Origin of the sequence: Micromonospora sp. NRRL B-16802, assembly GCF_001279555.1 — a bacterium.
Lineage (GTDB): Bacteria > Actinomycetota > Actinomycetes > Mycobacteriales > Micromonosporaceae > Micromonospora > Micromonospora profundi.
In genome coordinates this window covers 1-230,686 of record NZ_LGEB01000075.1, presented here as the reverse complement: position 1 = coordinate 230,686, position 230,686 = coordinate 1, and the positions used below count along the sequence as shown (strand labels likewise).

General features: G+C 72.0%; 203 protein-coding genes and 1 pseudogene (1 of these 204 cut by a window edge). 88 read left to right on the top strand and 116 right to left on the bottom strand.

The window, feature by feature from the left end:
* The 3 genes in view from trpA to trpC are tightly spaced (at most 38 nt apart) and all read right to left on the bottom strand, a layout consistent with a single transcriptional unit that may run on beyond the window.
* Positions 1–259: the 5' portion of a tryptophan synthase subunit alpha gene (trpA, locus tag ADK66_RS21750; RefSeq protein ID WP_053658173.1), read on the bottom strand. Its footprint begins 545 nt before the window's first position; the window shows 259 of its 804 coding nt (coding positions 1–259); the start codon lies at positions 257–259; its stop codon lies off the left edge, out of view.
* A gap of 1 nt (position 260) precedes the next feature.
* A complete protein-coding gene (gene trpB, locus ADK66_RS21745; RefSeq protein WP_053658171.1) occupies positions 261–1,499 on the bottom strand; it encodes a tryptophan synthase subunit beta in 1,239 nt (412 codons plus the stop codon).
* Between the two features lie 38 nt (positions 1,500–1,537).
* Positions 1,538–2,341, bottom strand: coding sequence for an indole-3-glycerol phosphate synthase TrpC (trpC, locus tag ADK66_RS21740; protein ID WP_197281607.1), 804 nt, complete (start codon positions 2,339–2,341; stop codon positions 1,538–1,540).
* Between the two features lie 484 nt (positions 2,342–2,825).
* On the opposite strand from trpC, the gene ADK66_RS21735 reads away from it, so the two are divergent.
* Positions 2,826–3,101, top strand: a complete 276-nt coding sequence (locus ADK66_RS21735) for a hypothetical protein (RefSeq protein WP_053658355.1) — start codon at positions 2,826–2,828, stop codon at positions 3,099–3,101.
* Positions 3,102–3,182: 81 nt separating this feature from the next.
* On the opposite strand, the gene ADK66_RS21730 is transcribed toward ADK66_RS21735, so the two are convergent.
* From ADK66_RS21730 to ADK66_RS32740, 4 genes and pseudogenes are all read right to left on the bottom strand, one after another.
* Positions 3,183–3,785: a Trp biosynthesis-associated membrane protein gene (locus ADK66_RS21730; RefSeq protein WP_053658167.1), complete on the bottom strand. Its 603-nt coding sequence runs from the start codon at positions 3,783–3,785 to the stop codon at positions 3,183–3,185.
* A gap of 173 nt (positions 3,786–3,958) precedes the next feature.
* Positions 3,959–5,512 carry an anthranilate synthase component I gene (locus ADK66_RS21725; protein ID WP_053658165.1) on the bottom strand — a complete coding sequence of 518 codons (1,554 nt, stop codon included), beginning with the start codon at positions 5,510–5,512 and terminating at the stop codon, positions 3,959–3,961.
* Positions 5,513–5,555: 43 nt separating this feature from the next.
* Entirely contained in the window at positions 5,556–5,987 is a 432-nt protein-coding gene (gene hisI / locus ADK66_RS32745; protein WP_053658353.1) for a phosphoribosyl-AMP cyclohydrolase, read from the bottom strand.
* Between the two features lie 168 nt (positions 5,988–6,155).
* A pseudogene (locus tag ADK66_RS32740) lies at positions 6,156–6,986 on the bottom strand (hypothetical protein); the annotation flags it as partial.
* Positions 6,987–7,015: 29 nt separating this feature from the next.
* On the opposite strand from ADK66_RS32740, the gene ADK66_RS21715 reads away from it, so the two are divergent.
* The 3 genes from ADK66_RS21715 (at position 7,016) to ADK66_RS21705 (ending at position 9,211) form a co-directional block, all read left to right on the top strand.
* A complete protein-coding gene (locus ADK66_RS21715) occupies positions 7,016–7,786 on the top strand; it encodes an ABC transporter ATP-binding protein (protein ID WP_053658163.1) in 771 nt (256 codons plus the stop codon).
* Positions 7,783–8,538, top strand: coding sequence for an ABC transporter permease (locus ADK66_RS21710; RefSeq protein WP_053658160.1), 756 nt, complete (start codon positions 7,783–7,785; stop codon positions 8,536–8,538). Before ADK66_RS21715 ends, ADK66_RS21710 begins: the two co-directional genes overlap by 4 nt.
* A 76-nt stretch (positions 8,539–8,614) precedes the next feature.
* The gene (locus ADK66_RS21705) at positions 8,615–9,211 is read left to right on the top strand and encodes a TetR family transcriptional regulator (RefSeq protein WP_053658158.1); all 597 of its coding nucleotides are present in this window, start codon (positions 8,615–8,617) and stop codon (positions 9,209–9,211) included.
* A 62-nt stretch (positions 9,212–9,273) separates the two neighbouring features.
* On the opposite strand, the gene ADK66_RS21700 is transcribed toward ADK66_RS21705, so the two are convergent.
* From ADK66_RS21700 to ADK66_RS21690, 3 genes are all read right to left on the bottom strand, one after another.
* The gene (locus ADK66_RS21700) at positions 9,274–10,023 is read right to left on the bottom strand and encodes a hypothetical protein (RefSeq protein WP_053658156.1); all 750 of its coding nucleotides are present in this window, start codon (positions 10,021–10,023) and stop codon (positions 9,274–9,276) included.
* Positions 10,024–10,113: 90 nt separating this feature from the next.
* Entirely contained in the window at positions 10,114–11,895 is a 1,782-nt protein-coding gene (locus tag ADK66_RS21695) for an ABC transporter ATP-binding protein (RefSeq protein WP_053658154.1), read from the bottom strand.
* Positions 11,896–12,068: 173 nt separating this feature from the next.
* Positions 12,069–13,958, bottom strand: coding sequence for an ABC transporter ATP-binding protein (locus ADK66_RS21690; protein WP_053658152.1), 1,890 nt, complete (start codon positions 13,956–13,958; stop codon positions 12,069–12,071).
* Positions 13,959–14,120: 162 nt separating this feature from the next.
* Between ADK66_RS21690 and ADK66_RS21685 the strand changes: the two genes are divergently transcribed.
* From ADK66_RS21685 to ADK66_RS21675, 3 genes are all read left to right on the top strand, one after another.
* A complete protein-coding gene (locus ADK66_RS21685; RefSeq protein ID WP_053658150.1) occupies positions 14,121–14,750 on the top strand; it encodes a TIGR03085 family metal-binding protein in 630 nt (209 codons plus the stop codon).
* A gap of 270 nt (positions 14,751–15,020) precedes the next feature.
* Positions 15,021–15,830, top strand: a complete 810-nt coding sequence (locus tag ADK66_RS21680; RefSeq protein WP_231640120.1) for a terpene synthase — start codon at positions 15,021–15,023, stop codon at positions 15,828–15,830.
* Between the two features lie 138 nt (positions 15,831–15,968).
* On the top strand, positions 15,969–17,795 hold the full coding sequence (locus tag ADK66_RS21675) for a long-chain fatty acid--CoA ligase (protein ID WP_053658146.1): 1,827 nt from the start codon (positions 15,969–15,971) through the stop codon (positions 17,793–17,795).
* A gap of 46 nt (positions 17,796–17,841) precedes the next feature.
* Here ADK66_RS21675 and ADK66_RS21670 read toward each other — a convergent pair whose 3' ends face one another.
* Complete coding sequence (locus tag ADK66_RS21670) at positions 17,842–19,146, bottom strand: low temperature requirement protein A (protein ID WP_231640119.1); 1,305 nt, start codon at positions 19,144–19,146, stop codon at positions 17,842–17,844.
* A gap of 152 nt (positions 19,147–19,298) precedes the next feature.
* Positions 19,299–20,756 (bottom strand): PLP-dependent aminotransferase family protein, encoded by a 1,458-nt coding sequence (locus tag ADK66_RS21665; protein ID WP_053658144.1) that lies wholly within the window; start codon positions 20,754–20,756, stop codon positions 19,299–19,301.
* A gap of 59 nt (positions 20,757–20,815) precedes the next feature.
* On the opposite strand from ADK66_RS21665, the gene ADK66_RS21660 reads away from it, so the two are divergent.
* Together ADK66_RS21660 and ADK66_RS21655 are read left to right on the top strand one after the other, a co-directional pair.
* Positions 20,816–21,487: a YitT family protein gene (locus ADK66_RS21660; protein ID WP_053658142.1), complete on the top strand. Its 672-nt coding sequence runs from the start codon at positions 20,816–20,818 to the stop codon at positions 21,485–21,487.
* Between the two features lie 101 nt (positions 21,488–21,588).
* Positions 21,589–22,050 carry a hypothetical protein gene (locus ADK66_RS21655; RefSeq protein ID WP_053658140.1) on the top strand — a complete coding sequence of 154 codons (462 nt, stop codon included), beginning with the start codon at positions 21,589–21,591 and terminating at the stop codon, positions 22,048–22,050.
* A gap of 6 nt (positions 22,051–22,056) precedes the next feature.
* On the opposite strand, the gene hisF is transcribed toward ADK66_RS21655, so the two are convergent.
* From hisF to hisD, 12 genes are all read right to left on the bottom strand, one after another.
* Positions 22,057–22,824, bottom strand: a complete 768-nt coding sequence (gene hisF / locus ADK66_RS21650; RefSeq protein ID WP_053658138.1) for an imidazole glycerol phosphate synthase subunit HisF — start codon at positions 22,822–22,824, stop codon at positions 22,057–22,059.
* 72 nt (positions 22,825–22,896) lie between these two features.
* Positions 22,897–23,895, bottom strand: a complete 999-nt coding sequence (locus tag ADK66_RS21645) for an NADP-dependent oxidoreductase (RefSeq protein ID WP_053658136.1) — start codon at positions 23,893–23,895, stop codon at positions 22,897–22,899.
* 49 nt (positions 23,896–23,944) lie between these two features.
* A complete protein-coding gene (locus tag ADK66_RS21640) occupies positions 23,945–24,376 on the bottom strand; it encodes an organic hydroperoxide resistance protein (RefSeq protein ID WP_053658134.1) in 432 nt (143 codons plus the stop codon).
* Between the two features lie 5 nt (positions 24,377–24,381).
* Positions 24,382–24,828, bottom strand: coding sequence for a MarR family winged helix-turn-helix transcriptional regulator (locus ADK66_RS21635; protein WP_053658349.1), 447 nt, complete (start codon positions 24,826–24,828; stop codon positions 24,382–24,384).
* Between the two features lie 105 nt (positions 24,829–24,933).
* Complete coding sequence (locus ADK66_RS21630; protein ID WP_053658132.1) at positions 24,934–25,323, bottom strand: RidA family protein; 390 nt, start codon at positions 25,321–25,323, stop codon at positions 24,934–24,936.
* On the bottom strand, positions 25,320–26,045 hold the full coding sequence (gene priA / locus ADK66_RS21625) for a bifunctional 1-(5-phosphoribosyl)-5-((5-phosphoribosylamino)methylideneamino)imidazole-4-carboxamide isomerase/phosphoribosylanthranilate isomerase PriA (RefSeq protein ID WP_053658130.1): 726 nt from the start codon (positions 26,043–26,045) through the stop codon (positions 25,320–25,322). Before priA ends, ADK66_RS21630 begins: the two co-directional genes overlap by 4 nt.
* 14 nt (positions 26,046–26,059) lie before the next feature.
* On the bottom strand, positions 26,060–26,383 hold the full coding sequence (locus ADK66_RS21620; protein ID WP_053658347.1) for a hypothetical protein: 324 nt from the start codon (positions 26,381–26,383) through the stop codon (positions 26,060–26,062).
* 63 nt (positions 26,384–26,446) lie between these two features.
* Positions 26,447–27,082 carry an imidazole glycerol phosphate synthase subunit HisH gene (gene hisH / locus ADK66_RS21615; RefSeq protein WP_053658128.1) on the bottom strand — a complete coding sequence of 212 codons (636 nt, stop codon included), beginning with the start codon at positions 27,080–27,082 and terminating at the stop codon, positions 26,447–26,449.
* Entirely contained in the window at positions 27,079–27,252 is a 174-nt protein-coding gene (locus ADK66_RS31950) for a hypothetical protein (protein WP_167943297.1), read from the bottom strand. The genes hisH and ADK66_RS31950 overlap by 4 nt, the downstream gene beginning before the upstream one ends.
* Positions 27,253–27,428: 176 nt before the next feature.
* Entirely contained in the window at positions 27,429–28,040 is a 612-nt protein-coding gene (hisB, locus tag ADK66_RS21610; protein WP_053658126.1) for an imidazoleglycerol-phosphate dehydratase HisB, read from the bottom strand.
* Positions 28,037–29,146, bottom strand: coding sequence for a histidinol-phosphate transaminase (locus ADK66_RS21605; RefSeq protein WP_053658124.1), 1,110 nt, complete (start codon positions 29,144–29,146; stop codon positions 28,037–28,039). The genes hisB and ADK66_RS21605 overlap by 4 nt, the downstream gene beginning before the upstream one ends.
* The gene (gene hisD / locus ADK66_RS21600; RefSeq protein WP_053658122.1) at positions 29,143–30,465 is read right to left on the bottom strand and encodes a histidinol dehydrogenase; all 1,323 of its coding nucleotides are present in this window, start codon (positions 30,463–30,465) and stop codon (positions 29,143–29,145) included. Before hisD ends, ADK66_RS21605 begins: the two co-directional genes overlap by 4 nt.
* Before the next feature lie 106 nt (positions 30,466–30,571).
* Between hisD and ADK66_RS21595 the strand changes: the two genes are divergently transcribed.
* Entirely contained in the window at positions 30,572–31,276 is a 705-nt protein-coding gene (locus tag ADK66_RS21595; protein ID WP_053658120.1) for an LON peptidase substrate-binding domain-containing protein, read from the top strand.
* On the opposite strand, the gene ADK66_RS21590 is transcribed toward ADK66_RS21595, so the two are convergent.
* The 25 genes from ADK66_RS21590 to mraZ all read right to left on the bottom strand — a co-directional run bounded on the left by ADK66_RS21590 (position 31,191) and on the right by mraZ (position 57,935).
* Positions 31,191–31,988: a DUF2567 domain-containing protein gene (locus ADK66_RS21590; RefSeq protein WP_082377592.1), complete on the bottom strand. Its 798-nt coding sequence runs from the start codon at positions 31,986–31,988 to the stop codon at positions 31,191–31,193. The genes ADK66_RS21595 and ADK66_RS21590 overlap by 86 nt on opposite strands.
* 82 nt (positions 31,989–32,070) lie before the next feature.
* On the bottom strand, positions 32,071–33,771 hold the full coding sequence (locus tag ADK66_RS21585) for an AAA family ATPase (RefSeq protein WP_082377591.1): 1,701 nt from the start codon (positions 33,769–33,771) through the stop codon (positions 32,071–32,073).
* A 74-nt stretch (positions 33,772–33,845) separates the two neighbouring features.
* Positions 33,846–34,871 carry a hypothetical protein gene (locus ADK66_RS21580; protein ID WP_053658117.1) on the bottom strand — a complete coding sequence of 342 codons (1,026 nt, stop codon included), beginning with the start codon at positions 34,869–34,871 and terminating at the stop codon, positions 33,846–33,848.
* A 42-nt stretch (positions 34,872–34,913) separates the two neighbouring features.
* On the bottom strand, positions 34,914–35,858 hold the full coding sequence (locus ADK66_RS21575; RefSeq protein ID WP_053658115.1) for an RluA family pseudouridine synthase: 945 nt from the start codon (positions 35,856–35,858) through the stop codon (positions 34,914–34,916).
* Positions 35,855–36,469, bottom strand: coding sequence for a signal peptidase II (gene lspA, locus ADK66_RS21570; RefSeq protein WP_053658113.1), 615 nt, complete (start codon positions 36,467–36,469; stop codon positions 35,855–35,857). The genes ADK66_RS21575 and lspA overlap by 4 nt, the downstream gene beginning before the upstream one ends.
* Before the next feature lie 64 nt (positions 36,470–36,533).
* Positions 36,534–36,953, bottom strand: a complete 420-nt coding sequence (locus ADK66_RS21565) for a TraR/DksA C4-type zinc finger protein (protein ID WP_053658111.1) — start codon at positions 36,951–36,953, stop codon at positions 36,534–36,536.
* Between the two features lie 225 nt (positions 36,954–37,178).
* Positions 37,179–38,678 carry a potassium/proton antiporter gene (locus ADK66_RS21560; protein ID WP_053658109.1) on the bottom strand — a complete coding sequence of 500 codons (1,500 nt, stop codon included), beginning with the start codon at positions 38,676–38,678 and terminating at the stop codon, positions 37,179–37,181.
* A 22-nt stretch (positions 38,679–38,700) separates the two neighbouring features.
* Entirely contained in the window at positions 38,701–39,006 is a 306-nt protein-coding gene (locus ADK66_RS21555) for a DUF167 domain-containing protein (protein WP_053658107.1), read from the bottom strand.
* 11 nt (positions 39,007–39,017) lie between these two features.
* Positions 39,018–39,740 (bottom strand): hypothetical protein, encoded by a 723-nt coding sequence (locus tag ADK66_RS21550; RefSeq protein ID WP_053658105.1) that lies wholly within the window; start codon positions 39,738–39,740, stop codon positions 39,018–39,020.
* Positions 39,741–39,820: 80 nt separating this feature from the next.
* The gene (locus tag ADK66_RS21545) at positions 39,821–40,621 is read right to left on the bottom strand and encodes a DivIVA domain-containing protein (protein WP_053658343.1); all 801 of its coding nucleotides are present in this window, start codon (positions 40,619–40,621) and stop codon (positions 39,821–39,823) included.
* 44 nt (positions 40,622–40,665) lie between these two features.
* Positions 40,666–40,971 carry a YggT family protein gene (locus tag ADK66_RS21540; protein WP_053658104.1) on the bottom strand — a complete coding sequence of 102 codons (306 nt, stop codon included), beginning with the start codon at positions 40,969–40,971 and terminating at the stop codon, positions 40,666–40,668.
* 30 nt (positions 40,972–41,001) lie between these two features.
* Positions 41,002–41,697, bottom strand: coding sequence for a cell division protein SepF (locus ADK66_RS21535; protein ID WP_053658102.1), 696 nt, complete (start codon positions 41,695–41,697; stop codon positions 41,002–41,004).
* A gap of 189 nt (positions 41,698–41,886) precedes the next feature.
* Positions 41,887–42,630 carry a YggS family pyridoxal phosphate-dependent enzyme gene (locus tag ADK66_RS21530; protein WP_053658099.1) on the bottom strand — a complete coding sequence of 248 codons (744 nt, stop codon included), beginning with the start codon at positions 42,628–42,630 and terminating at the stop codon, positions 41,887–41,889.
* 9 nt (positions 42,631–42,639) lie between these two features.
* Positions 42,640–43,755 (bottom strand): cell division protein FtsZ, encoded by a 1,116-nt coding sequence (ftsZ, locus tag ADK66_RS21525; RefSeq protein WP_053658097.1) that lies wholly within the window; start codon positions 43,753–43,755, stop codon positions 42,640–42,642.
* Between the two features lie 247 nt (positions 43,756–44,002).
* Positions 44,003–44,821: a cell division protein FtsQ/DivIB gene (locus ADK66_RS21520; RefSeq protein ID WP_053658095.1), complete on the bottom strand. Its 819-nt coding sequence runs from the start codon at positions 44,819–44,821 to the stop codon at positions 44,003–44,005.
* The gene (murC, locus tag ADK66_RS21515) at positions 44,818–46,383 is read right to left on the bottom strand and encodes a UDP-N-acetylmuramate--L-alanine ligase (RefSeq protein ID WP_053658094.1); all 1,566 of its coding nucleotides are present in this window, start codon (positions 46,381–46,383) and stop codon (positions 44,818–44,820) included. The genes ADK66_RS21520 and murC overlap by 4 nt, the downstream gene beginning before the upstream one ends.
* Positions 46,380–47,486, bottom strand: coding sequence for an undecaprenyldiphospho-muramoylpentapeptide beta-N-acetylglucosaminyltransferase (gene murG / locus ADK66_RS21510; protein WP_053658093.1), 1,107 nt, complete (start codon positions 47,484–47,486; stop codon positions 46,380–46,382). The genes murC and murG overlap by 4 nt, the downstream gene beginning before the upstream one ends.
* Entirely contained in the window at positions 47,486–48,913 is a 1,428-nt protein-coding gene (locus tag ADK66_RS21505) for a putative peptidoglycan glycosyltransferase FtsW (RefSeq protein ID WP_197281606.1), read from the bottom strand. Before ADK66_RS21505 ends, murG begins: the two co-directional genes overlap by 1 nt.
* Before the next feature lie 343 nt (positions 48,914–49,256).
* Positions 49,257–50,381, bottom strand: a complete 1,125-nt coding sequence (mraY, locus tag ADK66_RS21500; RefSeq protein WP_053658091.1) for a phospho-N-acetylmuramoyl-pentapeptide-transferase — start codon at positions 50,379–50,381, stop codon at positions 49,257–49,259.
* Positions 50,378–51,775 carry a UDP-N-acetylmuramoyl-tripeptide--D-alanyl-D-alanine ligase gene (murF, locus tag ADK66_RS21495; RefSeq protein ID WP_053658089.1) on the bottom strand — a complete coding sequence of 466 codons (1,398 nt, stop codon included), beginning with the start codon at positions 51,773–51,775 and terminating at the stop codon, positions 50,378–50,380. The genes mraY and murF overlap by 4 nt, the downstream gene beginning before the upstream one ends.
* Positions 51,772–53,334, bottom strand: a complete 1,563-nt coding sequence (locus ADK66_RS21490) for a UDP-N-acetylmuramoyl-L-alanyl-D-glutamate--2,6-diaminopimelate ligase (protein WP_082377589.1) — start codon at positions 53,332–53,334, stop codon at positions 51,772–51,774. Before ADK66_RS21490 ends, murF begins: the two co-directional genes overlap by 4 nt.
* A gap of 52 nt (positions 53,335–53,386) precedes the next feature.
* Entirely contained in the window at positions 53,387–55,594 is a 2,208-nt protein-coding gene (locus ADK66_RS21485) for a penicillin-binding protein 2 (RefSeq protein ID WP_053658087.1), read from the bottom strand.
* Between the two features lie 3 nt (positions 55,595–55,597).
* Positions 55,598–56,200, bottom strand: coding sequence for a hypothetical protein (locus tag ADK66_RS21480; protein WP_053658085.1), 603 nt, complete (start codon positions 56,198–56,200; stop codon positions 55,598–55,600).
* 59 nt (positions 56,201–56,259) lie between these two features.
* Positions 56,260–57,300: a 16S rRNA (cytosine(1402)-N(4))-methyltransferase RsmH gene (rsmH, locus tag ADK66_RS21475; protein ID WP_053658338.1), complete on the bottom strand. Its 1,041-nt coding sequence runs from the start codon at positions 57,298–57,300 to the stop codon at positions 56,260–56,262.
* A gap of 203 nt (positions 57,301–57,503) precedes the next feature.
* On the bottom strand, positions 57,504–57,935 hold the full coding sequence (gene mraZ, locus ADK66_RS21470) for a division/cell wall cluster transcriptional repressor MraZ (protein ID WP_053658083.1): 432 nt from the start codon (positions 57,933–57,935) through the stop codon (positions 57,504–57,506).
* Positions 57,936–58,290: 355 nt separating this feature from the next.
* Between mraZ and ADK66_RS21465 the strand changes: the two genes are divergently transcribed.
* The 3 genes from ADK66_RS21465 to ADK66_RS21455 are packed head-to-tail and all read left to right on the top strand — an operon-like array spanning position 58,291 to position 60,930.
* Positions 58,291–59,538 carry a MurT ligase domain-containing protein gene (locus ADK66_RS21465; RefSeq protein ID WP_053658081.1) on the top strand — a complete coding sequence of 416 codons (1,248 nt, stop codon included), beginning with the start codon at positions 58,291–58,293 and terminating at the stop codon, positions 59,536–59,538.
* Entirely contained in the window at positions 59,528–60,247 is a 720-nt protein-coding gene (locus ADK66_RS21460) for a type 1 glutamine amidotransferase (RefSeq protein WP_053658079.1), read from the top strand. The genes ADK66_RS21465 and ADK66_RS21460 overlap by 11 nt, the downstream gene beginning before the upstream one ends.
* Positions 60,244–60,930, top strand: coding sequence for a TVP38/TMEM64 family protein (locus ADK66_RS21455; RefSeq protein WP_157552746.1), 687 nt, complete (start codon positions 60,244–60,246; stop codon positions 60,928–60,930). The genes ADK66_RS21460 and ADK66_RS21455 overlap by 4 nt, the downstream gene beginning before the upstream one ends.
* A 112-nt stretch (positions 60,931–61,042) precedes the next feature.
* On the opposite strand, the gene leuS is transcribed toward ADK66_RS21455, so the two are convergent.
* Positions 61,043–63,883 carry a leucine--tRNA ligase gene (gene leuS, locus ADK66_RS21450; RefSeq protein ID WP_053658075.1) on the bottom strand — a complete coding sequence of 947 codons (2,841 nt, stop codon included), beginning with the start codon at positions 63,881–63,883 and terminating at the stop codon, positions 61,043–61,045.
* 431 nt (positions 63,884–64,314) lie between these two features.
* Here leuS and ADK66_RS21445 point away from each other — a divergent pair, with 431 nt between their 5' ends.
* Genes ADK66_RS21445 through ADK66_RS21435 form a run of 3 tightly spaced genes read left to right on the top strand, consistent with a single transcriptional unit; the run spans position 64,315 to position 69,158 of the window.
* Positions 64,315–65,367, top strand: a complete 1,053-nt coding sequence (locus tag ADK66_RS21445; protein ID WP_053658073.1) for a MoxR family ATPase — start codon at positions 64,315–64,317, stop codon at positions 65,365–65,367.
* A 1-nt stretch (position 65,368) separates the two neighbouring features.
* The gene (locus tag ADK66_RS21440; RefSeq protein WP_053658071.1) at positions 65,369–66,667 is read left to right on the top strand and encodes a DUF58 domain-containing protein; all 1,299 of its coding nucleotides are present in this window, start codon (positions 65,369–65,371) and stop codon (positions 66,665–66,667) included.
* A gap of 16 nt (positions 66,668–66,683) precedes the next feature.
* A complete protein-coding gene (locus tag ADK66_RS21435) occupies positions 66,684–69,158 on the top strand; it encodes a DUF3488 and transglutaminase-like domain-containing protein (protein WP_053658068.1) in 2,475 nt (824 codons plus the stop codon).
* A 278-nt stretch (positions 69,159–69,436) separates the two neighbouring features.
* On the opposite strand, the gene ADK66_RS21430 is transcribed toward ADK66_RS21435, so the two are convergent.
* The 9 genes from ADK66_RS21430 to ADK66_RS21395 all read right to left on the bottom strand — a co-directional run bounded on the left by ADK66_RS21430 (position 69,437) and on the right by ADK66_RS21395 (position 80,675).
* Positions 69,437–69,835: a DUF3040 domain-containing protein gene (locus ADK66_RS21430; RefSeq protein WP_053658066.1), complete on the bottom strand. Its 399-nt coding sequence runs from the start codon at positions 69,833–69,835 to the stop codon at positions 69,437–69,439.
* Positions 69,836–69,951: 116 nt separating this feature from the next.
* Positions 69,952–71,211 (bottom strand): DNA polymerase IV, encoded by a 1,260-nt coding sequence (locus ADK66_RS21425; RefSeq protein ID WP_053658064.1) that lies wholly within the window; start codon positions 71,209–71,211, stop codon positions 69,952–69,954.
* A 62-nt stretch (positions 71,212–71,273) separates the two neighbouring features.
* Complete coding sequence (locus ADK66_RS21420; protein WP_053658062.1) at positions 71,274–72,434, bottom strand: alkaline phosphatase family protein; 1,161 nt, start codon at positions 72,432–72,434, stop codon at positions 71,274–71,276.
* Complete coding sequence (locus tag ADK66_RS21415) at positions 72,431–73,198, bottom strand: methyltransferase domain-containing protein (RefSeq protein ID WP_053658059.1); 768 nt, start codon at positions 73,196–73,198, stop codon at positions 72,431–72,433. The genes ADK66_RS21420 and ADK66_RS21415 overlap by 4 nt, the downstream gene beginning before the upstream one ends.
* 76 nt (positions 73,199–73,274) lie before the next feature.
* Entirely contained in the window at positions 73,275–73,451 is a 177-nt protein-coding gene (locus ADK66_RS31945) for a hypothetical protein (protein WP_167943283.1), read from the bottom strand.
* Between the two features lie 92 nt (positions 73,452–73,543).
* A complete protein-coding gene (locus ADK66_RS21410; protein ID WP_053658336.1) occupies positions 73,544–76,957 on the bottom strand; it encodes an error-prone DNA polymerase in 3,414 nt (1,137 codons plus the stop codon).
* Between the two features lie 132 nt (positions 76,958–77,089).
* A complete protein-coding gene (locus ADK66_RS30855) occupies positions 77,090–79,060 on the bottom strand; it encodes a DNA polymerase Y family protein (RefSeq protein WP_053658334.1) in 1,971 nt (656 codons plus the stop codon).
* Positions 79,061–79,217: 157 nt separating this feature from the next.
* A complete protein-coding gene (locus tag ADK66_RS21400; RefSeq protein ID WP_082377588.1) occupies positions 79,218–80,138 on the bottom strand; it encodes a hypothetical protein in 921 nt (306 codons plus the stop codon).
* Positions 80,139–80,225: 87 nt separating this feature from the next.
* Complete coding sequence (locus tag ADK66_RS21395) at positions 80,226–80,675, bottom strand: SAV_6107 family HEPN domain-containing protein (protein WP_053658332.1); 450 nt, start codon at positions 80,673–80,675, stop codon at positions 80,226–80,228.
* A 513-nt stretch (positions 80,676–81,188) separates the two neighbouring features.
* Here ADK66_RS21395 and ADK66_RS21390 point away from each other — a divergent pair.
* From ADK66_RS21390 to ADK66_RS21365, 6 genes are read left to right on the top strand one after another with little or no spacing between them, the layout of a single operon-like run.
* A complete protein-coding gene (locus tag ADK66_RS21390; protein ID WP_053658058.1) occupies positions 81,189–81,677 on the top strand; it encodes a YbaK/EbsC family protein in 489 nt (162 codons plus the stop codon).
* Complete coding sequence (locus ADK66_RS21385; protein WP_053658056.1) at positions 81,674–82,435, top strand: monooxygenase; 762 nt, start codon at positions 81,674–81,676, stop codon at positions 82,433–82,435. Before ADK66_RS21390 ends, ADK66_RS21385 begins: the two co-directional genes overlap by 4 nt.
* On the top strand, positions 82,432–82,983 hold the full coding sequence (locus ADK66_RS21380) for a GNAT family N-acetyltransferase (RefSeq protein WP_053658054.1): 552 nt from the start codon (positions 82,432–82,434) through the stop codon (positions 82,981–82,983). The genes ADK66_RS21385 and ADK66_RS21380 overlap by 4 nt, the downstream gene beginning before the upstream one ends.
* Positions 82,980–83,864, top strand: coding sequence for a carotenoid biosynthesis protein (locus ADK66_RS21375; RefSeq protein WP_053658052.1), 885 nt, complete (start codon positions 82,980–82,982; stop codon positions 83,862–83,864). The genes ADK66_RS21380 and ADK66_RS21375 overlap by 4 nt, the downstream gene beginning before the upstream one ends.
* Positions 83,861–84,988 (top strand): glycosyltransferase family 2 protein, encoded by a 1,128-nt coding sequence (locus ADK66_RS21370; protein ID WP_053658050.1) that lies wholly within the window; start codon positions 83,861–83,863, stop codon positions 84,986–84,988. Before ADK66_RS21375 ends, ADK66_RS21370 begins: the two co-directional genes overlap by 4 nt.
* A gap of 11 nt (positions 84,989–84,999) precedes the next feature.
* Positions 85,000–86,487 carry an NAD(P)/FAD-dependent oxidoreductase gene (locus ADK66_RS21365; RefSeq protein ID WP_053658048.1) on the top strand — a complete coding sequence of 496 codons (1,488 nt, stop codon included), beginning with the start codon at positions 85,000–85,002 and terminating at the stop codon, positions 86,485–86,487.
* Positions 86,488–86,505: 18 nt separating this feature from the next.
* Here ADK66_RS21365 and ADK66_RS21360 read toward each other — a convergent pair whose 3' ends face one another.
* Positions 86,506–87,195, bottom strand: coding sequence for a CDP-alcohol phosphatidyltransferase family protein (locus tag ADK66_RS21360; RefSeq protein ID WP_053658046.1), 690 nt, complete (start codon positions 87,193–87,195; stop codon positions 86,506–86,508).
* A gap of 44 nt (positions 87,196–87,239) precedes the next feature.
* On the bottom strand, positions 87,240–88,157 hold the full coding sequence (gene metF / locus ADK66_RS21355) for a methylenetetrahydrofolate reductase [NAD(P)H] (RefSeq protein ID WP_053658043.1): 918 nt from the start codon (positions 88,155–88,157) through the stop codon (positions 87,240–87,242).
* A 248-nt stretch (positions 88,158–88,405) separates the two neighbouring features.
* Here metF and ADK66_RS21350 point away from each other — a divergent pair, with 248 nt between their 5' ends.
* Positions 88,406–88,789 (top strand): helix-turn-helix domain-containing protein, encoded by a 384-nt coding sequence (locus ADK66_RS21350; RefSeq protein WP_053658041.1) that lies wholly within the window; start codon positions 88,406–88,408, stop codon positions 88,787–88,789.
* A 17-nt stretch (positions 88,790–88,806) separates the two neighbouring features.
* Entirely contained in the window at positions 88,807–89,889 is a 1,083-nt protein-coding gene (locus ADK66_RS21345; RefSeq protein WP_053658039.1) for a polyprenyl synthetase family protein, read from the top strand.
* 119 nt (positions 89,890–90,008) lie between these two features.
* Here ADK66_RS21345 and ADK66_RS21340 read toward each other — a convergent pair whose 3' ends face one another.
* Positions 90,009–90,398, bottom strand: coding sequence for an Rv2175c family DNA-binding protein (locus ADK66_RS21340; protein WP_053658037.1), 390 nt, complete (start codon positions 90,396–90,398; stop codon positions 90,009–90,011).
* Positions 90,399–90,597: 199 nt separating this feature from the next.
* On the opposite strand from ADK66_RS21340, the gene pknB reads away from it, so the two are divergent.
* Positions 90,598–92,583, top strand: a complete 1,986-nt coding sequence (pknB, locus tag ADK66_RS21335; RefSeq protein WP_053658035.1) for a Stk1 family PASTA domain-containing Ser/Thr kinase — start codon at positions 90,598–90,600, stop codon at positions 92,581–92,583.
* Between the two features lies 1 nt (position 92,584).
* Positions 92,585–93,442 carry a deoxyribonuclease IV gene (locus ADK66_RS21330; protein ID WP_053658034.1) on the top strand — a complete coding sequence of 286 codons (858 nt, stop codon included), beginning with the start codon at positions 92,585–92,587 and terminating at the stop codon, positions 93,440–93,442.
* Positions 93,443–93,508: 66 nt separating this feature from the next.
* On the opposite strand, the gene ADK66_RS21325 is transcribed toward ADK66_RS21330, so the two are convergent.
* The 4 genes from ADK66_RS21325 to ADK66_RS21310 form a co-directional block, all read right to left on the bottom strand.
* Positions 93,509–94,537 (bottom strand): low specificity L-threonine aldolase, encoded by a 1,029-nt coding sequence (locus ADK66_RS21325; RefSeq protein ID WP_053658330.1) that lies wholly within the window; start codon positions 94,535–94,537, stop codon positions 93,509–93,511.
* A 56-nt stretch (positions 94,538–94,593) separates the two neighbouring features.
* The gene (locus ADK66_RS21320; protein ID WP_053658031.1) at positions 94,594–96,000 is read right to left on the bottom strand and encodes a class II 3-deoxy-7-phosphoheptulonate synthase; all 1,407 of its coding nucleotides are present in this window, start codon (positions 95,998–96,000) and stop codon (positions 94,594–94,596) included.
* A gap of 94 nt (positions 96,001–96,094) precedes the next feature.
* A complete protein-coding gene (locus ADK66_RS21315; protein ID WP_053658030.1) occupies positions 96,095–96,601 on the bottom strand; it encodes a nuclear transport factor 2 family protein in 507 nt (168 codons plus the stop codon).
* 177 nt (positions 96,602–96,778) lie between these two features.
* Positions 96,779–98,410 (bottom strand): glycosyl hydrolase family 18 protein, encoded by a 1,632-nt coding sequence (locus ADK66_RS21310; protein WP_053658029.1) that lies wholly within the window; start codon positions 98,408–98,410, stop codon positions 96,779–96,781.
* Between the two features lie 276 nt (positions 98,411–98,686).
* Between ADK66_RS21310 and ADK66_RS21305 the strand changes: the two genes are divergently transcribed.
* Entirely contained in the window at positions 98,687–99,181 is a 495-nt protein-coding gene (locus tag ADK66_RS21305) for a glutathione peroxidase (protein WP_053658027.1), read from the top strand.
* Between the two features lie 67 nt (positions 99,182–99,248).
* Here ADK66_RS21305 and ADK66_RS31540 read toward each other — a convergent pair whose 3' ends face one another.
* On the bottom strand, positions 99,249–99,575 hold the full coding sequence (locus ADK66_RS31540; protein ID WP_157552744.1) for a hypothetical protein: 327 nt from the start codon (positions 99,573–99,575) through the stop codon (positions 99,249–99,251).
* Between ADK66_RS31540 and ADK66_RS21300 the strand changes: the two genes are divergently transcribed.
* The gene (locus ADK66_RS21300; protein WP_255353046.1) at positions 99,567–100,274 is read left to right on the top strand and encodes an NADPH-dependent F420 reductase; all 708 of its coding nucleotides are present in this window, start codon (positions 99,567–99,569) and stop codon (positions 100,272–100,274) included. The genes ADK66_RS31540 and ADK66_RS21300 overlap by 9 nt on opposite strands.
* Here the strand turns inward: ADK66_RS21300 and ADK66_RS21295 are convergent.
* Positions 100,271–101,902 (bottom strand): glycosyltransferase 87 family protein, encoded by a 1,632-nt coding sequence (locus tag ADK66_RS21295; protein WP_053658026.1) that lies wholly within the window; start codon positions 101,900–101,902, stop codon positions 100,271–100,273. The genes ADK66_RS21300 and ADK66_RS21295 overlap by 4 nt on opposite strands.
* A 210-nt stretch (positions 101,903–102,112) precedes the next feature.
* Between ADK66_RS21295 and ADK66_RS21290 the strand changes: the two genes are divergently transcribed.
* Positions 102,113–102,979, top strand: a complete 867-nt coding sequence (locus ADK66_RS21290; protein ID WP_053658025.1) for a DUF4397 domain-containing protein — start codon at positions 102,113–102,115, stop codon at positions 102,977–102,979.
* On the top strand, positions 102,949–103,716 hold the full coding sequence (locus tag ADK66_RS21285) for a class F sortase (RefSeq protein ID WP_231640118.1): 768 nt from the start codon (positions 102,949–102,951) through the stop codon (positions 103,714–103,716). Before ADK66_RS21290 ends, ADK66_RS21285 begins: the two co-directional genes overlap by 31 nt.
* Positions 103,717–103,748: 32 nt before the next feature.
* On the opposite strand, the gene ADK66_RS21280 is transcribed toward ADK66_RS21285, so the two are convergent.
* Positions 103,749–104,099 carry a DUF2203 domain-containing protein gene (locus tag ADK66_RS21280; RefSeq protein ID WP_053658024.1) on the bottom strand — a complete coding sequence of 117 codons (351 nt, stop codon included), beginning with the start codon at positions 104,097–104,099 and terminating at the stop codon, positions 103,749–103,751.
* A gap of 357 nt (positions 104,100–104,456) precedes the next feature.
* Here ADK66_RS21280 and ADK66_RS21275 point away from each other — a divergent pair, with 357 nt between their 5' ends.
* Both ADK66_RS21275 and ADK66_RS30850 read left to right on the top strand, forming a co-directional pair.
* On the top strand, positions 104,457–106,145 hold the full coding sequence (locus ADK66_RS21275; RefSeq protein ID WP_053658023.1) for a metallophosphoesterase: 1,689 nt from the start codon (positions 104,457–104,459) through the stop codon (positions 106,143–106,145).
* Positions 106,142–107,068: an HAD family hydrolase gene (locus ADK66_RS30850; protein ID WP_082377586.1), complete on the top strand. Its 927-nt coding sequence runs from the start codon at positions 106,142–106,144 to the stop codon at positions 107,066–107,068. Before ADK66_RS21275 ends, ADK66_RS30850 begins: the two co-directional genes overlap by 4 nt.
* Here the strand turns inward: ADK66_RS30850 and ADK66_RS21265 are convergent.
* The 5 genes from ADK66_RS21265 to ADK66_RS21245 all read right to left on the bottom strand — a co-directional run bounded on the left by ADK66_RS21265 (position 107,026) and on the right by ADK66_RS21245 (position 111,014).
* Complete coding sequence (locus tag ADK66_RS21265; RefSeq protein WP_231640117.1) at positions 107,026–107,709, bottom strand: SLATT domain-containing protein; 684 nt, start codon at positions 107,707–107,709, stop codon at positions 107,026–107,028. The genes ADK66_RS30850 and ADK66_RS21265 overlap by 43 nt on opposite strands.
* Positions 107,710–107,852: 143 nt before the next feature.
* A complete protein-coding gene (gene proC / locus ADK66_RS21260) occupies positions 107,853–108,671 on the bottom strand; it encodes a pyrroline-5-carboxylate reductase (RefSeq protein ID WP_053658018.1) in 819 nt (272 codons plus the stop codon).
* 72 nt (positions 108,672–108,743) lie between these two features.
* Positions 108,744–109,772 carry a 6-phosphofructokinase gene (locus ADK66_RS21255; RefSeq protein WP_053658323.1) on the bottom strand — a complete coding sequence of 343 codons (1,029 nt, stop codon included), beginning with the start codon at positions 109,770–109,772 and terminating at the stop codon, positions 108,744–108,746.
* A 163-nt stretch (positions 109,773–109,935) separates the two neighbouring features.
* Positions 109,936–110,439 carry a pyridoxamine 5'-phosphate oxidase family protein gene (locus ADK66_RS21250; protein WP_053658016.1) on the bottom strand — a complete coding sequence of 168 codons (504 nt, stop codon included), beginning with the start codon at positions 110,437–110,439 and terminating at the stop codon, positions 109,936–109,938.
* A 77-nt stretch (positions 110,440–110,516) separates the two neighbouring features.
* A complete protein-coding gene (locus ADK66_RS21245; RefSeq protein WP_053658014.1) occupies positions 110,517–111,014 on the bottom strand; it encodes a polyadenylate-specific 3'-exoribonuclease AS in 498 nt (165 codons plus the stop codon).
* A gap of 295 nt (positions 111,015–111,309) precedes the next feature.
* On the opposite strand from ADK66_RS21245, the gene ADK66_RS21240 reads away from it, so the two are divergent.
* The gene (locus tag ADK66_RS21240) at positions 111,310–112,002 is read left to right on the top strand and encodes a Crp/Fnr family transcriptional regulator (protein WP_030337710.1); all 693 of its coding nucleotides are present in this window, start codon (positions 111,310–111,312) and stop codon (positions 112,000–112,002) included.
* A 93-nt stretch (positions 112,003–112,095) separates the two neighbouring features.
* Here the strand turns inward: ADK66_RS21240 and ADK66_RS21235 are convergent, their stop codons facing one another.
* Positions 112,096–112,293 (bottom strand): hypothetical protein, encoded by a 198-nt coding sequence (locus ADK66_RS21235; RefSeq protein ID WP_053658012.1) that lies wholly within the window; start codon positions 112,291–112,293, stop codon positions 112,096–112,098.
* Between the two features lie 159 nt (positions 112,294–112,452).
* On the opposite strand from ADK66_RS21235, the gene ADK66_RS21230 reads away from it, so the two are divergent.
* Entirely contained in the window at positions 112,453–115,977 is a 3,525-nt protein-coding gene (locus ADK66_RS21230; RefSeq protein WP_082377585.1) for an adenylate/guanylate cyclase domain-containing protein, read from the top strand.
* A gap of 7 nt (positions 115,978–115,984) precedes the next feature.
* Here ADK66_RS21230 and ADK66_RS21225 read toward each other — a convergent pair whose 3' ends face one another.
* The gene (locus ADK66_RS21225) at positions 115,985–116,677 is read right to left on the bottom strand and encodes a 1-acyl-sn-glycerol-3-phosphate acyltransferase (protein ID WP_053658010.1); all 693 of its coding nucleotides are present in this window, start codon (positions 116,675–116,677) and stop codon (positions 115,985–115,987) included.
* Positions 116,678–117,060: 383 nt separating this feature from the next.
* On the opposite strand from ADK66_RS21225, the gene ADK66_RS21220 reads away from it, so the two are divergent.
* Positions 117,061–117,903: a hypothetical protein gene (locus tag ADK66_RS21220; RefSeq protein WP_053658008.1), complete on the top strand. Its 843-nt coding sequence runs from the start codon at positions 117,061–117,063 to the stop codon at positions 117,901–117,903.
* A 168-nt stretch (positions 117,904–118,071) separates the two neighbouring features.
* Positions 118,072–119,556, top strand: a complete 1,485-nt coding sequence (locus ADK66_RS21215; protein WP_231640116.1) for a trehalose-6-phosphate synthase — start codon at positions 118,072–118,074, stop codon at positions 119,554–119,556.
* A gap of 19 nt (positions 119,557–119,575) precedes the next feature.
* Here ADK66_RS21215 and ADK66_RS21210 read toward each other — a convergent pair whose 3' ends face one another.
* From ADK66_RS21210 to ADK66_RS21185, 6 genes are all read right to left on the bottom strand, one after another.
* Positions 119,576–120,370, bottom strand: coding sequence for an alpha/beta hydrolase (locus tag ADK66_RS21210; RefSeq protein ID WP_053658319.1), 795 nt, complete (start codon positions 120,368–120,370; stop codon positions 119,576–119,578).
* 79 nt (positions 120,371–120,449) lie between these two features.
* Positions 120,450–121,856 carry an NAD(P)/FAD-dependent oxidoreductase gene (locus ADK66_RS21205; protein WP_053658006.1) on the bottom strand — a complete coding sequence of 469 codons (1,407 nt, stop codon included), beginning with the start codon at positions 121,854–121,856 and terminating at the stop codon, positions 120,450–120,452.
* 113 nt (positions 121,857–121,969) lie between these two features.
* Positions 121,970–122,674 carry an endonuclease/exonuclease/phosphatase family protein gene (locus tag ADK66_RS21200; RefSeq protein ID WP_053658005.1) on the bottom strand — a complete coding sequence of 235 codons (705 nt, stop codon included), beginning with the start codon at positions 122,672–122,674 and terminating at the stop codon, positions 121,970–121,972.
* Positions 122,675–122,684: 10 nt separating this feature from the next.
* On the bottom strand, positions 122,685–123,632 hold the full coding sequence (locus tag ADK66_RS21195; protein WP_053658004.1) for an ROK family glucokinase: 948 nt from the start codon (positions 123,630–123,632) through the stop codon (positions 122,685–122,687).
* A gap of 71 nt (positions 123,633–123,703) precedes the next feature.
* Positions 123,704–124,417 carry a hypothetical protein gene (locus ADK66_RS21190; RefSeq protein WP_053658317.1) on the bottom strand — a complete coding sequence of 238 codons (714 nt, stop codon included), beginning with the start codon at positions 124,415–124,417 and terminating at the stop codon, positions 123,704–123,706.
* A 31-nt stretch (positions 124,418–124,448) separates the two neighbouring features.
* The gene (locus ADK66_RS21185; protein ID WP_053658002.1) at positions 124,449–124,904 is read right to left on the bottom strand and encodes an SRPBCC family protein; all 456 of its coding nucleotides are present in this window, start codon (positions 124,902–124,904) and stop codon (positions 124,449–124,451) included.
* A gap of 188 nt (positions 124,905–125,092) precedes the next feature.
* Here ADK66_RS21185 and ADK66_RS21180 point away from each other — a divergent pair, with 188 nt between their 5' ends.
* From ADK66_RS21180 to ADK66_RS21150, 7 genes are all read left to right on the top strand, one after another.
* Positions 125,093–126,907, top strand: coding sequence for a long-chain fatty acid--CoA ligase (locus tag ADK66_RS21180; RefSeq protein ID WP_053658315.1), 1,815 nt, complete (start codon positions 125,093–125,095; stop codon positions 126,905–126,907).
* Between the two features lie 14 nt (positions 126,908–126,921).
* On the top strand, positions 126,922–128,613 hold the full coding sequence (locus ADK66_RS21175) for a GAF domain-containing sensor histidine kinase (RefSeq protein ID WP_053658000.1): 1,692 nt from the start codon (positions 126,922–126,924) through the stop codon (positions 128,611–128,613).
* Between the two features lie 7 nt (positions 128,614–128,620).
* Positions 128,621–129,289 carry a response regulator transcription factor gene (locus tag ADK66_RS21170; protein WP_007072219.1) on the top strand — a complete coding sequence of 223 codons (669 nt, stop codon included), beginning with the start codon at positions 128,621–128,623 and terminating at the stop codon, positions 129,287–129,289.
* 183 nt (positions 129,290–129,472) lie between these two features.
* Positions 129,473–130,282 (top strand): SAM-dependent methyltransferase, encoded by an 810-nt coding sequence (locus ADK66_RS21165; RefSeq protein ID WP_053657998.1) that lies wholly within the window; start codon positions 129,473–129,475, stop codon positions 130,280–130,282.
* Positions 130,283–130,361: 79 nt separating this feature from the next.
* On the top strand, positions 130,362–132,020 hold the full coding sequence (locus tag ADK66_RS21160; RefSeq protein ID WP_231640128.1) for a bifunctional diguanylate cyclase/phosphodiesterase: 1,659 nt from the start codon (positions 130,362–130,364) through the stop codon (positions 132,018–132,020).
* Between the two features lie 72 nt (positions 132,021–132,092).
* Entirely contained in the window at positions 132,093–132,677 is a 585-nt protein-coding gene (locus tag ADK66_RS21155) for a TetR/AcrR family transcriptional regulator (protein WP_053657995.1), read from the top strand.
* A gap of 22 nt (positions 132,678–132,699) precedes the next feature.
* Positions 132,700–133,368, top strand: a complete 669-nt coding sequence (locus ADK66_RS21150) for a 1-acyl-sn-glycerol-3-phosphate acyltransferase (protein WP_053657994.1) — start codon at positions 132,700–132,702, stop codon at positions 133,366–133,368.
* A 10-nt stretch (positions 133,369–133,378) separates the two neighbouring features.
* On the opposite strand, the gene ADK66_RS21145 is transcribed toward ADK66_RS21150, so the two are convergent.
* The 4 genes from ADK66_RS21145 to ADK66_RS21130 all read right to left on the bottom strand — a co-directional run bounded on the left by ADK66_RS21145 (position 133,379) and on the right by ADK66_RS21130 (position 137,773).
* On the bottom strand, positions 133,379–134,503 hold the full coding sequence (locus ADK66_RS21145; protein ID WP_053657991.1) for a glycosyltransferase family 4 protein: 1,125 nt from the start codon (positions 134,501–134,503) through the stop codon (positions 133,379–133,381).
* A complete protein-coding gene (locus ADK66_RS21140) occupies positions 134,500–135,759 on the bottom strand; it encodes a M48 family metallopeptidase (protein ID WP_053657988.1) in 1,260 nt (419 codons plus the stop codon). Before ADK66_RS21140 ends, ADK66_RS21145 begins: the two co-directional genes overlap by 4 nt.
* 143 nt (positions 135,760–135,902) lie before the next feature.
* Positions 135,903–136,121 (bottom strand): hypothetical protein, encoded by a 219-nt coding sequence (locus ADK66_RS21135; RefSeq protein ID WP_053657986.1) that lies wholly within the window; start codon positions 136,119–136,121, stop codon positions 135,903–135,905.
* Positions 136,122–136,309: 188 nt separating this feature from the next.
* Complete coding sequence (locus tag ADK66_RS21130; protein WP_053657985.1) at positions 136,310–137,773, bottom strand: NYN domain-containing protein; 1,464 nt, start codon at positions 137,771–137,773, stop codon at positions 136,310–136,312.
* Positions 137,774–137,900: 127 nt separating this feature from the next.
* On the opposite strand from ADK66_RS21130, the gene ADK66_RS21125 reads away from it, so the two are divergent.
* The 5 genes from ADK66_RS21125 (at position 137,901) to ADK66_RS21105 (ending at position 143,402) form a co-directional block, all read left to right on the top strand.
* Complete coding sequence (locus ADK66_RS21125; protein WP_053658311.1) at positions 137,901–139,655, top strand: DEDD exonuclease domain-containing protein; 1,755 nt, start codon at positions 137,901–137,903, stop codon at positions 139,653–139,655.
* Positions 139,656–139,783: 128 nt separating this feature from the next.
* Positions 139,784–141,577: a bifunctional (p)ppGpp synthetase/guanosine-3',5'-bis(diphosphate) 3'-pyrophosphohydrolase gene (locus ADK66_RS21120; protein WP_053657983.1), complete on the top strand. Its 1,794-nt coding sequence runs from the start codon at positions 139,784–139,786 to the stop codon at positions 141,575–141,577.
* A 53-nt stretch (positions 141,578–141,630) separates the two neighbouring features.
* Positions 141,631–142,173, top strand: a complete 543-nt coding sequence (locus ADK66_RS21115) for an NUDIX hydrolase (protein WP_053657981.1) — start codon at positions 141,631–141,633, stop codon at positions 142,171–142,173.
* On the top strand, positions 142,170–143,036 hold the full coding sequence (locus tag ADK66_RS21110; RefSeq protein WP_053657979.1) for a sugar phosphate nucleotidyltransferase: 867 nt from the start codon (positions 142,170–142,172) through the stop codon (positions 143,034–143,036). Before ADK66_RS21115 ends, ADK66_RS21110 begins: the two co-directional genes overlap by 4 nt.
* Positions 143,037–143,114: 78 nt before the next feature.
* Entirely contained in the window at positions 143,115–143,402 is a 288-nt protein-coding gene (locus ADK66_RS21105; RefSeq protein WP_053657977.1) for an Lrp/AsnC family transcriptional regulator, read from the top strand.
* 86 nt (positions 143,403–143,488) lie between these two features.
* Here ADK66_RS21105 and ADK66_RS21100 read toward each other — a convergent pair whose 3' ends face one another.
* The 5 genes from ADK66_RS21100 to ADK66_RS21080 all read right to left on the bottom strand — a co-directional run bounded on the left by ADK66_RS21100 (position 143,489) and on the right by ADK66_RS21080 (position 148,663).
* Complete coding sequence (locus ADK66_RS21100; protein WP_053657976.1) at positions 143,489–144,178, bottom strand: DUF4142 domain-containing protein; 690 nt, start codon at positions 144,176–144,178, stop codon at positions 143,489–143,491.
* Between the two features lie 195 nt (positions 144,179–144,373).
* Complete coding sequence (locus ADK66_RS21095; RefSeq protein WP_053657974.1) at positions 144,374–146,005, bottom strand: cytochrome bc complex cytochrome b subunit; 1,632 nt, start codon at positions 146,003–146,005, stop codon at positions 144,374–144,376.
* Positions 146,002–147,090, bottom strand: a complete 1,089-nt coding sequence (locus ADK66_RS21090) for a ubiquinol-cytochrome c reductase iron-sulfur subunit (RefSeq protein WP_053657972.1) — start codon at positions 147,088–147,090, stop codon at positions 146,002–146,004. Before ADK66_RS21090 ends, ADK66_RS21095 begins: the two co-directional genes overlap by 4 nt.
* 64 nt (positions 147,091–147,154) lie before the next feature.
* Positions 147,155–147,991 carry a cytochrome c gene (locus ADK66_RS21085; protein ID WP_053657969.1) on the bottom strand — a complete coding sequence of 279 codons (837 nt, stop codon included), beginning with the start codon at positions 147,989–147,991 and terminating at the stop codon, positions 147,155–147,157.
* Positions 147,992–148,063: 72 nt separating this feature from the next.
* Positions 148,064–148,663, bottom strand: a complete 600-nt coding sequence (locus ADK66_RS21080) for a heme-copper oxidase subunit III (protein ID WP_053657968.1) — start codon at positions 148,661–148,663, stop codon at positions 148,064–148,066.
* A 108-nt stretch (positions 148,664–148,771) separates the two neighbouring features.
* On the opposite strand from ADK66_RS21080, the gene ADK66_RS21075 reads away from it, so the two are divergent.
* The 4 genes from ADK66_RS21075 to ADK66_RS21060 all read left to right on the top strand — a co-directional run bounded on the left by ADK66_RS21075 (position 148,772) and on the right by ADK66_RS21060 (position 151,831).
* Positions 148,772–149,761: a cytochrome c oxidase assembly protein gene (locus ADK66_RS21075; protein WP_053657966.1), complete on the top strand. Its 990-nt coding sequence runs from the start codon at positions 148,772–148,774 to the stop codon at positions 149,759–149,761.
* 187 nt (positions 149,762–149,948) lie between these two features.
* Complete coding sequence (locus ADK66_RS21070) at positions 149,949–150,344, top strand: chemotaxis protein CheY (protein WP_053657964.1); 396 nt, start codon at positions 149,949–149,951, stop codon at positions 150,342–150,344.
* Positions 150,345–150,434: 90 nt separating this feature from the next.
* The gene (gene trpD / locus ADK66_RS21065) at positions 150,435–151,481 is read left to right on the top strand and encodes an anthranilate phosphoribosyltransferase (RefSeq protein ID WP_053657962.1); all 1,047 of its coding nucleotides are present in this window, start codon (positions 150,435–150,437) and stop codon (positions 151,479–151,481) included.
* 140 nt (positions 151,482–151,621) lie between these two features.
* On the top strand, positions 151,622–151,831 hold the full coding sequence (locus ADK66_RS21060) for a hypothetical protein (RefSeq protein WP_053658309.1): 210 nt from the start codon (positions 151,622–151,624) through the stop codon (positions 151,829–151,831).
* 101 nt (positions 151,832–151,932) lie between these two features.
* Here ADK66_RS21060 and ADK66_RS21055 read toward each other — a convergent pair whose 3' ends face one another.
* Both ADK66_RS21055 and coxB read right to left on the bottom strand, forming a co-directional pair.
* The gene (locus ADK66_RS21055; RefSeq protein WP_053657961.1) at positions 151,933–152,358 is read right to left on the bottom strand and encodes a cytochrome c oxidase subunit 4; all 426 of its coding nucleotides are present in this window, start codon (positions 152,356–152,358) and stop codon (positions 151,933–151,935) included.
* A 10-nt stretch (positions 152,359–152,368) separates the two neighbouring features.
* Complete coding sequence (coxB, locus tag ADK66_RS21050) at positions 152,369–153,340, bottom strand: cytochrome c oxidase subunit II (RefSeq protein WP_053657960.1); 972 nt, start codon at positions 153,338–153,340, stop codon at positions 152,369–152,371.
* Between the two features lie 229 nt (positions 153,341–153,569).
* On the opposite strand from coxB, the gene ADK66_RS21045 reads away from it, so the two are divergent.
* Both ADK66_RS21045 and ADK66_RS21040 read left to right on the top strand, forming a co-directional pair.
* Complete coding sequence (locus tag ADK66_RS21045; RefSeq protein ID WP_053657959.1) at positions 153,570–154,721, top strand: cysteine desulfurase family protein; 1,152 nt, start codon at positions 153,570–153,572, stop codon at positions 154,719–154,721.
* Positions 154,718–154,951, top strand: coding sequence for a sulfurtransferase TusA family protein (locus tag ADK66_RS21040; RefSeq protein WP_053657957.1), 234 nt, complete (start codon positions 154,718–154,720; stop codon positions 154,949–154,951). Before ADK66_RS21045 ends, ADK66_RS21040 begins: the two co-directional genes overlap by 4 nt.
* A 134-nt stretch (positions 154,952–155,085) precedes the next feature.
* Here the strand turns inward: ADK66_RS21040 and ADK66_RS21035 are convergent, their stop codons facing one another.
* The 3 genes from ADK66_RS21035 to ADK66_RS21025 form a co-directional block, all read right to left on the bottom strand.
* Positions 155,086–156,063, bottom strand: coding sequence for a carbohydrate kinase family protein (locus ADK66_RS21035; protein WP_053657954.1), 978 nt, complete (start codon positions 156,061–156,063; stop codon positions 155,086–155,088).
* A gap of 188 nt (positions 156,064–156,251) precedes the next feature.
* Positions 156,252–156,620, bottom strand: coding sequence for an iron-sulfur cluster insertion protein ErpA (erpA, locus tag ADK66_RS21030; protein WP_053657953.1), 369 nt, complete (start codon positions 156,618–156,620; stop codon positions 156,252–156,254).
* A gap of 180 nt (positions 156,621–156,800) precedes the next feature.
* The gene (locus ADK66_RS21025) at positions 156,801–157,964 is read right to left on the bottom strand and encodes a glycerate kinase (protein ID WP_197281598.1); all 1,164 of its coding nucleotides are present in this window, start codon (positions 157,962–157,964) and stop codon (positions 156,801–156,803) included.
* A gap of 44 nt (positions 157,965–158,008) precedes the next feature.
* On the opposite strand from ADK66_RS21025, the gene nadA reads away from it, so the two are divergent.
* The 3 genes from nadA to ADK66_RS21010 all read left to right on the top strand — a co-directional run bounded on the left by nadA (position 158,009) and on the right by ADK66_RS21010 (position 161,440).
* Positions 158,009–159,208: a quinolinate synthase NadA gene (nadA, locus tag ADK66_RS21020; protein WP_053658307.1), complete on the top strand. Its 1,200-nt coding sequence runs from the start codon at positions 158,009–158,011 to the stop codon at positions 159,206–159,208.
* A 212-nt stretch (positions 159,209–159,420) separates the two neighbouring features.
* Positions 159,421–160,776, top strand: a complete 1,356-nt coding sequence (murA, locus tag ADK66_RS21015) for a UDP-N-acetylglucosamine 1-carboxyvinyltransferase (RefSeq protein WP_053657949.1) — start codon at positions 159,421–159,423, stop codon at positions 160,774–160,776.
* A gap of 70 nt (positions 160,777–160,846) precedes the next feature.
* Positions 160,847–161,440: a DUF3043 domain-containing protein gene (locus ADK66_RS21010; RefSeq protein WP_053657947.1), complete on the top strand. Its 594-nt coding sequence runs from the start codon at positions 160,847–160,849 to the stop codon at positions 161,438–161,440.
* A gap of 6 nt (positions 161,441–161,446) precedes the next feature.
* Here ADK66_RS21010 and ADK66_RS21005 read toward each other — a convergent pair whose 3' ends face one another.
* Positions 161,447–161,755 (bottom strand): AzlD domain-containing protein, encoded by a 309-nt coding sequence (locus ADK66_RS21005; RefSeq protein WP_053657945.1) that lies wholly within the window; start codon positions 161,753–161,755, stop codon positions 161,447–161,449.
* Positions 161,749–162,480, bottom strand: a complete 732-nt coding sequence (locus tag ADK66_RS21000) for an AzlC family ABC transporter permease (RefSeq protein WP_053657943.1) — start codon at positions 162,478–162,480, stop codon at positions 161,749–161,751. The genes ADK66_RS21005 and ADK66_RS21000 overlap by 7 nt, the downstream gene beginning before the upstream one ends.
* A gap of 66 nt (positions 162,481–162,546) precedes the next feature.
* Between ADK66_RS21000 and ADK66_RS20995 the strand changes: the two genes are divergently transcribed.
* The 3 genes from ADK66_RS20995 (at position 162,547) to ADK66_RS20985 (ending at position 169,314) form a co-directional block, all read left to right on the top strand.
* Entirely contained in the window at positions 162,547–163,107 is a 561-nt protein-coding gene (locus ADK66_RS20995) for a helix-turn-helix domain-containing protein (protein WP_053657941.1), read from the top strand.
* Positions 163,108–163,504: 397 nt separating this feature from the next.
* Positions 163,505–168,271, top strand: a complete 4,767-nt coding sequence (locus ADK66_RS32355; RefSeq protein WP_053657939.1) for a WG repeat-containing protein — start codon at positions 163,505–163,507, stop codon at positions 168,269–168,271.
* Between the two features lie 44 nt (positions 168,272–168,315).
* The gene (locus ADK66_RS20985; RefSeq protein ID WP_053657936.1) at positions 168,316–169,314 is read left to right on the top strand and encodes an aldo/keto reductase family protein; all 999 of its coding nucleotides are present in this window, start codon (positions 168,316–168,318) and stop codon (positions 169,312–169,314) included.
* A 77-nt stretch (positions 169,315–169,391) separates the two neighbouring features.
* Here ADK66_RS20985 and ADK66_RS20980 read toward each other — a convergent pair whose 3' ends face one another.
* On the bottom strand, positions 169,392–170,189 hold the full coding sequence (locus ADK66_RS20980) for a site-2 protease family protein (protein WP_053657934.1): 798 nt from the start codon (positions 170,187–170,189) through the stop codon (positions 169,392–169,394).
* Positions 170,189–170,389, bottom strand: coding sequence for a hypothetical protein (locus ADK66_RS20975; protein ID WP_053657932.1), 201 nt, complete (start codon positions 170,387–170,389; stop codon positions 170,189–170,191). The genes ADK66_RS20980 and ADK66_RS20975 overlap by 1 nt, the downstream gene beginning before the upstream one ends.
* Positions 170,390–170,549: 160 nt before the next feature.
* On the opposite strand from ADK66_RS20975, the gene ADK66_RS20970 reads away from it, so the two are divergent.
* From ADK66_RS20970 to ADK66_RS20955, 4 genes are all read left to right on the top strand, one after another.
* Entirely contained in the window at positions 170,550–170,756 is a 207-nt protein-coding gene (locus tag ADK66_RS20970) for a hypothetical protein (protein ID WP_053657931.1), read from the top strand.
* A gap of 62 nt (positions 170,757–170,818) precedes the next feature.
* Positions 170,819–172,777: a bifunctional adenosylcobinamide kinase/adenosylcobinamide-phosphate guanylyltransferase gene (locus ADK66_RS20965; protein ID WP_053657929.1), complete on the top strand. Its 1,959-nt coding sequence runs from the start codon at positions 170,819–170,821 to the stop codon at positions 172,775–172,777.
* On the top strand, positions 172,767–173,540 hold the full coding sequence (locus tag ADK66_RS20960; protein WP_053657926.1) for an adenosylcobinamide-GDP ribazoletransferase: 774 nt from the start codon (positions 172,767–172,769) through the stop codon (positions 173,538–173,540). Before ADK66_RS20965 ends, ADK66_RS20960 begins: the two co-directional genes overlap by 11 nt.
* A 66-nt stretch (positions 173,541–173,606) precedes the next feature.
* Entirely contained in the window at positions 173,607–174,899 is a 1,293-nt protein-coding gene (locus tag ADK66_RS20955; protein ID WP_053657924.1) for a hypothetical protein, read from the top strand.
* A 30-nt stretch (positions 174,900–174,929) separates the two neighbouring features.
* On the opposite strand, the gene gcvT is transcribed toward ADK66_RS20955, so the two are convergent.
* Positions 174,930–176,060: a glycine cleavage system aminomethyltransferase GcvT gene (gcvT, locus tag ADK66_RS20950; RefSeq protein ID WP_053657921.1), complete on the bottom strand. Its 1,131-nt coding sequence runs from the start codon at positions 176,058–176,060 to the stop codon at positions 174,930–174,932.
* 162 nt (positions 176,061–176,222) lie between these two features.
* Here gcvT and ADK66_RS20945 point away from each other — a divergent pair, with 162 nt between their 5' ends.
* Complete coding sequence (locus ADK66_RS20945) at positions 176,223–177,797, top strand: leucyl aminopeptidase (protein WP_053657919.1); 1,575 nt, start codon at positions 176,223–176,225, stop codon at positions 177,795–177,797.
* Between the two features lie 52 nt (positions 177,798–177,849).
* On the opposite strand, the gene ADK66_RS20940 is transcribed toward ADK66_RS20945, so the two are convergent.
* Positions 177,850–178,182 (bottom strand): hypothetical protein, encoded by a 333-nt coding sequence (locus ADK66_RS20940; RefSeq protein WP_053657917.1) that lies wholly within the window; start codon positions 178,180–178,182, stop codon positions 177,850–177,852.
* 179 nt (positions 178,183–178,361) lie between these two features.
* Between ADK66_RS20940 and lpdA the strand changes: the two genes are divergently transcribed.
* Together lpdA and sucB are read left to right on the top strand one after the other, a co-directional pair.
* Positions 178,362–179,753: a dihydrolipoyl dehydrogenase gene (gene lpdA / locus ADK66_RS20935; RefSeq protein ID WP_053657915.1), complete on the top strand. Its 1,392-nt coding sequence runs from the start codon at positions 178,362–178,364 to the stop codon at positions 179,751–179,753.
* 66 nt (positions 179,754–179,819) lie between these two features.
* Positions 179,820–181,655: a 2-oxoglutarate dehydrogenase, E2 component, dihydrolipoamide succinyltransferase gene (gene sucB / locus ADK66_RS20930; RefSeq protein WP_053657913.1), complete on the top strand. Its 1,836-nt coding sequence runs from the start codon at positions 179,820–179,822 to the stop codon at positions 181,653–181,655.
* Positions 181,656–181,777: 122 nt separating this feature from the next.
* Here sucB and ADK66_RS20925 read toward each other — a convergent pair whose 3' ends face one another.
* Complete coding sequence (locus tag ADK66_RS20925) at positions 181,778–182,713, bottom strand: SDR family NAD(P)-dependent oxidoreductase (RefSeq protein ID WP_053657911.1); 936 nt, start codon at positions 182,711–182,713, stop codon at positions 181,778–181,780.
* Between the two features lie 224 nt (positions 182,714–182,937).
* Here ADK66_RS20925 and ADK66_RS20920 point away from each other — a divergent pair, with 224 nt between their 5' ends.
* Both ADK66_RS20920 and ADK66_RS20915 read left to right on the top strand, forming a co-directional pair.
* The gene (locus ADK66_RS20920; protein WP_053657909.1) at positions 182,938–184,272 is read left to right on the top strand and encodes a low temperature requirement protein A; all 1,335 of its coding nucleotides are present in this window, start codon (positions 182,938–182,940) and stop codon (positions 184,270–184,272) included.
* 64 nt (positions 184,273–184,336) lie between these two features.
* On the top strand, positions 184,337–185,260 hold the full coding sequence (locus tag ADK66_RS20915) for an LLM class flavin-dependent oxidoreductase (RefSeq protein WP_053657907.1): 924 nt from the start codon (positions 184,337–184,339) through the stop codon (positions 185,258–185,260).
* Here the strand turns inward: ADK66_RS20915 and ADK66_RS20910 are convergent.
* Positions 185,191–185,661 carry a MerR family transcriptional regulator gene (locus tag ADK66_RS20910; RefSeq protein WP_231640115.1) on the bottom strand — a complete coding sequence of 157 codons (471 nt, stop codon included), beginning with the start codon at positions 185,659–185,661 and terminating at the stop codon, positions 185,191–185,193. The two genes, ADK66_RS20915 and ADK66_RS20910, sit on opposite strands and share 70 nt — an antisense overlap.
* Positions 185,662–185,715: 54 nt before the next feature.
* Here ADK66_RS20910 and ADK66_RS20905 point away from each other — a divergent pair, with 54 nt between their 5' ends.
* Positions 185,716–186,714 carry an aldo/keto reductase gene (locus tag ADK66_RS20905; RefSeq protein WP_053657905.1) on the top strand — a complete coding sequence of 333 codons (999 nt, stop codon included), beginning with the start codon at positions 185,716–185,718 and terminating at the stop codon, positions 186,712–186,714.
* 84 nt (positions 186,715–186,798) lie between these two features.
* Here the strand turns inward: ADK66_RS20905 and ADK66_RS20900 are convergent, their stop codons facing one another.
* Positions 186,799–187,479, bottom strand: a complete 681-nt coding sequence (locus ADK66_RS20900) for a TetR/AcrR family transcriptional regulator (RefSeq protein ID WP_053657903.1) — start codon at positions 187,477–187,479, stop codon at positions 186,799–186,801.
* A 144-nt stretch (positions 187,480–187,623) separates the two neighbouring features.
* On the opposite strand from ADK66_RS20900, the gene ADK66_RS20895 reads away from it, so the two are divergent.
* The 3 genes from ADK66_RS20895 (at position 187,624) to ADK66_RS20885 (ending at position 189,713) form a co-directional block, all read left to right on the top strand.
* Positions 187,624–188,403, top strand: a complete 780-nt coding sequence (locus tag ADK66_RS20895; RefSeq protein ID WP_053657901.1) for a glucose 1-dehydrogenase — start codon at positions 187,624–187,626, stop codon at positions 188,401–188,403.
* Positions 188,400–188,696, top strand: a complete 297-nt coding sequence (locus tag ADK66_RS20890; RefSeq protein ID WP_053657900.1) for a hypothetical protein — start codon at positions 188,400–188,402, stop codon at positions 188,694–188,696. Before ADK66_RS20895 ends, ADK66_RS20890 begins: the two co-directional genes overlap by 4 nt.
* A gap of 117 nt (positions 188,697–188,813) precedes the next feature.
* Positions 188,814–189,713, top strand: coding sequence for a TIGR01777 family oxidoreductase (locus ADK66_RS20885; RefSeq protein ID WP_053657898.1), 900 nt, complete (start codon positions 188,814–188,816; stop codon positions 189,711–189,713).
* Between the two features lie 81 nt (positions 189,714–189,794).
* On the opposite strand, the gene ADK66_RS20880 is transcribed toward ADK66_RS20885, so the two are convergent.
* Positions 189,795–191,054, bottom strand: coding sequence for a PHB depolymerase family esterase (locus tag ADK66_RS20880; protein WP_053657896.1), 1,260 nt, complete (start codon positions 191,052–191,054; stop codon positions 189,795–189,797).
* A 235-nt stretch (positions 191,055–191,289) separates the two neighbouring features.
* Between ADK66_RS20880 and ADK66_RS20875 the strand changes: the two genes are divergently transcribed.
* Together ADK66_RS20875 and lipB are read left to right on the top strand one after the other, a co-directional pair.
* Positions 191,290–193,116 carry a hypothetical protein gene (locus ADK66_RS20875; protein ID WP_053657893.1) on the top strand — a complete coding sequence of 609 codons (1,827 nt, stop codon included), beginning with the start codon at positions 191,290–191,292 and terminating at the stop codon, positions 193,114–193,116.
* 60 nt (positions 193,117–193,176) lie between these two features.
* Entirely contained in the window at positions 193,177–193,818 is a 642-nt protein-coding gene (gene lipB / locus ADK66_RS20870) for a lipoyl(octanoyl) transferase LipB (RefSeq protein WP_053657891.1), read from the top strand.
* A 37-nt stretch (positions 193,819–193,855) separates the two neighbouring features.
* Here lipB and aspS read toward each other — a convergent pair whose 3' ends face one another.
* Positions 193,856–195,142, bottom strand: coding sequence for an aspartate--tRNA(Asn) ligase (gene aspS, locus ADK66_RS20865; protein WP_053657889.1), 1,287 nt, complete (start codon positions 195,140–195,142; stop codon positions 193,856–193,858).
* 409 nt (positions 195,143–195,551) lie between these two features.
* Here aspS and lipA point away from each other — a divergent pair, with 409 nt between their 5' ends.
* Both lipA and ADK66_RS20855 read left to right on the top strand, forming a co-directional pair.
* Positions 195,552–196,574 (top strand): lipoyl synthase, encoded by a 1,023-nt coding sequence (gene lipA, locus ADK66_RS20860; protein ID WP_082377584.1) that lies wholly within the window; start codon positions 195,552–195,554, stop codon positions 196,572–196,574.
* Between the two features lie 54 nt (positions 196,575–196,628).
* The gene (locus ADK66_RS20855; protein ID WP_053657887.1) at positions 196,629–198,245 is read left to right on the top strand and encodes a hypothetical protein; all 1,617 of its coding nucleotides are present in this window, start codon (positions 196,629–196,631) and stop codon (positions 198,243–198,245) included.
* 52 nt (positions 198,246–198,297) lie between these two features.
* On the opposite strand, the gene ADK66_RS20850 is transcribed toward ADK66_RS20855, so the two are convergent.
* Positions 198,298–199,512, bottom strand: a complete 1,215-nt coding sequence (locus tag ADK66_RS20850) for a cytochrome P450 (protein ID WP_053657885.1) — start codon at positions 199,510–199,512, stop codon at positions 198,298–198,300.
* Positions 199,513–199,601: 89 nt separating this feature from the next.
* On the opposite strand from ADK66_RS20850, the gene ADK66_RS20845 reads away from it, so the two are divergent.
* Positions 199,602–200,816 carry a cytochrome P450 gene (locus ADK66_RS20845; RefSeq protein ID WP_197281597.1) on the top strand — a complete coding sequence of 405 codons (1,215 nt, stop codon included), beginning with the start codon at positions 199,602–199,604 and terminating at the stop codon, positions 200,814–200,816.
* Positions 200,817–200,837: 21 nt separating this feature from the next.
* Here the strand turns inward: ADK66_RS20845 and ADK66_RS20840 are convergent, their stop codons facing one another.
* Complete coding sequence (locus ADK66_RS20840) at positions 200,838–201,983, bottom strand: alpha/beta fold hydrolase (RefSeq protein WP_053657883.1); 1,146 nt, start codon at positions 201,981–201,983, stop codon at positions 200,838–200,840.
* Positions 201,980–202,294: an acyl carrier protein gene (locus tag ADK66_RS20835; protein WP_053657881.1), complete on the bottom strand. Its 315-nt coding sequence runs from the start codon at positions 202,292–202,294 to the stop codon at positions 201,980–201,982. Before ADK66_RS20835 ends, ADK66_RS20840 begins: the two co-directional genes overlap by 4 nt.
* A gap of 200 nt (positions 202,295–202,494) precedes the next feature.
* On the opposite strand from ADK66_RS20835, the gene ADK66_RS20830 reads away from it, so the two are divergent.
* The 7 genes from ADK66_RS20830 (at position 202,495) to ADK66_RS20805 (ending at position 209,007) form a co-directional block, all read left to right on the top strand.
* Complete coding sequence (locus tag ADK66_RS20830) at positions 202,495–204,021, top strand: amino acid adenylation domain-containing protein (RefSeq protein WP_231640114.1); 1,527 nt, start codon at positions 202,495–202,497, stop codon at positions 204,019–204,021.
* A gap of 16 nt (positions 204,022–204,037) precedes the next feature.
* Positions 204,038–204,286 carry an acyl carrier protein gene (locus tag ADK66_RS32350; RefSeq protein WP_231640113.1) on the top strand — a complete coding sequence of 83 codons (249 nt, stop codon included), beginning with the start codon at positions 204,038–204,040 and terminating at the stop codon, positions 204,284–204,286.
* Positions 204,287–204,288: 2 nt separating this feature from the next.
* On the top strand, positions 204,289–205,239 hold the full coding sequence (locus tag ADK66_RS20825) for a chlorinating enzyme (protein ID WP_157552741.1): 951 nt from the start codon (positions 204,289–204,291) through the stop codon (positions 205,237–205,239).
* Positions 205,240–205,318: 79 nt separating this feature from the next.
* Positions 205,319–206,548: an alpha/beta fold hydrolase gene (locus ADK66_RS20820; RefSeq protein ID WP_157552737.1), complete on the top strand. Its 1,230-nt coding sequence runs from the start codon at positions 205,319–205,321 to the stop codon at positions 206,546–206,548.
* Between the two features lie 32 nt (positions 206,549–206,580).
* Complete coding sequence (locus ADK66_RS20815; protein WP_053658299.1) at positions 206,581–207,183, top strand: hypothetical protein; 603 nt, start codon at positions 206,581–206,583, stop codon at positions 207,181–207,183.
* Positions 207,173–208,204 carry a pyridoxal-phosphate dependent enzyme gene (locus tag ADK66_RS20810; RefSeq protein ID WP_053657877.1) on the top strand — a complete coding sequence of 344 codons (1,032 nt, stop codon included), beginning with the start codon at positions 207,173–207,175 and terminating at the stop codon, positions 208,202–208,204. Before ADK66_RS20815 ends, ADK66_RS20810 begins: the two co-directional genes overlap by 11 nt.
* Positions 208,205–208,302: 98 nt before the next feature.
* Positions 208,303–209,007 (top strand): SDR family NAD(P)-dependent oxidoreductase, encoded by a 705-nt coding sequence (locus ADK66_RS20805; RefSeq protein ID WP_082377582.1) that lies wholly within the window; start codon positions 208,303–208,305, stop codon positions 209,005–209,007.
* An 11-nt stretch (positions 209,008–209,018) separates the two neighbouring features.
* Here the strand turns inward: ADK66_RS20805 and ADK66_RS20800 are convergent, their stop codons facing one another.
* From ADK66_RS20800 to ADK66_RS20775, 6 genes are read right to left on the bottom strand one after another with little or no spacing between them, the layout of a single operon-like run.
* The gene (locus ADK66_RS20800) at positions 209,019–209,990 is read right to left on the bottom strand and encodes a chlorinating enzyme (protein WP_053657874.1); all 972 of its coding nucleotides are present in this window, start codon (positions 209,988–209,990) and stop codon (positions 209,019–209,021) included.
* A gap of 10 nt (positions 209,991–210,000) precedes the next feature.
* On the bottom strand, positions 210,001–215,532 hold the full coding sequence (locus tag ADK66_RS20795) for a non-ribosomal peptide synthetase (protein WP_053657872.1): 5,532 nt from the start codon (positions 215,530–215,532) through the stop codon (positions 210,001–210,003).
* A complete protein-coding gene (locus tag ADK66_RS20790) occupies positions 215,532–217,454 on the bottom strand; it encodes an AMP-binding protein (protein WP_053657870.1) in 1,923 nt (640 codons plus the stop codon). Before ADK66_RS20790 ends, ADK66_RS20795 begins: the two co-directional genes overlap by 1 nt.
* A gap of 57 nt (positions 217,455–217,511) precedes the next feature.
* Positions 217,512–218,000, bottom strand: coding sequence for a flavin reductase family protein (locus ADK66_RS20785; protein ID WP_053657867.1), 489 nt, complete (start codon positions 217,998–218,000; stop codon positions 217,512–217,514).
* Positions 217,997–219,037, bottom strand: coding sequence for a MupA/Atu3671 family FMN-dependent luciferase-like monooxygenase (locus ADK66_RS20780; protein WP_053658298.1), 1,041 nt, complete (start codon positions 219,035–219,037; stop codon positions 217,997–217,999). Before ADK66_RS20780 ends, ADK66_RS20785 begins: the two co-directional genes overlap by 4 nt.
* Positions 219,038–219,053: 16 nt before the next feature.
* A complete protein-coding gene (locus tag ADK66_RS20775) occupies positions 219,054–223,691 on the bottom strand; it encodes a non-ribosomal peptide synthetase (RefSeq protein ID WP_053657865.1) in 4,638 nt (1,545 codons plus the stop codon).
* 195 nt (positions 223,692–223,886) lie between these two features.
* Here ADK66_RS20775 and ADK66_RS20770 point away from each other — a divergent pair, with 195 nt between their 5' ends.
* The 3 genes from ADK66_RS20770 to ADK66_RS20760 all read left to right on the top strand — a co-directional run.
* A complete protein-coding gene (locus tag ADK66_RS20770; protein ID WP_053657863.1) occupies positions 223,887–224,099 on the top strand; it encodes an MbtH family protein in 213 nt (70 codons plus the stop codon).
* A 14-nt stretch (positions 224,100–224,113) separates the two neighbouring features.
* Positions 224,114–224,875, top strand: a complete 762-nt coding sequence (locus tag ADK66_RS20765) for a thioesterase II family protein (RefSeq protein ID WP_053657860.1) — start codon at positions 224,114–224,116, stop codon at positions 224,873–224,875.
* 14 nt (positions 224,876–224,889) lie between these two features.
* Positions 224,890–230,686 (top strand): non-ribosomal peptide synthetase (locus tag ADK66_RS20760; protein ID WP_197281596.1); only part of this gene is annotated, 5,797 nt, incomplete at its 3' end.

The following is a 230,686-nucleotide window of genomic DNA, read 5'->3' as shown; positions in this document are numbered from 1 at the left end:
CCTCGACGATGCGCAGCGTGTCCGCCGTGCGGACCCCGCCGGCGAGCGCGATGTCGCTGGCCTTCTGGATGACCGGCCCGTCCATCACCGGGTCGGAGTACGGGATCTCCACCTCGATGACGTCGACACCGGCCTCGACCATCGCCGTCATGGCCGCGATGCTGCCCTCGACTGTCGGGAACCCTGCCGGCATGCATCCGACCAGCAGGGCTCGTCCGTCGGCCCGGGCCTTGTCGAAGGCCACCCCGATCCGGCTCATCTCAGCTCTCCTTGTCGAGGATGCCGAAGTAGTCCCCGGCGGTGTGCACGTCCTTGTCGCCCCGCCCGGAGAGGTTCACCACGATGGTGGGCTCCCGGCCCAGCTCGGCGGCGAGCTTCGGCGCCAGTGCGACGGTGCCGGCGAGCGCGTGCGAGCTCTCGATCGCCGGAATGATGCCCTCGGTACGGCAGAGCAGCTGGAACGCGGCCATCGCCTCGTCGTCGGTGACCGGCAGGTAGTTGGCCCGACCAGTGTCGTGCAGCCAGGCGTGCTCGGGCCCGACGCCCGGGTAGTCCAACCCGGCGGAGATCGAGTGCGACTCCAGCGTCTGCCCGTCGGCGTCCTGCAACACGTACGTGCGGGCACCGTGCAGCACCCCGGCCGACCCGCCGGTGATGCTGGCCGCGTGGCGGGTGGTGGTCACGCCGTCGCCACCGGCCTCGAAGCCGTACAGCCGCACGTCCTCGTCGGGAACGAAGGCGTGGAAGATGCCCAGCGCGTTGGAGCCGCCGCCGACGCAGGCGGTGACCGCGTCCGGCAGCGCGCCGGTGAGGTCGAGGCACTGCTGGCGGGCCTCGTCGCCGATGCCACGGACGAAGTCGCGGACCATCGCCGGGAACGGGTGCGGCCCGGCGGCGGTGCCGATCAGGTAGTGCGTCTGGTCGACGTTGGCCACCCAGTCGCGCATCGCCTCGTTCATCGCGTCCTTGAGGGTGCGCGAGCCGGTGGTGACCGGGACGACCGTGGCACCGAGCATCCGCATCCGGGCCACGTTGAGGGCCTGCCGCTCGGTGTCGACCTCGCCCATGTAGACCACGCACTCCAGGTCGAACAGGGCGGCGGCGGTCGCGGTAGCCACGCCGTGCTGGCCCGCCCCGGTCTCCGCGATCACCCGGGTCTTGCCCATCCGCCTGGTGAGCAGTGCCTGACCGAGCACGTTGCGCACCTTGTGCGCCCCGGTGTGGTTCAGGTCCTCCCGCTTGAGCAGCACCCGCGCGCCGACCTTCGCGGAGAACCGCCGGGCCTCGTAGAGCAGCGACGGCGTCCCCGCGTAGTCCCGCAGCAACGCGCCGAACTCGTCCCGGAAGGAATCGTCGGTCATCGCCGTGCGCCACGCCCCGTCGAGCTCGTCCAGCGCGGCCACCAGGGCCTCGGGGACGAACCGGCCGCCGAAGCGGCCGAAGTGACCGGCGGAGTCGGGCTGCGGGCCGGCCACCGGGGCCAGCGCATCGGCGCTCATCGGAAATCCTCTCGGTGGGGCGTCACACCGGCGCGGGGTCAGCGCGCCGGTCGGGGCGTTGCCGGGTGATTACCGGCGTTGACCAGCTCTGCCACTGCCTCGCGAGGGCTCTTCTGCGTGACCAGGCCCTCGCCGACGAGGACCGCGTCGGCGCCCGCGGAGGCGTACCGGATCAGGTCGTGCGGCCCGCGGACGCCCGATTCGGCGATCTTGACGACGCTGCTGGGCAGGCCGGGCGCGATCCGCTCGAACACCGACCGGTCGACCTCCAGGGTACGCAGATCGCGGGCGTTCACCCCGATCACCTGCGCGCCGGCCTCCAGGGCACGGTCGGCCTCCTCCTCGTCGTGAACCTCGACGAGTGCCGTCATGCCCAGCGACTCGATCCGCTCCAACAGGCCCACCAGGGCGTTCTGTTCGAGCGCCGCGACGATCAGCAGGACCAGGTCGGCACCGTGGGCGCGCGCCTCGTGGATCTGGTAGCTGGAGACCACGAAGTCCTTGCGGAGCACCGGCACGGTGACCGCAGCCCGGACGGCCGCGAGGTCGTCGAGCGAGCCGCCGAACCAACGCCCCTCGGTCAGCACGCTGATCGCCCGCGCCCCGCCCGCCGCGTAGTCGACGGCCAGATCGGCCGGATCGGCGATCTCGGCAAGCCGGCCCCTCGACGGCGAGGAACGCTTCACCTCGGCGATGACCGCCACGCCGGGCTTACGCAGCGCCGCGTACGCGTCCAGCGGAGGCGGTGCCGCCGCTGCCAGTTCACGGATCCGCTCCAACGGAATCTGCTCCTGGCGTCGGGCGACATCTTCACGAACGCCAGCCAGGATCTCGTCCAGCACGCTAGCGGGCGCCGCCTGACCGGCCTCGTCCCCCTCCGCGTGCCCATGCTCAGCAGTCACCAACGGACTCCCCTCTCCGGGTGTCATGGGCCGATGCTAGGGGCAGCCGACCGACGCCGGGAGGCCGGGGTATGGCGCTGCTCACGAAAAGGCTTGCGGCATAATGGCCGACTTGCCGTGAACGGAATGTCACGCAACGCCACCTCCGCTTCGGCCACACCCTGGGACGGGAGCCCGGCGGCCCCGGTCGAACCGGGCCGACCCATCGATCATGCCATCGACGGCGGACGTCCGCCGCGCGACAACGACACCTGTCGATGCTGTGAGCGAACTCAAGGCCGAATGGCCCGTCCCAGGTCAGCACCGTGGCGAGACAGTTGACCGGGCGGTCACCCCGGCGAAACGTCAACCGGTCAGCATCGTCCTCGGGCAGACTCGATGGCGCACCTGCCCGACCGTCGCCAACTTCTCGTGCGGGGTGACCATGAGCATTGTCGAGCCGAACCAGAGCATCGGGTTGACCACCATCTCGCGGACCGTTGCGTCACTCGCCGTGAGCGTCGTGCACACCCTGGAACGGGCCGTCGTCGGCGAGGACCGGATGCGCACCGCCCGCGGCAACGCCTGGGAGGCGGTCTGCGCCGACCGGGCCCGCGCCGACCGACGCGCCGAACTGGACCGGCTGGTGGCCGAACTGGCCGCCGCCCGTGCCGCCGCCCGCCGCCAGCAAGAGCAGCGGGAGCACCAGCCCGTCGGCTGACACCCGCGCCGAAGTCGGTGTGGGCCTCGCTGACCGGCGACCCGCGACGAGGCCGCCTGACGCGCCGGTCGGTGCGTCGCGTCAGGTGGCCGTCGGATCCTCGCCCCGGTCCAGCGCGTCCCACGCCTCGGTGGTCCGCCTCCCGGCCATCGGGCCGGGACGCCCAGCCGCCTCAGGCTCACTCTCTGTAACGGTTCGCGTCGGTCGTTCGTACCGGGCACCCATCGCCGGCCAGCCTCCGCCCCGCAACGCGGTCCACCCACCGCCCACCGCGGCCAGCAGACCGCCGAGCAGACAGAGCGCCGGCCACTGCCTGCTCACCACACCACCGAGGTCGGCGACCAGCCCGTACCCACCGCCAGCAGCCACCGCCAGGCCCAGCACCCCCAGCAGGACACCCACCGCCCGGCGCAGCCAGCCCCGCGTGGCCAACACCGCGCCGCCACCCGCCAACGCGACCAGAGCCAACGCCGGCAGCCACGGCAGCAGCGCCGCCCCACTGCGGACATCACGCACCGCCGGCAACGGGGCCGGACGCGCCGTCACCTCCACCGACCAACTCCGGGTCGCCGCCCACAGCGCCAGCGCCGCGCCCACCAGACCGAACAGCACGGCGTACGTCAGCTGACGCCGACCCGTCGTCACCCCGCCCTCCGACCCCTCACCAACATCCGCCCCACTCATCGGGCCGACCTTTCGTTCGCGACTGCGGGGCTCCGCTGCGCTGCACTCCTCGCGCTCACCGGGCCGACCTTTCGTTCGCGACTGCGGGGCTCCGCTGCGCTGCACTCCTCGCGCTCATCGGGCCGACCTTTCGTTCGCGACTGCGGGGCTCCGCTGCGCTGCACTCCTCGCGCTCACCGGGCAGCCCGGAGCGTTTCGGCGGCGGCGATCGCCGCCAGCACTGCGGCGGCCTTCGCGCGGGTCTCCTGGTCCTCGGCGGCCGGATCCGAGTCGGCGACCACCCCAGCGCCCGCCTGCACGTACGCGCGGCCCTGGCGGATCAGCGCGGTACGGATGGCGATCGCCATGTCGAGGTCGCCGCCGAAGCCGAAGTAGCCGACAGTGCCGCCGTACACGCCACGCCGGACCGGCTCCAACTCCTCGATGATCTCCATGGCCCGCACCTTGGGAGCACCCGACAGAGTGCCGGCCGGGAAGGTCGCGGCGAGCGCGTCGAACGCCGAACGATCGTCACGCAGCGTGCCGATCACAGTCGAGACGATGTGCATCACGTGGCTGTACCGCTCGATGGTGGCGAACTCGGGCACCTCCACGCTGCCCGGCTCGCAGACCCGACCCAGGTCGTTGCGGCCCAGGTCGACGAGCATCACGTGCTCGGCCCGTTCCTTCGGGTCGGCGAGCAGTTCGGCGGCGAGCGCCGCGTCGGCGGCCGGGGTGCCACCGCGGGGCCGCGTACCGGCGATCGGGTGCAACAACGCCCGTCGTCGCCCGTCCGAGCCCGCGGTGACCTTCAGGTGCGCCTCCGGCGACGAGCCGACGATGTCGAACCCGTCGAAGCGCAGCAGGTACATGTACGGGCTGGGGTTGCTGGTGCGCAGCACCCGGTACACGTCCAGCGGATCGGCGTGCGTCTCCCGCTCGAACCGCTGCGACAGCACGATCTGGAAGCACTCACCGGCCCGGATCGCCTCCTTGGCCGCCTCCACCGCCTTCGGATAGCCACCCTCGGGCGTACGGCAGAGGACCTCGCCGGCCGGCGGACGCTCCACCGTGGAGATCATCGGCGGGATGGGTCGGGACAGTGCGGTGGTCATCGCGTCGAGCCGTCCCACCGCGTGGTGGTACGCGGCGGTGACCTGCTCGTCGCGGCCCGGAGTGCCCAGCGGTGGCAGCACCGCGTTGGCGACAAGGATCGCCGAGCCGTCGTAGTGGTCGAGCACCACCAGGTCGGTGGCGAGCATCATGCCCAACTCCGGCACACCGAGGTCGTCCTCGGTCAGCTCGGGCAGCCGCTCGAAGCGACGCACCAGGTCGTACCCCAGGTAGCCCACCATGCCCCCGGTCAGCGGCGGCATCCCGCTGGCCTCGTCGGCGACCGGGCCGGCAAGCGCCGCGACGGTCTCCCGCAGCACCCGCACCGGGTCACCCTCGGTGGGCAGCCCGGCCGGCGGCTGGCCGAGCCAGGTCGCCACGCCGTCGCGCTCGACGAGCGTGGCGCTGCTGCGCACGCCGATGAACGAGTACCGCGACCAGGCCATGCCGGCGGAGCCGACGCCCTGCTCGGCCGATTCGAGCAGGAACGTGCCGGGCCCACCGGCCAGCTTGCGGTAGACCCCGACCGGGGTCTCCGCGTCGGCCAGCAGCCGGCGCGTCACCGGCACCACCCGCCAGCGGGCCGCCAGCTCGGTGAAGGTGACCGGATCCGGGCTCACCGCGCCGTCGGTCATGGCTGAGCCTGCCTTTCGGTCGCGGTCGCGCCGACGCGCGTGGTCACAGCTCCTCCGGGCTGGTGACGGGCAGCTCCGTGAAGAAGCAGGTCCGCTGCCCGGTGTGACAGGCGGCACCCACCTGCTCCACGGTTACCAGCAGCGCATCGCCGTCGCAGTCCAGGGCGACCGAGCGGACGTACTGGTGGTGCCCGGAGGTGGCGCCCTTGACCCAGTATTCGCGCCGGCTGCGCGACCAGTAGGTGGCCCGGCCGGTGGTGAGGGTGCGGTGCAGCGCCTCGTCGTCCATCCAGGCGACCATCAGCACATCGCCGGAGTCGTGGGCGCGGACCACCGCGGCGACGAGGCCGTCGGCGTTGCGGCGCAACCGGGCCGCGATGGCCGGGTCGAGCTGGGAGGGCCGGGCCGGCACGGCAGCCGTCGGGCCGCTCGGATCGCTGGGTACGCCGGTCGGCGGCGCGTCAGGTACGGGCACAGTGACCCATTGTCCTGCACGCGCCGCGGACACGGGCGACGGCTCCCGCCCGGGGTGGGCTGGCTGGGCGAGCTGGGCGACGTAGCGGTCCAGCCGACCGTCGACCAGAGCGTCCGCCAGGTCGGTGCCGGTCGCCTCGGCGATCTCCTCGGCGTACGGGCGGATCAACGGCAGGGTGCCGGCCACCAGCCGTACGGCGGCGGTCCAGAGTTGCCCGGTGGTGCCAGGGCGCAGCCCGAGGCAGAGCAGCATGTCGTCCCGGTAGCCGGGCGGGGCGACCGGCAGTTCCAGGGCCGCCGCGAACGCCGCCCGTCGAGATGCCACCCGCACCGAGGGGTTCGCCGGGCGCAGCACCGACGGGCACAGTCGCGCCAGGTCGGCCACGGCGAGCCGGACGCCGAGGCGGTCGGCGGCGGCTCGCGCGGCGGCGGCCTTGCCGAGCATGGCGATCAGTTCCTCCAGCCGGGGCGGTTCGGCAGGTTGGCAGAGCACCGGCAGGTCGATGCGGGGCCGCCAGTGCGGGTCGGCCCAGAGCAGCCGGGCCGGCGTGGTGACCGGCAGTCCGAACGCCCAGTCGGCCGGCTCGCCGAGCCGGTGCACCCAGGAGCGGACGTCACGGGCGGCCACCGAGACGTGGGTGACGCGGCCGGCGGTCTCGGCCAGGTACGCGCGGCGGGCCGCGTACGGGGTGCCACCGACGAGCACGTCGAGGTCGACGTCGCTGTGGGCGGTGGCGGTCCGGCGGGCGTGACTGCCGCGCAGCAGGATGCCGACGACCGGCCGGTCGGCGGCCTGCCGCAACCGTGCGGCCCAGTCCTCAAGGAACCCGCTGTGCGGTAACGGAGCGTGACCCACCGCGCCATCGTGCCGCACGTCCGATCGGTGCGCAATGCCCGATGGCGGACCTGGTGTCCGGTCCGGAGCGTACTGCCCGTTCTTCCGTTGGGTGCGACGGGGCGCGTTGCGCGGCCTCGATATCTCATCTAGCGTTGAGTTCATCAAGTGTTGAATTCCATCGGAGGTGCGGGATGACCGACGCGATAGCGGTCCGTGACCTGGTGGTCGACAGGGGCGGCCGGCGGGTGCTGGACGGCATCAGCTGCACCGTTCCGCGCGGCGCCGTCACCGGGCTGCTCGGCCCCAGCGGCAGCGGCAAGACCACGTTCCTGCGCGCGGTGGTCGGCGTGCAGGTGGTCACCTCCGGGACGGTGACCGTGCTGGGCCAGCCGGCTGGTGCTCCCGCGCTGCGGCACCAGGTCGGCTACCTCACCCAGGCGCCGAGCGTCTACGCCGACCTGACCGTTCGGGAGAACGCCCGCTACTTCGCGGCCCTGCACGGACGCGGTCGCGCCGAGGCCGACCAGGCGGTCACCGACGTCGGGCTGGCCGAGGCCGCCGGTCAACTGGTCGCCACCCTCTCCGGCGGCCAGCGCAGCCGGGCCTCACTGGCCTGCGCCCTGGTCGGCGACCCGGAGCTGGTCATCCTCGACGAGCCGACAGTCGGTCAGGACCCGGTGCTGCGCGCCGACCTGTGGGCACGGTTCCACGCGATGGCCGCCGCCGGCACCACACTGCTGGTGTCCAGCCACGTGATGGACGAGGCGGCGCGCTGCGACAGGCTGCTGCTGATCCGCGCGGGGCGACTGATCGCCGACGACAGCCCGGACGCGGTCCGCGCGTCCGCCGGTGTGGACGACCTCGACGAGGCGTTCCTGCGGCTGATCCGCGCCGAGGAGGCCCGCTCCGGCCCGACGGAAACCACCGGCCGTACCTCGGGCACCGGACGGGAGGCGTCGTGAACCCGCGGATCCTGGCGGCCACCACCGGTCGCATCCTGCGCCAGCTCAGGCACGACCGGCGCACGATCGCGCTGCTCCTCGTGGTTCCGACCGCCCTGCTCACCCTCGTCTATTTCATGTACGTCGACCAGCCGACCCCGCCCGGTCAACCGTCCACCTTCGACAGGGTCGCGCTGGTGATGCTTGGCATCTTCCCCTTTGTGATCATGTTCCTGGTCACCAGCATCGCCATGCTCCGGGAACGCGCCTCCGGCACCCTGGAACGCCTGCTCACCACCCCGCTGGGCAAGCTCGACCTGCTCTTCGGGTACGGCATCGCGTTCGGGCTGGCCGCCGCCGTGCAGGCCACGGTCGCCGCTGCGGTGGCGTACTGGATCTTCGATCTGGAGACGGCAGGCAGCAGCGGTCTGGTGATCGGCATCGCTGTCGTCGACGCCGTGCTCGGTGTCGCCCTCGGCCTGCTCTGCAGCGCCTTCGCCCGCACCGAGTTCCAGGCAGTACAGTTCCTGCCGGTCGTGGTGATCCCCCAACTGCTGCTGTGCGGCCTGTTCGTGGCCCGTGACCAGATGGCCGGCTGGCTCCAGGCGCTCAGTAACGCCTTCCCCCTGTCGTACGCCGTCGAGGCGTTGCAGGAGGTCGGCGCGCACGCCGAACCGACCGGCACGATGTGGCGGGACGTGGCGGTGGTGCTCGGCGCTGTGGTGTTGGCGCTGGTGCTCGCGGCGGCCACCCTGCGCCGACGTACCGGCTGAGACCTGCGCGGCCGTACCGGCTGAGACCTGCGCGGCCGTGCGGCGGCTGCGCCTGTGAAACGAACGAAGGGCGACGATGGCGCGGCGAACCGGTCGGAGACCCGGCAACCCGGACACCCGGGAGGCGATCCTCGACGCGGCGCGCACGGCGTTCGCCGAGCGTGGCTTCGACGTCGCCTCGATCCGTGCCATCGCCAGCGCGGCGGGGGTCGACCCGGCGCTTGTGCATCACTACTTCGGCAGTAAGGACCAGCTGTTCCTCGCCGCGATGAACTTCCCGGTCGACCCCGGCCAGCTGGTACCGACGGTGCTCGCCGGCGACGAGGACGGCGTCGGCGAGCGACTGGTTCGCAACTTCCTCGGCGTGTGGGACTCCCCGGCCGGCAGTGCCGCGCAGGCGCTGCTGCGCTCCGCCGTGAGCAACGAGTGGACCGCCCGCCTGCTGCGCGAGTTCGTCACCACCCAGGTGCTGCGGCGGGTGCTGGAGCAGCTCGACGTCGACAGGGACGAGCTGCCGCTGCGCGGTTCCCTGGTGGCCACCCAGATGATCGGCCTGGCCCTGATGCGGCACGTCGTCCGGATGGAGCCGGTCGCCTCGGCGGACCCGGAGACCCTTGTCGCCGCCATCGGTCCGACCATCCAGCGGTACCTGACCGGGCCGTTGCCGACCTAGACAGGTCGCGGCGGTCACGGGGCCGCTCGTAGGCCGGTTCCGGCGGCTGGAGGCCGGCCCGATCAGCGGGGCGGACGGGCCTCGGCCCGGCGACGCAGCGTCGGAAGCAGCCCGTCCAGCTCGTCCGGGCCGGCCAGCGGACACGGGAAGGCCAACCGAATGCGACGCCGGGCGGCGGGACGGCCGAGGGCGACCACCAGGCCGTATCGATCGATGCGCACCACGCGCGGCGGCCCGTCCGGGGTCTGCTCGGTCAAACCGAGCTGCTGACGCAGGTAGTCGGTCAATTCGGCGGCGTCGCGGTCGGCGAGGTCGGCCAGGAGCAGCGCCTCGACCGGGTGCACCGGGTCCGGCTCCGCCTCGGCGTACTCCCCCGGGTCGATCCGCCGCACGACGCCCGCCTGCTCCCAGCGGACCTCGGCCACCTCGAAGCGGAACAGCCGGAAACGGGTCCCCACGTCGAGCAGGTCACCTGTCGGCTCGACAGCGGCGAAGTCGACGGCCGCTCGGCGCGCCTCGTCGCCGTGCAGTTCACCTGCCCAACCGGACACCCACGCCCGGCCCAACCCCGGAGCGCCGGCCGCCGGTGGCAGGTCGAGCACGTCGAGGACCACGGCGACCTCGGCGCTCCCGCCGTCTGGCTGCAACGCGGCGGCGAGGTGGCTGGCGACCGGCACCAGCAGCAGGACCCGCCCGTCGGGGTCGGTCACGTGCCGAGCGTGGTGCGGGCCCGGTCGGTGGGCCAGGTGGATGAGACCGGGCAGCCGACCGGCGACGAGAGTACGCACGGTCTCGGCGGGGCTGGGCCGCATAGGGAGACCCCCTTCGAAGGTTAGGCTTACCTAACCCGGAGCGTAGAGCACAGGGCCCACCACGTCCACCTGCCCCACGCAGGCGCCCCGCTACCTGGTCTGCTCCAGCCACGACGCGTACAGCAGGCCGTAGACCGAATCGGCATCCCGGACCAGCTCGTCATGGGAGCCGCGCTGCACGACCCGCCCCCGGTCCACCACGATCACCTCGTCGGCCGCCTGCGCCGTGGAGAGCCGGTGCGCGATCGCGAGCGTGGTACGACCCCGCGTCACGGCGTCCAGCGTCCGTTGCAAGCGCACCTCCGTCGCCGGGTCCACAGCGCTTGTCGCCTCGTCCAGCACCAGCAGATCCGGATCCGCCACGTACGCCCGGGCCAACGCCACCAACTGCCGCTCCCCGACGCTGAGCGCCTCACCACGCTCACCGACCGGGGTGTCCAGGCCCGCCGGCAGACCATCCAGCCAGTCCGCCAGGCCCAACTCGGTGAACGCCGCAGCGAGCTGCTCATCGGTCAACTCCGGCCGGGCGAACCGGACGTTGTCCCCCACCGTCGCGTCGAAGAGGAACCCGTCCTGCGGCACCATCACCACACGGGACCGCAGCGAATCGAACCGGACCTCCGACAGCGGCACCCCGGACAGCAGCACCGCACCCGACGACGGGTCCATCAACCGGGTGAGCAGCTTCGCGAACGTCGTCTTGCCGCTGCCGGTCTCCCCCACCACCGCCACGCGACTCTTCGCCGCGATCTCCAGATCGATGTCGTGCAGCACCGGCGGACCACCCGGATAGGCGAACCGCACCCCGGCGAACCGGATGTCCAACGGACCGCCCGGCAGATCCCGACCCTGCTCCCCCGGATCGGCCACGTCCGGAGCGACGTCCAGCACGTCCAACACCCGCCGCCAACCAGCGATCGCGTTCTGCGCCTCGTTCAACACCTCCGTGGCGATCTGCACCGGCTGGATGAACAACGTCACCAGGAACAGGAACGCCGTCAACTGGCCGATCGACAGCGTGCCGTCCACCCCCAGCGTCACCCCGAGCACCACCACGCCGGCCAGCGCCACACCGGCCGCCAACTCACCCACCGAGCTGCCCACGATGCTGATCCGGATCGCCCGCTGCTGCGCCACACGCTGGCTGTCGATGGCGTCGTCCAACCGCCGCGCCGTACGCCCCGCGATGCCGTACGCCCGGATCACCGGCGCGCCCACCACACTCTCGCCGATCGCGCCCAGCAACGTGCCGGTGCGCTGACGCACCGTCGCGTACGCCGCGCCGAGGCGACGCTGCAACTGCCGGATGATGAACACCGCCGGCAGGAACGCCACCAACACCACAAGCGTCAACTGCCAGGAGTACGCCAGCATGACGGCCGTCGTGACCACCAACTGCCCCAGATTGACGAGCAGGATCACCCCGCCCCACTGGAGGAACTGGGTGATCTGGTCGACGTCACTCGTCACCCGGGACACCAACGAACCGCGCCGCTCCGACTGCTGGTGCAGCATCGACAGGTCATGCACGTGCCGGAACGCCCGCGTCCGCACGTTCGCCAACGCCGTCTCGCTGACAGTGAACAGCCGCCGCATCATCAGGTAACCGCAGAGCGTGGTGACCACCAGAATCGCCGCGGTGATCGCCACCACCGACCAGATCACGGTCAGGTTCAGGCCACCGACGATGCCCCGGTCGATGCCCTGCTGCACCGCGACAGGCACCGCCACCCGGCCCACCATGTAGACCAACGCCAGAGCCAGCGTGCCAGCCAACCCCGTCCGCAGCTCCGGCGACAACGCCAACCCACGCCGCAACGTCTGCCAGGTCGTCTCTGACCTCGCCGCCCGCTCATCCGTCTGCGCGCTCACCGGGCTGGCCTTTCGTTCGCGACTGCGGGGCTCCGCTGCGCTGCACTCCTCGCGCTCACCGGGTCGACCTTTCGTTCGCGACTGCGGGGCTCCGCTGCGCTGCACTCCTCGCGCTCACCGGGCTGGCCTCTCGTTCGCGACTGCGGGGCTCCGCTGCGCTGCACTCCTCGCGCTCACCGGGTCGACCTTTCGTTTTCGATCTCCAAGCCCGACGGCAGCGGCGCCACCTCGTCGTACGTGCGCTCCTGCGCCCGTTCGACCTCCGCCTGCTCGTACGCGGTCACCAGATCCGCGTACCCGGGGACCGTGCCCAGCAACTCGGTGTGCGTGCCCCGGGCCACCACCCGGCCCTGCTCGACGTAGATCACCTCGTCGGCCAGTGCGATGGTCGCCCGGCGGTACGCGACGACGAGGATCGACGCCACCGGCGCTCCCGGCTCGCCCGCCGACGAGCGCAGACCCGCCAGGATTGCCGCCTCCACCCGGGGGTCCACCGCGCTCGTCGCGTCGTCGAGCACCAGCAGACGTGGGCTCCCCGCCAGCGCGCGGGCCAACGTGAGCCGCTGCCGCTGCCCGCCGGACAGCGAGGTGCCGCGCTCGCCGACCATCGTGTCGAGCCCGTTGGGCAGCGCCGCGACGAAACCGTCCGCCTCGGCCAGCCGCAACGCCGCCCAGACCACCTCGTCGTCGATGCCCGGCCGGTCGAGGGCGATGTTGGCCCGTACGGTGTCGTCGAAGACGAACGGCACCTGCGCGACAAGGGCGACGGTGCTCGCCAGCGAGGCGGCGGTCAGGTCCCGCACGTCCACACCGTCCAGCTCCACGGTGCCGGAGTCCGGGTCGACGAGACGCACCGCCAGCGAGGCGATTGTGGACTTACCGGCGCCGGTCGGCCCGACCAGAGCCACCGTGCGGCCGGCCGGCACCGTGAACCCGACAGCGCCGAGCACCTTCGCGCCGGTCTGGTGCGCCTCCGCCGGCGGGTACGAGAAGTGCACATCCGTGAAGGTGAGCGTGGCCGGGCCGGAGGTGGCCGGATCGAGCACGCGGGATCCGTACGGCATCTCGCCGGTGGCGTCGAGCACCCGGCGGACCCGGTCCCAGCCGGCGACGCTGCGCGGCAGTTCGGCAAGCACCCAGCCGATGGCCCGCACCGGGAACGCCAGCACTGTGAAGAGGAAGGCCACACTGACCAGCTCGGTCACACTGATCGCGCCCTGGCGCAGCCGGAACGCCCCGACCACAAGGACCGCCAGGGTGCCGAGGCTGGGCAGGGTCTCCAGCAGTGGATCGAAGACGCCCCGCAGGCGGCCGACCGCGATCAGCGCGTCCCGCAACTCTCCGGCGCGACCTGCGAACCGTGTGGTCTCCTGCGCCTCGCGGCCCATCGTCTTGACCACGAGCGCGCCGTCGAAGCTCTCGTGGGCGATCTCGCTGACCTCGGCGCGCAGCCGCTGCGCCCGGGCCTGCCGGGGCGCCATCCGGCGGGAATAGACCACGTTGAGCGCGAACAGCGCGGGAAAGACCGCGAGGCCGACCAGTGCGAGCGCCCAGTCGGTGGCGAACAGGGAGACGATCGCGCCGACAAGCATCACCAACGTGCCGACGGCGAACGGCAGTGGCGCGATCGGATACCAGGCCGCCTCCACATCGGAGTTGGCGTTGGACAGCAGGGTGCCTGTGGCGTTGCGGTGGTGCCACGACAGCGGCAGGTCCAGGTACCGGCGGGTGACCCGCCGACGGTAGGCCGCCTGGAGGCGGTACTGCATGTAGCCGGCGCCGAGCCGACGCCCGAAGATCCCCACGACCCGCAGCACACTGATGCCGAAGAGCGCCACGGCGGCCAGCGCCAGCGTGCCGGTCGCCACCTCGCCGCTGGCGATGGCCGGCACCACCACGTCACCGACAACCGCGCCCACCACGAACGCGCTGGCGATGACCATTCCGCCGAACAGCACGCTGCCGAGCACTGCCACCGCAAAAATGCGTGGCTGTTCCCGGATGGCCTGCCGGAGGACTCCCAGCCCCCGGCCGAGTACGTCCCGACTTGTTCCGCTCGCCACGCTCTCCCCCGCCGTAAGCCACAATTATCTCCCTCATCCTTACCGGTAGCCACCGACACCGACGACCCGGACCGGATATGTCGACAGTCACGCACCGGGCGGCGCACCAGGCGCTGAGCTGCTCGACGGGCGGCGCACGGCATCCGGGCCTACGATCGGGCCATGCCGCGATACGCCCGAGCCGAGCGCCAGTCGCTGGCCGATCTCCTGCTGGCCCTCGGGCCGGACGCGCCGACGATCAACGAGGGCTGGGCGACCCGCGACCTCGCCGCGCACCTGGTGCTACGGGAGCGCCGACCGGACGCGGCCGGCGGGCTCCTGCTGCCGCCGCTTCGCGCGTACGCCGAGCGGGTCCGCCTCCAGATCGCGGCCCGGCCGTACCCGGAACTGGTGACGCAGGTGCGTCGACCGCCGGTGTGGAGCCCGGTCAGCAACCCGTTGACCGACGAGTTGGTCAACACGGTGGAGTTCTTCATCCACCACGAGGACGTGCGGCGGGCGGCGCCGGGGTGGCAGCCGCGCGAGTTGTCCAGTGGCCTGGAGGCCACGCTCTGGAAGCGGGCAGCCCCTCTGGCCCGCATGAGGCTGCGCCGTTTCCCCGCTGACCTGTACGTCCAGGCGCCCGGCTACGGCGAGATCTCCACCGGCCGCGGTGGCGAGCCGCTGCGGTTGGTGGGTGCCCCGGGCGAGCTGACGCTTTTCCTCTCCGGGCGGCAGCGGGTGGCCCGTGTTCAGCTGGACGGACCGGCGTCGTCGGCGCAGCAACTGCGCAACGCCAGCCTGGGTATGTGACCGTCTGTACTGAATCGGTCACGAAACTTCCACGGAATTACGCACGCGGGAGCGATGCGGAACGATACCTCCTCCCGTACGCTTCAGCGCGCCGTTCCGCGCCGGGGCGGCATGAAGTGGGGGCGGAGCATGCGCAGTTTCGCGATTTCGGCGCTACGGGAACCTTCCTTTGTGGGAGGGCGCCATAAGGCCACGGATCGGGTGGCGGACGAGAGCGTCAAGTGGGCGCGAACGTTCGGGCTGGTCGATTCCGGACATAGAGTTAGCCGATTGCAACAGGCGGATGCCGCCGGCCTAGCCGGCCGGGCCTGCCCAGACGGACCAGTGGAGGGAGTCCGACTTCTCACCGACCTGATCTCCTGGCTCTTCGTCATGGATGACGCCTGCGACGAGGACGGTCTCGGGACCGACCCGGGCCGCTTGGCGCCGGCCATCGGGGCGCTCCTCGACGTGCTGGATCAGTGCGGTGATCCGGCCGCACGACCGCCGACCGAGGCGGGCCCGCTGGGCGCTGCACTGCACGACCTGTGCCGCCGGACCCGGGCACAGGGCCGCTCGGCGCTGCTGCTGCGGTTCGTCAGCCAGTTGCGGGAGTATCTGCTGGCGCTGCTCTGGGAGGCGACCAACCGGGAGCGCCAACGGGTCCCCGGGGTCACCGAGTACGTCCAGTTGCGGCGGCACATCGGCGGCGTCCACCCCTGCCTCACCCTGACCGACCTGGCGTCGGGTCGACCGCCGGGGCCGACACGACGTGCCGATCCGGCGCTGACCGCCCTGGATCTGCTGGCCGTGGACCTGATCTGCTGGTGCAACGACCTGTTCTCCTACGGCAAGGAGAGCCGGGCAGACCCGGACGCGCACAATCTGGTGACCGTGATCGCCCAGGAGGGCGGCCTGGACGAGGCGGACGCGTTGCGGGCCGCCGCGGACCGCTTCAACCGAGGGCTGGCGGCGTACCTGGACGCGGAGGAGGCGCTGCTGGCCAGCGGTGACGACGCACTGCACGAGCCGCTCGCCTCCCGACGCAACTGGGTTCGTGCCACCTACGACTGGTCAGTCATGGCTGCCCGGTACGCCTGATCGTCGGTACCGGTTGGTGGGACGGGGACAGCCGGATGATCTCCAGGGCTAGCCGATGCCTGGTGAGAGGCAATACTCTTCGGTAACCGTTATGACGTGACGCCCGTCACGCCACCACCCCCGAAGGCGGCTACAGCGATGGCTCTCGATGTACCGTACCGCTCCATCCCGGACATGTTCCTCAAGCGCGTGGCAGCGACCCCCGACCGCCACGCCTTCGCGTCCCCACTGCCCGACGACTCGGGCCCGAACTGGCTGACCTGGGAGCAGGTCGGTCAGCGCGCCAAGGCGGTCGCCGCCGGCCTGCACGCGCTCGGCGTCGGCCAGGAGGATCCGGTCGCGATCCTCGCCAACACCCGGCTCGACTGGGTGATCGCCGACCTCGGCATCATGTGTGCCGGCGGGGCGACCACCACCGTCTATCCGACCACCGAGCCGGGAGACGCGACGTTCATCATCGCGGACTCCGGCTCGCGGGTGCTCTTCGCGGAGAACCCCGCCCAGGCGGCCAAGATCGCGGGTGCTGACCTGCCCGCACTGACCCACGTGGTGCTCTTCGACGGTGCCGCCGACCCCGCCGCTGCGGTGCCGCAGCTCACCCTCGCCGAGTTGGAGCAGCGCGGCGAAGCCGCGTTGGCCGCCGAGCCGGATCTGATCGACATGCTGGTGGCCGGCATCGGCCCGGACCACCTGGCCACCCTGATCTACACCTCCGGCACCACAGGCCAACCCAAGGGCGTCGAGCTGCTGCACGGCGGCTGGTGCTGGGAGGCCGTGGCGCAGGCCGAGGTGGGGCTGCTGCGCGACGACGATCTCCAGTACCTGTGGCTGCCACTGGCCCACTCGTTCGGCAAGACCCTGCTCTGCGGCGCCATCCACGTCGGGCTGCCCACCTACGTCGACGGGCGGGTGGACAAGCTGGTCGACCTCCTGGCGGTGATCCGCCCGACGCTGATGTGCGGCGCTCCCCGGGTGTTCGAGAAGGTCTACAACAAGGCGGTGACCACCGCGCAGGGCGCTGGCGGCGCGAAGGCGAAGATCTTCGCCTGGGGCGTCCGGGTCGGCAAGGAGAAGGTGGCCCTGGAACAGGCCGGCAAGCCGGTGCCCGGCGGGCTCAAGCTGCGCTACGGGCTGGCCGAGAAGCTGGTGTTCAGCAAGCTCCAGGCCCGCCTGGGCGGCCGGATGCGCGTGCTCGTCTCCGGTGCCGCTCCGCTCAGCCCGGAGATCGCCACCTTCTTCGCCGCCGCCAACCTGCCGATCTCCGAGGGCTACGGCCTGACCGAGACCAGCGCCGGCAACTTCGTCAACCCGCCGTCGGGGCTGCGGATCGGCACCGTGGGCCGGGCGATGGGCGACCTGGAGTGCCGGATCGACTCCGACGGCGAGATCCTGGTGCGTGGTCGGCCGGTGATGCGCGGCTACCACAACCTGCCGGAGGAGACCGCCGCCGCGTTCACCGAGGACGGCTTCTTCCGTACCGGCGACATCGGCACCCTCGACGAGCAGGGCTACCTGCGGATCACCGACCGCAAGAAGGACCTGGTCAAGACCTCGGGCGGCAAGTACATCGCGCCGTCGCACATCGAGGGCATGTTCAAGGCGATCTGCCCGTACACCTCGCAGGCGGTCGTCGTCGGGCAGGCCCGCAACTTCTGCACCATGCTTGTCACGCTGGACCCGGACGCGATCCAGGGCTGGGTCGCCGGCGGCCCGCTCGAGGGTCGCAGCTACACCGAGATCGTGACCTCGCAGGAGGCACAGACGATGGTCGAGGAGTACGTCGCCCAGCTCAACGCGAAGCTCAACCGCTGGGAGACGATCAAGAAGGTGGCGATCCTGCCGCGCGACCTGACAATCGAGGACGGCGAGATCACCCCGTCGCTCAAGATCAAGCGGCGTGGAGTGGAGAGCAACTTCTCCGCCGAGATCGACAAGATGTACGCCGGCACCCTCGCCGAGCTCTGATCCCACCGAGGGTCCCGTGTCCCGGCTGCCCGCCGGCACGGGGCCCTCACAGGTGGTGACGCCGCCACCTCGACTGTTCCTCCTCAGCGGCGAGCTGCTCCGCCAGCGCCACCCGCCGGACCCCTCGTCGGTGATGGGCGTCCACGATCGTCTGCGCCAACACGGCCAGCGAGGTCGCCACGGCCAGCACGGCCAACGCGACCATCTCCGGCAGCGAACCGGCCACCGGCACCAGCACGAACAGCAACGCGATTCCGCCGATCGTGGGCCAGCGGCGAGAGGCGAGCATCCGCCGGCCGAGCACGGCGAGCGCGAGCAGGTAGAGCGCGACCCCGCCGTAGAGCGCCAGCAGGTCGAAGCTCGGCAACGGAACGCCCCAGCTCGGCGTGTTGGGATCGGCGGCCTCGTGGATGAGCCCCTTGAGTCCGAGCGCGAACAGGATGATCCCGGCGATGACCGGCAGGTGCAGGTAGGTGTAGGTGTCCCGGGCGAGAGTGGCACGGGCGACCGGGTCGCGGGTCCGGTGCAGGGCCTGTTCCATACCGAGCGCCAGGGTGTCGAAGTACGCCCACCACAGCGTCGCGGCCACCGCCACGCCGAGCACCGCGGCGATCAGCGCCGGCCAGGTCAACGGCAGACCGGCGCCGCCGCCCGGAGAGAACCCGAGCGCGATGATGGCCTCGCCGAGGGCGATCAAGACGATCTGGCCGTGCCGCTCCGCCCAGTGCCCGGCGGAGACCACCGTCCACCCGCTGCCGCCCAACAACAGCCCAGCCCCGTACTCCACGCCCAGGGCCGCGAGCCAGAGCACCAGCCGGGCCGACCCCTCGCCCGCTCCGTCGAAAAGCCGCTGCGGCAGCAGCGCGGCGGCGACGATGAGCGACGTGGCCAGCAGCGGCGGCAGGACGAGCAGCAGCCAGCGTTGACGCACGTCCTGGTTCCGGCGACCGAGCCAGATGAAGATCGACGTCTCGCTCACCCGGACCAGGAAGTAGCCGGCCGCGAAGACCAGCGGGCCGTACAGCCCGCCCGAACGGTCGACGAACGCCTTCGGCAGGCTCAGCGCCAGCACGAATGCGGCGGCCATTGTGGCGAAGCCGATCAGCGGGACGATGCCCTGGTCGGTCCGGATCAGGTTTCCCAGCACGGCGAACCCCGTCCAGCACCACCAGAGCAGCGCCAGCACCACCAGGCACTGGACGAGGCCGCGGACTGTCGGATTTTCGGCGGTTACGGTGGTCACGTTCAGGAAGGCGAAGACGAAGATCAGGTCGTAGAAGAGTTCGAGGTGGGTTGCCCGGGAGCCCGGTGCGCTCCGCTGGACCCCACGCGCCCCCGCACCCACGTCCACCAGGGGATTGTGGCAGCCGCAGTCGGGCCGAAGGCACGTTCCGGCGAACCGCCGCGATGCCCGCTCACCCTGCCTCGGGCGGTCCGCGACGAGACGGGAGCGGTTCGGGACGCTGGCCCTGCGGTCGGCCGGTCGGTCGCGACAGCGGCGGCTCAGGCGATGACGGCGGGCTCCCGCCAGCGTTGTCGGCCGGCGCGGTCCAGGTCGTAGCGGACCGCAGCGAGCCGCCCCACGGCCTCCACCAGGTCGGCGGCGGGCAGTGTGAACGGCAGCCGCAGGAACCGTTCCAACGTGCCGTCGAGACCGAACCGGGGGCCCGGTGCCAACCGGACTCCGACCTCCTCGGCGGCCCGGGCCAGCGCGCTGGAGACCGGACCGTCCAGCTCGGCCCACAACGTGACGCCGCCGCGCGGAACGTTCACCCGCCAGTCCGGAAGCCGGTGCGCCAGTGCGCCGAGCAACGCGTCGCGCTGGGCGGCGAGCTGGACCCGACGCTCCGCGACGATCGTCGCCGCGTCGGCGAGCAGGTGTACGGCGACCAGTTGGTCGAGCACCGGGCTGGACATGTCCACGCCGACCCGGACGGCGGCCAGTCGCTGCACCTGCGGAGCGGAGGCGCGGACCCAGCCGATCCGCAGGCCACCCCAGTACGGCTTGCTCATCCCGCCGATGCTCACCACCCGGGAGTGCCTGTCGAACGCGGCCACCGGCGGGGGCAGCTCGGTGCCGCCCAACGGCAGGTCCACAAAGGACTCGTCGACGATCAGGTCAGTGCCGACGGCGTGGGCGACGGCAGCCACCTGCTCGCGCAGCGCGGCCGGCATCAGATGCCCTGTCGGGTTCTGGAACTCCGGGATCAGGTAGGCCAGCTTGGGCCGGGTCTGCCGCAGGCTGCCCAGCAGCAGGTCGGGCTCCCAGCCGCCGGCGTCGACGGACAGCCCGTGGGTGGTGATCCGGGCTCGCCGGCCGGACAGGGCGGCGAGCGCGTTGGGGTAGGTAGGTGACTCGACAAGCACGCTCCCGCCGGGTGGCAGGGCGAGCCGCAGCACCAGGTCCAGGGCGTGCTGGGTGCCGCTGGTGACCATGATCTGGTCGGCCGAGGTGGGCAGGCCGCGGGCGGTGTAGCCGTCGGCCACCGCCTCGCGCAGCTCGATGATCCCGGTCGGGTGGTAGCCGGCGCCGCCCAGATAGCGGGGCAGATCCTCGGTGGCGGCGCGGGCCGCGTCGAGCAGTTGCGGCGGCGCGGCGAGCGCGGCGACACCGAGGTCGATCATGTCCCGGTCGTCCACAGGTGTCCACAGCCCGGTGCTCGCGACGCGGTGGTTGGCGGGCAGCATCGTCCAGCTGCCGGCGCCCCGGCGGCTGGCCAGGTGCCCGGTCTCGCGCAACTCCCGGTACGCGGCCGTGACAGTGGTACGGCTGATCCGCAGCGCCTCGGCCAGCTCCCGTTCGGCAGGGAGGCGGACGCCCAGCGGCAGCCGGGCGTCGGCGAGCAGGCCGCGTACGGAAGCGGCCAGAGCGGCGTAGTCGGGGCAGCGGCGGCGGCCCGGCAGGGCGTGCCACTGCCCGAGCAGTCGGGCCAATTGGACGCCTCGCACCTGACCTGACATGGCCACTCCTCGAATATTGGCCTCTTCCGTCGGGAGGATTGGCCCCTAGGGTGGCATGCATGGCACTGATTGGCAATCTGCGGCATCGGCCGGTGCGGCGGCTCATCCAGCTCTACGTCGGGCTCGTCCTCTACGGGGTCAGCATGGCCCTGATGATCCGCTCGGGTCTGGGCCTCAACCCCTGGGACGTGTTCCACCAGGGGCTGTCCGAGCTGACCGGGCTCTCCTTCGGCACTGTCACCATCATCGTCGGGACCCTGGTGCTGCTGCTCTGGATCCCGCTGCGGCAGCGACCCGGCCTGGGCACGGTCAGCAACGTGGTGGTGATCGGCCTCGTCGTGGATGCCACATTGGCCCTGATGCCGGACGGTGGACCGTTGGCCTCGCGGATCGCGCTGCTGATCACCGGGATCATCGGTAACGGCGCCGCGACCGCCCTCTACCTCGGCGCAAACCTGGGCCCTGGCCCCCGCGACGGGCTGATGACCGGGATGGTGGCCCGCCGGCCAGGTTTGTCGGTCCGGCTGGTGCGCACCGCCATCGAGGTCACTGTGCTCGCGCTGGGCTGGCTGCTCGGCGGCACTGTCGGCGTGGGCACCGTCGCCTACGCGCTGGCCATCGGGCCGCTCGCGCAACTGTTCATCCCGCTGTTCGCGGTACCCGCGCCGAGCCGGCCCGATGCCGTGCGGCCCGCTACTGAAGGTGTCGAACCTGTCGCGCCGACCGGCTGAGCCTCACCGACGGTTCACGGGCCGGCACGCCACGGTGGTGTAATAGCGCACTATCGACTGTGGGTGTTCCCTTCCGCGACGCTCGCCGTCATCATCTCTGCATGGGGGAGAACGGTTGGCGTTGGTCGGACGCCTGGATCTTCGTGTCGCTGGTGATCGCGAGCGGGGCCGGGCGCCACCGTCGGTCGGCGACCAGCCGCCGGCCCGAGGGCGTCCGGCTGGCCGATGTTCTGTCCACAGCCGATCACCTCAACCGGGCGATCCCTGAGCGGCACGAGGTGGAGGCCGCCGTCCAGCGGCTTGTGGGCTCCGGGCTGGTTACCGTGGCCGACGGCTGGTTCCGGATCACCGCCGAGGGCGAGCAACTCTGGCGTACCCGGCCGCGCGCCGGGGTGGCGACAATGGTGGACACGGTGCAGGGTGTGCTGAGCCGCCGACGCGCGCCCGGTCACGCCGACTGGAGCCTGGACGAGGCTGATCACGCGGCGGCCGTGCAGGAGTACGCCGTCCGCTCGATCCCCACGCCCCGCCGGTCACCGGAGGGGCACACCGGCGGCCACTGACCGGGCTCAGCGCACCGGGTGACCGCTGCGGCGCAGCGCGTCCTTGACCTCGGCCACCGTCAGCTCACCGAAGTGGAAGACACTGGCGGCGAGCACCGCGTCCGCACCAGCCCCGATCGCCGGCGCGAAGTGCGCCACCTCACCGGCGCCGCCACTGGCCACCACCGGCACGTCCACCACGGCCCGCACTGCGGCGATCAGTTCCAGGTCGAAGCCCGCCTTGGTGCCGTCGGCGTCCATCGAGTTGAGCAGGATCTCCCCCGCGCCCAGCTCGGCGCCCCGCCGCGCCCAGTCCACGGCGTCGATGCCGGTGCCGCGTCGACCGCCGTGCGTAGTGACCTCGAAGCCGCTGGGCGTGGCACCGGGCGAGGCGCGGCGCACGTCCAGGGAGAGCACGAGCACCTGCCGGCCGAACCGGTCGGCGATCTCGGCGATCAGCTCCGGTCGGGCGATGGCGGCGGTGTTCACGCCGACCTTGTCGGCGCCCGCGCGCAGCAGCGTGTCGACGTCGGCGACCTGCCGGACCCCGCCACCCACAGTCAGCGGGATGAAGACCGACTCGGCGGTGCGGCGGACCACGTCGAGCATGGTGCCCCGGTCGCTGGAGGACGCCGTGACGTCGAGGAAGGTCAGCTCGTCCGCGCCGGCCCGGTCATAGGCGGCAGCCAGCTCCACAGGGTCACCGGCATCGCGCAGGTCGAGGAAGTTGACCCCCTTGACCACCCGTCCGGCGTCCACGTCCAGACACGGGATCACCCGTACCGCCACCGTCATGCCGCAAGCCTATCCTCCGCCCACGCGACGGCGGCCGGCCCATTCGGGCCGGCCGCCGTTAAGAGGTCCCTGTCACAGACGAACGAGCATCTTGCCGAGGTTCTCCCCCCGCAGCAGGCCGAGGAACGCAGCCGGGGCGTTGTCGATGCCTTCGATGATCGTCTCGTCGTAGGAGAGCTGGCCCTCGCGCAGCCAGCCCGCGACGTCGCGGACGAACTCCTCGCGCAGGTGTCCGTGATCGTTCACCAGGAAGCCCCGCAGTGTGAGCCGCTTGCCGATGACCATCGCCAGGTTGCGCGGCGCGGCCGGCGGCTCGGTGTCGTTGTACTGCGCGATCATGCCGCAGATGGCGACCCGACCGTGCAGGTTCAGCGCCGAGATCGCCGCCTCCAGGTGATCGCCACCGACGTTGTCGAAGTAGACGTCGATGCCGTCCGGGGCGGCCTCGCGCAGCGATTCGCGGACCGGCCCGTCGTGGTAGTCGAACGCGGCGTCGAAGCCCAGCGCCTTCAGCCGCTGCACCTTGGCGGCCGTACCGGCGCTGCCTACCACCCGGCCGGCGCCCTTGAGCTTGGCGATCTGGCCGACCAGGCTGCCCACCGAACCAGCGGCGGCGGAGACGAAGACCGTTTCGCCGGGCTTCATCGCCGCGACCTCAAGCAGACCGGCGTACGCGGTCAGGCCTGTCATGCCCAGCACGCTGAGGTACGCGCTGACGGGCGCGAGGCTCGGGTCGACCTTGCGGGCGGAGGTGGCGCCGAGCACCGCGTACTCCCGCCAGCCCAGGTTGTGCAGGACGGTGTCGCCGACGGCGACGTCGGGCGCCTCGCTTGCCACCACCTCACCGATCGCGCCGCCGTCGAGTGGCGCGTCGAGGGCGAACGGCGGCACGTACGACTTGACGTCGTTCATCCGTCCCCGCATGTACGGGTCGACGGACATGTACTGGTTGCGGACCACGATCTGGCCCGGGCCGGGCGTCGGCACGTCGGTCTCGACGAGCCGGAACGTGTCCTCGGTGGGCCAGCCCTGGGGGCGGCTGGCCAGGTGGATCTCGCGGTTGGTGGTCATCTGGTGGTAGTCCTCTCGTCCGCGGTGGGGGCCAGGAGTTCTGCGGACGTCAGGCGGCCAGGGTCTCGCGGACGGTGAGCGTGACGTCGATGTTGCCGCGGGTGGCGTTGGAGTAGGGGCAGACCTGGTGGGCCTGCTCGACGATCTGCTCGGCGGTCTCGCGGGGGACGGCGGGCAGGTCGACGAGGAGCTGCACGGTGAGCCCGAACCCGCCGCTGCCGTTGGGGCCGATGCCGACCTCGGCGTTGACGACCGAGCCGTTCACGTCGGCCTTGGCCCGGCGGGCCACCACCCGCAGTGCGCTGTGGAAGCAGGCCGCGTAGCCGGCGGCGAAGAGCTGCTCGGGGTTGGCGGCACCGCCGGCGCCACCCATCTCCTTCGGCACGGCCAGGTCGACAGCAAGCGTGCCGTCGGAGGTCTCGACGTGGCCGTCGCGGCCGTCGCCCTTGGCGGTCGCCGACGCGGTGTAGAGAACCTGCATGAGAGTCACTGCTCCTTCTGTCGGTGGATGGTGTCGGTGACCCGGGTGAGGGTGTCGCGCAGCGCCACGAGCTCATCGAGGCTCAGCCCGGTGGCCTGCGCGACCCGCAGCGGTACGTCGCAGAGCTGCTCCCGCAGCACCCGACCCTGCTCGGTGAGGCCCACCTCGACCCGTCGCTCGTCGCGCGCCGACCGCCGCCGTGCCACCAGGCCCGCCGTCTCCAACCGCTTGAGCAGCGGGGAGAGCGTGCCGGAGTCGAGCCGCAGCTCGCCGCCCAGCTCGGACACTGTGGGTGCGTCGTCGGGGCGTTCCCAGAGCACCAGCAGCACCAGGTACTGCGGGTAGGTGAGCCCGAACTCGTCGAGGATCGGCCGGTAGACGTCGGTGAGGGCGCGCGACGCGGCGTAGAGCGCGAAGCACACCTGCCGGCGCAACAGCAGATCATCGGTCACCACTGAACCGTAGCCCACAATTAAGTTGTGCACAACTGATCTGCCTGCGGGATGGCCACGGCAATGACCGCCGGGCTGGCCAGGCGGTCACCGCCCGGGCCGACCTCAGCTGTCGCCGAGGTACGCCTCCAACTCCACCTCGACCAGGTGATCCGGATCCAGCAGGGCGGCCACCACCACGAGCGTGGCGGCCGGCCGGACCGCACCGAACACCGCGTTGTGCGCCCGGCCGACCTCGTCGGCGTGCAGCCGATCGGTCACGTACATCCGGGTACGGACCACGTCACCCGGCTCCGCACCCACCTCGGCGAGCGCCGCCAACCCGATCCGCAGCGCCTGCGCGGTCTGCGCCGCGGCGTCACCAACGTGGACCACCCGACCGTCCACCGTCGCCGTGCAGCCCGCCGTCCAGGCGAACTGCCCGGCCCGGACCACCCGTGAGTAGCCGTACCGCTGCTCCCACGGGCCGCCCGAGCCCAGCCTGGTGGTCGTCACGCCTCGGCCAGCGTCCGCAGCGCCTCGGCCACCGTGAACGCGCCCGCGTAGAGCGCCTTACCGGCGATCACACCCTCCACACCGATCGACTCCAGACCAGCCAGCGCCCGCAGGTCATCCAACGTGGACACCCCACCCGAGGCGATCACCGGTCGGTCGGTACGCGCACACACCTCGCGCAGCAGATCCAGGTTCGGCCCGCGCATCGTGCCGTCCTTGGTGATGTCGGTGACCACGTAGCGCGTCGCGCCCGCCTTGTCCAACCGCTCCAGCACCTCGTACAGGTCACCGCCATCGCGGGTCCAGCCCCGCGCCGACAGGGTATGACCGCGCACGTCCAACCCGATGGCGACCCGATCGCCGTACTCCGCGACCACCCGGTCACACCACACCGGATCCTCCAGGGCGGCCGTGCCGATGTTCACCCGCGCCGCCCCCGTACCCAGCGCCGCGCGCAACGACTCGTCGTCACGGATACCACCGGACAACTCCACCTTCACGTCCAACTGACGCACCACCTCGGCAAGCAGGTGGGCGTTCGTACCCCGGCCGAACGCCGCGTCCAGGTCGACGAGGTGGATCCACTCGGCGCCGTCGCGCTGCCACGCCAGCGCCGCGTCCAACGGCTCGCCATAGATGCTCTCGCTGTCGGCGGCGCCCTGCACGAGCCGGACAGCCCGGCCGTCGGCAACATCCACGGCAGGTAACAGGGTGAGGCTCACGGTCTTCTCCTCGATCAGGTACGGCGGTCCAAGGCGATCACCACGATCGCCGGCAGTACGAGCAGCAACAACACGATCAGCGCGATACGCAACGCCAGATTGTCGACGAACGTCCAGATCATGAGCACGGCCGCCCCGGTGAGCAGCACGATCGCCGCCCGCTCACCCCGCGAGTGCCGGGCCAGACGACCCGAGCGGCCCCGCCGCACCCGAGGCGTCAACCGGCGGACCACCGCCTGACGACGCTGCCGGCGGGCCACCCGGCGCTGCCGGACCGCCCGCTCCCGGGCCAGCACAGCCTCCCGCTCCGCCCGTCGGCGGGCCCGCTCCCGGCTCACCGCGCCACCCGCGCGCCAGTGCCACGGCTGCGCCAACCCGGCCGCGCCCGGCGGCGCCGACGCTCAGTCACCGCTGGGCAGCGTGGCGAGCCAGTTGCGCAGCAGCGCGGCACCGGTGTCGGCGGACTTCTCCGGATGGAACTGGGCAGCCGAGAGCGGCCCGCGCTCCACGGCGGCCACGAAATCGGTGTCATGGTGAGCCGTGGTCACGGCAGCACCGGCAGCCGCCAGCGCAGCCGGCTCACCCATCGCGTACGAGTGGACGAAGTAGAAACGGCTCTCGGCCGGCAGGCCGGCGAACAGCACCGAACCCCGCGCCGCCCGAACCGTGTTCCAGCCCATGTGCGGCAACCGGACAGCAGCCAGGCGGGTCACCCCACCGGGCAGCAGACCGAGCCCCTTGGTCACCACCCCATGCTCCTCGCCGTACTCGAAGAGCACCTGCATGCCCACACAGATGCCGAGCACCGGCCGGCCCGCCGCGACCCGCTCGGCGATCACCGGACCCGCGCCCAGCGCGTCGATCCCCGCCATGCACGCCGCGAACGCGCCCACGCCCGGCACCACCAGGCCATCGGCGGCAGCCGCCGCCGCGAGGTCGTCGGTCACCCGCACGGCCGCGCCGGCCGCAGCCAACGCCCGCTCCGCCGACCGCAGATTGCCCGAGCCGTAGTCGAGCACCACCACATCGGCGGTCACGTGTCCGACCCCGGGATCAGCCGCAGCACACCGGCGGCCGTGGCGAGCACCGCGAGCGCCCCGGTGATCAGCACGGCGACCTTCGGCGCACCCTGCCGGTACAGCGACCACGTGCCACCCACCAGCACCCCCGCCAGGATCAGCAGCAACGTCGGCAAAGCGCCACCCATCAGAGACACCTTCCATTCGCGGCTGCGGGGCTCCGCTGCGCTGCACTCCTCGCGCTCATCAGAGCCACCTTCCATTCGCGACTGCGGGGCTCCGCTGCGCTGCACTCCTCGCGCTCATCAAAGCCTCTTTCCATTCGCGACTGCGGGGCTCCGCTGCGCTGCACTCCTCGCGCTCATCAGAGCGCACCCTTCGTGCTTGGAATCGCGCCCGCCGCCCGCGGATCGATCGCCGCGGCCTCGCGCAGCGCCCGCGACACCGCCTTGAACTGCGCCTCCACCACGTGGTGCGCGTCTGGGTGGCCACCCGGGCGGGCCGCCCGCAGCACGTCGACGTGCAGGGTGACCCGGGCCGCCTGACCGAACGACTCCCAGATGTGCCGGGTCATGCTCGTCGCGTACACGGGCCCGATGTACGGCACGAGCAGCGGCTCGTCGTGCACCACGTACGGCCGGCCGGACAGGTCCACAGCGGCCCGTACCAGCACCTCGTCCATCGGCACCGTGGCCGAACCGTACCGCCGGATGCCCGCCTTGTCGCCGAGCGCCTGGTCGAACGCGGCGCCCAGGGCGAGCGCGGTGTCCTCAATCGTGTGGTGCGCGTCGATCTCCAGGTCACCAACGGTGCGCACGGTCAGGTCGAAGCCGCCGTGCCGGGCGATCTGGTTCAGCATGTGGTCGTAGAAACCCACGCCGGTGCTGATCTCGGCCGCGCCGGTGCCGTCGAGGTCGATCTCGACGAGGACCTTGGTCTCCTTGGTGATCCGCTCCACCCGGGCGGTCCTGCTCATGTCTTGCCTTTCGGTCGCGACTGCGGGGCGCGCAAGCTCACAGTCTCCATCGCGGTAAGGAAAGCGTCGGTCTCGGCGGGGGTGCCCGCTGTCACCCGAAGCCAGCCCGGCAGGCCGACGTCGCGGACCAGCACCCCCTGCTCCAGCAGGTCGCGCCAGGCGGTGGCCTGGTCGCCGCCGGTCTCGAACAACACGAAGTTGGCGTCGCTGTCGGCCACCCGCAGCCCTCGCCCGCGCAGGGTCGCCACGATCCGGTCCCGCTGGCCCATGATCGCGCTCACCGTACCGAGCAGGGCGTCGCGGTGCGCGAGCGCCGCGCGGGCGGCGGCCTGGGTCAACGCGGACAGATGGTATGGCAACCGGACCAACTGCACCGCCTGCACCACCGCCGCGTCTGCCGCCAGATAACCCAGCCGGCCCCCGGCGAACCCGAACGCCTTGCTCATCGTCCGGGTCACCACGAGCCGCGGGTGCCCGGGCAGCACCGCGAGGGCGCTGACAGTGCCGGGCCTGGCGAACTCGGCGTACGCCTCGTCGACCACCACAATGCCCGGCGCCGCGTCGAGGACCGCCGCGACCACCGCCGGGTCCAGCGCCGTGCCGGTGGGGTTGTTCGGCGAGCAGAGGAACACGACGTCGGGCTGGTGCTCGCGGACCTGGGCGACCGCCTCGTCGGCGGTCAACCCGAAGTCGACGCCGCGCTGCACCGGCACCCACCGGGTGCCGGTGCCCATCGCCAGCAGCGGGTGCATCGAGTACGCCGGCACGAAGCCGAGCGCACTGCGACCAGGGCCACCGAACGCCTGGAGCAACTGCTGCTGGATCTCGTTGGAGCCGTTCGCCGCCCACACCTGATCGACGGTGAGGTCGTGCCCGAGATAGTCGGCCAGATCGGCGCGCAGCGCCACCGCGTCCCGGTCCGGATAGCGGTTGAGCTCGCGCAACTCGGCGGCGAGCGCCTTACCGATGGCGTCGACCACCGGCTCCGGCACCGGGTAGGAGTTCTCGTTGGTGTTGAGCCGCACCGGCACGTCCAGCTGCGGCGCCCCGTACGGCGTCAGCCCGCGCAGGTCGTCGCGGATCGGCAGATCCTCCAGGCTCGTCACGCTGGCCCTCCCGGGAAGCGGGCCTGGACGGCCTGGCCGTGTGCGGGCAGGTCCTCCACGTTCGCGAGGGTGACCACGTGCGGGGCAACCTCGCGCAGGGCTGCCTCCGTGTACTCGATCAGGTGCACACCGCGCAGGAACGACTGCACCGACAGACCGGAGGAGTGCCGGGCGCAGCCACCGGTGGGCAGCACGTGGTTGGAGCCGGCGCAGTAGTCGCCGAGCGACACCGGCGACCAGGCGCCCACGAAGATCGCCCCGGCGTTGCGGACCCGTAGCGCCCACTCCCGGGCGTCGGCCGTCTGGATCTCCAGGTGCTCGGCCGCGTACGCGTCGACCACCCGCAGCCCCGCCTCGAGGTCGTCGACGAGGACCACGCCGCTCTGCTCGCCGGTCAGCGCCGTGGTCACCCGCTCGGTGTGCTTGGTGGCCGGCACCTGCCGGGCCAGCTCCCGCTCGACCGCGTCGACAAGCTCCAGCGACGGGGTCACCAGCACGCTCGCGGCAAGCGGGTCGTGCTCGGCCTGGCTGATCAGGTCGGCGGCGACGTGCGCCGCGTCGGCGGTGTCATCGGCGAGGATGGCGATCTCGGTCGGACCGGCCTCGGCGTCGATGCCGACCACACCGCGCAGCAACCGCTTCGCGGCTGTCACCCAGATGTTGCCCGGCCCGGTGATCAGGTCGACAGGCTCGCACCGCAGCTCACCGGCCGGGTCGACCGCCGAGCCGTAGGCAAGCATCGCCACCGCCTGGGCGCCGCCCACCGCGTACACCTCGTCGACGCCGAGCAGCGCGCACGCGGCGAGCACCCGGGGGTCGGGCAGGCCGCCGTTGTCCTTCTGCGGCGGGCTGACCACCACGAGCGAACGCACACCGGCCGCCTGGGCCGGCACCACGTTCATCACGACTGTCGACGGGTACATGGCCAGCCCACCTGGCACGTAGAGGCCGACCCGGTCGACAGGCAGCCACCGCTCGGTGACAGTGCCGCCCGGCACCACCTGCGTGACGTGGTCGGTGCGCCGCTGGTCGTCGTGCACCCGACGGGCACGGCTGATCGACTCCAGCAGGGCGGCGCGCACGGCCGGGTCGAGCACCCCCTCGGCCTCGGCGATCACCTCGACCGGGACGCGCAGCACCTCGGGCGAGACACCGTCGAACCGTTCACTGGCCTCCCGGATCGCCGGGTACCCATGCTCCCGGACCGCCTCCACGAGCGGCTTGATCCGCTCGACGGCCACGGAGACGTCGAGCTGGGCACGGGGCAGCAGGCGGCGCGGGTCACCGAGGCCACCGCGCAGGTCGATCCGATTCAGCACCCTTGCGAGTCTAGGCGGCGGGCCCGCCGCCCACCCGAGCCGTCCGCTCGGCGGGACGGTGAGCCGGGCCACGCCGTCGCGCGCCGGATTGGTTAGGCTCGACCACGTGACCGCACGGCTGCCGGTGTTTCCGCTCGCAACGGTGCTCTTTCCCGGGTTGGTGCTGCCACTGCACATCTTCGAGGAGCGCTACCGCGCCCTGGTCCGGCATCTGGTCGGCCTGCCCGAGGGCGCGCCGCGCGAGTTCGGGGTGGTCGCCATCCAGGCCGGCTGGGAGGTCGCGTCCACCGGTCCGGGTGGCCGACCGACGCCCGGCGTGGGCGATGTCACCCTGCACGAGGTGGGCTGCACCGCCGAACTGCGCCAGGTGACCGAGCTGGACGACGGCGGTTTCGACATCGTCACTGTCGGCCGACGCCGGTTCCGGATCGCCGACGTCGACGACGCCGCCGCGCCCTACCTCACCGCCGACGTCGAGTGGCTGCCCGAGCCGGCCGGGCCGGACGAGGTGGCCGACCTGCTGGCGGCGCGGGTGATCGCTGTGTTCCGGCAATATCTGGGGCTGATCCGGGCCGACCCCGAGGAGATCTCCGAGCAGCTGCCGGAGGACCCGACAGTTCTCTCCCACCTGGTGGCGGCCACCGCCGCACTGACGGTGGACGACCGGCAGCGGCTGCTGGCGATCGACGACACCGCCTCCCGGCTCCGCGCCGAGCTGCGGCTGCTCAACCGCGAGGCGGCTCTGCTGCGCCAGGTGCGGGCGGTTCCGGTGCCGCTGTCGGAACTGGCATCCCCGCCGACGCCCAACTGAGCGCCGCCGGGTCGGGCTCGGGCCGCAGCGACGGCCAGCGCGACCAGCCGGCCAGCAGTGTGTACGTGATGGCGGCGCCGAACGCCGGCAGCAGCAGGCTGCCGTGCGGCACCGGCAGCACGCCGAACAGCCAGTCGACACCACCGGCACGCAGGTCGGCGGGTTTGGTGAACGCCTGACCGGCGGGGGCGGTGTCCAGCAGCCGGTCGTAGGTGCTCAGGCCGATGCGGCGCCCCACCTGCCAGGCCACCGGCGCGGCGGCCAGCGCGCCAAGCACCGCGGCGAGCAGCCCGACGGGGCCACGCCAGCGCCGCAGCAGAAACCACAGGGCGAGCGCCGCCAGCACCCCGAAGCCGAGCCCGACGAGGCTGAACCAGCCGTCCGCGGCGATCGGCTGCTCCGGCTGCGGCTGGGCGTAGATGGCGCCCTCGGCGGTCTTGAGCACCGGGGTGTCCGGCGCGAGCGCCGCCCAGAGCAACCCGAGAGGCGCACCCAGCACGGCCAGCACGAGCGCGGTGCCGAGCACCGTCGCCCAGATCCGGCCCGGTCGGCGCGGCGGCCCCACCGGGAGCGGACCGACGAGCCCGTCGTGGGGCGGCGGCGTACCGCCCGGGCTGTGCGCCGGCGCGAACGGATCCGCGGACGCCGGAGGTACGGACGGCTCACCGCCGGGCGGCGTGGGCCGCTCGGAATCGGGACTGTCGGGGTTCACCCGATGATCCTCTCAGCTCGCCGCCCGGACCGTGCACTGTCGTCGGCGCTCCCGCCCGATGACGTGACCCCGCCGCCGGCGGTCACCTGGCGAACGGCTCCGCCATGACCGCTGCGGCACGCAGCCACGCCTGCCGGGTCTCCGGCTGGAGCTGGTGGTATTCGATCGACGACCCGGTCTCCAACGCCGGGTCGTACGGCACCACTGCCACCGCCCGGGTACGGGTGGCGAAGTGCCGCTCCAGATCGTCCTGCAACGGCGACCGGCCCGGCGTCGGGCAGGAGATGAGCGTGACGGCGTTGTCGGCCAGCTCGCCCATGCCGACCTCGTGCAGCAGGTCGAGCATCCAGTCGGCGCTGAACGCCGCGTCCTCACGGGGCACGGTGGTCACCACCAGCTGGTCGGCGGCCTGCATGACGGTGCGCCAGTTGGGGCTCTCCACGTTGTTGCCGGTGTCCACGCACACCACGTCGTGGGTACGCCGCAGCAGCTCCAGCACCCGTTTGACGGTGAACTGGTCCAGCCGCTGAGCGAAGCGAGGGCTCTCCTCGCCGGCCAGCACGTCGTACGAGCCGTCGGAGGCGTGCCGCAGGTAGTCGTCCAGCCGCTCCAGCAGGGTCGAGCCTTCCAGGATCTCGATCTGGGCGAGGTCGCTGATCAGGTGCCGGATGGTGCGGGCGTGCCGGGCGCTGCCGGCGCGCAGCCCGAGGGTGCCGCGCAGCTCGTTGTCGTCCCAGGCCAGCACGCCGCGCCCGCGTACGCTGCCGACGGTGGCGGCGGCGAGCACGGTGGCAGTGGTCTTGTGCACCCCGCCCTTGGGGTTGGCGAACGCGAACACCCGGGGCGTGCCCAGGTCGCGGCGGAGCACGGCGGTGGCGCGTTCCACCTCCTGGTCGACGCCCTGCGGACGCCACTCGATGCGGGCCGGGTAGCCGCGCTCGGCGAGCGCCGAGCTGACCGGCGGCGCGGGCGGTGGGGTGATCGGTGGGGCCGGCGGCGGGGTGATCGGCGGCGCGGCGGGTGCCGGCGCGGCCGGCACTGGCGCGTAGCCGGTACCCGGCTGGTAGCCGGTATCCAGCAGCGCGTACCGGGACTCGATCGTCGGCCCGCCCTGCCGGTAGCCGTTGTCGAGCAGCGCGTAGCGCGACTCGACAGGCTCGGCCGCCCGGCGCGACTCAGGCTCGGCACGCCGTGACTCGACCGGCTCGGCGCGGCGCTGCTCGACCGGCTCGGCACGGTAACCGGGCTCGGCGCGGTAACCAGGCTCGGCCCGATAACCGGGTTCGGCACCGTATCCCGATTCGGCACCGTATCCCGGCTCAGCGCGGTACCCCGGCTCGGGGCGGTACGCCGGCTCCGACCGATAGGCAGGCTCGGACCGGTACGCCGGCTCGGCGCGGTGATCCGGCTCCGACCGGTATCCCGGCTCGGACCGGTAGCCGGGCTCGGCACGGTAGTCCGGCTCCGACCGGTACCCCGGCTCGGAGCGGCGGGCAGGATCGACCCGGTAGGTCCCCTCGGCCCGGTAACCCGGGTCCTGGCCGTACGTCAGCTCGGCCGGATGCCCGATGGCGGGCGCGCGCCCGGCGTAGCCGTTGGGGGCCGCACGCCGCGGCAGGGGGTCCGGTGGCTGTTCGTCGGCCTGGCGGTCGGGCTCAGGCTGCTCCGCGGCGCGGCCGCCCAGCCGGGCGCGGTCCAGCAATGCCCGCCACCTCGGTGCTGGTTCGGCCGGCCGGCCCCAGCCGGTCTCACTGCCCTCCACGGCCCGCCCTCCCAGCGCCATCGATCTCCGTCTGACAGGCTACGAACGAAACCCTATTCGGACCACACCGGAGCACGCACACCACCCGGGGCGGATCACGACGGGGACGGCTCCAGCGGCCCGGCTCCGGTGACGTCCGGGGAGGTGGCGGTGCTCGTGGGGGTCGGTTCGGTGAGCGGAGCCGGCGGCAGCTCGGGTGACGGAATCGTTACGACCGGTGCGGGTTCCGACGATTCGCCCATCGGCTCCGGAGGCACCGGTGTGCTCGATGCCGACTCGCCCTTCCCCGCCGGGGTCTGCTCGGGCTCCGGGCCTGTGTCGGCCGGCGGGCGGACCACGTCGCGCTGCTCGGGCAGCGGTGCGGTGAAGACAGTGCGGTCCAGTCGGGACACCTCGGGGGCCGGGTCGACGGCCCGCACGTCCGGCCGGGTCGCCACCTGCCGCAGCGCCTGTGGCGCCGCCCGCACCACCGCCGCGTACACGCAGGCGCAGCCTGTGCGGTACGCCGAAGCCTCGGCGCTGGCCACCTGGGCACTGGTGGCGTACCACTGGCGCAGCTCGCGCTCGGCGGTGTCGCCACCCAGTGCGGCGGCCTTGGCCCGGTAGTCGGCGGCCTCGCCGTCCTTGCGGGCAGCGACCTCCGCCATCCCGACGACCACGTCGTCGGGCACCCGCAGCGCGGGGATCTTCACGATCTCCGTCTGCCTGCCGGGCAGCGGCACCCGCCCGAAGACCGCCGAGACCCCCACGTCGGCGAGCACCGCCGCCAGTCGCTGCGGCGGCAGGTACTCGTCGAGGGTGACCAGGGCGTACGTCCCGTCGCCGGTGGTCGGCGCGGCCGACGGCAGGGCGGCCAGGTCGGCCGCCGCGGATCGCAGGTAGCCGGGGACGGAATCGCCCTCGGACACCCCTACCCGGGTCACCTCGCCGACGGTCCGGTCGCCGACCGGCCGGTCGTCGGCTGCCCAGACGGCGGTGCCCAGCACCGCCCCAACGGACAGCAGGGCGACCCAGGTGAGCAGGCCGGGCCGCGCCGACCGGTCGGCAAGCCGGGTCGTCGTCCGGGTCAGCAGCGACAGCAGCCGTTGGTCCAACTGCCGCAGCAGGTCGCCGGCGCGCACGGGCGGGATCCCCTCGTCGGATAGGTGTCGGGCGGTCGCCGCTCAGTCACGCAAGATCTCAAGCGCACGCTCCAGGTCGTCAGGGTAGTCGCTGACGAACCGGACCTCGTCCCCCGTTCGGGGGTGCAGGAAGCTCAATTCGCGGGCGTGCAGCCACTGTCGGGCCAGTCCGAGACGGGCCGAGAGGGTGGGATCCGCGCCGTAGGTGAGATCACCCACGCAGGGGTGCCGCAGGGTGGAGAAGTGCACCCGGATCTGGTGGGTGCGGCCGGTCTCCAACCGGACGTCGACGAGGCTGGCGGCCGGGAACGCCTCCAGCGTGTCGTAGTGGGTGATGCTCGGCTTGCCGCCGGACACCACCGCCCACCGGTAGTCGTGGGTGGGGTGCCTGTCGATCGGGGCGTCGACGGTGCCCCGCAGCGGGTCCAGGTGACCCTGCACCACCGCGTGGTAGCCCTTGTCCACCTCGCGGTACTTGAAGGCCCGCTTCAACGCCGTGTAGGCCTGCTCGCTCTTGGCCACCACCATGATGCCTGTGGTGCCCACGTCGAGCCGGTGCACCACACCCTGCCGCTCGGCGGCGCCGCTCGTGGAGATGCGGTGCCCGATCGCCGCGAGGGCGCCGATCACCGTCGGGCCGGTCCAGCCGGGGCTGGGGTGCGCGGCCACGCCGACCGGCTTGTCCACCACGACGATGTCGTCGTCGGCGTACACCACGCGCAGTCCGGGCACCGCCTGTGGCACCACTGTCGGCGGTGCGACCGGCGCGGGCAGCGTGACCTCAAGCCAGGAGCCGGCCTTGACCTTGTGCGAGTTGGGTCGGGTGGCGCCGTCGACAAGGGCGTCGCCCGCGTCGATCAGGGCCGCCGCGGCGGTCCGGGACAGGCCGAACAGCCGGGACACCGCCTGGTCCAGGCGCATCCCGTCGAGGCCGTCGGGCACGGGCAGGGAACGGTGGTCGCCGCCAGCGGCGAACGCGGAGGTCATGCCCGCTCCCGCTGGTCGGCGTTCTCGGTGGCGCCGGCATCGACGGGAGCACCGTCGCGGCCGAGCCGCCGGCCGTCGCGCTGACGGCCGGTCACCTCCAGCAACACGGCCAGCACCACGCCGCAGAACAGCGAGCTGTCCGCCACGTTGAAGACCGGGAAATACTCGCCGTACGGGCCGAAGACGCTCACCATGTCGACCACGTGCCCGTGGAACGGGGCGGGCGCCCGGAAGATCCGGTCCACCAGGTTGCCGAGCGCGCCGCCGAGCACCAGGCCCAGGGAGATCGCCCACGGCAGGGAACGCAGCCGCAGCGCCATGAAGACGATCCAGCCCACCACACCGATGGTGATCAGCGGGAACACCCAGGTGTAGTCCGAGCCGATGCTCCACGCGGCGCCGCTGTTGCGGGTCAGGCTCAGATAGACGAGCCCACCGAGGATGCGCACCGGCTCCCGGTCGGTCAGCGCGGCCAGCGCGAGGTGCTTGGTGACCAGGTCGGTCACCAGGGACACCAGGGCGATCCCGGCGAGGATCGCGACGGCCCGGCGTCGGGCTCTGCCACCACCCGGATCGGTGTGGCCGGATTCGGCGGGCGGTGCTGCGGTCATGCGCTCCCCATCGACAGTCTCGGCGGTGATCGCTCACCGTCTCATCGCAGATGGGGAACGAGCGTCAGCGCCGCTCCTCCAACTGCTTGCACGTCACGCAGAGGGTCGCCGACGGGAAAGCGGCGAGGCGCTCGACCGGGATCGGGTTGCCGCACCGCTCGCACCAGCCGTAACCACCCTCGTCGAGGCGCTCCAGAGCGCGCTCGACCTGCGTGATCCGTTCCAGGATGCTGTTGGCGAGAGAGATCTCTTGCTCCCGCTCGAACGTCTTGGTGCCCGTGTCGGCCTGGTCGTCCCCGGCCGAGTCGGTCAGCCGATCGCGCTGCAGCTCGGTGATCTCGCTCAGCGTCTGATCGTACTCGGCGCGCAGCTCGTCCCGCCGGGCCGCCAACGCCGCACGGATCTTCTCGGTCTCCGCCGCGCTGCGGGTGACCTTGGCCACCGGCTTGCGGCCGGCGGTCTTGGTGTCGGCTGGCTTCGCCATGGGTCGCTCCCTCGGCCGCGGCGCCGCGTGGACCGCGGCACCTGGTCAGGGGGCGCCGACCAAGGCGTCCCCTAGGTACGAAAAGGGGCGCACGGCCACGACGGCCGCGCACTCCGGAGGTTCGCAAGAATACGGAACGTACAGGCGTCCGACAACGTGCCGCACCGTCGCACCGCTCAAGTGCCCCTAGCCCTACTGAACTGGGGCAAAGGGAACGCTAGCAGATCAACGGGCGGCCTCATCTCCGTACTCGCCAAACCACCGGGCCAACCGACCACGCCGACTGACCGCCCGCAAGCGCTGTTCGGCGGCGTCACGCACCCCGCCGGTGGCGACGATCAGCAGGCTGTCGCCGGTCTTGAGCCGGGTGCCCGGACCCGGCACGAAACCCGCCCCGTCGCGCAGCACCAGGGTCACCGACGCACCGACCGGCAGCCGCAGCTCGTCGACGTGCACGCCGGCCAGCCGCGAGCCCGGCGGCACCTCGACCTGCAGCAGATCCGCCCGCATCCGCTCCAGCGGCGCGGTCTCCACGTGGATCTCGGTGGCCTCGCCCGGCGCGGTGGTGCCCAACCCGCGGGCCACCGGCCCCAGCGTGCTGGCCTGCACCAGAGTGAAGATCACCACCAGCACGAAGACCGCGTCGAAGAGACGGTCCGCGCCGGGCACCCGCTCGGAGAGCGGAATGGTGGCAAGCACGATCGGCACCGCGCCCCGCAACCCGGCCCAGGACAGGAACACCTGCTCACGCAGGCCGACCCGGAAGGGCAGCGCCGACACGGCCACCGACAGCGGCCGGGCCAGCAGCACCAGCGCCAGCCCGGCGACCAACGCCGGCAGCACCGCCGCGTCCAACCGGCCCGGTGTCACAAGCAGCCCGAGCAGCACGAACAGCCCGATCTGGGCCAGCCACGCCAGCCCGTCGGCGAACCCGAGGATCGCCTGCCGGTGCGGAAGCCGGGCGTTGCCCAGCAGCACCCCCGCCACGTAGACGGCGAGGAACCCCGAGGCGTGCAGCACCGCGCCTGCGGCGTACGCCAGCACCGTGATGCCCACAGCGGCGATCGGATACAGCCCGGCCGACGGCAGCGCAGCCCGGCGCAGCGCCCAGGTGCCGGCGAGACCCGCCCCCACGCCCACCGCCGCACCGACACCCAGCTCGTAGCAGACCAGCCCGACCTCGTACCACCACGGATGCGCCCAGCCCTCGTGCGACAGCAGCACCACGAGCAGCACCACCGGGGCGTCGTTCATGCCGGACTCGGCCTCCAGCGTGGCCACCAGCCGGGGCGGCAGCCGCAGCCGGCGCAGGGTGGCGAAGACGGCCGCCGCGTCGGTGGAGGAGAGCACCGCGCCGTAGAGCATCGCCAGCCGCCAATCCAGCCCCAACATCAGGTGTACGGCGAGGCCAACCACCACGATGCTGACGACCACGCCGACGGTGGAGAGCGCGGAGGCCAGACCGAGCACCGGGCGCAGCGTGCTCCACCGTGCGGTCAGGCCACCCTCGGCGATGATGACGATGAGAGCGCAGAAGCCGAGGGCCCGGGTCAGCTCGACGTCGTCGAACCGGATGCCCAGCCCGCCCTCGCCGAGCGCCACGCCCAGCGCCAGGTAGACGAGCAGACTGGGCACCCCGAGACGGCTGGAGAGCCGGACCGCGCCCACCGCCACCAGCAGCACCGCCGAACCGAGCAGCAGTGCGATATCCAACCCGGGCGTCACGGTTGCCTCGCCCGGGTGTCGCTCACCCCGCGGATCCGTCCCGCAGTCGGCGTAGCGCCTCAGTCAGCTCCGGGCCGGGCCCGTCGACGAGGAAGAGCTTGTCCCGGCTGGCCGCGCCGGCACGCAGCGACACAGTGGACTGCCGGACACCCAGAGCGGCGGCGAGGGCTCGGCGGGCCGCCTCGGTGGCGCGGCCGTCCACGGCCGGCGCGTGCACAGCGATCACCAGGGCGGGGCCGTGCGGGCCGTCGAAGCAGCCACCGACACGGTCCCGGGAGGCGCCCGGCTTGACCCGCACCGCGACCGTGAGCGCGTCCTGCGGGGGCACGGGCGCCGCTTTCAGATCGGCCGGACGTCGGCGAGCAGGGCGGTGGCCGGCGCGCAGGTCGCGCACGGCGTGAAGCCGAGCTCGACGGCCTCGGTGACCGGGAGGGTTTCGGGCAGCCGACCGACGAGATGCGGACAGCTGGCGAGGTGGTAGCGGGGGCGGCCGTCGACCACGTCGACAGGGCTGGGCAGCCGGGCCACCCGGGCCGCTTCGGCAGGGGTGATCGCCTGCTCGGCAGGCTCGTCGGCAAGCGGGTCCGCGGCCGGTACGCCGGGCACGTCGTCGGCGCGCGCCGTGAACGGCGAGGCCGGCGGGGAAGGCGCCGGGCTGACCGGCGAGGAGCGCGCGGCCGTGCCGGCCGGAGGCTCGGCCACGAACGGCGCGTCGGGGTCGAACGGCGGCTCGGGTGGTTGCCGCCACCCGGTGCCGCCGTTACCGACCGTCGAAGGAACGTGCTGGACCGGCACGTCGTGCCCGGCCAGCGGTGGACCGTACGCGACACCCGGCCCGGACTGGCCGGCCGTGCGAGGTGCCGCAGGGGTCCGTGGGCCGGCCCGGCCGACGTCCGCCATCGCGCGGTTGGCGGCAGCCTGGCGGGCGCCCACCACCAACGCCACGGCGGCCAGCAGGCTGGCCCCGATGGAGATGGTCAACAGAATGCTGGAGCCGCCGGTCAGACCGACCACCAGCAGCACCACAGCGACGAGGATGAGCAGGAGACTCGCAACTATCACGGCTCACCCCCGCCGCGTCGTATTGCGCTGGCAGGGCCGGCGATCGTCACCATCCGTGGACAGCGATCGCCGGCCGGTGCTCAGCGTCCGGATTCGAGAGCGCCGGAGCGCCCGCCGCCGTACGAACCGGCGAGACCAGCCGCGGCCAGCCCGTTGCCGCCGGCAACCCGGCCTGCTTCGGTGCGGGTCATCTCGGCTTCGAGGCCCTGGCCCCGACCGTCGAGGTCCCGCAGCTGGCTCTCCAGGTACGCCTTGAGCCGGGTGCGGTACTCGCGCTCGAACTGCTTGAGCTCCTCGATGTGCTTCTGCAGGGCCGTGCGCTTGGCGTCCAGGCCGCCCATGGCCTCCTGGTGCCGCTGGCGGGCGTCCCGCTCCAGGGCGTCGGCCTTCGCACGAGCCTCGCGGGTCACCTCCTCGGCCTTGCTGCGCGCCTCGGACAGCAGTTGGTCAGCCTCGCGGCGCGCGTCGGACACGTGGTCGTCGGCGGTGCGCTGGGCCATCATCAGAACGCGCAGGGCCTGCTGCTCACCGTCACCGGTGACAGCCGGGCCGCCGGTCGCGCGGACCTGCTCCAGCTCGGCCTGCATGGCGCGGGCGGCCTGCTCGGCAGCGGACTTGTCGCGCTGCACCCGGTCCAGCTGGGCCTTGACGTCGTTGAGCTCCGCCGCCAGTCGGGCGTCGCCGCCGGGGCCGGCGGGGGCACCGCCACGGCCGCCGCGCTCCACCTGGGCGCGCAGCTCGTTGTTCTCCTCGATGAGACGGGCGAGCTCGCGCTCGACCTCGTCCAGGAAGGCGTCGACCTCCTCCTCGTCATACCCCCGCTTGCCGATCGGCGGCTTTTTGAAGGCGACGTTGTGGACGTCGGCCGGGGTCAGCGGCATCGAAACTCCTCGGGTCAGTTGCGGCCGCGAAAGCGCGTCGGTCATCAGGCAGATGCCCTGATCGACGGCCCTAACACGAACTCCATCAGCACGAACAGGATAACCAGGAGCACAAGGGAGGCCAGGTCGATGCTCACGGTACCAATTCGCAGCGGAGGGATCACACGCCTCAACGTGTTGAGAGGGGGATCAGTGACGCTCCACACGGATTCCAGTCCTGCCGATGCGCCCCGCCCCGGCTGCCACCGGCGGCCGTATTGAAGAACAGCGCTCAACACGAACCGGGACAGAAGAACGAGCAGGAAGACATAAAGGACCAGATACAGCACTTGCAGTAAGATCGACAACACGGTCAGCGACGTCCCTCGGGTCGGGCGGGGTCAACTCAGGCTGAAAAAACCGCCCTCAGCGATCTTGGCCTTGTCCTCAGCGGTGACCTGGACATTGGCCGGTGAGAGCAGGAACACCCGATTGGTCACGCGCTCGATCGTACCGCGCAGCCCGAACGCCAGCCCGGCGGCGAAGTCAACCAGACGGCGGGCATCGGCCTCGTCCATTTCGGTGAGGTTGATGATCACCGGTACGCCGTCGCGGAAGTGCTCACCGATGGTGCGCGCCTCCCGGTAGGTGGTGGGGTGCAGCGTGGTGATCTGGTAGCGCTGCTCCTCCTCGGGCGCGGCGACACGCTCACGTGCCGTGGCCTGCGGAGCGAGGGCCAGATTGTCGCGCGTGTGGTAGGTCAGCGCGCCGGACGTCTCACCTGCCGACGACCGGGTGATCGAGCGTACGCTGGACCGCTCGACGCGCTCGGGACGCTCACCGTCGCCACGGTCGGACTCGCTGACCCGCCCGTTGGCCCGGTCGGAGAACCGAGCACGCTCGCTGGCCCTCGGCCGGGGAGCCGGCGGCTCCTCGTTGTCGTCGTCGTCCTCGTCGGTGAACTCCTCGGCGTACCGGCTCTGCCGGTAACGCGACTCACGGTAGCCACCCTTGTCGTAGCCTCCGTCGTCGTAGGCCCGCTCGTCGTCTTCCTCGACCAGACCGAGCCAGACCCCCGCCTTGCGCAGTGCACCCATCCCGCGCCCTTCCGTCCGCCGTGCGGCACTCGCCCCCGTGCCATGTCGCCAGTCGCGAGTGGACAACCATGCCCATCGGACCGGAACGGCAATCCCCTGGCACGCGATTCGCGTCGCGCGCCACAACCCCCGACAAGGGGACGCCGTCCCTGAAACAACACTGATGTAATTTGCGTGTCTCGCGTCAGGCTACCGCAGCGTGGGACGCATTCCGAGCAACGCGCTGCCGACGCGGACATGTGTCGCGCCATATCGGATCGCGATTTCCAGGTCGCCGCTCATTCCGGCGGACAACGCCGTCGCTCCCGGATGGAGCGCCCGAAACGACTCGGCCACCTCGGCGAGCCGGGCAAAGGCCCGCTCCGGCTCCCACCCGAGCGGGGCGACAGCCATCAGGCCGGCCAACCGCAGCGCCGGCGCGCCGGCCACCGCCTCGGCCACCGGCTCCAGCCCGGCGCCTGGATCGGCCGACCCGGGTTGCGCGCCACCACGATCCGGGTCGCCGTCGATGCTGACCTGCACCAGGGCATCCAGCGGCCGTTCCCGGTCCGCCGCAGCGGACGCCAGCGCGCGGGCCAGCCGCACGCTGTCCACCGAGTGCACGACGTCGGCGTACCGGACCACCGACCGTGCCTTGTTGCGCTGCAACTGGCCGATGAAGTGCCAGCGCGGGCTCACCCCGGCGGCGGCCACCTCGGCGGCCTTACCGGCCGCCTCCTGGTCGCGGTTCTCCCCCACGTCGGTCACACCGAGCCCGGCCAACACCAGCACGTCGCTGGCCGGGTACGTCTTTGTCACCGCGATCATCGTGACATCGGCGCGGTCCCGGCCGGCGTCAGCGCAGGCGTCAGCGATCCGGGCACGCACCTGGGCCAGGCCGGCCGCGAGTTCGGCGCGCCGGTCCGGTCGTGCCGTGGTTGAGCTGTCAGTCATCGGCGGTGCTCAGGACCCGTTCTTGAGGAAGTCGGGCACGTCCACGTCGTCGAACAGCACCCGGCGCGGCGACTGGGTCGGGGCCGGCAGGGTCGCCGGCGCGGGCACCGGGTTGCTCTGCGGCGCCGGCTGGTTGGTGTTGGTCTTGCGGGTCGGCTCGGCCGCCTTGTACGCCGGCGTACCGCCGTCGAAGCCCGCGGCGATGACTGTCACCCGCACCTCGTCGCCGAGCGCGTCGTCGATCACCGCGCCGAAGATGATGTTGGCGTCCGGGTGCGCCGCGTCGGTGACCAGCTGCGCCGCGTCGTTGATCTCGAACAGGCCCAGGTCGGAGCCACCGGCGATGGAGAGCAGCACGCCGCGCGCGCCGTCCATGCTCTGCTCCAGCAGCGGGCTGGAGATGGCAGCCTCGGCCGCCTCGACCGCGCGGTTCTCGCCGCGGGCGCTGCCGATGCCCATCAACGCGCTGCCCGCGCCGCTCATCACGCTCTTGACGTCGGCGAAGTCCAGGTTGATCAGACCCGGGGTGGTGATCAGGTCGGTGATGCCCTGCACGCCGGAGAGCAGCACCTGGTCGGCGGTGCGGAACGCGTCCATCATGCTGATGTTGCGGTCACCCAGGGCCAGCAGCCTGTCGTTCGGGATCACGATCAGCGTGTCGCACTGGTTGCGGAGTTCGTCTATCCCGGTTTCGGCCTGCACCTGGCGGCGCTTGCCCTCGAAGGAGAACGGCCGGGTCACCACGCCGATGGTCAGCGCGCCGAGCTTGCGGGCGATGTTCGCCACCACCGGCGCGCCGCCGGTGCCGGTGCCGCCGCCCTCACCGCAGGTCACGAAGACCATGTCGGCGCCCTTGAGCACCTCCTCGATCTCGTCGCGGTGGTCCTCGGCGGCGTTCTTGCCCACGTCCGGGTTCGCCCCGGCGCCCAGCCCACGGGTCAGCTCCCGGCCGACGTCGAGCTTGACGTCGGCGTCGCTCATCAGCAGCGCCTGGGCATCGGTGTTGATCGCGATGAACTCGACGCCCTTGAGCCCAACCTCGATCATCCGGTTGACGGCGTTGACGCCGCCGCCCCCGATGCCGACGACCTTGATGACCGCCAGGTAGTTGTGCGGAGGTGTCATCTCCGGTCCTTTCCCTTCGAGATTGGCTTCGGCCGACCGGGTACGGCGTGGCCAGCCCAGTGGCCGACAACAGCTGTCACCAGCGAGGATCAGAGGTGAACCCTCACCCTCTACTAGAGGCTTACAGTTATGTCAACCACTGATCCTCTTCGGGGCAACGTAAGCGCCGCCGCCCGATGAGCCAAGGACCTGCCCGGCGTGTCGCAGCTGGAGCGCGACTCGTCACGTCCCCGCACCCCCGTGTCGGTCAGCGGAAGGTCACCACGTCCGGTGAACTCACGTCGATCCGGTCGGCGTCCTCGTCGAGCAGCGACGTGGCTACCCGGGCCTTGTCCGCACCCCGCGTCGCGTCGCCCCAGACCACCGTACGGTCGCCGCGCAGCCGCAGGTTGATCCGAGCCAGGCTCTCCACACTCACGTCCACCAGTTCGTCGCGCAGCTGCGGGGTCAGGGCCGCGAGCACCTCCAGCCCGGCCCGGGTGCCCGGGTCGTCGGCGGCGGGCCGGACCACCCGTACCACCGGCAGCCCGGCGGGGTGGCGGCCCACCGTCTGGAACGCCACGCCGCTGCGGTCGATCAGGGCGAACACCGCACCCTGCGGCACCGCGGCCACCGGCGTCCGTTCGGTCACCCGGACCACGAGCGACCCGGGCCAGTCCCGGGACACAGTGGCCCGCTCCACCGGCGCCAACGCACCGACCCGACGCTCGGCGGCGGCCAGGTCCACCCGGGCCAGCGGCACCCCGTCGGGCACCCCCACCGCGTCGCGCACCTCCACAGGGGTGACGAGCTGCGCGCCCTCCACGGTCACCGCTCGGACCCCGAACAGTCCGGTGCCCAACACCGTCCAGGCCACCAGCCCGAGCAGCGCCAGCACCCCGGCGGCCGCCGCCCACGGCAGCGCCGCACGCATCCGGCGCTGCCGTGCCCGCGCCATGAACCGGCGGGTCGACGGCGGCACGGCATCGCTGCCGGCCCGGACCAGCTGCCAACGCCGTACCGGGCCGCGTCGTGGTTTGCCGCCCTCGGCGCCGCTGGTCCGCCCTCGGGCGGGGCCGGGGCTCATCCGGCCGGGGGCGCCGCACCGTCCGGTGCGGCGGTGCCGCCGAGGGCCGCACCGTCACCACCGGCGGTGGACCCGCCGGGCACCGGCTGGCCGATCGCCGGGGTGGTGGCCACCGGATCGACGGTCGCGGTCGACGCGGAACCCGGGGTACGCGCGCCCAGGGCGACCAGCAACTCGTCGCCCATCAGCGAGATCGGCGGGGCACCCATGGTCACCACGACGTCCCCGGAGCGTGCCCGGCGGGCCACCTCGACAGGCGCCGCCTCCCACGAGTCGACGAACACCTTCCGTTCGGCGGGCAACGGCACCGCCTCGATCAACGCCGCCGAGCCCTCACCGGGCTGGCGCAGCTCCCCCGGCCCGAAGACCTCCAGCAGCACCACCTCGTCGGCGATGGCCAGCGCCTCGGCGATCTCCGCCTGGTTGTCGCGGGTCCGGTACATCCGGTAGGGCTGGAAGACCACTATCAGCCGCCCGTCCCCGGCCACCTCGCGCAACGTCTGCAACGCCAGCGTGATCGAGGTCGGGTGGTAGGCGTACTCGTCGTAGACAAGCACGCCGTCCGCGACGCCCTTGCGCTCGAAGCGCCGCCGCACGCCGGGAAACACCGCGAGCGCCGCCTCCGCGGCCTCCAGAGGCAGCCCCAGCAGGTACGCCGTCAGCACCGCCGAGGCGCTGTTGAGTCCCATGTGCCGACCCGGCACCGGCAGCCGGAACTCGCCGAGCGACCGCCCGTCGATGGCGGCCAGGTAGCGAACCCCCCGCGCCGACGAGACGATCTCGGTGAGTCGCAGGTCGGCGTCCTCCGCCGCGCCGTACGTGTGGACCCGCCGCCCCTCGGCGCGCAGCGTCGCCGCCAACCGCCGGCCACCCGGGTCGTCCGCGCAGGTGATGATGAACCCGTCCGGGTCGGTGAGCCGGGCGAACTCGACGAACGCCGCCTCAAGCGTCGCGTAGTCGCCGTAGGTGTTGAGGTGGTCCGCCTCGACGTTCGTGATGATCGAGACGTACGGGCGGTAGATGAGGAACGAGCGGTCGCTCTCGTCCGCCTCGACCACGAAGTGCTCACCGGTGCCGTGGTGCGCGCCCGAGCCGACCTCGGAGATCTCCCCACCGATCACGAACGACGGGTCCACACCGGCCTGCTGGAACACCATCGTCACCATCGACGTGGTGGTGGTCTTGCCGTGGGTGCCGGCCACAGCGATCGCACGACGGCCGGTCATCGCCGCGGCGAGGGCCTCCGAGCGGTGCAGCACCCGCAGGCCACGCCGGCGCGCCTCGACGATCTCCAGGTGGTCCTGCGGGATGGCCGAGGAGTAGACAACGGTGTCCACACCGTCGAGGTTCGTCGTCTCGTGGCTGAGGTAGATGGTGCCGCCGAGCGCCCGCAGCCCGGCCAGTGACGGCCACTCCCGCAGGTCGCTGCCGGAGACCCGGATGCCCCGGGTGAGCAGGAGGCGGGCCACGCCCAGCATGCCCACCCCACCCACGCCGATCAGGTGGACGGCGCCCAGGTCCTCGGCGGTGAGCGTGCCGGCCGGGGTGAACTGCGCGGTCATCGGGCCACCGCCTCGAGGACGAAGGAGCGCAGCGCCTCGTCACCGTCGCGCCGCCCGTACGCCGACGCCGCGGCGCCCATCGTGTACAGCCGCTGCGGGTCGCGGATCAGTGGGATGACGGCCCGCTCCAGCCAGTCCGGGGTGAGTTCCGCGTCGTCGACGAGCAGCCCACCACCGGCCTCCACCACCGGCAGCGCGTTGCGCTTCTGCTCCTGGTTGCTGTGCGGGTACGGCACGAAGATCGTCGGCAGCCCGATGGCGGCTACCTCGGCGACGGTCATCGCCCCGCCCCGGGCCAGCATCAGGTCGGCGGCGGCGTAACCCAGCTCCATGTCCGACAGGTACGGCAGCGTCACGTACGGCACCGGGAGGTCCGTGGGGATCGGCACCGGCTCGTTGCGGGCGCCCATCACGTGCAGCACCTGCACACCGTTGCGGGCCAACTCCTTGGCGGCGCCGGAGACGGCCAGGTTGACCGAGCGGGCACCGGACGAGCCGCCGGCGACGAACAGCACCGGCAGGTCCGGGCGGAGCCCGAAGTGGGCGCGGGCGGCATCACGCAGCGCGTGCCGGTCCAACGAGGCGATGGAGCGCCGCAGCGGCACACCGACCACGGTGGCGTGCCGCAGCGCCTCGGCCTGGCTCGGTTGGTGCGGAAAGCCCACAGCGATGTTCTTTGTGAACTTCATGCCCAGCCGGTTGGCAACCCCCGGCGGCACGTTCACCTCGTGGATCACCATTGGCAGCTCACGCCGCCACGCGGCCAGGTAGGCCGGCACCGACACGTACCCTCCGAAGCCGACGACCACGTCGGCCCGCACCTCGTCGATCACCTTGCCCGCCGCGCGGGCCGCGGTCCACATCCGACCCGGGGTACGGACCAGGTTCATGTTGACCGACCGGGGCAGCTGGTACGCCGGAATCTGCCGCAGGTCGTAGCCGTGCGGCGGGATCAGCTCGTTCTCCATGCCCTTCGGTGTGCCGAGGCAGGTGATCCGGACGCCGGGGTCGTGTCGGCGCAGGCAGTCGGCGAAGGCGAGCAGCGGGTAGATGTGCCCCCCGGTGCCACCTCCCGCGAGCACCACCGAACGCAGCGGACCCATCAGCGTCTCCTCTCGCTCGCCGACCCCGTGCGGCTCCGGCCCTGCCGGACGCCGCGCGATGCGGCCTGGTCGTCCTGTCGCCGCTCACGGGACCGGGGCACTGACCCTCGGCCAGCCGGCTGCGTCGCCGGTCGGCGACGCCGGCCGGGAAGCGGCGGCAACGGGGCCCAGAGTAGTCGGACCCACCGGGCCGGCGGACGGGCATGCAGTGCTCTGGCCGCATCGGGTTCGGCGCGGGCGAAGGACGCCAGCATGCCGATGCCGGCCAACGTCACGACCAGGGCACTTCCGCCGTCGGAGATGAACGGCAGCGGCAGACCGGTGATCGGCAGCAGCCCGACCACCCCACCGATATTGATCACCGCCTGGCTCATCAGCCAGGTGGTGACGGCTGCGGCGGCGAGCCGCCGGAACGGGTCGTCGACCCGCCGGGCGATCCGCAGCCCGGTGTACGCGAGCACCGAGAACAGGCTCAGCACCACAGCGCAGCCGATCACGCCCAGCTCCTCGGCGATGATCGCGAAGATGAAGTCGTTGTGTGCCTCGGGCAGCCAGTCCCACTTGAGGCTGCTCTTGCCCAGCCCGACGCCGAACCAGCCGCCGTGCTCGATGGCCAGTCGTCCCTGATAGAACTGGTAGCAGGGGTCGCCGCACTGGTCCGGTGGCGGCGGGTTGAGAAACAGTGTGAGCCGCGCCAGCCGGTAGTTCTCCGCGCCGCGCTCGCCGGAGCCGGCGCCCAGCGAGGCCACGGCGACGAGCAGGCCGACGCCGAGCAGGCCGACGACTGTCAGCGCGCCGAAGACGCGCATCCGCACCCCGGCCGCCCAGAGCAGACCGACCACCAGGGCCAGCAGGCAGAGCATGGTGCCCACGTCGTTGTAGCCGACAAGCACGAAGAGCAGACCCATCACCGGAAACAACGGGGTGGCCAGCTCGCGCCACCAGCCCAGCGCCGCACCCTTGCGGGCGACGATGTGCGCGCCCCACAACACGAGCGCGAACTTGGCGAACTCGGAGGGCTGCACCTGGATCCCGCCGATGAACAGCCACAGCAGCCGCGCCTCGATGGGGCCGATCGACGCCGACTCCCGGTGGGTGAGCCGGGCGTACGCGAGTAGCAGGTTGAGCACCAGCAGCAACCCGATCGAGATGATCAGCAGCGGCCGGCCCAGCGACCGGTACGTGCTGGCGGGCAGGCGCTGGCAGACCCAGAACGCGCCGATGCCGATCACCGCGAAGATGGCCTGCTTGGTCACCGAAGCCGAGGCGTTGCCGCCCACGGCGTAGTCCTTCACGCTTGTGGCCGAGAAGACCATCGTCAGCCCGATCAGCAGCAGCAGGCCGGCGCTGGACAGCAGCAGATAGTAGGAGGCCAGCGGCCGGTCCAGCAGCCCTCGCAGCGCGGCAAGCCCGCCGGCGGCGTCCAGCCCGCGCAGCGGCGCCCCGGTCGGCGTGTCCGGCCCGGCATCGCGTCGCGTGGCCCCCGGTTCCGGGCCGCGCGCGTCGTCCGGCGGCGGTGCGCCGGCCTCAGCGGTCCGCGCCCCGCCCGCTGGGCGTCGCGGTCGCCCGCCCGTCCTGTCCTCAGTGCCGAGTTCCTCCCCCACCCCGACATCATCACCGCTGGGCGCGCCCGACAGGCCCACAACGCCCCACCGGGCGTGTCGGCCCCTCTCCCCCACGCGATCTTGCACTTTCGGCCCGGGACGGAAGCCGCAGACCGGGACATTCCACGGTCCGAAAGTGCAAGATCGCGGGGCGGGTGGGGTGGGGTTACGTCATGTTCGCGAGGAACTCGCTGTAGAACAGGCCCAGGGCTATGGCCACGCCGATGCCGGCGATGATCCAGAACCGGACCACGATGTTGACCTCGCTCCAGCCGGCCAGCTCGAAGTGGTGCTGCAGCGGCGACATCCGGAAGACACGTTTGCCAGTGGTGCGGAACGAGATGATCTGGATCACCACGGACATCGTGATGATCACGAAGAGGCCACCGATGATCGGCAGCAGCAGGATGGTCCGGGTGGACATCGCCATGCCGGCGATCAGGCCGCCCAGGCCCAGCGCGCCGGTGTCACCCATGAAGATCCGCGCCGGGGACGTGTTCCACCACAGGAAGCCCACACAGGCCCCGGCCGCGGCCCCGGCTATCAGCGCGATCTCCAGCGGGTCCCGCACGGCGTAGCAGTACGACTGGGTGTAGCTCGGGTCGGCGCACCAGTGCCGGTACTGCCAGAACGCGATGAGCGCGTACGCGGCCAGGACCATCACCGAGGCGCCGGTGGCCAGACCGTCCAGGCCGTCGGTGAGGTTCACGCCATTCGTCGCGCCCATCACCACGAAGATGAAGATGATCACCGCGCCGACCTTGCTGACCTCCAGGGCGTCGATGTCCCGGATGAAGCTCAGCGTGGTGCTGCCGACCGTCTCGGTGTTCGTCACCGCGCCCGAGGCGTCCGTCATGGTGCTCGGGAAGTACAGCGCCACCACGCCGAACACCGCGCCGACCAGGATCTGGCCGAGCAGCTTGCCACGCTTGTTCAGCCCGGCGCTGTTGCGCTTGCGCACCTTGAGGAAGTCGTCGAGGAAGCCGACCGCGCCGGAGAACACCATCAAGCCCAGCAGCACCAGCGCGGTGATCGTCGGCTCGACCTGGGCGATCTGCGCGTCCGGCAGGGTCGTCAGGGCCAGGTGTCCGGCCACGTACGCGATGACAGTGGCCAGGATGAAGACCACGCCGCCCATCGTGGGCGTGCCCTTCTTGCCCTGGTGCATGGCCGGGCCGTCGGAGCGGATCGGCTGACCGGCCTTGAGCCGGGTGAACACCTTGATGGCGATCGGGGTGCAGAAGAGCGAGACGAGGAAGGCCACCCCGATGGCGACGATGACCGCCCTCATCGGGTGGATTCCCCGGCGGCGTCGGCGCGCAGCGCGTCGACCACCTCCCAGGTCCGATACCGGGAGCCCTTGACCAGGACGACATCGCCCGGCCGTAACTCGCTCCGCAGCACCTCGACGGCCGCCGCCTGATCGGTGAGCAGCACCGACTCTCCTCCCCAGTTTGCTACCGCTGTCGCGCCTTCGTGGATCGGCGCGGCCGGCTCACCCACCACGAGCAGCCGGTTGACGCCCAACTCGGCCGCGAGTCGGCCGACCTCAAGGTGGCCGTCGCGCTCGAACGGGCCCAGCTCGGCCATGTAACCGAGCACCGCGACGGTACGCCGCCCCTCGCCGAGGCTGGCAAGCGCCCGCAGCGCGACAGCCATCGAGGCCGGGTTGGCGTTGTACGAGTCGTCGATGACAGTGACCCCGTCGGGCCTGTCGAAGACGTCCATCCGCCGGGTCGAGACCAACACCAGCTCGCCGAGCGCCGTGGCCAGCTCGGCGAGCGGCATGCCCAACTCCCGGGCGACCGCTGCGGCGGCGAGGGTGTTGCCGACCTGGTGGCGGCCGGTCAACCCGAGCCGTACCGGCGCGCGCCCCTCCGACGTCACAAGGGTGTACGACGGGTGCCCGCGCTCGTCGAGCGTGACGTCCTCGGCCCGTACGTCGGCGTCCGCCGCCTCGCCGTAACGCACCACCCGTGCCCGGGTGCGGCTCGCCATGGCGGACACCCGTGGGTCGTCGGCGTTGAGGACGGCCAGCCCGTCGGGCGGCAGCGCCTCGACCAGTTCGCCCTTGGCCTGCGCGATTGCGTCCTGGGAGCCGAACTCGCCGATGTGCGACGTCCCGACGTTGAGCACCACCGAGATCCGGGGCGGCACCAGCTCGCACAGGTAGCGCACGTGCCCGATCCCACGGGCGCCCTTCTCCATCACCAGGTAGCGGGTGCCCGGGTCGGCCTGCAAGGCCGTGTACGGGTGCCCAAGCTCGTTGTTGAACGAGCCGGGCGGCGCCACAGTGGCCCCGAGCCGGGTGGCGAGCTGCCCGATCAGGTCCTTCGTGGTGGTCTTGCCCGACGAGCCGGTCACGCCGATCACTGTCAGCTCGGGCAGCCGGTCGACAGCGGCACGGGCCAGCCGGCCCATCGCGGCGAGCGCGTCGTCGACAAGCACCATCGGCACGCCGGGCACCTCGCGGGTGCCGAGCACCGCCACCGCGCCCGCCGCCATCGCCGTGTCGGCGTAGTCGTGCCCGTCGACCTTCTCACCGGGGAACGCCACGAAGAGCGATCCGGCCCCCACCTTGCGCGAGTCGAACTCGACAGGGCCGGTGACTGTGGCGGTCGGGTCGGCGGCCACGAGCCGCCCCTGCACCGCCTCGGCCACCTCGGCCAGGCTCAGGGCGATCATCGCTGACCCGCCGTGTCGCCGAACCGTGCCCGCAGCGCGCCGGCCAACTCGACGCTGTCGTCGAACGGGAACACCTCGCCGGCAACCTCCTGGCCCCGCTCGTGGCCCTTGCCGAGCAGCGCGATGACGTCGCCCGGCTCGGCGAGCCGGACCGCCTCGTCGATAGCGGCCCGGCGACCTGCCACCTCGATGATCCGGGCGGGCGTGCCTGCCGCGTACGCCCCGGCGAGCACCTCGGCGCGGATCTCCGCCGGATCCTCGGTACGCGGATTGTCGTCGGTCACCAGCACCACGTCGGCCCCCTCCGCCGCGGCGGCGCCCATCACCGGCCGCTTGCCCCTGTCCCGGTCTCCGCCGGCACCGATCACACAGATCAACCGGCCGGCGCTCAGCTCGCGCAGCGCCGCCAGCGCCGCCACTATCGCGTCGGCCTTGTGCGCGTAGTCGACGACCCCGCGCACAGGCCCGGCGACGTCCACCAGTTGCAGTCGACCGGGTACGCCACCGCAGGCGGCCACGCCGGTCGCCGCGGTATTCGGGTCCACCCCCGCGCCCACGAGCGCGGCGATGGCCAGCAGCGCGTTGGCGATGTTGTGCCGGCCGGGCAGCGCCACTCCGGCGGCCAGCGCCACGCCGTCCGGGCCGTGCGCGGTGAACCGCTGCGCGTACCCCTCGCCGCCCACACTGTCGGCCCACCAGGTGGCGTCCTGGTCGCCGGCCGCCGAATAGCTGACCGTCGCCGGCTTGTAGAGCGGCTTGAGCGCCGCGTCGTCGTGGTTGAGCACCTCGACCGCGCACCGACCGTCGAAGAGCTGCGCCTTTGCCGCGAAGTAGTCGGCCGTGTCGGCGTGGAAGTCCAGGTGGTCGGAGCCGAAGTTGGTGTAGCCACCGACGGTGAACCGGACCCCGCCCACCCGGCCCATCGCCAGCGCGTGGCTGGAGACCTCCATGACGACGGCTGTCACCCCGCGCTCGCGGGCGGTGGCAAGCATGGCGTGCAGGTCCGTCGCCTCGGGCGTGGTGCGCACGCTGTCGATCACCAGGTCGCCGAGTCGGGTCTCCACGGTGCCGATCAGCCCGGTGGTGTGCCCGGCCGCCCGCAACCCCGACTCGATCAGATACGCGGTGGAGGTCTTGCCCGCCGTGCCGGTCACGCCGATCACTGTGAGCGCGGCCGTCGGATCGCCGTAGACGGCCGACGCCAGCTCGCCGAGCACCGCTCGCGGGTCCGCGACCACGAGCGTGGGCAGGCCGGCCCCCGCTGCCAACTCGGCACCGGCCGGGTCGGTCAGCAGGGCCACGGCACCCGCCTCGGCCGCCCCGGCGGCGAACTCCGCGCCGTGCCGGCGGGCACCGGGCAGGGCCGCGTACAGGTCGCCGGGGCGGACCTCCTGGCTGGCGTGGGTCGCCCCGGTGACGACCACGTCGGCGGCGTCCGCCGGAAGGTCGACAGCGATCCGGGCGGCGAGATCACCGAGCCGTAGGCCGGTCACGGTACGTGGACGTGGATTGCCGGGCACGGCGTCAGACCCTACCCGGTCGTCCGGTTCCGGCCGCACAGCCGCCCCGGTGGTTCGTCGGCACTCACCGATGATGTCCCGCCATTGCTGCTCAGCGCGGATAGACCACGAACTTGGGTGCCGAACCACTTGCCGAAGGCGGAATCCGGTTGTGACGCAGCGTGAACTGCATCATGTCCCGGAAGGCCGGTCCGGCGATCGCCGCGCCCCCACCGGAGGGCGCGTACACGAAGACGGCGATCACGTACCGCGGCTTCTCGGCGGGCGCCATGCCGATGAAGGAGGACACCTCGCCGGGCTGCTTCTTGCCGTCCACGAGCCGCCAGCCGGTGCCGGTCTTGCCGGCCACCCGGTAGCCGGGGACGGCGGCTGTGACACCGGTGGCGCCGTCGACGGTGGTGACCGCCTCCAGCATGGTGCGCAGGGCCGCCGCGTTCTGCGGGCTGAGCACCGAACGGGTCACCGGGGTGGGTCCGGGGGTGCGCTTGCCGTCCGGGTCGATGGTCTCCTTCACCAGGTGCGGCTGCACGTACGTGCCGTCGTTGGCGATGGCGGCGTACGCGGCGGCCATCTGCAGTGGCGTCGCGTCGACGCTGTGCCCGATCGGCACCGACCCGCGCGACGATTCGCTCCACTCGTCGGCGGGCAGCAGCCGCCCGCTGGCCTCGCCGGGAAGACCCTCTCGGGTGGGCTGACCCAGCCCGAACCGCTTCTGGTAGTCGATCAGCCGGTCCGGCCCGAGCCGGTCGGCGATGGTGATGGTGCCGACGTTCGACGAGTAGGCGAGCATCCCCGGAATGCTCATCTTCCGGCCGTTGGCCCGGTGGGTGTCGGAGAACCAGGTGTCGCCCTTCTTGATGCTGTTGGCGATGGGCAGCGTCGTGTCCGGGGTGATCACCCCCTCCTGGAGCGCCGCACCGAAGGTGATCGCCTTGTGCACCGAGCCGGGATCCACCACGAAACTCGTCGCGGCGTCCTCCCGGGCGACCGGGTCGCTGTCCGCGGGCTTCTTCGCGTCGTACGTGGGATGACTCGCCTGGGCCAGCACCTCACCGGTGGGCACGTCGATGATCACCGCCGCGGCGGTGCCACCACGCTGCTGGGCCATCCCCGCACTGAGGATCTGTTGCGTCTTGAACTGGAGGTCCCGGTCGATGGTCAGGCACAACGAGCTGCCCGGATTGGCCGGAGTGGTCTTGCTGTAGCCGCCGGGGATCGGCGCGGCCAGGTCGCTGCGGCCTGCCTCGTACACCCGTTTGCCGTCCTGACCGGCGAGCTGCTCGTCGTAGCGGGCCTCCAGCCCTTCCAACCCGACCATGTCCTGGCTTGTGAAACCGATGAGGTTGGCCGCCAGGTCACCGCCGGGGACCTCGCGGCGCTCGTCGCGGTGCACCCCGATGCCGGGCAGTTCCAGCGCCAGCACCTGCTTGGCTGTCGGGATCTCCACACCGCGCGCCAGGTACTCGAACCGGGACGGGTTGCCGTTCTCCAGCTTGCGGGGCTTCATGAGCGTGGTGAGCTTGGAGGCCGGGATGCCGAGCAGCGGGGAGAGCGCCTTCGCCGTGGCGGGCCCGTCCTTGATCTCGACCGGGTCGGCGAAGACGTACCGCGCCTCGACGCTGTGGGCGAGCGGCTCGCCGGTGCGGTCGTAGATCGCCCCGCGCGGCGCTGGCAGTTCCACGGTGCGGGTCCGGTCGGCGACGCCCGCCCCGGCGTACGCCGGGGCGTCGACCGCCTGTAGGAAGATCAGCCGGATCCCGATGGTGACGAACAGCGCCAGGGTGAGCACTGTGCCCAGCCGCAGCCGCAGGCGCGGGTCGGCGAGCTTCGGCGGGCGCGGCGGCTTGCGTGACGGCCGCCGGGCCGCCGGGCGGTCGGTGCGGCCGGGCGTCCTCGGCGTGGTCCGGCGACGCGGCGGCGGCTCGTCGCCGGCCGGGCGTCGCGGGGTACGCGGCGCGACGGTGCGCACCACGCCGCCACGTCCGGCGGCCGGGGCGTCGCGCCGGCCGGACCGGGCGGCGGCGCGACCGCCGTCGAGCACCTGCAACGCGGGGCGGAACGGGTCGCCGGACCTGGTGCTCCGCGGGGTACGTCGCTGCTCGGCGCCCCCGCTGCGCGCTGGCGTGCCGCGCTCCTCGCGGACCGTCCGACCCCTCGGGGTGTACGCCCGCGCGCCGGAGATGCCTCCGATGCCCGGCTCGTCGGCCCGAGGCTCCCCGTCGGCGGGGTTGGCGTCACGCGAAGAGCCGCGCCGGGCTCCCTTGGGATCCCGGCGCGGCTCGTCCGACCTTGGCGGCACCGGTCAGCCTCCCGCACCCTGACTGGTCACCGACGGCTCACCGGTCGCCGGCTTCGGCACGCCGATGGACTTTCCGTCCGGCAACCGGATGTACGCCGGCTCGACGTCCACCAGGCCCAGCCGCCGCGCCTCGGCGGCCAGGTTGCCGGGTGCCTTCGCCTCGGCGATCTGCTTGTCCAACTGCTGCTTCTCCAGGTCCAGCCGGGCCTGCTGCTGCTGCAGCTTCTCCAGCCGGAACGCGTTCTCATTGATCTTGGTGTTGACCGCCAGGATGCCCAGCACCCCGCCGACGACCAGCACCACGATCAGCGCCGCGAACGGCGCACGCGGCACCGACACCGGCGGCGGCGGTGCCACCCGCAGCCGGGGCGGGCGGGCGGTGGGCGCGGCGGTGGCCTTCTCGGCCGGTCGCAGCGCGGCGCTGCCCTGGGTGGGGAACTCGCGCGCCCCCCGGGCGCGAGCCTCCCCCTGCCGGTTGACTCGATCGATGCGTGGCGTACCGTTCTCCACGCGCGTGGCTCGCTCCGCCGCGGTCCGGCCCCCCGACCGCGGTGCGCGCTGCCCGCCGCCGGTTACGCCCCGGCGGTCGCGCTTGTCAATGCTCATGTCCCCTCCCCCTCAACGTCCGTCCCTCTGTGGGTCGACGTCTGCGGACCCCCCACGGATCACGCAGACCCCGTCCCCGGTTGGTGCATCCCCTTCACCCGTCGGCGGGACCGTTCGCGGTCGGTCCGCCCCTGCTCTGTCGCGTTCGGATCGAGTCGTTCCGCTGCCCGTAGCCGCACCGAGGCGGCACGCGGGTTCGCAGCGACCTCCGCCTCCCCGGGAAGCTCCGCGCCCCGGCTGAGCAGCCGGAACGTCGGACCTGACCCGGGAAGCTCGACCGGGAGGTCGATCGGGCCCTTGCTACGGACCCGTTCCGCGAGCGCCGCCTTGGTGAGCCGGTCCTCCAGCGAGTGGTAGGACAGGACCACCATGCGACCGCCCACGGTCAGAGCGTCGAGCGCGGACGGCAGCGCTGTCTCCAGCGCTGCCAGCTCTCTGTTTACCTCGATCCGCAAAGCCTGAAACGTTCTCTTTGCCGGGTGTCCACCCGTTCGTCGCGCTGGTGCCGGAATGGAATCCCGAACCAGCTCCGCCAGCCGCGCCGACGAGGTGATCCGGGCACGTTCCCGCTCCCGGATGATCGCCGAAGCGATCCGGCCGGCGAACTTCTCTTCGCCGTAGACCCGCAGCACACGGGCCAGATCCGGATGGCCGTAGGTGTTGACCACCTCCTCGGCGGTCACCCCCCGCGTCTGGTCCATCCGCATGTCAAGCGGGGCGTCCTGCGCGTAGGCGAACCCGCGGTCGGGCGCGTCCAACTGCAACGACGAGACACCCAGGTCGAACAGGATCCCGTCGATGCCCGGATAACCCAGCCGGGCCAGCACGTCCGGCAACTCGTCGTAGACGGCGTGCTCCAGGTGCACCCGGTCGGCGAAACGCGCCAGCCGGACCCGCGCGTGAGCGAGCGCCTCGGTGTCCCGGTCGAGCCCGATCAGGACCGTCTCCGGGTGCGCCTCCAGCACCGCCTCCGCATGCCCGGCTAGGCCGAGCGTCGCGTCGACGTGGATCGTCCGGCCGCCTCGACCCAGCGCGGGGGCCAGCAGCTCGAGGCACCGCTCAAGCAGCACCGGCACGTGCGTGCCGCGTAGCTCCCCCATGTTGACCCCCACTGGTTGAAACGTCCGTTCTTCTCCTGCGTCTGTCGTGGCGACGGCGCTGCCGTCGTACCGCCAGATCCCCATCCGCTCCCGCCGGCCACCGGACCACCCGATGACTGGATCGTGCGCCTGGCACCGGGGAAGGGATGCCAGGAACTCGAAAGCGGCTGGAGATCTCGCAGTACGTCGGGCGCCGTTCCGCCCTACAGTCCGCCGGGCAGCACCCCCTCCTCGATGTCGGCGAAGTCGTCTTCGCTCTCGGCGAGGTAGGTCTCCCAGGCGCCCTTGTCCCAGATCTCCACCCGCGTGCTCGCGCCGATCACCACAAGGTCCCGGTCGAGCGCGGCGTACTCCCGCAGGTGGGCGGGGATGGTTACCCTGCCCTGCTTGTCCGGCACCTCGTCGTGCGCGCTGGCGAAGAAGACCCGGCTGTAGGCCCGGGCCGCCTTGTGTGTCATCGGCTGCGCGCGCAACTGCTCCGCGATGCGCTGGAACTCAGGTGTCGGAAAGACATAGAGACAGCGATCCTGCCCTTTGGTGACCACGACACCCCCCGCCAGCTCATCCCGGAACTTCGCCGGAAGGATCAACCGGCCTTTGTCGTCCAGGCGCGGAGTATGGGTGCCGAGGAACATCGGCCCAACCCCCTCGCCCTGAAGCGGCGTTCGCGGCGCCGCTGACCCCCCGGGCCGGTGAGCCCTCCCGGCCTCACCATCGGGCCCCACTCTACTCCACTTCCCTCCACCTGCAACCAGAATCGCCCGCGTGGCGTGGCCGATCCCCGGGTAAAACAGCACGTCACGCGGGGTGGAGCGGAGTGGAGGGCTGGAGGGCCCACCGGGCGCGGTCCGCTTTCCGACATAGATCGACTCCGTCCGGTGGAGGTCGACCCGGCCGCCCACACACCCACCACGGCCGAACGGTTCGGCGTCGGCGGCGATCTGGCGGGGTCACCGGTCCGGTAACCTCGCTCGCGTGACGGACGCGAAAATGCCCCTACGGGCGAAGGTGGCCAGCTCCGTGTCACGGACCGCCGCAGCGCTCTCCCGGGCGGCCGGACGTGGCGACGGTTCGGTGATCGGCGGGTGGATCGGGCTGAAGATCGACCCGGATCTACTGGCGCACCTGTCGGCCGGACGCGCCATCGCGCTCGTCTCCGGCACCAACGGCAAGACAACCACCACCCGGCTGACAGCCGCCGCCGTCGGCGTGCTCGGGCGTGTCGCCACCAACTCCTTCGGCGCGAACATGCCCACCGGGCACACCTCGGCGTTGGCGAAGGCCGGCAGCACCCCGTACGCGGTGCTGGAGGTCGACGAGCACTACCTCGCCCAGGTGCTGGAGTCGACAGAGCCGCACGTGGTCGCGCTGCTGAACCTCTCCCGCGACCAGCTCGACCGCGCCAAGGAGGTCGCCATGATGGCGCAGCTCTGGCGTGCGGCGCTGGTCCGGCACACGAACGTACGGGTGGTGGCCAACGCCGACGACCCGATGGTGGTGTGGGCAGCCACCCCGCCCGCCGACCCGGCCAGCGGCATCAACCCGCCGCACGTGACCTGGTTCAGCGCCGGCCAACGCTGGCACGACGACTCCTGGGTCTGCCCCGAGTGCGGTTCCACGATCCAGCGCTCCGGTGACCAGTGGTGGTGCACCGGCTGCGCGCTGCGCCGACCGGAGCCGCAGTGGGTCGTCGAGGACGAGGGCGTGCTCGACCCCACCGGCGCCTGGCACAAGGTCTCCCTCCAGCTACCCGGCAAGGTCAACCTCGGCAACGCGGCGACCGCGCTGGCCGTGGCAGCCGAATTCGGCGTACGCCCCGTCGACGCGGTGTCCCGCCTCGGCATCGTCACGTCGGTGGCCGGCCGTTACGCCCAGGTAGAGAAGGACGGGCGCAACATCCGGCTGCTGCTGGCCAAGAACCCGGCCAGTTGGCTGGAGGCGTTCGACATGGCCGACGAGGCGCCGACACTGCTCTCCATCAACGCGCGCGACCCCGACGGGCTGGACACCTCCTGGCTCTTCGACGTCGACTTCGCCCCGCTGCGCGGGCGGCAGGTGTTGATCACCGGCGACCGGGCGTACGACCTGGCGGTCCGGTTGGACGTCAACGACGTGCCGTTCCAGCATGTGCGCACCTTCAGCGACGCGATCCGGTCGGTCCCGCCCGGGCGACTGGAGGTCATCGCGAACTACACCGCGTTCCAGGACATCCGAGCGGAGTTGGACCGTGTCAACTGAGAGCCTGCGCATCGTCTGGATCTACCCCGACCTGCTCTCCACCTACGGCGATCGGGGCAACGCGCTGATCCTGGCCCGGCGGGCCCGCCAGCGCGGCATGCCGGTCGAGGTGCTGGAGGTCCGTTCCGACCAGCAGTTGCCCGCGACCGCCGACATCTATCTGGTCGGCGGCGGTGAGGACGGCCCGCAGGCGCTGGGTGCGCAGCGGCTGATCGCCGACGGCGGCCTGCACCGGGCGGTCGCCCAGGGCGCCGTGGTGTTCGGCGTCTGCGCCGGCTACCAGTTGCTCGGCACGTCGTTCTTCGCGAAGGGCGTGCAGTGCCGTGGCCTGGAGTTGCTGGACCTGCAGTCCGACCGTGGCCCCAGCCGGGCCGTCGGCGAGCTGGCCGGTGAGATCGACCCTCGCCTGGGCCTGCCCGCGTTGACCGGTTTCGAGAACCACGGTGGCCGCACCCACCTCGGCCCGGAGGTCTCCCCACTGGCCCGGGTCAGCGCCGGCGTCGGCAACGACGGCACCACCGAGGGCGCCTGGCGCGGCAAGCTGCTCGGCACGTACTCGCACGGCCCCGCGCTGGCCCGCAACCCGGCCCTGGCCGACCTGCTGCTGCGCTGGGCCACCGGGGCGCACCAGCTCCCGCCGCTGGACGACACCTGGTCGGACCGGCTCCGCGCGGAGCGTCGCACCGCAGTGGCCGCCGCCCGGGCATGATCCGTGCTGTCCGACGGCTGCTCCGGCAGCCGTCGGCCGCCCGGTTCGCCCTGCTCGTACTGCTGATCGCCACCTGCGGACTGCTGCTGCTCCTGGTGCCCCGACCCGATCTGGCGGAGCTTCCCCGGCTTGCCGACCAGCTCGGTGACCTAGCCCCCGTGGCGGCGATCGTCGGCGGGGCGCTGCTGCTGGTCGCGCTGGTCCCCCGGACCTTCGTCACGCTGGCCGCCGGCGCGATCTTCGGCCCTCTCGAAGGTGCCGCCTACGCCCTGGGCGCCGCTCTGGTGGCGGCGGCCATCGGGTTCACTGTCGGCCGGCTGCTCGGTCGGGAGTTCGTCGCCGAGCGGGTCCGCGGCAGACTGGCCCGCCTCGACAGGTGGTTCGCGCGGCAGAGTGTGTTCGGGGTGGTCACCGTCCGGCTGCTGCCGATCGCCGGCTTCGGGCTGGTCAGCTACGGCTACGGCACCACCGCCGCCCGGCTGGCGCCGTTCCTGACCGGCAGCGTGATCGCGTCCGCGCCCACCGCCTTCGGGTACGCAGCGATCGGCGCGGCCGTCAGCACCCCAGGCCAGATCAACTGGTACGCCGCCGCCCCGGCGAGCCTCGGCCTGATCGCCAGCCTCGTGCTTGTCCACCAGTGGTGGCGCGCCCAACGACGGGGTGCCCCAGGTCCGACCGGCTGACCGCCGTACGGCACCGCACACACCAGTGAGCGTGATGACTCACAGGTATATATATACCTGTGAGTCATCACGCTCGTCTCGACGTCCCGCCTCGGCGGAGGTGACGCCGGCGTCAGGCGACCACGGAGACCATTCGGCCCGGGACCACGATGACCTTGCGGGGTTCCTTGCCGGCCAGGGAGGACGCCACCGCTTCCAGCGCTGCCGCGCGTACGGCCTCCTCGGGCGAGTCGGCCGGGACCTCGATGCGGCCCCGGACCTTGCCGTTGACCTGCACCGGATACGTGACGGTGTCGGCCACCAGCAGTGCCGGGTCGGCGGTCGGGAAGTCCGCGTACGTCAGCGAGGTGTCGTGGCCCAGCTTGCGCCACAGTTCCTCGGCCACGTGCGGGGCGAACGGCGCCAGCATCAGCACCAGCGGCTCGGCCACCTCACGGGGCGTCGCCGACAGCCCGGTCAGCCCGTTGGTCAGCTGGATCAGCTTCGCGATAGCCGTGTTGAACCGGATGCCGTCCATGTCGCCACGGACCCCGTCGATCACCTTGTGCAGCAGCCGGCGGGTCGCCTCGTCGGCCGGGTCGTCGGTGACCCGCACCGCGCCGGTCTGCTCGTCGACGATCGCCCGCCAGACGCGCTGCAGGAACCGGTACGAGCCGACCACTGCCCGGGTCTCCCAGGGGCGGGACACCTCCAGCGGGCCCATCGACATCTCGTACACCCGGAAGGTGTCGGCGCCGTACGCGGCGCACATGTCGTCGGGGGTCACCACGTTCTTCAGGGACTTGCCCATCTTGCCGTACTCGCGATTGACCACCAGGTCGTCCAGGTAGTACGCGCCGTCGCGCTCGACGACGTCCTCGGCCTGCACGTAACTGCCGCGCGAGTCGGTGTACGCGTACGCCTGGATCATGCCCTGGTTGAACAGCTTGCGGAACGGCTCGAACGACGACACGTGCCCCAGGTCGAACAGCACCTTGTGCCAGAACCGCGCGTACAGCAGGTGCAGCACGGCGTGCTCGGCGCCGCCGACGTACAGGTCGGTGCCCCCGCAGTCGCCCTCGCCGCGCGGGCCCATCCAGTACCGCTCGTTCTCCACGTCGACGAAACGCTCGGAGTTGGTCGGGTCCAGGTAGCGCAGCTCGTACCAGCAGGAGCCGGCCCACTGCGGCATCACGTTGGTCTCGCGGGTGTAGCGCTTCGGGCCGTCGCCCAGGTCCAGCTCCACCTCGACCCAGTCGCGGCGACGCGACAGCGGGGTCTCCGGGTTGGAGGCCGCGTCGTCCGGGTCGAACGTCTTCGGGGAGAAGTCCTCCACCTCCGGCAGCTCGACGGGCAGCATCTCCTCCGGCAGGGCGATCGCGGCGCCGGTCTCGTCGTAGACGATCGGGAACGGCTCACCCCAGTAGCGCTGCCGGGAGAACAGCCAGTCCCGCAGCCGGTAGGTCACCGCGCCCGTACCGTGGCCGTTGGCCTCCAGCCAGGCGATGGTCGCCGCCTTGGCGTCGGCGACCCCCAGGCCGTTCAGGTCCAGGCCGCGCTCGGGCGCGGCGCTGTTGATGGCCGGGCCGTCACCTGTGTACGCCTTGCCGTCGAAGCCCTCCGACGGCTGCACGGTACGGACGATGGGCAGCTCGAAGACCTCGGCGAACGCCCAGTCCCGCTCGTCCTGCGCGGGCACCGCCATGATCGCGCCGGTGCCGTAGCCCGCCAGCACGTAGTCGGCGATGAAGATCGGGATCTGCCCGCCGGTGACCGGGTTGGTGGCGTACGCGCCGATGAAGACGCCCGTCTTCTCCTTGGAGTCGGACTGCCGCTCGACGTCGGTCTTGGCGGCGGCGTCCTTGCGGTACGCCTCGACGGCGGCCCGGGGGTTGGCGTGCCCGCCGGTCCAGGCGTCCCTGGTGCCCTGCGGCCAGACGGCCGGCACCAGCGCGTCGACCAGCTCGTGCTCGGGCGCCAGCACCATGTAGGTGGCACCGAAGATGGTGTCCGGTCGGGTGGTGAACACCCGCACCGGCGCCTGCGCGGTCGGGAAGTCGATGTGCGCGCCCGTGGAGCGACCGATCCAGTTGCGCTGCATCAGCTTGATCGGCTCGGGCCAGTCCAGGCTGTCCAGGTCGTCCAGCAGCCGGTCACCGTACGCGGTGATCCGCATCTTCCACTGCTTCAGGCTGCGCTTGAAGACCGGGAAGTTGCCCCGGTCGGAGCGGCCGTCGGCGGTGACCTCCTCGTTGGCCAGCACGGTGCCCAGCCCGGGGCACCAGTTCACCGGCGCCTCCGAGACGTACGCCAGCCGGTGGTCGTCGACGACCTGGCGGCGCTCGGCGACGCTCAGCTCCGCCCAGGGGCGGCCATCCGGGGTGGGCCGGTTGCCGCCTTCGAACTCGGCGATCAGCTCGGCGATGGGCCGGGCCTTCGCGGCGTCGCGGTCGTACCAGGAGTTGAAGATCTGCAGGAAGATCCACTGCGTCCAGCGGTAGAAGTCGGTGTCGATCGTCGCCACCGAACGCCGCTCGTCGTGCGCCAGACCCAGCCGACGCAGCTGCACCTTGTACCGCTCGATGTTCTGCTCGGTAGTGGTCCGCGGGTGGGTTCCGGTCTGCACCGCGTACTGCTCGGCGGGCAGGCCGAACGCGTCGAAGCCCATCGCGTGCAGCACGTTGCGCCCGGCCATCCGCTGGTAGCGGGCGTAGCAGTCGGTGCCGATGTAGCCCAGCGGGTGGCCCACGTGCAGGCCGGCACCCGACGGGTACGGGAACATGTCCAGCACGTACAGCTTCTCCGCGCCGGCTCGCGGGTGACCCGGGTCGGCCAGTGGGCCGCTCGGGTTTGGCGCGTGGAAGGTGCCCTCGCGCGCCCAGGTGTCCTGCCAACGGACTTCGATCTCGTCGGCCAGGGCCGCTGTGTACCGGAACGGGGGGATGTCGTCCGCCGGTGCGGCTGCCTCACTCATCGTCTCTCCTCGCTTCACTTCGCTTCGTCTCGGCACCGCCGGGCCGGGCCGGTCCTCTCGGCGCCACCGGCGGCGAGCCGGCGGCGGGCACGAAAAAGCCCCTCGCGCAGGAGGGGCCGCCGTGCTGTCGCGCGATCAGCGCATCAGCACGGCCCGGTAAGAAGCAGGAAGACTCCGGCCATGTCCGGCAGTGTACCCCTGTCCCGAGGCGGACAGACCGGACCCCGCACCGGCCGGATCCGATCCCCCGACTCGGCGAATATCCGTACGTAACCGACCGACTACCTGCGGGGGTCGGCGATAACGACAAACATGGTTAGCCTGAGAGGCCAGTGAGATTCCTGCGGCAAACGAGGCTCGGCGTCGCGAACCCAACGGCGGGTCCAGGTGCTCTCAACAGAGCTGCCGTGACGGCGACGAGGAGGAGGCCCGTGACACAACAGACCTGGGACGAGGTGGGCGGCCTACTGCCGCACGACGAGTTCCGCGCCGCCAGCGAGGCCATTGTGGCCAACATCGAGCAGGTCATCGAGGGCAAGACCGCCACCGTGCGGCTTGCCCTTGCCGTCCTCCTCGCCGAAGGACACCTCCTCATCGAAGACGTTCCCGGCGTCGGGAAGACCAAGCTGGCCAAGGCCCTCGCTCGGTCCATCGACTGCACGGTGCGGCGCATCCAGTTCACCCCCGACCTTCTGCCCAGCGATGTCACCGGCGTCAGCGTCTACAACCAGGAGACGCACGACTTCGAGTTCCGTCCGGGTGCCGTCTTCGCCAACCTCGTCGTTGGCGACGAGATCAACCGGGCGTCGCCGAAGACCCAGTCGGCGTTGCTCGAGTGCATGGAGGAACGCCAGGTCACCGTCGACGGCGTGACCTACCAGCTGCAGACCCCGTTCATGGTCATCGCCACCCAGAACCCGATCGAGATGGAGGGGACGTACCCGCTGCCCGAGGCGCAGCGGGACCGGTTCACCGCCCGGATCGCGATGGGCTACCCGGACGTCAGCGCCGAGCTGGCCATGCTCGACGGGCACGGTGCCACCGACCCGCTGCACGAATTGCGCCCGGTCTCCGACGCCAACATCGTCCGGCAGCTCATCTCCACCGTCCGGCAGGTGCACGTCGCGGACGCGGTCAAGCAGTACGCGATCGACCTGGTGACCGCCACCCGCGAGGCCCCCGACCTGCGCCTCGGCGCGTCCCCCCGGGCGACCCTGCAGCTGCTGCGTACCGCCCGGGCGGTCGCCGCCCTGGAGGGCCGCGACTACGTCCTCCCCGACGACCTGCAGGCCCTGGCGGTGCCGGTGCTGGCCCACCGCATCATCCCGACGGCCGACGCGCAGCTCGCCCGGCGTACCACCGACGCGATCGTCTCGGAGCTGGTGCACCGGCTGCCGCTGCCGCACGACCGGCAGCGCAACCCGTACGACACCCGGCCCGCCACCGGCAACGGTCGCGCCCCCTACGAGCCGCGGAGGCCGTGACGTGCGTGCCGGGCTGCGCGGTCTGACCACCCGCGGGCGCTCGTTCCTGGCCGCCGCGGCGGCGGCGGCCATCTCGGCCTTCATCCTGGGCGAGAAGGACCTGCTCCGGGTGGCCGTACTGCTGGCCATCCTTCCGCTGCTTGCCGCCGCCTACGTGGGGCGCAGCCGCTACAAGTTGGCCTGCAACCGGTCGCTGGACCCGCACCGGGTTCCGGTCGGGGCGAACTCGCGGGTGGTGCTGCGCCTGCAGAACCTGTCCCGTCTGCCCACCGGCACGCTGCTGCTGGAGGACCGGCTGCCCTACGCGCTGGGCAGCCGGCCACGGGTCGTGCTGGAGCGGCTCGGCGCCCACCAGGCCAGCTCCGTCGCGTACACGGTGCGCGCCGACGTGCGTGGCCGCTACGACGTGGGCCCGCTTGTGGTCCGGATGACCGACCCGTTCGGTCTGTGCGAGCTGACCCGGGCCTTCCCCAGCACCGACCACCTGACGGTCATCCCGCAGGTCACTCCCCTGCCGTCGGTCCGGCTCCCCGGGGAGTACGCGGGCAGCGGCGACAGCCGGGCCCGGTCGGTGGCGGTGCACGGCGAGGACGACGCGGCGACCCGGGAGTACCGGCGCGGCGACGACCTGCGCCGGGTGCACTGGAAGTCGACAGCGCGCACCGGTGAGCTGATGGTGCGCCGCGAGGAGCAGCCGTGGGAGAGCCGGGCCACTGTCGTCCTGGACACCCGCGCGTACGGCCACCGGGGTGACGGGCCGACGGCGAGTTTCGAGTGGGCGGTCTCCGCGGCCGCGAGCATCGCCGTGCACCTGCGCCAGTCCGGCTACAAGCTGCGCCTGGTCACCGGCTCGGGGGTGGACGTGGACGCCTCGGAGGGCGGCGGCGACGGTGTGCTGCTCGACCATCTCGCGGAGGTCCGGCTGGACCAGCGGGCCGAGCTGGCGGGCCTCGTGCAGCGGGTACGTCAGCGTGCCGACGGCGGTCTGATCATCGGGCTGTTCGGCGCGGTGAGCGTGGCCGAGGCCGAGTTGCTGGCCGGGCTGCGCGGCAACGGCGCGACGTGCGTCGGGTTCCTGTTGAACAGCTCCGGGTGGCTCAGCCTGCCGGAGAAGGCCCGCGCCGAGGCGGAGCACGCGCACGGCGCCGCCGTGCTCGCCATGGTGCAGAGCGGTTGGCGGGTGGTCGGCGTCGACCACGGTGGCCGGCTGCCGGCGCTCTGGCCGCAGGCGGGCCGGGGTTCCCAGGGCTTCGCTCTGCGCGCCGCGCTGGCCGAGACGGTCGCCGGCGGCGTGCGATGAACGGAAGGTCCCCCTCATGATCGCCAGTCGGAACATCGGTGCGGTGGCGGCCGCTGCCACGCTGCTCGCCGCCGCGCCGCTGTCGGCCATCTTCCAGAGCTGGACGTGGCTGATCCAGTCGGCCATCGCGGTCGCCGTGGTGGCCGGGGTCGCCGCCCTGACCCGGCTGGTCCGGGCACCTCTCTGGGGTCAGGTGCTCGGCATGCTGGCCGCGCTGACGCTCGCGCTGACCTGGCTGTTCCCCAGCGGTGGCGAACTGTTCGCCGTCCTGCCCACGCCGACCACGTTCGGGCACTTCGCCGACCTGCTCGGCGGCTCCATGCAGGACATGCGCTCGTACGGCGTCGAAGTTCCGGACACGGACCCGCTGCTGTTCATCACAGTGCTCGGTGTCGGCGGGGTGGCCGTGCTGGTGGACGTGCTGGCCGTGGGTATGCGCCGGCCGGCGCTGGCAGGGCTGCCGATGCTCGCCATCTACTCGGTGCCGGTCGCCGTCTACGTGGACAGCGTCCCCGCGCTGCCGTTCGTGATCGGCGCCGCCGGATACCTGTGGCTGCTGGTCAGCGACAACGTCGACCGGGTCCGGCGGTTCGGCCGCCGGTTCACCGGCGACGGCCGCGACGTCGACGTGTGGGAGGCGTCGCCGCTGGCCTCTGCCGGCCGCCGGCTCGCCGTGGTCGGGGTGGTGGTGGCGGTGGCGCTGCCACTTGCGGTGCCCGGCATGACCGGCGGGCTGCTCGACAGCCTCGGTGGCTCGGGCAACGGCTCGGGCAACGGCCGCGCGGGATCGGGAGGGTCGACGGGTCGGATCGACCTGTTCGCCTCGCTCGCCGGCCAGCTCAACCAGTCCGAGGTGGCAGACCTGGTCAAGGTGACCACCTCCGAGCCCAACCCGTTCTACCTGCGCTACGCGGTAGCCGACGAGCTGCGCCCCACTGGTTTCCAGGCTCGTAATCCGAGTGGCCGGCCGGCCAACCGGGACCTGCCGGATCCGACCGAGCGGGCCGGCCGAGGGGTGCAGCAGACCAGCTACCGGGCGACCGTCGAGGTCACCAAGAGCCTCAACATGTCGCTCATGCCGGTGTACGCCGAGCCGGTACGCACCGAGGACCTCAACAGCAACTGGCTCTACGACCCCAACCAGCAGGTCGTCTTCTCCAACCGGGAAAACTCCCGGGGCCGCAAGTACTCCTTCGACTACATCCGTTCGACGTACACGCCTGCCGCGCTGCGGGCGGCCCAGCCGTTGGCGGCCGACCACCCGGTACGCCGCCAGCTCACCGCCACCCCCGGGCCGGTGCCCGAGGTGGAGGAGCTGGTCAAGGGGCTGATCCAGGGCAAGCGCACCGACTACGACCGGGTGCTGTCGATCTACCAGCACTTCTCGTCGGACAACGGGTTCAGCTACCGGCTCAGCACCGAGAGCGGCAGCAGCGGCCAGGACATCGTCGACTTCCTGACCAACAAGGTCGGTTACTGCCAGCAGTACGCGGCGGCCATGGCCTGGCTGGTCCGCTCGGCGGGAATCCCGGCACGGGTGGCGTTCGGGTTCACCAACGGCAGCAAGCGCGACGGCGAAACGTACACGCTGACCAACCTCAACCTGCACGCCTGGACCGAGGTCTACTTCGGCGGGATCGGCTGGGTGCCGTTCGACGCCACTCCGGCGTACGGCGTACCGGGCTCGACCCGTTCGGCCTGGGCTCCGGACACGGACGCGCCGGAGCCGTCCGCGCCGCAGAGCGGTGCCACTGACACCCCGACCGACGCTGACCCGTCCGCCGGCCCGGCCGGGCCGGACAACGCCGACCGGGACACCGACTCCGGGCTCTCCCTCGCCGGTGAGGAGCCGGCCGAGCAGGCACCGGTGTGGCCGTGGTGGGCTGCCGGTCTGCTGGCCCTGATGGCGCTGCTGGCGGTGCCGGCTCTGCGCCGGATGGCGTTGCGCCGGCGGCGGGGTGCCCGGGCCGGCGCAGCGGTGACCGCCACCACCAGCGGCGAGGTCCAGCCGGCCGACGGGGCACCTGTGGTGGTGGTCGGCCCGGATGCCAACCGTGCCCGCGCGGACGCGCACGCCGCCTGGGCGGAACTGCTCGACACGATGGTCGACTTCAAGGTCCTTGTCGACCGCACCGAGACACCTCGGGCAACAGCGGACCGGCTGATCCGGGACACTCTCACCGACGACTCGGCGGCGGTCGGGGCGGCACGGCTGCTCGGCCGGGCGGAGGAGCGGGCCCGGTACGCGCGGGACCCGCTGACCGGTGAGCCGTTGCTGCCGGCGCTGCGCGCGGTGCGCGGTGCGCTTGCCACCCGGGCGGACCGGCGGACCCGTCTGCTGGCCGCCGTACTGCCGCCGTCGGTGCTGCTGCGCTGGCGGGTCGGCATGGCGGACACTTCGGGGCGTCTGGTGGCGCTGACCGGGCGGGCCCGCTATCGGCTCCTGCGCTGGAGCCCGCGTCGGATTCTGGCAGACCGCGCGGCCCGCTGAGCCCGACCGGCCGCGCGGCCCGCTGAAGTCGAGCGGCCGCGCGGCCCGTTGGAGTTCGGCCGGCCGCGCGGCCCGTTGAACTCAAGCGGCCGTGCGGCCTACGTTCGGTTGGTGCTCGGTCGTGCAGGGGGCGCGCGTCCGCTGATCGCATCAGCGCATGGTCGTCAGCCACAACGACAGGCCCGGCGGAGGACACGCCGATACGACGGCGGTCGCCGGAGCTGTTTCCGGCGACCCGCTCGTCGCGGTGTGCGGCCCGCCTCAGCGGCGGGACGGGTTCAGCGGTGGCCCTCCGGGCGCTGCCGCCACCTGTCTTCCATCCGGTCCAGAAGCGACGGCCGCCGACCTGATCGGCCACCGCGGGGACGACGACGACTCGTCGTGCCGCCCACCACGTGCAGGTCAGGTGACTGCGCCTTACGGTGCGACTGCACCGCGAACGCGGCCGACGCCAGCATGACGACAAAGCCCGCCACCGCCAGCGGTGGAGTCTTGATCACCGCGCCATAGACCAGTAGAGCCAAGCCAGCGATGATCACGCCAGCAGCGACGAGCAGGCGACGCCGCGCGTGGAAGCGCGGATCGCTGGCGCGCACGGCCGAGGCGAATTTGGGGTCCTCGGCAAGCGACCGCTCGATCTGCTCGAACAGCCGCTGCTCGTGCTCCGAGAGCGGCACGGCACTCCTCCCCGGTCACGTTGGTCGGGCCCACTCGGGCCGACAGACCGTGGCAGCCATCCGGCTGCTTACCCGCAAGTCTACGAGGGGGGTCGCGCGTCGGAAAGCGGGACGACCTACGGGTGGGTGGGATTTTCCTTTTGCCGAGCGTCAGGGTCGCCTAACAGACTGGCCGGACCTATGACGGACCGCCCGAAACGGGCAGCGGCGGCGTCGGCGGCAGCTTCCGCCTCCCGCCAACCGCGCTCGGGCGCGCCGAGGGTGAGCTGCCGGGGCGCGCCCTGCGCCGAGGAGAGCCCTTCCACCCGGACACCGACGAGGCGAATCCGCTCGCCAGGGTCCAACGCGGTGTAGAGAGCCCAAACGGTGTCGAACATCTCACGGGCGGTGTCGGTGGCAGTGCCGAGGGTGCGGGATCGACTGACGGTGCGGAAGTCGGCCAACCGCACCTTGAGCGACACGGTGCGCCCCACCTGACCGGAGCCGCGCAACCGGACGCCGACCTTCGCGCTGAGCGCCAGCAGGGCACGGCGGATCTCCAGCGGGTCGGCCACGTCGGCGTCGAAGGTGACCTCGGCGCCGATCGACTTGTCGACCTGCTCGGGGCTGACCCGTCGCGGGTCACGCCCCCACGCCAGCTCGTGCAGGTGCGCGGCCGATGCGGCGCCCACCGCCCGGCGGAGCATGCCCACCGGGGCCTCGGCGAGGTCGCCGACGGTGGCCAGGCCGAGGCGGCGCAGCGTCTCGGCGGCCCGCTCCCCCACTCCCCACAGCGCGTCGACGGGCAGCGGGTGCAGAAATTCGAGGACCTGCCCGGGCGGCACGACCAGCATGCCGTCGGGTTTGGCCCAGGTGGAGCCCAGCTTGGCCACGAACTTGGTGGGCGCCACCCCCACCGAGCAGGTCAGCGCCTGCTCCTCGGCGACCCGGCGGCGGATCAGCCGGGCGATCGTCGCCGGGGAGCCGAACAGACGGCGGGCCCCTGTCACGTCGAGGAACGCCTCGTCGAGGGAGAGCGGCTCGACCAGCGGGGTGACGTCCCGGAAGATCTGCATGACCGCGCGGGAGGCTTCCGTGTAGGCGCTGAAATCCGGAGGCAGGTAGACCGCGTGCGGGCAGCGGGCGCGGGCCTGACTGGTCGGCATCGCGCTGCGCACGCCGTAGCGGCGGGCCTCGTAGCTGGCCGAGCTGACCACGCCGCGCGGCCCGACGCCGCCGACCACCACCGGCCGGCCGCGCAGGTCGGGTCGGCGGCGCACCTCGACGGCGGCGAAGAAGGCGTCCATGTCGACGTGCAGGATCGGGCTGTCGGAATCGTCGGCGTCCGGCCCGAAGCGCGGATCGCCACCTCGGGGCAACGACTGGCTGCGGCCCATCCCGGCAGGTTAACCCGGAGGTACGACAGCACCAGCCGCCGACCGGCCGGACCGTACGCCGGTCAGCCCCGCACGACAAGCAGCGGGACTGTCAGCTCGGCGGCGGTGTCCGAGCCGTGGTACGCCACGAGTCGGGACGCCATCGGCGGCTCGGTCCGGGTGGCCATGACCGCGTACGTGTCGTTGCAGATCACCACCACGTCGCCGATGCGGCCCAGATGGTCCTCGGGCACCGGCCCGAACCACCCGCCGGCCACCACCTCGTCCCGGGTCCGCACCCGTGCGGCGTCGCCAAGCACCTCGGACCAGGCGGCCACCACGTCGTCGACAGCACCCGGCTCGACGTGCAGGTACCGCACCCGGGCCTCCCCCGCCACCACCCGTACGCCGGCGCGCAGCCGCAGGTCGGTGTCCAGGTCGAAACGGTGCGCCACGGGCACGTCGAGTTGCCCGTGGTCGGCGGTCAACAGCAGGGCCGCGTCCGGGGGCAGCCCGTCGACCAGCCGGGCCAGCAGCGTGTCCACCTCGGCGGCGGCGATCCGCCAGGGCTCCGAGTCGACCCCGCTGACGTGCCCGTGCCGGTCCAGGTCGGCGTGGTAGCCGGAGACAAGTGTGGGGCCTGGGCCGGCGGCCAGCGCGGCCAGCATGGTGGCGGCCACCGCGTCGACACCTGCGGCGCCTCGGAAGTCACCGCCCCGGTTGGCGGCGAGCGTCAACCCGCTGCCGCCGAACTCCGGCCGGCTCACCACTGTCACCGCCACCCCGGCGGCGCGTGCCCGCTCGAACTGGGTGGGCACCGGCTGCCAGCGCAGCGGCGACGGATCGGCGGCCCAGGCGGTGTGGGTGAGCACCCGGTCGGTGCCGGGCACCCGCACGGTGAAGCCGAGCACCCCGTGCGCGCCGGTCGCGACGCCCGTACCAAGCGTCACCAGGCTGGTCGGGGTGGTGGACGGGAAACCGGCGATGAGCGGGCGGGCCACCGTCGCGGCGAGCCCGGCGAGGGTCGGCGCGTACGGGGCGGCGGTCGGCAGCTGGTACCAGCCGAGCCCGTCGACGAGCAGCACGGCGACCCGGCGTACCCCGGCGAGGGAGGGGACCAACCCGAGCGGGTCGGCTGAGCCGGGCACGCCCAGCACGGCGAGAGCGCTGGGCAGCACGTCGGCGAGACGGCCGCCGCCGTGGTCCGGGCCGAGAACGGTCAGCGGTGCCGGAGGTGCGGTCATGCGGGCCGGCGGGCGAACAGGTGCAGCTGGGCCGCCAGATCCCGGTACGGGGGCTGGGCGGCCAACGCCAGTTCCAACTCGACCAGGCCGGCCGGCTGGCCGTCGGCGACGGTGGCCGGCAGCAGGTCGGCGAGCACGCGTACCCCGTGGATCTCCTCGACCGCGAGCCCGGCGGCGGTGAGCAGCGCGGCGGCGCCCGGGGCGTCGTAGCGTCGTCGCAGGGTGTCCCGCGCTCCGGCGGTGCCGGCCGGGTCGGCCGCCAGTGCCGCCGCGACGTCCAGGTGCCCGTTCATCGCCCGGCCCAGCACGGCGGCGGCCCGGCCGGCCACGAGCACGCTGGCCGCGCCGCCGGGGCGCAGCGCGGTGGCCAGCGCGGTCACCACAGGCGTCGGGTCGTCGACGACCTCCAGCACGGCGTGGCAGAGCACCAGGTCGACGCCGGCCGGCTCGACAAGCCCCGCGAGGGCGTCGCCGTCGCCCTGCACGGCGACGATCCGGTCGGCCACGCCGGCCTCGGCGGCCCGGCGGGTGAGCGCCGCCAACGCGTCGGGGCTGGCGTCGACCACTGTGACCCGGTGCCCGGCGCTGGCAAGCGGGACGGCGAAACCGCCGGTGCCACCGCCCACGTCCAGCACTGTCAGCTCGGCGTCGCCGCGCCGGTCCAGCTCGGCGCGGAGCACCGACCAGATCACTGCGGTACGGGGGGTCAGCGGCGGCCCGGCGAACCGGCCTCGGGTCTGCTCCACCCGGTCGAGCCTAGTCACCCGGTCCAGTCGTATCGCGGCCGTATGGCAGGTGGAACCAGCCGTCCGGCCGGTCGGGACGCGACCGCCCGGCGGGTCAGGACTCGCCGCCCTCGGCCTCGTCCTCCGCGCGGGACCGCCGCTCGTTGGCGACCGGGCCGTTCGTCACCTCGTACTCGCGAGGATCGGCGAGGTGCGACGGCATCCAACCCGCGCCGAGCCGGGTCCGTCGGGAGTTGGCGATTCCACCGGTGTACGCGTGATTCCCCAGCACTGTTCATCTCCTCATGGATCACGGGCGGCTCTGCCCGCTCAGCACGAGTGTCCCGTCCAGCGTCGCTGGAAACCGTAATGTGGATCACTGGATCAGCGAAAGTCACGGGACGCGGGGCTGACCGGCGGCTCAATGGGGTCCAGCCGGTCGGCGACCAGGTTGGTCACCCCCTCGTGCCGTTGCAGCCGCCCCCGGACCACAAGCGCGGCGCTGGTGCGGGCCACCCGCCGGTAACGCTGCCACAGCCCCGGCGAACAGGTGACATTCAACATCCCGGTCTCGTCCTCCAGGTTGAGGAACGTGACACCACCCGCGGTGGCCGGGCGCTGCCGGTGGGTGACGATGCCGCCGACCCGGATCCGCTGGCCCGGCTCCACCCGGCCGAGCCTGGCGATCGGCACCGCGCCGAGCACGTCGAGCTGCCCCCTGATGAACCGGGCCGGATGGCTCTCCGGCGACAACCCGGTCGCCCACACGTCGGCGACCAGCCGGTCCACCGCCTCCATCCCGGGCAGCGTGGGCGCCGCCGCGCCGGTCACCGTGCCGGGCAGCCGGCCCGGCCGGTCCTGGGCCGCCGCGCCTGCGGCCCAGAGCGCCTCCCGCCGGGTCAGCCCGAAACAGGCGAAGGCGTCCGCGGTGGCCAGGGCCTCCAGCTGCGGTGCGGTGAGACCGACCCGCCGGGCCAGATCGGGCATGTCCCGGTACGGCCCGTGCGCCGCCCGCTCGGCCTCGATCCGCTCGGCCACGTCAGCCCCGAGGGTACGCACGCTGGACAGCCCGAGCCGGACCGCCGGCCCGCCCAGCCCCCAGGCGTGCGGCGGCTCCCCCGGCCCGCTGCCCCACCGGGTGCCCGGGGTGGATTCCAGCACCGCCAAGGCCCCGCTGGCGTTGATGTCGGGGCGGCGGACCTCCACCCCGTGCCGGCGGGCGTCGTCGACAAGGGTCTGCGGGGAGTAGAACCCCATCGGCTGGGCGTTGAGCAGCGCGGCCAGGAACGGCGCCGGGTGGTAGCGCTTGAGCCAGGAACTGGCGTACACCAGGTAGGCGAAGCTCATCGCGTGGCTCTCCGGGAAGCCGTAGCTGGCGAACGCGGTGAGCTTGCGGTAGACGTCGTCGGCCAGCTCACCGGTGATGCCCCGCTCGGCCATCCCGGCGTAGAGCCGGTCGGCGATGCGGTTCATCCGCTCGACCGACCGCTTCGCGCCCATCGCCCGGCGCAGCTGGTCGGCCTCGGCCGCGTCGAAGCCCGCCAGGTCGATGGCGAGCTGCATCAACTGCTCCTGGAACAGCGGCACACCAAGGGTCTTCTCCAGGGCGTTGCGCATCAACGGGTGCGCGAACGTCACAGGTTCCTGGCCGTTCTTACGCCTGATGAACGGGTGCACCGAACCGCCCTGGATCGGGCCGGGCCGGATCAGCGCCACCTCCACCACCAGGTCGTAGAACTCGCGGGGCTTGAGCCGGGGCAGGGTGGCCATCTGGGCGCGGCTCTCCACCTGGAACACCCCGACCGAGTCGGCCCGGCAGAGCATGTCGTAGACCTCGGGGTCGTCGAGCGTCATGTCACCGAGATCCAGCCTGGACCCGATCATGTCGTAGCCGTAGTGCAGCGCGGAGAGCATGCCGAGGCCGAGCAGGTCGAACTTGACCAGGCCGACCGCCGCGCAGTCGTCCTTGTCCCACTGCAACACGCTGCGCCCGGGCATCCGCCCCCACTCCACAGGGCAGACCTCGATCACCGGCCGGTCGCAGATCACCATGCCTCCGGAGTGGATGCCCAGGTGCCGGGGGAACGTCTGCAACTCGTTGGCGTACTCCACCACCTGCTCCGGGATGCCCTCGACGTCGACAGTGGCCACCGAACCCCACCTGTCGATCTGCTTGCTCCAGGCGTCCTGCTGCCCCGGTGAGAAGCCGAACGCCTTGGCCACGTCCCGCACCGCCGACCGGGGCCGGTAGGAGATGACGTTGGCGACCTGGGCGGCGTGCTCCCGGCCGTAGCGGGTGTAGACGTGCTGGATCACCTCCTCCCGGCGATCGGACTCGATGTCCACGTCGATGTCCGGTGGGCCGTCCCGCTCCGGGGCGAGGAACCGCTCGAACAGCAGCCGGTGCCGAACCGCATCCACGTTGGTGATCCGCAGCGCGTAGCAGACCGCCGAGTTGGCCGCCGACCCCCGGCCCTGGCAGTAGATGTCCTGCTCACGGCAGAACGCGACGATGTCGTAGACCACAAGGAAGTAGCCGGGGAAGCCCAGCTCCTCGATCATGTTCAGCTCGTGGTCGAGCTGCGCGTACGCCGCCGGGTGCGCCTGCGGCGGGCCGTAGCGCTCCCGCGCGCCGTCGGCGGTCAGCTTCCGCAGCCAACTCATCTCGGTGTGCCCCGGCGGCACCGGGTACGCCGGCAGCCGCGGCGCGACCAGTTGGAGGTCGAAGGCCAGCTCCGCGCCGAACTCCGCGGCCCGCGCCACCGCACCCGGGTACGCGGCGAACCGGGCCGCCATCTCCGCCCCGCTGCGCAGGTGGGCGGTGGCCGCAGCGGGCAGCCACCCGTCGATCTCGTCCAGACTGCGCCGGGCCCGTACGGCGGCGACGGTGGTGGCCAGCCGACGTCGGCCCGGCGTGGCGTAGTGCACGTTGTTGCTGGCCACCGTCGGCAGCCCGGCCGCGGCGGCCAACTCGGCGAGCGCGTCGTTGCGGTCGGCGTCGACCGGGTGACCGTGGTCGGTCAGCTCCACCGCCACCGTCTCCGCGCCGAACAGCGTGGTCAGCCGGTCCAACTCGCGGGCCGCCGCGTCCACGCCCTCGCTGAGCAGCGCCGCCGGCACGTGCCCCTTGCGGCAGCCGGTCAACACCAGCACGTGGTCACGCAGCTCGGCGGCGACCTCCTCCAGCTCCCCGTAGACCGGGCGGCCCTTCTCCCCGCCGCGCAGATGCGCGCGGGCGATGGTGGTGGCCAGCCGGGCGTACCCCTCATGGCCGTGCGCGAGCACCAGCAGGTGCGTGCCGTGCGGGTCGGGTTCGCCGTTCTGCGGGCCGGGCAACCCCAGCGAGAGCTCCGCGCCGAAGATCGTCGGCAGGCCCAGCGTACGGGCCGCCTCGGCGAACCGGACCACGCCGTAGAAGCCGTCGTGGTCGGTCACGGCGAGCGCGGTGAGCCCCAGGCGGGCCGCCTCCTCGGCCAGCTCCTCGGGGTGGCTGGCGCCGTCCAGGAAGCTGAAGTTGGTGTGCGCGTGCAACTCCGCGTAGGGCACCACATCGTCGGGACGGGCCAACTCTGGCGGCTGGTACTGCTCGCGGCGGCGACTCCAGGCCGGGGAGTCCCCGCCGTCGGCGTCCACGGCGAGCGGGTCCACCACGTGCAGGTGCCGTTCACCCCGGCTCGCCCGGCCGTCCCCAGAACGGCCCCCGCCGGGACGGCCATCGCCAGACCGGCCCCCGCCGGGACGGCCGGAGAGCACCTGCTCCAGCTCCGACCAGGGCATCTTCGGGTTGTGGAAGCTCACCTGCACGCCCCCAGGGCGCCCACCGGCTTGATCCACTCGACATCATGGAAATCGGGGTGTCCGAAGGGGCGGGATACCCCGATTTCCGTGATGCCGAGTCGATCACGGCTAGGCCGGCGTCCATCTGAACGCTCAGTCATAGATCGCCTCCACCAGCCACTGCCCGGCCTCGACAGCGAGCAGCAGAGCGGTGCCATCGGCCAGGCAGACCTGGAACCGGGCCCGCCTCCGCGCCTCGGCCGGAGCCCACCATCGCTCGTCCACCGGCCACGGGCCGGCCCAGCCGACGATCTCCGCTGGCCGACCGGTGCCGACCACCAGCCGGGCAAGCGGGGCGCTCACCGCCAGCCGCGCGCTGATCACCACCGCCTCGCCAGCGGCGTCATGCACGGTCGCGGCGAGGGGGCTCGGCAGCACCACCGCTGGTGAGGGCCGCGGCAGCCGACCGGGCCACGGCGGAACTCCGCCCCCACCACGGCCAGCAGCCCGACCAACGCCAGCAGCTCGGCCAACTCCAGCTGCCCGGCCACCGCCAGCAGCTCGACCGGCACCAACGGCCCGACCAGTGCCTCCAACCTCGCCGGCGCCGGCAACCCCACCAGCGCCAGCAACGCCTGGAGCCTGGCCAGCATCCGCGGCCCGCCGAGCGCCCGCCACCCCGCCGGCGCCGGTGTCGCTGCCAGCGATGGCGGCCCGGCCAACGCCAGCCGCGCCGCTATCGCCCGCAACCCGACCGCCGCCCGCAACGCCGCTGGCGCCGGTGACACCGTCAACGCCCGCGACCCGGCCGCCGCCCGCAACGCCGCCGGCGCTGGCAGCACCCGGAAACCGGCCGTCGGTAGCGATCGGCTCGTCCGGCAGCGGTGGTGGGCCGGGACGGTCGGGGAGCCGTTCGTCGCCCCAGGGCACCAGTCGCACCTGGTCGGTCGGGGAGCGCCCGCCGCCGAGCACCGCGGTGACCACTGCTTCCGGGCCGAGGATGCCCTGCACACGGCTCAACGCCCGGTGCGCCCGTTCCCGCTCTTCACCGGTCTCCCCCCAGAGACCGACCTGGAGGCCAGCCTGGGCGATCACTCCGTCCGGGACCAGCCGCAGCCGGATGATGCCAGCCGTCGGCCGGGCCGGGCGGGCGCCGGCACGACCGTTGCTGCCGGAAAGCCAGCCGTCCAACTGCCAGCGCACTCGATCGGCGATGGCCGCTGCGGTGAGCAGACCGTCGTGCCGCCACACCCGGTGCAGTTCCTGCCCGTGCGCGGTGACCGCCTCGATGCCGAGCCGGGTGCAGGCCAGCCCGTACCCGGCGAGCCGGTCGTGCAACCGTTCCGCCAGCGCGCGGGCGGCGAACGCCGCCGCATCGACCCGGTCGATCGGCTCGTCGTGCTCGGCGGTCACCGTCAGGTCGGTCGGCGGCTGCCGGACGGCGAGCGGGCGATGATCCCGCCCGGCGGCGAGCCGGTGGGCCAGCGCGCCGTCGAACCCGAACCGGGCCAGCACGTCGCCGGCCGGCAGCGCGGCGAAGTCACCGAGGGTCCGCACTCCCAGTCGGCGCAGCAGATCGGCAAGCGCCGACCGGCCCAGCGCCTCGACCGGCAACCCGGCCAGGAACGCGGGCGTCCCACCCGGTGGCACCACCCGGCCGGCGCGGGCGGCCAACCCGGCGGCGAACACCCCGTCGGCGATGCCCACCTGGCTCTCCACAAGGCACGACTGGGCGACATGCTCGATGATCCGTTCGGCGGCCGCCTCCTCGCCGCCGAGGTAACGGCTCGGCCCCCGCGCGGCCACCGCGCAGGCGCCGGGACGAACCACTTCGACACCCGCTACCAACTCCTCCACGGCGGCGACCACCGGCTCGAACGCCCGGGCGTCCCGGCCCGGGTCGTACTCCACGACGGTGAGCTGTGGGCAACGGCTCTGCGCCTCCCGCTTGCGCAGCCCTCGACGTATCCCCTCGGCGCGGGCCTGCTCGGAGCAGGCGACCACCCGGTTGTCGTGCAGGACGGCGACCGGACTCGTGGCCGGCACCCCGTCGACGATCTCGGCGGCGAGCACCGGCCAGTCCGGACACCACAGCAGCAGGGTCCGGACCGGCGAGCCGCTCACCCGGTGCCTCCCGGACCGCACCCGGCCCGCACGACCCCGATCAACCGCACCGCCGTCGATGGTCCGGACCAGGGGTCGACCCGACCGACCACGCAGCCCGCACCTCCGGCCGGGCACACCGTCGCGGGGACACATCTGGTTGCCCCGACCACCGACGTCACGCCGGGCCGACCAGGGTGAGAGAGCCCGGTCGACCGGCTTCGGCACGGGACCTGTCACCTGCCGGCGACGCCGGACGAGGCCGCTCACCGGCCGACGACGCCGGACCAAACCGATCACCCGCCGGCGACACCTGATGGGACTGCTCACCGGTCGACCGCACTGGACCGGACCGATCACCCGCGGACGGCACCGGGTGAGGTCGTCCGTCGAAGGGCACCGTCGATCGTCGGCCCACGGTGGAGGACACCGCCCGGGGAATCACCCGGGTGAGCTCGTCACCGGGGAGCCAGACCTTGATCTCCTTGGGTCGTGCGGCCGCTCCACGTCCGCGCGCCGAGACGGTGACCTCCCGGCGACGCAACCGCCCCCGCCCCTGGCCGAGCCCTTCCCAGAGCCCACGGACCACCTGCAACGTCACGTCCGCGCCGTCCCACCGGCCGTACGGGACGAGCACACTGCCGCGCTGCCGGGCCCGGGCGGCCAGCCGGGTGGCGACCGAGGCGGAGACGGCGGCCGGTACGGCGGTGACCACGACGTCCACCCCGTCGATCAGCGCGGCGACCACAGTGGCCCATTCGGGGCCCGGGTTCGGCACCAGGGCCAGCCGGTCCAGGGCGATGCCGAGCTCGGCTGCCGCACCCGCGCCGAGCGTCGGCACTCCGACCACGGCGCACCACGAGCCGGCCCGGGATGCCTCGGCGAGCAGGGCCAGCACCAGCGAGGTGCCACCGCTGCGCTGGGGTTGGCCGGCGGCGACCGCGATGGTGCTGCCTCGGCGCAGACCCCGGTTGGGCAGGAGGCCGGTCAGCTCGGGTGCCACCGGTAGCACCCGCTGGTCGGCGACCGGATCGGGTGCGCTCGCCGGGCGTACCAGATCGGCCAGAGCAGCGGAACCGACCACCATGCGGCCCGCCATCGGACCAACCCCCCGTCGTTGCTGTGGAACAGATCAGGACCGGCCAGCCGTGACGTCGACCGGCCGGCGGCCGGCGTCGTGGCGGGATCAGGCGGCGAAGCCGTCCAGGGCCGGCTGGTGGGCCACGCCGAGCGCGGTCTCCACCACCGTGACGAACTGCTCGGCGGCGCGGAGCAGGTCGTCGGCCTCCCGGGCGGTGACCACCCGTGGGATGCCGGCCTCGGCAGCGGCCCGTTTGCTGGCCCCGGCGGCGAAGAAGCGGGCCCACTCGTCGAGCTCGGGGGCGACGGCGCAGAGCAGGACCCAGACGCTGGTGATCCGGTTACGCCGGCTCGGCGCGGGCCGAGCCCGGGCGGCGAGCATGGCGGCCGCCGCGCGCAGCGCCGCCAGATGGGCGGCCGCGTAGCGCAGGCCGTCAGGTCCGGCCTGGTTGGCCTCGACAAGCCCGCGCCGGGCCAACCTGAGCAGCTGGGCGGGGGTGCGGTGCGGCAGCACGTGCGCCGGCACCGTCGGTGCCTGAGCTGAGTTGGTCGGCATGGCTGTCTCCTCCACGTGGCCGGGCGTCGACCGGCGCAGTGGTGCCGCCAGCGAAAGACGCCTAGGTCGGTGGTGCGGAGGAAGGCGCACCGTGGGTGGCCGGCCGGGTGTGGATGCTTCCCCACACCACACCCGGCCGGCGTACCGGCGGGTTCGTCGCCCGCCGCCCGGGGGTCGTGGGCGGCGGGCGACGCTCCTGCCTGTCGGGACCGGGCTCGCGACTGCCCGGAAACCCAGGTGCGGCCCGCGGAGCCGCACCGCCCGGAGCTGGCGCCGCGAAACACCGCGCTCCGGCTGGTTGGAACGAGCGTACGAGACAATCGAACACTCGTTCTAACTGCTGTTGACAGTACACCTCCCCTCCGACGAAAACGCAACGTGTGACGCGCCGACTGAACCCATCGGGCGTGGTGAGCCGCACCGACACGACGACACGACGACACGGCGCATGGTGAAGCGGGCTTCGGCGTGGCCGGCTGAACCGTTCGCGGGCGGACCGTGAAGAATGGCGACATGCAGCCACACCCGAACGTACGGGCGGTGCAGGACGCGCTCGACGGCGCCGGTGCGCTCGACGGCGCCGGCCGACCCAGCACAGTCCGCCTGCTGCCCGAAGCGGTGCACACCGCCGCCGCGGCCGCCGAGGCGCTCAGCGTCGAGGTCGGCCAGATCGCCAACTCGCTGATCTTCGACGCGGACGGCGCGCCACTGCTCGTCCTCACCTCCGGCGCGCACCGGGTGAACACCACAGGCCTGGCCGCGTCGATCGGAGTCACCCGTTTGCGCCGGGCCACCCCGGAGTTCGTCCGGCAGCACACCGGGCAGCCGATCGGCGGGGTCGCACCGCTCGGGCACCCGCAGGCGCTGCGCACGCTTGTGGACACGGCGCTGGCGGCGTACCCGGAGATCTGGGCCGCGGGTGGCGTGCCGCAGGCGGTCTTCCCGACCACCTACGCCGAGCTGCTGCGGGTCACCGCCGGTACGCCGGCCGAGGTGGCGTGAGCGAACGAACCAGCGGGCACACGAACGTCGTACCGGAGCTGGTCACCCTGCACGTGTGGCGGACCTCCCGCGGCGCGTTGCCCCGGGCGCTGACCAGGATGGCTGTGGACCCTCGCCGGCTGCGGGCACTGCCGGGCGTCCGGTTCGGCAAGCTGCTGGGCACCGGGACCGGCACCAGCTTCGGGCCGGGTGACGCCGACCTGACCCGGTGGGCGGCGTTGACAGTGTGGGACTCCCCCGCCGAGGCGGCCGGCTTCGACGGCTCGCCGGTGGGGCGTGCCTGGGCGCGGATCGCCCTCGCCCAGGCCCGGGTCGACCTGCGCCCGGTGAGCAGTCGGGGCGAGTGGTCCGGCCAGCAGCCGTTCGGCGATCCGCCGGGCGGCCGGGTCACCGGGCCGGTGCTGGCGCTGACCCGCGCCCGGTTGCGGGCCCGCCGGGCGGCCACCTTCTGGCGGGCGATCCCGCCGGTGGCCGCCGCCCTGCGCGACGCGCCGGGGCTGCTGGCCCGCTTCGGTGTCGGTGAGGCGCCGCTGGGGTGGCAGGGCACGGTCAGCGTGTGGCGCGACCCGACGGACCTGGTGGCGTTCGCGTACCGTCACCCGGAGCATCGGGCGGCGATCATGCGAACCCCCACCGCAGGCTGGTACGCCGAGGAGCTCTTCGCCCGATTCGAGGTACGCGACGTGGTCGGCGATCCGACGGTGCTCGGGTGGGTCGCCGACGACGACCCTGCAACGGTGAAGGGTGGACGGGCATGAGGTTGGTGCGCTGGACGCCGGACGATCTCGTCCGGCGGCTGGACGACGTGGTCGCCGTCTACGGCGAGGCGATGGGCTACCGCACCGACCTGCTGGAGGCCCGGCGCGGCTACATGGCCACCCACGTCCGCCGGCCCGGGTTCCGGGCGGTGGCCAGCCTGACCAGCGAGGGACATCTCGCCGGCTTCGGCTACGGCTATCTGGGCGGCCCCGGCCAGTGGTGGCACGACCAGGTGTACCGGGCGTTGGACGCCTCGACGCGCAAGCGCTGGCTCACCCACTGCTTCGAGGTGGTCGAGCTGCACGTCCGGCCACCGGCGCAGGGCCACGGGCTGGGTGCCGGCCAACTGCGGGCGCTGCTCACGATGGCCGAGGGCGACACCACGCTGCTGTCCACCCCGGAGGCCGAGGAGCAGACCTCGCGGGCCTGGCGGCTGTACCGCCGGTTCGGTTTCGTCGACGTGCTGCGTGACTTCCACTTTCCCGGTGACGAGCGGCCGTTCGGCGTCCTCGGTCGGGACCTGCCGCTCGAGCCTCCGACGTCATGACCAGGCGGATCTCCTGGACGCTGCTCGGCGTCCTGGTGCTCGCCCAGATCTGCTACCCGCTCACCACCGGCACCACCCGGGCCGGGCTGACAGTGGCCACCGTCGTGCTCGGCTGGCTGCTCTCGGTCGGCCACGCGCTGCTCAGTCGCGGGCCCCGGGTCGCGGTGGCGCTGGTCGCGGTGGCCACCGGCGGCGGGTTCGCGATCGAGGCGATCGGGGTGGCCACCGGTGTGCCGTTCGGCAGCTACGACTACTCCGGTGAGCTCGGCCCCAAGCTTGCCGGGGTGCCGCTGATCATCCCTCTGGCCTGGACCTGGATGGCCTGGCCGGCCTGGCTGGCCGCGGTCCGCCTGACCGGCGGCAACACCCCGACGGCCACCGTCAACACGGCGGAGGCCAGCGCCCCGACGACCGGCTCGACGGTCGGTCGGTGGGTGGGGCGGATCGCGCTGGCCACTGTGGGGCTGGCCGCCTGGGATCTCTTCCTCGACCCGCAGATGGTCGCCGAGGGCTACTGGGTGTGGCGCAACGCCACCCCGGCGCTGCCCGGCCTGCCCGGCATCCCGGTCAGCAACTACCTGGGCTGGCTGCTCTTCGCGGTGCTGATGATGAGCGCGTTGCGCCCGCTGGCCGGGCCGGCCGCCGAGCGCACCGACAAGCGGGACCACCCGATGTTCGCGCTCTACCTGTGGACGTACTTCTCCAGCATCCTGGCCCACGCGGTCTTCCTCGACCTGCCCGCCTCGGCGCTCTGGGGCGCGGCCGGCATGGCGGTGACAGCCGTGCCGCTGGCGGTGACCCTGCTGCGCGCCCGCCGGGCCGGCAACGCGTACGGCGACGACCGCCAGCCGACCCGCCCCGGCGTCGACGCGACCCGATGACCGTCCTGCTCGCCCTGCTGTTCGTCATCGCCGTGCTGACCGGGCACACCTGGCTCAACGCCGCCCGCTGGCTGCGCCGGCCCACCGACCGGCCGGGCGAGGTCGGTGAGCCGGTGGCGGTGCTGCTGCCGCTACGCGACGAGGCCACTCGGGTCACCCCCTGCCTGCGCGCCCTGCTCGCCCAGCGCGGCGTGCCCGGGCTGCGCATCGTGGTCCTCGACGACGGGTCCACCGACGGCACCGCCGACGTGGTCCGGGCGGTGGCCGGCGACGACCCGAGGGTCACACTGCTCAGCGGCGTCGCCCCGCCGCCGGGCTGGCTGGGCAAACCACACGCCTGCTGGCAGTTGGCCACCCGGGTCGACCCGGAGGCCACAGTGCTGGTCTTCGTCGACGCCGACGTGGTGCTCGCCCCGCACGCCGTGGCCGCCGCCGTCACCGAACTGCGCGCCGCCCGCGTGACGCTGCTGTCGCCGTACCCCCGGATCGTTGTGGCGACGGCGGCCGACCGGCTGGTGCAGCCCCTGCTCCAGTGGCTCTGGCTGACGTTCCTGCCGCTGCGCGCCATGGAACGCTCGCGGCGGCCCTCGCTGGCCGCCGCGGGCGGGCAGTTCCTGGTGCTGGATCGGGCCGGCTACACCACAGCGGGCGGGCACGCGGCGGTCGCCGACAAGATCCTGGAGGACGTCGAGCTGGCCCGTGCGGTCAAGCGGTCCGGTGGGCGGATCGCCCTGGCCGACGGTTCCCGGCTGGCCACCTGCCGGATGTACGACGACTGGCCGCAACTGCGCGACGGGTACTCGAAGTCGCTGTGGGCGTCGTTCGGGCATCCGGGAGCGGCGGCCGCCGTGGTGACGATGCTGCTGCTGCTCTACACCGCCCCGCCGCTTGTCGCGGTGGCCGGCGTGGTGGCCGGCGCGCCGATGGTGGCCGCCGTGGGCCTGGCCGGCTATCTGCTCGGGGTGGCCGGGCGGGTGCTCACCGCCCGGTCGACCGGGGGCCGGTGGTGGCCCGACGCGCTCGCACACCCCGTATCGGTCGTGGTCCTCGGTTGGCTGACCCTGCGGTCGTACCATCTGCGAAAGCGACACCGCCTGACCTGGCGGGGCCGCCCGGTCAGCTAGGAGGACGCGGCATGGCGCGGATCGTGGTCGTCGGCGCCGGGGTGGGTGGCCTGGCCACCGCCGCCCGGCTGGCCGCAACCGGGCACCAGGTGACCGTCTTCGAAGCTGCCGACACCGTCGGCGGCAAACTCGGCAGGTACGTGCACGACACCCCGGCCGGGTCGTTCCACTTCGACACCGGGCCGAGTCTGCTCACCCTGCCCGAGGTCTTCGAGGACCTGTTCGAGGCCACCGGGGCGAAGCTCGACGAGTACCTGGACCTGACGCCGCTGGACCCGATCGTCCGGCACGTCTTCGAAGGCGGCGGTCCGACGTTGGACTCCTGCGCCGACCCTGTGGAGTTCGCCGGCCGGATCGGGGCCGCCTTCGGTGACCGGGCGGCGGCCGACTGGCAGCGGCTGTGGCGGCGGGCCGCCCGGGTGTGGAACGCCTCCTCGCGGGACATCCTGCGCCGCGCCGTCGACTCCCCCCGCGACCTGGCGTCGCTGGCCTGGCGCGTCGGCGACCTGGCCGCCATCGCCCCGGGCCGCACCCTGCGTGGGCTGGGCCGCCGGCACCTCTCCGACCCGCGGCTGCGGATGCTGCTGGACCGGTACGCCACGTACACCGGCGCCGACCCGCGCCGGGCGCCGGCGGCGCTCGTCGCGGTCCCCTATGCCGAGCTGACGTTCGGCGGCTGGTACCTGCGCGGCGGGCTGGGCACGCTCGCCGACGCGCTGCTCACCCGCTGCCTGGACCTCGGCGTGGTCGTGCAGACCGGCGCCACCGTGACGCGGATCGACGCGGCGGGCGGCCGGGTGCACGGGGTACGCCTCACCGGCGTCGCCGCGCCGGTACCCGCCGACGTGGTGGTGGCCAACGTGGACGCACTCACCGTCTACCGCGACCTGCTGCCGCACGCGCGTCGGCTGGCCGGGCTGAGCGACCGAAGCCTGGCCGGTTTCGTGCTGCTGCTCGGCGTCTCCGGCAACACCGGGCTGGCGCACCACAACGTCTTCTTCCCGCGCGACTACGACGCCGAGTTCGACGCGGTGTTCGGCGATCCGGGGCGGGGCGTACGAGCCCGACCGGCGGCCGACCCGACGGTGTTCGTCACCGTCGCCGACGACCCGATGGTCCGCCCGGCGGGGCACGAGGCATGGTTCGTGCTGGTCAACTCCGCGCGGCAGGGCACCGCCGCTGGGGCTGTCGACTGGCGGCGCCCGGGGCTTGCCGACGCGTACGCCGACCGGATCCTGGACGTGCTGGCGCAGCGCGGCGTGGACGTGCGCGACCGGCTGCTGTTCCGCGAGGTGCGTACCCCGGCCGACCTGGACGCGGCGACCGGAGCACCCGGCGGCGTGATCTACGGCACCGCAGGTGGGCTGCTCCGCCCGGCCAACAGGGGCCCGGCGCACGGCCTGTGGCTGGTGGGCGGCTCCAGCCACCCGGGCGGTGGCCTGCCGATGGTGACCCTCTCGGCGCAGATCGTCGCGGACGAGATCGGCCCCGCCTGGTAGCCCTCGTCGGTGCGGCGGTCAGCCGGCGTCGAGCAGCGCGCGACGGACCGTGGAGAGCAACTGCCCCAGCCCGAAGGCGGCCAGCAGCACCCACACGGCGGTCGCCATGGTGATGGTGCCGGCGGCCAGGTCCGGCTCGATCAACCCGGACAACCCGGCGACAACCAACCCGGCCAGCGCGACCGAGACGCGGGTGGGTCGCTCGCCGACGGTCACGGCGCCGATCTCGCGCATGCCGGCGGAGACCGCGCGGGCACGCACGTACTCGTGCAGCCACGACAACGCGCCGCCCGCGACGACGAGCGCGCCTGGCGCGCCGACCAGCCAGAACGCGAGCAGCCAGGCCACCTCACCGAGCCGGTCAGCGAGCGAGTCGTAGACGTAGCCGAGCCGGGTGGTGCGGCTGGTGGCGACCGCCACCGCCCCGTCGACGCTGTCGGCCACCGCGGCGAACAGCACGAACAGCGCGCCGAGGAACGGCCCGTCCCCCGGCCGGGTCACCAGCAACGGTACGCAGAAGCAGAGCAGCACCCCGGCCACGGTGACCGCTGTGGGGCCGACCCGCAGCCGGCCCAGCACATATCCGACGTGGTAGGAGAACCGCAGCCAGGCGCGTACCACCGGCGCGGCCGCCCGGGGGTCGAAGCCGCCGTGCAGCCGTGCCCATGCCGTGGCGTACTCGTCCCAGTTCAGCTGTGTGCCCACCACTGATCAACCGTGGTGTCGAGCATCAGGTGTCGCACGCGCCGTGTTCACACCCGGGCGCCGACCTTGAGGTTCTGCCACACCTCGCGGGTCGCGGTGGACCGGTTGAGGGTGATGAAGTGGATTCCCGGCACACCTTCGTCCAGCAGCCGGCGGCACATCTCGCTGGCCTGCTCGATGCCGAGCCGGCGGACCGCCTCCGGGTCGTCGGCGACCCGCTCGAAGCGCTCCGCCAGAGCCGTCGGGAACGGCGCCCCGGATAGTTGCACGGACCGCTCGATGGTGCCGATCTGGGTCACCGGCATCACACCGGCCAGGATCGGGGTGTCGCAGCCGGCCGCGGCCACCCGGTCGCGCAGCCGCAGGTAGTCGTCGGCGTCGAAGAACATCTGCGTGATCGCGAACTCGGCGCCGGCCCGGCACTTGCGGACGAAGTGCGCGGTGTCGCTTGCCACGTCGACCGAACGGGGATGCTTGTACGGGAAGGCCGCCACGCCGACGCTGAAGTCACCGGCGTCGCGGACCAGGCGCACCAGGTCCTCGGCGTAGTCGACGCCCTCGGGGTGCCGGACCCACTCGCCGCCCGGGTTGCCCGGCGGGTCGCCGCGCACCGCCAGCACGTTGCGTACCCCCACCCCGGCGAGCCGGCCGATCACGTGCCGCAGCTCGGCCACGGAGTGGTTGACGGCGGTCAGGTGGGCCATCGGCAGCAGGGTGGTCTCGGTGGCGATCCGCTCGGTCACCGCGACTGTGGTGTCCCGGGTCGAGCCGCCCGCGCCGTAGGTGATCGACACGAACGACGGGCGCAGCGACTCCAACTCGCGGATCGCCTGCCAGAGCAGTCGCTCACCCGCCTCGGTCTTGGGCGGGAAGAACTCGAACGAGAAGGTCGGCTGACGGTCACGGATGAGCTCCCCGATCGCCGGCTGCGGATTGGGGAGTACCGAGGGAAGACCGAGCGCCACGACCCGACTCTAGCGGGCGACGCCGTCGGCACCCAGCCCTTCCCACACCGCCTCCCACAGTTCGGCTGGCGCGTGCCGGACCGGTGGAGGGAAGCCGTCGTACCCCCGGGGTAGGAAGGGGTGGCGCGGGAGGGGCGGCGGGGGCGGCCCGGCATCCGGCGCGGGGGTCGCACAGCCGAGAGGTGGCATCGGTCCCGTCCTTCGGGCGGGCGGGGTGCCGCCGCGCCGACGCGCCGCCGGGAGGCCCCATGACCTCGCTCACATCACCGCGCCCCACACAGCTCGGGCCGCTGCTGGCCCGGTGCCGGCTGGCCCGGGGTTGGAGCCAGCAGCGCACCGCCGCCGAGTTGTGTGCCGCCGCCGGCGTGCCGACCTTGAGTAGACACGAGGTGTCCCGGTGGGAGCGGCAACGACGCGTACCGGGAGGGTTCTGGCTCGGTTGGCTCGCCGTCGTGCTGGACGTGCCGCTCGTGGTGCTCGCCGAGGCCGCCGCGAGCACCCGACGGGTCGGTCCGCCCCGCGCTGTCGGCCCAGGCCGGACCGACTCGGCGGGTACGCGTCCGGCCGGTCGGGCGGCCCCCGCACGCACGCCGACGGGAGCACGTGTGGCGGTACAACGTCGGCCGCGGTGACCCGCTAGCGTCGTGGCGTGACCCACGCTGCTCCCGTGTCCCCCGTCGACCGTGCCGGCCTGCGGCAGCGGGTCGACAAGGCCCTCACCGAGTTCCTGGCCAGCCAGCGGGCCCGGCTGACCCGGGTGGACGACGCCCTCGTCCCGGTGGCGGAGGCCATCGAGGCGTTCGTGCTCGGCGGTGGCAAGCGCCTGCGGCCGGCGTTCGCGTACTGGGGGTTCCGGGGTGCCGGCGGGATGGACACCGAGGCGGTCGTCACCGCCCTCGCCGCGCTGGAGTTCGTGCAGGCCAGCGCACTGATCCACGACGACCTGATGGACCGCTCCGACACCCGGCGCGGCGAGCCCGCCGTGCACCGGCGGTTCGCCGCCCGGCACCGGGCCGCAGGCTGGGGCGGCGACGCGGACGGCTTCGGTGACTCCGCCGCGATCCTGCTCGGTGACCTCTGCCTCGTGTGGTCCGACGAGCTGCTGCACTCCGCAGGCCTGGACCTGCGGGCGGCGGCCCGGGCCCGGCCGGTCTTCGACGAGATGCGCACGGAGGTCACCGTCGGGCAGTACCTCGACGTGTTGACCCAGGTCACCGGGGACACGTCGGTGGAACGGGCCAGCAAGGTCGCCAGGTACAAGTCGGCGAAGTACACGGTCGAACGGCCGCTGCTGCTGGGTGCCGCGCTTGCCGACGCGCCGGACGACGTACGGGCCACCTACTCGGCGTACGGGCTGCCGTTGGGTGAGGCGTTCCAGTTGCGCGACGACGTGCTGGGGGTCTTCGGCGACCCGGCGCACACCGGCAAGCCGGCCGGCGACGATCTGCGCGAGGGCAAGCGCACGTACCTGGTGGCGGCGGCAGTGGAGGCCACCGACGACGCGGGCCGGGAGCTGCTGCTGAGCCGGCTCGGCGACCCGGACCTCGACGAGCAGGGGGTGACCCGGCTCCGCGAGCTGATCACCGCGAGCGGTGCGCTGGCCCGCACCGAGCAACGGATCACCACGCTCACCGACACGGCGCTGGCGGCCCTCGCCGCCGTGGACCTGGACACCGAGGCCCGCCAGACCCTGGTGGACCTGGCGATAGCAGCAACCCGCCGAACCGACTGACCCTCCCGCCCCCACTCCCTCGGTTGATCATGGGGTTGGCGGCGGCGACACGCCGGCACGGGCACGCCAACCCCATGATCAACGCCGAGGGACGGGAGGGCGCGGGGGCGGGGCGCGGGTTAGAAGGCCTGGGCCTGGGCTCGGCGCTTTACCTCGCGGGCGTGGTCGCCGGAGAGGGCGGCGGCCGGGGTGCCGCCGCGCAGCGTGTCGTCGGGCTCGTAGAGCCAGCGCAGCGCCGCCTCGTCGTCGTAGCCGTTGTCGGAGAGCAGGTTGAGCACGCCGGGCAGGTGCTTGAGCACGACCTCGTTGGCCACCAGGTCCGCCGGCACCCGGCGGACGCCGTCGCGGCGGACCGCCAGCAACTCGCGGTCGCGGATCATCTGGTGCACCTTGCTAATCGAAACGTCGAGGCGCTCGGCGACGTCGGGCAGGGTGAGCCAGCCGGCCGGGTCGGTGGGGCCGGCAAGCTCGGGGCCGGGCACGGCCTCAGCGGGTACGGGTTCGGTCACCCGATCACCCTGCCACGCCGCCGACCCGGGCAGCCAGCGGCACCCCGAACGGCCCGCTCCGACCAGCTCGGGAACCCTGGATGAGCAGCGGATCAGGGCTGAGGCGAGGTGCCCGGCCTCGGCGGGACGGGCCAGCGGTGCCCCCGGGCTGTAGCATCCTGTTCTACCTTCACCCCCTGGACACATAGACTCCCTGCCGATGGACACACAGGTCGCCGACACGTTGCTGGGCTCGCTGATAGACGGGCGCTACCGCATTCGCGGTCGCGTGGCCCGTGGCGGCATGGCGACCGTGTACACCGCAACAGACGAGCGCCTCGAGCGCACCGTCGCTGTCAAGATCATTCATCCGACGCAGGCGCCCGAGGCCCGTACCCGGATCGCCAACTTCGTGGCCCGGTTCACCGACGAGGCCAAGACGATCGCCCGGTTGACCCACCCCAACGTGGTGGCGGTCTACGACCAGGGCACCCACGCCGGTCTGCCGTACCTGGTCATGGAGTACGTCCGCGGTCGCACTCTGCGCGACGTGCTGGCCGAGCGGCGCCGGCTCAACCCCGACGAGGCGCTGGCCATCGCCGAGCAGATGCTCGCCGCGATCGGCGCCGCGCACCGGGCCGGCCTGGTGCACCGCGACGTCAAACCGGAGAACGTGCTGGTCGCCGAGGCGCCGACCGGCGGCGTCGCCAACCTGGTGGACAGCGTCGTCAAGGTGGCCGACTTCGGGTTGGCCCGCGCCGTCGAGGCGAGCGCCGACGACGAGCAGGGCAGCCAGTTGATGGCCACCGTTGCCTACGTCGCTCCGGAGCTGGTCACCGAGGGTCGGGCCGACCCGCGTACCGATGTCTATTCCGCCGGGATCGTGCTGTTCGAGATGCTCACCGGTCGGGTGCCCTACGACGGGGACCGCCCGGTGGACGTCGCCTGGCAGCACGTCGACCGGGACGTGCCGGCGCCCTCGACGCTGGTGCCCGGCCTGCCGTCGGTCCTCGACGGCCTGGTCCAGCGGGCCACCCGGCGCGATCCCGCCGCCCGGCCCGCCGATGCCGGCGCGCTGCTGGCCGAGGTGCAGGTCGCACGGGACCAGTTGGGCGACATCAACAGCAGCACCGCCGTGCTGCACCGGGTGGCCGACGACACGTCGGTCTCCCAGCCGACGATGATGGTCGCCACTGTCCGTCCGGCCGAGCGTCCGACGTGGGCGCGGCTGCCGGAGGGCGGTGGTCAGGGGCCGGGCCGACGGCGGGCCGCCCCGGAGCCGTCGGAGGGTCTGGGAGCCCGGCTCGCCGGGCTGCGCAGCACGGTGATGGGCCACCCGCAGGGCCGGTTGGCCGTCGCGGCCGTGGTGGTGACGCTGGGCCTGGTGGCCGCGCTCGGCGGCTGGTGGTTCGGTGTCGGCCGGTACACGTCCGCCCCGCAGCTGGTGAGCCTGAGCAGTGCGGACGCGCAGGCGCAGGCCGACCGCGCCGGCCTGAAGCTGGCGTACGGGGAGCCGCGCTATGACGAGAAGGCCCCGAAGGACAGCGTGCTGGAGCAGAACCCGGCGTCGTCTGCCAAGATCGTCAAGGGTGGCACGATCACGCTGACCCTCTCCCTCGGCCCGGAACGCTTCCCGGTGCCGGACGTCATCGGCAAGGAGTACGAGCTGGCCGAGGCGGACCTGCTCAACGCGAAGCTGGTGGTGGCCAAGGGCACTCCCCGCTACGACGACACCCTGCCCGCCGGCGTCGTCCTGGACAGCAACCCGAAGGTCGGCGCCGAGGTCAAGCCGGGCACGAAGATCACCCTCGTTCTGAGCCGCGGCCGGGCGCCGATATCGGTGCCGAACCTGGTGGGCAAGAGCCTCACCGAGGCCCGGGCCACCCTGTCCCGGCTCGGCCTGGTGGCGGTGGAGACACCAAAGGACTCCGACAAGCCCAAGGACGAGATCCTCGGCCAGAGTCCGGCCGACGGCACCGGCGTGGAGAAGGGCACCCAGGTCAAGCTGGAGGTCAGCAAGGGTCCGCCGCTTGTCGTCGTGCCCCGCGTGGTCGACCTGCCCTGCCAGCAGGCCAAGCAGGTGCTGGAGGGCCAGGGCTTCCCGGTGGCGATCCAGTTCAACCCGAACGCCACTGTGCGCTTCCAGACGCCAGGTGAGAATTCGCAGGTGCCGCCGGGCACCCAGGTCACGATCGGATGCCTCTGAGATGCCGGTGACCCCGGTCGGCGCCCACACCCCCACCTCCGGTGGACTGGCGAAGGCCGCCCTGCCGTACGTCGACGCGACAGGCGCCGAGGTGGTGCAGGTCTACGTCTCCAACTCGCGGGGCTGGGCGTTGCCTCCGGGCGACCCGACGCAGGACGCGCTGTTCCGCGACGGCTGCGCCGAGCGGGGCATCCCGGCGTTCATCCACGCCTCGCTGCTTGTGAACCTGGGTTCCCCCACGCCGGGCACCGTCGAGAAGTCGGCGCAGACGCTGGCGCACGCGCTGCGCCGGGGTGTGGCGATCGGCGCTCGGGCCGTGGTGTTCCACGCCGGCAGTTCGGTCGACGAGGGGTACGCCGAGACGGCGATGCGGCAGGTCCGTGAGGAGCTGCTGCCCCTGCTCGACTGGGCCGCCGAGGCCGGCGGGCCGATGCTGCTCGTGGAGCCGAGCGCGGGCGGCGGCCGGTCGCTCGCCTCGCGCGTGGAGCAGCTCGGCCCCTATCTCGACGCGGTGGACCGGCACCCCATGCTCGGGGTCTGCTTCGACACCTGCCACGCCTGGGCTGCCGGGCACGACCTGGCTGCCGAGGGCGGCATGACGGCGACACTCGACACGCTTGTGGCCACTGTGGGTGCGGACCGGCTGCGGCTTGTGCACGCCAACGACTCGAAGGATCTGTGCGGCTCCACACGTGACCGGCACGAGAACATCGGCAAGGGCACCATCGGTGAGCCCGCCTTCGCGGAGCTGATGACCCACCCGGCCGTCGCCGGGGTCCCGATCGTTGTGGAGACCCCCAGCGAGCAGCAACTGGGCCACACCGCCGACATCACCACGCTGACCCGCCTGCGCCCCTGACACTCCCCCGCTGATCATGGTGGCGATGTCGCCACCATGATCAACAGTCAGGGCTGGCAGGTGAGGTCAGGCGGACAGAACGCGGGTCAGGGCCGTACTGGCCTGGGTCACCGCGTCGTCGTCAATGCCCAGGTAGGTGACCAGGCGGGCGGTGCGCGGGCCGAGCACCGAGATGAGTACGCCCTGCTCGCGGGCGGCGGCGGCCAGAGCGCGGGCGTCCAACGCGTGCTTGGTGAGGTCCAGGAGGACGAGATTGGTGCGGACCGCGGTGGCGAGCACACCGAACGGCGCGACCGCCTCGGCGAGCCGGGCCGCCCGGGCGTGGTCCTCCGACAGCCGGTCGACGTGGTGTGCGAGCGCGTATCGGCCGGCGGCCGCGAGGATGCCAGCCTGACGCATGCCGCCGCCCATCCGCTTGCGGATCATCCGGGCGCGTTCGATCTTCTCGGCGCTGCCCACCACGAGCGAACCGACAGGCGCGCCGAGGCCCTTCGACAGGCAGACCGACATCGTGTCGAAGAGCCGGCCGTACTCGATCAGGGGCACCCCGTCGGCGACGTGCGCGTGCCAGATCCGGGCGCCGTCGCAGTGCAACGCCACTCCTGCCGCGTCGGCGACACCGCGCAGCTCACGCAGCGTCGCCAACGGGATCACACCGCCGCCGCCCCGGTTGTGGGTCTGCTCCACGGCGATCGCACGGGTGGGGACCGCGAAGTAGCCGTCCGCGCGGACCATCCCGGCGACCGTCTCCGGGTCGATGTCCGCGCCGACCGCCGGCCAGGTCCGCGAGGAGATGCCACCGTACGCGGCAGCGGCCCCGATCTCGTACGTCACGACGTGCGCGTCGGCGTCGCAGAGCAACTCGTCACCGGGTGGCACCAGCAGTTGCAGGGCGATCTGGTTGGCCATCGACCCGCTCGGGGCGAACAGCGCCGCCTCGTGCCCGAACAGCGCGGCGACCTCGGCCTCCAGCGCGTTGATCGTCGGGTCCTCGCCGTAGACGTCGTCACCGACCTCGGCGGTGGCCATCGCCTCCCGCATGCCGGCCGTAGGCCGGGTCAACGTGTCGGAGCGCAGGTCGACAAGATCAGCCACGGTCATTCCCTTCGGCCGCCGACTGCGGGGCTCGCAAACCCGGCTCACTCCTCGCGTCAGCCACGGAGCATCTCCGCCACGAGGAATGCCAGCTCCAGCGACTGCTGGGTGTTGAGTCGCGGGTCGCACGCGGTCTCGTACCGGTCGGGGAGGTCGAGGTCCTCGATGCCCTGGGCGCCGCCCAGGCACTCGGTGACGTCCTCGCCGGTGAGCTCGACGTGCAGGCCACCGGGGTGGGTGTCAAGCCCTCGGTGCACCTCGAAGTAGCCGAGCACCTCGTCGACGATGCGGTCGAAGTGCCGGGTCTTGTAGCCGTTTGACGACTCGTGGGTGTTGCCGTGCATCGGGTCGCACTGCCAGACCACCTTGGCGCCGGAGGCGGTGACCTTGGAAACGATCGGCGGCAGGGCGTCGCGTACCCGGTGGTTGCCCATTCGGCTGATCAGGGTGAGCCGGCCGGGGATGTTGTCCGGGTTGAGCTTCTCGCACAGCTCGATGGCCTCGTCCGGAGATGTGGTCGGGCCGAGCTTGACGCCGATCGGGTTGGCGATCCGGGAGATGAAGTCGATGTGCGCGCCGGTGATCTGCCGGGTGCGCTCGCCGATCCACAGGAAGTGCCCGGAGAGCCCGTACGCCCGCTTGTCGGAGACCCGGGTGAGCGCCCTGTCGTACTCCAGTGCGAGGGCCTCGTGGGAGCAGTAGAGGGTGACGGTCCGCAGCGCCTCGTCGTCGGTCATCCCACAGGCCCGGATGAAGGCCAGCGCGCGGTCGATCTCCCGGGCGATCGCCTCGTAGCGCTCCCCCGCCGGGGAGTTCTTCACGAAGCCCTTGTTCCAGTCGTGCACGGCGTGCAGGTCGGCCAGCCCACCGGCGAGGTACGCCCGGAGCATGTTCATGGCTGCCGCCGAGTTGGCGTACGCCCGGATCATGCGCTGCGGGTCGGCGACGCGGGCGGCCGGGTCGGCCTCCAGCGAGTTGATCATGTCACCGCGGTAGGCGGGCAGGCCACGGGCGTCGGTCGGCAGCGAGCGGGGCTTTGTGTACTGGCCGGCGACCCGGGCTACCTTGACCACCGGAAGCGACGCGCCGTAGGTGAGCACGATCGCCATCTGGAGCAGGGTGCGGGCGTTGGCAAGCAGATGGCTCTCGGTGTTGTCGACGAACGTCTCGGCGCAGTCGCCCCCCTGGAGCAGGAACGCCTTGCCCTCGCAGACCAGTGCCAGCTTCTGCCGGAGCTGGTCGACCTCGTAGGGCGCGACGACCGACGGCACGGTGTCGAGCACCTTGCAGACCTCGGCGACGGCCGCGGGGTCGGACCACGGCGGGATCTGCTCGCGGGGCAACTCCCGCCAACGGTCCAGGCCGAGCGCGGCGTCCTCGGCGGAGTCGGCTGTCGGACGACTGGTCTGCAGACCCGGGCTAACGAACCCGGGATGGCTCAACTGATGCCACTCATGGCGCATGACAGAAAGCCTACGGCGACCGGCCGGGTACCCGAGCGTCGAGGGGGACGGTTCCGTACGTTGGGAGATCGATCCCGCTGGAAAAAGGCGCGACTCAGGACACCGGCGACGGCACGGCGGTCGGCGACGCGCTCCCGGCCGGTACGCCGCCGGGTGCCTCTGCGGCGATGCACCAGTCGCCACCGTCACGGGTGACGGTGAACACCAACGGACGGGTGATCTTCTTCTTGCCCGCGGTGACCGAAACCGAGACGCTCACCTCCTGCCCGCGCGGCGAGGACCGGACGTCGGTGATGGACGCCTCGGGCACCGTGAAGTGGTCGGCGAAGTCACCGTTGGGGCCGGTGGCGGCGAGGTCGAAGCCCTCGTGCAGCAGCGCGCAGAGCTGGCTCCGGCCGGCGGCGACGTCCTTGGCGATCATCGCGTCGAGGTACGCCTGCACGCGCTCGCGGGACCGGGTGGCGGCCTCCTCGGCCGGCGCCCGCTCGGGCTTGGCGGCCGACTCCTCCTTGTCGCCGCCGATCCCGCAGCCGACCAGCGCGGCCGGGAGCAGCACGAACCCGGCGGCGGTCGCCGCCATCCTGCGGTGGATCGGGCGCATGCCACCTCCGTCGACGGGATCGAGATGTGCCGAGCCGCGAGTCTGCCATATCGCAGCGGAACCGCCCAAGGCCGGCGGCCCGGCCGACGCTTGGCGTCGACCGGGCCGCTTCGTCACGGGCGGGGAGGGACGGTGCGGGCCCCTCCCCGCCGTGTGGGTGTTGCGTCGGCGCTCGGCTCAGCCGAGACCGCCCTTGATGGCGCCGATGAGCTCGCCGTTGCTCGTGTCACCGGAGAGTTCCCAGAAGAACGCGCCACCGAGGCCCTGGTTCTTCGCGTACGTCATCTTGCCGTTGATGGTCGACGGGGTGTCGTAGCTCCACCAGTTGCTGCCGCACTTGGCGTAGGCGGTGCCGGCGATCGTGCCGGTGGCCGGGCAGGTGTTCTTGAGGACCTTGTAATCCTCGATGCCGGCCTCGTAGGTGCCCGGCGCCGCGCCCGTGGCGCTGCCGCCCGGTGCGGCCTGGGTGACGCCCGTCCAGCCCCGACCGTAGAAGCCGACGCCGAGCAGCAGCTTGTTGGCCGGGATCCCCTTGCTCTTGAGCTTCTGGATCGCCGCGTCGGAGTTGAAGCCCTGCTGCGGGATGCCGGTGTACGAGGTCAGCGGCGAGTGCGGGGCGGTCGGGCCCTGGGCGTTGAACGCGCCGAAGTAGTCGTACGTCATCGGCATCAGCCAGTTGAGGTTGCCGATGGCTCCGGCGTAGTCGGTGGCGTCGATCTTGCCGCCGTTGCTGCCGTCCGCGGTGATGGCGGCGGTGACCAGGGCGTTGGAGCCGAACTTCGACCGCAGCGCGCTGATCACGTTCTTGAAGGCGTTCGGGCCGCTGCTGTCGCAGGTCAGGCCGCAGGCGTTGGGGTACTCCCAGTCGACGTCGATGCCGTCGAAGACGTCCGCCCAGCGGGGGTCCTCGACCAGGTTGTAGCAGCTCTCGGCGAACGCTGCCGGGTTCTGCGCGGCCTGGGTGAAGCCACCGGACCAGGTCCAGCCGCCGAACGACCAGATCACCTTGAGGTGCGGGTTCATCTGCTTGAGCTTGCGCAACTGGTTGAAGCTGCCGCGCAGCGGCTGGTCCCACGTGTCGGCGACACCGTCGACACTGTCCGCCGCCGTGTACGCCTTCTCGTAGTCGGCGTAGCTGTCACCGATCGAGCAGCGGCCGCCGGTGGTGTTGCCGAAGGCGTACAGGATGTGGGTCAGCTTGGCGGCCGAGCCGCTGGTCTGGATGTTCTTGACGTGGTAGTTGCGGGCGTAGACGCCCCACTCGGCGAAGTAGCCGACGACCTTCTTGCCACCCGTGTTCGGCGGTGGCGTGGTGGGCGGTGCGGTAGTGGGCGGCGCCGTGGTCGGCGGGGCGGTGGTGGGCGGGGCCGTCGTGGGCGCTGCCGTGGTCGGCGGGGTGGTCGGGGTGCCGCCACCGCACGGTATGCCGTTGATGGTGCAGTTCAGCGGCGCCTTGTACGCGCCGGTGCCGTTGTAGCCCCAACTGAACGAGGCGCCCGGGGCGAGGCCCCCGGCCCAGCTCTTCTTGACCGCCACGTAGTGGTTGCCGCTGCTTGTCACGTCGGCGTCCCAGGCGCTGCTGATGGTGGTGCCCGACGGCAGGTCGAACTCGATGCGCCAGGTGCTGACGGTGGCGCTGGAGCCGTTGGTGACGGTCACCTTCGTCTCGTGACCGGTCCCCCAGTCCTGCGCCTTGGCGAACGTGGCGGTGACCGTGCCGGCACCGAACGCGGTGGTCATCGGCACCGCTGCGACGGTCACGGCGACCACGGCACCGGCCCAGAGGGCTCGGCGGAGCGATCTTTTCATGAGGCGTCTCCCGAACTGTTAGGAAACTTTCCAAAATAGATTGGTGAGACGGTACTCACACCGTCATCACTTCGTCAAGATGCGCATGTGTCGATTTCCCCTGGTGCGTGACCGCCCCGCTACCCGTCGGCTACCGCGTCGCTCCACGCCCCCGCCGGCCGTCGCGTCGCTCCACGCCCCCGCCGGCCGTCGCGTCGCTCCACGTCCTCGACGTCGGCGGCACCCGCCGACAGCCACCCCGCGGCCCGAACGCCTACCGGCGCGTAACCTCTGGCCATGACCGTGTTCGACACCCCCATCGATGCCCTCAACGGCGGCCCCGCCAACCTCGCCCAATACCGGGGCAAGGCGCTGCTGGTCGTCAACGTCGCCTCCCGCTGCGGCCTCACACCGCAGTACGCCGGGCTCCAGGCCCTCGCCGACTCGTACGCCGAGCGCGGCCTCGTGGTGCTCGGCGTGCCGTGCAACCAGTTCGCCGGCCAGGAGCCGGGTACCCCCGCCGAGATCAGCGACTTCTGCCAAGTCAACTACGGAGTCACCTTCCCGCTGACCGAGAAGATCCACGTCAATGGCCCGGACCGGCACCCGCTCTACGCCGCGCTTGTCGACACCCCGGACGCCGACGACCACACCGGCGACGTCCGCTGGAACTTCGAGAAGTTCCTGGTGGCACCCGACGGAACGGTAGCGACCCGCTTCGCCCCCACAGTCGCGCCCGACGCCGAAGAGCTACACAAAGCCCTAGAAAAAGCCCTCCCCGCCAAACCCTGACCGAGCCGGGTCGCGCCGAACCCACCCCGGCCCCGTCGATCATGGACTTGTGGTGCCTGATAGGGAATCAATTGCCGGGCTTCTCCCCCACCACAACTCCATGATCGACGCGGTGGAGGCTGGGTTGGCGCGACCGCTCGTCACCGACGGGTGGCACGTTGTCGGAGAGCCGGTCTTCGACCGGTGCGAGCAGTACGTTGTGCTGGACCGGGGTCGCTGCGCCGGCCGTGCGTCCGTGCTGGCGCAGACGGTCGCCGGATTCTCGGCCAGGCAGCGCATGCCGGGAGCCGGTGGGGCCGGTCGCCAGCCGGTCGGTGGGCGGTCGCCGGTCGATGGGGTCGGTTGTCGCTCCGACAGCCGAACGACCCACCGTGCCGGTGGCGGAATGTGTCACGGGTGGACGGAGTTGGAAACCAACATGACAACTGTGGGACTGATCGGCAGTGGCAACATCGGCGGGACCGTGGCACGGCTGGCGGTGGCCGCCGGCTACGACGTGGTGGTCAGCAACTCGCGGGGGCCCGAGACGCTCACCGAGTTGGTCGAGGAACTGGGCGAGCACGCGAGCGCCGGCACGGCACACGACGCCGCGCAGGTCGGTGACCTGGTGGTGGTCAGCGTGCCCCTGAAGGCGTACCGGGCGGTGCCCGTGAAGCCACTGGCCGGCAAGGTCGTCATCGACACCAACAACTACTACCCGCAGCGCGACGGGACCATCCCGGAGCTGGACTCCGGCGAGACCACAAGCAGCGAGTTGCTCCAGCGGCACCTGCCGGACTCTCGGGTGGTCAAGGTCTTCAACAACATCTACTTCAAGGGCCTGGCCGACCTGCCCCGGCCCTCCGGCGCCCCGGACCGCAGCGCCCTCGCGATCGCCGGTGACGACGCCGCCGCGAAGGCGGAGGTCACCGCATTCCTGGACCGCATCGGGTACGACGCCGTCGACGTCGGCTCGCTCGCCGAGGGCTGGCGCTACCAGCCGGACACCCCCGCGTACGGCACGCTCTACTCCGCCACGCCGACAGACTGGGAGCACCCGGCGCCGGGCGACGCCGAGAAGCTGCGCGCCGCCCTGGCCGCCGCCACCCGCTAAGCAGCGCCGCCGCCCTCCCCGCGACCGCCTACCGAGCGGTTGTACTCCAGGGCGGCGGCGAGTTCGTCGTCGTAGCTGGCGATCGGCCTGCCGTCCGAGGCGTACGCGACGAGCCGCCCCTGCGCCATGTTCGCCGAACGGAACGAGAACGTGCGGATTCCCGGGTACGCGGCGAGCAGCGGGATGGCGCGGGGCGCCCCGCCCGGGGCTGAGTAGTACTCCAGGCGGGTCACCTGCGGGGACACCACGCCGTTGACACGTACCTTTGTCTTCTCGGCGCGGGTGTCGAAGGTGACCGGCGCGTCGGTGCCGTAGGCGGCACACTCCGCCGGGCCTCGGCAGACGAAGAAGTAGCGCGGGTTCGCGACGTCGTCGAGGGCGTACGCCTTGAAGGTCGGGTCCGCTCCGGCGGGCAGCGGTTGCACGGCGAAGAACGCGAGCGCCACAGTGGCCGTGACACCCACCCGCAGCCAGCCCCGGCCGGCGACCCGCCGGTTGGCCCGTGTGGCGGCGACCGCGACGCCACCGAAGCCGACAAGGCACAGCAGGCACACCCCGACGGCACGGGCGTTCTCGAAGAGGAACTGAAGGCCCGGCCGCATCGACACCGGGCTGAGGACCGCGCCCAACGAGACGACCATCGTGCCGAGCAGCGCGGCACCGGCGATCCGCCGGGTGACGCCGGACGCGCCGATCAGCAGCATCGCGGCGAGCACCGGCCACACCTGGTGATGCGTCCACGACACCGGGGACGCGGCCACTGTGGCGCAGCCGACCAGCACCGCCGCGTGCCCGGGCCGGCCCTCCCGCGTCAGCTGACGGGCGCGCAGCAGCGCCGCCGCGCAGATCACCGCCACCAGGCCGGCCCAGATCAGGGGCAACGTCGCCTCGTCCACGCCGACGCGCAGCAGCATCCCGTGCAGGGACTGGTTGCCCAGCGAGGCCAGGTTGCCGATCCGCGAGGTCTGCCGCACGGCCTTGGTCCAGTACGTCCAACTCTCGCCCGGCAGCACGATCGCGGCGATCCCGGCGCAGGCCACGAACGTGGCCACCGCGCGGGCGGCGTCGCGGTAGCGGCCCGTGGCGAGGAAGTAGACCACGAACAGCAGCGGGGTCAGTTTGATCGCTGCGGCGACCCCGACCAGCATCCCGCGCAGCCGGGGCGGCACGACGCCCATCCCGTCGAGCAGCGCCATGAGCACGATGAAGATGCTGACCTGACCGAAGCGCAGATTGCTCTGCACCGGCGCGGAGAGCATCAGCACCGTGGCCGCCACCGCCACGACGAGCGGCCGCTGGGCCTGCCGGGTGCCCAGGGCGACGCCGACCGCTCCGGCGATGGCGACGACAGCCGCGCACGTCGCCACCAGCCAGAGCCCCTGCACCACGCCCTCGCTGACAGCGGTGATCGGCCCCAGCACCAGGGCGGCGAACGGCGGATAGGTGAACGGCCCGCCGTTGGCCGCCACGAACCCGTACAGCGGCCGGCCGGCGTGCAGATCGGACAGCGCGCCGTAGTAGATGTGCAGGTCGGAGAGGCGGTCCTCGCGCCGCAGCACGAGCACACAGGACACCAGCGCGACGACGACGAACGTCGCCCACACCAGCGCGACCCGACGATCCCGCATCGATCGAGAATAGGCGATGGCGCCGGTCGGCGAAGGCCCGTCAGCCGCCGAGGGCCGCCGCGTCTGCTCGCCGTGAAGATCGATCCGTTGCCCGGAACGATGACAAATATTCGGCGACATCTCCTTCCACAACTTGCGGCAGAGTCCCGTTCACGGGACTCTCTGTCTCTGGGTTGCGGCCCGTTCACCGAAAGCTCCCTCGGAGGTGACATGCAGACGCTCCGTACCGTGCCCCGCCGGCTGTTGGCCGGCGCCGGCGCGCTCCTGCTCGGTACCACCCTCGCCGCCGGCACGCCGGTGCCGGCCAGCGCCGCGACCGGCGCGGACACCGTGGGGTACGTCCGGCTCGCCCACCTCTCCCCCGACACCCCAGCCGTCGACGTCTACCTGGCCACCCCCGACGCCGCGAAGCCAAAGGTCTTCCCCGGCGTCGGCTACGGCGTGGTCTCCGACTACCTGGGGCTTCCTCCCGGCCGGTACGCGGTGGCGATGCGCGAGGCCGGCACCCCCGCCGGCGAACCCCCGGTGCTGACCACCGAGGTGGCCGTGACCAGCGGCAGCGCGTACACGGTGGCCGGCGTCGGTCGGCACGCCGACCTGGGCCTGCGGGTGCTCCACGACGATCTCAGCGCGCCCGCCCAGGGGCACGCCAAGGTCCGTGTCGTGCAGGCGTCGGTGCGGACCCCGGTCCTCGACGTGGCAGCCGCCGACGGCCCGATGATCGCCAACGACGTGCAGTTCGCCACCACCACCGCATACCAGCAGGTCCCGCCAGGTGCCTGGCGGCTGCGACTGACCGGAGCCGGCGGGCCGAGCACCGACGCCGAGGTCCGGCTCACCGACGGCGCCGTCTACTCGCTGCTGGTGCTCGACGACAAGCAGGGCGGGCTCACCGCCGAGCTACGCCGTGACGCCGAGGGTGGCACCGTCGTACCCGCCGGTGGCGTGGACACCGGCGCAGGAGGCGCCGCCGAGGCAGGCTTCGGCGCGTACCCCCTGGTGGCCGGCGGATTGGCCGCGGCGGCCGTCGCGGCGAGCCTGCTGCTGTGGCGCCGGCGGCAGCGCACGACCTGGTGAACGCCGGGCGTGCCGCGGCGGCGGCGCACGACGCGGTGAGCGCCGGGCCCGGCCTCGCGATCCGACGGCACCGCGACCGACGGGCGCCGGTGGCCGCGCTTGTCGCGGCCGGCGCGGCGGTCTGCCTGGCCATCGGCGCCGGAGTCGGGCTCGTCACCGGCGTCGGGCGGGCCGACCCCGGCCGACCGCCGGTCGCGCGTTGGCACCCCGGCTGCGCCGACGGATGCCCGTCGGTGGCCGCCGCGCCCGCGCTCCACGGTCCACCCACGCGGGTACGGGTGCCGCGCATCGACATCGACTCGCCGCTCACGGTGCTCGGCCTGGACAGCGCCGGCGCGCTGGTTCCGCCGGCCGACTTCGACACGGCTGGCTGGTACGGCGGCGGTCCCGCCCCCGGCGACACCGGTCCGGCGGTGCTTGCCGGCCATCTGGACTCGCGGCGCGGCCCGGCGGTCTTCGCGCGGCTCGACGAGCTGCGACCCGGCGATCTGGTGCAGGTGTGGCGTGGCGGGCAGCAACTGTCGTTCCGGGTGACCGGGTCGCTGCGCACCCGCAAGGACGATTTTCCCACCGCCCTGGTCTACGGCCCGACGCCCGGTGCGGAGTTACGCCTGGTCACCTGCGGCGGCGACTTCGACCGGCGGCGCGGGCACTACCGCGACAATGTCGTCGTGTTCGCGATCAGCGTGTCCGCCGATCCGGCCCTGCCGGAGTCCAGCGCCGCCCGCCAGCCCTGATCGACGCGGGCCGCACCGCGGGCGGCGCAGCGTCAGACCGGGCGGCGGCCGGCGAAGCCGCACTCGGCCCGGTGGTACCAGCGCACGTCGGAGTCGCCCTCCAGCCAGCACCAGAGCACGGCGCGGCCGGCCCGCTCGCCGGGGAAGTCGAGAAGCACCGGGGCGATGCCCTTGACCTGGATGTCGTGCTGGTGCAGCTCTTCGACGACGCCGTGCAGCCGCGCCTCAAGCCCTTTCACCTCGGCAAGCCCGCCGAGCGCGCTGACGCCGTGGTCGGCCAGGTCGACGCGCAGCTCGGCCAGGTCGGCGCGGAGCCGGATCAACTCGTCGACGCGGGGCCGGAGGGTGGCCACCAGGTGCCGGGCCTGGGCGAGTGTGAACACCGGGCCAGTATGCCCGTCACATCGCCCTGCTGGTCACCCCAAGCATAAGATCAGAAGCCCTTGGGTGGATCTTGAGCTACAGGGCTGTCGGCAAACCTCTTCGAGCATTGGCAGGCGTACGCACCGTCCCACCATTGCCAGACAGCTCCAGACGGGCATCTACAAGCAACCGTACCGGCCAGCTTGGGACATCCGACAAGCTCCAAAAAACGACTTCAGCAGGGAACCACTGGGCTGCGGGTGTTGGAGCTGTGAAGAGGGGTGTCACTTGACGCTGTGCTCAGGTATACAGAGTTCTCCTCGCGGAGCAGCCTTACATTTTCGGGAATTCCGTCGGTGCAACGGAGGCTCACTGGCATGAGCGATGGTTTGTCCCCCACCACGCCCCCGGCCCTTCGGTTCTTGTTCCGCTACCGCGATCTGGTCGCTGACACACTGCCCGAGCATCGCGCCGTCCTGCAGGAGCGGGGGTGGTGCTGGTGGGGATGGTGGAAGCGACCCAACGAGCCTGGCCGGCTGGAGATATGGCAGGCCTTGGAGCAGGAGACACGCGCAGGGCAGCGGGTGCTGATTGGACTGTTCCACTCCGGTACGGGCGCCGTCCATCCGGCGTCCGTCGAGCGGGTAATCGTCCCGCAGGCCGATGAGCTAGGTAACTATGTTTCGCTCAGCCCGCCCAGCGCCGAGCAAGATGGCGTTCCCCCGTACTACCGATCGAGTCGACACAGTCGGGGCTGGTTGCGGTTGGTGGTCTTGGCCGAGGAGCCGATCGAGTTCTTCGGGAAATTCTCGTTCGCCTCGGCGCCGCCGTTGCCGCACCACCCGGCAAGCCAGTTGGAGCGGCTAGTCGGCAAGCGGATTCTGGACGCCGACGAGCTACGCGCGATGGACACCACCATCTGGGAAATCCGGGCAGCCCAGCCAGGCGATTCCCACGAACGGTTCCTGACCGCGTCGCAGCGCGAGGACGGCGCGCTGTCCGCAGAGCCGATCGCTTGCCCGGGGCCGTGGCTGCTGCACCTCACCGATCCGCACTACGCGACCGGCCGGTTCCGTTCCGAACATCAGTGGCGGCTGGAGACCGAGGACGGGGCGACACGCCCCACCATGGTTGACGCAATTTCGAACGCACTCGCTCATCACCAGCGATCAGTCGGAGCGGTCCTCGTAACGGGCGATCTCACCTACGTCGCCGCCCGCGAGGAGTTCGAAGCGGCTCGGGCCGGCCTCTTCAAGTTGACCAACGGTCTTCTCGGCCTGGGCATGGAGCATCTCGTAGTCATACCCGGCAACCATGACATCGCGTGGACCCGCAGTGACTCCTACGATTACGGGGCACCGGTTGAGGTGGCACCAGCCGAGGCCACCGCCAACTACCGGAACTTCTTCAAAGCACTCTATGGCTACCCGGCTTCGCCCCACCTCTCGATGGCTCGCCGCTTTGTCTTCCCTGGCGGCAACCTCGTCGATGTCGCCGCGGTCAACTCAAGCTCTCTGGAACAGGGTCAGTCGTTCCTGGCAGGCATGGGCCGCGTGCAGGAATCCGCCTATCGAGAGGTGACGAGTGCCCTGACCTGGTCAAGTCCCGGCTCAGCCCTACGGGTGCTCGCCCTGCACCACCATCTTGCGCTGACCGAAGACCTGGAGTCCTCCAATGAATACGCCACTGGCTTCGGGATCGCCATCGATGCGCCACGGATCCAGCGCATGGGCGCTCGCGACGGTGTGCACCTTGTCGTGCACGGGCACAAGCATCGTGCGTTCGTCTGGCGTGCCGAGGCGTACCATCTCCCCGAATACAGCAACGAGCGCTGGGAGTTGGGGCGCTTCAACATTGTGGGCGGCGGAAGCAGCGGCTCGAAATCGTCAGACGGGCGGCGTAACTTCTTCAACCTGATCAGGTTGGCCGGCCCGGTCGTGGAGTTGGAGATGTACCGGAGCCAACACGAAGGCGCGTTCGAACGCTTCATGACCTGGAGGGCACCCTTGGCCACTGACACCGACGGCCGACTGGAGATCGCTCCCTGGCAGGTCGTCTCTCCATGACCGCTCGACGCCCGCTCGTGAACGCGCTCATCCTCGACATGGACAACACGCTGTACGACTGGGTCGCTTACTTCGTACCTGCGGTCCGGGCAATGGTGACCGAGGCCGCAAAGCTCCTCGACGTGTCCGAGGATGAGCTACGTAGCGACCTCCAAGCCGTACACCGCATACACGGCAACACAGAGCACCCATTCGCGCTGCTTGAGACCACTGCCGTCGAACGCCACCTTCCCGGTATGAGCCAGCGAGCACGACACGAGTACCTGCTGCCTGCCTTCGCCGCATTCAACGAAGTCCGACGACACCGCCTTCGCCTCTACGCAGACGTTGAACGGACCCTCCAGGCCATCAAGGCAACAGGTTGCCGCATCGTGGGCCACACGGAGGCCAAGGACGTGAACATCAGCAGCCGGGCACGCGCGCTCGGGCTGGAAACGATGTTGGAAGCGGTCTACGCGCCTCAGTTCATCGGACCACCGCACCCTCTAGGTGCCGAGCGGCAATCGACCCCTGGCGCAATCGAGGTTCGTGTACTTCCGCCGACAGCACGCAAGCCCAACCCGGACATCGCCCGTCGGATTGCCGAGCAACTCGGTGTGCCGCCCACCCGCTGCCTGTACGTGGGGGACAACCTGAACAAGGACGTCGTAATGGCCAAACGAGCGGGGATGCTCGCAGCCTGGGCGCGTTACGGCACCCACCACGACCCCGGGCTTTGGCGGGACCTGGTCGCGCTGTCCCACTGGGATCCCGCAGCCGTCAGTGCCGCAGAGAACACGAGCGAGGACCTAGCCCGCTTTGGGCCTGACGTCACGCTGGACGCCTTCCACGAACTACCTGGTCATTACACATTCGCGGCTAACCCAGGATCTCGGCGAGCTCAGCTGGCGTCCAACTGTCGGGCAGGCGGGTCCGTCGAATGAGCGAACCCGCTGCCGGGCTGGGCCGCTGACGGGGACCACGCGCTTCGCCGGTTCAGATCACCAATGTTGCTTCGAAACTCGCTGAGCCACTCGCCAGTCTCCGCCTCGACCAGCTCGGCTGTGCGCAGCACAAGCGTACGGATCAAGTCCTCACGGCGTCGTACCGTCAGATCCACCTCGTCGTCATCCGTTGCGGTACTCAAGTCTGCGGTTACCCAGTCCAACCTGAACTCGGTGAGTGCCCGTTGAAGCGCCTGCACGGTGGCGATATCCCGCATCCACGCGGACGACAGCCCAAAAAAGTGGTCGAATGCCAGACAGCCACCCGCCATAGCGAGGAGGACGTACCCCCAACTGGCACCGCGGCCACCGCTAGCCGCGCTGACCAGCGGTACGACACCTCCGGCGATTCCCAGCAGTATGGCGCACCCGCGCAGCATGCGGGAAGCTGTGCGGCGGATCGCCTTGTCTCGCAGGTACCAGGCGATCGAATCCTCAGCCTGGCCCTCCGCCCACTCCCGCAGGCGCTGCAGGACAGCCTCCGGCTGCTGCTCCGCCCCCATGTCAGGGAACGGCCGGACGGTCATGTCTCGACGCGGGATGCGACGCACTTCATGGACGTGGCCGTCGCCGGTTACCACGACTCCTCCGACCGCCGCACACGGCGAGGGCCACCCACGAACGTCAGATCGAGAATCGGAAGACACTCTCGCCGCATACCGACAGCCTGCATCGCCAGGGCGCGGCGTTCAAGAGCAAATGCCGCTCCGGCAACGGGCAGGCGTCAGTCGGCTTGAGCGGCCAGTTCGCGGGCGCGGTCCCGGGCGGCTTCCAGTGCGGCGAGCAGCGCGGCCCGTACGCCGTGCTTCTCCAGCTCACGGATCGCCGAGATGGTGGTGCCGGCCGGCGAGGTGACGGCCTCGCGCAGCTTGACCGGGTGTTCGCCGGAGTCGCGCAGCATCACGGCCGAGCCGACGGCGCTCTGCACGATCAGCTCGTGCGCCACCTGGCGGGGCAGACCGAGCAGGATCCCCGCGTCGATCATGGCCTCGACCAGCAGGTAGAAGTAGGCAGGGCCGGAGCCGGAGAGCGCGGTGACGGCGTCCTGCTGTGACTCGGGCACCCGGATCGTCTTGCCGAGGGGCTTGAACATCTCCTCGGCAAGCGCCAGGTGCGCCCCCGTGGCGTGCACACCTGCCGAGATGGCAGTCATCGCCTCGTCAACGAGCGCCGGGGTGTTGGTCATGACCCGGATGACCGGGGTGCCCTCGGGCAGCCGGCGGCTGAAGAAGGCGCTGGGCAGCCCCGCGCAGAGCGAGATGACAAGCTTGTCGGCGGGCACCTTGGGGCCGATCTCGTCCAGCAGAGTGCCGGCGTCCTGCGGTTTGACCGAGATCGCGAGTACGGCGGCCTCGTCCACGGCGGTCAGGTTGTCGACCACACGTATGCCGTAGCGGGCGGTCAGTTCCTCGGCGCGGGCCGGCCGTCGGGCGGTGGCGAGCAGGCGGTCCACCGGCCATCCGGAGCGCAGCAGGCCGGAGAGCATCAGCTCGCCGATCTTGCCCGCACCGATCACGGCGACCGTGTGCACTCCGGCTGACATGTGGCCGTACCCCCTCGCGTCGGGTCGCGGCGCGGCGGACCCGCTGGCCCGCCGCGCCGCCCTAGGTGTTGATCAGCTACCGAAGAAGACCTCGGCCTCGGCGTACCGCTCCAGCGGCACGGTCTTCAGCTCGCGGGTGGCGTCGGCGAGCGGCACCCGGACGATGTCGGTGCTCTGCATCGCGACCATCTTGCCCCAGTCGCCCTCGTGGACCGCGTCGATGGCCTGCAGGCCGAGGCGGGTGGCGAGGACCCGGTCGAAGGCGGTCGGGGTGCCACCGCGCTGGATGTGGCCCAGCACCACGGTGCGGGCTTCCTTGCCGGTCTTGGCCTCCAGCTGCTCGGCCAGCCACTGGCCGATGCCGCCGAGGCGGACGTGGCCGAAGGAGTCCAGCTCCTGGTTGGCGAGCACCATCTGGCCGTCCAGCGGCTGGGCGCCCTCGGCGACCACCACGATGGGGGCGTACTGGTGCTGGAAGCGCTTCTCGACGTAGCCGGCAACCTGGTCGACGTCGAACTGCCGCTCGGGCAGCAGGATCACGTTGGCGCCGCCGGCCAGGCCGGCGTGCAGGGCGATCCAGCCAGCGTGCCGGCCCATCACCTCGACGACGAGGGTGCGGTGGTGGCTCTCCGCGGTGGTGTGCAGCCGGTCGATGGCCTCCATCGCGATGTTGACAGCGGTGTCGAAGCCGAAGGTGTAGTCGGTGGCGCCCAGGTCGTTGTCGATGGTCTTCGGCACGCCGATGACGTGCACGCCCAGCTCGTAGAGCTTGGTGGCCACGCCCAGGGTGTCCTCGCCGCCGATCGCGATGAGCGCGTCGACGCCCTGGCTGGCCAGGTTGTCCTTGATCCGCTCGACGCCGTTCTCGATCTTGAACGGGTTGGTCCGGGACGAGCCGAGGATGGTGCCGCCGCGGGGCAGGATGCCGCGGACGTCCGCGATCTCGAGGGGACGGGACAGACCCTCCAGCGGGCCCTTCCAACCGTCCCGGAAGCCCACGAACTCGTGACCGTAAGTGGCGACGCCCTTGCGGACCACCGCCCGGATGACCGCGTTGAGACCTGGGCAGTCGCCGCCGCCGGTGAGCACGCCGATACGCATGATCCGCTCATCCTCCTGGAGCATCAGGTAAAGCCCGATTTGCCCCAGGATATGTGTCAGATCAGACCATCGGCGCCGTTGCCGGCCCGGGGCGGGCCGTCACTGCGAACTGTAGTCGGCCTGCCTGTGCAATGACAGCGCGCCCCGGGCTGCCCGGCGCCGGTCAGTACGTCACCTCGTGGTTCTCGCCCGGCGCCGGCGGCTGGCCCGTGACGACGGCCCTGGCGAACCCGAACAGGTTGACGACGGTGCTGCTCGGCGAGTCCCAGTACTCGGCCGAGCTGGCGTGCACCTTGATCAACGTCAGCCCGGGGGTGTCCGGTCCCTGCGGGAACCACACAGTGAGCACCGGGTTCCACAGCTGCTCGGCGCGGTCCCTGTCGAACCCCTCGGTGGCGGTGCCCGCCACCGACACCCAGGCACTGCGCTTCTGATCGGAGAACGCGACGTTGACCTCCGGATTGACCCGGATCTGGCGGGCCTTCGCGGAGTCGGCGGAGGCGAAGAACCACAGGTCCCCGTCGAACTCTGCCTCCTGGAGCCCCATCGGTCGGCTCACCAACCGCCCGTCCAGGCCGATCGTCGTGAACATGCAGATCCGTGCCTCGCGGACCAGCTCGGTGACCCGGGCGCGGGCCTCGGCGACGCTGGTCGGCTCGTTGCTCATGGCACTCTCCCTCAGCTCGGCTCGTCGAACCGATGCCCGGGACAGAACCGGTCAAACCTGCAAAGGTACGACCACTCTCAGCGGGTCGTCATCGCCCGCCAGCGGGCCAGGTTGTGCCGGGCGTCGACAAGCGCGTCGTGCCGGGCGGCGTCGGCGTCGGGCAGGGCGGGCCGACCCTTGTCGTCCCAGAGTTGGCGCAGGTCCTTGGTGAACCGGGGGACCTCCCGGGGAAGCGCCGGCATCGCGCCCCAGAGCTGCGCGAGGACCACATGGTCGTACGCGGCGTACCAGGCCCACAGCTCCATCTGCTCCCCCGGCCGGTCCCGGACCGGCTCGACGAGGAACTCGTACAGGTCGTCCCGGATGCGCTCACGGGAACGCCAGGCCCGGTCGGCGGGCGAGGGCAGCCTGTCCAGTACGTTGCGCCGGACCCAGGGCACGGCACGGGAGTCGTCGAACTCGGTGGAGACCGCGTAGAACTCGCGGCCGTACTCGTCGACGACACCGATCGAGACGAGATCGACGATCCGACCGTCCTCGATGAATTCGCAGTCGTAAAAGTAGCGGTAAACCATTCCGGCCATCCTCGCCCACCGGCGCCGGGCGCGTCCCGGCAGGGCCCCGAAAACGGATCACCGCAGGTCAGCGCCGGTCCGAGCGGCCGATGGCGACAAGCACACCTCTGCCGGTACGCCACAACTCGCCACGGTCACGGAAGTGCTTCGAGGGGTGTACAGCAAGCGACCGGACCGTCATGATCTGATGTGTATCGCTAGCCGGACGCCGAATCGGTGTCAGTTCACCTTGTCGGGGCCCATCAGGTTCGCCCGGTGAGCGAGTTGTGGTCCTTGACCGGGGAGGGGTTGGGCCGTGGAGGTTCGCCTGCCGGAGCCGGGTGATGCGCTCACGGGTGTCGAGATGTTCGCCGGACTGGAGCCTGAGGTGCGGCAGCGCGTGATCGCCGCCGCTGTCCCGCGCACCTACCGCAAGGGACAGTTGCTCTTCGTGGAGAACGACCCCGGTGAGTCGCTGATCGTCCTGCGCCGGGGTGCCGTGGCCGTGTTCCGCACCGCGCCCACGGGCGAGCGGGCGGTGCTGTCGGTGATCCGTCCGCCGGATGTGCTCGGCGAGGTCTCGCTGCTCGACGCCTCCACCCGGTCCGCCTCGGCCGAGGCCATCGAGGACTGCGCGGCCCTCGCGCTCTCCCGGGGCGCGTTCATGGAGCTTGTGCATTCCAACCCGCGCATCCTGGACGCGGTGATGCGCTCGCTGGGCGGGCTGATCCGCCGACTCACCGAGCAGAACGCCGACCACGTCTTCCTGGACCTGCCCGGCCGGGTGGCCAAGACGCTTGTCCGGCTGGCCGGCGAGAGCCAGGCCCCGATGATCACGATCGAGCTCAACCAGAGCCAGTTGGCCGAGATGGCCGGCGGCTCCCGGCAGAGCGTCAACCAGGCGATCGGCTCGTTCGCCAGTCGCGGCTGGCTGCGTACCGAGGGTCGCCGGATCGTGGTCACCGACGTGGCCGCGCTGCGCCGACGCGCCGGTATGAACGACCGCTGACCTGCCCGAGGGCTGTCAGCACACGAGACGGACGCGACGGTGCCGGGTCACCCGTGCGTGACCCGGCACCGTCGTCGTGTCGGCCGCTCGGGGTCAGACCCCGGAGCTGCCCGGCCCGGCCCACTTGTCCGGACCCTTGCCGTCGCCGCCCGGGCCGTGGGTCTGCTCGCTGACGATGCCCTCGGCCTGGAGCGTGGCGAGCGTCGCGGCGTCGACATCCACCGACTCGCCCGCGGAGTGGTTGACTCCGTTGCCGTCGGTCCAGTCGCTTTCCAACTTGACGTACACCATTGACCTGTCCCCCTCTGGTCGCTGATCGATATTGCCGACTGAATGTAGTCCGCAAACCCGCCGGTGGACTGTCCGCTAACCAACAGGCCGGTACCCGACAGCGGTCCCGGCGGTGATACTCCGTCTGACGGGACGCCGTGGGCGTCGACCGGTCCGCCAGTGGAGGGTGTCATCGCCGCGCAGTGTGAGCGCTGTGGACGCACGGCCGCCGACGGCGATCGCTTCTGCGGTGGCTGTGGCGCCGAGCTGGGCGCTGTCTGTCCACACTGCCTGCGTCCACTCGCATCGGACGTCACGTTCTGCACCTCCTGCGGGTCGCCCCGACCGGGCACCGACCGGCCGGCCGCCATCACACCTCAGGAGGACCGCCGCCGGGTAAGCGTCCTCTTCGTCGACCTGATCGACTTCACCCCGTACGTCGAGCGGACAGACCCGGAGCAGGTCCGGGGCATGCAGACGGGTTTCTTCTCCGCGGCCCGCCGGGTCGTCGGCCAGTACGGCGGGGTGGTCGAGAAGTACATCGGGGACGCGGTGATGGCGCTCTTCGGTGCGCCGATCGCCACCGAGACCGATGCGCTGCGCTGTGTGCGGGCCGGGCTGGAGTTGCAACGGGTGCTCACCCGGTTCGCGCCGACGGGCAGCACCGAAATGCGGTTCCGGGTGGGCGTGTCCACAGGCGAGGCACTTGTCGACGTGGCCGCCGCCCGCGACGGTGGGCAGGCGATCGTGGCCGGGGACGTGGTGAACACCGCCTCGCGGATGCAGTCCGTCGCGCCGCCGGGCGGAGTGCTGGTCTGCGGTGCCACCCACGCGCTGACGAAGGACGCCATCCGCTACGAGGAGCAGCCCCCGGTCACGCTGCGCGGCCGGTCGTCGCCGACCGAGGTGTGGCTCGCCCTGTCTCCGCTGCGCCGCCAACCCACCGACCGGGAGCCGGACACGACGCCGCTCGTCGATCGGGAACACGAGCTGGGCATGCTCGTCAACGCCCTGCACCGGTCGCTGCGTGACCGGCTGCCGCAGGTGGTGACGATCTTCGGTAGGGCCGGCATCGGCAAGAGCCGGCTGCTGCGGGAGCTCTACCGGCACGCCGGCCGGCTGGTCGACGAGCCGCTGACCTGGCGGACCGGGCGTTGCCCGCCGTTCGGGGAGAACGTCACGTTCGCGGCGCTCGCCGACATCGTCAAGACCGAGGCCGGCATCCTGGACACCGATCCGGCGGGCAGCGCGGCTGCGCGGTTGGCCGCCGCCGTCGGTGAGCTGATCGGGCCGGGTGAACGGGACCGGGTGGTGGACGCCCTGCGCCCACTCGTCGGATTGCCCGGCACGCCGCTGCCGGCCGAGGAGGCGGAGTCCGCGTGGCGGCGCTTCCTACTGGCGTTGGCCGCCCGGCGCCCCACAGTGCTGGTCTTCGAGGACCTGCACTGGGCCGACGACGCGATGCTGCGCTTCGTGGAGCTGCTCGGGGCGGCCGCCCGGGAGGCGCCGCTGCTGCTGCTCTGCACCGCCCGCCCGGAGCTCGTCGACAGGGATCCGAGCTGGGCCGGCACCATCACCGGTTCGGTGACCATCACCCTGCCGCCGCTGCGCGACACCGGCATCGCCGCCCTGTACGCGCACCTGTTCGGCCAGGCGGCGTTCTCCGCCGACATGCTCACCCCGCTCATCGAGGTGGCCGGCGGCAACCCCCTCTACGCCCACGAGTACGTCCGGATGCTGATCGAGCAGGGCGCGTTGCGGCAGTCCGGGCGGGGCTGGTCGCTGGACAAGCAGCTCGAACTGACGATGCCGGAGAGCGTGCACGCGGTGATCGCCAATCGGGTGGACCTGCTGGACGCGAAGGACCGCGCGGTGCTGCTGGCCGCCTCGGTGGTCGGGGTGCAGTTCTGGCCGGGCGCTGTGGCGGCCGCGCTGGGGCAGCCTGTCGAGTCGGTCGAGCGCGCGCTGCGCCGGCTGGAGCAGCGCGACTTCGTGCACGAGCAGTCGGCGTCGACGATGGCGGGGCAGGCGGAGTTCCGGTTCCGGCACGTGCTGGTGCGCGACGTCTGCTACCAACGGCTGCCGCGTACCGAGCGGGTGGCGCGGCACGAGCGGGCCGCCGACTGGCTCGACGCCCTGTCGCAGAGCCGCGACACCGACCTGGCGGAGGTCCTCGCCCACCACCGCTGGGCGGCCCACGAGATCGCCCGCTCGCTCGGTATGCAGGTCCGCCGGTACGCGGCCCCGGCGCGGCAGGCGCTGCACCGGGCGGCCCGCCGGGCGTACGCGCTGCACGGGCTGGACGCGGCGGCGAGCCACGCGGGCCGGGCGCTCGGCCTGGCCGACGACAGCGACCCGGTGGGGCGGCTCCAGTTGGAGCTGCTCAGCACGGAGATCTCGTTCTACCGCGACGGCAACGCTTTCCTGTCCGGTGGCGGGCCGGAGCAGGTGCACGCGCTCGCCGACCGGCTGCTGGCGCACGGTGACGACGCCTGCGCCGCCCGGGCGTGGACGCTGCTCGGGCAGGCCGCCTGGCTGCGTGCCGACCGCAGTGAGGCGTTGGCCTGCCTGGACCGCGCGGTGCAGCTGTTCGAGCCGCTGCCGGACAGCCCGCAGAAGGCCGACGCGTACGCGGAGCTGGGCCGGTTGCACATGCTCAACTACGAGCGGGACCTGGCGGTGGCGGCGGCGGACAGCGCGGCGGAGATCGCGGAGCGGCTGGGCCTGACCGAGACCCGCACCAACGCCCGGATCACCGCAGCCACCGCCCGCTACCAGGCCGGTGATCGGATCGGGCTGGACGAGCTGCACGCGGTCGTCGAGTTCGCCCGGGCGGGTCAGTTACTGGCGCTGCCCCGGGCCACCCAGAACCTCGCCTGGGCGATCCGCGAGGAGGGCGACTGGTTGCGGTCGGACGCCCTGCTCTCGGCGGCGCCGGCCCGGACGGCAAGCGGCCAGACGTTGACCACAAGCTATTCGGCGGAGGCGATGCGGGCCTGGTTCGAAGGTGACTTCGGCCGGCTGCTCGCGGCGGCGGAGGCGTTCGTGGACACTCCGACCGGCAGTTGGGACATGCAGGTGCGGGGGTTGCGCTGCTGCCTGCTGGTGCTGCGCGACGACGATGATCCGAGCGACCTGGCCGACGCGCTGGACACCGCGCGGCGCAGCGGGTTCCACCGCCTGCGCTGGACGATGCTGGGCATGGCGGCGCTGTGCCGGGCGTTGCAGGGCCGTGCCGTCGAGGCGGCGGAGCTGATCGACGAGTTGGACCTGTCGTGGTCGGCGGTGCCGGCTCTGGCCAGCGGGGAGTGGATCGCCGCGGCCGCGTACGCCGCAGCCCTGGCCGGGCGGGACGCCTCGGTGCGGGTCCGGGCGATGCTGGACCGGGTGGGTCATCGGACGCCCTGGTCGGAGGCGGCGTTGCGGACGGTGACGGCGGCCGTGTCCGCGGCGGACGGTGACCACAGGCGCGCGGCCGAGCTGCACCTGGCCGCCGCCGAGACGTACGGTCGGATTCCGGACGCCAGCGACCGGGTGCTGGCGCTGGCGCTGGCGGCGGCCGAGCTGACCCGTGCCGGCGATCCGGCGGCGGCCCGGGTGCCGCGTGCCGAGGTGGGCACCTTCGCGTTGCGCAACAACGCCCCGGGTCTGCTCGCGCTGGCTGGCCGGCCGATCAGCCCGACCGGGCCGGCGGTGGCCTGCTGAGCGTGGGTCAGGCGGCTGCCGGGGCGGGGGTGAGCTGCTTGAGCTTCTGGGCGTAGATGTCGACGTACTCGCGGCCGGAGAGTTCCATCAGCTCGTACATGATCTCGTCGGTGACCGCGCGCTCGACGAACCGGTCACCGGCCATCCCCTGGTAGCGGGAGAAGTCGAGTGGGGCGCCGAAGCGGATCCGCACCCGAGCGATCCTGGGGATGAGCTTGCCGGGCGGCTGGATCTGGTCGGCGTTGAGCATCGCCACGGGCACCACCACCGCGCCGCTCTCCAGGGCGAGCCGCGCCACGCCGGTCTTGCCCCGGTAGAGCCGGCCGTCCGGGGATCGGGTGCCCTCGGGGTAGATGCCTGCCACTCCCCCGGCGCGCAGCACCTGCAACTGGGTGTCCAGGGCCGCGCGGGCTGCCTGGCCGCCGGAGCGGTCCACCGGAATGGTGCCGGTGCCGACGAAGAACATCCTGGTCAGCCAGCCCTTGATCCCCTTGCCGGTGAAGTACTCGGCCTTGGCCACGAAGGTGACCTTCCGCCTGGTGATCAGCGGGGTGAAGATCGAGTCGGAGAAGGAGAGGTGGTTGCTGGCCAGGATCACCGGGCCGGTCGCCGGCACGTTGTCCAGACCCTCCACCTGCGGGCGGAAGATCAGCTTGAGCAGCGGACCGAGGAGAACGTACTTCAGCAGCCAGTAGAACACCGGCGTCCTTTCCGTGGTGTGCCCGCGACGGGACGCCCATGCGGGGCAACGCCGCCGTCGCCGACGAGCCTACGAAGCGCCAGCCCTTCCCACAACGGACGAGGCGGCATCGACGTCCCTCGGCAGGTCCAGCGGTCCCCGTTCATCTCGCTCGGCGTGTCGGGCCGCTCGGGCGCCGCCGGTCATCGAGATAGCACGTGTCGCGCAAGAACGGACAAAGAACCCTGCCGCGACCTGCGGCGGCGGCCGGGAGTTTGGAAGACGCGACGCAACGCACTCCCGGAACCGACCCCGGACGTGTCACGATTCAGAGCACGGCGTGCGGGCGGGCGTCGAGGGGGCGGGACGGCCGCGCCGAAGGGCGCGTTGAGGAGGATGTCCGGGTGTCAGCGGGTGGGGCCCGCCGGGGACGGCGGGACAACGGGCTCGACGCGAGCGAGTACGCCGTCGTCGGCGACGTCGATCCGCGCGTCGGTGAGCACCTGCTCGACGTGCTGGCCGCCGGCGGGATAGCCGCCTACCTGCAACCGTCCGCCGATCTCAACCCGGTCACCCGCACCACCACGGTGCCGGCCCGCCCGGTCGACAGGCTGTACGTCGACCGCTCACACCTGACCACTGCCCGCGACTACCTCACCCAACTCTCCGACGAGACTGCTCCGGAGCAGCCCCCGGCCCGTGACGAGCCGGACATCGACGCCGAGTGGGCTCGGATCGTGGCCGGTTTCCACACCACAGCGACCACCGACGAGCGCCCGTGGCCGGCCGCGGAGAACGTCGACGAGCGCGACGAGCCAACCACCGGTCCGCTCGCCCGCTCCGGCACCGACGAGGCCGGTCCGACCGCCACCGACGTCCGCCGATTGCCGTCGGCGACCGACATCTCCGGGATCTCGATCGGACGGGGCGCCCGGCCGGACGAGCCGTCGCTGCTGGACGGGCTGGACACGTTCGGGGCCGATCTGCCCGACGACGACGAGGACGAGGGTTACCACCCGCCGCCTCCGCCGCCGCTTCCCCGGTTCTCCAAGTACGCGGTGATCGGCACACTCGCGGTGGTCGTCGGATTCGTGCTCTTCCTCTTCCCGTGGCTGCTCCCGATCGACCGTTCAGCGGTCACCCTGTTCGGCTTCACCGGCATCCTTGCCGGTTTCGTCACGCTGATCTGGCGGCTGCGACCCGGCGACGAGGAAGACGACGACCCGGACAACGGCGCCGTCGTCTGACGCCTAGGGGTTCTCGACCGCATCCCGGGACAACGCCGACCCGCCCGGGGCGTAACAATGGTGTAACTTACGGTCAGTAGGAATACCGATGTACGTCACTTCCCCCGCTGACTGGCCGGTTTTTCCTTGCTCGTGGCGGTCAGTCCTCTGCTGATCGGAATGCCCGAGATGCGACAGAGTTCCCTCGTGGTGGTGGCCAACCGCCTCCCCATCGACGACAACCAGGCACCTGACGGGGCCTGCGAGTGGCGCCGAAGCCCCGGCGGGCTGGTAAGCGCGCTGCACCCGCTGCTGCGGCACACCCCGGCCACCTGGGTCGGGTGGGCCGGCGGCACCGGTCCGGCCCCCACGCTTCCCGACGTCGACGGCGTCCGGATGCACACCGTCCCCCTCAGCCACGAGGATCTCCGCGACCACTACGAGGGGTTCTCCAACGCCACCCTCTGGCCGCTCTACCACGACGCCGTCGAGCAGCCCGAGCACCACCGCCGATGGTGGGAGGCGTACCAGCGGGTCAACCAGCGCTTCGCCGAGGCCACCGCCGAGGTCGCCGAGCCCGGCGCTGTGGTCTGGGTGCAGGACTACCACCTGCAACTGGTCCCCGGGCAGTTGCGCGCCCTGCGACCCGACCTGCGCATCGGGTTCTTCCTGCACGTGCCGTTCCCGCCACCGGAGCTGTTCATGCAGCTGCCCCGCCGGGCCGAGCTGCTGCAGGGCATGCTCGGCGCCGATCTGGTCGGCTTCCAGCGCGCCCAGGCCGCGCACAACTTCGCGCAGCTCGTCACAAGGGTGCTGGAGCTGCCGGCCACCGACCGTCGGATCGGGATCGACGACCGGGTGGTCCGCATCGGCGCGTTCCCCGTCTCCATCGACACCACCGAGATGGAGGCCCTCGCCGCCCGCCCCGACGTGGCCGCCCGCGCCCGCCGACTCCGCCAGGACCTCGGCGACCCCCGGCAGGTCATCCTCAGCGTGGACCGGATGGACTACACAAAGGGCATCGAGCAGCGCCTCAAGGCGTACAGCGAGCTGCTCGCCAGCGGCGACGTCAAGGTCCGCGACACGGTCCTCGTCCAGGTGGCCATGCCGAGCCGGGAACGCGTCGGCCAGTACCAGATCCTGCGCGAGCGGATCGAGCGTGAGGTGGGCCGGATCAACGGCGAATACGGCCGCGTCGGCGAGCCGGCCATCCACTACCTCACCCAGCCCTTCGACAGGGCCGAGTTGGCAGCGCTCTACCGGGTCGCCGACGTGATGGCGGTGACCCCGCTGCGCGACGGGATGAACCTGGTCGCCAAGGAGTACGTGGCAGCCCGGGTGGACGACACGGGCGCGCTGCTGCTCAGCGAGTTCGCCGGCACCGCCGCCGAGCTGTCCCAGGCGTACCTGGTCAACCCGCACGACCTGGAAGGGCTCAAGCAGGCGATTTGCACTGCGCTGCGGACCAGCCCGGCCGACACCACCGAGCGGATGCGGGCCATGCGCGCCCACCTGCACCAGCACGACATCCGGGCCTGGGCACGCTCCTACCTCAGCGCCCTCGACGAAAGCGGTGCCCTGGTCAGCCGCCTGACCAGGACCGACGACACCCCCGACGACACCATCCGGGTGCCACGACCCGCCGACCGCACCACCGAACGCGCCACCGGCTGACGCAGCGGCCGCCGGTCGCTCAGCGCGCCACCGGCTCCTTCTCCAGCCAGTCAAGGATCGCGTCGATCGGCTCGGCCCACCGCACGTCGAGCATCATGTCGTGCCCCATCCCGGGGAACAGCAGCGGCGCCGAGCCGTACCGGCGGGCCACCCGCGTCAACGTCGACGCCGGCACCACCCGGTCGTCCGGGCTGCCCAGCACCAGCACCGGCGGCGAGCCCACGGCCGGTTCCGCCGCCGGCTCACCCAGCAGCGACCACTGCGCCCGCCGGCCCGCCCGACCGAGCCGGCCGACGTACCGCCGGGCCTCCTCGTCGGGCAACTCACGGCTGAACAACTGCCCACGGCTGAGCCGCAGCGGCCCCCCGAACACCGCCGGCAACGTGCCGGCCGGGTTGCGGCGCAACGCCGCCCCGAACACCTTCCACCCACCGAAGACCGGCGCCACCAGCACCGCGCCGCGCGCCGGGTAGCGGGCCAGCGCGTGCGCCACCACGAGCGCCCCGGCACCGTGCCCCACAAGCACCGCCTGCCGCGGCAGGCCCGCCGCCACCTGGGCCACATCATGGGTGTACGCGCGCAGCGTCGCCTCCGGCGCCGGCTCACTGCCGCCGTGCCCCCGAAGGCTCATCGCGTACGCCGGGAAGCCCCGCGACGCGGCGTGGCCCAGCCAGTGCTCGGCGAACGCCCACGCGCCGTGACCGAACCCCGGAACGAACAGCAGCGGAGGCCGCCCCTGCTCCAACTCGGGAACGGCGCTTACCACCTCACGCCGCGCCGGCCGGACCGGGCGGGACCACTCCCGGCCCCGCATGATCCGCAGCTCACTCGTCGCGGTCACTTGCCCAGCCTTTCGTTCGCGACTGCGGGGCTCGCAAGCTCACTCCTCGCGCTCACTTGCCCTCCAGGTCGTGCAGGGCGCGCTGGACGGCGCGCAGATAGTCGGCGTGACCGACCTCGAACCAGTGCCGGCTGCTGTCCTTGACCTGCCCGGAGTAGCGCTCCCCGGCCCGGTCGCGCACCCGCTGCGCGAACGCCGCGGCCCGCTCCGGCCGGTCGCGGCGGGCCCGCAACAGCCGGGCGAAGAGCACCGTCTGCCAGTGCGACAGGGCGAACAACCCGGAGTCCGGCTGCACCAGGCCGGCCACCGCGAGCGTCGGGTGCCCCGGTGTGAACGCGTTGAGCCACAGCGTGGGCCGACCCGTGCCGGCGCTGTCACCGAACACCGATGCGTCGAGGAACTCGAAACGCGGCAGGTAACCCGTGGCGAAGATGACGAGCTCGGGGTCGATCTCGCGGCCGTCGGCCAGCTCCACCGCGTACGGGTGGAACCGGGCCACGTCGGGCACCGGGCCGATCCCGCCGTGGCCCACGTAGTAGACGAGCTGGCTGTTGGCGATCGGGTGCGTCTCGTACACCCGGTGGTCGGGCTTGGGCAGGCCGAAGCGGGTCAGGTCGCCAACGGTCAGCCGCAGCGTCCAGTGGTAGAGCCACTGGCGTACCCGCAGCGGCACCCGCAGCGCCAGCAGCGAGTCGTTGACCTGGTCGGCGGGGCGACCGAGGACGTACTTCGGGGCGTACCAGTAGCCGCGCCGGGTGGAGTGCCAGCAGCGCGAGGCCTGCTGGGCGGCCTCCACGGCGATGTCGCAGCCGGTGTTGCCGGCGCCCACCACGAGGACCCGCTTGCCGCGCAACTGCGCCGGGTCCTTGTAGGACGAGGCGTGCATGATCTCGCCACGGAACTGCTCAAGGCCCTCGTAGCGGGGCAGCTTCGGCGACCAGTTGTGCCCGTTGGCGATCACCACCGCGGCGTAGCGGGAGGTGCGCTCCGGGCCGTACCCGCCGGTGGAGCGGGTCGTCACGTCCCAGCGGTCCCCCTCGGCGGGCTCCACACGGACCACCTCGGTGCCGAACCAGATGTGCGACCGCAGGTCGAAATGGTCGGCGTAGCGCTCGAAGTACGAGAGCAGCTGGCTGTGGTGCGGGTAGTCCGGCCAGGAGTCCGGCATCGGGAAGTCGGGGAACTGGGTGAACGGCTTCGACGAGATCAGGTGGGTGCTCGCGTACACCGGGCTGCGATCGTGGCGCCAGTTCCAGGCGCCGCCGACTCCGGTCTCCCGTTCGTAGCAGTCCACCCCGAAGCCGTGCTCGCGCAGGTTCTTGATGGCCGTCAGGCCGCTGGCCCCGGCCCCGATGACGCAGACCGTGTCGCTCCGATCGGACAGGGGGCGGACGTCGCGGCTCTGCGCCGACGGCGTCCCCTCCGGGTCGGGCCGGCCGTGGTCGGTGGAGGTGGACACCGGGACATCTCCTTTTGTGCGGCACGGGTGCCGTTCGCCGCGAAATCCTCTCCACATCAGCGCCGGATGTCCAGTCCCGACGCGGATCGATCGGCGGGCGGGCGAGCGGCGGGTCAGCCGGAGCTGGGCAGCAGCAGGTCGACCAGGACCGGAAAATGATCGCTGGCCCGCCGGGTCTGCGGAGTGTCCACCACGTCGTAGTCGACCACTGTGACCCGCGGGTCGACGAAGAGCGCGTCGATGCGCCGACGCGGGTCCGCGCACGAGTAGGTGAGCCGGTCCGCCCGGTCGGCCGCCACGGCGGCGTCGGTGAGCCCGTCGGCCACAGTGGCCCAGGCCGGCCCGTCCGGCCCCTCGTTCAGGTCGGCACCGACCACCACCGGGCCGCCCGCCGCCGCCAGGCCGCGCTTGAGCTCGGCGGCCTGCCCGGGACGTTCGGCAGGATCGGTGGACAGGTGCGAGCCGACCAGGCTGAACCGGGCGCCGCCGACCCGGCATTCGGCGTACGCGGCGCCGCGCAGGTGCCGGCCCGGGGTCAGCGGGAAGCGCTGGCACCTGGTGCCTGTCACCTGCACGCGCAGGCTGGTCAGCAGCAGGTTGCCCAGCGCGGGCAGCCCACCGGAGGCCACCACCAGCCCGAACGACTCGGCGAGGGCGGCGGACTTCTCCCGCCACCGGAACCGGCGCGGCCCCTCCTGCACGATCACCACGTCCGGGCCCGCGGCCCGGACCACCGCCGCCAACGCGGCGGTGTCGTCGCGCTGGCTGTGGATGTTGTACGACACCACACGCAGTGGTACGCCCGAGACCTCGTCCATCCCGACCGTCTCAGATCCGCCGGGCCAGGTCGGCCGCGCCGATCACCCCTGCGCTGTTGCCCAGCTCGGCGGGGAGCACCTCGGCCACCGGCAGGCGGCCCCGCTGGGCGAGCGATTCGACGTAGGAGCGGCGGGTCGGGCCGAGCAGCAGGTCACCGGCGTCGATCACGCCACCGCCGACGACAAGGGCCTGCGGGTCGAGGATCTGCGCCATGTCGGCGAGGCTGGTGCCCAGCCAGCGGCCGATCTGCGCGAACGCCTCGGCGGAGACCATGTCGCCGCCCTGCGCGGCGGCGGTCACCATCGGGCCGGTGATCGCCTCGGCCTCGCCACCGGCCAGGTCCAGCAGCGCCGCGGCACGTTGCGGCTCCTGTCGGGCGCCGGCGCGGGCGAAGCGGACCAGGGCGCTGCCGCTGGCGTACTGCTCGATGCAGCCAAGCCGCCCGCAGCCGCACTGGTGACCGTCCGGCACGGCAAGCATGTGGCCCAGCTCCGCGGCGATGCCGTGCGCGCCGCGGACCAGGTCACCGCCGAGCACGATGCCACCGCCGACGCCGGTGCCGATCGTGAACATGACCATGGAGTCGTCGGCGGCCCGGGCTGCGCCGTAGCGGAACTCGGCCCAGGCGGCCACGTTCGCGTCGTTCTCGACGATCACCGGCACCCCGACCGCGCTGCTGACGTACTCGCGCAGCGGCTCGTCGCGCCAGGCCAGGTTGGGGGCGAAGAGGACAGTGGAGCGGTGAGCGTCGATCCAGCCGGCCGCACCGATGCCGACGCCCTCGATGACGCGCCCGGCAGCCAGCTCGCTGACCAGCTCGATGATGACGTCGCGGGTCTTGCCGACGTCATCGGCGGGAGTGTCCCGTCGGGCCTGCACGAGGACCTTGCCGGTGTCGTCCACGACACCGCCGGCCACCTTCGTGCCACCGACGTCGACTCCGATGGTCAGCGTCACCGCTGCCGCTCCCCTCTGCTGTCCGGCCCACGCGCCGACGGCACGCCGGTCCGGGTCAGGATGTCCCGCGCTCAGGCGACGTCGCCCGGTGCGTCCGCACCGGTGTCGTCGGGCACCCGCGAAGCGGGCACCACGGGCCGGCTGGTCGGTGCCGGTGCGGCCACCGACCCGGCCTCGTCGACGGGTACTGCGGTGGCCGGGGCGGGTGGGCCCGCCGTCCGGGTGGCGACCGACCAGACATCCCGCTCCGGCGCCGGCTGAGAATCATGCCCGCTGCGGGTGGCATCGCGCCACACGTGATCGTCATCGGTTGAGCCGGACCGGTCGGTCGGGTGGGGCTGCGGTGCCGGGTCGTCGCCGCTCGGGCCTGTCGTCTGCCCAGGTGCCGGCGAGGTCGGTGCCGACGACCCCGACGGGTCGGCCGCAGGCTGGTCGACCGGGGCGAACGCGCGGAGCAGGCTGGCGACACCGGCCGCGAGGTCGCCGGCTCCGGTCGCGAGGCGCTCGGCGAATTCCGGACTCGGATCGCGTAAAGCGGCGATGCCACGACAGACCGGGCAGACGCAGCATTCCGCCGAGCCGGTGGCGAAACCGCCGCCGGCACCGGAACCGCTGCCGCCGCCACCGGGCGGGGCACTGTGACCGAGGACACCGGACAGCATCCCGCCCAGCGAGCCGAACGCGCCGCCCGCCGCCTGACCGGAGGCCAGCCGGGCCCCCGCGAGCACTGTGGCAACCAGTCGTTCCGCCTCTTCCCGGGCCGAACCCGGATCCGTTCCGCCCACCGTCGGCTCCCCTACCGTGCTGCCGGACACGTCACTGCGCTGTACCGGGTGCTTCTACCCGGCGCTTGAGCTGCTTCAACGCGGTGTCCATGATCATCTTTTCGGCCTTGCGCCGGAACATGCCGAGCATTCCCACGGACAACTCGACCTCAAGCGTGTAGGTCACCGTGGTGCTGCCGTCCGGGTTGGCCGCCAGGTCGTACGAGCCGCGCTGGCTCTTCTGCATCTTCGAGGGGGCGACGAGATGCCACTCGACGCGCGACACGTCCTCGGCGTACTCGTAGGCGAGCACGTACTCGTCGGCCATCACCCCGGCGTCGATGGTGAAACGCACCTGGCTGGCGTAGCCGTCCTCGTACTCCTCGATCACCTCGGCGCGGCGCACCGCCTCGGTCCACTCCGGGTACCGCGAGAAGTCACAGATGACCGCCGCCACCCGGTCCGGTGACGCGCCGATGATGATCGACTGGGTGGAGGAGTCCGCCATGCGCGAAGGCTACCCGGAGGGCGCCTCCCCCCGCGCCGCGCCGCCCCCGCCACACGCCGAACCGGCTCCCACGAGGCCGGACAGGCATCCTGCGTGTGCCACCCGTACCACCCGCCGGGTAGGTTTCGAGCAGGCCACCGCCCTCGCGCGGCGGCCCGCCCGGCCAGTGCGAGCACGAAGGAGTGCAGGTGCGCGAGTTCTCTGTTCCGCCGATCGTCACCGTCGGCGAGGCGGCCAACCTCACCGATCCGGTGTGGGACAACGCCGAGGTCGCACCGGACACCGTCCAGTTCGCCCGCGCCACCCGGTCGGCCGACGGCACCGTCACCACCTGGGCGGAGATCACCTGCCTCCAGTTCCGCGACGAGGTCGCGGCGGTGGCCCGAGGGCTGATCGCAGCCGGCGTCCAGCAGGGCGACCGCGTCGCGCTGATGAGCCGCACCCGCTACGAGTGGACGCTGCTGGACTACGCCATCTGGGCGGCCGGCGCGGTCACCGTGCCGATCTACGAGACGTCAAGCCCCGAGCAGGCCGCGTGGATCCTCGCCGACTCCGGCGCGGTCGCCGTCGTGGTGGAGACCCCCGCGCACGCCGCCCTCGTCGACGGAATCCGCGAGCGGGTGCCGGAGCTGAACCACGTCTGGCAGATCGAGCAGGGCGCCGTCGACGAGCTGGTCACCACCGGCGCCGCCGTCGAGTTGGTCGAGGTGGAGCAGCGCCGCAAGGCGACCCGCGCCAGCGACCTGGCCACCATCATCTACACCAGTGGCACCACCGGCCGGCCCAAGGGCTGCATGCTGACCCACCGCAACATGTACGCCGACATCGCCAACGCGGTCCCGGTACTGCCGAACCTGTTCAACGCCGGCGCGGCCACCCTGCTCTTCCTGCCGCTGGCGCACGCCTTCGCCCGGCTCATCCAGATCGGCGTGGTGCAGGCCCGGGCCACGATGGCGCACTGCTCCGACACCAAGAACCTGATCGCCGAGTTGCAGGACTTCCGGCCGACCTTCGTGCTCTCCGTACCCCGGGTGTTCGAGAAGGTCTACAACGGGGCCAAGCAGAAGGCCGAGGCCAACGGCAAGGGCGGCATCTTCGCCCGCGCCGAGCAGGTCGCCATCGCGTACAGCGAGGCGTTGGAGACACCGCGCGGGCCGAGCCTGACGCTGCGGGCCCAGCACGCGGTCTTCGACAGGCTTGTCTACCGCAAGCTGCGCGCGGCGCTCGGCGGCCGGTGTCGCGACGCCATCTCCGGCGGCGCCCCGCTCGGTGCCCGGCTCGGCCACTTCTTCCGCGGCATCGGCGTGCCGATCCTTGAGGGCTACGGGCTGACCGAGACCTCGCCCGCCGCCGCCGCGAACCTTCCCACCGGCACCCGGATCGGCACTGTCGGTCGGCCGCTGCCCGGCGTGACAGTGCGCATCGAGGACGACGGCGAGATCCTGATCGCCGGTGACCTGGTCTTCCAGGGCTACTGGCACAACGAGGTGGCGACCGCCGAAGCCCTCACCGCCGACGGCTGGTTCCGCACTGGCGACCTGGGCCAGCTCGACGACGACGGCTACCTCACCATCACCGGCCGCAAGAAGGAGCTGATCGTCACCGCCGCGGGCAAGAACGTCGCCCCGGCCGTGCTGGAGGACCTGGTCCGGTCGCACCCGCTGGTCAGCCAGTGTGTCGTCGTCGGCGACCGCCAGCCGTTCATCGCGGCGCTCGTCACCATCGACGAGGAGGCGTTGCCGACGTTCCTGGAGAACGCCGGGCTGCCCGCCGACACCCCCGTCGAGCAACTGCGCGAGCACGAGGGTCTGCGGGCGGAGATCCAGTCGGCGATCGACACCGCCAACCAGTCCGTCTCCAAGGCCGAGGCGATCAAGGTCTTCCGGATCCTGCCCCAGGACTTCACCGAGACCACCGGTGAGATGACCCCGTCGATGAAGGTCAAGCGACAGGTCGTGCACAAGACGTACGCGGCTGAGATCGCCGATATCTATCGGGGCTGACTACCATCCGTCACGTGCCCGCATCCACATCAGTCGCCCCGCACCCGCATCCCCTCACCGCGGCCGCCCGCCTGGTGATGCTGGCGCTGGTCGCGATCCTGACCCTGATCGCCACCCGCGACGTCACCCAGCTGTGGTGGATCGCGCTGCTGGCGGTCGCCGGGCTGCCCGCCCTGCTGGCCCCGCAGCACGGCCTGATCGGGCCACTGGGCCGGGTGGCCGAGGTCGTGGTGGTGGGCCTGGCCGCGAGCGAGGTGGCAGCTGTCGCGTCGATCGGCGGCACCGTCGACGGGCTCGGCGCCTCGGCGGTGCTGCCCTACCTGGCGGCGCCGGTGATCGTCACCGCGCTGCGCCGTCGCTTCGCCGAAGGCGGCGCGCTGCTCGCGGTGGCCGGCGCCACGCTTCTGATCAGCGGCGCGCTGACCGAGGTCGGCGGCGAGCGTCAGCTCAGCCAGGTCGGCTACCTCGCGGTCTGCGCGCAGTGGCTGATCCTGGCCGCGCTCGGGCTGTACGCCGCCGGCGCCCTGCACCGCATCATCGCCGTACGCGCCGAGAACAAGCCGCAGCCGTACGCCGAGGCGACCCGACTGCTGACCCAGCTGCGTACTGTGGCCCGGCAACTGCCCGGCGCGACGCTGGACCCGGGCGGCATCTCCGAGCACCTGCTGGACGAGCTGCGCACGGTCGCACCCGCGGACCGGGGCGCGGTGCTGTCGGCCAGCGGAGGCGGACGGCTCGTGGTGCTCGCCCAGGCCGGCGTGGACCGGGTGGACTGGGAGACGACCCTGGACGCGGATTCGGCGATCGCCGACGCCTGGGCCAGCCAGCAGGCGCAGACCGCCGCGCGGTCGCAGTCGCGCTCGCACCGGGGCGGTGACGTCTCCGCGCTTATCGTCCCGCTGGTGGCAGGCGTACGCACGGTCGGGCTCGTGGTGCTGGAGGCCGACGCCGCGCAGGCGTACCCGCCCGCTGTGGTGTCCCGGGTGACCGCGCTGACCCAGCCGGCCGCGCTGCGGCTGGAGGCGGCGCTGCTCTTCGACGACGTCCGCTCGCTGGCCACGAACGAGGAGCGCCAGCGACTGGCCCGGGAGATCCACGACGGGGTGGCGCAGGAGTTGGTGATGGTCGGCTACGGCATCGACAACGCCCTGGCCACCGTCTTCGACGACGCGGACGAGACCGCCGAGGCGCTGCGTACGCTGCGTGCCGAGGTGACGCGGGTGATCACCGAGCTGCGGTTGAGTCTGTTCGAACTGCGCAGCGAGGTGGACCGCCAGGGTGGCCTGGCCGCCGCGATCGCCGAGTACGCTCGTACGGTGGGTGCCTCCGGCGGGCTGCGGGTGCACCTGTCGCTCGACGAGTCCACCGCGCGACTGCCCGCCGCTACCGAAGCCGAACTGCTGCGCATCGCGCAGGAGGCGGTGACCAACGCGCGCAAGCACGCCGGGGCGTCGAACCTCTGGGTGACGTGTGAGGTTGATCCCCCCTACGCGCAAATTGAAGTGTCGGATGACGGTCAGGGGATGGCTGACCAGCGCCCCGACGGGCGGTACGGTCTTGCAATCATGGCCGAGAGAGCGGAACGTATCCGGGGCCGGTTGGAGATCAGGCCGCGGCAGCCCAGCGGCACGACCGTGGCGGTAGTTCTCGGCACCTCGTCCCGGCGCGATAACGTGCGCGGTAGCGCAGCATCAGAAGGGGAGTAACCCGAGGATGACCACAAGTCCGACACCGGCCACCCGCACCAAGGTCCTCCTTGTCGACGATCATGACCTCATTCGTAAGGGCCTGCGGCACGCCTTCGAGCGTGACCGCCAGTTCGAGGTCGTCGGTGAGGCCGCCACGGCGGCAGAGGGCGTACGCCAGGCCGGTGCCCTGCAGCCGGACGTTGTGATCATGGACCTGCGGCTGCCCGACGGCAGTGGCCTGGAGGCCACGCGGGCGCTGCGTAAGTCCAGCGCGTCGATGGGCATCGTGGTGCTGACCATGTACGCGGGCGACGACCAGCTCTTCGGCGCCCTGGAGGCCGGCGCGAGCGCGTTCGTGCCGAAGACCGCCCCGGCCGACGAGGTGGTGGCCGCCGCGCGGCACGCCGCGTCCTCCCCCAGCGCGTTCACCGCGGCCGACCTGGCCGAGGCGATGAAGCGTCGGCTCGCCCCGTCCGGCCCGCAGCTCTCTCCCCGCGAGGGTCAGGTGCTGCGGCTGCTCGCCGACGGCATGAGCGTGGCGGGCATCGCCAAGCAGCTGTTCGTCAGCGAGTCCACGGCCAAGACGCACATCTCCAAGCTCTACGAGAAGCTCGGGGCCGCCAACCGGGCGCAGGCGCTGATGACCGCGCTGCGGCTGGGCCTGCTCGAGGCGCCGGACGCCCCGAAGTTCTGATCCGCGTCCGCTCGTCGAGCGGGACGCCCCACTCGAAGTCCGCGCCCGCACTCCGCCGGCGCGGACTTCGCGTATCGACCGCTGTCGGGGGCAACCTGGCGTCAGGCTATGGTCTGGCGGTGCCTGCGGGGGCACAATACCCGCGCGGGTGATGCCCGCATCGCGGACTCTAGGGGTGAGCGCATGCAGCGGCCGGACTGGGCACCCGACACCATCGACATCGAGCGCCCGAGCGTCGCGCGGATGTACGACTACTACCTGGGCGGCTCGCACAACTTCGCCGCCGACCGGGCCGCGGCCCAGGCCATGGTGGCCGCCGTCCCGGAAGCGCCGTTGATGGCCCAGGCCAACCGGGCGTTCCTGCGTCGGGCGGTGAGCCACCTCGCCGAGGCCGGTGTCCGGCAGTTCCTGGACATCGGCTCGGGCATCCCCACTGTCGGCAACGTCCACGAGATCGCCCAGCGGATCGACCCACTGTCGCGGGTGGTCTATGTGGACGTCGACCCGGTCGCGGTGGCGCACAGCCGGGAGATCCTGGCCGGCAACGACCTCGCCGTGGTGGTGCAGGAGGACCTGCGGCACCCGGAGCGGATCTTGGAGCACCCGGACGTTCGCAGGCTGCTCGACCTGAGCCAGCCCGTGGCCGTGATGGTCGTGGCCGTGCTGCACTTCATCCCCGACACCGACCGGCCGGCGGAGCTGCTGCGCACCCTGAGAGACGCACTGGCCCCCGGCAGCTACCTGGTGCTGTCGCAGGCCAGCGACGACGGGCGCAGCGACGACGAGCGGGCCGAGGCGGAGCGGGTCTACCAGCGCACCGACAATCCCCTCTCGGTCCGCAGCCGGGCCGAGCTGACCGCGCTCTTCGACGGGTTCGAGCTGGTCGACCCGGGCGTGGTCTGGGTGCCGCAGTGGCGGCCGGACACCCCGGAGAGCGCGGAGGACGCCGAGCGTGCGGTCTTCATGGGCGGCGTCGGGCGACTCGGTGACTGAGCTGCCCGGGGCGGACGGCCACCCGGGCACCTTCGCCCGCGCCTGGGCGAAGGCGGTCTCCGGCACGAGCTACCTGCCGATGACCCAGGCCCAGCTGGAGGCTCTGCTGCACCGGTTCACCGGGCAGTTGGCCGGCGCGTTGCTCGCCGAGCCGTTCGACCTGCGGGCCGGGTACCGGGTCGGTGCCGAACTGGTCGCCGCGCACATCGCCTCCGCCGAAGGGCTGGGCCGTACCGTCGAGGTCATCCAGCTCCGCCTGGTGCGCGACCTGGGTCTGGTGGCCGAGGACGTCGAGGACCGGATGGCGCGGCTGCTGGCGGCCGTGGCGACCGGCTACGCGCGGGCGCTGCGGGACCGGACGCTCGACGAGCAGGAGTCGATCCGCCGGGCCGCCATGATGGCCCGCACGCAGGCCGAGCGGGCACTACGGGCCAGTGAGGCGCGGTTCCGCCACCAGGCCACCCACGATCCGCTCACCGGCCTGCCGAACCGGACGCTGTTCACCGAGCGGCTCACCGCCGCGCTCAACGAGCCGGGTCGCGGCGCGCAGCGCGTCGGCGTGTGCTTCCTCGACCTGGACCGGTTCAAGGTCGTCAACGACACCCTGGGGCACCAGGTCGGCGACCGGCTGCTGATCCTGGTGGCCGAGGAGCTGCGTCAGGCGCTCGGCGAGCACCTGGTGGCCCGGCTCGGCGGCGACGAGTTCGTCGTCCTGGTGGAGGGCAGCGGCGGCACCGACGACGTGGTGAAGGTAGCCGAGGCAGCCCTGGCGGCGGTCCGGACGCCGAGGTCCGTCGACGGGCACGAGCTTCAGGTCTCGGCGAGCGTCGGCATCGTCGAACGTCAGGTCGCCGGCGCCGATCCCAGTGACCTGATGCGGGCCGCCGACAGCACGCTGCACTGGGCGAAGTCGGCAGGTGGCGCGCGCTGGACGCTCTACGACGCCGAGCGCAACCGCCGCGAGCTGGCCCGGTACGCCCTCTCCGCGGCCATCCCGGCGGCCCTGGACCGCGGCGAGTTCTATCTCGACTACCAGCCGCTCACCTCGCTGCGCGACGGTCGGATGCTCGGCGTGGAGGCGCTGGTCCGCTGGCGTCACCCGGAGCTTGGCGTGCTGCGGCCGGACAGCTTCATCGGGCTGGCCGAGGAGACCGGCCTGATCGTGCAACTGGGCGGCTGGGTGCTGGCCGAGGCGTGCCGGGAGGCGGAGGCGTGGTCGGCCGGCGGTGTGCAGGCGCCGTTCGTGAGCGTCAACCTGGCGGTCCGGCAGGTCCACCGGCCCGGCCTGGTGCAGGAGGTACGCGCCCTGCTGCGGCAGACCGGCCTGCCGCCGGAACGACTCCAGTTGGAGATCACCGAGAGCACGATGATGAGCACCGCCGAGGAGCCGGTGCGCGCCCTGCGGGTGCTGGCCGACCTCGGGGTGCGGATCGCCATCGACGACTTCGGCACGGGCTACAGCAACCTGGCGTACCTGCGGGATCTGCCCGTCACCGAGTTGAAGGTCGCCGGTGAGTTCGTGGCCGGCCTGCGGTCGCCTGCTGTGGGGCGTACCGACGAGCGGATTCTCGCGTCGCTGGTCTCGCTGGCGCACGCGCTGGATCTGACGGTCACCGCCGAAGGGGTGGAGACCGCCGGGCAGGCCGAGCGGTTGCGGGCGATCGGTTGTGACGCCGCGCAGGGTTGGCATTTCGGCCCGCCCGCCCCCGCCGATCGGATTCTCGCCCGGATCCGTTGACCTTCCCCGGGTGTGTGACATCTCCTACCCCATTTCGTAGACACTGTCTACAAGCCCTGGTAGACACAGGTCATGAGCGTGGAAGACGCCACCCTTCGCTCCCGGCTCGTGGCCGTCGGAGTCGACCTTGTGCTGCGTGAGGGCCAGTCGGCGGTGTCGTTGCGGGAGATCGCCCGCAGGGCCGGGGTGTCCCACGGCGCTCCCCGCCGCTACTTCCCCACCCACGTCGACCTGCTCTCCGCCATCGCCAGGGAGGGCTTCGCCGACCTCACCGCCCGGATCGAGCAGACGATGCGCGACGCCGGCCCCGACCCGCGTACCCGACTGGCGGCGCTGGGCCGGACGTACCTGGACTTCGCGGCCGAGCACCGCGGCATGTTCGAGCTGATGTTCCGGCACGACCTGCTGGCAAGCGGCCGTCTGCGGCTGCGCGAGACGAGCCTGCCGCTGTTCGACGACCTGGCCGACCTGGTGGCCCAGGTACGCCGACCGACGGACGCCCCCGTGCCCGTCCTGGCCGGCGCCCTCTGGGCCAACCTGCACGGCATCGCCCAACTCTGGGCGTGGGGCAGCCTGCCCCTGGCCACCGGCGCCACCGACGACGACGCCCTGCTGAACGCCGCCCTCGACTCCCACCTCGGCCCCGCCGCCAGGTGACCACCAACCACCCGGAGAACCCGTGCCCCTGCTGTACGACCTCACCAAGTTGACCGTCGGCGCCGCGCTGCGGCTGGGCTGGCAGCCCCAGGTGCACGGGCGGGAGCACCTGCCCCGACACAGCGGGGCGATCCTTGCCGGCAACCACCTGTCCGTCGCCGACGAACTGTTCCTGGTCACCGCGGCCCCCCGGCACGTCACCTTCTGGGCCAAGTCGGAGTACTTCACCGGGCGTGGTCCGAGCGGCTGGCTCAACAGGCGGATCGTCGACGGCATGGGTGCCATCCCGGTCGAGCGCGGCGGCGGCCGGGCCGCCCTCAGCGCCCTCGACGCCGCGGTGCCGGTGCTGCGTGCCGGCGGTCTCGTCGCCATCTACCCGGAGGGCACCCGCTCCCCCGACGGACGGCTCTACCGGGGCCGGACCGGCATGACCCGACTGGCCCGCGACGCCGAGGTGCCGATCATCCCGGTCGGAGTGCTCGGCACCGCCGAGGTGCTGCCCGTCGACGCGCGGCTGCCCCGCCGGCACCCGATCACCCTGCGGTTCGGCCCGCCGATCCAGGTCGCTGGCCGCATCCACGGGCCGCGCGACATCCGGACCGTCACCGACGAGGTGATGGCCGCGATCCAACAGCTCACCGGCCAGGAGTACGTGCCCCACCACGCCCCACCCCGGCCGGCCCGCACCTGAGTGGTGGCGGTCAGCCGGCGAGCAGGGCCGCCATCCGCTGCGCCTGCGCCTCCCAGCGCCACTCCTGCTCCACCCAGGCCCGGCCCGCCGCACCCAGTTGGCGGGCCAGATCCCGGTCGGCGAGCAGCCGGGACACCCGGTCGGCGAGCTGGGCGACGTCCCGCCCCGGGACCACGAACCCGGTCTCGCCCTCACGGACGGCGTCCGGCGCGCCCCCGGAGTCGCCGGCCACCACCGGCAGGCCCGTCGCCGACGCCTCCAGGTAGACGATGCCCAGCCCTTCCACGTCCAGGCCACGGTTGCGGGTGCGGCACGGCATCGCGTACACGTCACCGGCCGCGTAGTGCGCCGGCAACTCGGCCGACGGCACCGAGCCGGTGAAGACCACGTCCCGCTCCACCCCGGCCTGCCGGGCCAGCTTCTCCAACGTCGCCCGGTACGGCCCGCCGCCGACGATCAGCAGCGCCGCGTCGGGCACCCGGCGGCGGATCTCCGGCAACGCCCGGATCAGCATGTCCTGGCCCTTACGCGGCACCAGCCGGGACACGCAGACCACCACCGGACGGTCAGCGAGCCCCAACCGGACCCGGATCGGCTCACCGTCCACCGACGGGTGGTAGGTGTCCACATCCACCCCCGGTGCCAACCTGCGCAGGTCGGTCACACCGTCGAGCACCCGGGCCAACCGACTGCGGGTGTACTCGCCGAGGTAGGTCGTCACGTCGACACCCCTGCCGATCCGGCGCAGCGCCGGACGCGCGGCCGGCAACGCCGCCCAGCCGACCTCGTGACCGTGGGTCTGCGCCACCACCCGGCGCACCCCGGCCCGGCGACGCAGGCCCGCGGCGAGCAGCCCGAGCGGCGCCGCCGCGCCGAACCACACGGTGTCACAGTCGTACGTGCGGGCCAGCCGGGCCGCTCGGCGCGCGATCAACGGGGTGGGCAGCAGCACCCTTGTGCGTTCCCGGATCACCTCGAACGGCTGGTCGGCGTCGAACTTCGCCGCACCGCGCCAGCTCGACGCGTACACCACCACCGAGCCGGGTGGCTGACGCACCGCCAGGTTGTGCACGAACGACTGGATCCCGCCGGGGCGCGGCGGGAAATCGTTTGTGATCAGCAGCGTGCGACTCATCGACCGCCCTCCCGGGCGTACGCGCGGGCGGCGGCCATCCGCTCCACTGTGGACGGGTGTGAGGCCGAGTAGAGGTATTCCCAGCGCGGCGGGTCGGGGTCACCGAGGTTCACCGACCCGAGTCGGCGCTGCATCGACTCGAACGCCTCCGGATCACCTGTCAGCGCGAGCGCGTGCGCGTCCGCCCGCGCCTCCACCTGCCGCGACATCAGCGCCTGGGCCGGAGCCGCCACCAGGCCGGCGACCGTGACCATTGCGACAAGCAACGGGAACGCGCGTGGATCGGCGACCGAGTCGACACCGGCCAGCCGCAGCAGCCGCCCCCACGAGCCGAGCAGGTAGAGCGTCACCACCGCCGCCGCGGCGCCCAACGCACCGGTAAGCGTGCCCACCGCCACGTCGGAGTTCTTCGCGTGGCCCAACTCGTGCGCCACGACGGCCTTCACCTCGGCCGGGGGCGCCTCGCGCAGCAGCGTGTCGTAGACGACGACCCGCCGGGTCGGCCCGAGACCGGAGACGTACGCGTTTACCGCGCTGGTGCGCCGGGACGCGTCGGCGACGAGCACGTCGCGCACGGGGACCCCGTCCCTGGCTGCCATGCTCATCAGCTCGGTGCGCAGCGGCCCCTGCTCCAGCGGGGTGAACCTGTTGTACACCGGCTCCACAAGCACCGGCAGCACGAACGACAACAGCACCACGAGCAGCGCCGCGCCGGCCGCCCCGAACGCCCACCACCAGCGCGGCGCGAGCCTGATGACCGCGTAGAAGCCGAACAGGACGAGCGCGCCGATCACCGCGCTCACCGCGTACGACCTGAGCAGGTCGACGGCCCAGCCACTCCAGCCGTTCGTGCTCAACCCGTACCGCGTCAGCACGCTCTGCCGCCAGGCGGCGAACGGGAGGGTGAGCAGGTCGGCGACGAGCACCACGGCGAGCCCGCCGAGCACCGCCTGCGCGATCCAGTGCCCACCGAACGGCCGGCCCGCCAGCTCGACCAGGCGGCTGCCCAGCGGGGTCAACCCCAGCGCGAGGGCGATCAGCAGCCCGACGGCGAGGGCGGCGTACCCGCCGGGTCGCAGCGCGGCCCGGAACTCCCGCCCCCGGGCCACCTGCTCGGCGGGCAGGTCACGCAGCGCGGCGAGCTGGTCGGCGCGGGGTACCGGCGGTCGGTGCCACGGGATGAGCAGCGCGGCGGTCAGCACCAGCGCCACTGTCAACCCGGCGAGCGTCAGCAGCGCCCATCCGCGCGGGGTCACCGGCGCACCGACGCGGCGACGCCGAGCGCGCCACGGACGGCTTCGCCGCCGTCGTGTCGTACCCCGCTCATCCCGCCGCTCCTCCCGCCGTGACCGCCCATCCTATGGCCCGCGAAATGCCCGCTCCGGGCGCGGTGTCGCGCTCAGGCGACGCGCCGGGAGGCGCGGCGAGCCGCGCCGGGACGCGCCGGGGCGGTCAGCACCTCCACGTCGAAGCCGGCCCGGGCGAACACCTCGATCGCCTGGACCTCGGCGGCGTCCAGGCCGGCCGCCGGGGACGCCTCGTCGAACAGAGCGGCAACCAGGCAGCCGAAACAGCCGTCACCCCGCTCCCTAGCGCACCCCTCGCAGTCGATGAGCATCGCGCCTCCTGATCGGCTCGCTGCACGCGGGCGGCGGTTTGTCGCCGCCCGAGCACCGTCGGTCACATCGACGCTATCCACCGGGTACGACAGAACCGCCCGCACCGGCCGTTGCGGACGAGATCCACTCCAGATCAGCGATATCGGGGTATCCCGACCCGACATCTCGGCCGCGGGGCAGGGCGACGTCAAGAACGCGCGAGGCGGCGCAGCAGCGAGTCGGCCCCCAGCGGGTACGCGCCGTGCCGGCGTACCCCGTCGGCCACCTCGCGGTCGGACGACACCACCACGACCGGCCGGCCCGCCGGCTCGGCGCGGACCAACCGCCGGATCAGCTCGTCGGCCGTCTCGCCCTTGCGGGAGAACAGCACCCGGACGCCACGCGGCGCCGGAGGCAGCCCGTGCATCCGCTCCGCACCGTCGAACACGACTGTGACCTCGTCGCCGGTCTGCGCGGCGATGCCGCCCAGGCCGGTGATGAGGCGCTTGCGCTGCTGCTCCAGCGACATCTCGCCGAACCCGCGCTTGGTGACGTTGTAACCGTCGACCACAAGGTGCGCCCGGGGCAGGGCGAGCAGCTGGTCCAGCCGGGCCGGATCGTCGGTGTCGCGGGCGCGCGCGGCCGGACCGGCAGGGGCGGCACCCGGCTGCTCGGCGAACGCGTCGGCGACGAAGTCGGCGGGGAGCTTGTCCACCGGGTCGAGGGCCAGCTCGCGGCGCAGCCCGACGGCGGCCTGACCGATGGTCTCCAGCAGCAGCCAGAGCCGCGCGTCGTCGACCGAACGCGCCTCCTTCGCGCTGGCGCGGGCCACCCCGGCCGCCGCCTCCGCCTCGGCGAGCCGGGCACGGGCGCGGCGCAGTTCGGCGTCCACGTCGGCGCTGGCCCGCGCCGCCCGGCCACGCTCGGTGGCCAGCAGCTCGGTGGCCTTGCGCTCACGGGCCTGGGTCTCGCGCAGGGTACGCGCCAACTGGCGGGACTCCTCGCGGAGCTGGCCCAGCTCCTCACGGACGCGCGACAGCTCGTCGCGCAGCTTGTCGGCCTCGACGCGGGCCACCGCCCGGTCGTGCTCGGCTCGGGTGGCCCGCTGCTCGGCCTCGCGGACCAGCTCGGCGACGACAGCGCTGTCGGCCTCGGCGCGGACGGCCGCACCGCTGGCGTCGATCAACTCCCGCCAGCCTCGGGGCCGGCCCAGGTAGGCCAACGCGGCCACCTCGACAGGGTCGGCGGCGGCCGGCGCGGTGCCGTCGATAACGGCCGCGCCGAGGTCGCCGGCGTCGGCCAGCACCCGGGCGGTGACCCGCTGTCGGAAAAGCGGATCGGCGGCGAGCTGGGCGGCAATGGCCGGCGCGCCGAGGCGTGCCCGCCTGTTCGGCGCGAACTTGGCCACCCGGCGCAGCGGCACCGGCACCTCGTCGGAGGGCAGGGCGGGCAGCACGGCGGCGGTCAGCGCCACGATCCGCTGTCGGACGGGCTCGGGCAGCGTGGGCTCGGGTTCGATGGCCGACTCAACGCCCGGAGTCGACGCGGCGTCGGGGTCGGAACCCAGGTCGGGGTCGGAACCCAGGTCGGAGTCGGGGTCGCCCACGGCACCGTCACGCGCGACCAGATCCTCCTGCGGGAGGTGGTCGTCGTGCGGCTCGGTGAGGGGCATGTGGCAAGTCTCCCACCGTTGGTGGGCCCACCGCCCGGTGAGTGAGCCGATCTCTCATCCTAGCCCCATGGTGACCGGTGGGACCGCTGTGACGCGAGTGTCGGACCGTGGCGCTAGCGTGCCGCCGATGGCACAAGCGGAGTACGTCCAGGAGTCACTGGCCGGTCTCGACCCGGCGGTGGGCGGGGTGGACCCGGCGTTGCCCCTCTACGCGACCACCTTCGTGGTGGTCGACCTGGAGACCACCGGCGGGGCGCCCGACGGTGGCGGCATCACCGAGATCGGTGCGGTGAAGGTGCGCGGCGGCGAGCAGTTGGGCGTGCTTGCCACCCTTGTCAACCCGGGGCAGCCGATCCCGCCGTTCATCACCGTGCTGACGGGGATCACCCAGGCCATGCTGCTGCCGGCGCCGCCGATCGAACAGGTGCTGCCGAGCTTCCTGGAGTTTCTCGCCGACGCGGTGCTGGTGGCCCACAACGCGCCCTACGACGTGGGCTTCCTCAAGGCCGCCTGCGCCAAGCACGGCTACCGCTGGCCCAACCCCCGCGTGCTGGACACGGCGGCGCTGGCCCGGCGGGTGCTGACCCGCGACGAGGTGCCCAACCGCAAGCTGGGCACCCTTGCCGCCTACTTCCGCACCGCCACCCAGCCCACCCACCGCGCGCTCGACGACGCGAAGGCCACCGTCGACGTGCTGCACGGGCTGATCGGCCGGCTCGGCGGTCACCGGGTGGACACCGTCGGCGACGCCATCGAGTTCGCCCGCGCGGTCACCCCGACCCAGCGACGCAAGCGCCACCTTGCCGACGGGCTGCCCAAGGTCCCCGGCGTCTACATCTTCCGGGCCGCCGACGACCGGCCGCTCTACGTGGGCACGTCCGGCGACATCGCCACCCGGGTGCGCAGCTACTTCACCGCCGGCGAGAAGCGCGCCCGGATCTCCGAGATGCTGGCGGCGGCCGAGCGGGTCGAGGCCGTGGAGTGCGCGCACTCGCTGGAGGCGGAGGTCCGCGAGCTGCGGTTGATCGCCGCGCACGCGCCGCCGTACAACCGGCGGTCGAAATACCCGGAGCGGATGGTCTGGCTCAAGCTGACCGACGGGCCGTACCCCCGGTTGTCGATCGTGCGGGAGATCTCCCCCACGGACACCGCCTACCTCGGGCCGTTCACCTCCCGGCGGGCCGCGGAGCTGGCCGCCGCCGGCTTCCACGACGCCGTGCCGCTGCGCCAGTGCACCCACCGGCTCTCGCTGCGCACCGTCACGCCTGCCTGCGCGCTCGCCGAGCTGGGTCGCTGCCCGGCGCCCTGCGAGCACAAGATCACCCCTGAGGAGTACGACGAGCGCGCGGCGGCACCGTTTCGCACGGCCACCGCGAGTGACCCGCAGCCGGTGGTGGACGCGTTGCTCGCCCGGATCGAGGCGCTCTCGGCCGGCCAGCGCTACGAGGAGGCCGCAGTGGTGCGGTCCCGGCTGGCAGCGGTGCTGCGCGCCACAGTGCGGATGCAGCGGCTCGCCGCGCTGACCGGCATCGTCGAGTTGGCCGCCGCCCGCCCGGCCGCTCGGGGCGGCTGGGAGCTGGCCCTGGTCCGGCACGGCCGGCTGGCCGGCGCGGGAGTGTCCCCGCCGGGCGTCCACCCGCGACCGACGCTGACCACCATCCGGGCCACCGCCGAGACGGTGCCGGGTGGGCACGGTCCGGTGCCGTCGGCCACAGCGGAGGAGTCCGAACGTATCCTGTCCTGGTTGGAGCGACCGGAGACCCGGCTCGTCGAGATGTCCTCCGGTTGGGCCTCCCCGGCCGGTGGCGCGGGGCGCTTCCGTGACCTGCTGGCGAAGGCCGAGAGCGGAGCTTCCCACCAACTCTCGACCGAACGCTCATGACCAAGTGTCCGATCGGACTACGTCGACTCGCTTAGGCTGTTAGAGAAGTGCAGTCCTGCCCGTTTCGTGGGCCTGCTCCCGCCCGCCGGGTCCGGCGGTCGCGGAGCCGGGGTGAGGAGGTGTCCCTCGTGGACGTCGACGCCGGACACGGCGCCGCCCTGGGGGGCGCCCTGCCGACCCAGTCGGGTGAGCTGCCGCTGACCCGACGGCTGCGGGCGTTGCTCACCTGGCCGACCACCGACTCCGACCCGGTCACCCAGCTGGTCCGCACCCATCGGAGCATCCACGCCGGCACCGACCCGGCGGTGCTGCGCCGGGCGTACACGATCGCGGAGAACATGCACCGGGGGCAGTTCCGCAAGAGCGGGGAGCCGTACATCACCCATCCGCTCGCGGTGGCGCAGATCTGCGCCGAGCTGGGCATGGACACCACGACCCTGGTGGCGGCGCTGCTGCACGACACCGTGGAGGACACCCGCTACACGCTCCAGGCGCTGTCCGAGGATTTCGGCGGCGAGGTGGCCCACCTTGTCGACGGGGTGACAAAGTTCGACAAGGCGTTCTACGGCAAGGCCGCCGAGGCCGAGACGATCCGCAAGATGATCGTCGCGGCCGCCAAGGACGTCCGGGTGCTGATCATCAAGCTGGCCGACCGGCTGCACAACATGCGCACCCTCGGTGTGCGCTCCGCGGCCTCCCGTGAACGCATCGCCCGCAAGACCCAGGAGGTGCTGGTCCCGCTCTGCGACCGGCTGGGCATCCAGAGCCTCAAGCGCGAACTGGACGACGTGGTGCTGCTGCACCTGGAGCCGGAGGAGCACGCCCGGCTGGCCCGGCACGTGCACGACCGGCCCGGCTGGGACGCGTACCTGGATTCGGTGGTGACACGGACCAGGGTGGCGCTGCGCCGCAGCCGGGTCGACGCCGAGGTGTCCCCGCGCCCCCGGCACCTCTACTCGATCTGGAAGGACACCGTCGCCGGCGGTCACACCGCCCCGTACGACCTGCCCCGCATCTCGGTGGTGGTCGACGGCCCGGCCACCGACTGTTACGCAGCGCTGGGCGCGATCCACGGCACCTGGCGACCGGTCCCCGGCCGCTTCAAGGACTTCATCGCCTCGCCGAAGAACAACCTCTACCGCTCACTGCACACAAGCGTCTGCGGCCCGCAGAACCGCACTGTCGAGGTGCTGATCCGCACCGAGGAGATGCACCGGTCGGCCGAGTACGGCATCGCCGCCGACTTCCGCTTTCCGCGTTCGGGCCGGGGCGACGCCGCGGCCCGCGCCGAGCAGTTGGACTGGCTGCGCCGGGTGCTGGACTGGGAGCCGGACGCCGCCGACCCGGCGCAGTTCCTCGAGTCGCTGCGCTGCGACCTCGCCGAGGGGCAGATCCAGGTGTTCGCCGACGGGCGTCAGGTGGTGCTGCCGGCCGGTGCCACACCCGTCGACGTGGCCTACGAGCTGGGCAACGAGCGCGGCGACCACTGCCTCGCGGCCCGGATCAACGGCCGGCTCGCGCCGTTGAGCTCGGAGCTGGACGAGGGCGACGTGGTGGAGATCTTCACCGAGAACGACGGCGACAACGGCTTCGAGGCCGGCGAGGCACGGCGGGGCCCGCGCCGGGAGTGGCTCGACTTCGTCAAGTCGCCGCACGCGCAGATGCAGATCAACCGCTGGTTCGCCGAGCACACCGAGCCGGGCATCACGATCAGCGACAAGGTCCGCCTGGGCCGGGCCACCATCGGACTCGCCCTGCGCCAGCACAATCGTGGCCTGGCCAGCGACCTGCCGTTGCTGCGGCTCTCGGAGGAGCTCGGCTACCCCGACCTGGAGACCCTGCTGGTCGCGGTCTTCGACCGGGTGCTCGAACCGGACACCGTGGTCCGCCAGCTCATCGACCTTGTCGACCATCGGCAGTGACCGGCACGGCCCCAGCGCATCCGAAAGGCATTCGTGACCACTAGCCTGGGGTCATGATCCCCCGTACCCGTGCCGCTGGTCGGGCCGTCTTCTACCAGGCTTTCTACCGGCTGCCGTTACCGGTGCGCCGACGCCTGGTCCGGCTGGCCGTGCCCAAGTACATCGTCGGCGCGGTCACCCTGGTCCGTGACGTCGAGGCCACGGGCGCGGGCCGGTTGCTGCTGCTGCGCCAGCCGCCCGGCAGGGGTTGGTCCCTCCCCGCCGGCCTGCTCAACAAGGGTGAACCGCCGGTGGTGGGCGCTGCCCGCGAGCTGTTCGAGGAGTCCGGCATCCGGCTTCCCCCGTCGCGGCTGCGTCCCGCGGTGCCGAACGCGATTGTGCACGCCAAGGGCTGGGTGGACATGGTCTTCGAGGCGGAGGTGCCGGCGTCGGAGACCGCCCTCGCTGTCGACGGCGCGGAGGTCTTCGAGGCCGCGTGGCACCCGCTTGACGACCTTCCGAAGCTGACCTGGCCCACCGCCCGGCTGCTCGCCTACTACGACATCGGGCCGCTGGCCGGGCAGTTCCCGCCGCCGATTCCCGACGACGCGCCATGACTGTGGCGGGCGGGCCGGCGGACGTCTGCGCTGTGGTGCTGGCCGCGGGCGAGGGCACCCGGCTGCGCCCGCTCACCGAACGGGTCCCCAAGGCCCTCTGCCCGGTGGGCAACGTGCCACTGCTGGACCGCGCGCTGGCCCGCTTGGCTGGGCTCGGCCTGGCCGGCCCCGACCGTGTCGCGGTGAACGCCTGCTACCTCGCCGACCAGGTGGTCGGACACGTCGGCGAGCGGGCGTACCTGTCGGTGGAGCCCGGTGACCCGCTCGGCACCGCGGGCGGGGTGGCCAACCTGCGGGACTGGATCGCCGGGCGGCCGGTGCTGGTCGGCAACGCGGACGCGTACCTGGCCGACCCGGCCGCTCCCCCCGGCCCCGACGTGGCCGCGCTGCTGGCCGACTGGGACGGCCAGGGGGTACGCCTGCTCGGTCAGCCCGCCGCGAACCCGACGGCCCCGGGCACCTTCGCCGGGCACTGCTTCACCGGCTTCTCGCTGCTGCCCTGGCGGCTGGTCCGCGACCTACCTGTCGTCTTCTCCGACCTGGTCCGAGCCGTCTGGCGGCCGGCCGAGGCGGCCGGAGCGTTGGAGGTGGTGCCCTATCCGGGCGTCTTCTACGACACCGGCACCCCCGCCGACTACCTGGCGGCGAACCTGCACGCCGCCGCCGGCGGCACCCTTGTCGACAGGTCGGCCACTGTGACCGGCCGGTGCCGGGAGTCAGTGGTCGGCGCAGGCGCGCGGGTGTACGGCGACGTGTGCCGCACTGTCGTCTGGCCGGGCGCGACGGTGCACCCGGGTGAACGGCTGCACGACGCGATCCGCTGCACCGACGGCGGCACCGTGCCGGTCACCGCGGACGGTTGAGCGGCGCGGGCTCCCGTCTCCGGGCACGATGTGAACATCTAGCATGGGCGACGACGCCGACGAACGGAGAAACGTGCCGTGATCACCGCCATTGTGCTGATCGACTGCGCCACCGATGCGATCCCCGAGGTGGCGGAGACCCTGGCCAACCTTCCCGGCGTCAGCGAGGTCTACTCGGTGGCCGGGCACGTCGACCTCATCGCCGTGGTCCGGGTACGCGAGTTCGATCAGATCGCCCAGGTCATCGCGGGCAGCATCTCCAAGGTGCCGGGTGTGCTGAACACCGAGTCGCACATCGCGTTCCGGGCGTACTCCCAGCACGACCTGGAGCAGGCGTTCGCGATCGGCCTGGCCACCGCCGACTGATCCGTTCGACTCCGCCGCAAAGCGGGTCCAGACGCACGGCGGCCGGTCCACCCACACGGATGGACCGGCCGTCTGCTGCCGCTACGTCAGCTCACGCTCGGAGCCGGCGTTTCGGTGATGCCGCCGCCCGGAGCCGGCGACTCGGTGGTGCCGCCCGGAGCCGGGGACTCGGTGCCGGTGCCGCCCGGAGCCGGCGACTCAGTGCCGGTGCCGCCCGGGCTGGGCGTACCGCTGGCGCTGGTCTGCGGGACCGGGATGCCAAGCTGGTTGGCGAGCTGGACCAGCTCGTCGTAGTGCGCCTGCAATGTCGGCAGGGCGGTCTGGGCCAACTGGACCACCGACTGCTCGGAGCCCTGCGAGATCTCCGTCTGGGTGGCCTGGATGGCCTGGACGTGGCCGGCCAGCTCACTTGTCACCCAGAGCCTGTCGAACTCGGCGCCGCTGACGTTGTTGAGCTTGTCGATGACCTTCTGCTGGTCGGTGGTGGGTTCGTTCGGCAGTTGGACGTTGAGCTGCGACGCGGTCTGCTGGACCGTCTGGTCCAGAGACGTGTGGTCGGTCTTCAGCATCGCGCCCAGGTCCTTGACCCCCTGGTCCTGGCCCTTCTGCTCAGCCAGGTCACCGGCGGTGATTTCGAACAGGTTCACCTGGTGCAGAGCCTGCAGGTACTGGGTGTCCTGCGTTGACGGCTGTGCCGCGGCCTGCGCGGCCGCGGCTGGCGCGACACCGACAAGCACCAGCGCGGCCAACAGGCCGAGGCGTTTGATACCCAACATGCTTCCCCCCCTAGAGACGTTGGACCGCACGGATACCCGGCTCACCGGGGTTATTCCTGCGATCGCCCGTCGCGTGGGGTCGACCGGTCCCACCGTGGCCATCCGACTCCTGGCGGGATGGGTGCCGCAGCGCCGGAAACGGCGTGGCGCCCGCCGGAAGTCCGGCGGGCGCCACGTCACACAGCGTTCGGGGGGTCAGCGACGGCTCTCGCCGCTGCCGATCTCCTCGCGCTCTGCTCGAGCCTCGACCGGCGGGTGCCCCGGCGAGACCGGCGCTTCGACCGGCTTCTCGATCGGGTAGAAGAAGCCCCGGATCGCCGGGCCGAGGGCACCGAGCCGGTTCATCTTCTTCGGGACCACCCAGCCGACGTACTCCAGGCCGCCGTGGCCGTCGTCGTGACCGTTCGCCGCGCTGAGCGGCTGGTGCACCTCGACGAACCGGCCGTCCGGCAGACGCCTGATGATGCCGGTCTCCACGCCGTGCGCGAGAACCTCCCGGTCGTGCTGTTGCAGACCGAGGCAGAGCCGGTAGGTGACGTAGTACGCCACCGGCGGGATCAGCAGCAGACCGATCCGGCCGGCCCACGTCATCGCGTTCAGGCTGATCTGGAACTTGTCGGCGATCACGTCGTTGGCGCCGGAGAGCGTCAGCACGATGTAGAACGACACCGCCATGGCACCGAGCGCGGTACGGGCCGGGACGTCGCGGGGCCGCTGGAGCAGGTTGTGGCTCTTGCGGTCCTTGAGGTGCCGTGCCTCCAGGAACGGGTACATCGTCGACAGGCCCACAAGGATGCCGGGTAGCACCACCGTCGGCCAGAACAGCGGCGGGATGACGTACCCGTCACCGATCGGGATGTTGATCTCCCAGGCGGGCATGAGTCGCGTCGAGCCGTCGAGGAACATGACGTACCAGTCGGGCTGGCTGGCGGCCGAGACCACCCACGCCTCGTACGGGCCGAACAGCCAGATCGGGTTGATCTGGAACAGACCGCCCAGCAGCGCCACGACACCGAAGACGACCATGAAGAAGCCGCCCTGCTTCAACGCGTAGCGCGGGAACATCCGCTCGCCGACCACGTTGTTGTTGGTCCGGCCGGGGCCGGGCCACTGGGTGTGCTTCTGCTTGAAGACCAGACCCAGGTGGACGCTGATCAGGGCGACGAGCAGACCCGGGACGAGCAGGACGTGGGCGATGAAGAACCGGCTGATGATGATCGTGCCGGGGAACTCGCCGCCGAAGACCGACGAGGTGACCCAGGAGCCGATCACCGGGATGGACAGCATGATCGCCGAGGCGATCCGCAGACCGGTGCCGGACAGGCCGTCGTCCGGGAGGGAGTAGCCGGTGAAGCCGGCCAGGAAGCCCACCCAGAACAGCAGCGAACCGATGATCCAGTTGGTCTCGCGCGGCTTGCGGAACGCGCCGGTGAAGAAGACGCGCAGCATGTGCACGACGATCGCGGCCATGAACAGCAGCGCCGACCAGTGGTGCATCTGCCGCATCACCAGGCCACCGCGGACGTCGAACGAGATGTCCAGGCTGGAGGCGTACGCGGCTGACATGGGGGTGCCCTGCAACGGGGCGTAGCTGCCGTTGTAGACCACCTCGGTCATCGCCGGCTCGTAGAAGAAGGTGAGGAACACACCTGTCAGCAGCAGCACGATGAACGAGAACAGCGCGATCTCGCCGAGCAGGAACGACCAGTGGTCCGGGAAGACCTTGTTCAGCAGCTTGCGCAGCGGGGTGGCCACCGCGAAGCGGTCGTCCACTCCCACCGCGGCCTTGCCCGGCGTCGCCTTCAGGTCAAGCTTTCGACGCTTCATGGCCGCTCCCAGAAGTCAGGCCCGACGGTCTCGGTGAAGTCGGACTTCGCCACGAAGAAACCTTCGGAGTCCACCTCGATCGGCAGCTGCGGCAGCCGCCGGCTGGCAGGGCCGAAGACGGGCTTGGCGTTGTCGGTGATCAGGAACTGGGACTGGTGGCACGGGCAGAGCAGCCGGTTGGTCTGCTGCTCGTACAGGCTGGCGGGGCAGCCGGCGTGCGTGCAGATCTTGGAGAACGCCGCGTAGTTGCCCCACATGTAGTCGCCGTGGCCGATCTTCTCGTTGGCCCGGCGGGACTCCTGCGCGTCGGAGTCGCGCAGGTGGATCAGCAACGTCGGCGAGTCGGCGTGCAGGTTGCTCACGCCGTGGTCGATGCCCGGGAAGACGGTGAGCTGGCCGCCGGCGCTGACGTCCGCCGGGCGGATCGGGCGGCCGTCCTCGCGGACGAGGCGGATCAGCTGCCCACCCTCGGCGGGAGAGAAGCCGGTGCGGAACATCTGGTTGTTCTTGTGCGGGTTGGAGATCAACCCACCGACCAGCGGCGCGGCAGCGACCGCGGCCACCGGCGCGAGACCGGCCAGCAGCGAGATGCCGAGCAGCGGACGACGCTTCACACCCAGCTCGTCAGCCATGTAGAGCATGGTCTGGCCGGTGATGGTGCGGCCTTCCTCGTCTACCTGGCCCTCGTGCCGGTCCTGGATCGACACCTCCTTGGGCAGCAACTTCTTGCCCCAGGTCAGGATGCCGAAGCCGACGGCGAGCAGCGCCACGCCGAGGGTGAGGCCGAGCAGCGGGGTGTAGAGCTTGTCGCCACCCCGGCCCGGCTCGTACTGCCACGGCCACCAGATGTAGACGACAAGGAACGCGGTGGCTGCCAGGCCGGTGATCAGGAAGAGCGCGGCGACCACACGGGTCAGCCGACGCTCGGCCTTGGTGCCGGGCTGCACCTGCGGCTCGTAGTGGACGATCTCGATGTCGTCCCGACGGGCGCCCTCGCGGACGATGTCGAACCGGGTCAGCGTGGGGTCGTTCACGTCGAGCGGCTCCCGGCCCTGCGGGGCCTGGTGCTCGGTGTGGGTGCTCATGCCGTCACCTCGCTAGGGGTGGCGCCGAGCGGCACCACGGCACTGAATCTGATGATCCGCTCGGTCACGACTTGCCCGCAATCCACAGGCTGGCGAAGACGAGCGCCACGATGCCAACCAGGAAGATCACCACACCCTCGGTGGACGGCCCGTACCGACCGAGGTTGAACCCGCCCGGGTCCTGGTCGTGCTTCAGCGTCTCCTGGATGTAGGCGATGATGTCGGCCTTCTGCTCCGGTCGGAGCTGGTTGTCACCGAACACCGGCATGTTCTGCGGCCCGCTCAGCATTGCCGCGTAGATCTGCCGGTCGGTCGCCGGGTGCAGGCTCGGGGCGAACTTGCCCGAGGAGAGCGCGCCACCACCGCCACCGAAGGCGTGGCACTGCGAGCAGTTGATCCGGAACAGCTCACCGCCGGAGGCGACGTTGGCGCCCTCGCGCAGGATGTCACCCTCCGGGACGACCGGACCGCCGCCGAGCTCCTGGATGTACTGGGCGAGCTGACGGGTCTGCTCGTCGGTGAAGAGCGGGGGCTTGCGGTGCGCCTGGGCTTCCTGCCGGGCCATCGGCATCCGGCCGGAGCTGACCTGGAACTCGACCGAGGCGGCGCCGACGCCGACCAGGCTCGGTCCGCGGCCCTCGACGCCCTGGGCGTTGCGTCCGTGGCAGGTCACACAGCTCACGTCGAACAGCGCCTTGCCCTCGGCTGCGGCGCCGGTCATCGGCGGGTTGTCCTGCGCCTGCGCACCGGGGGCGAAGACGGTGTAGGCACCGCCGGCGAGCATCAGCGCGGCGATCAGCCGGACCGCGGCGCCCAGCCGGCGGCGGCCCCTGCTGCGCGCGGCGGGCCGCTCGCGCAACCGCGCGAGCAGGCCGCGTCGGCGGTCGTTGTCAGAAGTCATGAGCTGTGTCCTTAACCGGTTGGACCTTGTCTCAGGGGACGAAGCAGCGGCGCGGTTCGTGACGCGCCAAGATCACTGAAGCCAGTAGATCATGGCGTACAGCCCGATCCACACGACGTCGACGAAGTGCCAGTAGTACGACACGACGATCGCCGAGGTCGCCTGCGCCGGGGTGAACCGTCCCATGGTCGTTCGGACCATGAAGATGATGAAGGCGACCAGACCGCCGGCCACGTGCAGGCCGTGGAAGCCGGTCGTCAGGTAGAACATCGATCCGTACCCGTCGGCGTTGATCTTGATGCCCTCGTGGACCAACTCGCGGTACTCGTTCAGCTGACCGAGCACGAAGATGAGGCCCATCACGAAGGTGACGGTGAACCAGCGCCGCAGCGCGTGCACGTCACCCTTCTCCGCCGCGAAGACGCCGAGCTGGCACGTCACCGACGAGAGGACCAGGATCACCGTGAAGGTGGTCGCGTACGGGATGTTCAGCACCTCGGTGTGCTTCTCCCACTGCTCCGGCGCAGCCGCGCGGATGGAGAAGTACATCGCGAAGAGCGCCGCGAAGAACATGAGTTCGCTGGAGAGCCACACGATCGTCCCGACGCTGACCATGTTCGGTCGCGTCAGAGAGTGGATCCGGCTCTTGTCAATGGCTGGGGCCGCAGTCACGCCGTCATTATTGCCCCTGACCGGGGCCGGCGATCAGCGGGGTGGCAAACCCACACCATCCGTGGGCCGGACGTCAGGGTCCGGTTCGCCTGGCCTAGCCTGAAAAGCGTGCTGCACGTCGATCCGATCCTCGCCGCCACCTCGGCTGTCCCGGCCGTTGTGCTCGCCGCCACCCCGGTGGGCACGTCCACGCTTGCCGTCAGCGCCGAGGCGACCCCACCACCGTTCACCGTCGGCGCGGTCCTGACCGAGACCCGGCTGGACAGCTGGTTGGCCCTCGGCCTGGTGCTCGTCGCCGGTCTCTACCTCTACGGGGTGCACCGGTTGCGCGTGCGCGGCGACCGCTGGCCGGTCGCGCGCACCGCGCTCTTCCTCGGCCCCGGCTTGGGCGGCATCGCGCTGGTCACGGTCAGCGGGCTGCACGCGTACGACACCGCGCTGCTGTCGGTGCACATGGTCCAGCACATGGTGCTGTCCATGGTGTCGCCGATCTTCCTCGCGCTGGGCGCGCCCATGACGCTCGCCCTGCGGACCCTGCCGGTCGGGCCGCGCAAGCGCCTCCTGGCGATCGTGCACAGCCGTGTTGCCCGCGTCTACAGCTTCCCGCTCGTGGCGTTCGCCATCTTCGTGGTCAACCCGTTCGTGTTGTACTTCAGCGACCTGTACCGCTACACGCTTGAGCACGCCTGGGCGCACGAGCTGGTGCACGCGCACTTCATCATGACCGGCTGCGTCTTCTTCTGGCCGCTGCTCGGGCTCGACCCGCTGCCCGGCCGCTGGCCGTACCCGGCTCGCGCGCTGCTGATGCTGCTCTCCGTGCCGTTCCACACCGTGCTCGGGCTCACGATCATGCAGAGCAGCACGCTCTTCGGCGGCGACTGGTACCCGTCGCTCAACCTCGACTGGGCCGACCCCAAGGCCGACCAGGTGCTCGCCGGCGGCATCCTCTGGGCGGGTGGCGAGTTCGTCAGCGTGACGATGATCGCGGTGCTGGTCGTGCAGTGGGTCAAGCAGTCCGAGCGGGAGGCCCGCCGGCTCGACCGCGAGCTGGACCGCCAGGAGGCACGCGAACGCGCCGCCGGCGCCGCGGCCCCCTGACCTGCGGCGACGGTACGCGGGGCCGACGGCGGCAGGCGGCGTGTCGGCTACGTCACGCGGCCCGGTACGATCGGCGCAGTTTTTCGAGGTGGAAGCAGAGTGCCGGCATGAGTGAGCACAGCGAGCGAATCATCGGGCTCAGTGCGATGGTTCCTCATGACGGCACGGAGCGAAGCGGAGTGCCGGCATGAGCGATCGACTTTGTACCGTCCTGCTCTACAGCGACGACCCGCAGGTCCGTGACCGGATGCGGCTCGCCGTCGGCACCCGGCCCGCGCCCGGGTTGCAGGTCGAGTTCGTGGACGCGTCGACCTACGCCGAGACGATCCGCCTGGTCGACGACTATGAGATCGACCTCATGCTGCTCGACGGTGAGGCGAACCCGGGCGGCGGCATCGGCATCGCCCGGCAGATCAAGGACGACCGGGAGGACGCTCCCCCGGTCTGCCTGGTGATCGCCCGCGCCGCCGACCGATGGCTCGCCGCGTACGCCGAGGTCGAGGGGACGCTCGTGCACCCGCTCGACCCGGTGACCACCGGCAACACGGTGGCCGAGCTGCTGCGGACGCACGCACCCGCCTGACGTCCCCCGCTTTCCGGCACCGACGCGGCGCCGGGGTGATTCGGCGCCGGTTCCAGCCCACCCGCACTTCGCACGCTCGGGAGGCCCGCCATGGGCGATCGGACCTGGCCGCACCTGCTCACCTCGCTGCTGCGCGGCGAGGAGCTGTCCACCGCTGACACGGCCTGGGCGATGGGCGAGATCATGGCCGGCTCGGCAGGTGCCGCGCAGGTAGCCGGTTTCGCTGTGGCGCTGCGTGCCAAGGGCGAGACCTCGGCGGAGCTGGCCGGTCTGGTGGAGACGATGCTCAGCCGGGCGGTGCCTGTCGAGCTTCCCGACGAGCTGCGCTCGACCGCCCTGGACGTGGTCGGCACCGGCGGTGATCTTGCGCACACGGTGAACATCTCCACGATGGCCGCGCTGGTGGTGGCCGGTGCGGGCGTACGGGTGGTCAAGCACGGCAACCGGGCCGCGTCCTCCTCCTGCGGCACCGCCGACCTGCTGGAGTTCCTCGGCATCCCGCTGGATCTCGACCCGGACGCGATCGTGCGTTGCGTCACCGAGGCCGGCATCGGGTTCTGCTTCGCGGCGCGGTTCCACCCCGGGATGCGGCACACCGGGCCGGTCCGCCGGGAGCTGGGCGTCCCCACCGTCTTCAACTTCCTCGGCCCGTTGACCAACCCGGCCCGACCACGCGCTGGTGCCGTCGGGTGCTTCGACGCGCGCATGGCGCCGGTGATGGCCGGCGTGTTCGCCGCTCGCGGCGACTCGGTGCTGGTGATGCGCGGCGAGGACGGGCTCGACGAGTTCACCACCGCCGCGCCGACCCGCGTCTGGGCAGCTCAGGGCGGCACCGTACGGGAGGCGCTGCTGGACGCCGCGGACCTGGGGGTACCCCGGTCCACCCTCGGTGACCTGCGGGGCGGTGACGCCGCGTACAACGCCGGCGTGGCCCGTCGCCTGCTGGCCGGCGAGACCGGTCCGGTACGCGACGCGGTGCTGCTCAACGCGGCGGCGGCCCTCGCCACGCAGGGTCCTCTGGACGGTGATCTGACCGAGGCGCTGCGCGCCGGCCTGGACCGCGCCGCCAAGTCGATCGACTCGGGTGCGGCGGCCGCCACCCTCGACAGGTGGATCGAGGTCGCCACCGCCGGCTGACCCGTCCCCCGGGTGCTGGTCGCCCCCGTCCGCGCAGGAATGTCGGACCGGGGTGGAAAACTACAGGTGAGTAGTTCTTCACCGCTGCCGGGTGCCACGTGTCACGCCGGAGCGGGTCGCCTGGAGTGAAGGAGACGCCCGTGTCGCACCGCGAGCTCTACTGCGACGTCTGCGTGGGCGTGGCACTGTTCGAGGCACCGCCCTGCGTCGACAGCCACGGCACCGACTGTCCCGAGCTGATCTGCATCGACTGCGGAGCCGCCGTGGTGATCGCCACGTTCCCCGCGCCGGTCACCCGGCTGGCCGACCGTCGGCATCGCCGCCAGCCCACCCGCCAGCACGCCGCCTGACCCGCCGCCGGGTCCACCGCACGCACGACGAAGGCCCGCTCCCCTCTTCAGGAAGCGGGCCTTCGTGGTGCTACGCATCGGCCGCGAGCGCGACCGGCGGATCAGTGCTCCGCGGTACGCCGGGTGCCGCTGTAGTACTCGAACAGCAGCCCGCACACGGCGAAGACGACCGACAGCATTCCCACACCGATCAGCCAGTACTGCCAGAACACCAGGCCCAGCGCGGCGATCGAGGCGGCCATCGCCAGGCCGAACGGCCAGTAGCTGCCCGGGCTGAAGAAGCCCACCTCACCGGCGCCGTCGGCGATCTCGGCGTCCGGGCGGTCCTCCGGGCGCAGGTCGATACGGCGGGAGACGAACCAGAAGAACCCACCGCACATCGTGCAGAGCAGGAAGGACAGCAGCAGGGCCACGGTGCCCACCCACTCGATGCCGCCGGCCTCACCGTTGGTCCAGGCGCCGTAGAGGACGGTGGCCCCGAGGAGGAAGCCGGCGATGATCAGGAAGATTCGCCACTCGGTCTTCATGCGGCTGCCCTCAGCTTCCCGGGAAGGCCGGAGCGTCGTCCGGGTTGAAGTTGCTCTGCGTCCGCCGTGTGTCGAACGGCCGCGTGGTCTCCGCGTACGGCTCTTCACCGATCTCGGACAGCGCATCCTGGGTGGACTTGCCGCCCTGCTTGGCCGCCAGGAACTGCTCGTACTTCTCCGGCGAGACCACACGCAGCTCGAAGTTCATGAAGGCGTGGTAGCTGCCGCACAGCTCGGCGCAGCGGCCGACGTACGCGCCCTCGGCGTCCAGGCTGGAAACCTCGAACACGTTGCGGACGTTGCCCGGGAAGACGTCCCGCTTGAACAGCAGCTCCGGCACCCAGAAGGAGTGGATGACGTCGCGGCTGGTCTCCTCGAACCGGATGGACCGGTTGGTCGGTAGCACAAGCACCGGGATGACGTCACTGGTGCCGAGCGTCGACGCCGTGGTGCGGGCGTCCGGGCCCTGCCCGTCGCGGTAGTTGAACTGCCAGTTCCACTTGAACGCGACGACCTCGACCGTCACGTCCGGGTTCTTCGACACCTTGTCGACGTCGGTCTGCACGATCGCCGTGTAGTAGAAGAGCACGGAGACGATCAGGATCGGCGCGATGGTGTAGAGGAACTCCATCGGCAGGTTGTAGCGGGTCTGCACCGGCAGAGCGTTGCCGCGCTTGCGGTAGCGCACCACGCACCAGAAGATAAGGCCCCACACGAAGACCCCGACCGCGAGCGCGGCGATGCAGGAGGCGATCCACAGGTCGTACATCCGCCGCGACTCCGGCGTGATGCCGCCCTGCGGCCAACCGAAGCCGCCGAACGTCCGGCCCACGTCACAGCCCGTGAGCAGGACCAGCAGCGCCACGCCACCGAGACCGAGCCCGGCCAACCGACCGGCACCACGTCCCCGGCGTCCACCTGCTCCTGGGGAAGCGCTGTGCCGTACGGCCGTCGGCCGTACCTCCGAACTCCTTGCGACCACCTGGTCCTGCCTCCCTAGCGCGCCGCGGTGCGTCTTTCCTCAGCACCGGCGGCAAAGGCGTCACCGACGGTCGCAGATTACTCGACCATGACGAGCTGGGCCGTGGTGGGGTCACTCTCCGCCCCCATCGGGGGGATCCTGCCCATACCGCCGCGATACCGTTTGCGACTGTGAGCGCGAGGAGTGAGCCGGGGTTGCGAGCCCCGCAGTCGCGAACAAAGGTGCATCCGTGAGCGCTTCCCCTGTCTACCTGGACGCGGCGACCGCCGCGCCGCTGCATCCGGTCGCCCGGCAGGCGTTGCTGGCGGCCCTGGAGGACGGTTGGGCCGACCCGGGAAAGCTCTACACCCAGGCCCGCCGCGCCCGGCAGCTGCTCGACGCCGCCCGGGAGGCCACCGCGCAGACGCTCGGCGTCCGCGCCGACGAGATCTCTTTCACGGCCAGCGGTACGACGGCAGCGCACGCGGCGGTCCTCGGCGGCCTGGCCGGGCGGCGCCGGTCCGGGTCGGCGTTCGTGCACTCGGCGATCGAGCACTCCGCAGTCCTGCACGCAGCAGAGCAGCACGAGGCGGCGGGCGGGACGGCAGCGGCAGTGCCTGTCGACAGGCGGGGGCGCCTGGACCTGGCCGCGTGGTCGGACGCCGTCCGGGCTCCCGGTGTCGCGCTGGCCGCGCTGATCTCCGCGAGCCACGAGGTGGGCACCGTGCAACCGGTCGCCGAGGCTGCCGCCGCGTGCGCCGACGTCGGTGTTCCGTTGTACGTCGACGCGGCACAGTCCATCGGCCGGGTGCCGGTGCCGGCGGGCTGGTCGGTGCTCACCGGCAGCGCGCACAAGTGGGGTGGCCCGCCCGGGGTGGGGGTGCTGGCGGTGCGTAAGGGCACCCGCTGGGAGTCGCCGTGGCCTGCCGACGAGCGGGAGGGTGGGCGTACCCCTGGGGCGTTGAACCTGCCAGCGGTGGTGGCGGCGGCGGCGAGCCTGCGCGCGGCGGCGGCCGACGCGGCGACCGAGCAGGCCCGGTTGGCGCCGCTCGTGGACCGGATCCGGGCGCGGGTGTCGGCGGAGGTGCCCGACGTGGAGGTGGTAGGCGATCCGGTGCTGCGGCTACCGCATCTGGTGACGTTCTCCTGCCTGTACGTCGACGGCGAGACGCTGCTGCACGCGCTGGACCGGCGGGGCTTCGCTGTGTCGTCCGGCTCGTCCTGCACGTCGTCGACGCTGCGGCCGTCGCACGTGCTGGAGGCGATGGGCGTGCTGTCGCACGGCAACGTCCGGGTGAGCCTGCACCGGGAGACGTCCGAGGCGGACGTCGAGCGGTTCCTCGCCGAGCTGCCCGGAATCGTCGCCGGGCTGCGCGCCGAGGCGGGGGTGGTGGGGCTGTGACGATGCCCAACGAGGTACTCGACTGCCGGGGCCAGCGCTGCCCGCTGCCGGTGATCGCGGCGGCCCGCCGGATGCCCGAGGTGCCGGTGGGCACCGTGGTACGGGTGCTCGCCGACGACCCGGCAGCGGCGGTGGACATCCCCGCCTGGTGCCGCATGCGCGGCCAGGAGTTCCTCGGCACCATCCCCGGCCCCGAAGGCCCCGCCTACGACATCCGCCGCACCCACTGACCCACCCACACCCCCACGCCCTCGCCCTCGCGCGCCCGCGATCTTGCAGTTGCTGCCTCGGCAAAAAGGGCATAAGACGCGCAGGGGCGTCACAAAGTGCAAGATCGCGAGGGCGAGCGAGGTGAGGGCGGGGGTTAGGGCAGGAGGTGAGGGCGGACTTCTTCGGCCGCGGTGTCGCCGTAGGACTCGGCGAGGCGCTTGACGAAGAGGTCGCGGCGGACCTCGTACTCCTGGGTGCCGACGGTCTCCAGGGCCAGCGTGGCCAGCAGCGAGCCCACCTGGGCGGCGCGTTCCAGGCCGAGGCCCCAGGACAGCGCTGTGAAGAAGCCGGCGCGGAAGCCGTCACCCACACCGGTCGGGTCGACAGCGCGGATCTCCCGGGCGATGGGTACGTGGATCCTGTCGATCCCCCGCCCGGCGATCTCCACGCCGTCCTTGCCCAGCGTGGTGACCCGCACCTTGACCAGGTCGAGCAGCTGGTCGTCGCTCAGCTTCGCCTTGCTCTGCAGCAGCGACTTCTCGTATTCGTTCGTCATCAGGTACTCGGCGCCCTCGATCAGCGCCACCACGTCCTCGCCGGGCATCCGGGCGAGCTGCTGCGAGGGGTCGGCGGCGAACGCGTACCCACGGGAGCGGCACTCGGCCGAGTGCCGCAGCATCGCCTCGGGATCGTTGGCGCTGACAAGCACCAGGTCCAGGCCGCCGAGCCGGTCGGCGACCGGGGCCAGCTCGATGTTGCGTGCCTCGCTCATCGCGCCCGCGTAGAACGAGGCGATCTGGCACATGTCGGTGTCGGTGGTGCAGACGAAGCGGGCGGTGTGCGCCACCTCGCTGATGTGCACCGAGTCGCAGTCCACGCCGTGCCGCTCCAGCCAGGAGCGGTAGTCGGCGAAGTCGGCGCCCACCGCGCCCAGCAGTACGGGGCGCAGCCCGAGCTGCGCCATGCCGAAGGAGATGTTCGCCGCCACACCGCCACGGCGGAGCACGAGGTCGTCCACCAGGAAGGAGAGCGAAACCTTGTGCAGCTGATCAGCGATGAGCTGGTCGGCGAAGCGACCGGGAAAGCTCATCAGGTGATCGGTGGCGATCGAGCCGGTCACGGCGATCTTCATGTCAACCCTCGGGGTCGGGAGCAGGGCGCGGTCAGCCTACCGGCCCGGCAACCGCGTGATGTCTTGTCGGTCGGACAACAGCAACCTGCGATAACCGGCGGTGCGGGACCGCTCCCACCGGCGCACCGACACGACGACGGGGCCGCCCCGGAGGACGGCCCCGTCGTCGCGCTGGTGTGTGGCGCGACTCAGTTGAACGAGTCGCCGCAGGCGCAGGAGTTGCCCGCGTTCGGGTTGTCGATGGTGAAGCCCTGTGCGTCGATCCGGTCGGCGAAGTCGATCGTCGCGCCGGACAGGTAGGGGCTGCTCATCCGGTCGACGACGACCTCGACGCCACCGAAGTCGGTGACGACGTCGCCGTCGAGCGAACGCTCGTCGAAGAAGAGCTGGTACCGCAGGCCGGAGCAGCCACCCGGCTGCACCGCGACGCGGAGCCGCAGGTCATCGCGGCCCTCCTGCTCGATCAGAGCCTTGACCTTCTGCGCCGCGACGTCGGTGAGGACGACGGAAGTAGGGGCCTGGGCCTCGGTCGACTCGGTCTGCGCTGGCGTGGTCACGTGGAAGTCTCCCTGCGCGGTTTTAGGTCCGGACGCACTGGCCAACATCACGCGTCGTCCAGTGATTCCCGGTTGTGGTCCAGTTCCGATCGTACGCCGCTTCGGCCGGGCCCACCCGCGTGGCGGGATCGGCATCGCAGGTCGCCCCAAATGAGGCCGTGCCGACGCGGGGAGTAGCGCTCAGCGGCTCCACTGCCGGGCCAGCCGCGCGCCCAGCTCGCGCAACCCGTCAGCGGGCCTGCTGAGCGCGGCGTCCAGGCCGCCGGCCTCCTCGCCGCCGAAGTGCTCGACCAGGCTGTACGCGTCGGTCACCCCCGCTGAGGCGGCCTCCCGCCGGCCGGTGCTCACCTGACCGGCCACCACCACGCACGGCACCCCCCTGTCGCGGGCCGCCCCGGCCACCCCGGCGACGACCTTGCCGCGCAGCGACTGGTGGTCGAAGGACCCCTCACCGGTGATCACCAGGTCGACGGTGTCCAGCGCGGCGTCCAGCCGGGTGGCGCTGGTGACCAGACCGATGCCCGACTCGCAGGCGCCCCCGAGCGCGAGGATCGCCGCACCGAGGCCGCCGGCGGCCCCACCACCGGGCAGCGCGCCGAGCCCTGCCGGGCAGCCGGGCAGGTCCCGTTCCAGCACCTCGGCGAAGCGCTCCAGCGCGGCGTCGAGCAGCAGGACATCGGCCCGGTCGGCGCCTTTCTGCGGGCCGAACACGTTGCTCGCGCCATGCAGCCCGAGCAGCGGGTTGTCCACGTCGGTGGCGGCGACCAGCCGGGCGCCGCGCAGCCGGGGCGCGCCGTCCAGCGCGTCGATCGCGGCCAGCGCCGCCCCGCCGTACGGAAGCGCGGCACCGCCGGCGTCCAGTGGGGTGACGCCCAGCGCGGCCAGCATGCCGGCGCCGCCGTCGTTGGTGCCGGAGCCGCCCAGCCCGATCACCACGGTGCTCGCCCCGCTCTCCACGGCGGCGGTCACCAGCAGGCCCAGCCCGTACGACGTGGTGGTCTTCGGGTCGCGCTCGGCGGCGGTGAGCAGGTGCAGCCCGCACGCCTGGGCGCTCTCCAGGTAGGCGGTGGCGCCGTCGACGGTGAGCAGGATCTCACCTGCCGCCGGACGGCCCAACGGGTCGACGGTCGGCACCGGCACCCGCCTGCCGTCGAGTGCCTCGGCGAGCACCTCCACGAAGCCCGGCCCGCCGTCGGCGAGGGGCCGGAGCAGCAGGTCGTCGCCGGCGGTGACGGTGCGCCACCCGGCGGCAACGGCCGCGGCGACCTCCGGGGCGGGCAGAGTGCCGGCGAACTTGTCCGGGCAGAGCAACACACGCATGCGGTGCAGTGTGGCAGCCCACATCGAGAGAAGCTGCGCCGTGCTCGCGCTGTGGGACCATGGATCTCGTGACTTCGACCTGGGTGGAACCCTCCAACACGGCGACGGCTCTGCTGCTGCTCGGCCGGGGCAGCGACCCCGACACCGAGCGCGGCGTCGAATGTCCGGGCGACCTGCCGGCGCCCAGCGACCCCGACCTGGTGGCTCGCGCCACCGCGGCGAAGGCGAAGCTGGGTAGCAAGGTGTTCGTGCTGGGGCATCACTACCAGCGCGACGAGGTGATCCAGTTCGCCGACGTGACAGGCGACTCGTTCAAGCTGGCCCGGGAGGCGGCCGCCCGCCCGGACGCGGAGTACATCGTCTTCTGCGGCGTGCACTTCATGGCCGAGAGCGCCGACATCCTCACCACCGACTCCCAGCGGGTGATCCTGCCCGATCTGGCGGCCGGCTGCTCGATGGCGGACATGGCAGTGCTGGGTCAGGTCGAGGCCGCCTGGGACACGCTCACCGAGCTGGGCATCGCCGGCGACACGGTCCCGGTGACGTACATGAACTCGTCGGCAGACATCAAGGGCTTCGTGGGCCGCAACGGCGGGGTGGTCTGCACCTCCTCCAACGCCCGGCGCGCCCTGGACTGGGCGTACGAGCAGGGGTCGAAGGTGTTCTTCCTGCCCGACCAGCACCTGGGCCGCAACACGGCGGTGCTGGAGATGGGCCTGTCGCTCGACGACTGTGTCCTCTACGACCCGCACAAGCCCGGCGGCGGGCTCACCCCGGAGCAGCTGCGCGACGCCAAGATGATCCTGTGGCGGGGGCACTGCTCGGTGCACGGCCGGTTCACGCTGGACAGCGTCAACGACGTACGGGAGCGGGTGCCCGAGGTCAACGTGCTTGTCCACCCGGAGTGCCGGCACGAGGTCGTCACGGCCTCGGACTACGTCGGCTCCACCGAGTACATCATCAAGACCATCGAGGCGGCGCCGGCGGGTTCGGCGTGGGCGCTGGGCACCGAGCTGAACCTGGTCCGCCGGCTGGCGTTGGCCCACCCGGACAAGCAGATCATGTTCCTGGACAAGGCCGTCTGCTACTGCTCGACGATGAACCGGATCGACCTGCCGCACCTGGTGTGGGCGCTGGAGGAGCTGGTCGCGGGCCGGGTGGTCAACCAGATCACTGTGGACGCCGACACCGCGCACCACGCTCGGGTGGCGCTTGACCAGATGCTCGCGCTGCCGGGCGCCGTCACCCCACCCCCGGGCGCACCCTGATCACGTTCCGTGACGCTCGTGGCACACAAAAGTGCCGGATCACCGATTAGTACCGCACACGCCGGTGTGACCGAGTCCTTTTTCGTCACCGAGGGCTATGCTGCCGGAGCGACGACGCAAGCGGGCCGTTTCGATATGCCCGCATCCGGGGTAGCGACAGTGGTCATGCTCCCCACCATCAACACAGCAGCACCGACGCGCTGGAGGTTGCGTTGACCGACGACGTCCTGGTCGTGCACGGAGGGGCTCCGCTCGAAGGGCGGATCCGCGTGCGCGGCGCGAAGAACCTGGTTTCGAAGGCGATGGTCGCCGCGTTGCTCGGCGACACCCCGAGCCGATTGTTCGACGTGCCGAAGATCCGCGACGTCGAGGTGGTCCGAGGTCTGCTCGGGCTGCACGGCGTCAAGGTGACCGACGGCGTCGAGGACGGCGAACTCGTCTTCGACCCCGCCAACGTGGAGAGCGCCAGCACCGACCAGATCAACGTGCACGCGGGTTCGAGCCGGATTCCGATCCTGTTCTGCGGGCCGCTGCTGCACCGGCTGGGGCACGCGTTCATCCCCGACCTGGGTGGGTGCCACATCGGCCCGCGCCCGATCGACTTCCACCTTCAGGCGCTGCGGGAGTTCGGCGCCACCGTCGACAAGCGGCCCGAGGGTCTGCACCTGTCCGCGCCCAACGGGCTGCACGGCACCAAGTTCGCCCTGCCGTACCCGAGCGTCGGCGCCACCGAGCAGGTGCTGCTGACCGCCGTGATGGCCGAAGGTGTCACCGAGCTGCGCAACGCCGCGGTGGAGCCGGAGATCATCGACCTGATCTGCATCCTGCAGAAGATGGGCGCGATCATCAAGGTCCACACCGACCGGGTGATCGAGATCCAGGGTGTGCCGAAGCTGCACGGCTACACGCACCGGCCGATCCCGGACCGGATCGAGGCGGCCAGCTGGGCCGCCGCCGCGCTGGCCACCCGTGGTCACGTCGAGGTGCTCGGCGCTCAGCAGGCCGACATGATGACCTTCCTGAACATCTTCCGGTCCGTCGGCGGCGAGTACGAGGTCACCGACGCCCGTCCGCCGAAGCTGGGCGACCCGGGTCAGGAGGGCGGCATCCGCTTCTGGCACCCGGGCGGCGAGCTGAACGCGGTGGCGCTGGAGACCGACGTACACCCGGGTTTCATGACCGACTGGCAGCAGCCGCTCGTGGTCGCGCTCACCCAGGCCCGGGGCCTGTCGATCGTCCACGAGACGGTCTACGAGCAGCGCCTGGGCTACACCGAGGCGCTCAACTCGATGGGCGCCAACATCCAGGTCTACCGGGACTGCCTCGGCGGCACCCCGTGCCGCTTCGGTCGACGCAACTTCAAGCACTCGGCGGTGATCGCCGGACCGAGCAAGCTGCACGCCGCGGACCTGGTCATTCCGGACCTGCGGGCCGGTTTCAGCCACCTGATCGCGGCGCTCGCCGCCGAGGGCACCTCCCGGGTGTACGGCGTCGACCTGATCAACCGCGGCTACGAGGACTTCGAGGCGAAGCTCGCCGACCTGGGCGCGCACGTCGAGCGTCCGTAACCTCGATCACCTTTCGCGCCCGGTGCACCGCGATGTGCACCGGGCGCGAACCGTTGGCTACCCTTGCCGCGTGCCGTCGCTCTTTCGCCGCAAGTCCACCGACCTCGTCGACGAGGCCGCCTCCTCGGTGACCCCTGAGGAGTCCGCCGAGCGGCCCCGGGGCTACACCCCGGCCAAGGGTCGGGAGACGCCCAAGCGGCCGACCGTCGGCCGGCGCCCCGCCGGCCCCACCCGCCCCCTGAGCAAGGAGGAGGAGCGGGAGCGCCGACGCAAGCTGCGCGCCGAGGCCGCCGCGGAGTTCCGCCGTGAGGGCGGCCCCCGCGACCGTGGCCCGGAGCGGCTGCTGGCCCGCAACGTGGTCGACTCCCGGCGTACCGTCGGCACCTGGTTCTTCGGTGGCGCGTTGATCGTGCTGATCGGCTCGAACGCGGCGATGCCGCCGGTGGTCCGGCTGGTCTCCAACCTGCTCTGGGGCGCGCTGGCGCTGGGTGTGGTCGTCGACTCGGTGCTCATCTGCCGCAAGATCGGCAAGTTGGTCCGGGAGCGCTTCCCGAAGACCGACCAGCGGATGGGCTCGCTCTACCTGTACGCGGTGATGCGGGCGATCACCTTCCGGCGGATGCGTGCCCCGGCCCCGCAGGTAAAACTCGGCGACAAGGTCTGATCCCGCTCACGGCACACCGAGCAGGCGTAGCACGGCGGCCGTGACCGCCGCGCCGACCACCACCAGCAGGAACGGCGCCCGACGCCAGGCGAGCAGCAGGCCGACGAGCACCCCGACCGGCCTGGCCCAACCGGCGAACCGGCCGGCCTCGGTGATCGCCGCTGTCGCCGCCAACGCGGCGAGCAGCGTGGCCGCGGCGACCGGCAGCAGCAGCCGGGCCCACTCGGGCAGGTCGAGCCGGTCCCGCAGCAGCACACCGGCGACCCGGAAGCCGTAGGTGCCTGCGGCCAGCGTCAGGATCACCGCGATCAGCACGTCGCACTCTCCCCGGCTGCCGGCACTGCGGTGGGGCCGGCACCGCCGGTTGGCGTACGGCGGCGGCGCAGCGCGATGAGGGCCGGGCCGGCGAGTGCGAGCAGCACCGGCAGTCCGGCCGGCAGCAGCGGGGTGGCGACGACAGCGAGGGCGGCCCCGCCCAGCGCGGCGTGACGGGTGTCCCGGTCGCGCAGGGACGGCAGCAGCAACGCGATGAGCCCGGCCGGGAACGCGGCGTCCAGGCCCAACGCGGCCGGATCGCCGACCGCGCCGCCGGCGAGCACGCCGACCAGGGTGCCCGCGTTCCAGGCGACGAAGAGCAGCGTGCCGGCCAGCCAGAACGCCCGTCGGCGGGCGACGCCGTCCGGCTGGGCGAGCGTGAAGGCGGTCGCCTCGTCGGTCAGCAGGTGACTGCCGAGCAGCCGGTGCCCCAGCCGGGGTCCGAGGCTGTTGCCGAGCGCGAGCCCGAACGGCAGGTGCCGGGCGTTGAGCAGGAGCCCGGCCAGCACGGCGGCCAGGGGGCTGCCGGCGGCCACGAGACCGACGGCCATGAACTGCGCGCCGCCGGCGTAGAGGACCGCGGACATCGTCAGTGTGGCCCACACCGGGATCCCGGCAGCCACCGCGACCGCCCCGAAGGAGGCGCCCACGGCGAACATCGCCGCGCCGAGGGCGAGCACATCTCGAAGCACCCCGGCGTCGGCTGTTCGTTGTACCGTACGCATGGTTCATTATGGTGAACAGCTCGCAGCCGTTCGTCAAACCGAACATTCATCCGATGGAGCGAACAAATGCCGCCGGAACCCTCCGCCCCGCTGGCCACCATCGCCACCGCCCTACGCCGCGAACGGGAGCGCGTCGGCATCTCGCTCACCGAACTCGCCCGCCGGGCAGGAGTGGCCAAGTCCACTCTCTCCCACCTGGAGTCCGGGACCGGCAACCCGAGCGTGGAGACGCTCTGGGCGCTCGGCGTGGCGCTCGGCGTACCGTTCGGGCGGCTCGTGGAGCCTGCCGACGACGCCATCCGGGTGATCCGCGCCGGGGAGGGGCCACGGATCCGCTCCGAGCAGGCCGACTTCACCGGCACGCTGCTCAGCGCCGGTGCGGCGCACCTGCGGCGGGACGTCTACCTGATCGAGTTGGAGCCCGGCGCCGTCCGGGAGGCCGACGGGCATACCCCCCGCAGCGTCGAGCACGTGGTGGTGGCCGCCGGCCGGCTGCGCGTCGGCCCCGAGGCGAACCCGGTCGACCTCGATCCGGGCGACTACGCGACATTTCCCGGCGACCTTCCGCACCGCTACGAGGCCCTGCTTCCCGGCACCTTCGCCGTCCTGGTGATGGAACACCCCTGAGCCCGGTACGCCGATCCCGGCCGGCCCGGTCCGCTCGACGGTGGGGTATCGTCGAGGACCAGATACGGTTATCGACCCAAATGTCCGGAACCGTCGGATAACGTTTGCTCCCGTGGGCAGCGCCATAGTGGCGGTGACCGAGCCCACGCCGTTACCCTCCATCCGCAGCCACGCCCTGCCGGAACGGGCGATCTGACCGGCACGCGAGGCCCCAGCGCGACAACTTGCAACGAGGTGACAACGCCGTGAGCGAGCGGACGCGAGCCGGCCACCGAGGCGTGGCAGGCGGCGACCGGACGCCCGGCGAGGGCCCACCCCCGGGCACCTCGTCGCCCCCGGGCATCGCACCGCCCTCCGGGATCGGCTTTGCGGCCGGATGTGGCGACAGGCCCAACGGATGAACGGTCACTACACCGACCGCTGGCCGGACCCGAACGAACCGTCCTGGGTGGTCGAACCGACCACCGAGTGGCATCCCCAGTTCCCCGGCCAGCGTTATCCCGGCGACATCGGCGCATCCCACCAGCCACCTCCGCCGCCGCGCGGACGCGCGACAGTGGTCGGCCGCACCGAGGTGCCACCGCTGGCACCCACCCGCCCGGACGGCACGTACCTCGGCCGTTCCTGGGCCGACGAACCCCCTGCTGAGCAGGCTCACGACCGTTCCTGGCCGGACGACGAGCCGGTCGGCAACCCGGCCTACAGTTGGCCGCGCGGTGACGACCGGCCGCTGGAACCACCGCCGCGCGGCCGGTCCGACGCCCCCCACTACGACCACGAGCCGTACCGCCGCCCACTGCCCGAGCCGCCCCGGCGCGAGGAACGCCGCTCCCCCGAGTCGGACCGGCGGACCGCCTGGTCCGACCGGCGCCCCAGCGACGAGCGAGGGCCGGCCCGGGAGGCCGCCTGGCACCGCGAGCAGCAGGCCCCTGAGCGGTACGACAGCCGCCGCCCTCAGCCGACCGACCGGGGACATCCGGCCGCCCCGCCGGTCTCCCCCGCACCCCGGTTCGACGGCGGCTGGGTCCCCGAGCCCGACGAGACGCCGCGCGGACGTGGCACATCGGAGCGACAGGCCGCCGGCCACGACCGACGCACCCCCGACAGGTACGACGCCAGGCCGCCCCGCAGCCACGACGAGCGGCCTGCCAACGGCTGGGCAGCCGAAGCGCCGGGCACGTGGGCGCCCGTGGACAGCAGCCCGCGTCACCGCCCCGACCGAAGGCCCGACGACGCCCGCCGCCCCGAGCGGGCCGACGACATCCGCCGACCAGATCGGCCGGAGGACGCTCGCCGCCCGGAGCGGCCCGACGACGCCCGCCGCCCGGAACGCCCGGACGACGTTCGCCGTCCTGAGCGGCCCGACGACGCCCGCCGCATGGAGCGGCCGGAAGACATCCGCCGTTCGGAGTGGGCCGCCGAAGGCGCCGGGTCGGGCGGTCGGCCCCGGCCGGACGGCAACCCTGGTGCGTCCGCCGACCGGCGGCACCGTCCGGACGAGGGGTACGGCACGCCGCCGACGCCCGACGGCGGATGGCGGCGCCGGCCCGAGCAGGAGGCACCGGAGCAGTCGCGCCGGGACGAGCGCCGCAGACCCGACACCGAGCAGCACCGGCGCGAGGCAGCGGCCCGCGCCGAGGCGTACCCCGACCGGCGTCCGCGCGAGGAGACCTCGCCGGAGGCGTACCGCGAGCCCCGCGTGCAGCCCGCCTCCCGACCGGACGGCATGCTTCCGTGGCCGCCACCGGGCCCGGTACGCCCGGACCGTACCCGGGAGCCCGGCCACCGCGACCCCGAGACGGGCGCGCCGTCGCGGCCGGCCAGCCGACCCGAGCGGGCACCAGCCGAACGTTCCCGGTACGACGACCGGCCGGCTCGCCCCGCCGCGACGACACCGACCGCACCGGGCCGGGCCACGCCGGTCCCGCCTGCGCCCGTCTCCCCGGCGCGGCCGATATCGCCGGCACCTGCTTCGCCAGCACGACCGGTATCGCCGGCCCCCGGATCGCCTGCCGCGCCCGGCCGGGACCGTCCGGCGGCCTTCACCTCGGATTCGGCTGCCCCGAAGTCGCCCGTCCCGCACTCGGCCGCACCGACCTCGCCTGCCCCGACCCAATACGAGCGCCGGCCGTCCACTCCGGCCGGTCACGATCGGGATCGGCCGGTGTCGGCCGCGCCGGTTTCCCCGCCGCGCGACGTACCCGTCTCCGGCCCGCCGGCCGCCCGGCTCCGACTGGAGTTCCTCCCCGCCACGGTGGACCCCCCGATACCCGCCGACCGGGACGAACCATCACCGACCGATCGACGCGAGCCGTCGCCGCCGCTCGATCGACGGGAGCCCTCCCCGCCCGTCGATCGACGCGAGCCGTCGCCGCCGACCGACTGGCGCGAGCCGTCCGAGCGGCGGACGCCGGCCGGGCCGGCACCTACCGCCGCCGCCCAACCCACCGCACCACCGCGTTACCCCGGACCGGGCACGGGCACGGGCACCAGGCCGGGCGCGGGCAGTGGGCCCGGCGCGGGCAGTGGGCTGGACGAGGCGCGGCGGGACGTGGGACCTGCGGTCGCGCCACCTCCCACCTGGCAGCGCCCGGACCCGCCGGTCGCCCGCCCGCTCTCGGCGCCCACATCGCCCGCACCCGAGGTGGACCCCGATCGGGCGCTTCCGATCGCCCCCGGTGTGCCGCGCCGGTACGTGCCCCCGCCGCCCTCGGAGCCGCCCGCGTCGTCGGCTCCCCCACCGGCCGAGGTTCCGGCTCAGCGGCCGGACGCCTGGTTCAGCCCTGCCAAGCCGGCCGAGCCCGACAAGGGCGAGAGGACCGAGCGCGAGACCACCGAGCCAGTCGAAACGGTCGAGCGCGAGACGAGCGGGCCAGCCGAGACGGTCGACGCGGCCGTAGCCATCGAGACAGCCGGGACGACTGACGCGACCGACCCGGTCGAGGCGACCGACGCGACCGACGATCGGGCGATCCTCAGCAGCTCGGCCGCACCCGTGTCCGGGCCGGTGGGCGAGCACGACCGGTCGACGGTGGACGCCGAACCCGCCGCCGAACCCACCGCCGCCGACCGGTGGACCGACGCTGCCGTCACGGCACCCGTTTCCGCACCTCCAGCCCAGCCGATCTCCGCGCCCCCGGCCACTCCAATCTCCGCACCTCCAGCCACGCCCGCCTCCTCGCCGCCTGTCGACGAGGTCGACGCGGACCACGACGTCGATGTGGACCACGACGTCGACGCGGACCACGACGTCGATGTGGACCACGACGTCAATGTGGACGCCGACTTCGACGCGGACCACGACGACCGGGCAGGTGGGAACGACGACGAGGGCCCGTACCTCGTGCATGCGGCCGAGCCACCGCCCGCCGTCGCTGTCGAGCCGGCCCCGACCGAGGCACAGCACCCAGGCCCGGCGGATACCGGAGCGCAGGCCCACAGCGAACACCTCCGCGACACCGCCACCGACACCGACGAGGGCGCGGACGCGGAGCCGTCGAGCGCAGACACCTCCGACGTACCGTCGGCAAACGCCGGCTCCGACGACCCCGCGGCCCCGGACCGGCCGACGTCCGCACCACCGGCGCCGACCGACGTGCACGAGCCGTCCCCCACGGCGGACGCGGCGACCCCTACACACCACCCAGCCGTCGAGGCGACCTCCGCGCCACCCGAGGAGGACGCCAAGACCGATGCCGAGGAGGACGCCGACACCGGCGCCGAGAAGGATGCTGAGCCGCCTGTTGCGGCACGGCCGGTGTCGGGTGTGCCTGCGGGCGTGGTTCCCGGGCCACGGACCGGATCGGCGGACGTCGACGCACCGACGTCGGAGCCGCCCGCTGCCGCGCCGGAGCCGAGAAGACCGTCCCTGGCCGACCCGGGCGATCCGGAGCAGGTGCTGGCGGCGTACCGCTGGCGGCTGGACCCGGTCACGCTGCGTGAGGAGCTGACCGAGCCGGACAGTATGCGGGCGATCCGTCGGCGGCTGACCGAGAAGCTCGGTTCGGCGATCGACAACCGGGCGCGTGCCCGGCTGCTCAGCCTGCGGGCGGTGGCGTCGCGGATCCTCGGCGACCTGGACGACGCATTGGCCGACGGCCGGCTCGCCCTCACCTACGCGGAGGCGACCGGGGAGCTGCGCCGGACCGCACTGGCTCAGGCCCGGCTGGCACACGTGTTGCGCTGGCGCGGCGACTTCGCCGAGGCCGACCAACTCTTCGCCGAGGCCAACTCGGTCGAGCTGCCCGACCGGCTGCGGGCCTCCCTGCACGAGCACGCCGGACGGACCTGCTACGACCAGGGCCGGCTCATGGAGGCCTGCCAGCACTTCGAACGCGCCCTCGACCTGCGCGGCGCCGGCGACGCCGAACTGCTGGAGCGGGTCCGGGTGGCGCTCGACGCGGTCGCCGAACGCGCGTCCGCCGACGGCTTCGGCCCGTACCCCAGGAGTCGCGACGAGGTGCTCGACCGGGACCGGCCCCCGCAGCCGGACCGGGACGGACCACTGTGGGGCTACGTCGACCAGGACGGCGACGTGGTCATTCCCGCCCGGTACGCCGAGGCGCAGCCGTTCCACGACGGCCTGGCCTGGGTACGGCGGCCGGACACCGACCGGTGGTCCCTGATCAACCTGCTCGGTACGACGGTGATCCCCCCGTCGTACCGCGTGGCGCGCCCGTTCAGCGACGGCCTGGCCTGGGTGGTCACCGACGGCGGGTGGACGGCGATCGACCCCACCGGCGCGGTGCAGGTCCCGCCGAACTTCGCAGAGGTACGTCCGTTCCGCCGCGGGCTGGCCGCGGTACGCCGTGAGGGATGGGGCGCTGTCGACCGGACCGGACGGATCGTGGTGCCCACCCGCTACCACGGCTTCGTCACCGAGCTGACCGACGGTGGGCCGGTCGACGGCTTCACCGACGAGGGCCTCGTGGTGGTCGACGTGGCCGGTCGGCGTGGTGTGGTGGACCGGACCGGCGCGGTGCTCGTGCCGCCTGCGTACCCGATGCTCGTCATCCACCCGGTGGCGTTCCTGGTCGGCAGCGGCGGCCGGTGGGGCGCGCTGGACCGGCAAGGTGAGCCGCTCATCGACCCGGTGCACCGCGACCGCGCCGAGGTGCTGGCGGAGATCGATCGGCTGCTCACCGACGCCAACCCGGTGCTCTGAACGGCAGGTCGGCGGTAATGACCGGCTGGGTCTAGGTTCAGTACATGGAATTCCGACACCTGGGCCGTTCCGGCCTGATGGTCAGCGAGATCTCGTACGGCAACTGGATCACCCACGGTTCACAGGTCGAGGAGGACGCCGCGTTCGCGTGCGTCCGGGCCGCCCTCGACGCGGGGATCACCACCTTCGACACCGCCGACGTGTACGCCGGCACCCGGGCCGAGGACGTGCTCGGCCGGGCGCTGCAGAACGAGCGTCGCGAGGGCCTGGAGATCTTCACCAAGGTCTACTGGCCGACCGGGCCGGGCCGCAACGACCGCGGTCTGTCCCGCAAGCACATCATGGAGTCGATCAACGGCTCGCTGCGTCGGCTGCGCACCGACTACGTGGACCTCTACCAGGCCCACCGGTACGACCACAGCACGCCGCTGGAAGAGACGATGGAGGCGTTCGCCGACGTCGTGCACTCCGGCAAGGCGCACTACATCGGCGTCTCCGAGTGGACGGCCGCGCAGCTGCGCGCCGCCCACCCGCTCGCCCGTGAGCTGCACATCCCGCTGGTCTCCAACCAGCCGCAGTACTCGATGCTGTGGCGGGTCATCGAGGCCGAGGTCGTACCGGCCAGCGAGGAGCTGGGCATCGGGCAGATCGTCTGGTCGCCGATGGGGCAGGGTGTGCTCTCCGGCAAGTACCTGCCGGGGCAGCCGCCGCCGGCCGGTTCCCGGGCCACCGACGAGAAGTCCGGCGCGAGCTTCATCTCCCGGTTCATGCGCGACGACGTGCTGACCCGGGTGCAGCAGCTCAAGCCCCTCGCCGAGCAGGCCGGGCTGAGCATGGCCCAGCTCGCCGTGGCCTGGGTCCTCCAGAACCCGAACGTCTCCTCGGCGATCATCGGCGCGTCCCGCCCCGAGCAGGTGCAGGACAACGTCAAGGCGGCCGGGGTGAAGCTCGAAGCCGAGCTGCTCAAGGCGATCGACGAGATCATCGACCCGATCACCGAGCGGGACGCGGCGAAGACCGAGTCCCCCGCCCAGCGGCCCTGACGCGGCTCCGGCCCGGTCGGCAGCTCGGATCGGCGCGCCCGACCGGGCCGGAAAACCCGCTCAGCCCTGGCAGCCGCTCAGCCCTGCCAGAAGCGGATCAGGTCGAGGCCTGTGGCGTAGAGCCACGACGGCAGACCGAGCAGGTCGCCGACGGCGAAGACGGCATCGAAGAACCAGCCTCCGATGCGCGGGTTCCACAGCAGCGCGAAGAGCAGAATGAAGCCGTACGGGGCGAACAGGTCGTACATCTTGCGCCACTGCGGGTTGAGCCACGGCTGGATCATGTTGCCGCCGTCCAGGCCGGGCACCGGCAGCAGGTTCAGCACGCTCGCGGTGAGTTGCAGGAAGCCCAGCAGCGCGACAGCGGCCCAGAACTCCACAGGGCCACCCGACTGGGTGCCGAAGCGCACAGCGGCCACCAACACCAGCGTGAACAGCACGTTCGTGGCCGGGCCGGCGAGGCTGACCAGTGTGTGCCGCAGCCGACCCGGGATGGAGTGACGGTCCACCCACACCGCGCCGCCGGGCAGGCCGATGCCGCCGAGCAGCACCACCACCACGGGCAGCACGATCGACAGCAGCGGGTGCGTGTACTTGAACGGGTTGAGCGTCAGATAGCCCCGGTGGGCGATGTCCCGGTCGCCGGCCCGGTACGCGACCACCGCGTGGGCGTACTCGTGCAGGCAGAGCGAGACCAGCCAGCCGGTGACCACGAAGACGAACACGTTGAACCGGACATTGCCCACCCCGTTCCAGGTCAGGGCACCGCTGACCGCGAAGAGGGCGACCAGGCCGAGGAAGACCGGGCTGGGCCGGAATGCCGCCTTGGGCACGCCGAGCACCAGCCCGTCACCGCCCGGCCGGTCGTAACCCATCACTCGGCCGTGGGCTGCAGACTCATCCGGTAGTCCAACCGGTCGTCCTCCATGAGCGCGACCGAGGTGACGCCGGACGCCGCGAGCTCACGCCAGGTCTGACCGATCCAGGATTCGGCGTCGGCCTGGCTGCCGAACGACTCCGCCGGACCCTCGACCGTCTGGCCGTCCGTGCCCTCGTACCGCCAGCTCCACGCCATGTGCGCGTCTCCCCTCGCCGCTGAAGTCCCGCCGGGACGAACCTTCGCAAGCGTAGTCGGCCGCGCTGACAGCGGCCCGTGCGGAGGTTCCACAGCGCGTGCCTGAGGGTATGCCGCCGGCATCGGCACGGACCGACGGCGTACGACGGGGGGCGGGACGATGAGCAGGCCGTTGCGGGAATGGGACACCGATGATCTGCGGAACATCGCGGTACGGGGCGGCATCGAGGGCGCGCGGGAGATGGACCGGGAGGAACTTGTCGATTCCCTGCTCGCCCGCCCCGGCGAAGGTCTCTGGCAGGAGGACCCGAAGCCGGCGGACGTGAACCCCAACGACTATCAGTACCGCGCACCCGGCGAACGGTGATCCGGGCCGGGACAGCGCTACCTGTGCTGTTGGTGCCTTCGGGCTGGCTCTAAGGTACGAGCATGTCCGTTGAGGGGTGGAAGACGATCCTGGTGCTCGGCGGGATCCGATCCGGCAAGTCCGAGTTCGCCGAGTCCCTGGTCGCCGACGCGCCGGTGGTCCGATACATCGCCACCGCTGGTGAGGGCGACCCGGAGGACACCGAGTGGGCGACCCGGCTCGCGGCGCACCGCGCCCGGCGGCCGGGCACCTGGACCAGCGAGGAGACCGCCGGAGAGCCGCGTCGGCTGGCGGATGTGATCTCGTCCGCCGAGCCCAACGAGACGCTGCTCGTGGACGACCTCGGTGGTTGGGTGACGGTGCTGCTCGACCCGGACCACCAGCCCGCCGACGACCTGGCTACGGTCGCCGAGCTGGCCGAGGCGATCGGCTCCTGCGCGGCGCGGGTGGTGCTGGTGAGCCCCGAGGTGGGGCTGTCGCTGGTGCCGACCACCCCGCTGGGTCGGGCGTTCACCGACGCGCTCGGCGCGGTCAACCGGGCGGTCGCCGACGCCTGCGACTCGGTGGTGCTTGTGGTCGCCGGCCAGCCGGTCCCGCTGAAGCCGGCCGCCGTGCCGCCCACCGCCGCCGCCCCCTCTGTCGCCGCTGCCCCCGCGACCGGGACGGCGTCGGTCGGCTCCGGATCGAGCCCTGACGACGTCGAGCCCACCCCCGAGGTGCAGTTGCCCGACGTCCTGACCCACACGCCTCCGGTGGCCCCGAACCAGGAGCCCGGCAACCCCTGGGCCGCGCCGACGATGGCACTGCCGATGGTGTCGACAGGGCTTGTCATCCAGCCCGGCATGGAACTGCCGATGCCCGACGAGTACGCCGGCCCGCAGGCGGTGGACCGGCTGGCCACGTTGGACGTACCCGGCGCTGGGCTGGGCGTGCTGGACCGGGTGGTCGGTTTCGCCGCCGCCACCCAGGGCACCTCGACTCCCCAAGCCTGGGGTTCGGTGCGGGTGCTGCTGCTGCACGGCGACCACGCCGGTGGGGCGTCGGCGGGCGCCGTGGCCGGCGAGTCGGCGCGCCGGGCCGCGCAGGCTCGCGCCGGTCGGGGCGCGTTGGCCCGACTGGCCGCCGAGAGCGGCGCGAGCCTCCAGGTGGTGGATACTCCGGCCGCCGCGCCGATCGAGGACGGGCCGGCGCTCACCCTCGACCAGGTGGAGTCGGCGCTGCGCTACGGCTGGCGGCTGGCCGAGCAGGCGGCCGACGCGGGCGTACAACTGCTGGTTCTGGCAGCGTGCGGCGCCGGCACCGAGGCGGCAGCGGCGGCGGTGCTGGCGGCCACTGCGGGCGCGGAACCACCGGCAGTGCTGGGCAGGGTCTTCACCGACGCCGGGGCGATCGACGACGCGGCCTGGATGATCCGCTGCGCGGCGGTGCGCGACGCACTGCACCGCACCCGACACTCGCCGCGCGGCGCGAAGGACGTGCTGTCCGAGCTGGGCGGCGGCGACGTGGCGGTGGCCACCGGCGTGCTGCTCGGCGCGACCGCCCGGCGGGTGCCGGTGCTGCTCGACGGGCCTGTCGGAATGGCCGCCGGGATGGTCAGCCGTGACCTGGCCGGGCAGGCGCGACACTGGTGCCTGCTGGCCGACCACGGCGGTCACCCGGCGGTACGGCTGGCCGCCGACGTGCTCGGCCTCAACCCGCTGCTCGACCTCCGGATGGACCTCGGTGAGGGCGCCAACGCGCTGGTGGCGCTCCCGCTGCTGCGCTCGGTGCTGGCGCTGGCCGCCGCGCTGCCGGTGCACCCGTCGCTGGCCGGCGACGAGGCCCTGGACGAGCCGGCGACGCCGGAAACCGCCCCGGTCGACACCGCCCCGGACGAGGACGACGACGACGTCGAGCCCGGGCCTACCACCGAGCCGGATCGTGACGCCGAGCCGGACTTCGTCGAACCGGAGCCGGCCGGGCCGGGCCCGACCAGCACCGAGCCGGACGCGCAGCCGGCGTCGGGCTGGCGTGCCGGCTGACTCGCGGCTCCTCGCGGGAGCCCGGCTGGCGGTCACCACCTTCAGCACGCTGCCGGTACGCGCCGGACGGATCGACCGCACGGTGGCGGGCACCGCCATGGCGCTCGCCCCGGCCGTCGGCGCGCTGCTCGGCGCGCTGCTGGCAGGTGTCCTGCTGCTGGTCGGCGCTCTCGCCCCGGCGCTTGTGGCAGCCGGTGTGACTGTGGGGGCCGCCGCCCTGCTGACCCGAGGGCTGCACCTGGACGGGCTGGCCGACACGGTGGACGCCCTCGGCTCGTACCGGCGGGGTGCCGCCGCCCTGGAAATCATGAAGAAGCCGGACGTCGGGCCGTTCGGCGTGGTGGCCCTTGTGGTCGTACTCCTGGTGCAGGCCGCGGCGCTCGCCGAGCTTGCCGGCCGGTCCTGGCCGGCGTGCCTCGCGGCGGTGGTCGCCGCAACCGCCGCCGGGCGGCTCGGCGTGACGGTGGCCTGCCGGCGGGGGGTTCCGGCCGCCCGTCCGGACGGGCTGGGCGCCCTGGTGGCCGGCACGGTCGGCCCTGTGGCGCTGACCGTCGGCGCGGTCGCCGTCGCGCTGCTGGCGGTGCCTGCGGTGCCGGGCCGTCCGTGGCAGGGGCCGCTGGCCGTCGTTGCCGCACTCGCCGTCACGGTGCCGCTGCTGACCCACGTGGTACGCCGGCTCGGCGGGATCACCGGCGACGTGCTCGGCGCGACAGTCGAGGTGGTCACCACGCTTGTCTACCTGGGTGTGGTGCTGTCCGGCTGAACAGCTCCGGGCCGGCCGGGTAGCGTTCGGCTCGACAGCGCCGGCGCCGCCACCGGGGGAACGAACATGCTCATCACTGACGACTTCCTGCCCGTACCGGTACCGGAGTCGCTCAGCGCGACCTATCTGGTGCCGATGACAGGGCTGCCGAAGGTCAGCGCAAAGACCGCGGTCGCCGCGCTGACCGGACGGCTGGCCGAGCCGGTGCACGGCCTCGCCCGGCAGATGCTGGACAGCCCGCTGATGAGCGTGGACACCCGGCCGATCACCGAGTTCCCCGAGCTGCCGCCCGATCTGCTCACCGCGTTCGGCGCCACCGAGGCGCAGCTCGCCCGACTGGCCGCGGCGACACATCTGGTGGTGGTGCAGGCCGAATACCGGCCGGGCTGGCCACCGGCGCACGAGTGGGCGGCGCGGGCGGTCGCGGCTGCCGTTGCGGAATCCGTCGACAGCGACGTGGTGGACGTCTTCGGCCTCCAGTTCCTCGACCCGGCGACCGCGCTGCGCTCGCTCCCCGACGAGCACGGCCGGATCCGGCTCGTCGACTGGGTGCTGGTGCCGTACTCCTCGGACACCGAGGGGCTCTGGTTCACCACGAAAGGGCTGCGCCGTTTCGGGCTGCTGGAGTTGCAGACCCAGGGCGTGCCCGACCATCTCACCCGCGCCTGGGGTGCGGTGCTGACCGGGGCTGCCCGGCGGCTGCTTCGGGACTGGACCGACGGCCTGTCCGGCGCGGAGGTGCCCGCGTTCGTACAGCTCCCGGTGCTGGCGACGGTGACCGGGCACGACATCGCCGTGGCGTACGGCAATCCGGAGCAGCACGGCGCTACCGCGCCGGTGCTGCTGCGCCTGGAGCTGGATCCGGCGACCGACCCGGAGGCCGACTCGTTCCTGAGCCTGCGCCCGCCGGCCGGGCATCCCGGTCCCGACGGGCGTTACTACGCCGCCGCCTGCGCGACGCTGTTCGCCGGGATCCAGCCGGACGTGCGGTACGCCCGCTCCGGCGACGCGATGAGCCGGGCGGTCGCCACCGCCCGGGCGGCGTTGGGTGATGCCCGCGCCCGGTACGTCGCCGGGCAGTTGCCGCCGGAGTCGCAGCTCGTGGTCAAGTACGGGCTGCCCGGCGACGACGGACCGGAGTACGTCTGGGCCGGCGTCACCTCGTGGGAGACGCCGGAGCGGATAGTCGGCGTGAGCGCCGGCGACGCCGCCACGGACCCGGCAGTCAAGATCGGAGCCCCAGTGGTGATCGAGGCGACCGACGTAGTCGACTGGGCAGTCCTGAACGCGACAGGCGTGATCGAAGGCGGCTGGACCCAGGCGGTGCTGGACTCCGGCGAGCCCCCCAAAACCCCCTAACCCCATGTGCGGGGCTTGCGGGGGCGGGGGTTACCTCACTGAGGGGTTCACGAAGGGCGGCTTGGTGATCGTTACCGGGGCGCGGCGGTTGCGGATGTTGATCTCGATCACGTCGCCTTCGGCGAGGTTCGCGTCGGTGTCCAGCAGGGCCAGCGCGATGCCCTGCTTCCGCGTCGGGCTGAAGGTGCCGCTGGTTACCTCGCCCACCTGCTCGTCACCGACGTGCAGGGTCATCCCGGGGCGCGGGATGGCCCTGTCGACCGCCACCAGGCCGCGCAGCGTACGCCGGGGGCCGGCGGCCTTCTCGGCGAGCAGCGCGTCGCGACCCCAGAACGCCGGCTTGTCCCAGCCCACCGCCCAGCCTGAGCGTGCCTGTACCGGGGTGATGTCCAGCGACAGGTCCTGCCCGTGCAGTGGGTAGCCCATCTCGGTGCGCAGCGTGTCCCGAGCGGCAAGTCCGCAGGCACGCAGGTCGAAGGCCGCACCGGCGGCGAACAGCGCGTCCCAGACGGTCACGGCGTCGTCCGCCGGCACCACCAGCTCGTAGCCCAGCTCGCCCGTGTAGCCGGTGCGACAGACGGTCAGTTCCACGTCGGCAAGTGTGGCGGCGGAGAAGCTCATGTAGCCGTGCTCGGTGGGCAGGCCGAGGGCTGCCAGCAGCTCGCCCGAGCGGGGGCCCTGCACGGCAAGCACCGCGTACGCCTCGTGCTCGTCGGTGACGGTGACCTGAGCAGGCGCGGCGGCGCGCAACCGGCGCACCACCTCGGCGGTGTTCGCGGCGTTCGGGATGAGGAAGACGTGGTCGTCGGCGTACAGGTAGGCGATGATGTCGTCCACCACGCCGCCGGTGGCGTCGTCGCAGCAGAGCGTGTACTGCGCCCGGCCCGGCCCGATCCGGCCGAGGTCGTTGCTGAGGCAGGCGTTGACGAACTCGGCCGCGCCGGGGCCTGTCACCCGGGCCTTCCCCAGGTGCGACACGTCGAAGACCCCCACCGCGGTACGCACCGCCGTGTGCTCCTTGAGCACCCCGCCACCGGCGTACTCCAGTGGCATTTCCCAGCCCCCGAAGGGGGCGAACTTGGCGCCGGCGGCGGTGTGCCGCTCGTGCAGCGGGGATCGGCGCAGCCGGGTCGCGGCGGCGTCGGAGGTCACGTCGGTCATGGGTGGCAACTTACCGGGGGCAACACCGCTGGTTAGCATCGGCGGGACCCCGTCGGCGGCATCGACGGGACAGCCCCGATGTCCGGCGGGTAGGTTCCGTCGGAGACCTTCACCGCCGGTACGCGACGCCGCGACCGGCCCGGCCCGCCCGGAGTAGCTTCAGTGACATCCCCCCGTACGACCACCCTGAGCCTGGTCGACACCGACCCGGCGGAGCTCGCCGTCGACGCGATCGTGATCGGCGTGCACAGCCAGACCGGAGAGCAGGGCGCCACCAGCGGCCTCGCCGGCACCCTGCTGCTCGCCAGCGGCGCGGAGAGCATCGCCGCCGCTTTCGACGGCAAGCTGACCGCGACGTTGGCGCTGCTCGGCGCGACCGGCGCCCCCGGGGAGGTGATCAAGCTGGCGACGCTGGGCACTGTCACCGCCCCGCTGGTCGCCGCCGTCGGGCTGGGTCCGGAGCCGTCGGGCGCCGCACCGGCGCCGGAGGCGCTGCGCCGCGCGGCCGGCTCGGCGATCCGGGCCGTGGCCGGTGCCGCGAAGGTGGCGCTCGCCATGCCGCTGCCGGACGACGCGGACGCGCCGGCTGCGCTGCGCGCTGTCGCCGAGGGGGCGTTGCTCGGCGGGTACCGGTTCGCCGGTTACAAGACCCGGCCGCAGCCGACCCGGCGGGAGCCGGTGGCCGAGGTGCTCATCGCCGTGCCGGACGCCGCTGACGCGGGCGCCGAGGCGGAGATCACCCGGGCGCAGGCGGTGGCCGGCGCGGTCCGGCTCAGCCGGGACTGGGTGAACACCGCCCCCAACGAGTTGCGTCCCCCGTCGTTCGCCGACGCGGTGGCCGGTGCCGCCCGGGAGGCGGGGCTCGACGTCGAGGTGCTCGACGAGGCGGCGCTCGCCGCTGGCGGGTACGGCGGCATCGTGGCGGTCGGGCAGGGTTCGGAGGCTCCCCCGCGGCTGGTGAAGCTCACCTACACCCCGCAGGGCGGCGGCAACGGCAAGCGTGTCGCGCTGGTCGGCAAGGGCATCACCTTCGACACCGGTGGCATCTCGATCAAGCCGGCGCAGGGCATGTGGGAGATGAAGTCCGACATGGCGGGCGCCGCCGCGGTGGGTGCCGCCATGCTGGCGATCGCCGCGCTGAAGCCGGCGGTGGCGGTCAGCGCCTACCTGCCGATGGCGGAGAACATGCCGTCGGGCAGCAGCTACCGGCCGGGTGACGTGATCAGCATGTACAACGGCAAGAAGGTGGAGGTGCTCAACACCGACGCCGAAGGCCGGATGGTGCTGGGTGACGCCATCGCCCGCGCGTGCGAGGACGGCACGGACTACCTGTTCGAGACGTCCACGCTGACCGGCGGCCAGGTGATCGCGCTGGGCAAGCGGATGGCCGGCGTGATGGGTACCCCGGAGCTGTGCGAGCGGGTCCGGACGGTGGGCGACGCGGTCGGCGAGCCGGCGTGGCCGATGCCGCTGCCGGACGACGTCCGCAAGGGCATGGAGTCCGACGTCGCGGACATCTCGCAGGTCAACGCGGGGATGGACCGCGCCGGGCACATGCTGCAGGGCGGCGTGTTCCTGCGGGAGTTCGTGGCCGACGGCGTGGCCTGGGCGCACATCGACATCGCCGGGCCGGGCTACCACTCGGGTGAGCCGACCGGCTACTGGACCAAGGGCGGCACTGGTGTGCCGGTCCGCACCCTGGTTCAGCTGGTCGAGGACGTCGCGGCCAACGGCTGAGATGTAAGGAAGGGCCCCCTGTTAACGCCTGGCGTTAACAGGGGGCCCTTCCTTACATCTGCTGGTCGGGTCGGCGCTTGCGGCGTTCGTTGAAGTCGCGCATCCGCTGCGGGTAGCCCATCAGCCGCACGTCGTACACCGGAATCCCCATCCGGTACGCGAAGCGCCGCGCCCCGTCCGGGCCGTCGATGCGACGGCGGGTCCACTCCCCGTCGTCGGCGATCAGGATGACAGTGGTCTCGGTGACCGTCGTCCGAGGTTCGATGAACGCTTCGACGCCTCGCCGGCTGCGGATGAAGGCTTCGAGATGGGCCAGGTCGCCGCTGTCGGCCGCGCGGTCGAGGCTCGACACACGCGGCTTCTTACGACGTCGGAACAACCCCACCGAACATCTCCCCCAATGCTCCGTCGTCGACAACGGTGCCAAGGGTACGTGTCGATGACGTGTCGTTGGGCACCTCACTACGCGCCCTGTGCCGCATGGTGACAAGATGACCGAGGTGGGGTGTGTCCGTGTTACCCCTCTGTGACCCCCGAAGCAGCGACGCGACCTGGGAGTTGGACGTGAGCGAGCCGAACGACGCAACCTTCGACATCGTCATCCTCGGAGGTGGTAGCGGCGGTTACGCCACCGCCCTGCGCGCCGTCCAGCTGGGCCTTAAGGTCGCGCTGGTCGAGAAGGGCAAGCTCGGCGGCACCTGCCTGCACAACGGTTGCATCCCGACCAAGGCGCTGCTGCACGCGGCCGAGATCGCCGACCAGACCCGCGAGTCGGAGCAGTTCGGTGTGAAGGCCGAACTGGTCGGCATCGACATGGCGGGGGTCAACGCGTACAAGGACGGCGTGATCTCCCGGCTTTACAAGGGCCTGCAGGGCCTGGTGAGCGGCTCGAAGGACATCACCTTCGTCGCGGGCGCCGGCAAGCTGGTCGGCAAGAACGTCGTCGAGGTCGACGGCAAGCGCTACACCGGCCGCAATGTCGTGCTGGCCTCCGGCTCGTACGCCAAGAGCCTTCCCGGCCTGGAGGTCGACGGCGAGCGGATCATCACCAGCGACCACGCGCTCACCCTGGACCGGGTGCCGTCGTCGGTGATCGTGCTGGGTGGCGGCGTGATCGGCGTCGAGTTCGCGAGCGTGTGGAAGTCCTTCGGCGTGGACGTGACGATCGTCGAGGCGCTGCCCCGGCTGGTCGCCGCCGAGGACGAGGAGTCGTCCAAGGCGCTGGAGCGGGCGTTCCGCAAGCGGAAGATCAACTTCAAGGTCGGCAAGCCGTTCGAGAAGGTCGAGAAGACCGAGAACGGCGTCAAGCTGACCATTCAGGGCGGCGAGACCGTCGAGGCCGAGCTGCTGCTGGTCGCCGTCGGTCGCGGCCCGAACACCGCCAACCTCGGGTACGAGGAGCAGGGCGTGAAGATGGACCGCGGCTACGTGCTTACCGACGAGCGGCTGCGCACGAGCGTGCCGAACGTCTACGCGGTCGGCGACATCGTGCCGGGCCTTCAGCTCGCGCACCGCGGCTTCCAGCAGGGCATCTTCGTCGCAGAGGAGATCGCCGGGCAGAACCCGGCGGTCATCGACGAGGTGGGCATCCCGCGGGTCACCTACTCCGACCCGGAGCTGGCATCGGTGGGCCTGACCGAGGCGAAGGCCAAGGAGCAGTACGGCGCCGACAAGGTCAAGGCCTACAACTACAACCTGGGCGGCAACGGCAAGAGCCAGATCCTCAAGACCACAGGCTTCGTGAAGCTGGTCCGGGTGGAGGACGGCCCGGTGGTCGGCGTGCACATGGTCGGCGCCCGGGTGGGTGAGCTGGTCGGCGAGGCGCAGCTCATCTACAACTGGGAGGCGTACCCGGCGGAGGTCGCCCAGCTCGTGCACGCCCACCCGACCCAGAACGAGGCCCTGGGCGAGGCGCACCTGGCCCTCGCCGGCAAGCCGCTGCACGCGCACGCCTGATCACCCAAACCGCGGCGTCCGGCGACGGGCGAAGATCCCCTAGGGGAATGAAGGAGTCTGGAGAACATGCCGGTATCGGTCACCATGCCCCGGCTCGGCGAGAGCGTCACCGAGGGCACCGTCACGCGCTGGCTCAAGCAGGAGGGCGACACCGTCGAGGTCGACGAGCCCCTGCTCGAGGTCTCGACCGACAAGGTCGACACCGAGATCCCGTCGCCCGCGGCGGGCGTGCTGAGCCGGATCGTGGTCGGTGAGGACGAGACCGCCGAGGTTGGCAGCGAACTGGCCGTCATCGCCGGTGAGGGCGAGTCGACGGGTGGCGGCGAGGCCGCCCCGCAGGAGCAGCAGGAGGCTCCGGCCGAGGCTGTGGAGCCGGCCACCGAGCCGACCGCTGCCGCCGAGGGCACCGCCGACCAGGTGGCACAGGACGAGGCGCCGGCCCAGGACGAGGCGCCGGCTCCGGCCGCCGCGCCGTCGGGCGAGGGCACCGCGGTGAAGATGCCGGCCCTGGGCGAGAGCGTCACCGAGGGTACGGTCACCCGCTGGCTCAAGCAGGTCGGCGACACCGTGGAGGTGGACGAGCCGCTGCTGGAGGTCTCCACCGACAAGGTGGACACGGAGATCCCGTCCCCGGTCGCCGGCACCGTGCTGGAGATCAAGGTCGCCGAGGACGAGACCGCCGACGTCGGCGCGGAGCTCGCTGTCATCGGTGCCGCCGGCGGTGCTCCCGCCCAGGCCGAGCCCGAGTCGAAGCCCGAGCCGAAGGCGGAGGCCAAGCCCACGCCGAAGGCCGAGCCGAAGCCGGAGCCGAAGGTCGACGAGCCGACCCCGGGCACGTCCTACAACGAGCCGGCCGCGGAGACGGAGTCGTCGGCGCAGCCCGCGAAGACCGAGCAGGCCGCGCAGCCGTCCGCCCCGACGAGCGCCCCGCAGCGCCCGGCGCAGGGCGACGGCGAGGAGGTCGCGGGTTACGTCACCCCGCTGGTACGCAAGCTGGCAAGTGAGCACGGCGTCGACCTGTCCTCGCTCAGCGGCACCGGCGTTGGTGGCCGGATCCGCAAGCAGGACGTCCTCGACGCGGCGGAGAAGGCCAAGGCCGCTCCCGCCGCCGCGCAGCCGGCCGCCGCGTCGTCGGCGGCACCGGCCAAGCCGGCCGCGAAGCCGCAGCCGAGCGGCAAGCGGGGCACCACCGAGAAGCTGCCCCGCATCCGCAAGGCCATCGCCACCCGGCTGCACGAGTCGCTGCACGAGATGGCGCAGCTCACCACTGTGGTCGAGGTGGACGTCACCCGGGTCGCGAAGCTGCGCGCCCAGGCGAAGGACTCGTTCCAGCAGCGGCACGGCGTGAAGCTGTCCTTCCTGCCGTTCTTCGCGCTGGCGGCCATCGAGGCGCTGCAGACGTACCCGATCGTCAACGCCCGGATGGATCTCGAAGGCGGGACGATCACCTACCCGGAGGCGGAGCACCTCGGCATCGCCGTGGACACCGAGCGTGGGCTGTTGACGCCGGTCATCCACAACGCGGGTGACCTCAACCTGGGCGGCATCGCCAAGCGCGTCGCCGACCTGGCCGAGCGGACCCGCACCAACAAGATCAGCCCGGACGAGATCGCCGGTGCGACCTTCACGCTCACCAACACGGGCAGCCGGGGCGCGCTCTTTGACACCCCGATCGTGCCGTCGCCGCAGTCGGCGATGCTGGGCACGGGTGCCGTGGTGAAGCGTCCGGTAGTGGTCAACGACCCGGACCTGGGCGAGGTCATCGCGGTCCGGTCGATGGTCTACCTGGCCATGTCCTACGACCACCGGCTGATCGACGGCGCCGACGCGGCCCGCTTCCTGACCGCTGTCAAGGAGCGGCTGGAGGCCGGCAACTTCGAGTCGGAGCTGGGTCTGGCCTGACCCTCGCACCAACGCCGAAGGGCGCCCCGGTCGTCGACCGGGGCGCCCTTTCGTGTGAGCGGGCCGCAGCCCGCCGGTCGTGCCTCAGCCCGCCGGCCGTGCCTCAGCCCGCTGTCTGGGCGTCAGCTCTTGAGCAGGTCGGTCGAGACCTGCCAGAGCCGTTCGGCGGCCTCCGGGTCCAGCGCGTACCCGGCGACGCCACGCCGCTCGCCGGGCTGGGCAGGGCCGGCCTCCTGGCAGTCCTCGAAGTAGCGCCCGCCCACTCCGTCGAGCAGCGGCGAGGCCGCTACCAGCACCGACGTGGCGGCACCCTGTTCGACTGTCTTCCAGGCCGCCGCGTTGCCCGCGCGCATCCGGTTCAGCTCCTCCTCGCTGACGTACCGTTGCAGGTTGGTCTTGATCGCGCCGGGCGTGAGCGAGTTGGCAAGGATTCCGTCGTCGGCCCAGCGGCGGCTCGCCTCCACCGCGAAGAGCACGTTCGCCGTCTTCGACTGCCCGTACGCCTGCCACGGCTCGTACTCCCGACTGTCGAACTGGATGTCGTCGAAGACCACAGGTGAGCGCAGGTGGGCGGCGGAGCTGACCGACACGATCCGGGCCCCGTCGGCGGCGGCGAGGGCGTTGCGCAGCCCTGCGGCGAGCGCGAAGTGCCCCAGGTGGTTGGTGGCGAACTGCATCTCCCAGCCCTGCGGGGTCCGGCTCAGGGGCGCGGCCATGATGCCGGCGTTGTCGACGAGGATGTTCAGCGGGCCGTCCCAGTTGGCCACGAAGTCGGCGATCGACGCCTGGTCGGCGAGGTCGAGCGGAGCGACCAGGACCTGGTCGTTGCCTGTGGTGGCGGTGATGTCGTCGGCGGCGCGTTGACCGGCGTCGGTGTTGCGCACGGCAAGGGTGACCTGGGCGCCGGCGCCGGCCAGGGCACGGGCGGTCTCCACACCGATGCCCGACGAACCGCCGGTGACGATCGCCCGCCGTCCGCCGAGGTCCACGCCCTGAATCACGTCCATCGCTGTGGACTCATTGGTGAACGGGGTGCTGATCGGGTTGTTCGTCGTCATTGTCCATCCTTGTCCGGGTGGGGCGGCCGCTACGACCGCGAACGACTGCCGGAGGCACGGTCGAGGGGTTTTCCCGCCCCGGGACGGAGGTAACGCCCGACGCCGTCACCTCGGGCGCCGGCACGCGCGGAGCCGGCGACGCCGCTGCCCCGGATGGCTGCGGCACCAGGCGCAGGCTGGCCCGTTCGACCTCCGACCAGGCAATACGCTGCCAGAGTGAGACCGTGGGCGGCTTCCGGCGGCGTGGGCACCTGGGCCCCGCTGTCCCGATCGCCCCCGGTGCCCGCGTGGACAGGTTCGAGGTCTTCTTCGATCTGGTGTTCGTCTTCTCGTTCTTCATCATCACGCGGGCCACCGCCGCGAACATCTCCGGCCGGCAACTGCTGCACGCCGGTCTGGTGCTCGCCGTGCTCTGGTGGTGCTGGGTCGTGCACAGCCTCGTCGCCACCCGGGTCCGGCTCGGCGAAGGCTACGTACCGGTGCTCATGGTGATCGCCATGGCCGCCCTGTTCTCGTTCGCGCTGGGGCTGCCGCAGGCGTTCAGCGACCCGAGGGGAGGTGCCGCCGGCCCCATGCTGGTGGCCGTCAGCTACGTCGTGGTCCGGGGCGTACACATGATCCTGTACCAGCATGTGGTGCGGGACAGCCCGCAGGAGCGCCGGCAGCTACGCCGCTTCGCCCCGGAGTTGGTGGCGAGCATCGTGCTGCTGCTGGCCGCCGCGCTGATCCCGCCACAGATCGCCGACACCGACACGGCCGCGATGGTCCGGGACGGGTTGTGGATCGCCGTGGTGCTTGTCCAGTACGCCACCGGCTTCATCGTCGGCACCTGGGGCTGGGGGGTGACAAGCGCCGAGCACTGGACCGAGCGCTACGACCTCATCCTGATCATCGCGCTGGGCGAGTCGGTGATCTCCGTCGGCGTCGGCGGCAACCTGCTCGGCCAACAGGTCACCTGGCCGGCGGTGGCGGCGGCCACGCTCGGCATCGTGCTCACCGCCACCCTGTGGTGGGCGCACTTCGACTTCATCGGCCCGGCGGCCCGGATCGCCCTGCACGCCGCCGAGGGCAGCCCGCGGGTGGCGATGGCCCGGGACGCCTACGCGTACCTCTACCTGCCGATGATCGCTGGGATCATCCTCTTCTCCATCGGCAGCGAGGAGATCCTGCACCAGGTCACCGACCCGGCCGGCGGGTCCGCCCAACGGATGCACGGACCTGCCGTACCGATGCTGTTCGGCGGGTTGATCTGCTATTTCGCCGTCAACATGCTGTTCCAGATCCGCACCCTGCACACAGTCACCTGGACCCGCGTCGGCGTGATCGTGGCACTGGCGGTGGCCCTGCCGCTCGGCCACCTCCTGCCGGCGCTGGGCGCGCTCGCCCTCGCCACAGCGATCTGCGTCGGCCTGGTGGCCGTCGAGGTGCTGGTGCTGTCGGGTTCCCGGCGCGCGCTGCGGGCCGTCGTCTTCGAGGAACGGACCACTCACGAGGCCAGCGAGGCCGCCTGGCGGGCCCGCTGGCACGACAAGCACGAGCCGGAGAACCCCGCCCCCTGAGCAGCCTTCTCCCCTTGGCAGAATCGCTGGCCGTCTCCGTCCCGTGCCAGGCACGCTGAGGCGTGTGATCACCTTTTCGGTCCAGGCGAGCCCGTCCGACGCCGCCAGCTGGTGCGAACTGGCTCGGCGGGCCGAGTCCGCCGGCTACGACGCGCTGCTCGTCGGCGACCACCCGGGCGGGGTGCCCGCGCCGTTCGTCGCGCTGGCCGCCGCCGCGTCGGTCACCTCGACCCTCGGGCTCGGCTCGTACGTCTCCAACGCCGGCGTACGCGAGCCGGTCCTGCTCGCCACCGACGTGGCCACCCTCGACCTGGTCTCCGACGGGCGTGCCCGGCTCGGCATCGGCGCCGGCCACACCCCCTCCGAGTGGCGTGCCGTCGGCCGGGAGCGCCCCGACGTCGCCGGCCGGGTACGTCGCTGCATCGCGGTGACCGAGGCGGTACGCGCGCTGCTGGCCGGCGACGAGGTCACCGTCGACTCGGCCGACCTCGTGATGCGTGCCGCACGGCTGGATCGGCCCGACCCGGTGGAGTCCCGGATCCCGCTGACAGTCGGCACAGCGAACACTGAGCTGCTGCGCTGGGCCGGCGCGCACGCCGACGTGGTGGGGCTGACCGGCTTCGGCCGTACCCTCGCCGACGGCCACAACCACGAGGTGCGCTGGCGTGCCGCGCAGCTCGACGCGCAACTGGCAGCGGTCGCGGCCGGCGCGGCCGGACGGGACTACCCGCCGGTGTTGGAGGCGCTTGTGCAGCACGTGGCGGTGGGCGACGGTGCTCAGGCCGCCGCGGAGCAGATCGCCGGGGAGACCGGCCTGACCGTCGACGAGCTGCTGGCCACGCCGTTCGTGCTGATCGGCAGCCCGGACGAGATCGTCGCGGCGGTGGCGGCGCACCGACGGCGCTGGGGCGTCACCCGCTACGTCGTACGCGCCGACGCGCTCGATCCGCTGACCCCGCTGCTGCCCCGGCTGGCGGCAATCGCCTGATCGTCACGCGCCTCGTCACCGGGGAGCCGCTCGTAGAAGCGGATCTTCTCCCTAAGGTGGTCGTACTGGCGTTGGAGCAGACGCATCTGCTCCTGGACCTGCGTGGCGTGCTGTTGCAGCAGCTCACGCCGCTCGTCGGTGGTGTGCTCGCCCTCGCGGGCCAGGGACGCGTAGCGGCACATCTGGGCGATCGGCATCCCGGTGTCGCGCAGGCAGCGCAACAGCACGAGCCAGCTCAGGTCGTCGTCGGTGAAGACCCGACGCCCGCCCGCCGTACGACCCACGTCGGCGAGCAGGCCGATCTTCTCGTAGTACCGCAGCGTGTCCAGGCTGAAGCCGCTACGCCGGGCGGCCTCCGCGGGCGCGTAACGGGCGGCCTCCGCAGGCGCGTGACCGGTCATGGCCGAGATGTTAGCCCTTGACCTGGAGTGCACTCCAGGTTGGAGGCTTGGCGCATGACGACGACACGGACGCTGGGACGCAGCGGCATCGAGGTGAGTGCGATCGGGATGGGCTGCTGGGCGATCGGCGGCCCGCTCTGGGGTGACGACGGGCAGCCGTTCGGGTGGGGCGAGGTGGACGACGACGAGTCGATCCACACCATCCACCGGGCGCTGGAGCTGGGGGTGACGCTGTTCGACACGGCCAGCAACTACGGCGCCGGGCACAGCGAGCGGATCCTCGGCCGGGCCCTGGCCGGCCGACGCGACGACGCGGTGATCGCCACCAAGTTCGGCAACGTCAGCGACGAGACCACCCGGCGGGCGCTCGGTACCGACGCCAGTCCGGCGTTCGCCGTGCGCAGCCTGGAGGATTCGCTGCGTCGGCTCGGCACCGACCACGTGGACCTCTACCAACTGCACCTCAACGATCTGCCGGTGCCCGCCGCGCTCGACCTGGTCGACACCCTGGAGGCGCTTGTCGACAAGGGCAAGATCCGGGGGTACGGCTGGAGCACCGACAACCCGGCTTCGGCGGAGGCGTTCGCGGCGGCCGGCCCGCACTGCGTCGCCATCCAGCACGACGAGTCGGTGCTGAGCGACAACGCGGCGGTGCTGGCGGTCTGCGACAACTACGACCTGGCAAGCCTCAACCGGGGGCCGCTGGCGATGGGGCTACTCACGGGCTCGATCCGGGCCCTCGGCGCGGACGACGTACGCGGCCGGGCACCGGAGTGGTTGCAGTGGTTCACCGACGGCCGGCCGACGCCCCGCTGGGCGGCACGTGTCGAGCAGGTCCGGGCGGCGCTCACCGCCGACGGGCGAACCCTCGCACAGGGCGCGCTGGGCTGGCTGCTGGCGCGCAGCCCGCGTACCGTGCCGATCCCCGGCCTGCGCACTGTGGCCCAGGCGGAGGAGAACCTGACCACCCTGGAGCTCGGCCCGCTGGGCCCCGAGGCGTACGCCGAGGTGGAGCGGTTGCTGGCAGACCTACGCCCGGCCCACGCGGCCTGACCGATCCACGCCCCGGGCGCCGTCGGCGGAAGTCGTCCGCGTGCTCAGCGGCCCACTGCCGGAACGTGCGCCCGGGGCGGCCGGTCACCTGCTCGACGTCCGGGGCGACCCGGGCGTTCCCGTGCAGGTGCTGGACGTCTCTGGTCCAGTCACGGCATATCGGGCGGCGATGGTGCGGACGGCCTCGTCGACCACCTGGGTGACGCGTTCGGCGCTCACCCCCCAGCCCGGCACCAGGAGTGTCGGCCAGAAGACGTAGTTGGAGATCATGCCCAGGAACTGGGTGGCTGCGAGTTCAACATCTTCGACCCGCGCCGTTCCTGCTTCGTGCTCGGCGAGGAGGTAGCCGCGTACGGACTCGAAGTAGGGCATCTTCCCCTGCGAGAACTGCGCGTGGGCCAGCTCGGGGAAACGCGGCAGCTCGGCGATGACGATTCGGAACAGGTCGGTCATCTGGGGCTGGCTCAACAGCTCGGCGTAGCGGCGACCGATGGCGCGGAGTCCGTCGACGAGGTTGCCCGCCGGAGGCGGATCCTCTTCGTCAGCTGTTGACCAGGACTCGGTGACGATGGCGTCGAACAGTGCGGCCTTGCTCGGAAACTGCTTGAACAAGGTGGCCCGCGAAACGCCCGAGCGCTCTGCGATCTGCGCCAGCGACGTCCGGTCGTAGCCCAACTCAAGGAACAGCGCGGTCGCGGCCGCCACGATCAGCGCGCGCTTCTCCTGGGCGACGCGCTGGTGATACGTCGTCACGACCCTGCCCATGGGCAAAGCATACGAGGTGAGTGGCTTGACTCACCACTGCCGTCGGCCTAGTGTCAGGCCAGTGGTGAGTCGAGCGACTCACCATCGGCCGCCGTTCATCACTGATGATCCCGGTCAGCCGCCCACATACCGAAGGAACATCTGATGCTCCGCTTCGACAACCAGACCGTGCTCGTGACCGGTGGGACCGGCGGCCAGGGCTCCAGCCACGTACGCGCCTTTCACGCGGAGGGAGCGAACGTGGTGATCGCCGACATCGACACCGAACGCGGCGCCGCTCTCGCCGACGAACTCGGGACCCGTGCTCGCTTCACCCGCCTCGACGTCAGCGACGAAAGCTCGTGGTCCGCCGCCGTACTAGCCGCCGAGAGCGCCTTCGGCGCCCTGAACGTGCTCGTCAACAATGCGGGCGTCCAGAACCCACCGGCGCCGATCGAGGACACGGACCAGGCCACGTGGTCGCGCATCCTCGACATCAACCTCACAGGGACCTTCCTCGGCATCAAGGCCGTCGCCCCGGCTCTGCGCCGCGCAGCAGGGGGAGCCATCGTCAACATCGCCTCGACGATGGCCCTGGGCGGCACGGCGTACTACGCGCCGTACGTCGCCAGCAAGTGGGCGGTGCGTGGTCTCACACGAACGGCGGCGCTCGAGCTCGGCCGCGACCACATCCGTGTGAACACCATCCACCCCGGCGTGATCGCGACCCCCTTCATCCACGAACCAGCAGCCGGTGCCACCACGGCAATCGCCGACTTCTACTCACCCGAGCCGTTCGCCATCCCCCGGCTTGGAGAACCGACCGACGTCACCCGGCTTCTCCTGTTCCTCACGTCATCAGACGCCTCGTTCATCACGGGTTCGGAATACGTCATCGACGGTGGACTCCTCCTTGGCCCCGCCCTTCAGACCGAGACCGCATGAGCAGTCCGGGCGCGACCGGATGGAACGACCCCACACGGGACGCGTCTTTATCGCACCTGCCCGATCACATTCGACGAGCCATCGAGATCACACCCGCCGCGGGCACCAGCGAACGGATCATCGACATCACGACGCTGGGACCGGTCACCGCCCCAGCGGAACGTCAGGCCGTACTGGCGGAGATCGTCGCGGATCTCAATCAGCCCCACGACCCCGGCACCATCCGACCGACTCGGCTCGAAGATTGGGCCGACAGCCGGCTGATGCGCATCAGCTTCCTCCATCGGCCGTGATCGCGGACCCTCGACAGATCACACTGAAAGCGTGCCGCTTCGCCGGGCGCGCTCCGTAACCGGGGACGTCGGCCGCCCGACGCATTCACCGGCGGGGTTCTGGGCAAAGATGGGGGTATGCGGATCCTTCTGGCCGGCGCGTCCGGCTTTCTCGGCACCCGGTTGGCCGACCGGCTCTCGGCCGACGGGCACCAGATCACCCGGCTGGTGCGCCGGAAGGCACGCGATCCGCAGGAACGGCGGTGGGATCCGACCGCCGGGCAGCTCGACCCGGCCGTTGTCGCCGAGGTGGACGCGGTGGTCAACCTGGCCGGCGCGGGTGTCGGTGACAAGCGCTGGAACGACGACTACCGCCGGCTCATCCGCACGAGCCGGGTCGACACCAGCGGCACATTGGCGACAACGATCGCCGGGCTACCCGCCGCCGACCGTCCCCGGGCGCTGCTCAACTCGTCCGCCGTCGGCTGGTACGGCAACACCGGCGACCGGGTGGTCGAGGAGGACGCGCCGGCCGGCGAGGGCTTCCTCGCCGACGTCTGCCGGGTGTGGGAGGCCGCGACCCGGCCGGCCGAGGACGCCGGGGTACGCGTGGTGCGGCTGCGGACCGGCCTGCCACTGCACCGCGACGGTGGGCTGCTCAAGCCACAGTTGCTGCCGTTCCGGCTGGGCATCGCCGGTCGGCTGGGCAGCGGCCGGCAGTGGCTGCCGTGGATCTCCATGGTCGACTGGCTGGACGCGACAGTCTTCCTGCTGACCCACGACGAGATCGCCGGGCCGGTGAACGTGGTGGGGCCGAACCCTGTGACAAACGCCGAGTTCACACGGGAGTTGGCCCGCCAACTGCACCGGCCGGCGATCATCCCGATCCCCGCGCTGGCGCTCAAGGTGGCGCTCGGCGGCTTCTCCCACGAGGCCCTCACCAGCACCCGCGTCCTGCCGGGCGTCCTGACCCGGGCCGGCTACCAGTACCGCCACCCCGATCTCCCCGGCGCCCTGCACGCCGCCCTCACGGCGTAACCCCCGCCGATCGTGACGCCTGCCCTCCCCCGGCGGGGATGCGGCGGGAACGTCATGATCGACGGGGGTCAGCTTCAGACGTCAGCAGCCGATGACCCAGTAGTTGGCGGCGGTCTGCTTCAGGGTGCTGGTGTAGAAGGTGTTGTAGAGGCCCATCCGTTGGTTCGAGCCGTTCGCGTAGGCGTAGCCGCCGGACTGGTGCGCCCGACCGGCCACCACGTGCGCATAGTTGCTCGCCGTCACGCAGGTCGGCGCCGCCGTCGGGGACGGGGTCGGGGTCCGGGTGGGGCTCGCGGTCGGCGTGGGGCTGGCGGTCGGGGTGGGGCTGGCCGTGGGCGTGGCGGTCGGGGTCGGGGTGGTGCCGCCGCTGTTCAGGCCGAAGAAGAGCGCGTCACGGTACGTCGAGCAGATGGTGTCCAGGAAGTAGGCGGCCGCCGTGCCGCACTGGTCAGCCCCGGAGCCGGGGTCGACAGGCGTGCCGTGGCCCATTCCGGAGATCCGGTAGAGCCGTACGTCGTCGTTGCCGTACACCTCAAGGCTGGTGTTCGCGGGCAGCGACGAGGTGCTGGTCGGGGTCTGCGAGACACCTCGCACGTTCGTCCACTGGTCGCGGGACTCGGTGCCGTTGAGGGGGGTGACTGTGGTGTCCGAGGTGCCGTGCCAGATGGCCACCCGGGGGCGCGGGCCGGTGTAGCCGGCGTACGCGCCACGGACCAGGTCGCCCCACGCGGCGGGGGTCTTGTCCGCGCCCGGGTTCATGCAGCTGAACGCGTTGACCATGCTTGTGGCGCAGCGGTACGGGATGCCGGCGATGATCGACCCGGCGGCGAAGACGTCCGGGTAGGTGGCGAGCATGACCGCGCTCATCGCCCCACCGGCGGAGAGGCCGCTGACGTAGACGCGGGAGGGGTTCACCCCGAAGTTGGTCTTGGCGTGGTCGACCATCTGCTTGATGGACAGCGCCTCGCCCTGACCCCGGGCGGTGTCCCCCGCCTCGAAGAAGTTGAAGCAGGCGTTGGCGTTGTTGCCGGACTTCTGCTCCGCCACGATCAGTGCGAACTTCCACTGGTCTGCGTACTTCTGCCAGCCGGAGTTGGCGAAGTAGCCGGAGGCGTTCTGGACGCACCCGTGCAGGAGCACCACGGCCGGGGCGTTGGCCGGCAGGTTGTCCGGCCGGTAGGCGTACATGCTGAGGTTGCCGGGGTTGGAGCCGAAGCTGGCGACCTGGGTGAGGGTCGCCGCCTGGGCGGGTGCGGCGATGGCGACCGCGCCCGCTGCGGCGAGCACGAGCCCGGCGACCGCGCCGATCAGCCGGGTGAGGGTGGACGAGGAGCGGCGCACGGCGGCCTCCTGGAAGGGCAGACTGTGAACTGGGTCACCGTCGAATTGCCGGAACGTTACGACGATGTGTCGCCGCGATGACATGGGTTGCGCGCACACATTCACGACGGCCGCTGTGTACGCCGCGCCGTCGACGTGTTAGGAAGGGCCCCCTCCTCTACCTCAGGCGATAACAGGGGTCCCCTCCTTGCATGTATGACCGGCCCGTCCAGGTCCGGTTGGTAACGTCCGCTGCGTGCCGTCCTCCCCGTCGCTGGCCACCGGGCCCGCCCCCGCGTCACCGCCGCACGCCGTCCGGGACCGCCGGGCGGACCTGACCGTCGTGCTGGTGGCACTCGTGCTCGCCGTCTGGGTGACAAGTGGCCTGTGGCGGGACCCGAACGGGCGCGCCATCACCGTCAACTCCAGCGACCAGGCGCTCTTCGAGTGGCTGCTGGCCTTCGGCGGGCACGCTGTCACCCACGGGGACAACCCGCTCTTCACGAACCTGATCAACGTGCCGGACGGCGTGAACCTCGCGGTCAACACCTCGATCACCGTGTACGCGGTGGTGTTCGCACCGCTCACGTATCTGATCGGGCCACCGGCCACGTTCCTGGTGATCCTCACCCTGAACCTGCTGGCCACCGCGCTGGCCTGGTACTGGCTGTTCTCCCGGCACCTGGTGCGCAGCCGGCTGGCCGCCGCGGTCGGCGCCCTGTTCATCGCCTACTCCCCCGGCATGGTGTCGCACGCCAACGCCCACCTCAACTGGACCGCGGGCTGGCTGGTGCCGCTGCTGATCTGGCGGCTGTTCGCCCTGCGCCGGCCGGGGCACTGGCTCCGCGACGGGGCGATCCTCGGCGTGCTGGTGGCGGTGGCCTTCTCGATCGCCGCCGAGGGGCTCTTCTTCACCGCGCTGGCGCTCGGGGTGTTCGTCGCCGTCTGGGCGCTGCACCCGGCCCACCGGGCCGAGGCACGCGCCGTGCTTCCCAACTTCCTGCGCGGGCTCGGGGTGACCGCTGTGGTGGCCGGGGCGCTGCTGTCGTACCCCCTGTGGTTGCACTTCGCCGGGCCGCAACGCTTCCATGGGACCGGCTTCGACCCGGTGATCCATTCCGAGGACATCGCGGCGTTCGCCGCCTTCCCCCGCCGCTCGCTGGCCGGCGAGGTCGGTCTGGGAACCTCGCTGGCACCGAACCCGACAGAGGAGAACTCCTTCTTCGGCGTACCCCTGCTGGTGCTCACCGTGGTCTGCTTCGTGGCGCTGTGGCGGCGGGCCGACCCCGGCCGACGGGCCGTCCTCTGGGCGCTTGGCATCCTCGCGGTGATCTTCACGGTGCTCTCGTTCGGGCCGGTCGCGAAGATCGACGGACGGCGAACCGAGCTGCCGATGCCGTTCGACCTGCTCGGCCAACTGCCGGTGGTGAACGCCGCGCTGCCCGCCCGCCTCGCGCTGGTGGTCGCGCCGGTGATCGGGGTGCTGCTGGCGTACACCCTCGACCAACTGCGCGCCGCGCCTCCCCGGCACCGCTCGGCGGAGCTGGCCTGGACGGTCGGCTTCGTGGTGGCCCTCCTGCCGCTGGTGCCCACGCCGCTGCTGACCCGTGAGCGGGAGCCGATCCCGCAGTTCATCACCTCCGGCACCTGGAAGGAGTACGTCTCCCCGGGTGGGGTGCTGACGCCGGTGCCGCTGGCCGTGGACATCTATCCGGACGGGCAGCGCTGGCAGGCGTACGCGCTGTCGCACCGGCAGGGCGAGTTCTCCATCCCGGGCGGGTTCTTCCTCGGCCCGGGCGGCCCGGACGGGCGGGGCCGGATCGGCCCGGTTCCCCGACCGCTGAGCGCGTTGATGGACCAGGCCGGCCGCACCGGACTGGTGCCGATCATCACCGACGGCACGAGGCGGGACGTGGCTGCCGACCTGCGGCACTGGCAGATCGAGGCGGTGATCCTGCCGGACGCGGTGCACGGCGCGAAGTTCGAGGTCGACGAGGAGGCGGTGCGGCGTACCGCCACCGAGCTGTTCGGCGAACCACAACGGGTCGACGACGTCTGGGTCTGGCGCATCCCGCCCGCCTGACAGTGCGGGGTGAGTCGGCTCACCAGCGATCATCGCCGGTCACGGGACTACGCTGAGGGCGTGACAACGACGACCTCCGGCCTGACGGCCGTCCGCGCCGGCCTGTTGGACTACCTGGCCGCCTGGGACGAGCAGCGTCGCCTGCACGAGTCGGTGGTGGCTGGCGAGCGCGGCGACACAGTGCTGCTGCTGGAGCACCCGAGCGTCTACACAGCGGGAAAGCGCACCGAGCCGTGGGACCGTCCGATGGACGGCACGCCGGTCGTCGACGTGGATCGCGGCGGCAAGATCACCTGGCACGGGCCGGGGCAGCTCGTCGGCTACCCGATCCTGCGGCTGCCCGACCCTGTCGACGTGGTCGCCTACGTGCGCCGTACCGAGCAACTGCTCATCGACGTGTGCGCCGAGTTCGGGCTTGCCGCCGGCCGGGTCGAGGGGCGCAGCGGCGTCTGGGTGCCCGAGGACGACAGGGGGCCGGCCCGCAAGGTGGCAGCCATCGGCATCCGCGTGGCCCGGGGCGTCACCCTGCACGGCTTCTCGATCAACTGTGACTGCGACCTGACGTACTTCGACCGGATCGTGCCCTGCGGTATCCGGGACGCGGGCGTCACCTCGCTCACCGCCGAGCTGGGCCGCCCGATCACCGTCGCCGACGTGCTGCCTGTGGTCGAGCGCCGGCTCTCCACCCTCGTCGAGGTCTGAGCGGCGGCCCCGGCGGCGACACCGAGGGCCGCGACGCTCACGGCGTCAGGCGGTGCCTGTCGCGCGGGAACGCGGTGACCTCCCGGACGTTTGCCGCCCCGACCAGACGGGCCACGAACCGTTCCAGGCCGATGGCGAAGCCGCCGTGCGGCGGCATGCCGTGCCGGAACGCGTCCAGATATCCGGCGACCGGCTCGACCGGCTCACCCCGCGCGGCCAACGCCGCCAGGTAGTCGGCGTGCCGGTGCAGCCGCTGCCCGCCGGTGACCAGCTCCACGCCACGAAAGAGCAGGTCAAACCCGTTCGAGTACGCGGGACGCGCCGGGTCGGGGTGGGTGTAGAACGGCCGCTTCGCCATCGGGTAGCCGGTGACGAAGAGGAAGTCCGAGGCGTGTTCGAGGCGGGCCCACTCCCCCAGCGCCCGTTCGTGGGCGGGCGCGAGGTCCGGCTCGTCGGCGGGCGCGCCGGCGATCCGCAGCGCGTCGGTGAAGTGCACGGCCGGGATCTCCGCCGGCACCGTGGGCGGCTCGACGCCGAGCGTGTCGAGCGCACCGGCGGCCCGCTCGCCCACAGTGGCCAGCATGCCGGCCACTGTGTCGCGCAGGACCCGCATCACGTCCCGGTGGTCGGCGACGAAGCCCAGCTCGGCGTCGAGCGAGGTGTACTGGGCCAGGTGCCGGACCGTGTCGTGCGGCTCGGCCCGGAAGACCGGCCCCACCTCGTAGACGCGCTCGAAGACACCGACCATCAGCTGCTTGTAGAACTGCGGTGACTGCGCCAGGTACGCGGGCCTGCCGAACCAGTCGAGCGCGAACACGTTCGCCCCGCTCTCGGTCGACGAGCTGACCACCTTCGGCGTATGGATCTCCACGAAGTCGTGGGCGTCGAGTGCGGTCCGGAAGCCGGCCACCGCCGCCGCCGAGATCCGCAGCGCCGCCGACCTCCTCGGGTGCCGCAGCGCTGTGGGTGCGTTGTCGAGCTGGGTGGGCAGGCTCGCGGTGAGCGTCGGCCGGTACAGGTCGAACGGTGGCGGCACCGCGGGCGGGCCGAGGGGACGTACCGTCGGGTCGGTCAGTTCGACCCCGGCGGGCGCTGCGGCGTTCGCGGTCACCGTCGCGGTGACCTCGACGACCGTCTCCTCGGTGAGTTTCTCCAGCTCGGCGCGGACGGCCGGGTCGGTGACGACCACCTGGGCCAGGCCTGCGGCGTCCCGCACGATCAGGAAGACCACCGACTTGAGCGTTCGGCGGCGGTGCACCCAGCCGGCGATCCGTACTGTCGCGCCGACGTGGGCGGGCAGGTGGTGGGACAGGGTTCGTTGCATGGCGATCTGCTCCTCGGTCGATCGCGACGCCGCCGCCGGGGCGACGGTGTCGCGTCAGCCCCAGGGAGGTGTGGGCGAGCGGGAACCTCGCGGTGCCACCACACCTTCGCTCCCGCCGCGGCGGGAGCCTCGTTCGTCGCCTGGTGACCGGGGCCAGCCGGGCGGGCTCTACTAGGCGTGCGCCGCCGTTCTGCCCGCAGCTCGGGAGGGTCTTCGCGCATCGGCGCCAGACCGCCTCTCAGCACCGGCGGCTCTCTGCACTGGCGGTTCGGCGCGCTACTCGGCTCCGTCGTCGCTGTTGGCTGGGACCGTAACACCCGATCCCAGCAAATGTGACGGCAATTTTTGGCAGCGCGGTGTCGGGCGTCACAACATCCGCGGCGTGACGCCGGTCGCCTGGCGTACATAGATGGCTGCCGTCGGGCGTAGGCTCGTTTTCGTGACGATCGAGCACTCCGCGCCGACGACCGGCCAGGCAGCGCGCACCGCAACGGCGGCCCCCGAGGGGCGGCGCCTGCTGCGGATCGAGGCGCGCAACGCCGAAACGCCGATCGAGCGCAAACCGCCATGGATCAAGGTCAAGGCCAAGATGGGGCCGGAGTACACCCAGCTGCGTGGGCTCGTCTCGCGCGAAGGGCTGCACACCGTCTGCCAGGAGGCCGGCTGCCCCAACATCTACGAGTGCTGGGAAGACCGTGAGGCCACATTCCTCATCGGTGGTGACCAGTGCACCCGGCGCTGCGACTTCTGCCAGATCGACACCGGAAAGCCTGCCGAGTTCGACGCCGACGAGCCGCGTCGCGTCGCCGAGTCGGTGGTCTCGATGGGCCTGCGCTACGCCACCATCACCGGTGTCGCCCGCGACGACCTGCCCGACGGCGGTGCCTGGCTGTACGCCGAGACCGTCCGGCAGATCCACGCCCTCCAGCCCGGCTGCGGCGTCGAGCTGCTGATCCCGGACTTCAACGCCGTCCCCGAGCAGCTCGCCGAGGTCTTCGGCTCCCGCCCGGAGGTGCTGGCGCACAACGTGGAGACCGTGCCGCGCATCTTCAAGCGGATCCGGCCGGCGTTCCGCTACGACCGCTCGCTGGACGTGATCCGGCAGGCGCGCGCCGACGGCCTGGTCACCAAGAGCAACCTCATCCTGGGCATGGGCGAGGAGCGGGCCGAGATCTCCCAGGCGCTGCGTGACCTGCACGAGGCGGGCTGCGAGCTGATCACCATCACGCAGTACCTGCGCCCCACCCCCCGCCACCACCCGGTCACCCGCTGGGTCAAGCCGGAGGAGTTCGTGGAGCTGCGCGAGGAGGCCGAGGAGATCGGCTTCGCCGGGGTGATGAGCGGGCCACTGGTGCGCTCGTCGTACCGGGCCGGCCGGCTCTACAAGCAGGCCCTCGACGCCCGCGCCGCCACCCCGGTCGCCGCCGGCTGACCCGCCGGCAGCGCGCCGCACCACCGCCCGGCAGCCGGATGTCATGATCGTGCGGTGACCGCCGGGGTACGCCAGCAGCCGCGTGGCGCGGGTCGACCGCGCCCAGGGCCGAGTGCGCGCCCCGGCCTGGTCGGCTGGCTCACCGCCTCGGCCCTGCTCGCCGGGATCGGTTACCGGCTCTGGCTGCTGGCCCACTCCACACCGGCCACGAACAGCGACGAGGCCACAATGGGGTTGGGCGCGTTGCACATCGCCCGGGGCGAGGGCTTCCCTGTCTGGTTCTACGGCCAGCAGTACATGGGCACCCTGGAGGCGTACCTCGCCGCGCCGATCTTCGCGCTGGCCGGTGGGCCTTCAGTGCTCGGCCTGCGGCTGCCCACCCTGGCGCTGTACGCGCTGTTCCTGCTGCTGGCGTGGCGCCTGACGCTGCGGCTGACCGGGGACCGCTGGTTCGGGTTGTTGGTGGTGGCGCTGCTGGCTCTCGGCTCCGACCGGATCGTCAAGAACCAGCTGATCGCCGGCGGCGGCTACCCGGAGATGAACGCGGCAGGAGTCGCGCTGGCACTGCTCGCCGTGGGCCTGGCCGCCGGTCGGCCGGGGCGGCGCCTCGCCCGCTGGGCGCTCTGGGGGTTCCTGGCCGGCCTGATGCTCTGGGTCGACCCGCTCGTGCTGCCGTACGTCGCGGCGACCGGGGCGGTACTCGTCGGGTTCTGCCACCGGGAGCTGCGCGGGCGGGCCGGTGCGCTGCTCGGATCCGCCGCCGTGCTGGGGGCGGCCCCGCTGCTGCTGCACAGCCTGGTGAACGGACGAAATCCCCTTCGCGCCGTGCTCGCCGCCAGTGGCGCGAACGCCTCCGCCGACTGGGCCGACCGGCTGCACGGGGGCCTGGTGCTCGGCCCCCCGCTGGGCATGGGCTTCTGCGCTCCCGGTTCGTGCGCCACCTGGCAGTTGTGGTGGGCGCTCGCGCTGCCGGTGCTGCTGGCCGTCGCCGCCGCCACGGCCTGGCGGGCGCTGCGTCGACCGGCCGACCCGGCACCTCGGGCCGCTGCCGCGACGCGGCTGGCGCTCGTGCTGGCCGCCGTGGCGACCCTCGGCGCGTACACGGTGAGCAGTGCCGCCGGGCTCACCCCGGTGGAGAGTTCCCGCTACCTGTCCTGCCTGCTCATCTCCCTGCCCGCGCTGCTGTGGCCAGTGTGGACGGCTGCCCGACGCGGCCTGGCCACGGACCGGGGCGGCGTCGGGTCGGCGCTGGTCCGGCCGGTCGCTGTGGCGGTGCTCGTCGCCACGCTGGGCACCGCCGTCCACGCCACCTGGCGGGCCGCACAGACCGTCCCGCCGACCCGGGCGGCCGAGGCCCGGCACGCCGAGCTGGTGAGCACGCTGCGTCAGCTCGGCGTACGACACGTCCGGGCCGGCTACTGGACCTGCAACAGGCTCACCTTCGCCAGCGCGGAGGACGTCGTCTGCGCCGTCGTCGACGACACTCTGCACCCCGGATTCGACCGCTATCCCGCGTACCGCCGAGAGGTCGAGCGCGCGGCGACGGCGGCGTTGGTGGCGCCGACCGGATCGCCGCTGGCGGCCCGGCTCGACGAACGTCTCCGCGCGGCTCCGGGCAGCCTGGAGCTGGTCACCGTCGACGGCTGGCGGATCTACCTGCCCCGCGCCTGAACACCCGGCCCAGTCGTCCTCCTGGGACTCCCTGCCGGTCCGCTCTGACCGACTACCGGCGGTGGGTCACCGAGCACGGCAGCGATGCGAAGCCGCGCTGGTTCGGGGAGTGCACCCGCCGGGCGTTGGCGAAGTCGATCTCATAGTCGGAGAAGACCGCGCCGGCCTCCTCCAGGGCGATCGTCATCTCGATCCGTGCCAGCGGAGCGCCCAGGCAGTGATGCGGCCCGCGACCATAGCTGATCATCTTCGACGTGTCGCGGTCGAGGTCGAACCTGTCAGGGTCGGGAAACACCCGCTCGTCCCGGTTGGCCGACCCGAGCAGGACCGCGATCCGGGAACCGGCTTCCAGCCGGGTGCCGTGGATCACCCGGTCCTCGGTGAGGGACCGGACCGTCATCTGGTTGCCGGAGTCGTACCGGAGGGCCTCGCTGGCCCAGTCCTCGGCGCGACCGTTGAGGCCGGCCTGCGCGACGTCCGGGTGCAACGCACCATGGAGCCACGCGTTGCCGATCGTCTTGCCCGTCGACTCGTTTCCGGCGCTGACGACGAGGAACAGGAACGCGACGACCTCCGCGTCGGTGAGCTTCGCCCCGCCGACCTCCGACTGGATGACCTGGGAGGTCAGATTGTCGCGCGGTTGACGGCGCAGATCGGTGATCAGTCCCACGAAGTACTGGGCCAGCCGCAGTGCCGCCCGGACCGAGTTCTCACCTCGCTCGTCCGACCCGTCCACCCGCTGGTTGAGCTCGTCGGTGTCGGCTCGCAGCTGGTCCCAGTCCTCAGGTGGTACGCCGAGCATCTCGCACACCACGTCGTTGGGCAGCGCGGCGGCGTAGTCGGAGGCGAAGTCGAAGGTGCGCTGGTCGCGCAGCGGCTCCAACCGGGCGCGGGCCAACTCGCGGATGCGTGGTTCCAGTCTGGCCACGTGACGCGGGGTGAAGGCGCTGGACGCCAGCCGGCGGTAGGCACCGTGCTCGGGTGGGTCCATGGCGTGGAACAGGATCCGGTTCGCCGCCTGCGGATCCCACAGCTCCGGCTCGAGGGAGATGCCGTTGCGGATGGAGAACAGGGCGGAGCGGCTCAGTGCCAACTCCACGTCCTCGTACCGCGACAGCGCCCAGAAGTCGCGGCGCTCGTTGCGGTACAGCGGCGCGTTGGCCCGCATCCAGGCGTACGTGGGATACGGGTCCTCGTGCATCCGGTAGTCGAACGGGTCGTAGGCCGGTGGCGTACCGGCACCGAGCACGGAGGCCGACGCGGTCATGTCCAGAACCTAACCGCACCGGTCCCCCGGGCGACTGCCCCTGGATCGCGTGACAGGAGGTGCCGGGCGCCCGTGCGTACGGTCCACCCGTGGGGTACCTGACGAGCACGGCGGCAGACCCGAGTTACGATCCGTTCTCCTACCGCCTGCACGCGGACCCGTACCCGGCCTATGCCTGGATGCGGGAGAACGCGCCCGTCTACCGCAACGAGGAACGGAACTTCTGGGCGCTGTCCCGCTACGACGACGTGCTTGCCGCGTTGCGCAGCCCGGCGCTGTTCTCCAACCGCCACGGCATCTCCCTTGAGCCCGACCTGTGGGGCACGGACGCGACAAAGACCAGCTTCTTCCTCGCGATGGATCCGCCCGACCACGGGCGGCTGCGCCGGCTCGTCGGGAGCGTGTTCAAGCCACGCTGGGTCGCCGGGATGGAGGCCCGGGTGCGCGAGTTGGCGCGGGCCCGGCTCGAACCGTTGCTGGACGTGGAGAGGTTCGACTTCACCGAGTTCGCCGCGGCTCTGCCCAACGACGTGATGTGCGAGATCGTCGGGATACCCGACGACGACCGCGACATGATCCGCGCCGACAACGACGTGCTGAACCACTGTGAGGACGGTGTCGACACGAGGTCGAGCGCCACCGTCGCCGCCGGGTTCCGCCTCGCGGAGTACTACGTCGAGCTGGTCGGCGACCGGCGCCGGAGCCCACGCGACGACCTCACCTCCGCGATGATCGAAGCACGGGTCGACGGCCGGCCGCTCACCGACTCCGAACTCGTCGCCTTCCTCTTCCTCCTGGTCAGCGCCACGAACGAGTCGACGGGCAAACAGATCGGGATCGCGTGGTACCACGGCTGGCGGCTGCCCGAGGTGCGATCGGCGGGCCTGGGCGGCCGTGCCGCCGACTGGTGCAACGAGTCGCTGCGGTACGACTCGGCCAGTCAGATGACGGCGCGCACCCTTACGCAGGAGTCCACGATCCACGGCACGCGGCTCCCCGCGGGCGCGCGGATCGTGCTGCTCCCCGCGTCGGGAAACCGTGACCCGCGGGCATTCTCCGAGCCGGACCGGTTCGACCTGGATCGCGACACGAGCAAGATGATCAGCTTCGGGCACGGACCGCACTTCTGCCTGGGCGCACCGCTCGCGCAGCTGGAGATCACCGTCGCGCTTGAGGAACTGGCGGCGCTCGTGTCGGACTACGAACTCGACATGGACAGGGCGCGATGGATCCACTCCCCGCACCAGCGCGGGTTCGCGTCGTTGCCGTGTACCGTCACCCTCCGTCCCGGGCGGTCCCGCTGACCGGCACCGCCTGCCGCTCGGTCACGCCGCCAGGAACGACCTGAGGCTGCGCACCTGCTCGGCTGTCGCGCGAAAGGCATCCAGGTGGTTGCCGTGTTCGGCCACCACCAGCCGGGCTCCGGGCACGATCTCGGCCAGTCGCCGGGACCCGGCCGGGTGCGCGGTGTCGTCGTCCTCGCTGGTGATCACGAGGCAGGGCTGGTGGACGCCGGCGGCGGTCGGCCGGGAATCCCAGTGCATCGTCGCCGCGGTGAGCTTGGCGTACCGGTAGAAGAGCTCGGTCGTGGCGTACGGCCGGACCACAAGCGGCCCGATCCCCGCGGGCACCCCTGTCATCGGGCCGCTGGTGAGCTTGCCGCGCAGCCAGGCCGCGGTGTCGCGGGACTCGCCACCCAGGTCCATCAGGGCCCGCAGGTTGACCTGGTGGTCGGTCTTCTCCGCGTCGCCGCCCATCTCCAGATCGGCGTGCCAGAGGCTCAGGGAACTGACCAGGTCGGGGCGCTGCGCGGTCGCGGCCAGCGCCACCGATGCACCGGCGCAGAGCCCCATGACGTGCGCCGGGCCGAGGGCCAGCTCGTCGACCACCGCCACCAGGTCCTGCACCTGATGGCTCAGGTCGTACCCCCGCCGGTCGAAGTCCTTCTCGTCCACTATCGGCTCGGTGGTGCCGCGCGTCTGCATGATCACGCAGCGGTACGAGGAGTTGAGTGCCCGCAGCCACGGCAGCGCGATCCGGTAGCTCAGGGAACACGGCGGGGAGATCAGCACGCCCGGGGCGTCTGGCGGGCCGGACTCCACGACCGTGATCACGGTGCCGTTCGCCCGGGGTACGGTCCGTATCCGGTACCCCGCCTCCTCGTCCGCGTGCAGGCGCCGCGCCTGCGCGGCCCCGTCCTCGGGCCGCAGGCCGGCCAGTTCGGGCGCGCGCTGCGCCCGCTGGATCTCCGCGGCCAGGGCGACGACAGCGAAGTCGCGGTCCCGGGCGCTCGACGGTGCGTCGAAGGTGAGGGGAACGTCCAGCGCCCGGCACACGGCGGCGACCAGATCCGGTGCCCTGTCGCAGGTGTCGTCAGGAAGCGCGAACGGGCCGACCTGTCCGGTCAGACCTTCGAGCTGGCGTACGGCCTCGACAAGTGTGGCCAGCGCGCGGCTGGGGCCCTCGGTCATGGCTGATCGGCCGGCGGTCGCTGCGCCGGTGCTCGCGCGACACGGGCGAGGTTGCGTACCGTGACCGTCCCGCCCAGATCCCGCGGGTCGATGTCCAGGCCGAGCGCACGGCTCGCCTCGGCGACGATCCGGATGATCGACAGGGACGTGCCGCCGTGGTCGGCGAGCTCGTCGTCGGGAGCGACGTCGGGAGTGGACAGCACGTGGCGCGCGATGGCGAGGATCCGGTCGACCCTCTCCTCGTCGGTGCCGTCCAGGCGCAGGTCGCTGATGGCAACACCTCCGGCGCGTCCGACCTCGGTCCGGTTCACCCCGTAACGAAATCCGGTCGCCCCCCGCGCGGGTCAGTCGCCCGTTCCGGTGACTCCACCGAGCTGCCCGGCCGTACCTAGCCTGAACACACGTGCGGCAGTCACTGGGCACTCGGGCTGACCCGCGTCGCTGGGGAACTTCCGCTCTTCGCGAGGATGGTGGCGGAATGCAGGTCTCAGCAGCGCCCTCCGGTCGCCGCTTGCACGAAATCTTCCGGGATCGGGCGCGCGAGGCTCCGGAGCGCATCGCGCTGACCACGACGGACGAGTCCGTCTCCTACGGCGACCTCGACGCGCGCAGCGACCGTCTCGCCGATCACCTCGCTGAACTCGGTGTCGGGCCGGACGTCCTGGTCGGGCTGTGCGTACGGCGCAGCCCGGAGGCCATCGTCGGCATGCTCGGCATCCTGAAGGCCGGCGGCGCGTACGTACCGATCGACCCCAGCTATCCGGCCGAGCGGATCGACTACCTGCTGTCCGACAGCGGTGCGCCGATCGTGGTGGCGGCGAGGAACACCGCCGGCGTCATCGGGGACCGCCACCCGTCGGTCGTGTGGATCGACAGTGACGAGGTGACGTCCGGCCCCGGCGCCGTCCGCCTCGATCCCAGCGGGCACCCGCCGGCGTCCGCCGACAACCTGGCGTACGTCATCTACACCTCCGGCTCGACCGGGACGCCGAAGGGCGTGACTGTCGAGCACCGCAATGTGGTGCGCCTGTTCGAGCAGACCGATCCGTGGTTCGCGTTCGACGATCGCGACACCTGGTCGTTGTTCCACTCGATCAGCTTCGACTTCTCCGTGTGGGAGATCTGGGGCGCGCTGCTGCACGGCGGGCGACTGGTCCTGATGCCCGAGGCGAGCACCCGCTCACCCTCGTTGCTGGTCTCGCTGCTGCGCTCCGAGCGGGTGACAGTCCTGAACCAGACCCCTTCGGCGTTCCACCAGTTGCTGTTCTCGGCGAGCCAGGGTGCCGACACGGCCGGTCTCTCCCTGCGACTGGTGATCTTCGGTGGGGAGCGGCTGGAGCCCCGGCAACTGGCGCCCTGGATCGAGCGGCACGGCGACGAGCGACCGCAGCTCGTCAACATGTACGGCATCACCGAGACCACTGTGCACTGCACCTACCGGCGGATCACCGGTGCCGACCTGGACACGACAGGCGTGAGTGTGATCGGCGTACCCATTCCGGATCTGCGTGTGCACGTCCTGGACGACGACGGCCGTCCGGTACCGGACGGCAAGCCGGGCGAGATGTACATCGCCGGCGGCGGGGTGGCCCGCGGCTACCTGAACCGCCCCGACCTCACCGCGCAACGGTTCGTCTCCTCGATGGCGGAACTCGGCGAGCAGCGCCTGTACCGCACCGGCGACGTCGGGGTACGCCTTCCCGGCGGCGAGCTGGCCTACCTCGGCCGGGTGGACGACCAGCTGAAGATCCGGGGCTACCGGATCGAACCAGGTGAGATCGAACAGTGCCTGGCCCAGGTGCCCGGCGTCGGGCGGGCAGTCGTCGTGGCGCGGGACTTCGGCCAGGGCGACGTGCGGCTGGTCGCGCACCTGCTGCCGGCGCGCGGAACGGACGCCGACGACGGCCTGGCCGCCGCCGCCGAGCGTCACGCCGTCCGGAGTCTGCCGAGGCACCTTCGGCCGTCCCTCTACAAGGTCGTCACGGAGATTCCGATGACGCTGCAAGGAAAGGTGGATCGCGATGCACTCGGACAGTGATCTGCCTGATGCCACGGTGAGTGACATCAGGCAGACGATCAGCAACATCACACGAACCGTGCTGGAACGCGACGTCGACCCGGCCGTCGACATGTTCGACCAGGGCGCCACGTCTCTGGCCTTCATCCGCATCGTGGCCGAGATCAACGAGCGGTACGGCATCACCGCGGATGTCGCGGAACTGGAGGAGGCGAGCGTCGACGAGATGTCCGCGCTCGTGGCACGGCAACTCAACAGTCAGCAACCCGTGACGGCGAGGGATTGACGATGACGAACACGTTGGAACGCAACTTCACGCCGAGCCCGGAAGAGGTCGCCCAGTTCCATCAACGCGGCTACCTCGGACCGTTCAAGGTGTACGAGGAAGACGAGATGCAGCGCCTCTGGAAGCGGGAGCGGCTCCGCCTCATGGACCGCAGCCAGGCTGTCTACGACGAGGGCGACGCCCAGGCGGGCAACACGAACATCGCCAACTACGACCGGCACCTCGACTCGACGTTCCTCGCCGACCACATCTGCCGGCCGGAGATCGTGGACCGGGTCACCGCAGTGCTCGGCCCGAACGTGCTGTGCTGGCGCTCCGAGTTCTTCCCGAAGTACCCCGGCGACGAAGGCACCGACTGGCACCAGGCGGACACGTTCGCGTTCGCGTCGGGCAAGCCCCAGATCGTCTGGCCCGAGGCGGAGAGGGAGTACGGCGGCACCCTCACTGTGTGGACGGCGTTCACCGAGGCCACCGAGGAAACCGCCTGCCTGCAGTTCATCCCCGGCACGCAGCGCACCATGTACTACGACGAGACAAAGGGCATGCACTACCAGCCCGACAAGATCAACGCTCAGCGCAAGGAAGACGGCGTCACCCGCGGCTTCTACGGATACGACTACCGCGAACTGCAGAAGGACCCCGACTGGAAGCCGCCGGTGGACCAGGCGGTCTCGATGATCATGCGCCCGGGTGAGGCGGTGATGTTCTGGTCGACAATGATGCACGCGTCCAAGCCCCACAGCGCGCCGGACAAGGGAATGCGCCTGGGCTTCGCCGGCCGGTACGTTCCGACCTGTGTGGAGGTCTACCCGGACACCGACGACGTCGACGAGTACGGCGGTCGCGTGAGCCTGCAGGAATACGGCACGGTGCTGGTGGCCGGCGTCGACACGTACACCCACAACCGCAAGGTGACCACCACGACGCGGGGCCACAAGTTCCCGGTTCGGTGAATCGCGACCGGGAACGGCCGGGCTGGTGAACGTCTCCGGCCCGGTCACCGGTCCCCGCCGTCACAGAGAGAGTCGGCCGATGGTGCAAGCGCAGGCGAGGTCGGCGGTGGCGCGGCTCGCGAGATCCGTGCTGTCGGTCCGGCCCCTGGTCGAAGGGCTGGGTGGACCGGTCAGGGTCGTTGCGGAGGGCCGCGACGCCAGCGGCGCACCGACCGGCTGGTCCGCCCGGCAGTGGCACGACGTCGAACAGGTCCTCGGACGGGTCGCCCGGCAGGCCGGCGTCCCGTCGCTCGCCCTGAGCCGCGACGTCGCCTCCGGCGACCTTCAGGTCTTCGAGCGCGTGGTGAGCGACCGCCTGGCCCTGGCGGACCTGGTCGACGCCGTCACGCCTATGCCGGACGGTCTGCTGACCGACATCGACCGGATCACCGCCGAGGCCGTCGCGAACAGCTTCGACGGGTTCTTCAGCCGGCAGAGCACACGCTCGCACGACGGACTCCCGCTCAACGTGTACAGCGCCGGGCCTCCCGGCGAGACTGTCGTCGTCGTACCCGCCTGCGGAATGCCCGCCGCGCTCGCGGAGTCGTGGATGCGCTTCCTGGCGCGGGACCGCCGGGTCCTGGCCTGGGAGAGCCGGGGTCTGTTCGGGGCCGCCGACCACAGTGACGACTACGCCGTCGACACCGCCGCGCAGGCCGCCGACCTGTTCACCGTCATGGACCACTACGGGGTGGCCGACGCGCACGTGGTGGGCCTCTGCGGCGGTGCGGTGATCGGCCTGGCCGCCGCGGCGAGCCGGCCCGAACGGATCCTGTCGCTCAGCCTGTGGCACGGCGCCTACGAGTTCGCCGGCGGCTCGCCGCGAACCCGGTTCCAGAACGACCTGATCGAGCTGATGACCATCGCCGCACACAGCCGGGCCGCCGCGCGGTCGGTCCAGGCAGCCTTCTGGCAGGTGGCGCTCACCAGCACGCCCGCCGAGGTGGCGCATCTGGTGCTGTACCCCTACACCAGCGCCGAACTCTTCTACAGGTACTGCCGGCTCAACGGCGCCCTCGCCCGTACCGACGTGGAGCAGTACCTCACTCACGTCAGACAGCCCACGCTCGTGGTCACGAGCGAGGACGACGAGACCGCGCACCCGCAGGGTTCGCGGCAGCTGGCCGAGGGCCTGCCGAACGCACGCCTGCGGATGGAACCGCACGGCGACCACGCCTCCCTGTTCCACGCCGACAGCACCGCCCTGATGCAGGCGGCCGCCGACTTCATCGCGCATCCGACCACGCGGGGGGACGTGGCCCACGCCTAGCATCGGGTGAATTCTCGTCAATGGAGGACACCATGAGCGACTTCACTGTCAAACCGCTCGGTCCGGACACGTGGGATGCGTTCGCACGGCTCGTCGAGAAGCACAACGGGGTATGGGGCGGCTGCTGGTGCATCTACTTCCACCCCTCCTGTGCCGAGCGGGGACAGGGCGCCGAGGTCAACCGCAGTCTCAAACAGCGGCTGGTCAACGAGGGACGGGCCCACGCCGCACTGGTGTTCGACGATGACGCGGCAGTCGCCTGGTGCGAGTACGGCACGCCTGACGAACTGCCGAACGTCCAGCACGGCAAGCAGTACCTTGCCGAACTCGACATCCTGCCGGACCACCGGATCACCTGCTTCTTCGTCGACCGCGACTACCGTCGCAAAGGCGTGTCCCGGGTCGCGCTCGACGGAGCCCTCAGCCTGATCGCGCAGGGCGGCGGCGGGCTCGTGGAGTCCTACCCCCAGGACACCGCCGGGAAGAAGACCTCGGCCTCCTTCCTCTACAACGCCACGCGCAGCCTGTTCGAGCAGGCGGGATTCGCCTACATCCGGCCCAAGGGCAAGAGCCACTGTGTGATGCGCAAGGAGGTTCCGGCGACGTCTCCGCCGACGAGGCGACATGAACGGTGAGCCGTCCGTCGCGTCGATCACGTGGGCCGCCGAGGTGCTGCGACCCGTGGTACGCCGTACTCCCCTCGATCCGAACGCGCGCCTGAGCGCCGCCGCCGGCGTACCCGTGTGGCTCAAGCGCGAGGATCTCCAGCTGTGCCGCTCGTACAAGGTCCGTGGCGCGTACAACGCGATCGCCTCACTCACCGCGGGCCAGCGCGCCCACGGTGTGGTCTGCGCGAGCGCGGGCAACCACGGACAGGGCGTCGCGTTCACGTGCCGGCAGCTGGCCGTTCCCGGGCGCGTGTTCCTGCCGGCCACTGTGACTCGGCAGAAGCGGGAACGCATCGCGGCGCTCGGCGACGGCGTGGTGCGCACCGTCGTCGTGGCCGGCGCCGACTTCGCCGCCACCACAACCGCCGCGCTGGAGGACTGCGAACGCACCGGTGGCGCCTACGTGCACCCGTTCGACAATCCCGCTGTCGTGGCCGGGCAGGCCACAGTCGCTGTCGAGGTGGTCGAGCAGCTCGGCGGCGGCGTCGGCACGGTGATCGTTCCGGTCGGCGGCGGCGGGCTGGTAGCGGGAATGCTGACGTGGCTCAAGCACAGGCTGCCGGGCGTGACGGTCATCGGCGCCGAACCGGCGGGCGCGGCGAGCATGCGGGCCGCGCTCGACCACGGCGGGCCCACGGCGCTGCGTCCGATCGACACGTTCGTCGACGGCGCCGCCGTTCCGTCGGTAGGGCGGATCGGTTACCGGGTGGTGCGCGACCTGCTGGACGAGTTGGTGTCCGTGCCCGAGGACGCGGTCTGCGCCGAGATGGTCGACCTGTACCAGACCGACGGCATCATCGCCGAACCGGCCGGAGCGCTGGCGAGCGCCGCGTTGCGGATGCCCCTGCGCAGCCCGCTCCGCGGGGCTGTGGTGTGCGTGCTCTCCGGGGGAAACAACGACATCCACCGGTACGGCGAGATCCTCGAACGGACCGGCAGGTACGTCGGGCGCGAGGTGAACCGCCCGCAGCTGGTGACGGGCGGATAGCGCCGGGAGGTCGCCGCATTCGGTGACGTGTTCCGGTCGGGCCGGCCCTTCAGGATCAAGTGCACGAGTCGGGCCCGTACGCAGGCCAACGCGGGAGGATGGTTCACACATTGGCCCCGGACAGGGTCGCAGTCGTCATGGGAGGAAACCGCGGACTCGGCCTGGAGCTGGTCCGGCGGCTAGCCGCGCTGGACATGCGCGTGGTGCTCACCTGTCGCGTCGCCGAGGACGGTCGCGCGGCGATCGAACGGTTGGGCGGCCTCGCCGACCGGGTGGCGGTACGCCAGGTGGACGTCAGCGACGCGGACAGCGTCGCCTGGCTCGTGACCTGGGTGAACCGGCGCCTCGGCCGGTGCGATGTGCTGGTGAACAACGCCGACGCGTTGTTCGGCGACGACGCGGCCGCGGCGAGCGTCGACCTGGAACTGGTCCGCCGGACGCTGGAGACCAACCTGTTCGGTCCGTGGCGGCTTGTCCAGGGGGTCCTGCCGTTGATGCGCGCCGCCGGCTACGGACGGATCGTCAACGTCTCGTCCGGGTCGGCCGCCGATCCCCGCGCAGCATGGGCGAGCCGCGTCTCGATGTCCGCCGTCAACGCGCTGACCCGCGTGTTCGCCGACGAGCTGGCCGGCGACGGGATCCTGGTCAACGCGTGCTGCCCGGAGGCAGGCGCCGACCAGGCCGGCGGTAGTGGGCCGCTGGACGCCTCGACGTCAGCCGACACCGCGGTATGGCTCGCCACCCTGCCGGACGACGGTCCGACCGGACGGCTCTGGCGCGGCCGGAGCCCGATCGACTCCTGACCGCGCCGGAGTCACCGGCCGGCCGGACCGGACGGGGACGTGGGCAGGCGGAACGGGCGCCCGGTCGTGGTGTGCGTGGCGATGCGGTTGTGGTCGTAGCGGTTCTCGCCACTGACCAGAACGGCGCCGTACCGGTCGAGGCTCACGGTTCCCCCGTACTCCTCCACCACGTCGGTGTCCGGGTAGACGTGCACGGAGGTCGGCACGTACCGGGCTGCGAAGCCGAGCCGCATCGCGTCGGTCTTGCCGGAGTGCGGGTACGACGCGTGCATCAGCGTCGACCAGAACATCACCGCCTCGCCCGGCCGCATGACCATCGGCACGGCCTTGGACTCGTCCGGCCGGAAGTCCGGGTCGACCTGGAGCTGCCGGTAGTCGTAGCCGAAGAAACCGCGCTTCTTGCCGCTCTTCGTCGCGTTGTTGATCGTGTCCGGCGAGTACTCCATCACCTTGGACTCGTCGTAGTTCATCCGCGTGTACGAGCCGGGGATGAACTCGAGGCAGCCGTTGTCGGTCGTGGCCTCGGTGAAGGCCGTCCAGACCGTGATGGTGCCACCGAACTCGGCGTCCTCGGGCCAGACGATCTGCGGCTTGCCGGAAGCGTTCGCGAACGTGTCGGCCTGGTGCCAGTCGGTGCCCTCGTCGCCGGGGTACTTCGGGAAGAACTCGGTACGCCAGCACAGCACGTCCGGCCCGATCACGCTTGCCACCCGGTCGGTGATCCGCGGGTCGGTGACCAGGTCGGCAAGGAAGCCGTTGTCCAGGTGCCTGTCGTAGTTGGAGATGTTGGTGTTGCCCGACACCGCCGTGTTCTCGGGGTAGACGGCGTTGCGCCGATCCAGCACGGACAGCCGCTCCGACCGCCAGGTGCGCACCATCTCGTCCTCGTCCAGGACGCGGAACGGGCCGAAGAAGCCCTGCCGCCAGAACGTCTCCTGCTGCTCGTCGGTGAGCGCGAACTGTGCGCGGGCGATGTCGGTCATGGCTGCTCGCTCATTTCGGTAGGGGGGCATCGGGCAACGAGTCCGGGTCGTACTCACCGTCGACGGTGAGCGGGAGCCGGGCGACCACGACGGTCCGCTTGGGGATCAGGTGCTCCGGCAGCCGCGTGACAAGGTGCTGGCGCAGGCGGCCGAGGTCGACGGTGCCGACGACGTACGCGGTCGCCGATCCGTCCACCAGCGCGTCGTCCACGTCGGGCAGGTCGCGCAGGGCCGTGAGCGTCTCCAGCGGATCGGCGAACGGTGCGGACGCCGGCCCACCGCCGGCGAAGTCGAGCACGCCGTCGGGCCGCCGTCGGGCCAGCTGACCGGTGGTCAGCTCGCCGACGTGGAGTTCGCCCACCTCGCCGACGGCCGCCGGCCGCCCGGCCCGGTTGCGTACGTCCAACGCGCCGGCCAGTTCCGTGCCGATCGGTACGCGCAGCGGGGCCGTGGCCGCCGTCCATGTCGCCGGGACGGGGTAGCCGGCCAGCGGTCGGCCCGTCGGCGGTCCGCAGTAGACGCCGACCACCTGGCAGCCGGGTGCCAGCGGCCGGAGCCGCTCCACGTCCTGTGCGGTCAGGTCACCACGGTTGGCCACGAACGCGTACCGCAGGTGCGGCAGCGCCGCCTGCGCCAGGTGCGAGGTCAGCGCCCGCAGCGACGGCGGGGTGAGGTACACAGCTGTCACGGCTGTGGTCCGTAGCCAGTCCAGCAACGCATCGGGCTCGTCGTCGGCCGGCAGATGCAGCACAGCCCCGGCGGCCACCGCCGAGGACAGCGCCGACGCCGCGAGACCGGGCGGGCCGGACACGACGGCGAGCCGGTCCTCGCCCGTCAGGCCGAACCGATCGACAGCCCAGTCGGCGGGCTCGGCGGTGCCGGCCGCGTCCGTGTCGGCGGTTTGCCGGAGCGCGGCGATCAGTGCCGCCAGCCTGCTGCCGGCAGCCGGGCGATCCGGTCCGGCCGGATCGGCGACCGCGTCCGCGAGCTGCCGGTCGGTCCACTCCCGGTCCCCGTCGACAACCGCGACGCGGTCCGGCGCCCGCTCCGCCCGAGGCTCCCCGACGGTACGAGGCTCGGCGGCCACTGTCGCGGCCGGACCAACGGCGGCCGGTGAGCCGGACAGCTCGTAGTCGAGGATGCCGCCTGTCGGATCGGCGGCCACCGCAGGCAGCAACGCGGCGATCTGGTCCAGGAACGCCTGCATCGCCGCGGCGTCGTACCGGTCGGCGTGGTAGAGCAGTTCGAGCCGGAACTCGCCGGTGCCGTCCCCGCCCTCGTGCACGTTCAGGTTGAGATCGACCTTGCCCGGCTGGGGTGGCGGTTCCACGCCCTCCACCTCGACGCCGGGCAGCCGGAACCTGCCCTCGGCCGTGTCGATTATGCTCACGAGCGTCTGGAACAACGGCGTACGCGACGGGTCGCGAACCACCGGCAGCTCGCGGAGCAGGAGGTTGATCTGCGTTTCGCCGTGGTTGACGCAGTCGTCGATGCACGCCCGGCGGACCCGGCGCAGCAGCTCGTCGAAGCCGGGAGCGCCGCCGAGGTCGATCCGCACCGGGACGGTGTTGACGAACAGTCCGAGCAGCGCGTCCACCCCGGCGTCGCGGCGGGTGTTCACCGCGACGCCGATGACCAGGTCGTCCTGGCCGGACCAGCGGTGCAGCACGGTGGAGAACAGCGCGACAGTGGCCATGAACGGCGTCACCTCGTGCTCCCGGCACAGCCGCCTCAACGCCGCGGCGTCGGCGGAGCCCAGCGTTGCCCGGACCCGGCCACCGACAGCGCCCTGAGCCGGCGATCGACGGCGTGCCGTCGGCAGGTCCACCGCCGCCGGCGCCCCGGCCAGCCGGTCGCGCCAGTAGTCGACCTGGGCCGCGCGCCGCTCGGCGGTCAGCCACCGTCGCTGCCATGCGGCGTAGTCCCCGTACTGGACGCGCAGGGCTGGCAGCTCGGCGGCTGCGGTGTCCCCGCCGACCGCGTACAGGGCGGACAGCTCGCGCAGGAACAGGCCTACCGACCACGCGTCGGAGATGACGTGGTGGATCGTGATGCTCACCAGGTGATCGGTGTCGCTCTGGCGAACCAGCAGGCAGCGGAACAACGGTCCCCGAGCGAGGTCGAACGGCGTGGCCGCCTGGTCGTCCGCGAGCCGCTCGGCCACCTCCGGCCGGTCGGCGTCGGCCCGGTCGATCCGCCAGGCCGGGTCGGGCGGCGCCACGTGTGGCACGGCCTGGCCGCGGACCACCGGGAACGTCGTCCGAAGGATCTCGTGCCGGTCGACGATCGCCCGGACACTGCGCTCCAGCGCCGCGACGTCAAGCGCTCCGCGCAGCCGCAGGCGGCCGTGCACGTGGTAGGCGGCACCGGGCCGGATCTGGGATTCCAGCCACAACCGCTCCTGGTCGAACGAGAGGACCGGTGGTTCGTCAGCCGGCCGTGGCGACACCTCCGGGCGGTCGGTCGGGTCCGGCGGGCCTTCCGCCGGTGCGGGCAGCGCTGCCGCCAGGTCGGACAGGCGCGAGTTCTCGAACACCAGCCGCAGCGGCAGTGACGAGCCGGCCCGCGCGCGCAGCCGGCCGAGCACCTGACCGGCCAGCAGGGAGTCCCCGCCGAGGTCGAAGAAGTCGTCGTCCCGCCCGACGCGGTCGAGTTCGAGAACCTGCTGCCACACCTCGGCGACCAGTTCCTCGTCGGCGCCGCGCGGCGGATCGCTCTGGGCACCACTTGTCGGATCGGCCGGCGGCGGCAACGCCAGACGATCGACCTTTCCATTAGGTGTGTGCGGCAGTTCGTCGAGCACCACCAGGCTGCCCGGGACCATGACGACCGGCAGCGTCCGGCGCAGGTATGCCCGCACCCCGTCCAGGTCGATGCCGTCTGCTGGGCGCGCCACCAGGTAGCCGACCAGACGGTCGCCGTACAGCGCGACCACAGCGTCGCGGACGTCGGGATGGTTCTGCAGCGTGGTCTCCACCTCGCCGAGTTCGATCCGCTGCCCCCGCACCTTGACCTGGAAGTCCTGCCGACCCAGGTAGAGCAGGGCACCGTCGGAGCGGTAGCGCACCAGGTCGCCGGTCCGGTACATGCGGTCGCCGGGCGCTGTCGCGAACGGGTCGGCGACGTACCGGGCGGCGGTCAGCCCGGACCGGTTGATGTAGCCGCGGCTCAAGCCACGCCCGGCCAGGTACAGCTCCCCGACCGCGCCGACCGGCACCTGACGCAACGCCCGGTCCAGGACGTACGCGCGCGCGTCCGGCAGCAGCGCGCCGATCGGAGGCGGCTGCTCGCCGGGCCGGAGCCGGGCGTACGTCGAGTAGGTGGTGTCCTCGGTCGGACCGTAGAGGTTGATCACGGCCTCGATGTGCCCTGTGGCGTAGAGGTCGTCCACAAGGGTCCCGGTGATCGCCTCGCCGCCCAGGCCCACCACCCGCACACTGCGGGGCAGGGCCTCCACCTCGACGAGCGCCTTCGCGGCAGACGGTACGACGCTCATCATCGTCACGTCCGGTACGTCGGCGAGCAGCGAGAGGGCGTTGTCGACGATCACCGCGGTGCCGCCCGCACACAGCGGCGCGAAGAACTCGGGAACCGACACGTCGAAGCAGATCGACGTGGACGCGAGCACCCGGGACAGGTGGGCCGGCGCGAACGTCCGCCGGACCCAGGTCACCATCGTCACCGCGCTGTCGTGGGTGAGCAGCACGCCCTTCGGCATGCCGGTCGAACCCGACGTGTACAGCACGTACGCCGAGGCGTCGGGTGGCACCGGCGGCCCGTCCACAGCGGACACCGGCCGCTCGTCGAGCGCGGCCAGCTCTGCGGCGGTCACCACCATCCGGGCCGCGCTGTCCTGGAGCATGAAGGCCGTACGGTCGGCCGGGTAGGCGGGATCGAGCGGAAGGTACGCCGCCCCGGCCTTGAGGATGCCCAGCATCGCCACGGCCAGGTCGACGGACCGGCCGAGCCGGATGCCGACCATGTCCCCGGCGCACACCGCCCGGTCCCGCAGGTAGTGGGCCATCTGGTTGGAGCGCTCGTCGAGCTGCCGATAGGTAAGCGTTCGACGGGAGTCCTGGACGGCGACAGCGTCGGGCGTGCGGGCTACCTGCTGGGTGAACGCATCGTGCAGGGTGAGTGGCGGGTCACCGGCGGCCGGACCGCGCCCCCACCGGTCGAGCAGCGCGCGGTCCGTGTCGGTGAGCGTGTCGAGCTGGTCGACCGGCAGATCCGGTTCGGCCAGCGCCCGGGCCAGCAGGACCGGCAGCCGCTCGGCCATCCGGGCTGCCGTCACCGGGTCGAAGAGTTCGGTCCGGTAGTCCCAGCTGCCCCACAGCCGGCCCCGCGCCCGCCACAGGTGGAGGTCCACGTCGTAGCGCAGGCCGGGCCGCCCGACCGTCACCCGTTCGAGGGGCGCGCCGGCCAGTGTCGGTTCGCCCGTCTCCCCGTGGAAGACCAGGCTGGCGGAGACCAGGGACCCGTCGAGGCTCCGGCCCGGCGCCAACGCCGCGACCACGTCCTCGAAGGCCACCCCGCGGTGGGCGAAGCCGGCCAGGAAGCTGTCCCGGGCACGCCGGACCAGCTCCCGGAACGATGGACGGCCGCTCAGGTCGGCCCGGAACACGACCAGGTCGGCGAGCAGGCCCACAGCGCCGTGCCGGCCCCGTCCCGACCGTCCGGCCTCGGGGAAACCGACAGCGAAGTCGTCCTGTCCGCTGTGCTCACCGAGCAGGAGCTGGAACGCCGCCAGCAGGACCATGAACACAGTGGCCCGCTCGGTCTGTCCCAGTCGCTCGGCTGCCGCGACGACGTCCGGTCCGATGGTCAGCGGTATCGAGTCCGCGGCGAACGTCGGCCGCGGCGGGCTCCCGTGGTCGGCCGGCAGGTCGAGTTCCGGCAGGTTGGCCAGCCGTTCCCGCCAGTAGTCAAGCGCCCCGGGGCGGGGCGGCGCGGGGTCGGGGCTGGGCACCGTGTCGCCCGGCCCGCCGGTCAGCTCGCCGCGGTACGCGCGGTCGAGCTCGGTGAGGAGCACGCGCATCGAGCCGCCGTCGCAGACCAGGTGGTGCGCGACGAACACGAGCAGGCGCTCGTTGTCGGTCAACCGGAGGACGTGTACCCGGACCAGGGGCCCGTTCGCGATGTCGAACGGTTCGGTGACGAGCCGCCGCGCATGTTCGAAGGCGGCGACCGCGCGCTGCGCCGGCTCCAGGTGGGTCAGGTCCGTCCGTTCGGCCCGCAGCGTCGTCCAGTCGTGCACGATCCGGGCCGGACCACGGCCGTTGGCGTCCGTGAACGTGCTGCGCAGGGCCGGGTGCCGGCGGAGCACGACGGACAGCGCGTCGTCGAGCCGGTCCTCGTCGAGTGCGCCGGTGTGCCTGGCGACGTGCTGCAGGTTGAAGACCGCGGTGCCCGGGTAGAGCCGTTCGAAGACGAGGACGCCCCGCTGCGCTGTCGACACCGGGGCCGGGCCGGGCCGGGTCGCCGGCGCGGGATCGCCGGAGCGCCAGCGCTTGACGAGGTGCCGCCCGACCGCAGGTTCCATCACGAGACGCTCGCGTGGCTGTCGATCGCGGCGAGCCGCTCGCGGACCTGACCCGGTGTGCTGCCCTCGCTCAGCCACCGGTCCATCAGCGCGTCCGCGACGGCACGCGGTGTGGTGGCGGCGAGGACCGTTTCGAAGGGCACGTCCAGACCCACTGTGTCGCCCAGCACGTCGGCGGCCTCGCCCGCGCGCACCGAGTCCACGCCCAGGTCCACGAGGCGATCGGTCGGTCGGCACTCGTCGACGTCGCACAGTTCGGCGACGATGCCGCAGATCACGCCGGCCAGGGCGGCGACCGCGGCGTCGCGGTCCCGCCGTTGGGCCAGCGCACCGAGCAGGGCCGGGTCGGCGACCACCGAGCCGTCGTACGCTCCCGCCAGCAGGGCATCGCGGCAGTTGGCCCGGCGTACCTTGCCGCTCGACGTACGCGGCACCGATCGCGGTGGCACCAGCGCGACGGCGCCCAGCCGCAGGCCGGTCCGCGCCAGCACCTCGGCCCGCACGTCCCCGACGAGGGCCGGGGCGGGCCGGCCCCGCACCTCCAGCACGAGGCAGGCGAACGGCTCGGGTTCGATGTCGACAAGGAACGCGGCGGCCGTGCCGACGGCCTTGCCGGCCGCGTCCAGGGCCGCCGCCTCCACGTCGATCGCGTGGTGGTTGACGCCGCGGAGAACGATGACGTCCTTCTTCCGCCCGGTCACGAACAGCTCGCCGCCGGCCCGGTAGCCCAGGTCGCCGGTGCGCAGGTAACGGACACCGTCGAGGTCGCCGAACAGGTCGTCCTGGTCGCGGCCGGACAGGTAACCAGGCGTGATGTGGGGTCCCGCCACCCAGATCTCACCCTCGTCGCCGTCGCCCACAGGGCTCAGACCCTCCGGATCGACCACAGCGATCCGCTGGCCGGGCACCGGCGTCCCACAACTGACCGGACCGGGGGCCGGCCGCCAGTGGCCGGCGCTTACCATCAGTGTCGCCTCGGCCAGCCCGTAGCAGGGCAGGAACGCCTCGGGACGGAACCCGACCGGGGCGAAGGTCTCGGCGAACTCGGTGAGCGTGCGGTGCCGGACCGCCTCGCCACCGTTGAAGGCCACCCGCCATCCCGACAGGTCCAGTCCGGCGAGCGCCTCCGGCCCGCGCAGGCGCGCCCGGCGTACGCACAGGGCGTACGCGAAGTCCGGCCCGCCGCTGGCCGTCGCACCGCTCTCGGTCACCTGCCGAAGCCACCACAGCGGCGACTTGAGGAAGTCACCCGGCGGCATGATGCGGATCGTGATGCCCGCCCCGACCGGGGTCAGCAGGCCGCCGATGAGGCCCATGTCGTGGTAGGGCGGTAGCCAGACCAGCCCGCGAGCGGACTCGGTCAGCTGGAACCGGTCGGCGATGCCCGCGACGTTCGCAAGGACGCTGTCGTGCCGGACCAGCACACCGCGCGGCTTCCCGGTGCTGCCCGACGTGTACTGCACGATCGCCACATCCGTCGCAGCGCTCCGGCCCTGCCTGCTCCACGGCCCGCCGTCCGCCTCCGAACCGGGCACTGTCAGCGCCGCCGGCACCGCCGCCAGTTCCGGATGCGTCTGCTCCGCGATCACGACCGACGGGCGGGCGTCGGCCACGATGCCGTCCAGCCGGCCCCGGTCTGGCCCGCTCGACCCGGGCGGGTAGGCCGGGATCACCGGGCGTCCGGCGAGGAAGGCACCGAAGACCGCCACGGGGTAGTCCAGCCCCGCCGGAACGGCCAGCAGCACCGGACCGTCGTCGCCGCACCCGGCGATCTGCTCGGCCAGGGCGGACGCGCGGGTGGCCACCTGGGCGTAGCTGAGTGCGCTCACCTCGCCGGCGGCATCGACACATTCGTAGGCGACGGCGTCCGGCGTCGATTCGGCCCGGATCAGCAGCACGTCGGCCAAGGACTGGGTGGCCATGCCCAGAACGTATCGGGCCTGCTCGCGCCGTAGCTGTCCCCTAAAGCGGGGTAGTGGTCAGGCCAGAGCCGCGTACTGTCCATCGTGGTACAGCAGGGGGCTGCCGTCGCCGATCTGGGCTTCCAACGGCTCGGCGAGGACGATCACGTGATCGCCGGCGGGGATCCGCGCCGAGACGTGACACACCAACCAGGCGAGGCTCCGGGGCAGCAGCGGCACGCCGTACGGCCCGGGGCGCCAGCCGGTCGCGGCGAAGCGGTCGATGCCGCGGGTGGCGAACGTACGCGCCAGATCGGCCTGCCCGGCGTCCAGCACGTGCACCGCCACGTGTTCGGCCTCCCGCAGCATGGGCCAGCTCGACGAGCCTCGGTCGACGCAGAACGACATGACCGGTGGGCGCAGCGACACGGAGGTGAACGACGTCGCGGTGAACCCGAAGGGCCGACCGTCGCCGGCCGCCGTCACCACTGTCACAGTTGTGGCCCAGCGGCGGAGGAGGCGGCGCAGATGCTCCGCCCCGACCGTCTCGTGAGCCGGCGACGTCACCTGGCCGGCTGACCCGTTTGCCGGGCCAGCTCGGCCAGGTGTCGCAGGGACCCGAGCACGTCCTGGCGGGGCACGCCGAAGTCGATCAGACAGGCGATCTCGTCGACACCTATCGCCTCGAGCCGGCTCACCATGTCGGCCCCGTCGGCCACAGTGCCGAACAGGCCGCTGCTGGTGAAGTAGCGGTCGAAAGCGTGCGCGATGAGGAACTCCTTGTCCCGCTCCGGCAGCCGGTTCGGGTCGAAGCCGGGCGGCAGGATGCTCGCGGCCGCCTTGACGATCAGGTCGGCGGAGCTGCGCAGGTAGTTACTCATCGGCTCGCGGACCTGTTCGCGCACCTCGGCCCGGTCCGTGCCGATCAGCGTGTGCAGCATCAGCACGACGTGTCCCGGCGCCCCGCCCAGCTCCGACCGGTAGGTGGCGATGTTCTCGGCGAGCCGGGCGTGATCCTGACCGAGCATGTGGGTCAGCAGCCCGGCGCCGAGGCGGCCGGCGGTCCGGAACGTCTCCGGCGAGCCGGCGCTTGTCACCCACACCGGCAGTTCGGGCTGCACGGGCGCGGGGAAGATGCGGACGGCCCGCTTCTCCCCCGCGCCGTCGGGAAACTCGACCTCCTCGCCGCGCCACAACCGGCGTACGGTGTCCACGGTCTCGGCCGTCACGTTCTTGCGGTCGGCGTAGTTCTCCGGCCGCAGCACGAAGTCGGCCGCGTGCCAGCCGGACGCGAACGACAGCCCCACCCGGCCCTTGGACAGGTTGTCGACGACCGACCACTCCTCCGCGATGCGGGCCGGGTGGTGCAGGGGCGCCACCACGCTGCCCGCCCGGACGCCCACCCGCTCGGTCACGGCGGCCACCGCGGCCCCGGTGACCGCGGGGTTCGGGTACAGGCCGCCGAACGAGTGAAAGTGCCGCTCCGGCGTCCAGACCGCCGTGAACCCGTTGGCGTCGGCGAATCGGGCGCTCTCCAGCAGGAGGCGGTAACCGTCGTCGCCGGCGGCACCTCCGTCGGCGAAGAAGAACAGGCTGTAGTCCACCACCACTCCCGTCGGGTCAGAGCCGGCTGAGCAGAGCGTCGAGCCGGGATTGGTCGACGCGGGCGAGCGGGAAGTCGGTCGGCGAGTGCGTGGTCTCGGCCGGTTGCCGCGCCGCCTCGATGAGCGCCTCAAGTTCGGCGAGGTAACTGTCGGCCTGGACCTGCATGGTCTGCTGGTCGTGCCGGATCTCGCTGTAGCGCCAGCGGACCACCAGGGCGCCGCCGGCCAGCGACGCCTCGACAGCGATCGGGTACGGCCGTCGCCCACGAGGGCTGGCGTCCGGGCCGACCGGAGCGGACGCCGAGGTGAAGCCGGGCGGGTCGACGTCGCCGAGGTACGTGAAGGCCAGCTCGACCGGCACTGCGGGCACCGGCTCGGGGTCGAACCGCAGCAGCGACCATCCGACACCGTCGGCGGGCACCGCGCGCAGCGCCTCCTTGACCGCCTTCAGGCTCGTCTCGGGCGTGTCGTCCGGGTCGCCGGTCAGGGGCAGCGGATGGGTTTGGCTGACCCAGCCCACTGTGCGGCCCAGGTCGACGTCGTCGAACAGCGCCGCGCGGGCGGGCCGCTCGACGTCGACCAGATGCCGCCCGGCGCCGCTCCACGCGCGCAGGGTCCGGCCGAGCGCCGTGAGCAGCAACTCGTCGATCTCGCAGTTGAGCGCCTCCGGGGCTGCGAGCAGCTCGGCCGTCCGTGGGGCGTCGAGCGCCACGGTGATCGTCTGCTCGGTCGCAGCGGTGTCGGCCTCCGGCTCCGCCTGGCGGTCGGCCGGGACCGGGTCGCCGGCCGAGGCGACCAGGTCGGCCCAGAACGCACGTTGCTCCTGCACCGCGGGCGTACGCCCGTACGCGACCAGCCGGCGTACCCACGACTGCCACGACGTCGTCTTCGGCGGCAGCGCCACCGGCTCGCCGGCGGCCAGCGAGGCGAGGGCGCGGCCCAGGTCCTCGACCAGGATCCGCATCGACCAGGCGTCGGCGACCAGGCGGTGGGCGACGATGGCGAGCCGGTCCGGCTGGCCGCCGCCGCAGCGGAACCACGCGAACCGGATCAGCGGCCCGACGGCCGGGTCCAGACCTGCCTGGATCTCGGCGCCCACTTCGTCCATCCGGCGTCGTTGCGCCGCCTCGTCGAGATCGGTCAGGTCGTACCCGCTGAACGGTGTGAGGTCGCCGCGCGGGGCGATCCGCACGCGCATGCGGTCGGGGCCGGCCAGCAGGATCCGCTGACGCAGCCCGTCGTGGTGGCCCATCAGGTGTTCGACGGCCGTCTCGATCAGCTCCGGCTCGATGAGGGCGGGCAGATCCAGCACCACCGACCGGTTCCAGTGCCGTGCCTCCGCGATCGCGGCGGCGCCGAACCAACGCTGGCTCGGCGCGACGGGCACCGGACCGATCACGTCGGCCTGCTCGGCGTCGATGGTGGGCGCGGCGCTGGCCGCCACGGCCAGGGTGGCGATCGTGGGGTGCGCGAAGAGGTCCTGCGGGGACAGCCGCAGGCCCGCCTCCTGCGCCCGTGCGACGACCTGGATCGCGAGGATGGAGTCGCCGCCGATCTCGAAGAAGTTGTCGTCGACGCCGACCGGGTCGACGCCGACCACCGCCGAGACGATGCCGGCGAGCGTCCGCTCGATCGGCGACTGCGGTGCCGCGTAGGCCGGGCCCACATCGGGTCGGCCCTCGTCCGGCGCCGGCAGACGGTCCCGGTCGACCTTGCCGTTGGCGGTCAGCGGGATCGCGTCGAGTTGGACGAACGCGGCGGGCACCAGGTACGCCGGCAGCTCGCCGTCGAGATACCGGCGCAGCTCGCCGAGGTCGGGCATCCCGTCCGGGCCGGGCACCACGTACGCGATCAGGCGCCTGTCGCCCGGGGCCGGCTCGTGCACCGACACGACGGTCTCGGCGACCCCCGGGTGGCGGCTGAGCACCGACTCGATCTCCAGAGGTTCCACCCGGAAGCCACGGATCTTGACCTGCCGGTCGACCCGGGCGACGAACTCCAGGTTGCCGTCGACCCGCCGGCGGATCAGGTCGCCGGTGCGGTACAGCCGGCGGCCCGGCCGCGCCGGATCAGGGTCGGCGACGAAGCGGTGCGCGGTCAGGCCGGGCTGTCCCACGTAGCCGCGGCCCACGCTGACGCCGCCGATGTACAGCTCCCCGGTGCCGCCGAGCGGCACCGGACGGAGCCGGTGGTCGAGCACGCGCAGGTCCGCCGAGGGCAGCGGGGTGCCGATCGGCAGGTTGGGCCAGTCGACCACCGGCCCGGCCGGGTCCAGGCGGAAGAACGTCGAGGTGACCGTCGTCTCGGTCAGCCCGTAGCAGTTCATCAGCGGTACGTCGAGTTTCCTCCACATGGCCAGCCGGTCGGCGAGGACCGGCTCGCCACCGATGATGACCAGGCGCAGGCACCGGGGCAGCCGCCGGCCGGTCCGGTCGAGTTCACGCACCCACTCGTGCCAGTACGCGGTGGGCAGCTCGATCACTGTCAGCCACTCGCGCTCGATGAGGGCTGTGAGATCCTCGCCACCGCTCAACAGCGACCGGGCCGGGATGACCACGCAACCGCCGGCCAGCCAGGTCGGGAACAACTCCTCGGCGAGCACGTCGAAGCTGGGCGAGGCGAACTGCAGGAACCGGTCGCCGGCGCCGAGCCCGAGCCGGTCCACCACGTCGCGCGCGTACGTCACAAGGGACCGGTGTTCGATCACTGTGCCCTTGGGTCGCCCGGTCGAGCCGGACGTGAACACCACGTAGGCCGGTGCGTCGGGATCCGGTCCCGGCAGGTCGGTGTCGGGGCCGCCGGCCCCGTCGTCCACAAGCACCGTGTGGTCCACCGAGCCGGCCCCGATCGACGCCAGCCGTTCCTCGGAGACCAGCACGCGGACGCCCGCGTCGGCGAGCATGCCGGCGATGCGCTCGGCCGGATAGGCGGCGTCGATCGGCAGGTACGCGGCGCCGGCCTTGAGCACGCCGACGATCGACACGGCCAGCCGGGGCGAGCGGTCCACAAGGATGCCCACAGTGGTGTCGCGGTCGACACCGAGCGCTCGCAGCCGGTGGGCGAGTCGGTTGGCGGAGCGGTTCAGCTCGTCGTAGCTGGTCGGGACGCCGTCGTGCACCACCGCCGGAGCGAACGGGGCCTGTGCGACGCGGCGCTGGAACAGCTCGACGAAACCCGGCGCATCGTCCCGGGCGGCGTCCGGCGTCTGCTCGACCGCCGCCGGGGATGCCGGTGCGACAGCCAGCGGCAGGTCGCCCACCGTCGTGTCGGGCGCGTCGACGAACGCCCGCAGGATCCGGACGAACTGATCGGCGAGCACCTGCATGGTCTCGGCGTCGAACAGCTCGGTCATGTAGATCCACTGCAGTCGCAGCGTGTCGCCGTTCGGGTCGGCGTCCAGCGTCAGGGGCGTGGCGGCGATCAGGTCCGTCTCGATCGTCTCGGCGCTGATGCGCAGGCCCGGGACCTCAAGGTCCCGCTCCGGCGTACGCACGTCGAGCCACATGTCGAACAGGGTGGCGGACGCGGCCTCCAGACCGAGGCCGAGCCGGTCCAGCATGCCGTCCACCGGTAGATCCTGGTGGTCGTAGGCGGTCACCACCGTGTCCCGGGCCTGCCGCACCACAGCTGCGAGGGTCTGCTCGTCGGTGAGCCGCATCCGCATCGGGAGGGCCCCCACGAAGCAGCCGATGAGAGGTTCGAGTTCGGCCCGGTTGCGGCCGGCGACGTTCTCGCCGATGACGACGTCGTCGCGGCCGGTGTACCGGTGCAGCAGCACGGCGCAGGCGGCAAGCAGGAGGATTCCCGGCGATGCGCCCTCGCGCTCGCCCAGGCGGCGCAGGTCGGTGGAGACCGCGGCCGGCAGCTCGGTGAGGTGGGACGCCCCGGCGAACGTCGGACGCGCCGGGTACGGCCGGTCGGTTGGCAGCCCCAGTCCGGCCGGGATCCCGGCAAGGGTCTCCTGCCAGTGCCGGGTCTCGTCGTCGATCCGCTCCGCCTCGACGGACCGCTGCCAGGCCGCGAAGTCGCCGTACTGGATCTCCAGCGGGTCGAGTGGGGCGCCCACGTAGAGGGTGGCGAACTCCCGGACCAGAAGGCCCACCGAGAACGCGTCGGCGGCCACGTGGTCGGCGGTGATGAAGACGACGTGGGTCTGCTCGGCCAGGCGGAACACGCGGACCCGCAGCCGCAGCGGCTCCCCGGGGTCGAACGGCATCTGGACCTCGGACTGCCAGCTCTCGCGCAGCTCGGCCCGCTGCTCGTCGTCGGCCAGGTGCGACAGGTCGACGATGGGTACCGGCACCGACGTGGTCGGGTGCACCACCTGCGCCATGGTCCCGTCGGACTGCATCTCCACCGTGGACCGGAGTATCTCGTGCCGTTCCACCACCTCGGCGAGAACGCGGCGAAGCAGGTCCTCGTCCAGTTCACCCTCGACCCGGAACGCACCCGGGATGGTGATCGACTGGAACTGGGCGAAGGTCCACTCGCGCTGCTGCTGGATCGCCAGCGGTGTGGGCCGGTCGCGGTCACGCGGCTTGATGGCGGTGCTCACCCGGTGACCACGGGCGGCGGCCATCTCGGCGAGGCGTTCCTCCAACCGGGCCCGCTGCTCCGGCGAGAGGGCTGCGATGCGTCGTTGCAGATCAGTCATTGGTCATCCCGTCCCTGTGTCGTCCCGCGGCACTCGTTCCAGCGGGTCGAGTCCGGCGGTCGACGAATGCGTCCACTCCTCCGTCGCCCGCAGCCGCGCCAACGCCATCGCCAACGTATGCGGCAGCCCACGGGCCTTCCCGTCCTCGTTTCACGTGACAGATGCGGCACCACCGGGCGTCCTAGGGTCAGCGACATGAACCCCTTCGATGACCCCGACGGCACATTCCTCGTGCTCGTCAACGATGAGGATCAGCACTCGCTCTGGCTGGCGACGCTTGCCGTTCCGGCCGGTTGGCGCGTCGTGCACGGCCCGGACGGTCGTCAGGCCTGCCTCGATTACGTCGAGGCGAACTGGACCGACATCCGTCCGCGCAGCGCCCGCCGCGACACAGCCACCACGAGCTGATTCCGGTCCCCGCGATGACCCAGCTGCAGGACGTCGACCGGCGCTGGTTCAAGCGATTCGGGCGCCGCGAACAACCGTCCGAGGTCCGGCTACTGTGCTTCCACCACGCCGGCGGCAGCGCCGCGATGTACCGGAAGTGGCCCGGTCTCCTGCCCGCGTCCGTCGAGCCGATCGCTGTGCAGTTGCCGGGACGCGCCGACCGGTTCGGCGAACCGGCGTTCGACCGGATGGCACCACTCGTCGACGCGCTGGTGAACGCGCTGCTGCCGCTGCTGGACCGACCGTTCGCCTGCTACGGCGTGAGCATGGGGTCCCGGGTGGCCTGGGCGCTCGCACACGCCCTGCGCGAGCGCGCGATGCCGATGCCCTTCATGCTCTTCCACGCGTGCGACGTCGCACCGGTAAACGACGACGACGTCTGGCCGTGGGAAGGACGCACGGACGGGCTCGAGGGCTACATGCGGGAGATGGGCGGAACGCCGCCCGAGGTCCTCGCCGAGCCGGAGCTGGTGCGGGCGCTGGTGCCCACGTTGCGTGCCGACCTCACAGTGCTCAGCACACACGGGTTCCGTCCGCACACGCCGCTCGACGTGCGGATCCGCGCTTTCGCGGGCGCCGAAGACTGGACAGCGCCTCCCGATCAGATGGCGGGGTGGCAGGCCGAGACGACAGCCCGGTTCGACCTGGACGTCGTCCCGAGCGGGCACTTCTTCGGCCCGGAGGCCGAGCAGCAGGTCATTCGGAGAATCGGCGACGACCTCGTCCGGGCACGCTGACCCAAGGAGCAGCGGTGAGCGACAACCTTGTCGACCTGGCCACCACGGATCTCACGTCGGACCGGGTTCACCGCGCCCGCCGCCGCGGCACCACAGTGACGCGGCGAGCGCCTGACGACCTGGCCGACGCCGCCCGCGGACACGCCCAGCGCCACGGCGTGCCCTGCTCCGCCCTGTGGCAGGCCGCGCTGCTGACCGTCCTGCACCGGTACACCGGAGAAACGGATCTGGCGATCAGGTCGGGCGGCGCGGTGTGGCGCGCCGACCTGAGCGGCGACCCCGGCTTCGCCGAGCTGACCGCGCGCTGCCACACCTCAGCCGGCACCGATGCGCGGTTCCAGGCTGGCCTGGCCGGGCGCGACGCAGCAGCAGGAAGCCCGTTCGACCTCGCGCTCACAGTGGGGTCCACGGACCTCACACTGGAATGCCCGGCGGACCAGTCGGACGAAGGCCGGGCCGGCCGGTTGCTGGATCATCTGACCGCGGCGCTGGCCGGTGGGCTGGCCGACCCGCACCGGCCGGTCGCCGCCATCGACATCCTGCCGGCGGCCGAACGGAACCTGGTCCTGCACGGCTGGAACCCGTCACCCGTTGCGCGCACCCCCGGCCTGCTGCACCACGTCACCCTCGGCCACCAGCCGGACCGCGTGGCCATCCGGTTCGCCGGCGTCGAACTGACCTACGACCAACTCGAACGCCGATCCAACCGACTGGCCCACGCCCTGCACGGGCACGGCATCGGCCCCGGCCACATCGTCGGGCTGCTCCTGGACCGCGGCATCCACCTGCCCATCGCCCAACTCGCCGTCATGAAGGCCGGCGCCGCCTGGCTGCCGCTGGATCCCCAACATCCGCCGGCCCGGCTCGCCCTCCTGGCCACCGACGCTGGCACCAGGCTCGTGATGACCACCACCGACCTGGCCCCGGCGGCCCCCACCGACATTCCCCACTGGAACCTCGACGACCGCGACGACAGCGGCCCTGACACCCCACCTGAGATCGACGTCCGACCGGACGATCCGGCGTACCTGCTCTACACCTCCGGGTCCACCGGCACCCCCAAGGGCGTCCTGGTGCCCCACCACAGCGCCTACTCCTTCTGCGAGACAGCTGTCCAACTGTTCCGCACCACCCCCGCCGATCGGGTCGCCCAGACCTCCAACCCGGCCTTCGACGCGAGCATCTGCGACTGCTACGCCACACTGCTCGCCGGCGCGACAATGATCAGCGCACCTCGCGAGACCATCGCCGACGCGGCCGCGTTCACGACGCTCATCCGTGCCGAACAGGTGACGCTGTCCTTCATCTCGACAGCCGTTCTGGCACTGCTCGAGCCCGAAGACTTCGCCGGCACCGCGCTGCGCGCCGTCTGGAGCGCGGGCGAGGCCCTGCCGCCCGAGCAGGCCAGCCGTTGGTCGCGGCCCGGCCTCGAACTGCACAACTGCTACGGGCCCACCGAGACCACAGTGGTCGTCACCGACTACCTGTGCACCGACGAGCCGCTGACCGGACCGACCCCGATCGGCACCGCCCTGCCCAACCACCGCGCGTACGCCCTCGACGAACACCTCCGCCCCACCCCGATCGGCGTACCCGGACAGCTGTTCGTCGCCGGCACCGGCGTCACCTACGGCTACTACGGCCGGCCCGGCCTCACCGCCGAACGCTTCCTCGCCGACCCCCACGCCGACCAGCCCGGACAACGCATGTACGCCACCGGCGACCTCGTCCGCTGGCTCCCCGGCGGCATCCTCGAATTCCTCGGTCGCCGCGACCGCCAGGTCCAGATCCGCGGCCAACGCGTCGAGCTCGGCGAGATCGAACACACGCTCAGCCGCCACCCCCACGTCCGCCAGTGCGCAGTCCTCCTCCACGACGCGACCCACCTCGTCGCCTATCTCACCGGCGAACCCGACCTGGACGACGTGCGCCGGTACCTGGCGGACCGGCTGCCCACGTACATGATCCCGACCGTCCTGGTCACGGTGCCCGAGCTGCCGCTCGCACCGAACGGCAAGCTCGACCCCACGCGACTGCCCGAGCCGACGACACCTCCGGCCACCGGGTACGTCGCGCCGCGCACCGACACCGAACGCTGGCTGGCCGCCGTCTGGCAGGAGGTCATCGGGGCGGAGGAGGTGGGTGCCACCGACAGCTTCTTCGACCTCGGCGGCGACTCGCTGCACGCCATCCAGCTCGTCGCCCGGATCCGGGACCACCGCAACGTCGACCTGCAACCACGCCACCTCTTCGCCCACCCTGTGCTCGACCAGTTCGCCGCCCTCCTCGACGAGGCCGCTCCCCTGGCTGTCGACGAACCGATCACGCCGGTGCCGCGCACCGGGCCGCTGCCCTGCACACGCCAGCAGGAAGGGCTCTGGTTCCAGCACCAGTTCGACCCCTCGTCGGCCACGTACCACATCGGGTTGCGGCTCTGGGTGCGCGGCGAGCTGGACGTGGCGGCGCTCGGCCGGGCGGTGCACGCCCTCGTCGTACGCCACGAGGCGCTGCGGACCCGGTTCGTCGACAGGGGTGGCCTGCCGGAGCAGGTGGTCGACGACCCGCGGCCGATGGCCCCGCTGCCGGTGGTGGACATCGAGCCGGCCGCCGTCGAGGCCTGGGTCGCGCGGGAGATCCGCCGGCCGCTGGACCTGGCCGCCGGGCACCTGTTCCGGTGCCCGCTGGCCCGGATCGCGGCCGACGAGCACGTACTCCTGATTGTCGTGCACCACATCGTGGCCGACGGGTGGTCGGCGCGCATCCTCGGCGCCGAGTTGTCCCGGCTCTACGCCGTCGAGGCCGGCGTCGCCGACGAGGCGCTGCCGGCGCTCGTCCTCCAGCCGGCCGACCACGCCGTCTGGCAACGTGACAAGCAGCGCAGAGCCGAACTGGAGCGCCAGGTCGGCTACTGGCGGGACACCCTTGCCGATCTCCCTACCGTGGACTTCCCGACCGACCGGCCCCGGCCGACCCACCGCACCGGCGCCGGTGTCACCGTGTCCCGGCGCCTGCCGGACGACGTCGCCACCGCCGCCCGCGCGTACGGCCGGACCCACCGCGTCTCGTTCCTCGCGGTCCACCAGGCCGCGCTGCTGACAGTCCTGCACCGCCACACCGGGCAGCACGACCTGCCGATCGGGTCGATCTTCTCTGGACGCACCCGTCCCGAGATCGAGCCGCTCGTCGGCTTCTTCGCCAACCCCCTCGTGCTGCGCACCGATCTCACCGGCCGCCCCACCTTCGCCGACCTTGTCCGCCGCTGCCACGACACGGTCCTCGACGCCGGCGCCCACCAGGACGCGCCGTTCGCCCTCGTGGTCGAGAGCCTGCGACCGGAGGTGACGGGCCAGACCAACCCGCTGTTCCAGATCAGCCTGTCGCTCCAGCCACCGGGCACCTCCCTGCCCGGCCTGGCACTCGCCGGGGCGACAGCCGAGGCCCTCGACGTCAGCACCGGGTACGCCCGCTTCGATGTCGCGCTGGCCGTCATCGACCTGGCCGACGGCGGGCTGGAGCTACAGGTGGAGTACTCCACCGAGCTTTTCGACGCCGACCGCATCGACCGCCTTGTCGAGCAGTTCACCACAGCCCTCGCCCGCGGGCTGGCCGAGCCGGACCGCCCGACCGACGAGATCGACGTCCTGCCACCGGCCGAACGGGACCGGGTACTGCGCGACTGGAGTGCCCGCGCCGCCCTCCCGCCCGGGGTGGGAGCCGCTGCCGGGACCACAGTCGTCACGGACACGCCCGGAAGGCGCCTGTACGTCCTCGACGCCGCGCTGCGTCCGGCGCCCATCGGCGTCCCGGGGCAGCTGTACGTCGCGGGCACCGGCGCGGCGCAGGGCGACCCCGACCGGCCGGCGCTCACGGCGTGCCGGTTCCTCGCGGACCCGTACGCCGACCGGCCCGGCGAGCGCATGTACGACACCGGCGACATCGCGCGCTGGCGCTCCAACGGCGTGCTGGAGCACCTCGGTCGAGGTGACCGGCAGGACGAGGGAACGGCACGGCAGGACGAGGGAAGAGACCCGCAGGACGGGCACGGGGCCGGGCAGCCCCGACCGCCGGTCGTCGACGCGGCCGTCGCCCCACCACCGCCGGCGCCCCGGGGCGAGCTGGACGCCGAGATCGCCGAGCTGGAACGGAGACTTGCCGAGCGGGCCCTACTGGAGCGGCTGCTCGAGGAGAAGCGGGCCGCGAGGGCGCGGCGGGACGCCGCCCGCCGGGTGGTTCCGGTGCCCCGCGACGGGTCGCTCGTGTGCACGTACCAGCAGGAAGCGATGTGGTTCGAGCATCAGCTCGACCCCGACTCGCCGGTCAACCACATCGCGTTCGCACTGCGGTTGCGCGGCGCCCTGGACGTGGCGGCGCTCGGGCGGGCGCTGCACGCCCTGACGGTGCGTCACGAATCACTGCGGACCCGCTTCGTCGCCGAGGACGGCAGGCCCCGCCAGGTGATCGATCCGCCGGCGGACGCGCTGCCGCTGCCGGTGGCCGAGCTGGACGCCGGGACCGTCGAGGAGTGGGCGGCGGCCGAGATCAGCCGGCCCATGGACCTGACCGTGGGCGGGCTCCTCCGGACAGCGCTGGCCCGGCTGAGCCCCGACGAGCACGTGCTGGCGCTTGTCATCCACCACATCGTCGCCGACGGCTGGTCGGCAACCATCCTCTCCGACGAGCTGACCCGCCTCTACGCGGCCGGGACCAGCGGGGCGCAGGCACGGCTGCCGGAGCTGGCAGTGCAGCCGGCCGACTACGCGGTGTGGCAGCGCGCCCGGCTCGACGGTGGCGAGCGGGAGCGGCAGCTCGACTTCTGGCGCGAGACACTTGCCGACCTGGCCACTATCGACCTGCCCACGGACCGCCCCCGCCCACTCAGCCCGGCCGGCGACGGCGCGGACCGGTGGCGACATGTGCCCGACGATCTGGCGCAGGCCGCCCGGGAGTACGCCCGCGCCCGCCGGGTTTCGCTGCTCACCCTCACTCAGGCGACACTGCTCACCGTGCTGCACCGCTACACGGGGCAGACCGACCTACCCATCGGGTCCATCTTCTCCGGCCGGACCCGTGCCGACACCGAACCGATGGTCGGCTATTTCGTCAACGCGGTGGTGCTGCGCACCCGTCTCGACGGTGATCCCAGCTTCGACGGGCTCGTCGGCCGCTGTCACGAGACCGTCCTGGCCGCCACCGCCCATCAGGACGTCCCGTTCGGCCTCGTCGTCGACGCCCTGCACCCCGAGCGCGTTCCCGGGCGCAACCCGCTGTTCCAGGTCAACCTGTCGCTTCAGCCGCCTGCCGCCGCACAGGGTGACCTGACGCTGGGCACCGTCACCGCCGAGCCGATGCCGGTCTCCGGCGGCCACGCCCGCTTCGACCTCGCCATGGCGGTGATCGACTCGCCGGACGGCCGCATCGAACTGGGCGTGGAGTACGCCACCGATCTGTTCGATGCCGACCGCATCAACCGACTCCTCGACCACTTCCTCACCGCGCTCGCCAACGGACTGGACCGACCCGAGCAGCCCGCCCGCGAGGTCGAGATCATGCCGGCCGCGGAACGCCACCAGGTGCTACACGGCTGGAACGACACCACCACCGGATACCACCACGAACCCCTGCACCACCTCGTCGAACGCATCGCCGAACACACCCCACACGCCATCGCCGTCATCGACCACGACGGCACCCACCACACCTACCGCGACCTCGACACCACCGCCAACAAACTCGCCCACCGCCTCCACCACCACGGCATCACCCCCGGCGACCACGTCGGCGTCTGCCTCCCCCGCAGCATCCACCTCGTCA

Bases quoted from the DNA above. Each gene is read 5' to 3' on its own strand.
- ADK66_RS21640 (WP_053658134.1), bottom strand. From the start codon at position 24,376: ATGCAGGTTCTCTACACCGCGTCGGCGACCGCCAAGGGCGACGGCCGC.
- pknB (WP_053658035.1), top strand. From the start codon at position 90,598: ATGGACACACAGGTCGCCGACACGTTGCTGGGCTCGCTGATAGACGGG.
- ADK66_RS21420 (WP_053658062.1), bottom strand. From the start codon at position 72,434: ATGACCGCACCTCCGGCACCGCTGACCGTTCTCGGCCCGGACCACGGC.
- ADK66_RS21375 (WP_053658052.1), top strand. From the start codon at position 82,980: ATGACCAGGCGGATCTCCTGGACGCTGCTCGGCGTCCTGGTGCTCGCC.
- ADK66_RS20775 (WP_053657865.1), bottom strand. From the start codon at position 223,691: ATGACTGATCTGCAACGACGCATCGCAGCCCTCTCGCCGGAGCAGCGG.
- ADK66_RS21480 (WP_053658085.1), bottom strand. From the start codon at position 56,200: ATGAGCATTGACAAGCGCGACCGCCGGGGCGTAACCGGCGGCGGGCAG.
- ADK66_RS21155 (WP_053657995.1), top strand. From the start codon at position 132,093: ATGAGCGTGGAAGACGCCACCCTTCGCTCCCGGCTCGTGGCCGTCGGA.
- ADK66_RS21255 (WP_053658323.1), bottom strand. From the start codon at position 109,772: ATGCGTATCGGCGTGCTCACCGGCGGCGGCGACTGCCCAGGTCTCAAC.
- ADK66_RS20820 (WP_157552737.1), top strand. From the start codon at position 205,319: ATGGTGCAAGCGCAGGCGAGGTCGGCGGTGGCGCGGCTCGCGAGATCC.
- ADK66_RS21425 (WP_053658064.1), bottom strand. From the start codon at position 71,211: ATGGGCCGCAGCCAGTCGTTGCCCCGAGGTGGCGATCCGCGCTTCGGG.
- ADK66_RS21660 (WP_053658142.1), top strand. From the start codon at position 20,816: ATGGCACTGATTGGCAATCTGCGGCATCGGCCGGTGCGGCGGCTCATC.
- ADK66_RS21735 (WP_053658355.1), top strand. From the start codon at position 2,826: ATGAGCATTGTCGAGCCGAACCAGAGCATCGGGTTGACCACCATCTCG.
- ADK66_RS21070 (WP_053657964.1), top strand. From the start codon at position 149,949: ATGAGCGATCGACTTTGTACCGTCCTGCTCTACAGCGACGACCCGCAG.
- ADK66_RS20955 (WP_053657924.1), top strand. From the start codon at position 173,607: ATGCTCATCACTGACGACTTCCTGCCCGTACCGGTACCGGAGTCGCTC.
- mraY (WP_053658091.1), bottom strand. From the start codon at position 50,381: ATGAGGGCGGTCATCGTCGCCATCGGGGTGGCCTTCCTCGTCTCGCTC.
- ADK66_RS21310 (WP_053658029.1), bottom strand. From the start codon at position 98,410: ATGAAAAGATCGCTCCGCCGAGCCCTCTGGGCCGGTGCCGTGGTCGCC.
- sucB (WP_053657913.1), top strand. From the start codon at position 179,820: ATGCCGGTATCGGTCACCATGCCCCGGCTCGGCGAGAGCGTCACCGAG.
- ADK66_RS31950 (WP_167943297.1), bottom strand. From the start codon at position 27,252: ATGGGTGGCGCTTTGCCGACGTTGCTGCTGATCCTGGCGGGGGTGCTG.
- ADK66_RS21000 (WP_053657943.1), bottom strand. From the start codon at position 162,480: ATGCGTACGGTACAACGAACAGCCGACGCCGGGGTGCTTCGAGATGTG.
- ADK66_RS21455 (WP_157552746.1), top strand. From the start codon at position 60,244: ATGATCCGTGCTGTCCGACGGCTGCTCCGGCAGCCGTCGGCCGCCCGG.
- ADK66_RS20980 (WP_053657934.1), bottom strand. From the start codon at position 170,189: ATGGGTTACGACCGGCCGGGCGGTGACGGGCTGGTGCTCGGCGTGCCC.
- ADK66_RS21250 (WP_053658016.1), bottom strand. From the start codon at position 110,439: ATGAGCAACGAGCCGACCAGCGTCGCCGAGGCCCGCGCCCGGGTCACC.
- ADK66_RS20890 (WP_053657900.1), top strand. From the start codon at position 188,400: ATGAGCAGTCCGGGCGCGACCGGATGGAACGACCCCACACGGGACGCG.
- ADK66_RS21390 (WP_053658058.1), top strand. From the start codon at position 81,189: ATGCAGCCACACCCGAACGTACGGGCGGTGCAGGACGCGCTCGACGGC.
- ADK66_RS21115 (WP_053657981.1), top strand. From the start codon at position 141,631: ATGATCCCCCGTACCCGTGCCGCTGGTCGGGCCGTCTTCTACCAGGCT.
- ADK66_RS20900 (WP_053657903.1), bottom strand. From the start codon at position 187,479: ATGGGCAGGGTCGTGACGACGTATCACCAGCGCGTCGCCCAGGAGAAG.
- ADK66_RS21535 (WP_053658102.1), bottom strand. From the start codon at position 41,697: ATGGGTGCACTGCGCAAGGCGGGGGTCTGGCTCGGTCTGGTCGAGGAA.
- ADK66_RS21305 (WP_053658027.1), top strand. From the start codon at position 98,687: ATGACCGTGTTCGACACCCCCATCGATGCCCTCAACGGCGGCCCCGCC.
- ADK66_RS21090 (WP_053657972.1), bottom strand. From the start codon at position 147,090: ATGAGCACCCACACCGAGCACCAGGCCCCGCAGGGCCGGGAGCCGCTC.
- ADK66_RS20975 (WP_053657932.1), bottom strand. From the start codon at position 170,389: ATGGCGTGGAGCTGGCGGTACGAGGGCACGGACGGCCAGACGGTCGAG.
- ADK66_RS21245 (WP_053658014.1), bottom strand. From the start codon at position 111,014: ATGGTTTACCGCTACTTTTACGACTGCGAATTCATCGAGGACGGTCGG.
- ADK66_RS21465 (WP_053658081.1), top strand. From the start codon at position 58,291: ATGCCCCTACGGGCGAAGGTGGCCAGCTCCGTGTCACGGACCGCCGCA.
- ADK66_RS21530 (WP_053658099.1), bottom strand. From the start codon at position 42,630: ATGACTGACAGCTCAACCACGGCACGACCGGACCGGCGCGCCGAACTC.
- ADK66_RS21110 (WP_053657979.1), top strand. From the start codon at position 142,170: ATGACTGTGGCGGGCGGGCCGGCGGACGTCTGCGCTGTGGTGCTGGCC.
- ADK66_RS21170 (WP_007072219.1), top strand. From the start codon at position 128,621: ATGACCACAAGTCCGACACCGGCCACCCGCACCAAGGTCCTCCTTGTC.
- ADK66_RS20965 (WP_053657929.1), top strand. From the start codon at position 170,819: ATGTCCGTTGAGGGGTGGAAGACGATCCTGGTGCTCGGCGGGATCCGA.
- ADK66_RS20985 (WP_053657936.1), top strand. From the start codon at position 168,316: ATGGAATTCCGACACCTGGGCCGTTCCGGCCTGATGGTCAGCGAGATC.
- ADK66_RS21665 (WP_053658144.1), bottom strand. From the start codon at position 20,756: ATGTCAGGTCAGGTGCGAGGCGTCCAATTGGCCCGACTGCTCGGGCAG.
- ADK66_RS20885 (WP_053657898.1), top strand. From the start codon at position 188,814: ATGCGGATCCTTCTGGCCGGCGCGTCCGGCTTTCTCGGCACCCGGTTG.
- ADK66_RS21435 (WP_053658068.1), top strand. From the start codon at position 66,684: ATGATCGCCAGTCGGAACATCGGTGCGGTGGCGGCCGCTGCCACGCTG.
- rsmH (WP_053658338.1), bottom strand. From the start codon at position 57,300: ATGGGGGAGCTACGCGGCACGCACGTGCCGGTGCTGCTTGAGCGGTGC.
- ADK66_RS21575 (WP_053658115.1), bottom strand. From the start codon at position 35,858: ATGACCTCCGCGTTCGCCGCTGGCGGCGACCACCGTTCCCTGCCCGTG.
- ADK66_RS20905 (WP_053657905.1), top strand. From the start codon at position 185,716: ATGACGACGACACGGACGCTGGGACGCAGCGGCATCGAGGTGAGTGCG.
- ADK66_RS20825 (WP_157552741.1), top strand. From the start codon at position 204,289: ATGACGAACACGTTGGAACGCAACTTCACGCCGAGCCCGGAAGAGGTC.
- ADK66_RS20840 (WP_053657883.1), bottom strand. From the start codon at position 201,983: ATGACCGAGGGCCCCAGCCGCGCGCTGGCCACACTTGTCGAGGCCGTA.
- ADK66_RS21185 (WP_053658002.1), bottom strand. From the start codon at position 124,904: ATGGCGGACTCCTCCACCCAGTCGATCATCATCGGCGCGTCACCGGAC.
- ADK66_RS21300 (WP_255353046.1), top strand. From the start codon at position 99,567: ATGTGTCACGGGTGGACGGAGTTGGAAACCAACATGACAACTGTGGGA.
- ADK66_RS21315 (WP_053658030.1), bottom strand. From the start codon at position 96,601: ATGCGCCCGATCCACCGCAGGATGGCGGCGACCGCCGCCGGGTTCGTG.
- ADK66_RS21145 (WP_053657991.1), bottom strand. From the start codon at position 134,503: ATGAGTCGCACGCTGCTGATCACAAACGATTTCCCGCCGCGCCCCGGC.
- ADK66_RS21585 (WP_082377591.1), bottom strand. From the start codon at position 33,771: ATGGCGCTGGGAGGGCGGGCCGTGGAGGGCAGTGAGACCGGCTGGGGC.
- ADK66_RS21055 (WP_053657961.1), bottom strand. From the start codon at position 152,358: ATGAAGACCGAGTGGCGAATCTTCCTGATCATCGCCGGCTTCCTCCTC.
- ADK66_RS21645 (WP_053658136.1), bottom strand. From the start codon at position 23,895: ATGACCACCAACCGCGAGATCCACCTGGCCAGCCGCCCCCAGGGCTGG.
- ADK66_RS20795 (WP_053657872.1), bottom strand. From the start codon at position 215,532: ATGGAACCTGCGGTCGGGCGGCACCTCGTCAAGCGCTGGCGCTCCGGC.
- murF (WP_053658089.1), bottom strand. From the start codon at position 51,775: ATGATCGCCCTGAGCCTGGCCGAGGTGGCCGAGGCGGTGCAGGGGCGG.
- ADK66_RS20770 (WP_053657863.1), top strand. From the start codon at position 223,887: ATGAACCCCTTCGATGACCCCGACGGCACATTCCTCGTGCTCGTCAAC.
- ADK66_RS30850 (WP_082377586.1), top strand. From the start codon at position 106,142: ATGACCGCTCGACGCCCGCTCGTGAACGCGCTCATCCTCGACATGGAC.
- murG (WP_053658093.1), bottom strand. From the start codon at position 47,486: ATGGGTCCGCTGCGTTCGGTGGTGCTCGCGGGAGGTGGCACCGGGGGG.
- hisF (WP_053658138.1), bottom strand. From the start codon at position 22,824: ATGACGGTGGCGGTACGGGTGATCCCGTGTCTGGACGTGGACGCCGGA.
- ADK66_RS21545 (WP_053658343.1), bottom strand. From the start codon at position 40,621: ATGCCGCTGACCCCGGCCGACGTCCACAACGTCGCCTTCAAAAAGCCG.
- lspA (WP_053658113.1), bottom strand. From the start codon at position 36,469: ATGACCGCAGCACCGCCCGCCGAATCCGGCCACACCGATCCGGGTGGT.
- ADK66_RS21655 (WP_053658140.1), top strand. From the start codon at position 21,589: ATGGGGGAGAACGGTTGGCGTTGGTCGGACGCCTGGATCTTCGTGTCG.
- ADK66_RS21160 (WP_231640128.1), top strand. From the start codon at position 130,362: ATGACCCAGGCCCAGCTGGAGGCTCTGCTGCACCGGTTCACCGGGCAG.
- ADK66_RS20805 (WP_082377582.1), top strand. From the start codon at position 208,303: ATGGTTCACACATTGGCCCCGGACAGGGTCGCAGTCGTCATGGGAGGA.
- lipA (WP_082377584.1), top strand. From the start codon at position 195,552: ATGGCTGCCGTCGGGCGTAGGCTCGTTTTCGTGACGATCGAGCACTCC.
- ADK66_RS21085 (WP_053657969.1), bottom strand. From the start codon at position 147,991: ATGACTTCTGACAACGACCGCCGACGCGGCCTGCTCGCGCGGTTGCGC.
- ADK66_RS21330 (WP_053658034.1), top strand. From the start codon at position 92,585: ATGCCGGTGACCCCGGTCGGCGCCCACACCCCCACCTCCGGTGGACTG.
- ADK66_RS21290 (WP_053658025.1), top strand. From the start codon at position 102,113: ATGCAGACGCTCCGTACCGTGCCCCGCCGGCTGTTGGCCGGCGCCGGC.
- ADK66_RS21565 (WP_053658111.1), bottom strand. From the start codon at position 36,953: ATGGCGAAGCCAGCCGACACCAAGACCGCCGGCCGCAAGCCGGTGGCC.
- ADK66_RS21165 (WP_053657998.1), top strand. From the start codon at position 129,473: ATGCAGCGGCCGGACTGGGCACCCGACACCATCGACATCGAGCGCCCG.
- ADK66_RS20910 (WP_231640115.1), bottom strand. From the start codon at position 185,661: ATGACCGGTCACGCGCCTGCGGAGGCCGCCCGTTACGCGCCCGCGGAG.
- ADK66_RS20765 (WP_053657860.1), top strand. From the start codon at position 224,114: ATGACCCAGCTGCAGGACGTCGACCGGCGCTGGTTCAAGCGATTCGGG.
- ADK66_RS21100 (WP_053657976.1), bottom strand. From the start codon at position 144,178: ATGTTGGGTATCAAACGCCTCGGCCTGTTGGCCGCGCTGGTGCTTGTC.
- ADK66_RS20895 (WP_053657901.1), top strand. From the start codon at position 187,624: ATGCTCCGCTTCGACAACCAGACCGTGCTCGTGACCGGTGGGACCGGC.
- ADK66_RS21700 (WP_053658156.1), bottom strand. From the start codon at position 10,023: ATGCGGCCCAGCCCCGCCGAGACCGTGCGTACTCTCGTCGCCGGTCGG.
- ADK66_RS20970 (WP_053657931.1), top strand. From the start codon at position 170,550: ATGAGCAGGCCGTTGCGGGAATGGGACACCGATGATCTGCGGAACATC.
- aspS (WP_053657889.1), bottom strand. From the start codon at position 195,142: ATGCAACGAACCCTGTCCCACCACCTGCCCGCCCACGTCGGCGCGACA.
- hisB (WP_053658126.1), bottom strand. From the start codon at position 28,040: ATGAGCAGGACCGCCCGGGTGGAGCGGATCACCAAGGAGACCAAGGTC.
- ADK66_RS21350 (WP_053658041.1), top strand. From the start codon at position 88,406: ATGACCTCGCTCACATCACCGCGCCCCACACAGCTCGGGCCGCTGCTG.
- trpD (WP_053657962.1), top strand. From the start codon at position 150,435: ATGGGCGATCGGACCTGGCCGCACCTGCTCACCTCGCTGCTGCGCGGC.
- gcvT (WP_053657921.1), bottom strand. From the start codon at position 176,060: ATGACCGACGTGACCTCCGACGCCGCCGCGACCCGGCTGCGCCGATCC.
- ADK66_RS21520 (WP_053658095.1), bottom strand. From the start codon at position 44,821: ATGAGCCCCGGCCCCGCCCGAGGGCGGACCAGCGGCGCCGAGGGCGGC.
- ADK66_RS21370 (WP_053658050.1), top strand. From the start codon at position 83,861: ATGACCGTCCTGCTCGCCCTGCTGTTCGTCATCGCCGTGCTGACCGGG.
- leuS (WP_053658075.1), bottom strand. From the start codon at position 63,883: ATGAGTGAGGCAGCCGCACCGGCGGACGACATCCCCCCGTTCCGGTAC.
- ADK66_RS20800 (WP_053657874.1), bottom strand. From the start codon at position 209,990: ATGACCGACATCGCCCGCGCACAGTTCGCGCTCACCGACGAGCAGCAG.
- ADK66_RS21135 (WP_053657986.1), bottom strand. From the start codon at position 136,121: ATGCTCATCGACTGCGAGGGGTGCGCTAGGGAGCGGGGTGACGGCTGT.
- ADK66_RS21730 (WP_053658167.1), bottom strand. From the start codon at position 3,785: ATGAGTGGGGCGGATGTTGGTGAGGGGTCGGAGGGCGGGGTGACGACG.
- mraZ (WP_053658083.1), bottom strand. From the start codon at position 57,935: ATGTTCCTCGGCACCCATACTCCGCGCCTGGACGACAAAGGCCGGTTG.
- ADK66_RS20815 (WP_053658299.1), top strand. From the start codon at position 206,581: ATGAGCGACTTCACTGTCAAACCGCTCGGTCCGGACACGTGGGATGCG.
- murC (WP_053658094.1), bottom strand. From the start codon at position 46,383: ATGACCGCGCAGTTCACCCCGGCCGGCACGCTCACCGCCGAGGACCTG.
- ADK66_RS20995 (WP_053657941.1), top strand. From the start codon at position 162,547: ATGCCGCCGGAACCCTCCGCCCCGCTGGCCACCATCGCCACCGCCCTA.
- trpB (WP_053658171.1), bottom strand. From the start codon at position 1,499: ATGAGCGCCGATGCGCTGGCCCCGGTGGCCGGCCCGCAGCCCGACTCC.
- ADK66_RS21395 (WP_053658332.1), bottom strand. From the start codon at position 80,675: ATGCCGACCAACTCAGCTCAGGCACCGACGGTGCCGGCGCACGTGCTG.
- ADK66_RS20810 (WP_053657877.1), top strand. From the start codon at position 207,173: ATGAACGGTGAGCCGTCCGTCGCGTCGATCACGTGGGCCGCCGAGGTG.
- ADK66_RS21685 (WP_053658150.1), top strand. From the start codon at position 14,121: ATGCCGCGATACGCCCGAGCCGAGCGCCAGTCGCTGGCCGATCTCCTG.
- ftsZ (WP_053658097.1), bottom strand. From the start codon at position 43,755: ATGACACCTCCGCACAACTACCTGGCGGTCATCAAGGTCGTCGGCATC.
- ADK66_RS21125 (WP_053658311.1), top strand. From the start codon at position 137,901: ATGGCACAAGCGGAGTACGTCCAGGAGTCACTGGCCGGTCTCGACCCG.
- ADK66_RS21295 (WP_053658026.1), bottom strand. From the start codon at position 101,902: ATGCGGGATCGTCGGGTCGCGCTGGTGTGGGCGACGTTCGTCGTCGTC.
- proC (WP_053658018.1), bottom strand. From the start codon at position 108,671: ATGTCAGCCGGAGTGCACACGGTCGCCGTGATCGGTGCGGGCAAGATC.
- ADK66_RS21675 (WP_053658146.1), top strand. From the start codon at position 15,969: ATGGCTCTCGATGTACCGTACCGCTCCATCCCGGACATGTTCCTCAAG.
- ADK66_RS21130 (WP_053657985.1), bottom strand. From the start codon at position 137,773: ATGCCCCTCACCGAGCCGCACGACGACCACCTCCCGCAGGAGGATCTG.
- ADK66_RS21275 (WP_053658023.1), top strand. From the start codon at position 104,457: ATGAGCGATGGTTTGTCCCCCACCACGCCCCCGGCCCTTCGGTTCTTG.
- ADK66_RS21235 (WP_053658012.1), bottom strand. From the start codon at position 112,293: ATGGTGTACGTCAAGTTGGAAAGCGACTGGACCGACGGCAACGGAGTC.
- ADK66_RS21210 (WP_053658319.1), bottom strand. From the start codon at position 120,370: ATGCGGGGCCGGGAGTGGTCCCGCCCGGTCCGGCCGGCGCGGCGTGAG.
- ADK66_RS21200 (WP_053658005.1), bottom strand. From the start codon at position 122,674: ATGGACGAGGTCTCGGGCGTACCACTGCGTGTGGTGTCGTACAACATC.
- ADK66_RS20925 (WP_053657911.1), bottom strand. From the start codon at position 182,713: ATGACGACGAACAACCCGATCAGCACCCCGTTCACCAATGAGTCCACA.
- ADK66_RS21035 (WP_053657954.1), bottom strand. From the start codon at position 156,063: ATGAAGATCGCCGTGACCGGCTCGATCGCCACCGATCACCTGATGAGC.
- ADK66_RS21380 (WP_053658054.1), top strand. From the start codon at position 82,432: ATGAGGTTGGTGCGCTGGACGCCGGACGATCTCGTCCGGCGGCTGGAC.
- ADK66_RS21400 (WP_082377588.1), bottom strand. From the start codon at position 80,138: ATGGCGGGCCGCATGGTGGTCGGTTCCGCTGCTCTGGCCGATCTGGTA.
- ADK66_RS21320 (WP_053658031.1), bottom strand. From the start codon at position 96,000: ATGCGCCATGAGTGGCATCAGTTGAGCCATCCCGGGTTCGTTAGCCCG.
- ADK66_RS21365 (WP_053658048.1), top strand. From the start codon at position 85,000: ATGGCGCGGATCGTGGTCGTCGGCGCCGGGGTGGGTGGCCTGGCCACC.
- ADK66_RS21715 (WP_053658163.1), top strand. From the start codon at position 7,016: ATGACCGACGCGATAGCGGTCCGTGACCTGGTGGTCGACAGGGGCGGC.
- ADK66_RS21025 (WP_197281598.1), bottom strand. From the start codon at position 157,964: ATGTGGGCTGCCACACTGCACCGCATGCGTGTGTTGCTCTGCCCGGAC.
- ADK66_RS21725 (WP_053658165.1), bottom strand. From the start codon at position 5,512: ATGACCGACGGCGCGGTGAGCCCGGATCCGGTCACCTTCACCGAGCTG.
- ADK66_RS21705 (WP_053658158.1), top strand. From the start codon at position 8,615: ATGGCGCGGCGAACCGGTCGGAGACCCGGCAACCCGGACACCCGGGAG.
- ADK66_RS20850 (WP_053657885.1), bottom strand. From the start codon at position 199,512: ATGACCGCGTCGGCCTCCGTGCTCGGTGCCGGTACGCCACCGGCCTAC.
- ADK66_RS20790 (WP_053657870.1), bottom strand. From the start codon at position 217,454: ATGGCCACCCAGTCCTTGGCCGACGTGCTGCTGATCCGGGCCGAATCG.
- ADK66_RS21095 (WP_053657974.1), bottom strand. From the start codon at position 146,005: ATGAAGCGTCGAAAGCTTGACCTGAAGGCGACGCCGGGCAAGGCCGCG.
- ADK66_RS32355 (WP_053657939.1), top strand. From the start codon at position 163,505: ATGAACGGTCACTACACCGACCGCTGGCCGGACCCGAACGAACCGTCC.
- ADK66_RS21215 (WP_231640116.1), top strand. From the start codon at position 118,072: ATGCGACAGAGTTCCCTCGTGGTGGTGGCCAACCGCCTCCCCATCGAC.